Annotated in this window: 194 protein-coding genes, 18 pseudogenes and 2 riboswitches (2 of these 214 running past the window's edge); of the genes and pseudogenes, 113 read left to right on the top strand and 99 right to left on the bottom strand. The window is 71.6% G+C overall.

The window, feature by feature from the left end:
- Both Sfulv_RS07430 and Sfulv_RS07425 read right to left on the bottom strand, forming a co-directional pair.
- On the bottom strand, positions 1-621 hold the 5' portion of the coding sequence (locus Sfulv_RS07430; RefSeq protein ID WP_246353045.1) for a PhzF family phenazine biosynthesis protein. 261 nt of this gene lie to the left of the window's left edge; only the first 621 of its 882 coding nucleotides appear in the window; its start codon is at positions 619-621; the stop codon falls past the left edge of the window.
- A 66-nt stretch (positions 622-687) separates the two neighbouring features.
- Entirely contained in the window at positions 688-1,443 is a 756-nt protein-coding gene (locus Sfulv_RS07425; protein WP_173312955.1) for an SDR family oxidoreductase, read from the bottom strand.
- 141 nt (positions 1,444-1,584) lie between these two features.
- Between Sfulv_RS07425 and Sfulv_RS07420 the strand changes: the two genes are divergently transcribed.
- Positions 1,585-3,243: an alkaline phosphatase D family protein gene (locus Sfulv_RS07420; RefSeq protein WP_173312954.1), complete on the top strand. Its 1,659-nt coding sequence runs from the start codon at positions 1,585-1,587 to the stop codon at positions 3,241-3,243.
- A 23-nt stretch (positions 3,244-3,266) separates the two neighbouring features.
- Here Sfulv_RS07420 and Sfulv_RS07415 read toward each other — a convergent pair whose 3' ends face one another.
- The gene (locus Sfulv_RS07415; RefSeq protein WP_173312953.1) at positions 3,267-4,271 is read right to left on the bottom strand and encodes a Gfo/Idh/MocA family protein; all 1,005 of its coding nucleotides are present in this window, start codon (positions 4,269-4,271) and stop codon (positions 3,267-3,269) included.
- An 81-nt stretch (positions 4,272-4,352) separates the two neighbouring features.
- Between Sfulv_RS07415 and Sfulv_RS07410 the strand changes: the two genes are divergently transcribed.
- Positions 4,353-5,666 carry a multidrug effflux MFS transporter gene (locus tag Sfulv_RS07410; protein WP_173317657.1) on the top strand — a complete coding sequence of 438 codons (1,314 nt, stop codon included), beginning with the start codon at positions 4,353-4,355 and terminating at the stop codon, positions 5,664-5,666.
- A 16-nt stretch (positions 5,667-5,682) separates the two neighbouring features.
- On the opposite strand, the gene Sfulv_RS07405 is transcribed toward Sfulv_RS07410, so the two are convergent.
- Positions 5,683-6,993, bottom strand: coding sequence for a hypothetical protein (locus tag Sfulv_RS07405; protein WP_173312952.1), 1,311 nt, complete (start codon positions 6,991-6,993; stop codon positions 5,683-5,685).
- Between the two features lie 150 nt (positions 6,994-7,143).
- On the opposite strand from Sfulv_RS07405, the gene Sfulv_RS07400 reads away from it, so the two are divergent.
- On the top strand, positions 7,144-8,142 hold the full coding sequence (locus Sfulv_RS07400) for a small ribosomal subunit Rsm22 family protein (protein ID WP_173312951.1): 999 nt from the start codon (positions 7,144-7,146) through the stop codon (positions 8,140-8,142).
- On the opposite strand, the gene ddaH is transcribed toward Sfulv_RS07400, so the two are convergent.
- On the bottom strand, positions 8,131-9,000 hold the full coding sequence (gene ddaH, locus Sfulv_RS07395; RefSeq protein ID WP_344571351.1) for a dimethylargininase: 870 nt from the start codon (positions 8,998-9,000) through the stop codon (positions 8,131-8,133). The two genes, Sfulv_RS07400 and ddaH, sit on opposite strands and share 12 nt — an antisense overlap.
- 181 nt (positions 9,001-9,181) lie before the next feature.
- Here ddaH and Sfulv_RS07390 point away from each other — a divergent pair, with 181 nt between their 5' ends.
- Both Sfulv_RS07390 and Sfulv_RS07385 read left to right on the top strand, forming a co-directional pair.
- Entirely contained in the window at positions 9,182-9,796 is a 615-nt protein-coding gene (locus Sfulv_RS07390; RefSeq protein ID WP_173312950.1) for a TetR/AcrR family transcriptional regulator, read from the top strand.
- Between the two features lie 139 nt (positions 9,797-9,935).
- Entirely contained in the window at positions 9,936-10,682 is a 747-nt protein-coding gene (locus Sfulv_RS07385) for a bifunctional DNA primase/polymerase (RefSeq protein ID WP_173312949.1), read from the top strand.
- An 11-nt stretch (positions 10,683-10,693) separates the two neighbouring features.
- Here the strand turns inward: Sfulv_RS07385 and Sfulv_RS07380 are convergent, their stop codons facing one another.
- On the bottom strand, positions 10,694-11,674 hold the full coding sequence (locus Sfulv_RS07380) for an SCO2278 family lipoprotein (protein ID WP_173312948.1): 981 nt from the start codon (positions 11,672-11,674) through the stop codon (positions 10,694-10,696).
- 140 nt (positions 11,675-11,814) lie between these two features.
- Here Sfulv_RS07380 and Sfulv_RS07375 point away from each other — a divergent pair, with 140 nt between their 5' ends.
- Positions 11,815-12,498 carry a PhzF family phenazine biosynthesis protein gene (locus tag Sfulv_RS07375; protein ID WP_173312947.1) on the top strand — a complete coding sequence of 228 codons (684 nt, stop codon included), beginning with the start codon at positions 11,815-11,817 and terminating at the stop codon, positions 12,496-12,498.
- A gap of 15 nt (positions 12,499-12,513) precedes the next feature.
- On the opposite strand, the gene Sfulv_RS07370 is transcribed toward Sfulv_RS07375, so the two are convergent.
- Both Sfulv_RS07370 and map read right to left on the bottom strand, forming a co-directional pair.
- Positions 12,514-12,834, bottom strand: coding sequence for a biliverdin-producing heme oxygenase (locus tag Sfulv_RS07370; protein ID WP_256669235.1), 321 nt, complete (start codon positions 12,832-12,834; stop codon positions 12,514-12,516).
- A 12-nt stretch (positions 12,835-12,846) separates the two neighbouring features.
- A complete protein-coding gene (map, locus tag Sfulv_RS07365; RefSeq protein ID WP_173312946.1) occupies positions 12,847-13,704 on the bottom strand; it encodes a type I methionyl aminopeptidase in 858 nt (285 codons plus the stop codon).
- 57 nt (positions 13,705-13,761) lie between these two features.
- On the opposite strand from map, the gene Sfulv_RS07360 reads away from it, so the two are divergent.
- Positions 13,762-13,992: a hypothetical protein gene (locus Sfulv_RS07360; protein ID WP_173312945.1), complete on the top strand. Its 231-nt coding sequence runs from the start codon at positions 13,762-13,764 to the stop codon at positions 13,990-13,992.
- A gap of 40 nt (positions 13,993-14,032) precedes the next feature.
- Here Sfulv_RS07360 and Sfulv_RS07355 read toward each other — a convergent pair whose 3' ends face one another.
- Together Sfulv_RS07355 and Sfulv_RS07350 are read right to left on the bottom strand one after the other, a co-directional pair.
- Positions 14,033-15,331, bottom strand: coding sequence for an MFS transporter (locus Sfulv_RS07355; protein WP_173312944.1), 1,299 nt, complete (start codon positions 15,329-15,331; stop codon positions 14,033-14,035).
- Between the two features lie 43 nt (positions 15,332-15,374).
- Positions 15,375-15,977 carry a hypothetical protein gene (locus Sfulv_RS07350; RefSeq protein WP_173312943.1) on the bottom strand — a complete coding sequence of 201 codons (603 nt, stop codon included), beginning with the start codon at positions 15,975-15,977 and terminating at the stop codon, positions 15,375-15,377.
- A gap of 141 nt (positions 15,978-16,118) precedes the next feature.
- On the opposite strand from Sfulv_RS07350, the gene npdG reads away from it, so the two are divergent.
- Positions 16,119-16,829: an NADPH-dependent F420 reductase gene (gene npdG, locus Sfulv_RS07345; protein ID WP_173312942.1), complete on the top strand. Its 711-nt coding sequence runs from the start codon at positions 16,119-16,121 to the stop codon at positions 16,827-16,829.
- Between the two features lie 140 nt (positions 16,830-16,969).
- Positions 16,970-17,152, top strand: coding sequence for a hypothetical protein (locus Sfulv_RS07340; RefSeq protein ID WP_173312941.1), 183 nt, complete (start codon positions 16,970-16,972; stop codon positions 17,150-17,152).
- On the opposite strand, the gene Sfulv_RS07335 is transcribed toward Sfulv_RS07340, so the two are convergent.
- Entirely contained in the window at positions 17,149-17,970 is an 822-nt protein-coding gene (locus tag Sfulv_RS07335) for a site-2 protease family protein (RefSeq protein ID WP_173312940.1), read from the bottom strand. The genes Sfulv_RS07340 and Sfulv_RS07335 overlap by 4 nt on opposite strands.
- Before the next feature lie 182 nt (positions 17,971-18,152).
- On the opposite strand from Sfulv_RS07335, the pseudogene Sfulv_RS07330 reads away from it, so the two are divergent.
- Positions 18,153-21,504 (top strand): annotated as a pseudogene (locus Sfulv_RS07330) (ATP-binding protein).
- Between the two features lie 93 nt (positions 21,505-21,597).
- Here Sfulv_RS07330 and Sfulv_RS07325 read toward each other — a convergent pair.
- The 3 genes from Sfulv_RS07325 to panB form a co-directional block, all read right to left on the bottom strand.
- Positions 21,598-22,446: an ABC transporter permease gene (locus Sfulv_RS07325; RefSeq protein ID WP_173312939.1), complete on the bottom strand. Its 849-nt coding sequence runs from the start codon at positions 22,444-22,446 to the stop codon at positions 21,598-21,600.
- The gene (locus Sfulv_RS07320) at positions 22,443-23,465 is read right to left on the bottom strand and encodes an ATP-binding cassette domain-containing protein (RefSeq protein ID WP_371874643.1); all 1,023 of its coding nucleotides are present in this window, start codon (positions 23,463-23,465) and stop codon (positions 22,443-22,445) included. Before Sfulv_RS07320 ends, Sfulv_RS07325 begins: the two co-directional genes overlap by 4 nt.
- A 121-nt stretch (positions 23,466-23,586) precedes the next feature.
- The gene (gene panB, locus Sfulv_RS07315; RefSeq protein ID WP_173312937.1) at positions 23,587-24,471 is read right to left on the bottom strand and encodes a 3-methyl-2-oxobutanoate hydroxymethyltransferase; all 885 of its coding nucleotides are present in this window, start codon (positions 24,469-24,471) and stop codon (positions 23,587-23,589) included.
- Between the two features lie 330 nt (positions 24,472-24,801).
- On the opposite strand from panB, the gene Sfulv_RS07310 reads away from it, so the two are divergent.
- Entirely contained in the window at positions 24,802-25,824 is a 1,023-nt protein-coding gene (locus tag Sfulv_RS07310; RefSeq protein WP_173312936.1) for an endonuclease/exonuclease/phosphatase family protein, read from the top strand.
- Positions 25,825-25,974: 150 nt separating this feature from the next.
- Positions 25,975-27,207 (top strand): MFS transporter, encoded by a 1,233-nt coding sequence (locus Sfulv_RS07305; RefSeq protein ID WP_173312935.1) that lies wholly within the window; start codon positions 25,975-25,977, stop codon positions 27,205-27,207.
- Between the two features lie 208 nt (positions 27,208-27,415).
- Here Sfulv_RS07305 and Sfulv_RS07300 read toward each other — a convergent pair whose 3' ends face one another.
- The 3 genes from Sfulv_RS07300 to Sfulv_RS07290 all read right to left on the bottom strand — a co-directional run bounded on the left by Sfulv_RS07300 (position 27,416) and on the right by Sfulv_RS07290 (position 29,481).
- Positions 27,416-27,841, bottom strand: a complete 426-nt coding sequence (locus Sfulv_RS07300) for a CBS domain-containing protein (RefSeq protein ID WP_173312934.1) — start codon at positions 27,839-27,841, stop codon at positions 27,416-27,418.
- A gap of 120 nt (positions 27,842-27,961) precedes the next feature.
- The gene (locus Sfulv_RS07295) at positions 27,962-28,723 is read right to left on the bottom strand and encodes a DUF305 domain-containing protein (protein ID WP_246353456.1); all 762 of its coding nucleotides are present in this window, start codon (positions 28,721-28,723) and stop codon (positions 27,962-27,964) included.
- Positions 28,724-28,803: 80 nt separating this feature from the next.
- The gene (locus Sfulv_RS07290) at positions 28,804-29,481 is read right to left on the bottom strand and encodes a thioredoxin-like domain-containing protein (protein ID WP_173312932.1); all 678 of its coding nucleotides are present in this window, start codon (positions 29,479-29,481) and stop codon (positions 28,804-28,806) included.
- Between the two features lie 253 nt (positions 29,482-29,734).
- Here Sfulv_RS07290 and glnA2 point away from each other — a divergent pair, with 253 nt between their 5' ends.
- Entirely contained in the window at positions 29,735-31,096 is a 1,362-nt protein-coding gene (gene glnA2 / locus Sfulv_RS07285; protein WP_173312931.1) for a gamma-glutamylpolyamine synthetase GlnA2, read from the top strand.
- A 7-nt stretch (positions 31,097-31,103) separates the two neighbouring features.
- Here the strand turns inward: glnA2 and Sfulv_RS07280 are convergent, their stop codons facing one another.
- Positions 31,104-31,790: a hypothetical protein gene (locus Sfulv_RS07280; RefSeq protein WP_173312930.1), complete on the bottom strand. Its 687-nt coding sequence runs from the start codon at positions 31,788-31,790 to the stop codon at positions 31,104-31,106.
- A gap of 352 nt (positions 31,791-32,142) precedes the next feature.
- The gene (locus tag Sfulv_RS07275) at positions 32,143-32,733 is read right to left on the bottom strand and encodes an acyl-CoA-like ligand-binding transcription factor (RefSeq protein ID WP_173312929.1); all 591 of its coding nucleotides are present in this window, start codon (positions 32,731-32,733) and stop codon (positions 32,143-32,145) included.
- A 162-nt stretch (positions 32,734-32,895) separates the two neighbouring features.
- Here Sfulv_RS07275 and Sfulv_RS07270 point away from each other — a divergent pair, with 162 nt between their 5' ends.
- The 3 genes and pseudogenes from Sfulv_RS07270 (at position 32,896) to Sfulv_RS07260 (ending at position 38,522) form a co-directional block, all read left to right on the top strand.
- Positions 32,896-34,395 (top strand): MDR family MFS transporter, encoded by a 1,500-nt coding sequence (locus tag Sfulv_RS07270; RefSeq protein ID WP_173317653.1) that lies wholly within the window; start codon positions 32,896-32,898, stop codon positions 34,393-34,395.
- 206 nt (positions 34,396-34,601) lie between these two features.
- The gene (locus Sfulv_RS07265) at positions 34,602-35,393 is read left to right on the top strand and encodes a putative protein N(5)-glutamine methyltransferase (RefSeq protein WP_173312927.1); all 792 of its coding nucleotides are present in this window, start codon (positions 34,602-34,604) and stop codon (positions 35,391-35,393) included.
- A gap of 130 nt (positions 35,394-35,523) precedes the next feature.
- A pseudogene (locus tag Sfulv_RS07260) lies at positions 35,524-38,522 on the top strand (bifunctional [glutamine synthetase] adenylyltransferase/[glutamine synthetase]-adenylyl-L-tyrosine phosphorylase).
- A gap of 45 nt (positions 38,523-38,567) precedes the next feature.
- Here the strand turns inward: Sfulv_RS07260 and Sfulv_RS07255 are convergent.
- Both Sfulv_RS07255 and Sfulv_RS07250 read right to left on the bottom strand, forming a co-directional pair.
- Positions 38,568-39,522: pseudogene (locus Sfulv_RS07255) on the bottom strand (phosphatase PAP2 family protein); the annotation flags it as partial.
- Between the two features lie 76 nt (positions 39,523-39,598).
- Positions 39,599-40,642, bottom strand: a complete 1,044-nt coding sequence (locus Sfulv_RS07250) for a LacI family DNA-binding transcriptional regulator (RefSeq protein WP_173312923.1) — start codon at positions 40,640-40,642, stop codon at positions 39,599-39,601.
- Between the two features lie 371 nt (positions 40,643-41,013).
- Between Sfulv_RS07250 and Sfulv_RS07245 the strand changes: the two genes are divergently transcribed.
- From Sfulv_RS07245 to Sfulv_RS07210, 8 genes and pseudogenes are all read left to right on the top strand, one after another.
- The gene (locus Sfulv_RS07245) at positions 41,014-42,285 is read left to right on the top strand and encodes an extracellular solute-binding protein (protein ID WP_173312921.1); all 1,272 of its coding nucleotides are present in this window, start codon (positions 41,014-41,016) and stop codon (positions 42,283-42,285) included.
- Positions 42,286-42,306: 21 nt separating this feature from the next.
- Positions 42,307-43,323 (top strand): carbohydrate ABC transporter permease, encoded by a 1,017-nt coding sequence (locus Sfulv_RS07240; protein ID WP_173312919.1) that lies wholly within the window; start codon positions 42,307-42,309, stop codon positions 43,321-43,323.
- Positions 43,320-44,198 carry a sugar ABC transporter permease gene (locus Sfulv_RS07235; protein WP_173312917.1) on the top strand — a complete coding sequence of 293 codons (879 nt, stop codon included), beginning with the start codon at positions 43,320-43,322 and terminating at the stop codon, positions 44,196-44,198. Before Sfulv_RS07240 ends, Sfulv_RS07235 begins: the two co-directional genes overlap by 4 nt.
- A 101-nt stretch (positions 44,199-44,299) precedes the next feature.
- Complete coding sequence (locus Sfulv_RS07230) at positions 44,300-45,976, top strand: glycoside hydrolase family 13 protein (protein ID WP_173312915.1); 1,677 nt, start codon at positions 44,300-44,302, stop codon at positions 45,974-45,976.
- Entirely contained in the window at positions 45,961-47,019 is a 1,059-nt protein-coding gene (locus Sfulv_RS07225) for a LacI family DNA-binding transcriptional regulator (protein ID WP_173312913.1), read from the top strand. Before Sfulv_RS07230 ends, Sfulv_RS07225 begins: the two co-directional genes overlap by 16 nt.
- Positions 47,020-47,437: 418 nt before the next feature.
- On the top strand, positions 47,438-49,153 hold the full coding sequence (locus Sfulv_RS07220; protein WP_173312911.1) for a carbohydrate-binding module family 20 domain-containing protein: 1,716 nt from the start codon (positions 47,438-47,440) through the stop codon (positions 49,151-49,153).
- A 157-nt stretch (positions 49,154-49,310) separates the two neighbouring features.
- A pseudogene (pulA, locus tag Sfulv_RS07215) lies at positions 49,311-54,574 on the top strand (pullulanase-type alpha-1,6-glucosidase).
- A gap of 136 nt (positions 54,575-54,710) precedes the next feature.
- Positions 54,711-55,061, top strand: a complete 351-nt coding sequence (locus tag Sfulv_RS07210; RefSeq protein WP_173312909.1) for a 5-carboxymethyl-2-hydroxymuconate Delta-isomerase — start codon at positions 54,711-54,713, stop codon at positions 55,059-55,061.
- Between the two features lie 13 nt (positions 55,062-55,074).
- Here Sfulv_RS07210 and Sfulv_RS07205 read toward each other — a convergent pair whose 3' ends face one another.
- Positions 55,075-55,788, bottom strand: a complete 714-nt coding sequence (locus Sfulv_RS07205) for a TetR/AcrR family transcriptional regulator (protein ID WP_173312907.1) — start codon at positions 55,786-55,788, stop codon at positions 55,075-55,077.
- Between the two features lie 239 nt (positions 55,789-56,027).
- On the bottom strand, positions 56,028-57,974 hold the full coding sequence (locus Sfulv_RS07200) for a hypothetical protein (protein ID WP_173312904.1): 1,947 nt from the start codon (positions 57,972-57,974) through the stop codon (positions 56,028-56,030).
- Between the two features lie 139 nt (positions 57,975-58,113).
- Between Sfulv_RS07200 and Sfulv_RS07195 the strand changes: the two genes are divergently transcribed.
- Positions 58,114-58,587: a MarR family winged helix-turn-helix transcriptional regulator gene (locus Sfulv_RS07195; RefSeq protein ID WP_173312902.1), complete on the top strand. Its 474-nt coding sequence runs from the start codon at positions 58,114-58,116 to the stop codon at positions 58,585-58,587.
- A gap of 152 nt (positions 58,588-58,739) precedes the next feature.
- On the opposite strand, the gene Sfulv_RS07190 is transcribed toward Sfulv_RS07195, so the two are convergent.
- Complete coding sequence (locus Sfulv_RS07190) at positions 58,740-59,270, bottom strand: winged helix-turn-helix domain-containing protein (RefSeq protein WP_173312900.1); 531 nt, start codon at positions 59,268-59,270, stop codon at positions 58,740-58,742.
- A 321-nt stretch (positions 59,271-59,591) separates the two neighbouring features.
- The gene (gene glnII / locus Sfulv_RS07185; RefSeq protein WP_173312898.1) at positions 59,592-60,626 is read right to left on the bottom strand and encodes a glutamine synthetase; all 1,035 of its coding nucleotides are present in this window, start codon (positions 60,624-60,626) and stop codon (positions 59,592-59,594) included.
- Between the two features lie 205 nt (positions 60,627-60,831).
- Here glnII and Sfulv_RS07180 point away from each other — a divergent pair, with 205 nt between their 5' ends.
- Positions 60,832-61,791, top strand: coding sequence for a Gfo/Idh/MocA family protein (locus tag Sfulv_RS07180; protein ID WP_173312896.1), 960 nt, complete (start codon positions 60,832-60,834; stop codon positions 61,789-61,791).
- Between the two features lie 49 nt (positions 61,792-61,840).
- Here the strand turns inward: Sfulv_RS07180 and pdxR are convergent.
- Positions 61,841-63,246, bottom strand: a pseudogene (gene pdxR, locus Sfulv_RS07175) (MocR-like pyridoxine biosynthesis transcription factor PdxR).
- A gap of 47 nt (positions 63,247-63,293) precedes the next feature.
- Here pdxR and Sfulv_RS07170 point away from each other — a divergent pair.
- Positions 63,294-63,800, top strand: coding sequence for a carboxymuconolactone decarboxylase family protein (locus Sfulv_RS07170; RefSeq protein WP_173312894.1), 507 nt, complete (start codon positions 63,294-63,296; stop codon positions 63,798-63,800).
- Between the two features lie 15 nt (positions 63,801-63,815).
- Here the strand turns inward: Sfulv_RS07170 and Sfulv_RS07165 are convergent, their stop codons facing one another.
- Complete coding sequence (locus Sfulv_RS07165; protein WP_173312892.1) at positions 63,816-64,175, bottom strand: arsenate reductase family protein; 360 nt, start codon at positions 64,173-64,175, stop codon at positions 63,816-63,818.
- Between the two features lie 132 nt (positions 64,176-64,307).
- Between Sfulv_RS07165 and Sfulv_RS07160 the strand changes: the two genes are divergently transcribed.
- Positions 64,308-64,589, top strand: coding sequence for a hypothetical protein (locus Sfulv_RS07160; protein WP_173312890.1), 282 nt, complete (start codon positions 64,308-64,310; stop codon positions 64,587-64,589).
- A gap of 106 nt (positions 64,590-64,695) precedes the next feature.
- On the opposite strand, the gene Sfulv_RS07155 is transcribed toward Sfulv_RS07160, so the two are convergent.
- Both Sfulv_RS07155 and Sfulv_RS07150 read right to left on the bottom strand, forming a co-directional pair.
- Entirely contained in the window at positions 64,696-65,901 is a 1,206-nt protein-coding gene (locus Sfulv_RS07155) for a Shedu anti-phage system protein SduA domain-containing protein (protein ID WP_246353034.1), read from the bottom strand.
- A gap of 209 nt (positions 65,902-66,110) precedes the next feature.
- Positions 66,111-67,556, bottom strand: coding sequence for a hypothetical protein (locus tag Sfulv_RS07150; protein ID WP_173312888.1), 1,446 nt, complete (start codon positions 67,554-67,556; stop codon positions 66,111-66,113).
- 486 nt (positions 67,557-68,042) lie between these two features.
- On the opposite strand from Sfulv_RS07150, the gene Sfulv_RS07145 reads away from it, so the two are divergent.
- From Sfulv_RS07145 to Sfulv_RS07135, 3 genes are read left to right on the top strand one after another with little or no spacing between them, the layout of a single operon-like run.
- On the top strand, positions 68,043-68,597 hold the full coding sequence (locus Sfulv_RS07145) for a hypothetical protein (RefSeq protein WP_173312887.1): 555 nt from the start codon (positions 68,043-68,045) through the stop codon (positions 68,595-68,597).
- Positions 68,594-68,959, top strand: coding sequence for a DUF6907 domain-containing protein (locus tag Sfulv_RS07140; RefSeq protein WP_173312885.1), 366 nt, complete (start codon positions 68,594-68,596; stop codon positions 68,957-68,959). Before Sfulv_RS07145 ends, Sfulv_RS07140 begins: the two co-directional genes overlap by 4 nt.
- Positions 68,956-69,201 carry a hypothetical protein gene (locus tag Sfulv_RS07135; RefSeq protein ID WP_173312883.1) on the top strand — a complete coding sequence of 82 codons (246 nt, stop codon included), beginning with the start codon at positions 68,956-68,958 and terminating at the stop codon, positions 69,199-69,201. The genes Sfulv_RS07140 and Sfulv_RS07135 overlap by 4 nt, the downstream gene beginning before the upstream one ends.
- Positions 69,202-69,433: 232 nt before the next feature.
- On the opposite strand, the gene Sfulv_RS07130 is transcribed toward Sfulv_RS07135, so the two are convergent.
- The 11 genes from Sfulv_RS07130 to Sfulv_RS07080 form a co-directional block, all read right to left on the bottom strand.
- Complete coding sequence (locus Sfulv_RS07130; protein ID WP_173312881.1) at positions 69,434-69,616, bottom strand: hypothetical protein; 183 nt, start codon at positions 69,614-69,616, stop codon at positions 69,434-69,436.
- Positions 69,617-69,703: 87 nt separating this feature from the next.
- A complete protein-coding gene (locus Sfulv_RS07125) occupies positions 69,704-70,546 on the bottom strand; it encodes a helix-turn-helix domain-containing protein (RefSeq protein WP_173312879.1) in 843 nt (280 codons plus the stop codon).
- A complete protein-coding gene (locus Sfulv_RS07120) occupies positions 70,543-71,079 on the bottom strand; it encodes a DUF6879 family protein (RefSeq protein WP_173312877.1) in 537 nt (178 codons plus the stop codon). The genes Sfulv_RS07125 and Sfulv_RS07120 overlap by 4 nt, the downstream gene beginning before the upstream one ends.
- A gap of 2 nt (positions 71,080-71,081) precedes the next feature.
- On the bottom strand, positions 71,082-71,285 hold the full coding sequence (locus Sfulv_RS07115; RefSeq protein WP_173312875.1) for a hypothetical protein: 204 nt from the start codon (positions 71,283-71,285) through the stop codon (positions 71,082-71,084).
- Positions 71,286-71,733: 448 nt separating this feature from the next.
- Positions 71,734-71,961, bottom strand: coding sequence for a hypothetical protein (locus Sfulv_RS07110; protein WP_173312873.1), 228 nt, complete (start codon positions 71,959-71,961; stop codon positions 71,734-71,736).
- Positions 71,958-73,286: a phage major capsid protein gene (locus Sfulv_RS07105; protein ID WP_173312871.1), complete on the bottom strand. Its 1,329-nt coding sequence runs from the start codon at positions 73,284-73,286 to the stop codon at positions 71,958-71,960. Before Sfulv_RS07105 ends, Sfulv_RS07110 begins: the two co-directional genes overlap by 4 nt.
- Before the next feature lie 176 nt (positions 73,287-73,462).
- Positions 73,463-73,690, bottom strand: coding sequence for a hypothetical protein (locus Sfulv_RS07100; RefSeq protein ID WP_173312869.1), 228 nt, complete (start codon positions 73,688-73,690; stop codon positions 73,463-73,465).
- A complete protein-coding gene (locus Sfulv_RS07095) occupies positions 73,671-73,919 on the bottom strand; it encodes a hypothetical protein (RefSeq protein WP_173312867.1) in 249 nt (82 codons plus the stop codon). Before Sfulv_RS07095 ends, Sfulv_RS07100 begins: the two co-directional genes overlap by 20 nt.
- Before the next feature lie 17 nt (positions 73,920-73,936).
- Positions 73,937-75,289 (bottom strand): AAA family ATPase, encoded by a 1,353-nt coding sequence (locus Sfulv_RS07090; protein ID WP_173312858.1) that lies wholly within the window; start codon positions 75,287-75,289, stop codon positions 73,937-73,939.
- Entirely contained in the window at positions 75,286-75,837 is a 552-nt protein-coding gene (locus tag Sfulv_RS07085) for a DUF2742 domain-containing protein (RefSeq protein ID WP_173312856.1), read from the bottom strand. Before Sfulv_RS07085 ends, Sfulv_RS07090 begins: the two co-directional genes overlap by 4 nt.
- A complete protein-coding gene (locus tag Sfulv_RS07080; protein WP_173312854.1) occupies positions 75,834-76,028 on the bottom strand; it encodes a helix-turn-helix transcriptional regulator in 195 nt (64 codons plus the stop codon). Before Sfulv_RS07080 ends, Sfulv_RS07085 begins: the two co-directional genes overlap by 4 nt.
- A 127-nt stretch (positions 76,029-76,155) precedes the next feature.
- Here Sfulv_RS07080 and Sfulv_RS07075 point away from each other — a divergent pair, with 127 nt between their 5' ends.
- Together Sfulv_RS07075 and Sfulv_RS07070 are read left to right on the top strand one after the other, a co-directional pair.
- Positions 76,156-76,674: a helix-turn-helix transcriptional regulator gene (locus Sfulv_RS07075; protein WP_173312853.1), complete on the top strand. Its 519-nt coding sequence runs from the start codon at positions 76,156-76,158 to the stop codon at positions 76,672-76,674.
- On the top strand, positions 76,658-77,740 hold the full coding sequence (locus Sfulv_RS07070; RefSeq protein ID WP_173312851.1) for a site-specific integrase: 1,083 nt from the start codon (positions 76,658-76,660) through the stop codon (positions 77,738-77,740). Before Sfulv_RS07075 ends, Sfulv_RS07070 begins: the two co-directional genes overlap by 17 nt.
- 30 nt (positions 77,741-77,770) lie before the next feature.
- Here Sfulv_RS07070 and glnA read toward each other — a convergent pair whose 3' ends face one another.
- Entirely contained in the window at positions 77,771-79,180 is a 1,410-nt protein-coding gene (gene glnA / locus Sfulv_RS07065) for a type I glutamate--ammonia ligase (protein ID WP_173312849.1), read from the bottom strand.
- A gap of 222 nt (positions 79,181-79,402) precedes the next feature.
- Here glnA and Sfulv_RS07060 point away from each other — a divergent pair, with 222 nt between their 5' ends.
- Entirely contained in the window at positions 79,403-79,870 is a 468-nt protein-coding gene (locus Sfulv_RS07060; RefSeq protein ID WP_173312847.1) for an RDD family protein, read from the top strand.
- A gap of 142 nt (positions 79,871-80,012) precedes the next feature.
- Here Sfulv_RS07060 and Sfulv_RS07055 read toward each other — a convergent pair whose 3' ends face one another.
- The 4 genes and pseudogenes from Sfulv_RS07055 to lipB all read right to left on the bottom strand — a co-directional run bounded on the left by Sfulv_RS07055 (position 80,013) and on the right by lipB (position 83,122).
- Complete coding sequence (locus Sfulv_RS07055) at positions 80,013-80,720, bottom strand: DUF4191 domain-containing protein (RefSeq protein ID WP_173312845.1); 708 nt, start codon at positions 80,718-80,720, stop codon at positions 80,013-80,015.
- 19 nt (positions 80,721-80,739) lie between these two features.
- Positions 80,740-80,940, bottom strand: a complete 201-nt coding sequence (locus Sfulv_RS07050) for an SCO2195 family GlnR-regulated protein (RefSeq protein ID WP_173312844.1) — start codon at positions 80,938-80,940, stop codon at positions 80,740-80,742.
- Positions 80,941-81,213: 273 nt separating this feature from the next.
- Entirely contained in the window at positions 81,214-82,194 is a 981-nt protein-coding gene (gene lipA, locus Sfulv_RS07045) for a lipoyl synthase (protein ID WP_173312842.1), read from the bottom strand.
- Between the two features lie 113 nt (positions 82,195-82,307).
- Positions 82,308-83,122, bottom strand: a pseudogene (gene lipB / locus Sfulv_RS07040) (lipoyl(octanoyl) transferase LipB).
- Positions 83,123-83,388: 266 nt separating this feature from the next.
- Between lipB and Sfulv_RS07035 the strand changes: the two are divergent.
- On the top strand, positions 83,389-85,041 hold the full coding sequence (locus Sfulv_RS07035; RefSeq protein ID WP_173312840.1) for an NsdA family TPR-like regulatory protein: 1,653 nt from the start codon (positions 83,389-83,391) through the stop codon (positions 85,039-85,041).
- Positions 85,042-85,078: 37 nt separating this feature from the next.
- Here Sfulv_RS07035 and Sfulv_RS07030 read toward each other — a convergent pair whose 3' ends face one another.
- Both Sfulv_RS07030 and Sfulv_RS07025 read right to left on the bottom strand, forming a co-directional pair.
- Complete coding sequence (locus tag Sfulv_RS07030; protein ID WP_173312838.1) at positions 85,079-86,398, bottom strand: NAD(P)/FAD-dependent oxidoreductase; 1,320 nt, start codon at positions 86,396-86,398, stop codon at positions 85,079-85,081.
- A gap of 151 nt (positions 86,399-86,549) precedes the next feature.
- Positions 86,550-87,449: a TIGR01777 family oxidoreductase gene (locus tag Sfulv_RS07025; protein ID WP_173312836.1), complete on the bottom strand. Its 900-nt coding sequence runs from the start codon at positions 87,447-87,449 to the stop codon at positions 86,550-86,552.
- A 106-nt stretch (positions 87,450-87,555) separates the two neighbouring features.
- On the opposite strand from Sfulv_RS07025, the gene Sfulv_RS07020 reads away from it, so the two are divergent.
- Positions 87,556-88,074, top strand: coding sequence for a GNAT family N-acetyltransferase (locus tag Sfulv_RS07020; RefSeq protein WP_173312834.1), 519 nt, complete (start codon positions 87,556-87,558; stop codon positions 88,072-88,074).
- A 66-nt stretch (positions 88,075-88,140) separates the two neighbouring features.
- Here the strand turns inward: Sfulv_RS07020 and Sfulv_RS07015 are convergent, their stop codons facing one another.
- The 7 genes and pseudogenes from Sfulv_RS07015 to Sfulv_RS06985 all read right to left on the bottom strand — a co-directional run bounded on the left by Sfulv_RS07015 (position 88,141) and on the right by Sfulv_RS06985 (position 98,690).
- Positions 88,141-88,662: a DUF4240 domain-containing protein gene (locus Sfulv_RS07015; RefSeq protein WP_173317649.1), complete on the bottom strand. Its 522-nt coding sequence runs from the start codon at positions 88,660-88,662 to the stop codon at positions 88,141-88,143.
- A 61-nt stretch (positions 88,663-88,723) separates the two neighbouring features.
- Positions 88,724-89,695 (bottom strand): helix-turn-helix transcriptional regulator, encoded by a 972-nt coding sequence (locus Sfulv_RS07010; protein ID WP_173312832.1) that lies wholly within the window; start codon positions 89,693-89,695, stop codon positions 88,724-88,726.
- A gap of 107 nt (positions 89,696-89,802) precedes the next feature.
- A pseudogene (aceE, locus tag Sfulv_RS07005) lies at positions 89,803-92,471 on the bottom strand (pyruvate dehydrogenase (acetyl-transferring), homodimeric type).
- Between the two features lie 258 nt (positions 92,472-92,729).
- Complete coding sequence (locus Sfulv_RS07000) at positions 92,730-93,353, bottom strand: GntR family transcriptional regulator (protein WP_173312830.1); 624 nt, start codon at positions 93,351-93,353, stop codon at positions 92,730-92,732.
- A gap of 147 nt (positions 93,354-93,500) precedes the next feature.
- The gene (gene sucB / locus Sfulv_RS06995; protein ID WP_173312828.1) at positions 93,501-95,372 is read right to left on the bottom strand and encodes a 2-oxoglutarate dehydrogenase, E2 component, dihydrolipoamide succinyltransferase; all 1,872 of its coding nucleotides are present in this window, start codon (positions 95,370-95,372) and stop codon (positions 93,501-93,503) included.
- A 60-nt stretch (positions 95,373-95,432) separates the two neighbouring features.
- Positions 95,433-96,821, bottom strand: a complete 1,389-nt coding sequence (gene lpdA / locus Sfulv_RS06990) for a dihydrolipoyl dehydrogenase (RefSeq protein WP_173312826.1) — start codon at positions 96,819-96,821, stop codon at positions 95,433-95,435.
- A gap of 315 nt (positions 96,822-97,136) precedes the next feature.
- Positions 97,137-98,690, bottom strand: a complete 1,554-nt coding sequence (locus Sfulv_RS06985) for a leucyl aminopeptidase (protein WP_173312824.1) — start codon at positions 98,688-98,690, stop codon at positions 97,137-97,139.
- A 207-nt stretch (positions 98,691-98,897) separates the two neighbouring features.
- Here Sfulv_RS06985 and Sfulv_RS06980 point away from each other — a divergent pair, with 207 nt between their 5' ends.
- Positions 98,898-99,755, top strand: coding sequence for an endo alpha-1,4 polygalactosaminidase (locus Sfulv_RS06980; protein ID WP_371874641.1), 858 nt, complete (start codon positions 98,898-98,900; stop codon positions 99,753-99,755).
- A gap of 12 nt (positions 99,756-99,767) precedes the next feature.
- On the opposite strand, the gene Sfulv_RS06975 is transcribed toward Sfulv_RS06980, so the two are convergent.
- The gene (locus Sfulv_RS06975) at positions 99,768-100,544 is read right to left on the bottom strand and encodes an adenosylcobinamide-GDP ribazoletransferase (RefSeq protein ID WP_173312820.1); all 777 of its coding nucleotides are present in this window, start codon (positions 100,542-100,544) and stop codon (positions 99,768-99,770) included.
- 87 nt (positions 100,545-100,631) lie between these two features.
- On the opposite strand from Sfulv_RS06975, the pseudogene Sfulv_RS06970 reads away from it, so the two are divergent.
- Positions 100,632-101,033: pseudogene (locus tag Sfulv_RS06970) on the top strand (hypothetical protein); the annotation flags it as partial.
- A gap of 116 nt (positions 101,034-101,149) precedes the next feature.
- Here Sfulv_RS06970 and cobT read toward each other — a convergent pair.
- Both cobT and Sfulv_RS06960 read right to left on the bottom strand, forming a co-directional pair.
- Positions 101,150-102,265, bottom strand: a complete 1,116-nt coding sequence (gene cobT, locus Sfulv_RS06965; RefSeq protein WP_173312818.1) for a nicotinate-nucleotide--dimethylbenzimidazole phosphoribosyltransferase — start codon at positions 102,263-102,265, stop codon at positions 101,150-101,152.
- Between the two features lie 143 nt (positions 102,266-102,408).
- Entirely contained in the window at positions 102,409-103,611 is a 1,203-nt protein-coding gene (locus Sfulv_RS06960) for a bifunctional adenosylcobinamide kinase/adenosylcobinamide-phosphate guanylyltransferase (protein WP_173312816.1), read from the bottom strand.
- An 86-nt stretch (positions 103,612-103,697) separates the two neighbouring features.
- Between Sfulv_RS06960 and Sfulv_RS06955 the strand changes: the two genes are divergently transcribed.
- Positions 103,698-103,907, top strand: a complete 210-nt coding sequence (locus Sfulv_RS06955) for a hypothetical protein (protein WP_173312814.1) — start codon at positions 103,698-103,700, stop codon at positions 103,905-103,907.
- Between the two features lie 167 nt (positions 103,908-104,074).
- Here the strand turns inward: Sfulv_RS06955 and Sfulv_RS06950 are convergent, their stop codons facing one another.
- From Sfulv_RS06950 to Sfulv_RS06940, 3 genes are all read right to left on the bottom strand, one after another.
- Positions 104,075-105,154 (bottom strand): S1C family serine protease, encoded by a 1,080-nt coding sequence (locus Sfulv_RS06950; RefSeq protein ID WP_173312812.1) that lies wholly within the window; start codon positions 105,152-105,154, stop codon positions 104,075-104,077.
- Between the two features lie 102 nt (positions 105,155-105,256).
- The gene (locus Sfulv_RS06945; protein ID WP_173312810.1) at positions 105,257-106,009 is read right to left on the bottom strand and encodes a class I SAM-dependent methyltransferase; all 753 of its coding nucleotides are present in this window, start codon (positions 106,007-106,009) and stop codon (positions 105,257-105,259) included.
- Between the two features lie 38 nt (positions 106,010-106,047).
- Positions 106,048-106,647 carry a DUF3043 domain-containing protein gene (locus Sfulv_RS06940; RefSeq protein ID WP_173312808.1) on the bottom strand — a complete coding sequence of 200 codons (600 nt, stop codon included), beginning with the start codon at positions 106,645-106,647 and terminating at the stop codon, positions 106,048-106,050.
- 296 nt (positions 106,648-106,943) lie between these two features.
- Between Sfulv_RS06940 and Sfulv_RS06935 the strand changes: the two genes are divergently transcribed.
- The 4 genes from Sfulv_RS06935 to Sfulv_RS06920 all read left to right on the top strand — a co-directional run bounded on the left by Sfulv_RS06935 (position 106,944) and on the right by Sfulv_RS06920 (position 110,111).
- Positions 106,944-107,726 carry a PspA/IM30 family protein gene (locus tag Sfulv_RS06935; RefSeq protein ID WP_173312806.1) on the top strand — a complete coding sequence of 261 codons (783 nt, stop codon included), beginning with the start codon at positions 106,944-106,946 and terminating at the stop codon, positions 107,724-107,726.
- Between the two features lie 10 nt (positions 107,727-107,736).
- Positions 107,737-108,015 (top strand): PspA-associated protein PspAA, encoded by a 279-nt coding sequence (gene pspAA, locus Sfulv_RS06930; RefSeq protein ID WP_173312804.1) that lies wholly within the window; start codon positions 107,737-107,739, stop codon positions 108,013-108,015.
- A 126-nt stretch (positions 108,016-108,141) separates the two neighbouring features.
- The gene (locus tag Sfulv_RS06925; RefSeq protein ID WP_173312802.1) at positions 108,142-109,425 is read left to right on the top strand and encodes a sensor histidine kinase; all 1,284 of its coding nucleotides are present in this window, start codon (positions 108,142-108,144) and stop codon (positions 109,423-109,425) included.
- Positions 109,422-110,111, top strand: coding sequence for a response regulator (locus Sfulv_RS06920; RefSeq protein WP_173312800.1), 690 nt, complete (start codon positions 109,422-109,424; stop codon positions 110,109-110,111). Before Sfulv_RS06925 ends, Sfulv_RS06920 begins: the two co-directional genes overlap by 4 nt.
- An 86-nt stretch (positions 110,112-110,197) precedes the next feature.
- On the opposite strand, the gene nadA is transcribed toward Sfulv_RS06920, so the two are convergent.
- Entirely contained in the window at positions 110,198-111,394 is a 1,197-nt protein-coding gene (gene nadA, locus Sfulv_RS06915) for a quinolinate synthase NadA (protein ID WP_173312798.1), read from the bottom strand.
- 234 nt (positions 111,395-111,628) lie between these two features.
- On the opposite strand from nadA, the gene Sfulv_RS06910 reads away from it, so the two are divergent.
- The gene (locus tag Sfulv_RS06910) at positions 111,629-111,985 is read left to right on the top strand and encodes a HesB/IscA family protein (protein ID WP_173312796.1); all 357 of its coding nucleotides are present in this window, start codon (positions 111,629-111,631) and stop codon (positions 111,983-111,985) included.
- A gap of 79 nt (positions 111,986-112,064) precedes the next feature.
- On the opposite strand, the pseudogene Sfulv_RS06905 reads toward Sfulv_RS06910, so the two are convergent.
- Positions 112,065-113,491 (bottom strand): annotated as a pseudogene (locus Sfulv_RS06905) (hypothetical protein).
- 115 nt (positions 113,492-113,606) lie between these two features.
- Positions 113,607-113,804, bottom strand: coding sequence for a hypothetical protein (locus Sfulv_RS06900; RefSeq protein ID WP_173312794.1), 198 nt, complete (start codon positions 113,802-113,804; stop codon positions 113,607-113,609).
- Between the two features lie 159 nt (positions 113,805-113,963).
- Here Sfulv_RS06900 and Sfulv_RS06895 point away from each other — a divergent pair, with 159 nt between their 5' ends.
- Entirely contained in the window at positions 113,964-114,938 is a 975-nt protein-coding gene (locus Sfulv_RS06895; RefSeq protein WP_173312792.1) for a carbohydrate kinase family protein, read from the top strand.
- A gap of 7 nt (positions 114,939-114,945) precedes the next feature.
- Here the strand turns inward: Sfulv_RS06895 and Sfulv_RS06890 are convergent, their stop codons facing one another.
- A complete protein-coding gene (locus tag Sfulv_RS06890; protein ID WP_173312790.1) occupies positions 114,946-116,349 on the bottom strand; it encodes a cysteine desulfurase/sulfurtransferase TusA family protein in 1,404 nt (467 codons plus the stop codon).
- A 269-nt stretch (positions 116,350-116,618) separates the two neighbouring features.
- Between Sfulv_RS06890 and ctaC the strand changes: the two genes are divergently transcribed.
- The 4 genes from ctaC to Sfulv_RS06870 all read left to right on the top strand — a co-directional run bounded on the left by ctaC (position 116,619) and on the right by Sfulv_RS06870 (position 121,108).
- Positions 116,619-117,587: an aa3-type cytochrome oxidase subunit II gene (ctaC, locus tag Sfulv_RS06885; protein WP_173312788.1), complete on the top strand. Its 969-nt coding sequence runs from the start codon at positions 116,619-116,621 to the stop codon at positions 117,585-117,587.
- Positions 117,584-119,320, top strand: coding sequence for an aa3-type cytochrome oxidase subunit I (gene ctaD, locus Sfulv_RS06880; RefSeq protein WP_173312786.1), 1,737 nt, complete (start codon positions 117,584-117,586; stop codon positions 119,318-119,320). The genes ctaC and ctaD overlap by 4 nt, the downstream gene beginning before the upstream one ends.
- Entirely contained in the window at positions 119,317-119,715 is a 399-nt protein-coding gene (locus Sfulv_RS06875) for a cytochrome c oxidase subunit 4 (RefSeq protein ID WP_173312784.1), read from the top strand. Before ctaD ends, Sfulv_RS06875 begins: the two co-directional genes overlap by 4 nt.
- A gap of 133 nt (positions 119,716-119,848) precedes the next feature.
- Positions 119,849-121,108, top strand: coding sequence for a L,D-transpeptidase (locus Sfulv_RS06870; protein WP_173312782.1), 1,260 nt, complete (start codon positions 119,849-119,851; stop codon positions 121,106-121,108).
- 55 nt (positions 121,109-121,163) lie between these two features.
- Here the strand turns inward: Sfulv_RS06870 and Sfulv_RS06865 are convergent, their stop codons facing one another.
- Positions 121,164-121,565, bottom strand: coding sequence for a DNA-binding transcriptional response regulator (locus Sfulv_RS06865; RefSeq protein WP_173312780.1), 402 nt, complete (start codon positions 121,563-121,565; stop codon positions 121,164-121,166).
- 187 nt (positions 121,566-121,752) lie between these two features.
- Here Sfulv_RS06865 and ctaE point away from each other — a divergent pair, with 187 nt between their 5' ends.
- The 6 genes from ctaE (at position 121,753) to Sfulv_RS06835 (ending at position 128,861) form a co-directional block, all read left to right on the top strand.
- Positions 121,753-122,373, top strand: coding sequence for an aa3-type cytochrome oxidase subunit III (gene ctaE, locus Sfulv_RS06860; RefSeq protein WP_173312778.1), 621 nt, complete (start codon positions 121,753-121,755; stop codon positions 122,371-122,373).
- 55 nt (positions 122,374-122,428) lie between these two features.
- Positions 122,429-123,238, top strand: coding sequence for a cytochrome bc1 complex diheme cytochrome c subunit (gene qcrC / locus Sfulv_RS06855; protein ID WP_173312776.1), 810 nt, complete (start codon positions 122,429-122,431; stop codon positions 123,236-123,238).
- Positions 123,235-124,287, top strand: a complete 1,053-nt coding sequence (qcrA, locus tag Sfulv_RS06850) for a cytochrome bc1 complex Rieske iron-sulfur subunit (protein WP_173312774.1) — start codon at positions 123,235-123,237, stop codon at positions 124,285-124,287. The genes qcrC and qcrA overlap by 4 nt, the downstream gene beginning before the upstream one ends.
- Positions 124,284-125,909, top strand: a complete 1,626-nt coding sequence (gene qcrB, locus Sfulv_RS06845) for a cytochrome bc1 complex cytochrome b subunit (protein WP_173312772.1) — start codon at positions 124,284-124,286, stop codon at positions 125,907-125,909. The genes qcrA and qcrB overlap by 4 nt, the downstream gene beginning before the upstream one ends.
- A 121-nt stretch (positions 125,910-126,030) precedes the next feature.
- Complete coding sequence (gene trpD, locus Sfulv_RS06840; RefSeq protein WP_173312770.1) at positions 126,031-127,095, top strand: anthranilate phosphoribosyltransferase; 1,065 nt, start codon at positions 126,031-126,033, stop codon at positions 127,093-127,095.
- 82 nt (positions 127,096-127,177) lie between these two features.
- Positions 127,178-127,294, top strand: a riboswitch (SAM riboswitch).
- A 190-nt stretch (positions 127,295-127,484) separates the two neighbouring features.
- The gene (locus Sfulv_RS06835; RefSeq protein ID WP_173312768.1) at positions 127,485-128,861 is read left to right on the top strand and encodes an aminotransferase class V-fold PLP-dependent enzyme; all 1,377 of its coding nucleotides are present in this window, start codon (positions 127,485-127,487) and stop codon (positions 128,859-128,861) included.
- 10 nt (positions 128,862-128,871) lie between these two features.
- On the opposite strand, the gene Sfulv_RS06830 is transcribed toward Sfulv_RS06835, so the two are convergent.
- A complete protein-coding gene (locus Sfulv_RS06830) occupies positions 128,872-129,153 on the bottom strand; it encodes an Lrp/AsnC family transcriptional regulator (protein ID WP_003969641.1) in 282 nt (93 codons plus the stop codon).
- A 211-nt stretch (positions 129,154-129,364) separates the two neighbouring features.
- Here Sfulv_RS06830 and Sfulv_RS06825 point away from each other — a divergent pair, with 211 nt between their 5' ends.
- The 5 genes from Sfulv_RS06825 to Sfulv_RS06805 all read left to right on the top strand — a co-directional run bounded on the left by Sfulv_RS06825 (position 129,365) and on the right by Sfulv_RS06805 (position 134,880).
- Positions 129,365-129,607 carry a hypothetical protein gene (locus Sfulv_RS06825; RefSeq protein WP_015608051.1) on the top strand — a complete coding sequence of 81 codons (243 nt, stop codon included), beginning with the start codon at positions 129,365-129,367 and terminating at the stop codon, positions 129,605-129,607.
- 35 nt (positions 129,608-129,642) lie between these two features.
- Entirely contained in the window at positions 129,643-131,004 is a 1,362-nt protein-coding gene (locus Sfulv_RS06820; protein WP_173317647.1) for an NYN domain-containing protein, read from the top strand.
- A gap of 294 nt (positions 131,005-131,298) precedes the next feature.
- The gene (locus Sfulv_RS06815) at positions 131,299-132,327 is read left to right on the top strand and encodes a C40 family peptidase (protein ID WP_173312766.1); all 1,029 of its coding nucleotides are present in this window, start codon (positions 131,299-131,301) and stop codon (positions 132,325-132,327) included.
- A gap of 248 nt (positions 132,328-132,575) precedes the next feature.
- On the top strand, positions 132,576-133,604 hold the full coding sequence (locus Sfulv_RS06810; protein ID WP_173312764.1) for a C40 family peptidase: 1,029 nt from the start codon (positions 132,576-132,578) through the stop codon (positions 133,602-133,604).
- 16 nt (positions 133,605-133,620) lie between these two features.
- Positions 133,621-134,880, top strand: coding sequence for a hypothetical protein (locus tag Sfulv_RS06805; RefSeq protein ID WP_173312762.1), 1,260 nt, complete (start codon positions 133,621-133,623; stop codon positions 134,878-134,880).
- Here the strand turns inward: Sfulv_RS06805 and Sfulv_RS06800 are convergent.
- Complete coding sequence (locus tag Sfulv_RS06800; RefSeq protein WP_173312760.1) at positions 134,856-136,106, bottom strand: glycosyltransferase 87 family protein; 1,251 nt, start codon at positions 136,104-136,106, stop codon at positions 134,856-134,858. The genes Sfulv_RS06805 and Sfulv_RS06800 overlap by 25 nt on opposite strands.
- A gap of 101 nt (positions 136,107-136,207) precedes the next feature.
- Between Sfulv_RS06800 and Sfulv_RS06795 the strand changes: the two are divergent.
- Positions 136,208-137,349: pseudogene (locus Sfulv_RS06795) on the top strand (glycosyltransferase family 4 protein).
- 79 nt (positions 137,350-137,428) lie between these two features.
- Here the strand turns inward: Sfulv_RS06795 and Sfulv_RS06790 are convergent.
- Positions 137,429-139,225, bottom strand: coding sequence for an AMP-dependent synthetase/ligase (locus tag Sfulv_RS06790; RefSeq protein WP_173312758.1), 1,797 nt, complete (start codon positions 139,223-139,225; stop codon positions 137,429-137,431).
- A gap of 278 nt (positions 139,226-139,503) precedes the next feature.
- Here Sfulv_RS06790 and Sfulv_RS06785 point away from each other — a divergent pair, with 278 nt between their 5' ends.
- The 6 genes and pseudogenes from Sfulv_RS06785 to Sfulv_RS06760 all read left to right on the top strand — a co-directional run bounded on the left by Sfulv_RS06785 (position 139,504) and on the right by Sfulv_RS06760 (position 144,469).
- Complete coding sequence (locus Sfulv_RS06785; protein ID WP_173312756.1) at positions 139,504-140,313, top strand: metallophosphoesterase family protein; 810 nt, start codon at positions 139,504-139,506, stop codon at positions 140,311-140,313.
- A 99-nt stretch (positions 140,314-140,412) separates the two neighbouring features.
- Positions 140,413-140,856, top strand: a complete 444-nt coding sequence (locus Sfulv_RS06780) for an SRPBCC family protein (RefSeq protein WP_173312754.1) — start codon at positions 140,413-140,415, stop codon at positions 140,854-140,856.
- Positions 140,857-140,860: 4 nt separating this feature from the next.
- Positions 140,861-142,069 (top strand): ArsA family ATPase, encoded by a 1,209-nt coding sequence (locus Sfulv_RS06775; protein WP_173312752.1) that lies wholly within the window; start codon positions 140,861-140,863, stop codon positions 142,067-142,069.
- A 60-nt stretch (positions 142,070-142,129) separates the two neighbouring features.
- Positions 142,130-142,596, top strand: a pseudogene (locus Sfulv_RS06770) (DUF5304 domain-containing protein).
- Between the two features lie 87 nt (positions 142,597-142,683).
- The gene (locus Sfulv_RS06765) at positions 142,684-143,625 is read left to right on the top strand and encodes an ROK family glucokinase (RefSeq protein ID WP_173312750.1); all 942 of its coding nucleotides are present in this window, start codon (positions 142,684-142,686) and stop codon (positions 143,623-143,625) included.
- 70 nt (positions 143,626-143,695) lie between these two features.
- Positions 143,696-144,469 carry an endonuclease/exonuclease/phosphatase family protein gene (locus Sfulv_RS06760; RefSeq protein ID WP_173312748.1) on the top strand — a complete coding sequence of 258 codons (774 nt, stop codon included), beginning with the start codon at positions 143,696-143,698 and terminating at the stop codon, positions 144,467-144,469.
- 31 nt (positions 144,470-144,500) lie between these two features.
- Here the strand turns inward: Sfulv_RS06760 and Sfulv_RS06755 are convergent, their stop codons facing one another.
- Both Sfulv_RS06755 and Sfulv_RS06750 read right to left on the bottom strand, forming a co-directional pair.
- Positions 144,501-145,166 carry a hypothetical protein gene (locus Sfulv_RS06755; protein WP_173312746.1) on the bottom strand — a complete coding sequence of 222 codons (666 nt, stop codon included), beginning with the start codon at positions 145,164-145,166 and terminating at the stop codon, positions 144,501-144,503.
- On the bottom strand, positions 145,159-145,938 hold the full coding sequence (locus tag Sfulv_RS06750; RefSeq protein ID WP_173312744.1) for an alpha/beta hydrolase: 780 nt from the start codon (positions 145,936-145,938) through the stop codon (positions 145,159-145,161). Before Sfulv_RS06750 ends, Sfulv_RS06755 begins: the two co-directional genes overlap by 8 nt.
- A gap of 226 nt (positions 145,939-146,164) precedes the next feature.
- Between Sfulv_RS06750 and Sfulv_RS06745 the strand changes: the two genes are divergently transcribed.
- From Sfulv_RS06745 to Sfulv_RS06730, 4 genes are all read left to right on the top strand, one after another.
- Complete coding sequence (locus Sfulv_RS06745) at positions 146,165-146,944, top strand: lysophospholipid acyltransferase family protein (protein ID WP_246353031.1); 780 nt, start codon at positions 146,165-146,167, stop codon at positions 146,942-146,944.
- A gap of 32 nt (positions 146,945-146,976) precedes the next feature.
- Positions 146,977-148,215, top strand: a complete 1,239-nt coding sequence (gene macS / locus Sfulv_RS06740) for a MacS family sensor histidine kinase (protein ID WP_173312742.1) — start codon at positions 146,977-146,979, stop codon at positions 148,213-148,215.
- Positions 148,212-148,907, top strand: a complete 696-nt coding sequence (locus Sfulv_RS06735) for a response regulator (RefSeq protein WP_173312740.1) — start codon at positions 148,212-148,214, stop codon at positions 148,905-148,907. Before macS ends, Sfulv_RS06735 begins: the two co-directional genes overlap by 4 nt.
- 76 nt (positions 148,908-148,983) lie before the next feature.
- Positions 148,984-149,988: a 2-hydroxyacid dehydrogenase gene (locus Sfulv_RS06730; protein WP_173312738.1), complete on the top strand. Its 1,005-nt coding sequence runs from the start codon at positions 148,984-148,986 to the stop codon at positions 149,986-149,988.
- Positions 149,989-150,024: 36 nt separating this feature from the next.
- On the opposite strand, the gene Sfulv_RS06725 is transcribed toward Sfulv_RS06730, so the two are convergent.
- Positions 150,025-151,911, bottom strand: coding sequence for an anthranilate synthase family protein (locus Sfulv_RS06725; protein ID WP_173312736.1), 1,887 nt, complete (start codon positions 151,909-151,911; stop codon positions 150,025-150,027).
- Positions 151,912-152,001: 90 nt separating this feature from the next.
- Positions 152,002-152,058, bottom strand: coding sequence for a trp operon leader peptide (locus Sfulv_RS31420; RefSeq protein WP_173317642.1), 57 nt, complete (start codon positions 152,056-152,058; stop codon positions 152,002-152,004).
- Between the two features lie 147 nt (positions 152,059-152,205).
- On the opposite strand from Sfulv_RS31420, the gene Sfulv_RS06715 reads away from it, so the two are divergent.
- A complete protein-coding gene (locus tag Sfulv_RS06715; RefSeq protein ID WP_371874639.1) occupies positions 152,206-153,561 on the top strand; it encodes a class II 3-deoxy-7-phosphoheptulonate synthase in 1,356 nt (451 codons plus the stop codon).
- 161 nt (positions 153,562-153,722) lie between these two features.
- A complete protein-coding gene (locus Sfulv_RS06710; protein WP_173317638.1) occupies positions 153,723-153,992 on the top strand; it encodes a (2Fe-2S)-binding protein in 270 nt (89 codons plus the stop codon).
- A gap of 8 nt (positions 153,993-154,000) precedes the next feature.
- Here the strand turns inward: Sfulv_RS06710 and bfr are convergent, their stop codons facing one another.
- Entirely contained in the window at positions 154,001-154,480 is a 480-nt protein-coding gene (gene bfr / locus Sfulv_RS06705; protein WP_173312733.1) for a bacterioferritin, read from the bottom strand.
- 154 nt (positions 154,481-154,634) lie between these two features.
- Between bfr and Sfulv_RS06700 the strand changes: the two genes are divergently transcribed.
- Entirely contained in the window at positions 154,635-155,267 is a 633-nt protein-coding gene (locus Sfulv_RS06700; RefSeq protein WP_173312731.1) for a sulfite oxidase-like oxidoreductase, read from the top strand.
- Positions 155,268-155,285: 18 nt separating this feature from the next.
- Here the strand turns inward: Sfulv_RS06700 and Sfulv_RS06695 are convergent, their stop codons facing one another.
- The 6 genes from Sfulv_RS06695 to thiO all read right to left on the bottom strand — a co-directional run bounded on the left by Sfulv_RS06695 (position 155,286) and on the right by thiO (position 160,952).
- Positions 155,286-155,792, bottom strand: a complete 507-nt coding sequence (locus Sfulv_RS06695) for a DUF4396 domain-containing protein (RefSeq protein ID WP_173312729.1) — start codon at positions 155,790-155,792, stop codon at positions 155,286-155,288.
- A 68-nt stretch (positions 155,793-155,860) separates the two neighbouring features.
- On the bottom strand, positions 155,861-156,724 hold the full coding sequence (locus tag Sfulv_RS06690) for a deoxyribonuclease IV (RefSeq protein WP_173312727.1): 864 nt from the start codon (positions 156,722-156,724) through the stop codon (positions 155,861-155,863).
- Positions 156,725-156,730: 6 nt separating this feature from the next.
- Entirely contained in the window at positions 156,731-158,653 is a 1,923-nt protein-coding gene (gene pknB, locus Sfulv_RS06685; RefSeq protein ID WP_173312725.1) for a Stk1 family PASTA domain-containing Ser/Thr kinase, read from the bottom strand.
- 88 nt (positions 158,654-158,741) lie between these two features.
- Positions 158,742-159,536, bottom strand: a complete 795-nt coding sequence (locus Sfulv_RS06680; protein WP_173312723.1) for a thiazole synthase — start codon at positions 159,534-159,536, stop codon at positions 158,742-158,744.
- 4 nt (positions 159,537-159,540) lie between these two features.
- Positions 159,541-159,765, bottom strand: coding sequence for a sulfur carrier protein ThiS (gene thiS, locus Sfulv_RS06675; RefSeq protein WP_173312720.1), 225 nt, complete (start codon positions 159,763-159,765; stop codon positions 159,541-159,543).
- On the bottom strand, positions 159,762-160,952 hold the full coding sequence (gene thiO, locus Sfulv_RS06670) for a glycine oxidase ThiO (RefSeq protein ID WP_173312718.1): 1,191 nt from the start codon (positions 160,950-160,952) through the stop codon (positions 159,762-159,764). The genes thiS and thiO overlap by 4 nt, the downstream gene beginning before the upstream one ends.
- A riboswitch (TPP riboswitch) is annotated at positions 160,950-161,061 on the bottom strand. Its footprint overlaps the gene before it by 3 nt.
- A gap of 188 nt (positions 161,062-161,249) precedes the next feature.
- Between thiO and Sfulv_RS06665 the strand changes: the two are divergent.
- From Sfulv_RS06665 to Sfulv_RS06645, 5 genes and pseudogenes are all read left to right on the top strand, one after another.
- Positions 161,250-162,427: pseudogene (locus Sfulv_RS06665) on the top strand (NAD(P)/FAD-dependent oxidoreductase).
- 81 nt (positions 162,428-162,508) lie between these two features.
- Positions 162,509-162,873: pseudogene (locus Sfulv_RS06660) on the top strand (Rv2175c family DNA-binding protein).
- Positions 162,874-162,954: 81 nt separating this feature from the next.
- Positions 162,955-163,605 carry a thiamine phosphate synthase gene (gene thiE, locus Sfulv_RS06655; protein ID WP_173312716.1) on the top strand — a complete coding sequence of 217 codons (651 nt, stop codon included), beginning with the start codon at positions 162,955-162,957 and terminating at the stop codon, positions 163,603-163,605.
- 135 nt (positions 163,606-163,740) lie between these two features.
- Entirely contained in the window at positions 163,741-164,658 is a 918-nt protein-coding gene (metF, locus tag Sfulv_RS06650) for a methylenetetrahydrofolate reductase [NAD(P)H] (protein WP_173312714.1), read from the top strand.
- 52 nt (positions 164,659-164,710) lie between these two features.
- On the top strand, positions 164,711-165,616 hold the full coding sequence (locus Sfulv_RS06645) for a hypothetical protein (protein WP_173312712.1): 906 nt from the start codon (positions 164,711-164,713) through the stop codon (positions 165,614-165,616).
- Between the two features lie 47 nt (positions 165,617-165,663).
- Here the strand turns inward: Sfulv_RS06645 and Sfulv_RS06640 are convergent, their stop codons facing one another.
- From Sfulv_RS06640 to Sfulv_RS06625, 4 genes are all read right to left on the bottom strand, one after another.
- Complete coding sequence (locus Sfulv_RS06640) at positions 165,664-167,178, bottom strand: phytoene desaturase family protein (protein ID WP_173312710.1); 1,515 nt, start codon at positions 167,176-167,178, stop codon at positions 165,664-165,666.
- A gap of 443 nt (positions 167,179-167,621) precedes the next feature.
- Entirely contained in the window at positions 167,622-168,233 is a 612-nt protein-coding gene (locus Sfulv_RS06635; RefSeq protein WP_173312708.1) for a TetR/AcrR family transcriptional regulator, read from the bottom strand.
- Between the two features lie 29 nt (positions 168,234-168,262).
- Positions 168,263-170,350 carry a YhgE/Pip family protein gene (locus Sfulv_RS06630; protein WP_173312706.1) on the bottom strand — a complete coding sequence of 696 codons (2,088 nt, stop codon included), beginning with the start codon at positions 170,348-170,350 and terminating at the stop codon, positions 168,263-168,265.
- Positions 170,322-171,065 (bottom strand): ATP-binding cassette domain-containing protein, encoded by a 744-nt coding sequence (locus tag Sfulv_RS06625; protein ID WP_173312704.1) that lies wholly within the window; start codon positions 171,063-171,065, stop codon positions 170,322-170,324. Before Sfulv_RS06625 ends, Sfulv_RS06630 begins: the two co-directional genes overlap by 29 nt.
- A 166-nt stretch (positions 171,066-171,231) precedes the next feature.
- Here Sfulv_RS06625 and Sfulv_RS06620 point away from each other — a divergent pair.
- The 3 genes and pseudogenes from Sfulv_RS06620 to Sfulv_RS06610 all read left to right on the top strand — a co-directional run bounded on the left by Sfulv_RS06620 (position 171,232) and on the right by Sfulv_RS06610 (position 173,266).
- A pseudogene (locus Sfulv_RS06620) lies at positions 171,232-171,758 on the top strand (SAV_6107 family HEPN domain-containing protein).
- Positions 171,759-171,860: 102 nt separating this feature from the next.
- The gene (locus Sfulv_RS06615) at positions 171,861-172,619 is read left to right on the top strand and encodes a methyltransferase (protein ID WP_173312701.1); all 759 of its coding nucleotides are present in this window, start codon (positions 171,861-171,863) and stop codon (positions 172,617-172,619) included.
- 248 nt (positions 172,620-172,867) lie between these two features.
- Positions 172,868-173,266 (top strand): SCO2097 family morphological protein, encoded by a 399-nt coding sequence (locus tag Sfulv_RS06610; RefSeq protein WP_173312698.1) that lies wholly within the window; start codon positions 172,868-172,870, stop codon positions 173,264-173,266.
- Between the two features lie 164 nt (positions 173,267-173,430).
- On the opposite strand, the pseudogene Sfulv_RS06605 reads toward Sfulv_RS06610, so the two are convergent.
- The 4 genes and pseudogenes from Sfulv_RS06605 to Sfulv_RS06590 form a co-directional block, all read right to left on the bottom strand.
- A pseudogene (locus tag Sfulv_RS06605) lies at positions 173,431-175,853 on the bottom strand (transglutaminase TgpA family protein).
- Positions 175,850-177,222 (bottom strand): annotated as a pseudogene (locus Sfulv_RS06600) (DUF58 domain-containing protein). Before Sfulv_RS06600 ends, Sfulv_RS06605 begins: the two co-directional pseudogenes overlap by 4 nt.
- Entirely contained in the window at positions 177,222-178,274 is a 1,053-nt protein-coding gene (locus tag Sfulv_RS06595) for an AAA family ATPase (protein ID WP_173312695.1), read from the bottom strand. Before Sfulv_RS06595 ends, Sfulv_RS06600 begins: the two are co-directional and overlap by 1 nt.
- A 214-nt stretch (positions 178,275-178,488) precedes the next feature.
- Complete coding sequence (locus Sfulv_RS06590; RefSeq protein WP_173312693.1) at positions 178,489-179,052, bottom strand: beta-class carbonic anhydrase; 564 nt, start codon at positions 179,050-179,052, stop codon at positions 178,489-178,491.
- Positions 179,053-179,451: 399 nt separating this feature from the next.
- On the opposite strand from Sfulv_RS06590, the gene rsmH reads away from it, so the two are divergent.
- From rsmH to Sfulv_RS06510, 16 genes and pseudogenes are all read left to right on the top strand, one after another.
- Complete coding sequence (gene rsmH, locus Sfulv_RS06585; RefSeq protein WP_173312690.1) at positions 179,452-180,417, top strand: 16S rRNA (cytosine(1402)-N(4))-methyltransferase RsmH; 966 nt, start codon at positions 179,452-179,454, stop codon at positions 180,415-180,417.
- 49 nt (positions 180,418-180,466) lie between these two features.
- Positions 180,467-181,138 carry a cell division protein FtsL gene (gene ftsL / locus Sfulv_RS30150; RefSeq protein WP_256668818.1) on the top strand — a complete coding sequence of 224 codons (672 nt, stop codon included), beginning with the start codon at positions 180,467-180,469 and terminating at the stop codon, positions 181,136-181,138.
- Between the two features lie 3 nt (positions 181,139-181,141).
- On the top strand, positions 181,142-183,118 hold the full coding sequence (locus Sfulv_RS06575; RefSeq protein ID WP_173312687.1) for a peptidoglycan D,D-transpeptidase FtsI family protein: 1,977 nt from the start codon (positions 181,142-181,144) through the stop codon (positions 183,116-183,118).
- Positions 183,119-183,182: 64 nt separating this feature from the next.
- Entirely contained in the window at positions 183,183-184,922 is a 1,740-nt protein-coding gene (locus Sfulv_RS06570; RefSeq protein WP_371874638.1) for a UDP-N-acetylmuramoyl-L-alanyl-D-glutamate--2,6-diaminopimelate ligase, read from the top strand.
- Positions 184,923-184,926: 4 nt separating this feature from the next.
- Positions 184,927-186,357 (top strand): UDP-N-acetylmuramoyl-tripeptide--D-alanyl-D-alanine ligase, encoded by a 1,431-nt coding sequence (locus tag Sfulv_RS06565; RefSeq protein ID WP_173312684.1) that lies wholly within the window; start codon positions 184,927-184,929, stop codon positions 186,355-186,357.
- Positions 186,354-187,424 carry a phospho-N-acetylmuramoyl-pentapeptide-transferase gene (gene mraY / locus Sfulv_RS06560; RefSeq protein ID WP_173312681.1) on the top strand — a complete coding sequence of 357 codons (1,071 nt, stop codon included), beginning with the start codon at positions 186,354-186,356 and terminating at the stop codon, positions 187,422-187,424. The genes Sfulv_RS06565 and mraY overlap by 4 nt, the downstream gene beginning before the upstream one ends.
- Positions 187,406-188,848 carry a UDP-N-acetylmuramoyl-L-alanine--D-glutamate ligase gene (gene murD, locus Sfulv_RS06555; protein WP_173312678.1) on the top strand — a complete coding sequence of 481 codons (1,443 nt, stop codon included), beginning with the start codon at positions 187,406-187,408 and terminating at the stop codon, positions 188,846-188,848. The genes mraY and murD overlap by 19 nt, the downstream gene beginning before the upstream one ends.
- A 55-nt stretch (positions 188,849-188,903) precedes the next feature.
- A pseudogene (ftsW, locus tag Sfulv_RS06550) lies at positions 188,904-190,354 on the top strand (putative lipid II flippase FtsW).
- Between the two features lie 6 nt (positions 190,355-190,360).
- Positions 190,361-191,453: pseudogene (gene murG / locus Sfulv_RS06545) on the top strand (undecaprenyldiphospho-muramoylpentapeptide beta-N-acetylglucosaminyltransferase).
- Between the two features lie 50 nt (positions 191,454-191,503).
- Positions 191,504-192,298: a cell division protein FtsQ/DivIB gene (locus Sfulv_RS06540; protein WP_173312675.1), complete on the top strand. Its 795-nt coding sequence runs from the start codon at positions 191,504-191,506 to the stop codon at positions 192,296-192,298.
- 276 nt (positions 192,299-192,574) lie between these two features.
- Positions 192,575-193,789, top strand: a complete 1,215-nt coding sequence (gene ftsZ, locus Sfulv_RS06535) for a cell division protein FtsZ (protein ID WP_173312672.1) — start codon at positions 192,575-192,577, stop codon at positions 193,787-193,789.
- Positions 193,786-194,538 carry a peptidoglycan editing factor PgeF gene (pgeF, locus tag Sfulv_RS06530; protein ID WP_173312669.1) on the top strand — a complete coding sequence of 251 codons (753 nt, stop codon included), beginning with the start codon at positions 193,786-193,788 and terminating at the stop codon, positions 194,536-194,538. Before ftsZ ends, pgeF begins: the two co-directional genes overlap by 4 nt.
- A 6-nt stretch (positions 194,539-194,544) precedes the next feature.
- Positions 194,545-195,264, top strand: coding sequence for a YggS family pyridoxal phosphate-dependent enzyme (locus Sfulv_RS06525; RefSeq protein WP_173312666.1), 720 nt, complete (start codon positions 194,545-194,547; stop codon positions 195,262-195,264).
- 125 nt (positions 195,265-195,389) lie between these two features.
- Positions 195,390-196,013, top strand: coding sequence for a cell division protein SepF (locus tag Sfulv_RS06520; RefSeq protein WP_173312664.1), 624 nt, complete (start codon positions 195,390-195,392; stop codon positions 196,011-196,013).
- A gap of 71 nt (positions 196,014-196,084) precedes the next feature.
- Positions 196,085-196,381 (top strand): YggT family protein, encoded by a 297-nt coding sequence (locus tag Sfulv_RS06515; protein WP_173312661.1) that lies wholly within the window; start codon positions 196,085-196,087, stop codon positions 196,379-196,381.
- 49 nt (positions 196,382-196,430) lie between these two features.
- Positions 196,431-197,567, top strand: a complete 1,137-nt coding sequence (locus Sfulv_RS06510) for a DivIVA domain-containing protein (protein ID WP_173312658.1) — start codon at positions 196,431-196,433, stop codon at positions 197,565-197,567.
- Between the two features lie 205 nt (positions 197,568-197,772).
- Here Sfulv_RS06510 and ileS read toward each other — a convergent pair whose 3' ends face one another.
- Positions 197,773-200,919, bottom strand: coding sequence for an isoleucine--tRNA ligase (gene ileS, locus Sfulv_RS06505; protein ID WP_173312655.1), 3,147 nt, complete (start codon positions 200,917-200,919; stop codon positions 197,773-197,775).
- A 542-nt stretch (positions 200,920-201,461) separates the two neighbouring features.
- Between ileS and Sfulv_RS06500 the strand changes: the two genes are divergently transcribed.
- Genes Sfulv_RS06500 through Sfulv_RS06485 form a run of 4 tightly spaced genes read left to right on the top strand, consistent with a single transcriptional unit; the run spans position 201,462 to position 204,286 of the window.
- Positions 201,462-202,184 (top strand): TraR/DksA family transcriptional regulator, encoded by a 723-nt coding sequence (locus tag Sfulv_RS06500; RefSeq protein WP_173312652.1) that lies wholly within the window; start codon positions 201,462-201,464, stop codon positions 202,182-202,184.
- Between the two features lie 58 nt (positions 202,185-202,242).
- A complete protein-coding gene (lspA, locus tag Sfulv_RS06495) occupies positions 202,243-202,848 on the top strand; it encodes a signal peptidase II (RefSeq protein WP_173312649.1) in 606 nt (201 codons plus the stop codon).
- Positions 202,849-202,871: 23 nt separating this feature from the next.
- Complete coding sequence (locus Sfulv_RS06490) at positions 202,872-203,813, top strand: RluA family pseudouridine synthase (RefSeq protein ID WP_173312646.1); 942 nt, start codon at positions 202,872-202,874, stop codon at positions 203,811-203,813.
- Positions 203,810-204,286 carry a GNAT family N-acetyltransferase gene (locus tag Sfulv_RS06485; protein ID WP_173312643.1) on the top strand — a complete coding sequence of 159 codons (477 nt, stop codon included), beginning with the start codon at positions 203,810-203,812 and terminating at the stop codon, positions 204,284-204,286. Before Sfulv_RS06490 ends, Sfulv_RS06485 begins: the two co-directional genes overlap by 4 nt.
- Before the next feature lie 103 nt (positions 204,287-204,389).
- Here Sfulv_RS06485 and Sfulv_RS06480 read toward each other — a convergent pair whose 3' ends face one another.
- Positions 204,390-205,526: a mechanosensitive ion channel family protein gene (locus tag Sfulv_RS06480; protein ID WP_173317632.1), complete on the bottom strand. Its 1,137-nt coding sequence runs from the start codon at positions 205,524-205,526 to the stop codon at positions 204,390-204,392.
- A 45-nt stretch (positions 205,527-205,571) separates the two neighbouring features.
- Here Sfulv_RS06480 and Sfulv_RS06475 point away from each other — a divergent pair, with 45 nt between their 5' ends.
- Entirely contained in the window at positions 205,572-206,141 is a 570-nt protein-coding gene (locus Sfulv_RS06475) for a dienelactone hydrolase family protein (RefSeq protein ID WP_173312640.1), read from the top strand.
- A gap of 60 nt (positions 206,142-206,201) precedes the next feature.
- Here Sfulv_RS06475 and Sfulv_RS06470 read toward each other — a convergent pair whose 3' ends face one another.
- The 5 genes from Sfulv_RS06470 to Sfulv_RS06450 all read right to left on the bottom strand — a co-directional run bounded on the left by Sfulv_RS06470 (position 206,202) and on the right by Sfulv_RS06450 (position 212,243).
- Positions 206,202-207,200 (bottom strand): zinc metalloprotease, encoded by a 999-nt coding sequence (locus Sfulv_RS06470; protein ID WP_256668816.1) that lies wholly within the window; start codon positions 207,198-207,200, stop codon positions 206,202-206,204.
- A 286-nt stretch (positions 207,201-207,486) separates the two neighbouring features.
- Positions 207,487-209,136, bottom strand: a complete 1,650-nt coding sequence (locus tag Sfulv_RS06465) for an alkaline phosphatase D family protein (protein WP_173312637.1) — start codon at positions 209,134-209,136, stop codon at positions 207,487-207,489.
- 135 nt (positions 209,137-209,271) lie between these two features.
- Positions 209,272-210,087 (bottom strand): DsbA family protein, encoded by an 816-nt coding sequence (locus Sfulv_RS06460; RefSeq protein ID WP_173312634.1) that lies wholly within the window; start codon positions 210,085-210,087, stop codon positions 209,272-209,274.
- 48 nt (positions 210,088-210,135) lie between these two features.
- Complete coding sequence (locus tag Sfulv_RS06455) at positions 210,136-210,852, bottom strand: hypothetical protein (RefSeq protein WP_173317628.1); 717 nt, start codon at positions 210,850-210,852, stop codon at positions 210,136-210,138.
- Positions 210,853-210,917: 65 nt separating this feature from the next.
- Positions 210,918-212,243, bottom strand: coding sequence for a DUF2252 domain-containing protein (locus Sfulv_RS06450; protein ID WP_173312631.1), 1,326 nt, complete (start codon positions 212,241-212,243; stop codon positions 210,918-210,920).
- 157 nt (positions 212,244-212,400) lie between these two features.
- Here Sfulv_RS06450 and dnaE point away from each other — a divergent pair, with 157 nt between their 5' ends.
- Positions 212,401-215,940 (top strand): DNA polymerase III subunit alpha, encoded by a 3,540-nt coding sequence (gene dnaE / locus Sfulv_RS06445; RefSeq protein WP_173312627.1) that lies wholly within the window; start codon positions 212,401-212,403, stop codon positions 215,938-215,940.
- A 91-nt stretch (positions 215,941-216,031) separates the two neighbouring features.
- On the opposite strand, the gene Sfulv_RS06440 is transcribed toward dnaE, so the two are convergent.
- The gene (locus tag Sfulv_RS06440) at positions 216,032-216,214 is read right to left on the bottom strand and encodes a hypothetical protein (RefSeq protein ID WP_173312624.1); all 183 of its coding nucleotides are present in this window, start codon (positions 216,212-216,214) and stop codon (positions 216,032-216,034) included.
- A gap of 256 nt (positions 216,215-216,470) precedes the next feature.
- Between Sfulv_RS06440 and Sfulv_RS06435 the strand changes: the two genes are divergently transcribed.
- The 4 genes from Sfulv_RS06435 (at position 216,471) to Sfulv_RS06420 (ending at position 220,517) form a co-directional block, all read left to right on the top strand.
- Positions 216,471-217,724 carry an NYN domain-containing protein gene (locus Sfulv_RS06435; RefSeq protein WP_173312621.1) on the top strand — a complete coding sequence of 418 codons (1,254 nt, stop codon included), beginning with the start codon at positions 216,471-216,473 and terminating at the stop codon, positions 217,722-217,724.
- 98 nt (positions 217,725-217,822) lie between these two features.
- The gene (locus tag Sfulv_RS06430) at positions 217,823-218,806 is read left to right on the top strand and encodes an ABC transporter ATP-binding protein (protein ID WP_173317624.1); all 984 of its coding nucleotides are present in this window, start codon (positions 217,823-217,825) and stop codon (positions 218,804-218,806) included.
- A 168-nt stretch (positions 218,807-218,974) separates the two neighbouring features.
- The gene (locus Sfulv_RS06425; RefSeq protein ID WP_173317626.1) at positions 218,975-219,703 is read left to right on the top strand and encodes an ABC transporter permease; all 729 of its coding nucleotides are present in this window, start codon (positions 218,975-218,977) and stop codon (positions 219,701-219,703) included.
- A 103-nt stretch (positions 219,704-219,806) separates the two neighbouring features.
- Entirely contained in the window at positions 219,807-220,517 is a 711-nt protein-coding gene (locus Sfulv_RS06420; RefSeq protein ID WP_173312617.1) for an ABC transporter permease, read from the top strand.
- Positions 220,518-220,682: 165 nt separating this feature from the next.
- On the opposite strand, the gene ybaK is transcribed toward Sfulv_RS06420, so the two are convergent.
- The 4 genes from ybaK to Sfulv_RS06400 form a co-directional block, all read right to left on the bottom strand.
- Complete coding sequence (ybaK, locus tag Sfulv_RS06415) at positions 220,683-221,180, bottom strand: Cys-tRNA(Pro) deacylase (protein WP_173312614.1); 498 nt, start codon at positions 221,178-221,180, stop codon at positions 220,683-220,685.
- A 17-nt stretch (positions 221,181-221,197) separates the two neighbouring features.
- A complete protein-coding gene (locus Sfulv_RS06410) occupies positions 221,198-221,977 on the bottom strand; it encodes an LON peptidase substrate-binding domain-containing protein (RefSeq protein ID WP_173312611.1) in 780 nt (259 codons plus the stop codon).
- Positions 221,978-221,982: 5 nt separating this feature from the next.
- Positions 221,983-223,023, bottom strand: a complete 1,041-nt coding sequence (locus Sfulv_RS06405; protein WP_173312608.1) for a hypothetical protein — start codon at positions 223,021-223,023, stop codon at positions 221,983-221,985.
- Positions 223,024-223,233: 210 nt separating this feature from the next.
- Positions 223,234-224,838 (bottom strand): oxidoreductase, encoded by a 1,605-nt coding sequence (locus Sfulv_RS06400; protein WP_173312605.1) that lies wholly within the window; start codon positions 224,836-224,838, stop codon positions 223,234-223,236.
- 146 nt (positions 224,839-224,984) lie between these two features.
- On the opposite strand from Sfulv_RS06400, the gene hisD reads away from it, so the two are divergent.
- The 5 genes in view from hisD to hisH are tightly spaced (at most 9 nt apart) and all read left to right on the top strand, a layout consistent with a single transcriptional unit that may run on beyond the window.
- Positions 224,985-226,307, top strand: a complete 1,323-nt coding sequence (hisD, locus tag Sfulv_RS06395; RefSeq protein ID WP_173312602.1) for a histidinol dehydrogenase — start codon at positions 224,985-224,987, stop codon at positions 226,305-226,307.
- The gene (locus tag Sfulv_RS06390) at positions 226,304-227,446 is read left to right on the top strand and encodes a histidinol-phosphate transaminase (RefSeq protein ID WP_173312599.1); all 1,143 of its coding nucleotides are present in this window, start codon (positions 226,304-226,306) and stop codon (positions 227,444-227,446) included. The genes hisD and Sfulv_RS06390 overlap by 4 nt, the downstream gene beginning before the upstream one ends.
- Positions 227,443-228,039 (top strand): imidazoleglycerol-phosphate dehydratase HisB, encoded by a 597-nt coding sequence (gene hisB, locus Sfulv_RS06385; protein WP_173312596.1) that lies wholly within the window; start codon positions 227,443-227,445, stop codon positions 228,037-228,039. The genes Sfulv_RS06390 and hisB overlap by 4 nt, the downstream gene beginning before the upstream one ends.
- Positions 228,036-228,203: a CG2302 family histidine operon protein gene (locus tag Sfulv_RS06380; protein WP_173312593.1), complete on the top strand. Its 168-nt coding sequence runs from the start codon at positions 228,036-228,038 to the stop codon at positions 228,201-228,203. The genes hisB and Sfulv_RS06380 overlap by 4 nt, the downstream gene beginning before the upstream one ends.
- A 9-nt stretch (positions 228,204-228,212) precedes the next feature.
- On the top strand, positions 228,213-228,422 hold the 5' portion of the coding sequence (gene hisH / locus Sfulv_RS06375) for an imidazole glycerol phosphate synthase subunit HisH (protein WP_173312590.1). Its footprint extends 432 nt past the window's final position; the window shows 210 of its 642 coding nt (coding positions 1-210); it begins with the start codon at positions 228,213-228,215; its stop codon lies off the right edge, out of view.

Raw genomic sequence — 228,422 nt, 5'->3', positions numbered from 1 at the left:
GACGGTCGTCAGGCCGAGGCGGTGCATGAACGATTCGAGGCGCGCGAAGTCGTACGCCAGGTCGGCCAGCCGCTCGCGGGTCGCGGCGCCCAGCACCAGGTGGCGGGCGCCCGCGTAGGCGATACGGGGCGCCAGGGCCGGGTCCAGACCGGCGGCCGGCCAGTCCAGCGCCGCGAGGGCCTCCGCGAGATCGTCCGGCGCGACGTCCGTGACCTGCGGCTCGACACTGGTCAGGGTGGCGCGCAGCTCGTCACCCGTCCGGGTGACGGTGACCGGGACCGTACCCGCCCGGGTCGAGAACACCAGGTCGCCGGGGCCGTCACGTTCGGCGAGGGCGATCGCGGTGGCGACGGTGGCGTGACCGCAGAACGGCACCTCGGCCTTCGGGCTGAAGTAGCGGACGGTGTAGGACCGGCCGTCCGCCTCGGTGAGGAAGGCCGACTCGCTGTAGCCGAGCTCCGCGGCCACGGCGAGCATCGCCGCGTCGTCGAGACCCGAGGCGTCCAGCACGACGCCCGCCGGGTTGCCGCCCTCCGGGTCGGCGGAGAAGGCGGTGTACCGGAGCACGCCGGCGGAGGGGACGGCGGAGGAGGACCCGGGAGTACCGGAGAGCTGAGTCATGTCGCAGCTCAACCCCGGTCGCGGTGACGGCATTCCCGCAGCGGGGCCGGAGTTCACGGACACCCGCTACCCCCGGCCCACGTACGGCATCGTGGTCGCCAGGACCGTCGCGAACTGCACGTTCGCCTCCAGCGGCAGCTCCGCCATGTGCAGCACCGTGCGGGCCACGTCCGCCGCCGCCATCACCGGCTCCACCGCCAGCTCGCCGTGGGCCTGGAGGATGCCGGTCCGCATCCGCTCCGTCATCTCGGTGGCCGCGTTGCCGATGTCGATCTGCCCGCAGGCGATCCGGTACGGACGTCCGTCCAGGGACAGCGACTTCGTCAGCCCCGTCATGGCGTGCTTCGTCGCCGTGTACGCGATCGAGTGCGGACGCGGCGCGTGCGCGGAGATCGAACCGTTGTTGATGATCCGGCCGCCCTGCGGGTCCTGCTCCTTCATCTGCCGGTACGCCGCCTGCGCGCACAGGAACGCCCCCGTCAGGTTGACGTCCACCACCGCGCGCCAGTCCTCGTACGCGATGTCCTCGACCGGGACCGCGCCCGGGCCGAACGTGCCCGCGTTGTTGAAGAGCAGGTCCAGCCGCCCGAACCGCTCGCGCACGGCGGCGAGGAGGGCGGCCACCCCGTCCGGGTCGGTCACGTCGGTGGGGACGCACAGGACGTCCCCGGCCCCCGCCTCCCGCGCGGTGGACTCCAGCGGCAGGGGCCGCCGCCCGGCCAGTGCCACCGACCAGCCCGCACCGGCCAGGGCGAGGGCCACGGCCTTCCCGATTCCCGACCCCGCACCCGTGACGACAGCGATTCTCCGCTCAGTGTTCATGGCCCGGCAGCGTACGGGAGGTGTGGGGACGCCTGGCACGCGGTGCTCATCGACCCGCCATCGGGATGTTGTGCACGCGACAACGGCGGGTCGTCGTCCGGCACTCCAATTCCCCTGACAGCATCCGTCAGGGGAGGGCACATGACACCCGCACAGATCGCCGGCACGCAGGGCCACTCGACCGAGTTCCGCGCCGCCGCCCAGCACCTCGGCGCCGGCCTCGGCCGCCGCCGTTTCCTCACCGTCACCGGCGCCGCGGCCGCACTGGCCTTCGCCGTCAACCTGCCCGCTGCGGGCGCCGCGAGCGCCGCCGAACTCGACCCCCGGCAGATCACCGAGGACCCCTTCACGCTGGGCGTCGCCTCGGGCGACCCGCTGCCCGGCTCCGTCCTGCTCTGGACGAGACTCGCCCCGCGCCCCTACGAGCCGGACAGCGGCATGCCGGCCGGCCGGGTCCGGGTCCGCTGGGAGATCGCCCGCGACGAGCGCTTCAGCCGTATCGTCCGTCGCGGATGGGCCGACGCCCACCCGGAGTTCGGCCACAGCGTCCGCGTGGAAGCCGACGGCCTCGGCCCCGACCGCGTCCTGTACTACCGCTTCCGCGCCGGCAGCTGGATCAGCCCGGTCGGCCGTACCCGTACGGCCCCCGCGGCGGGCGCGGCCACCAGCTCGCTGCGCATCGCCGCGGTCTCCTGCCAGGCGTACCACGACGGCTACTTCACCGCTTACCGGCACCTCGCCGAGGAGGACGTCGACGTGGTCTTCCACCTCGGCGACTACCTGTACGAGTACGCGGTGAACGCGACCGGCGGCGCCCGCGCCTACACCGACCGCACACTCCCCGCCCACTACAACCGCGAGACCGTCACCCTGGAGGACTACCGGCTGCGGTACGCCCTGTACAAGTCCGACCCGGACCTGCGGGCCGCCCACGCCGCGCACCCCTTCGTCGTCACCTGGGACGACCACGAGACGGAGAACAACTACGCCGGGGGTACGCCGGAGAACAACGTCCCGCCGGAGGAGTTCCTGCTCCGCAGGGCCGCCGCCTACCGCGCGTACTGGGAGAACCAGCCGCTGCGCGCCCCGCAGCGCCCGACCGGCCCCGACATGCGGCTCTACCGCCGTCTCACCTTCGGTGACCTCGCCCAGTTCGACATCCTCGACACCCGCCAGTACCGCAGCGACCAGGCGTACGGCGACGGCTGGAAGGTACCGGGCCCGGAGTCGGAGGACCCGGCGCGCACCATGACGGGAGCCGGGCAGGAGCGCTGGCTGATCGACGGCTGGCACGCCTCGCGGGCCCGCTGGAACGTCGTGCCGCAGCAGGTCGTCTTCGCCCAGCGCCGTGACGTGCCGACCGACGCCTTCAAGCTGTCCATGGACTCGTGGGACGGCTACCCGGCCTCCCGGCAGCGCATCCTGAACGGCGCCGAGGCCGCCGGGGTCGACAACCTGATGGTGCTGACCGGTGACGTGCACGTGGGCTACGGCCTCGACCTGAAGAAGGACTTCGACGACCCGTCCTCCCGCACCATCGGTACGGAGATCGTCGCCACGTCCATCAGCAGCGGCAAGGACGGCGCCGAGCGGCCCGCGAACTGGAACAACCTGACACAGGCCAACCCGCACATGAAGTTCTACAACGGCCGCCGCGGCTACGCGCTCGTCACCCTCGGGACGAAGGAGGCCCGCGCCGACTTCCGCACGGTGGCCGCCGTCACGACACCCGGCGCCCCGGTGACGACGGCGGCCTCCTTCGTGACCGAGGCGGGCAACCCGGGCCTCACGCCCGCCTAGGGCGGCACGGCCCGGGCGCTGTGTCAGCCCTGACCGTCGGCCGGATAGCGGACGCCGATGCGCGCGCGTACCGCGTCGAGCGTCCGCATCACCGCGAGCGAGCCGTCCAGCGGTACGAGCGGGGACTCCGTCTCGCCCGCCCGGACCGCGCGCATCACCTCGGCGGCCTCGAACTGCATCCCCGAAAGGCCCTGCGGTCCTGGGCCCGAGTCGAACTCCTCGGGGTCCCGGCCCGCCCGGTGCAGCACGAACCGCTCCGGGTGGAAGAAGCCGTGCGGGAAGTCGATCCGCCCGGCCGTCCCGGTGACCGACGCGATCGTCGGGTGGTCGCCGACGACCGAGCAGGCGAGCAGCGCGGTCGCGCCCGCGTCCGACCAGCCCAGCAGCATCCCGGTGTTCAGGTCGGTGCCCTCGGGGGAGAGCAGCGCGTCGGCCTGCACCCGGTCCGGCTCACCGAGCAGCAGCTGGGCGAAGGCGACCGGGTAGACGCCGAGGTCCAGCAGCGCGCCGCCGCCGAGCGCGGGATCGAGCAGCCGGTGGCCGGGCTCGAAGGTGCCCGCGAACCCGAAGTCGGCCTGGACCGTGCGGATCTCACCGATGGCGCCGTCCCGCACCAGCCCCGTCATCCGCCGGATGACGGGATTGCAGTACGTCCACATGGCCTCCATCAGGAACAGCCCGCGCTTGCGGGCCAGCGCCACGAGCTCCTCGGCCTCCCGGGTGTTGAGCGTGAACGCCTTCTCGCACAGCACGTGCTTCCCGGCTTCGAGGGCGAGCCCGGCCGCCTCCCGGTGCGCGGAGTGCGGCGTGGCCACGTACACCACGTCGACCTCCTCGTCCGCGACGAGCTCCGCCCAGCTCCCGTACGCCCGCCCGATCCCGAACCGGGCGGCGAACGCCTTCGCGGAGGCGTCCGTACGGGAGGCCACCGCCACCACCTCCGCGTCCGGCATCCCGAGGAGATCCTCGGTGAATCGCGCGGCTATACCGCCCGTGGCGAGAATGCCCCATCGCACAGTCCTGCTCATGTCCGCCCCATAGGTAAACGGTTTCGACCACCGTGGTTGAGCTGAGAGCATAGATGCGGATTCAACGATGTGGAGATGAGAATGCCGGACAGCGGCGGAAGCCGGGCCCAGAAAGAGCACATACCCCCGACAGGGACCGGCGCCGGACCCGGCACCGCCCCGGCCCGGTCCACCCCCGCCGCCCGGCGGACCGGACTCCTGGTCACGCTGGTCCTCGGCGGACTGACCGCGCTGCCTCCCCTCTCCATGGACATGTACCTTCCGGCGCTGCCGGAGGTCACCGACGCCCTGCACGCCCCGGCCTCGACCGTGCAGCTCACGCTCACCGCCTGCCTGGCCGGCATGGCACTCGGACAGCTCGTCGTCGGACCGATGAGCGACCGGTGGGGCCGGCGCAGGCCGCTGCTCCTCGGCATGGTCGTCTACGTCGTCGCCACCGCGATCTGCGCCTTCGCGCCCACCGCCGAGCTCCTCATCGCCTTCCGCCTCCTCCAGGGTCTGGCGGGCGCCGCGGGCATCGTGATCTCCCGGGCCGTGGTGCGCGACCTCTACGACGGCGTGGAGATGGCCAGGTTCTTCTCCACCCTGATGCTGATCTCCGGAGTCGCGCCGGTCATCGCCCCGGTGATCGGCGGGCAGGTGCTCAGGGTCACGGACTGGCGGGGCGTCTTCGTCGTCCTCACCGGCGTGGGTGTCGTGCTCACCCTGGTCGTGTGGAAGTGGCTGCACGAGACGCTGCCGCCGGAGGAACGCCACACCGGCGGCGTCGGCGAGGCGCTGCGCACCATGCGCGGACTGCTGTCCGACCGGGTGTTCACCGGCTACATGATCGCGGGCAGCCTCGCCTTCGCCGCGCTCTTCGCGTACGTGAGCGCCTCGCCGTTCGTCGTGCAGGAGATCTACGGCGCCTCACCGCAGACCTTCAGCCTGCTCTTCGGCATCAACTCGATCGGCCTGATCGCCGTCGGCCAGATCAACGGCAAGGTACTGGTGGGCCGGGTCAGCCTGGACAAGGCGCTCGGCCTGGGACTCGGTGTGATCTCGCTGGCGGCCCTCGCGCTCCTGCTGATGACCTCGGGGGTGTTCGGCGACGTCGGCCTGGTGCCGGTGGCGGCCGGGCTCTTCGTGCTGATGTCGGCGATGGGCCTCGCGATGCCCAACACGAACGCCCAGGCGCTGATGCGGACGCGGCACGCCGCCGGTTCCGCCTCGGCGCTGCTCGGCACCTCGTCGTTCCTGATCGGGGCGATCGCCTCGCCGCTCGTCGGGATCGCGGGGGAGCACACGGCCGTGCCGATGGCCGTCGTCCAGGTGGTCTGCGCGCTGGGCGCGATGGTGTGCTTCCTGGCGCTGTGCAGGCCGTGGCAGCGCACCCGCACCGCCGGAGGTCTGTGAGGCGCAGGCGGGCCGCTCAGCCGGCGCGGGGGTAGCCGATCAGATGCGGCCGGTCCCTGCGGTCCGTCCAGCCGAACAGCCCGACACCCGCGGTCTCCGCCCCCGGCAGGCGCACGTTCGGTGACAGCGGCGAGAGCGAACCGCTCGTGAGGTCCACCGCGACCGGTTCCCCGCCGCCCTCCAGGGCGTCCGAGGCGTCCCGCACGTTCGACGCGCCGTAGGCGACCCCCCGGTCCGTCACCGACGCGAGCGTCACCGAGGCCGAACCCTCCTCGTCCTCCAGGCAGAAACCCCTCGCCGCCCCCAGGTCGAAGGCGAGGTTCCCGGCCACGAGGTAGCCGTCCGACGCCGCCACCACGGCCTGGGGATGGCGCCCCGGCTCGATCGCGGGCTTGTGGCACTGCGCCGAGACCACCGGCTTCCCGGTCGTCACGTCGTGCACCGCCCACAGCTCATGACTCGCCGCCCGCCTCGCACCCTTGGCCAGCTGCCACCTCGCCAGCACCCACCCCGGCGCCACGGAGGTCGGCACCCCGCTGCGCCGGTCGGTCCCCCTGGGGGCCACGTTCCGGCTGAACCAGCCGCCCCGCACCCAGAACTCCCGTGCTCCGCTCACCAGCAGCCCCCGCGCGCTCTGGCCGCGCACCTCCGTGAGCTGCCTGCAGGAGGGACAGCCCTTCGGGTACCCCAGCGCCTCGGCGGCCACCCGGGACACCTCGCCGGTGGCCGGGTCGACCACCGCGCTGTTCGCGCGGCCGTCACTGATCAGGATGTCCGGACCGGTGGCCGTGACCTGCGGAGCGCCGTTCCACGGCACCTCGACACGGCGCCGGTCGCCGTCGGCCGCGTCGTACACGTCGAGGGAGACGAACGTGTCCGTGGCGGAGAGGCCGTCGCCGGCCGTCCCGTACGCCCAGGTCACGAAGTACTGCCGGTCCGCCGCGGCCACGGCGAGCAGCTTCGGGAAGTGCGAGGGGTCCGGCGGGCGCCAGGCCGGGCCGCTCCACGCGAGCTTCCCGGACGCCGCGTCGATGGTCCGCAGCCGGTAGCGGTCCCCCGGGGCCGTCACCAGGAAGGCGAGCCGGCCCGTCGGGCGGGAGACCGCGTACTCCGGAGCCGCGCCGACGATCTCCCAGCCGCGCGCCGTGGTGTACTCCGGCGGGACGGTGAGGCGCGTCGAGGGGCCCGCGCTCTTCTTCACCGGCTTCACCGGCTGCCTGGAGTCCGTGCCGCCGCCGCTGTCACCCTCGCAGGTGGCCACGAGGAGCAGCAGGGCCAGGACCAGCACCCCGCCCGCCAGAGCCAGGCGCACGATCCTCTGCCTCATGGTCCCCCCGATGAGCGATCCCCGAACCCCGGCGGTCAGCGTAGCAACCGGCCCCAAACGGACAGCAGTTCGGCCGTGCAGCCGTTCTCCGCAGGTTCCGTGCGGAGTACGGGCCGCGGCCGGCCCGCTCCCTGCGCCTACAATTCGGCGGTGAACGCCACCACCCCCACCGCGGAAGCCCTGCGCTCGGCCCTGGCCGCGCTGCTCGACGGGCTGCCGCCCAAGCAGGCCACCCAGGCCGTCGACCGGCTGATCGCCAGCTACCGGGGCACCACCCCGACCGACGCGCCGGTCCTGCGCGACCGGTCCGACGTCGTCGCGTACGCCGCGTACCGCATGCCCGCGACCTTCGAAGCGGTACGGTCCGCGCTCGCAGCCCTGCGCGACGCGGCCCCGCACTGGGCGCCCGCCACGCACACCGACGTCGGGGGCGGCACGGGGGCGGCGAGCTGGGCGGTCGCCGGAGCCTGGGAGGGGGCGGCCACCACCGTCCTGGACTGGGCCGAACCCGCGCTGGTACTCGGCCGCGAACTGGCCGCCGCCTCGGACCTGCCAGGACTGCGCGGCGCCCGGTGGCAGCGGGCCAGGATCGGCGCCGCGCTGGAGCTCGCGCCGACGGACCTGGTGACCGTCTCCTACGTGCTCAAGGAGCTCACCCCCGGGGCCAGGGCCGAACTGCTCGACGCGGCGGCGGGCGCCGCGCAGGCCGTGGTGATCGTGGAGCCCGGCACCCCCGACGGGTACGAGCGGGTCATCGAGGCCCGCACCCGGCTGACCGCCGCCGGGTTCACCGTCGCGGCGCCCTGCCCCCACGACGACGCCTGCCCGGTCGAGCCGGGCACCGACTGGTGCCACTTCTCCGCCCGGGTCAGCCGCTCCTCGCTGCACCGGCAGGTGAAGGGCGGCACCCTGAGCCACGAGGACGAGAAGTTCAGTTACCTGGCGGCGACGCGTTTCCCGGTGACACCGGCCGCCGCCCGCGTCACCCGCAGGCCGCAGATCCGCAAGGGGCAGGTGCTCCTGGAACTCTGCACCCGCGACGAGGCGCTCCGGCGCTCCACCGTCACCAGGCGCCACGGTGAGCTGTACCGGGCGGCCAGGGACACCGCGTGGGGTGACGCCTGGCCGCCCGGCACCTCACAGCCGTAGCTCCTGGGTGCAGCACTTCACGCTGCCGCCGCCCTTCAGCAGTTCACCCAGATCCATCGGCACCGGATCGAAACCCCGCTCGCGCAGCGGGTCGAAGAGGCCCGTGGCGGCCTGCGGCAGCAGGACGTGGAGGCCGTCGCTGACCGCGTTGAGCCCGAGCGCCGCCGCGTCAGGCTCCCGGGCGACCAGCGCGTGGGGGAAGAGCCTGGCCAGCACGGACCGGCTGCCGGCCGAGAAGGCCCCCGGGTAGTACATGACCTCGTCGCCCGCTTCGTCCAGGACGCACAGCGCCGTGTCCAGGTGGTAGTAGCGCGGGTCCACCAGATCGAGGCCGATGACCGGACGCCCGAAGAACTCCTGCGCCTCGCCGTGCGACAGCGGACTGGAGCGGAAGCCGCGCCCCGCCAGGAGGTACGAGGAGGTGACCGCGAAGTCGCCCTCGCCCTCGTTGACGTGCTCCGGCTCCCGGATCTCCGTGAAGCCGTGCGCCCCGAACCAGTGCCGGTGGGCCTCCGCCTCGGCGTACCGCTCCCGGTAGGCGAACAGGGCGCCCAGCACACGGCCGCCGATCACGGTGGCCCCGTTGGCGGCGAAGACCATGTCGGGCAGATCGGGCCGGGGCGTCAGCAGCTCGACGGTGTGCCCGAGAGCGCGGTAGCGGTCGCGCAGGTCCTCCCACTGGGTCCGGGCCAGCGCCAGGTCGACGGGTTTGGAGGGGTCCATCCACGGGTTGATGGAGTAGGTGACCCGGAAGTGGTCGGGGGCGCACATCAGATAGCGGCGAGGAGTGGCCCGACGGCTGGGGGTGTGGCGCGGAGCGCCTGCGTCAGGGGTGGCGGCCGGGCGGCGGATGGGCAATGCGGGCTCCTCTCGAACGGCAGCCTGGGCTGCGGAACGGTGGGACGCACGATCGGCGCGTGAGCTCATGGTGCGCCGTCCCCGGCCGTTGCGCAGTGGACCGATCGGGTGGTTCGCGCAGGGCTCTCCCGATCGATGCGAGACGAGACGTATCGGCTGATTCCGCGCTAGATTGGCGGACATGGCACCCTCGAAGGCACCTGACTCCAGCCGCCGCAGCGACCGCTCCAGGCGCGCCATCCACGACGCCGCCCTGGCCCTGATCGCGGAGGCCGGCTACGGCAGGACCACGATCGAGGGCATCGCCGCCCGCGCCGGGGTCGGCAAGCAGACCATCTACCGCTGGTGGCCCTCGAAGGCGGCCGTGCTGCTGGAGGCGTTCACCGATCTCGCGGAGCGGGCGGCGGAGGCCGCCGGGGAGCCGCGAGGGCTGCCCGACACCGGGGATCTCGCGGCCGATCTCAAGCGCGTCCTGCGGGCCACCGTCGACGAACTCAACGATCCCGTGTTCGAGGGGCCGACCCGCGCACTCACCGCCGAAGGGATCGTCGACCCGGAGCTGGGCGCCCAATTCGCCGAGAAGCTGCTCGCCCCTCAGGTCCAGTTGTATGTCACACGGCTGCGCGCCGCCCAGGAGGCCGGGCAGTTGCGTGCCGATATCGACCCCCGGGTCGCCGTGGAGCTGCTGATCGCCCCTCTGACCCACCGCTGGCTGCTCCGGACCCTCCCGCTGACCCACGCGTACGCCGACTCGGTGGTCGACCACGCCCTTTGCGGCCTCCTGGCGGACCGGTGACCGGTAACCGGAATGTCATGACATCGGAGGTGCGAGCGCGCACCTCGGCGCATTTCCCCCGTGCCCGCTTGAGAACTCTGGCCACCCGGGGAGCAGGATGGTGGGACGATGGAGAGGCAACGCTGAGGTGAGGGGATAGATGGGCGCCGATTCCGGCCGTTATCGCGGCACAGAGAACAGGATTTCCCAGTGGCTGCGGCGACGACCCAAGCCGCAGCGGGCCGAAGCCGATGACACGGCCCGCCTCGCGCTGCTGCTCGCCGTCGCCGACGCGGGCATGCCGATCGCGCCCGCCGCGCACCCGAACGGCCACCGGTGCTCGTGCGACCGCATCGGATGTCCCACCCCCGCGCGCCACCCGGTCTCGTTCGCCTGGCAGACGCAGTCGACGACCGACCACGCGCAGATCGAGCGGTGGGCCGAAGGCCAGCCACTGGCCAACTTCATCACCGCGACGGGCTTGATCCACGACGTCCTGGACGTCCCGGTGACCGCCGGCGCCGGAGCCCTGGAGCGGCTCCTCGCAGCGGACATCGAGGTGGGCCCCGTCGCCAGGTCGGGCCGGGACCGGATGCTCTTCTTCGCCGCAACCCGCGGCACCCCGGAGGACGAGGACGAGTGGTGGCCCTGTGAGCTCGACTGCCACCCCGAGACCATGGACGAGCACCCCGGGCTGCGCTGGCACTGCCGCGGCAGCTACGTGCTCCTGCCGCCCGCCCGGCTCCCCGGTGAGCTGGACGTGCACTGGCTGCGGGGACCCGAGCACCCGCTGCCCGACCCGCTGACCCTGCTGGAGACGCTCACCGACGCGTGCGCGCAGTACGCGGACTCCGCCGAGCAGAGCGATCTCGACCACGATGCGGTGGCCTGGCCGCTGAGCCGCTGACCGCGCCGCGGTCACGAACCCCGCGCGGCCGTGAGGCCGGGCAGGCGGTTCAGCACGCGCACCCGGCCACCCGGCTTCGCGGGGACGTACACGAGCTGGCTGGAGACCCGCTCCTTGGTGAGGGAGCTCTTCACCTCGCCCGTCAGCAGCGCCTGGACGTCCGGGTTGACCGGGGGCCGCAGGCCCCGGGCCGCCGTCTGCCGCTCGAAGTGCCTGCTGCTGAAGAAGACCAGCGCCCCGCCGTCCTGCGTCGTCAGGCCGAGCGGCGCGAAGGTCCCCCCGTCCAGGGGCTGGTCGGCGTACTGGTAGGAGAACCCGGCCACGCGTGTGTTCCTGCGCGCGTCCCGCCAGGCCGACGTAGCGGGTCCCGGAGCGAACACATCCGGCGTGCCGTCCTTCAGATACCCGGTGTACGCGGTTCCCAACTCGGCCGGGGCCACGGCCAGTTGACCGGCTGAGGAGTCCACCGGCTCCGCCCGGCCGTCGCCGTCCAGCCGGAAGCGGGGGAGCTGGGCGGGGGTGACGACCGCCAGATAGGCGGCCTTCCACAGTGCGTCAGGACCGGTTTTCACGAAGGCCAGCAGCCAGCGGGTGTCCAGCTTCCCGGTGTCCTGGTCGCGGTTGGAGTCGGTGTCCGCGACGAACCACCGCGGCCAGCCGGCCTTCAGCGGGATGGTGAACGACGCGTCGGTCAGCTCCAGCGGCCGGTGGGACGCGTTGCCGTCCGGACTGTTCTTCTGCCGCGCCCTGAGGCCCGCCTGGTTGATCGCGCCGAGCGACCCGGTCACCCGGTCCGCGTCGAGCGCCGGATCGTACGCCTTGTCCGCCTCGTTGTAGGCGGTGGTGAACTCCTCCAGCGCCCGCGCGGCCTCGGACTCCGTCGCTCCCGGCACGACTTCCAGCTCGCCGTGCACCGTCACGCAGCCGCTCGCCGTCACGCTCAGCGCCACCGCCGTCGCGAGCCCCGCCGCCAGTCGCCCCAGCCTTGTCATCCGTTGCCTTCTGCGCCTTCTGATCCGTGGCCCGCACTGACGGTCCGAACCCTACCGGGACGGGGAAGGCCGCGGGCGGGGGACCGGATACCGCGAGCCCTGGCGCGCCGGGGGAGTCCGTACGGTGCTTGAATGCGCTCGTGAACGACATCGGCGTACCCGGCGGCATCGACGTACTGCGTGTGTTCTGCGGCCCGGACGGCAGGCACGGCAACGCGCTCGGGGTCGTACGCGAGGGGGCGGCCTACCCCGACGAGGCGTCCCGCCAAAAGCTGGCGCGCACGCTCGGGTTCAGCGAGACCGTGTTCGTGGACGACCCGGAGCGCGGACGTGTCGACATCTACACCCCCGGTACGCGGCTGCCGTTCGCCGGGCACCCGCTCGTCGGCACGGCCTGGCTGCTCGACCTGGAGGTCCTGGAACTGCCGGTGGGAGACGTGTTCGCCCGCCAGGACGGGGAGTTCACCTGGATCAGCGCCCGCCCCGAGTGGGTGCCGCCCAGGACGCTGGAGCGATACGCCTCCGCGGCCCAGGTCGAGGCGCTGACGGGACCGCCGCCCGGCGAGGGGTGGCTATACGTGTGGGCCTGGGAGGACGAGGCCGCGGGGCGCGTCAGGGCCCGTGCCTTCCCCCGCAGGGGCGACGGGATCGCGGAGGACGAGGCGACCGGCGCGGCGGCTCTGCTGCTCAGCTCCGCGCTCGGCCGCGCCCTGAACATCCGGCAGGGGCGCGGCTCCCAGATCCTCGCGGCCCCCGCGCCGGACGGCACGGTGGAGGTCGGGGGCCGGGTCCTTCTGAGGAACCCCGTCCTGGCCGGTGCGTGAGACCGGCCGGGCGCGTCACGCGCTGAGCGGGGACGCCTCGCCCAGCTCCCTGAAGACGGCGGTGTTCAGCGCGAAGGCGCGCCTGCACTCGTCGATGATCCGCTGCTTCTCCAAGTCGTCGGCGTTCACCGCGTCCAGGAGCCCACGGTGACCCCGCTTGAACGCGCCCGGGTCGTTCCGCAGGAGCTCGGCACCGTCCTCCAGTGCCCGGTAGACGAACCACAGCTGCTCGGTGCAGCGCGTGCAGGCGTCGACCCCCAGGCGTCCGCCGAGCAGATCACCCATGAACGTCGATGTCTCGGCCTCGGTGTGCTGCTGGTGCGAGGCCGTGCGGATCGGCGTGGAGGACTACGGAAGAGTAAGGATCTCCGCCCCGGTGTCGGTCACCACGAGCGTGTGCTCGAACTGCGCGCTCCGCTTGCGGTCCTTGGTCACCACGGTCCAGCCGTCGTCCCACATGTCGTGCTCATGGGTGCCCAGCGTCAGCATCGGCTCGATCGTGAACGTCATCCCGGGCTGCATCACCGTGGTGGCGTGCGGGCTGTCGTAGTGGGGGACGATGAGACCGGAGTGGAACGAGGAGTTGATCCCGTGCCCGGTGAAGTCCCGCACCACCCCGTAACCGAAGCGCTTCGCGTACGACTCGATGACCCGGCCGATCACGTTGATCTGCCGCCCCGGCCGGACCGCCTTGATGGCCCGGTTCAGTGCCTCCCGGGTGCGCTCGACGAGCAGCCGCGACTCCTCGTCGACATCCCCGCACAGATACGTGGCGTTGTTGTCGCCGTGCACCCCGTTGATGTACGCGGTGACGTCGAGGTTCACGATGTCGCCGTCGCGCAGCACGGTGGAGTCCGGGATGCCGTGACAGATGACCTCGTTGAGCGAGGAGCAGAGCGACTTGGGGAAGCCCCGGTAACCGAGCGTCGAGGGGTACGCGCCGTGATCCACCATGAAGTCGTGGGCGACCCGGTCGAGCTCGTCGGTGGTGACGCCCGGAGCGATGTGCTTCGCGGCCTCCTCCATCGCCCGGGCGGCGATACGGCCCGCGATCCGCATCCGTTCGACGGTCTCGGCGTCCTGGATCTCGGGCCCGGTGTAGGGCGCCGGAGCCGGCCTGCCCACATACTCGGGGCGCCGGATGTTTCCGGGGACGGAACGAATGGGAGTGATCTCCCCTGGTACGAGCAGCGACTGGCCAGACATGCCAGCGAGTCTAACCAGCGGTCCGCGGGCAGCATGTCCGTGAGGAAAGGAAATGGGATGGCCCTGTTCAAGAAGCGCACGGCCGGCAAGCCGGGCGAGTGGTACTACTGCCTGGAGCACAAGAAGGTCGAGGAAGGCCCCGAGTGCCCGGCCAAGGACCGGTTCGGCCCTTATACGACGCCGGAGGAGGCACGTCTCGCCATGGAGACCGCCCAGGAACGGAACCTGGAGTGGGAGACCGATCCGAAGTGGCACGACAAGCCGGCCCCAGGGACCCCCGGCGACTGACCGGACGCGCCCCCCGCACCCGCGGCCCCCGGCCGCTTGCTCAGGCGCCGGAGGGGTCCGGGTGCCGCGCGCGGCGTCTGGCCGCGTCCTCGTCCGTCTCGGAGTCGTACGACAGGAGCTTCGGGAGCGCCGCCGTCAGCAGGGCGACCGACGCGACGCACGCGACCCCGCCGGTCCAGACCGCCGGGCGCGTCCCCGTCCAGCCCGCCATCGCACCGGCCCTGACCTGCCCGAGCTGCGGGCCGACGCTGTACGAGAGCACCTCGATGCCCGCCAGCCGGCCCCGCAGCTCCTCCGGAATGGTCTGGTTCCAGATCGTCTCCCGGCCCAGGCCGCTGAGCATGTCGCCCGCGCCCGCCACCGCCAGGCACACGAGTACCGCCCACACCTCGCCGAACCAGCCGGCCCCGGCGATCGCCAGGCCCCAGACCGCCGCGCCGGACACCACGAACAGTCCGTGCCTGCGTACGCGCGAGGTCCAGCCGCTGGTCAGCCCCAGCAGCAGGGAGCCGACCGAGCCCGCCGCGTACATCAGGCCGAGCGACCACTCCGCGTCCAGCTCGTCCGCCAGGAAGGGGAAGACCGCGTTCGGGAAGGCGAAGAACATCGCCGCCATGTCGACCGCGTACGTCCCCAGGAGCACCGGCCTGCTCCACGCGTACCGCGCGCCCTCGGCTATGCCGCGCAGTGACGGCTTGGGCGCGTCATGGGCCGGCGGCGCCGGGCTGAGCCGCAGGCAGAGCACGACGGAGACGGCGAAGGTGACGACCGTGACGGCGTACGCCGTGGCGTGCCCGGCCCAGGCCACCACCAGCCCCGCCAGCGCCGGGCCCGCGATCGCGCCGACCTGCCAGCGCAGCGAGTTCAGCGCCGCCGCCGCGGTCTGCTGGCCGTGCGGCACGATCCGGGCGATCAGTGAGTCCAGCGCGGGCCGTTGCAGTCCCGCCAGCGCGGCGACCCCGGCGGCCACCGCGTAGAGCGGCCAGAGCGCCGGATCAGGCATCAGCGCGTTCACCAGCAGGATCATGGCGAGCAGCCCGAGCCCCGCCTCCGTACCCAGGATGACCTTGCGGCGGTCCGCCGCGTCGGCCAGCGCCCCGCCGTACAGCCCGAACACGACCAGCGGCACCAGCTCCACGGCGCCCATCGCGCCTACGGCCAGCGGCGAGCCGGTGAGGTGCTTGATCTGGAGCGGCAGCGCGATCAGCGCCATGAAGCTGCCGAAGTAGGTGATCAGACCCTGGCTCCAGAGCAGCCGGAAATCGGCCGATGACCGCCAGGGCGAGAGATCGGGGAGCAGCGCGGCGAGTCTGGACCGCCGGGGGATCGGAGACGTCACGAGGGGCCATGCTCCGGCCGCCCGCGCACCCGGCGCAAGCGGTTTACCAGCGGGCGGGCGGTGGTGCGGTCAGCTGGTCGGCCAGCCGGGAGAGCCGGTCGCGGAACGAGCGGCGACCGTGCGCCGCGGGCCGGCTGTTCTCCCCGGCCGCCGCGCTCACCAGGTGCTGGACGGTGTCGAGGTCCACGTCGTCCTCCCCGGTGACCGAGAGCGTCTCATGGGCCAGCCCCCGTACCTCCGGGTCGCCGCCGTCCAGGGCCAGCACCGTCGCCCCGGCCCGCCGCGCGTCGTGCACCCGCTCCAGCAGTCCGCCGTCCGGCCGCTCGGGAGCCACCAGAAGCAGCGTCTCACCCCGCCTGGCCGCTTCGATCCGGCCCAGTCCCACGGCCAGATGCGCCGGATCACCCGCCTCGACCCGGTGCCGCACCAGCGTCGGCCGCAGCTCCGGCAGCCCCGACCAGGCGGACTCGTCGATCAGATGCGCGGTCAGATGCCACGGCTCGTACCCCTCGGTCCCCACGAGCAGCAGACCGCCGCCGTGCGGGACCACGCAGGAGCGGAGCGTGCCGGCGAAACGCCGGGTCGCCGCGGGCCACTCGGTCCCGGCGAGCACTTCACGCAGCAGAGCGACACGTACGGCGTCCATGGTCCGGCATGATGCCCCAAGGCCCGTCGCCGCGCCCGGTGTTGACCACGAACCCACCCGAAGGTGAACGGCGTCCGGACACCCCGGGGACCGGGGCGGAACACAGGGGGCCACGCCCTGCCTGGCAGTAGTGTCGGGGCCATGACTACCCATGACAGCGGCAACGCGCCCAAGCCCCCCGCCAAGGACCCCTGGGACCTCCCCGACGTCTCCGGCCTGACCGTAGGTGTGCTCGGCGGGACCGGCCCGCAAGGCCGCGGCCTCGCCTACCGCCTGGCCCGCGCCGGCCAGAAGGTGATCATCGGCTCGCGGGACGCCGGACGGGCCGGGACGGCCGCCGCCGAGCTCGGACTCGGCGTCGAGGGCGCCGACAACGCCGACTGCGCGCGGCGCAGCGACATCGTGATCGTCGCCGTGCCGTGGGACGGCCACGCCAAGACTCTGGAGTCCCTGCGCGAGGAGCTGGCCGGCAAGCTCGTCATCGACTGCGTCAACCCGCTCGGCTTCGACAAGAAGGGCGCCTACGCCCTCAAGCCCGAGGAGGGCAGCGCCGCCGAGCAGGCCGCCGCCCTGCTGCCTGACTCCCGGGTCACGGCGGCCTTCCACCACCTCTCGGCGGTGCTGCTCCAGGACACGGCGATCGAGGAGATCGACACCGATGTGATGGTCCTGGGCGAGGCCCGCGCCGACACCGACATCGTGCAGGCGCTGGCGGGCCGGGTCCCCGGCATGCGCGGGATCTTCGCGGGCCGGCTGCGCAACGCGCACCAGGTCGAGTCGCTGGTCGCCAACCTGATCTCGGTCAACCGCCGCTACAAGGCGCACGCGGGCCTGCGTACCACCGACGTCTGACGGGGTTCCGGGCCGGCCCCCGCGGGCGGCCCCGGACCGCGGGGACTTTGCGCCGGGCCGGTCCCGGACCGGGCGGCGGACGGAATCGGGCATGAGGGACACTGGACGGGATCGCGCACAAGCCCCGGACAGGAGCCCCCATGCCCCGCCTCGCCCTCTACGCCCTCGTCGTCTGCGCACTCGCCGTCGCCGCAGCCGTGGTCTCCTTCGTCCAGGGCAGCTGGCTCGGGATCGTCTGGGTGCTGCTGGCCGGGCTCTCCTCCAACCTGGCGTGGTTCCACCTGCGCCAGTCCCGCGCTGCGGCGGCCCGCGACACTCCCTAGGGGGTGTCCTGGCGGCCCAGCGAACAGACCGGGTTCTGCTCGCCCCACCACTCCTGCCAGAAACGGTAGGAGTCCTGCCCGCAGTACGACTCGATCTCGCTGACACCGAGCCCGCGCAGCAGCGCGTCGACGGCGTCGAAGAAGGCGATGTTGACCTCGGGGATCCACAGGACGCCGAAGACCGCGATCAGCCCGAACGGAGCGAACGGCTCGACCTGGCGGCGGATGCGGTACGGGAGCCAGGGCTCGATCACCCCGTAACCGTCGAGCCCGGGCACCGGCGCGAAGTTCAGGATCGCCGCCGTGATCTGGAGCAGCGCCAGGAACGCCAGCGCGTCCCGGAAGGCGGTCGGCACCCCGTCCAGGGCGTCCAGCCAGAACGGCGCCGTGCAGACGACCGCGAACATCACGTTGGTCAGCGGCCCGGCCGCGGAGATCAGGCTGTGCCGCCAGCGGCCCGTGATCCGGCCCCGCTCGATGTAGACCGCGCCGCCCGGCAGCCCGATCCCGCCCATGATCACGAAGAGCACCGGCAGCACGATGCTCAGCAGGGCGTGCGTGTACTTCAGCGGGTTGAGCGTGAGGTAGCCCTTCGCCCCGATCGAGACGTCACCGCTGTGCAGCGCGGTGCGGGCGTGGGCGTACTCGTGCAGGCAGAGGGAGACGATCCAGGCCGCCGTGACGAACAGGAAGACCGCGAAGCCCGCCTGCGCGGCGAAGTCCGTCCACACCGCCCAGCCCGAGACGGCCATGACGGCGACGATCGCCAGGAAGACCGGGCTGATCCTCCGGTCGCTGCGGGTGGCTGCGGTGGTCATCGGTGGGACTCCTGGTGGCTTGACGGAATGCGGCGAGCCCCGACAGTACGGCGCGACACGTCCGCAACGAGCGGCGCGGGGGCGCCGGTTCCGCGCACCAGGGCGTCGGGTCGCGCGCCGCGCGGACGCGGGACGGCACGGGCGCGGTGCGGCGGCCGGCGGTGTTCACGGACAATGGGCGGGTGCGCTACAGCATCCTCGGAACCACCAGGGCCCTTCGCCCCGACGGTACGGCCGTCGCCCTCGGCGGGGCGCGGTTGCGTGCCCTGCTGACCGTCCTGGCCCTGCGCCCGGGCCGCACCGTGGGGGCCGCCGCGCTCGTCGACGAGGTGTGGGACGGCGATCCGCCGGCGGACGCGGTGGGCGCCCTCCAGGCTCTCGTGGCGCGGCTCAGACGGGTGCTCGGCCGGGCGGCGGTGGAGTCCGCCGAGGGCGGCTACCGGCTCGCCGCCCACGCGGACGACGTGGACCTGCACCGATTCGAGCGGCTGGCGGGGAGGGGACGCGGGCGTTCGCCGAGGGGGACGCCGAGCGGGCCGTGGCCGCCCTCGACGACGCCCTCGCCCTGTGGCGCGAACCCGTGCTCGCCGATCTGCCCGACCGCGCCGGCCCCGTGGCCGGGCTGGAGGCGCGGCGGCTGGAGGCCCGCCGTACCCGGCTCGCCGCCGTCCTGGCCCTCGGCCGGCCGGAAGAGGCACTGCCCGAGCTCACCGCTCTCGCGGCCGCCCACCCGATCGACGAACCCCTCCAGGCGTTGCGCATCCAGGCGCTGCGCGACGCGGGCCGTACGGCGCAGGCACTCGCGGCATACGAGGAGGTCCGCCTCGTACTCGCGGACCGGCTGGGGGCCGTACCCGGCCCCGGACTCCGCGACCTGCACACGGGACTGCTCCGGCTGGACCGGCCCGCGCCCGCACCGCCCCCGCCCGCCGACGCGCTCCGCGCCCCCGCCGCGCCGCCCCGCGGGAACCTGCGGGCCCGGCTCACCAGCTTCGTCGGACGGGAGAGCGACATCGCAGCCCTGCGCGAGGACCTGGCACGGGCCCGCCTGGTCACCCTCCTCGGCCCCGGCGGGGCCGGCAAGACGCGGCTGTCCCAGGAGGTCGCCGAGACGCTCGCCGGTACCTGGCCTGACGGTGTGTGGCTGGCGGAGCTGGCCCCCGTCGACGACCCCGACAGCGTGGCCGAAGCCGTGCTCGGCGCGCTCGGAGCCCGGGAGACCGTGCTCAGGGGCGCGGGCGCGGAGGAGTTGCGGGCCGCCGAACGGCACGCGGGCGATCCGCTCGTACGGCTCACCGAGCACTGCTCCCGGCGCAGGATGCTGCTGCTCCTGGACAACTGCGAGCATGTGATCGACGCGGCTGCCGCGCTCGCCGACCACCTCCTCGCCCACTGCCCGGCCCTCACGGTCCTGGCGACGAGCCGTGAACCCCTCGGCGTTCCGGGGGAGTTCGTACGTCCCGTCGGACCGCTGCCCGACCCGATGGCGCTGCGGCTGCTCGCCGAACGGGGCGCCGCCGCGAGCCCCGGGTTCCGGATCGACGCCGACGCGGCGACGGCGGCGGCCGTCGCGGAGATCTGCCAACGGCTCGACGGACTGCCGCTCGCCATCGAACTCGCCGCCGCCCGGCTGCGGATGCTCGGCCCCCGCCAGATCGCCGACCGGCTCGACGACCGCTTCCGGCTGCTCACCAACGGCAGCCGTACCGTGCTGCCGCGCCAGCAGACCTTGCGGGCCGTGGTCGACTGGTCCTGGGACCTGCTGGACGCGCCCGAGCGCGCGGTGCTGCGCCGGCTGTCCGTCTTCGCGGGCGGCTGCGCGCTCGACGCCGCCGAGGACGTCTGCTCCGTCGCCGCCGCGGACCTGCCGGCCGGGGCCGGCTCGGGCGGCGCAGTCGACGCCCGCGACGTCGCCGCCCTGCTGGGTCTCCTTGTCGACAAGTCCCTGGTGGTCGCGGCCCCCGGCGACGACGGCGAGATGCGCTACCGGCTCCTGGAGACCGTCGGTGAGTACGCCGGGGAGCGGCTGGACGAGGCGGGGGAGCGGGCGGCCGTCGAGCGGCGGCACCTCGTGTACTTCCGGGAGCTGGCCCGTACCACCGAACCGGGACTGCGCGGCGGGGCCCAGCGGGAGGCGATCGACCGGTTCCGGCGCGAGTACGAGAACCTGCGCACCGCGCTGCGGCACGCCGTCGCAGCCGGGGACGAGCAGGAGGTCCTCTGCTTCGTCCTCTCCCTGTCCTGGTACTGGATGATGCGCGATCTGCGTCTCGACGCCCGGCACTGGGCGGACGCCGCCGCCGCCCTCGGCCCGGACCCGTTCGCCCCGCCGGGCAGCCCGGCGCCCTCGCTCATGGAGCGGTGCACCGACCGGCCGCCCCCTGGGACCCGGAGCAGCTCCAGGAAGCGCGGCGGGGGGCGCGGCTGATCCAGCTGGTCAACATGGACCACCACCTGGACGTGTGGATGAGCGAGGAGAGCCAGGCACGCCTGCGGGTGATCGTCGGCACGTACCGGGTGGGCCAGCCGCAGACCTGCCGGACCCCCGGCTCCCTGTGGCTGTACGCGATCCTGCTCACCGGCGAGACCGGCCAGCTGCGCGAGCTGGTCGACGAGACGGTGCGGGCCTGCCGGGAGTTCGGTTACGAGTGGGAGCTGGCGTCCGCGCTCCAGATGCGGGCCAACGTGCTGGCCAACCACCCCGAGTGGGCGGGCGAGGCCCGGGTGGACGCCGACGAGAGCCTGGAGATCTTCCTCCGGCTCGGCGACACCTGGGGCGCCGCGGAATCGCTCTCCTCCCGGGGCGAGGCCCATGAGCGCGGCGGCGACTTCACCCGTGCCGCCGAGGACTACCGGGCCGCCATCGGCCACGCCGAACAGCTCGGCGCCCGCGCCCAGGTGACGGTGTTGCGCGCGCGGTACGCGGGCGCCATCACCGAGACCGGCCGCGGCGAGGAGGCCGAGCGCATCCTGTGGGAGATCATCGCGGCCGGACCGCAGCCGGGGTACGACGCGATGCCCGTGGCGCGCATGCAGCTCGGCGTCAGGCTCGGGCGGACCGGCCGGCTCGCCGAGGCCCGCGAACAGCTCGACCTGCTGCGCGACGAGTTCCGCTCGGAGACGGTCGCGATATTCGACGGCTTCGTGCTCGGGAGGCTCGCCTGGCTGGACAACATCGAAGGCGACCACGTGACGGCTCTGGACCGGTCGCTGCGCGCGGTGGAGCGGTCCAGGGAGCGGCTGTCGATGATGGTGGCCCCGCACATGACCTCCACGCACCTGATCGAGGTCGCCTGGGCGCTGGGCGGCCTCGGCGGCCCGGTGGCCGGCGCGGACGCGGCGCGGGTGCTGGGTGTGCGGGAGGCACTGTCCCCCAAGGGGCACGTGCTGACGTCGTTGGAGCGGGAGAGCCTGGCCCGGGCGGCGGAGATCGTCCGGAGTGCGATCGGCGAGGCGGCCTTCACGGCGGCGTACGCCGAGGGCGGTGACCTTACCCTGGAGGAGGTCACCGCCCTGGCCGACGCGCATCGGTAGACGCCCATCGACAGACGCCGGGACCACGCCCGCCCGCGCGTCCGGCCCGCGCGTTCCGCCCGCGTGCGGAACGTCAGGTCCCGGTACGCGGCATCAGGTCTTCCTGCGGAACTTGGCGACCGCGAGCGGCGCCGTCACGGCGGTGATGACGACGACCCAGCCGAGCGTCATCCACACCGAGTCGGCGACGGGCCCGCCCATCATCAGCCCGCGCACGGCATCCGCCAGATTGGACAGCGGGTTGTAGTCGGTGAACGTCTGGAGCCAGCCGGGCATCGTCTGCGGCGGGGCGAAGATGGATGAGCCGAACTGAAGCGGCATCAGCACCAGGAACCCGGTCCCCTGAACCGCCTGGGCCGTCTTCATGGTCAGCCCGAGCAGGATGAAGATCCACATGATGGCGGCGGAGAAGGTCGCCGACAGTGCTATCGCCGCGAGGAGCCCGAGCACCGAGGTCCCCAGCTCCATGCCGAGCGCGAAACCCATGCAGAGCAGGATGAAGGTGGCGACCAGCATCCGGCCCAGCTCGACCACGATCTTCGCGATGAGAACGGAGGATCGGGCGATCGGCATCGTACGGAACCGGTCCATGACGCCCTTGCGGAAGTCGTCGTTGACCCCCGTGCCGACCGCCGACGCGATGTTCATCCCCATCATGGCCATCAGGCCGGGGACCAGGTAGTTGAGGTACTCCTGCCGGCCGCCGCCCATGCTGCCGCCGACGGACCCGCCGAAGACGTACACGAAGAGCAGCGTGAAGACGATCGGCATCAGGAGCACGTCGAACATCGACTCCGGATCCTTCTTGATCTGGAGCAGATTGCGCCGCGCCAGGGCGCTGATGTGCCGCAGATTGCCGCGCAGCCCGATCCGCCCCTCGTCGGCCGGGGCCTTCGCCGGGGCGGAGCCGGTGGGGGTGGGTGTCAGAGTCGCCGTGCTCATGCCGCGACCTCCTCGGGTGTCGTGTCGGTCGTGTGCGAGCTCTTCTCACCGGTGATGGCGAGGAACACCTCGTCCAGGCTGGGCAGCGCGGTCGCGACGTGCGCGAGGGAGAAGCCCCGGGTGCCGAGAAGGCCGATCACGGCGGTCAGCTGTTCGTCGCTGAGGATCGGCACGTACAGGAGTCCTTCGTCCGGGACGGCCTGCGCGCCCGCGGTCCCGTCGAGGCCCGCCTCCCTGATCGCCTGCGCCATGGCGGCCAGCTGACCGGGGTCGGACGGCCTGATGTGCAGGGTCCGTCCGCCGACCTTCGCCTTCAGCTCGTCGACCCCGCCGCGGGCGATGATCTTTCCCTTGTCGATGACCGTGAGCTCGTCGGCGAGCTGCTCGGCCTCCTCCATGTACTGGGTGGTGAGCAGGACGGTCGCTCCTTCGGCGACCATGCGCCGCACCTCGTCCCAGACCTCGTTGCGCGTACGGGGGTCGAGCCCGGTGGTCGGCTCGTCCAGGTAGAGGACGGACGGGCTGCCGATCATGGAGGCGGCCAGGTCCAGCCTGCGCCGCATGCCGCCGGAGTAGTCCATGGCGGGGCGCCTGGCCGCCTCGGTGAGCGAGAACCGCTCCAGCAGCTCGTCGGCGCGTGCGCGGGCGGACTTGCGGGGCAGGTCGAGCAGCCGCCCGATCATGTAGAGGTTCTCCCAGCCGGAGAGCTTCTCGTCGACCGAGGCGTACTGGCCGGTCAGGCCGATGGTGCGGCGCAGCTGCCGGGGCTGCCTCACCACGTCGAAACCGGCGACGACGGCGTGTCCGGCGTCCGGTATGACCAGGGTGGAGAGGATGCGTACGAGCGTGGTCTTGCCCGCGCCGTTGGGGCCGAGCACGCCCAGGACGGTGCCCTCGCGCACGTCGAGGTCCACCCCGTCGAGCGCCTTCGTCTCCCCGTAGTGCTTGACCAGGCCCCGCACCTCTACGGCGGTCCCGCCGCGCCTGGACTTCTTGTCGATTCGCGTCATGGGTCCCATAGGACCATCCGCCACTGACAACGCACCGATATTTTCCCGACAGCGGGCCGACGACGGGCGACAGCCCGCCGGAGGGGGAAGCCGGCGGGCTGTCGGTGGTGCGGGAGATGGTCCGTGCGGATCAGTGGAACGTGTGCTCCGGCTGCGGGAACGTTCCGCCGACGACCTCGTCCGCGAACTCCTTCGCGGCGTCGCCGAGCACCTTGCGCAGGTTCGCGTACTGCTTGGTGAAGCGCGGCACCTTACCGCCGGTCAGCCCGACCATGTCGGTGTAGACGAGCACCTGGGCGGTGGTGGCGGGCCCGGCGCCGATGCCGATGGTCGGGATGTGCAGCGTGCGGGTGACCTCGGCGGCCAGTTCGGCCGGTACGAGCTCCAGGACGACGGCGAACGCCCCGGCGTCCTGCACCGATTTGGCGTCGCGCAGCAACTGCTGGGCGGACTCCTCGCTGCGGCCCTGCACCCGGTATCCCATGGCGTGGACGGACTGCGGGGTCAGGCCGATGTGGCCCATGACGGGGATGCCGGACTCCACCAGGAGGCGGATCTGCTCGTGGGACCGCTCGCCGCCCTCCAGCTTGACCGCGCCGACACCCGCTTCCTTGACCAGCCGCGTGGCGTTGCGAAGGGCCTGCACAGGCCCTTCCTGGTACGAGCCGAAGGGCAGGTCGGCGACGATCAGGGCGCGCTCGGTGCCCCGGACGACGGCGGCGGACAGCATGGCCATCTGGTCCATCGTGACGGGCACGGTGGTCTCGTAGCCGAGGTGGCAGTTGCCCATGGAGTCACCGACGAGCATCACCGGGATGCCGGCCTCGTCGAACACGGACGCGGTCATCGCGTCGTAGGCGGTGAGCATGGGCCACTTCTCCCCGCGCTCTGTCGCGGCGGCGATGTCGTGGACGGTGATGCGGCGCGTGGACTTTCCTCCGTACAGCGCCTTGCTGCTGCCGGAGGGTCCCGCGGGGGGAGTGGCGGACTGGTCGTGCGCAGCCTGAAGCGACATTGCCAACGGCTCCTTCGTCATCTCGAGGCGCCCTGACGGCGTCCCCGGATCTCCTCCATGGTGGCACCCCGCGCCGCTTCCCGTGAAGTGGCCCCGCACCGGGCCTTCCCCGGGCGCTCCGTAACCGCAGGTCACAGCGGCGCGCCGAAGGCAGGGACGAGTGTGATCGTTCTGTCACAAGGGCCCCGGCCGTGCCCCGGGCGGAACCCGCACCGCCGCCCCGGTCGTCCTGTAGGGGGTAGGGCCGTCACCGACGGCAGGAAAGCGCCGCTCATCGCCTAGGGTCGTGGGGCGCGGTGATGTGTAGGGCAAGGCAGTGAGGACAGCGCGATGGTGCAGGCGTACGAAGCGGACACCGGCAACGGCAGCGTGGAGCCGCCCCGGACCGGGAGCCGCTTCCAGATCCTGCGCGACAGATGGCTGTCGGACCGGGGGATCTGGCGGCGCGGAATCGTCCTGGCGGCCTGCTCGGTCCTCATCACCCTCCTGATGGTCTTCCACGCGCAGATCCCGAACCGGATCGGCAACCTGGGCAGCCTCACCGAGACGTTCCTGCCGTGGCTCGTGGTCTTCGTCCCCTTGCTGCTGGTCCTGGGGCTCGTACGGCGCTCCGCGACCGCGCTGGTGGCGCTGCTGCTGCCGGTCGTGGTCTGGCTCAACCTCTTCGGCGGCCTCCTCACCGACAAGTCCGGCGGGGGCGGCGACCTCACCGTCGCCACCCACAACGTCAACGCGGGCAACCCGGACCCCGCGGGCACCGCGCAGCAGGTGGCGGGCTCCGGAGCGGACGTGGTGGCCCTCCAGGAACTGCCGAGCGGCCAGGTGCCCACGTACGAGAAGTCGCTCGCCGCCCGCTATCCGTACCACTCGGTGCAGGGCACCGTCGGGCTGTGGAGCAAGTACCCGATCAGCGGCACCCGTCCCGTGGACATCAAGATGGGCTGGACCCGGGCGATGCGCACCACGGTCGCCGCGCCGGAGGGCAGGATCGCGGTGTACGTGGCCCATCTGCCGTCCGTTCGGGTGAAGGTGAAGGCCGGGTTCACGGCCAACCAGCGGGACAACAGCGCCGACGCCCTCGGCGAGGCGATCGCGGACGAACCGCTGCGCCGCGTCTTCCTGCTCGGTGACCTCAACGGCACGATGAACGACCGCTCACTGAACGCGGTCACCTCGCAGATGCGCTCCACCCAGGGCGCGGCGGGCGACGGGTTCGGCTTCAGCTGGCCGGCCTCGTCCCCGATGGCCCGGATCGACCAGATCATGGTGAAGGGCGTCGAACCCCTGTCGTCGTGGACGCTGCCCGCGACGGACAGCGACCATCTTCCGATCGCCGCCCGCGTCGGACTCTGACGCAACGGTCCGTTCACCTGCGGGCATAAAACGTCTGCGACACTTTGTTCCGGGAACATACTTATTTCCGGACCGGACCGGCCGTGCCCCGCTGCCCGGTCCCGTGCGCCCGCGCCCTCCGCCCTGCCCCGCCCCGAAAGGTCCCTCACCATGCCCCTGGCCCTGCTCGCGCTGGCTGTGAGCGCCTTCGGCATCGGAACGACAGAGTTCGTGATGATGGGCCTGCTGCCCAATGTCGCCGACGATCTGGGAACGTCCGTGCCCACCGCCGGCTACCTCGTCTCGGCGTACGCGATCGGCGTCGTACTCGGCGCCCCGCTCCTCACCGGCCTCGGCTCCCGCATCCCGCGCAAGCGGATGCTCCTGCTGCTGATGGCCCTCTTCACCATCGGCAACCTGGCCTCCGCGCTCGCCCCCGACTTCGGCTGGCTGCTCGCGGGCCGGCTGCTGGCCGGGCTGCCGCACGGCGCGTTCTTCGGCGTCGGCGCGGTCGTCGCCGCCACCCTGGTGGCGGAGGGGCGCAGGGCACGGGCGGTCGCGACGATGTTCCTGGGCCTCACTGTGGCCAACATCGTCGGCGTACCGGCGGCCACCCTGCTCGGCCAGCACCTCGGATGGCGGGCGACCTTCCTGGTCGTCGCGGTGATCGGCCTGGGCGCGATGGCGGCGCTCGCCCGCCTCGTCCCGCGCATCCCGCTGGACGCCCGGCAGAACGTCCGCCGCGAGATGCGGGCACTCGGCGACCGGCAGGTGCTCCTCGGACTGCTGACCGCGGTCTTCGGTTTCGCCGGCGTCTTCGCCGTCTACTCCTACCTGTCGGCCATGACGACCGAGGCGATGGGCTTCGGCGAGTCCTCGGTGACGGTGGTGCTGGCGCTGTTCGGCATCGGCATGACCCTGGGCGCGCTCGCGGCCGGACCGCTCACGGACCGCGCCCTGCGGCCCACGCTGTACGGGTCGCTGGCGGCGCTCGCCGTCGTCCTGGTCGTCTTCCCGTTCACCGTGCACGTGCAGTGGGCGGCGCTCGTGATGGTCGTGCTGCTGGGCGGGGTCGGCTTCATGACGACCACACCGCTGCAGATGCTCGTCATGAACAAGGCCAAGGACGCGCCCACGCTCGCGTCCGCCTCCAACCACTCGGCGTTCAACCTCGCCAACGCGGGCGGCGCGTGGCTGGGCGGCGTGGCGATCGCGGCCGGCTGGGGCTGGACCTCACCGGCACTCGTGGGCGCGGTGCTGGCGGTGGTGGGCCTGGCGATCGCGGTGACGGCGGGATTCCTGGACCGCGACCGCACGCCGGGTGCGTCGAGGGTGGTGGCGGCGGGAGAGGCACACCCGAGGCCCAGTGCATCGGAATCCGAGGCCCGGGCGGTAGCGCACTGACGGCGACGCATCTCCGGCGTTCGCGGACGCAGCGGTGCGCCGGACGCGGGTTCCGGGCGCGTCCGGCGCCGCCGCTCGCACTGAGTGTGTCCACCGTCCGCGACGTCCGCACCACGAGCGCGTCGTCGAACCCCGCCGCCGGGCGTACAGCCGTGGCCCGGCACCCCCTTCGCCAGGGGTGCCGGGCCACGGCGGTCAGGGGGAAGCGTCAGCCCCGTGAGTACACCTTCTCCACCCATCCGGCGATCTGCTCGTCGGAGAGGTGATGCGCCAGGTCGGCCTCGCTGATCATGCCGATCAGCTTCTTGTTCTCGACCACCGGAAGCCGGCGGATCCGGTGCTCCTGCATCTCCCGCAGCACCGCGTCGACTCCCGCGTCCGCGTCGATCCAGCGCGGCGTCCCCTGGGCGAGCTCGCCCGCGGTCACCTTCGACGGGTCGTGGCCCATCGCCACACAGCCGACGACGATGTCCCGGTCGGTGAGGATGCCGACCATGCGGTCCTGTTCACCGTTGGCCGAGATGGGCAGCGCGCCCACCTGGTGGTCGCGCATCATCTGCGCGGCGCGGTCGAGCGTTTCGTGAGCCGGAATCCACTGGGCCCCGGTGTGCATGATGTCTTTGGCGGTCGTCATGAAGGATTTCCTCCTGCGTGCCGGTGAGCACCGGCGTACGGCCCCGAGCGCACCCATCGTCGAGGGGGCGCCCGGGGCCGCGCGACCGCTGCCACCCGTTCGGGTGGGCGGCCGTACGGCTCAGGAGCGGGGCTTCGCCCCTCTGGCCCTCAGCATGTCGGCCATGAGGTCCAGCTCCGACCGCTGGGCGTCGACCATGCCCTGGGCGAGCCGCTTCTCGACCTTCACCGTGCACCGGGCGACACAGCCGCGGGCCATGCCGACCCCGCCCTTGTGGTGGTCCGTCATCAGCTGGAGGTAGAGGATCTCCGCCTGCCTGCCGTCCGCCGCGCGGAGCCGGCCGAGCTCGGCCCTGGTGGCCATGCCGGGCATGAAGGCCCCGTCGTGGGCGGTGAAACCGGTGCCTTCCTCATCCGCCGAGCCATCCGCCGAGTGGCCTGCCTGCCCGGAGTGGCCTGAGTGGCCGCCCTGGCCGTCGGCCATCCAGTGCATCGGCGGCTGTCCGTCGGGGGCGGTCTTGGGCAGCTCCCACAGATCCAGCCACCCCAGCAGCATGCCCCGCTGGTTGGCCTGGGTGTTGGCGATGTCGTACGCCAGACGCCGTACGTCCTCGTCCCGCGTACGGTCGCGCACGATGAAGGACATCTCCACGGCCTGCTGGTGGTGGACGGCCATGTCGCGCGCGAAGCCCGCGTCGGCGGACCGCGCCGAGGGCGCCGACACCACGCCGGCCCCGTCGCCGGACCGGCCGCCCGGCCCGTCGCCCCGCGCGGAGGCGACGGTCGCCGCCCCCGCGAACAGCAGGGCGAGGGCGACGGCGGAACCCGCCACCCACCGTGTGCGCCGCGTGCGCCGAGCGCTCTCGACCGCCTCCGTGTCCATCGGGCCCGTTAGGTCCACCTGGCCCGTCAGCCCTGTCCGGCCGTCCGCCTCGTCCGTGGCGGCGCCGGGGTCCCTCGTCATCAGGCGGCCCCGATCCCGCCCGTGCAGGGCGCGCCGGGCTCGGGAGTCTGCGCGCCCTGGACGTACTTCGCGAAGAACTGGGCCACCCGCCGGTCATCCGCGCCGTCCACCGTGAGCTGCTTGCCCCAGGCGCTCAGCATGATCGTCCCGGCCTGGTCCTCGTACGGGCTCATCAGCGAGAACGGAGTGCTCCCCACCCGGCGCGCGAGCTCGCGCACATCGGCGTCTGCGGCCTTGCCGTTGTACGTCACCCAGACCGCACCGTGTTCGAGGGAGTGCACGGCGTTGACATCGCGTACGGCCTTCTCGTATACGACGCCGTCGCAGTTCAGCCACGCCTGGTTGTGGTCACCGCCGACCGGAGGCTTCATGGCGTACGCGACCTCGCCTGCGACGTGGTTGCGGGTCAGCTTCTCCGGGTCCCAGGACTTCTCGCCCCTGACGGGTTCGGCGACCAGGGCCGCCGGGTCCGCCCCGGGCTGCTTGCCGTCCTGCGCCGCCGCGTCCGGCCGCTGCTCCTTCGCCTCGGACCTGTCCAGCACGAGGTACGAGCCGACGCCGGCCAGACCGGCGACCACCAGGGCGCTCAGCGCTATGGCGACGACCCGGTTGCCGCGATCGCGCGCGCGGTCGGCGTCGTGCGTCTGCTCGGTGGGGGTCGTGTGGTCGAAGCTCATGGCGCCCAGTCCTTCTGCGAAGGGGAGAGGAGGGGGGAACAGGTCCTGAAGCGGTCCTGAACCGGGCGCGCGGAGGGCAGCTGCGAGACCGCGGACCCCCTTGCACGCCTTGGCCGCCGATCGTAGTGGGTGGCCGAGTGCTCTCTCTCACACCGAGTGCGTAATCTGGGTGAAATCCCGGGTCGTGATACTGGAGATCCTCCCCTACCCCGGGCGGTGGTGCACGGACCGTCTGAACTGCAAGGATGTGGCTATGGACAAGCAGCAGGAATTCGTCCTCAGGACGCTTGAGGAGCGCGACATCCGCTTCGTACGGCTGTGGTTCACCGATGTCCTCGGGTTCCTCAAGTCCGTCGCCGTCGCTCCGGCCGAGCTGGAGCAGGCGTTCGACGAGGGCATCGGCTTCGACGGCTCCGCCATCGAAGGTTTCGCCCGTGTGTATGAATCGGACATGATCGCCAAGCCCGACCCCGGCACGTTCCAGATCCTGCCCTGGCGTGCGGAGGCGCCCGGCACGGCCCGGATGTTCTGCGACATCCTCATGCCCGACGGCTCACCGTCCTTCGCCGACCCGCGCTACGTGCTCAAGCGCATCCTGGCCAAGACCTCCGACCTGGGCTTCACCTTCTACACCCACCCGGAGATCGAGTTCTTCCTGCTGAAGAACAAGCCGCTCGACGGCACGAGGCCCACGCCCGCCGACAACTCCGGGTATTTCGACCACACCCCGCAGAACGTGGGCATGGACTTCCGCCGCCAGGCGATCACCATGCTCGAGTCGATGGGCATCTCGGTGGAGTTCAGCCACCACGAGGGCGCGCCGGGCCAGCAGGAGATCGACCTGCGGTACGCGGACGCGCTCTCCACCGCCGACAACATCATGACCTTCCGCCTGGTCATGAAGCAGGTGGCGCTTGAGCAGGGCGTGCAGGCGACCTTCATGCCGAAACCGTTCTCCGACTACCCGGGCTCGGGCATGCACACCCACCTCTCCCTCTTCGAGGGCGACCGCAACGCGTTCTACGAGTCGGGCGCCGAGTACCAGCTCTCCAAGGTCGGCCGCTCCTTCATCGCCGGCCTGCTGAAGCACGCCGCCGAGATCTCCGCGGTCACCAACCAGTGGGTCAACTCCTACAAGCGCATCTGGGGCGGCTCCTCCCGCGCGGCGGGCGCCGGCGGCGAGGCACCCTCGTACATCTGCTGGGGCCACAACAACCGCTCCGCCCTGATCCGCGTGCCCATGTACAAGCCCGGCAAGACCGGCTCGGCCCGCGTCGAGGTCCGCTCCATCGACTCGGGCGCCAACCCCTACCTGACGTACGCGGTACTGCTCGCCGCGGGCCTCAAGGGCATAGAGGAGGGCTACGAACTCCCGGCCGGCGCCGACGACGACGTCTGGGCCCTCTCCGACGCCGAGCGCCGCGCGATGGGCATCGAGCCGCTCCCGCAGAACCTCGGCGAGGCGATCTCCCTCATGGAGAAGAGCGAACTGGTCGCCGAGACGCTCGGCGAGCACGTCTTCGACTTCTTCCTCCGCAACAAGAAGCAGGAGTGGGAGGAGTACCGCAGCGAGGTCACGGCCTTCGAGCTGAAGAACCTGCTGCCGGTGCTGTAACCGCAGGTCAGCAGGTGGGGGCCGGGGTCGCTTCGGTGGCTTTCGGTCCCCAGGGCACGTGGCGCAGGACGCCGGGCTTCGCGGGCCCGCGTGCCTTGTCGTCCTTCGCCTCGTCCCCGGTCACGGGGGCGGGCGCCACCCGGAGCGTGAGGCCCCTGGCGTTCACCGCGACGAGTTCGCCGCAGACCGGTCCTGCCGGGGTCCGTACGGTCACGAGCGGGGTGGACGGCTTCTTCTCCTCCGCGGCCGGTGCCGTCCAGGTGAGCAGGACGGCCGCCACGACCGCGATGACGCCGCCGGCCGTCGCCCGGCAGACGAAGCGGATGTGGCCCACGATCCGCCGGCGCTCCCGCGTCTCCCAGTCGATCAGGCTCCTGGGGTCCGGGTACTCCAGGACGTCCCCCGGCTTCCCGTGCGCCGCCGACACCGCTGCGAACGCGGCGGCCAGCAGGCTCGCGAAGGCGAGCATCAGAAGCGTGATCACCGCCACCCGGTAACCCGTGGTGAGCTCGGTGACGTTGTCACGGCCCTTCAGGATCAGGACCGCGGTCAGCAGGCCCGTGGCCAGAGTGAGGAAGTTGCGCCACCCCTCGGCCTGCCGGCGCGCGATGTCCAGCTGCGCGTCCACCATCTCCTGGAGCCGGTCAGCCGCACGGTCCAGCTGGTCCGTCGTGTACCGGCCCTCCGTGCTCACGGGCCGGCCGGGGGGCGTACCGCGATCCAGGAGAGACCGCAGCCGCCCTTCCCCAGGGCGTCGTGGGGATGCGGGTACGCGCACCGGCACACCATGTACATCTCCTCCGGGCCCACACGGCCGGGTTTAGCCGGGGACCGGGGCCCTTGGTGGCGCCGACCTGGACGTCGGTCGGAGGCTGGTAATCCGTCTCGCCCTCGCAGCGCGGGCAGTTGCCCCGGACGGTCAGACTCCTTCCGGTGAACTCCCAGGTGAAGCCGGTGACTTGCGTGGAGTGCGCGCGACGCAGATAGGGCTCCGCGTCCTTGTGGTTCGACACAGGCCGATTATGTCAGGAGAGCACGCCCGTCCGTCAGTTGAAGTCCCGGGCCATCTCGTCGAGGATCTCGCCGATCAGGACGCCCGGGGCGCCCGCCAGGTCCTCCTCGATCCACATCCGCATCGCGATGCGGAGCGAGGACAGGAACGCGGCGGCCATCACCTGCGGCCGTACGGCCCCGTGCCCGGGGCCCGCGCGCAGGGTCACCGCCTCGGCCAGGTCCCGCTCCATCGCCGCGTGGTTGGCGAGCTGCCGGGCGAGCAGTGAGGGGTGCCGCAGGGCCAGCCTGGTGCGGACGGCCCATTCGCGTTCAGGCGGCTCGACGCCTGCCGAGAACTGCGCCATCGCGGCGCGCAGCGCGGGCCAGGCGGGCTCGTCGGCGGGCCGCTCGCGTACCGCCCTGACCAGGGCGGCCATCTGCTGCTCCTCGCCGTAGAGGAGGGCGTCCTCCTTGCTCGCGAAGTAGTTCGAGAACGTTCTGCGGGAGATGCCGGCGGTGTCCGCGACGGCCTCGACCGTCACGTGGTCGAAGCCGTGCTCGACGGTCAGGCGCAGCGTGGCCTCGTGCACGGCCCGGCGGGTGGCTTCCTTCTTGCGTTCCCGCAGTCCAACAGAGCTCTCCATGTCTCCATTATCAACGGAACGCTTCTTGCTCGATGGGCATACTTGCTCATCGAGCAAAATTGCCCAGTGTGCATGTATGGTGAACCCTTCCCGTCCCTCGCAGACACCTTCCGGAGGTTGCGCGTGAGCGCAGAAACGGCCGCGCCGACCCGCGTCGCGCCCATGGAGCACCGCGACGTCCTGCGGGCCCTGAGCGGTCTGCTGATCGTGCTCTTCGTGGCGATGACCAGCAGCACCGTGGTCTCCGTCGCCCTGCCGCAGATCATCGGCTCGCTGAACGGCACGCAGTCGCAGTACACCTGGGTCATCACCGCGATGCTGCTCACCTCCACGGCCTCCACCCCGGTCTGGGGCAAGCTGGCCGACCTGTTCAGCAAGAAGCTGCTGCTCCAGATAGCCATCGGCATCTTCGTCGTCTCGTCGGTCGCCTGCGGATTCGCCCGGTCCACCGAGCAGTTGATCGCCTTCCGGGCCCTTCAGGGCATCGGCATGGGCGCCCTCCAGGTGCTCGTGCAGGTCATCATCGCCGCGATGATCAGCCCCAAGGAGCGCGGCAGGTACAACGGCTACCTCGGCGGTGTCATGGCCGTCTCCACCGTCGGAGGACCGCTGCTCGGCGGCTTCATCACGGACACCTCGTGGCTCGGCTGGCGCTGGTGCTTCTTCATCGCCGTACCGTTCACGCTGCTCGCCTCCGTCATGCTCGCCCGCACCCTGCACCTCACCGAAGTGCGCCGCCCCGACGTCAAGGTCGACTACCTCGGTGCCACTCTCATCGCGGCCGGTGTCAGCCTGCTCCTGCTCTGGGTCACCTTCGTCGGCACCGACTTCGACTGGATCTCCTGGCAGACGCTCGCCATGGTCGGCGCGGCCGCCGTGATCCTGGCGGCGGCCGTCGTGGTGGAAGGCCGCGTCAGGGAACCGGTCGTCCCGCTCGACGTCGTACGCCGCCGGGACCCCGCCCTCGCCATCATCGCGAGCCTCGCGGTCGGCATGGCGATGTTCGGAGGGGCGGTCTTCCTCGGCCAGTACTTCCAGATCGGCCGCGGCTACTCACCGACCGAGGCCGGCCTGCTGACCATCCCGCTGATGGCCGGTGTCCTGGTGTCCTCGACCGTGGCCGGGCGCCTGGTCTCCAGGACCGGCGAGGTCAAGCCGTACATCGTCGCCGGAGTGGTCGTCCTGACCCTGGGCTTCCTCGGTCTGTCCACGATCGACCACGAGACCTCCCTGGTCATCGTGTCCCTGGGGATGGCGGCGGTCGGCGCCGGCGTCGGGATGTCCATGCAGAACCTCGTCCTGGTCCTCCAGAACACGGTCCCGCTCAGCGAACTCGGCGCGGCCAGCGGCGCGATCACCTTCTTCCGGTCCCTCGGCGGCACCATCGGCGTCTCGGTGCTCGGCGCGGTGCTCGCCCACCAGGTGGCCACGGAGATCGCCGCGGGGCTCACGAAGCAAGGTATCGACCCGGCCGCCTCGTCCACCGGCGGCTCGACCCTGAACGTGGCGGCCATGCCGCCGGGGGTCCAGGAGGTCGTACGGGCCGCGTACGGGGACGCGACCGGCCACATCTTCCTGATCGCGGCGGCGATCGCCGTGGTCGGAGTGGTCGCCTCGCTGTTCCTGACCCCGACGAAGCTGCGCGACAGCGTGGACCTCTGACGCCGGCCCCTGCACCCCAGGACCCGGGCCTACGCGCGGGCCCTGGGGTAAGGTGATTTCCTCCCCACGCGGGGACGTACTCAGGAGGTGAGCCCCATTACCGCTGTACCAGACGGGGTGCTCCCTTCCGTGGACCGCGTGATCGGCCCGAGCCCGGCCTAGGCGATCGCGGAGCGCCCATCGGCTTTTCCGAAAGGCTCCGCCCCATGCCGGTTTCCGCGACACCGCTTTCCCTCTCCACCATCGTCACCACCCTGCGCACCGCGGGCTGCGTCTTCGCCGAGGACGAGGCCGCGCTGCTGCTCTCCACCGCGGACGAACCGGCCGCGCTCGCCGCGATGGTCGAGCGCCGCGCCGCCGGTCTGCCCCTCGAACACGTCCTGGGCTGGGCCGAGTTCTGCGGGCTGCGCGTCCAGGTCGGCCCGGGCGTCTTCGTGCCGCGCCGCCGCACCGAGTTCCTGGTCCGGCAGGCGGTGGGCCTCACCCCCACCCCGTCCGTCGTCGTCGACCTGTGCTGCGGCTCGGGAGCGCTGGGAGCCGCCCTGGCAGGGGCGCTCGACGGCGTGGAGCTGCACGCCACGGACGTCGAACCGGCGGCCGTACGGTACGCCCGGCGCAACGTGGGCGCCCTCGGCCAGGTCTACGAGGGTGACCTCTTCGCCCCCTTGCCCGGCTCCCTGCGCGGACGCGTCGACGTCCTGCTCGCCAACGTCCCCTACGTACCGACCGGCGATGTCGAACTGCTGCCGGCCGAGGCGCGCGTCCACGAGCCGCGCGTGGCACTGGACGGCGGCGGAGACGGACTCGACGTCATGCGCCGGGTGGCCGCGGAGGCGCCGCTGTGGCTGGCGCCGGGCGGCAGCCTGCTCGTCGAGACGAGCGAGCGCCAGGCGGACCGGGCCACGGAGGCGGTGGGCTGCGGCGGGCTGATCGCACGCGTGGTCACCTGCGACGAGCTCTACTCCACCGTCGTGATCGGCACCAGGCCGCCGTCCTGACCGTGAGGGGCGGCGGGGCCGCCGGGGAGGTACGGCCCGGTGCGCGGGCTCCTCGCCGCTCCGGACGCACCGCCGCCCGGATAGGCTCGACCCGCGGGTCCATGAAGGTCGGCGGGCAGGAGAGCGCGGAATGACGACGGTGCCGGGACGCAGGAGCAGTACGTTCACCCGACTGCTGCGGCACGGATTCACCGACCCCTCCGCGGCCGAACGGCTCCTGGGGCTCGACGCCCTCGCCTCCGTACGGTCCGACTCCGTCCTGCTCGAAGCGCTCGGGGCGACCGCCGACCCCGACCTGGCGCTGCGGAGCCTCGTCCGGCTGGTGGAGGCCGGCACCGATGACGCCGACGAGCGCCGGATGCTGCTGGGCACACTGGTCACCGCCAAGCCCCTGCGCGACCGGCTCCTGGGTGTCCTCGGCGCCTCCGAGGCGCTCGGGGACCACCTCGCGCGCCACCCCCGCGACTGGAAGGCACTCGCCACCTACGAGGCCACCGATCTGCACCCCGGGGTGGCCGAGTTCGAGCGGGAACTCGCCGACGCCGTCGACCCCGACTCGCTGCGGATCGCCTACCGCCGCTGCCTGCTGGCCATAGCGGCACGTGACGTGAGCGGCACCATCGACGTCGCCGAGACCGCCGCCGAACTGGCCGACCTGGCGACGGCCACCCTGCGCGCGGCTCTCGCCATCGCCCGCGCGGCCGCGCCCGCCGACGCCGCCCTCTGCCGCCTCGCCGTCATCGCGATGGGCAAGTGCGGCGGACACGAGCTGAACTACGTCTCGGACGTCGACGTCATCTTCGTGGCGGAGCCCGCCGACGGCGTCGAGGAGGGCAAGGCCGTCCCCGCCGCCACCCGGCTGGCCGCGCACATGATGCGGATCTGCTCGGACACGACCGTCGAGGGCACCATCTGGCCGGTCGACGCCAACCTCCGCCCGAGGGGCGCAACGGCCCGCTCGTGCGGACCCTCTCCTCCCACCTCGCGTACTACCAGCGCTGGGCCAAGACCTGGGAGTTCCAGGCGCTCCTGAAGGCCAGGCCCGTCGCCGGGGACCCGGGGCTCGGCGCCGAGTACGTCGAGGCCGTCTCGCCGCTGGTGTGGCAGGCCGCCGACCGGGAGAACTTCGTCGCCGACGTGCAGAAGATGCGCCGCCGCGTCGTCGACAACATCCCCGCCGACCGTGTCCACCGCGAGCTCAAGCTGGGCCCCGGCGGACTCCGGGACGTCGAGTTCGCCGTCCAGCTGCTCCAGCTCGTGCACGGCCGCAGCGACGCGACCCTGCACAGCGGCTCGACACTGGAGGCCCTGCGGGCGCTCGCCGAGGGCGGATACGTGGGGCGGGTGGACGCCTCACAGTTCGACGAGGCGTACCGCTTCCTGCGCGCCATGGAGCACCGCATCCAGCTCTACCGGCTGCGCCGCACCCACCTGGTGCCCGAGGACGAGGCCGACCTGCGCAGGCTCGGCCGCTCCCTCGGGATGCGCACCGACCCGGTCGCCGAACTCAACAAGGCGTGGAGGCGGCACGCGTCCGTCGTGCGCCGCCTGCACGAGAAGCTGTTCTACCGGCCGCTGCTCGACGCCGTCGCCCAACTGGCACCCGGTGAGTCCCGGCTCAGCGCGAAGGCCGCCGGCATCCGGCTGGAGGCCCTCGGTTACGCGGACCCGGCCGCGGCCCTGCGCCACCTGGAGGCGCTGTCGTCGGGGGTGTCCCGCAAGGCCGCCATCCAGCGGACGCTCCTGCCCGTGCTCCTCGGCTGGTTCGCGGACTCCGCCGACCCGGACGCCGGACTGCTGGGCTTCCGCAAGGTCTCGGACGCGCTGGGCATGACCCCCTGGTACCTGCGGCTCCTGCGGGACGAGGGAGCGGCGGCCGAGAACCTCGCCCGGGTCCTGTCGGCCGGGCGCCTCGCCCCCGACCTGCTGCTGCGCGCCCCCGAGGCCGTCGCCATCCTCGGCGATCCCGGCGGGCTGAAGCCGCGCACCCGGGAACACCTGGAGCAGGAGGTGCTGGCCGCCGTAGGGCGGTCCGGGGGCGCGGAGGCCGCCGTCGCGGCGGTGCGCGGCATACGGCGCAGGGAGCTGTTCCGTACGACCGCCGCCGACATCATCCGGTCCTACGGTACGGAGGAGCGCCCCGCCGAACAGGACCCCGGGGCGCTCGTCGACCGGGTCGGTTCCGCGGTCTCCGACCTGAACGCCGCGACGCTGTCGGGCGCCCTGCGGGCCGCCGTGCGCGAGGGCTGGGGGGACGACCTGCCGACCCGGTTCGCGGTGATCGGCATGGGCCGCTTCGGGGGCCACGAGCTGGGGTACGGCTCCGACGCGGACGTGCTGTTCGTCCACGAACCGCGTGAGGGAGTGAGCGACCAGGAGGCGTCCCGGGCCGCCAACACGGTCGTGTCGGAGATGCGGCGGCTGCTCCAGCTGCCCACCGCGGACCCGCCGTTGCTGATCGACGCCGACCTGCGCCCGGAGGGCAAGAGCGGCCCCATGGTGCGCACGCTCAAGTCGTACGAGGCGTACTACCGGCGCTGGGCGCTGGTCTGGGAGAGCCAGGCCCTGCTGCGGGCCGAACCGGTGGCGGGCGACGAGGAGCTGGGGCGCGCGTTCGTCGGTCTGATCGACCCGCTCCGGTACCCGGTGGAGGGTCTGGGCGACGACGCCGTCCGTGACATCCGCCGGCTCAAGGCCCGGATGGAGTCCGAGCGCATGCCGCGCGGCGCCGACCCGACGCTCCACGCGAAACTGGGGCGCGGTGGGCTCAGCGACGTGGAGTGGACCGTACAGCTGATGCAGTTGCAGCACGGCTGGGCGGAGCCGGGGCTGCGGACGACGCGTACGAGGGAGGCGCTGGCCGCGGGGTGCGCGGCCGGCCTGATCCCGGCGGAGGACGCGCGGACGCTGGACGAGGCGTGGGTGCTGGCGACGCGGGTGCGCAACGCGGTGATGCTGGTGCGGGGGCGGCCGGGTGACACGTTTCCGTCCAACCCGCGCGAGGTCACGGCGGTCGGGCGCTACCTGGGCTACGAGCCGGGTCACCTCGGCGACATGCTGGACGACTACCGGCGGATCACGCGACGGGCTCGGGCGGTGATGGAGGAGCGGTTCTACGGGGCGACGTGAGAGGGCCGTCCGCCGTGCGGGGGGCGGCGGGGACCGCGCCCCCCGCACACGGAGACCGCCGCCCCGGGGTGGTTCCCGCGGGCGGTTCTCAGAGGCGGGGGGAGCCGGATCTGGCCGTCGCCGCCCCGGGGGACAGCGCCCCCAGCCGTGACCGGCCGGCCGGCACCAGCTTCGGGAGGTGGTGCGGCAGCGAGCCGTACCAGGCGTACGAGACGGCGTAGCCGAAGCTCAGGCAGGCGATCCCGCCCACCGCGTCCAGCCAGAAGTGGTTGGCCGTCGCCACGATCACGACCAGGGTCAGCGTCGGGTACAGCAGCCCCAGGAGGCGCGCCCAGGGCGCGGAGGCCAGCGCGAAGACGGTCAGACCGCACCACAGGGACCAGCCGATGTGCATCGACGGCATCGCCGCGTACTGGTTGGACATGTTCTTGAAGTTGCCCGAGGCCATCGAGCCCCAGGTCTGGTGCAGCAGCACGGTGTCGATGAAGTTCCCGCCGTTCATCAGGCGGGGCGGCGCGAGCGGGTACAGGTAGTAACCGAGCAGGGCGACGCCCGTGGTCGCGAAGAGGACCAGCCTGGTCGCCGCGTAACGGCCCGGATTGCGGCGGAACAGCCAGACGAGCACGCCGATGGTGACGACGAAGTGCAGCGTCGCGTAGTAGTAGTTCATCGACACGATCAGCCATGTCACCGAGTTGACGCTCCGGTTGACCGTCTCCTCGAACGCGATGCCCATGGCCTTCTCGGCCGACCAGATCCAGTCCGCGTTGCGCAGGGCCGCCGCCCGCTGCTCGGGTACGGCGTTGCGCACCAGCGAGTACAGCCAGTAACTCACCGCGATCAGAAGGATCTCGAACCAGAGGCGTGGCCTGCGGGGCGCGCGCAACGACCGGAGTCTCGCCGGCACACCTCCGCGCCGCGGCGCGGGGGCCTCGTCGGCCATGGGTGCCGCGGTGGCCGTCGTCCGGCCTTCCTCTGTCTTCACTAGCGATTCACCCATAGGCGCTGAGTCTGCCAGATACATCCCACACTCCCCGATCATCCTCCGGTCGGGATCCGGTCGCACACCCGGCATCTCACGAGCGGGCGGGAGCGGCGGTGCCGGGCCCGGGACCGGACGCCGTCGAGCCGCGTACCACCAGTTCGGGCATGAAGACGAACTCGCTGTGCGGGGCGGGCGTCCCGCCGATCTCCTCCAGCAGCGTACGCACCGCGGCCTGGCCCATCGCCGTCACCGGCTGCCTGATCGTGGTCAGCGGGGGATCGGTGAACGCTATGAGCGGCGAATCGTCGTAGCCCACCACCGAGAGATCGCGCGGCACCTCCAGCGACAGCCGGCGGGCGGCCCGGACGGCGCCGAGCGCCATCATGTCGCTCGCGCACACCACCGCGGTGCAGCCCCGCTCCATCAGCGCGGAGGCGGCGGCCTGGCCGCCCTCCAGCGTGTACAGGGAGTGCTGGACCAACTCCTCCACCTCCTCGGAGGTGAGGCCCAGCTGCTCCCGCATCGTGCCGTGGAACCCCTCGATCTTGCGGAGCACGGGCACGAAGCGCTTGGGGCCCACCGCCAGGCCGATCCGCCGGTGCCCCAGCGCGACCAGGTGGGTGACCGCGAGCCGCATCGCGGCGCGGTCGTCGGGGGAGATGAAGGGCGCCTGGACCTTGGCCGAGAAACCGTTGACGAGGACGAAGGGGACACCCTGTGCGCGCAGTTGTTCGTAGCGCTGCATGTCGGCGGAGGTGTCGGCGTGCAGTCCGGAGACGAAGATGATGCCCGAGACGCCCCGGTCCACCAGCATTTCCGTGAGCTCGTCCTCGGTGGAGCCGCCGGGAGTCTGGGTCGCCAGCACCGGTGTGTAACCCTGCCGCGTCAGCGCCTGGCCGATGACCTGGGCCAGCGCCGGGAAGATCGGGTTCTCCAGCTCGGGGGTGATGAGGCCGACCAGGCCCGCGCTGCGCCTGCGCAGGCGCACCGGGCGTTCGTACCCGAGGACGTCGAGCGCCGCGAGGACGGATTCACGGGTGGCAGCGGCAACCCCGGGTTTGCCGTTCAGTACGCGGCTGACCGTAGCTTCGCTGACCCCCGCCTGAGTTGCGATGTCGGCAAGCCGTGCGGTCATGGAAGGCGACTGTACCGGGCCCGTGTCGGATTGCCCACCGGGTGCGGGAATCGGCCGTACGGGCTGCTCCGGACCCGGCGGGCGGAGGGTTCCCGGTGCGTGCGCGGCAACATTTTGCAAGGTCTTGCGAGCCCTCTTCGTAGATCGCGGTCACATGGTCGCACTGCGGACATACGGTGTGTGGCCTGCGATGTGCAGGGGTACGACGCTCTCGTCAAGAGTCCTGACGGCAACCTTGAGGACACGCGGATGTAACGATCACCGGGCCTTGCAGAAATCTTCCGCAAGGTCTTTCGGTCGTCTTTCATCCTTGTTACGTTCTCGACGACCCGGCGCCGCGACGGAGCGGTACGGCAGTTGAAGGAGTTCAGATGCGACGTGGCATAACGGCCACCGCCCTGGTTGCGGCCCTGGCGCTCGCGGCGACCGCCTGCGGCGGCGATGACAAGCCCGAGGGCGGCAAGAGTTCGGGAGAGCTCTCCGGCACGGTGACCTGGTGGGACACCTCCACCGTCGGCAGCGAGGACAAGGTCTTCAAGAAGCTGGCGGAGGGCTTCGAGAAGAAGCACCCGAAGGTCGACGTCAAGTACGTCAACGTGCCGTTCGGTGAAGCGCAGAACAAGTTCAAGAACGCCGCGCAGGCCGGCGCCGGCGCCCCCGACGTGATCCGCTCCGAGGTCGCCTGGACGCCGGAGTTCGCCGACCTCGGCTACCTGGCGCCGCTGGACGGCACCAGCGCGCTGAAGGACCAGGACGACTTCCTCAAGCAGGCCGCCGCGTCGACGAAGTACAAGGACAAGACGTACGCGGTCCCGCAGGTGATCGACTCCATGGGCGTCTTCTACAACAAGAAGATCTTCAAGGAGGCCGGTGTCGAGGTCCCGGCGTCGATCGCCGACCTGAAGACCGTCTCCAAGAAGATCAAGGACAAGACCGGCAAGACCGGCCTCTACCTGCGCGGTGACGACGCCTACTGGTTCCTCTCCTTCCTGTACGGAGAGGGCGGCGACCTGGTCGACGCGGCCGACAAGGCCGTCACCGTGGACAAGCCCCAGGGCGTCAAGGCGTTCGAGGTCGTCAAGGACCTCGTGGACTCCGGCGCCGCCAAGACCGACGCCACCGACGGCTGGGAGAACATGCAGTCGTCGTTCAAGGACGGCAAGGTCGCGATGATGATCAACGGCCCGTGGGCCGTGGCCGACACGCTCGCGGGCGCCGAGTTCGCGGACAAGGCGAACCTGGGCATCGCCCCGGTCCCGGCCGGCACCGCCGGTCACGGAGCCCCGCAGGGCGGCCACAACCTCGCCGTGTACGCGGGCTCCGAGAACCTCGACGCCTCCTACGCCTTCGTCGAGTACATGACGTCCGTGGAGACCCAGGCGCAGACCGCGGGAGAGCTGAACCTGCTGCCCACCCGCACCTCCGCGTACGCCAAGCAGCAGGCGGTGGACAGCGAGATCGTCGGCTTCTTCAAGCCGGTCGTCGAGACCGCCGTCGAGCGCCCCTGGATTCCGGAGACCGGCAGCCTCTTCGCGCCGCTCGTCACCGAGTACACCAAGGTCCTCACCGGCCAGACCACGCCGGAGAAGGCCGCTTCGGCCACCGGTGACTCCTACCGCAAGCTCCTCAAGGGCTGGAAGTAACCCAGGAAGGCAGGCCGGCTGATGGCTGTCCACACCAGCCAGTCGGTGGCGAAGGCCGCGGGCGACGACGTCGCCCGCGGCCGGAGCCGCGGCACTGGTAACCCCCCGCCGCCGAGCAGGCTCCGGCGGGCTCTGTCGGTCCACTGGTACGCCTGGACGATGGTCGCCCCCGTCGTCCTCGTGATCGGCGTGATCATCGGCTATCCGCTGGTCCGCGGCGTCTGGCTCTCCCTGACGGACGCCGACGAGCGCAACGTCGCCCGGTCCATCGGCGTCAACCAGATGCCCGCCACCTACGAGTTCGTGGGTGCGGACAACTACGTCGACGCACTGACAGGGACCCAGTTCCTCGGCACGCTCGGCTGGACGCTGGTGTGGACGGTCTCCTGTGTGAGCATCACGTTCTGCCTCGGCATGGTCCTCGCCAACATGCTCAACCGGCGCTTCGCCGGGCGCTCCGCCTACCGGATGGCACTCATCCTCCCCTGGGCCATCCCCGGCTTCGTCTCGGTCTTCGCCTGGCGCTTCCTCTACAACGAGGACCGCGGGCTGCTCAACAAGATCCTCGGTGGCGCCGGCGTCGACGGCGTGCCGTGGCTCAACGACCCCACCTGGGCCAAGTTCTCCGTCATCGCCGTCAACGTCTGGCTCGGCGTCCCGTTCATGATGGTCGCCCTGCTCGGCGGGTTGCAGTCCATCCCCTCGGAGCAGTACGAGGCCGCGGAGATGGACGGCGCCACCCCCTGGCAGCGGTTCCGCCACATCACCCTCCCCGGGCTGCGCCCGGTCTCGACCACGGTGATCCTGCTCTCCACCATCTGGACCTTCAACATGTTCCCGGTCATCTTCCTGCTGACCCGCGGCGGACCCGGCGAAGCCACCCAGATCCTGGTGACCCAGGCGTACAAATTCTCCTTCGAGATCAGCCCGCGCGACTTCGCGCAGTCCTCCACCTGGGGTGTGCTGATCCTCGTACTCCTGATGCTCTTCGCCGTCGTCTACCGGCGAGTGCTCCGCACGCAGGGAGACAACTGGTGACCACCGTCACGGAAACCACCGGCCGGAACACCGTCCGCAAGCCGCGGCAGCGCGGCGACCGCTCCCCGCTCGCCTCGGCGGGGCTGCACCTCACCCTGGTCATCGCGTCCGTCATCGCGGTCTTCCCGGTGCTCTGGGTCCTGCTGACCTCGCTGAAGCCCGCCAAGTACGCGACGACGACGGACTTCTTCCGCGACACGACGTTCGTCAACTACACGAACCTCATCCGGGACACCGAGTTCCTCAGCTGGTTCGGCAACTCCGTGATCATCGCGGGGCTCTCCACCGTCATCGGTGTGTTCGTCTCCGCCACCACGGGCTACGCCGTCAGCCGCTTCCGCTTCCCCGGCAAGCGGGGGCTGATGTGGACGCTGCTGATCACCCAGATGTTCCCGGTCGCCGTCCTCATCGTGCCGATCTACAACATCATGTCGAGCATCGGGCTGCTCAACCAGCCCGCCGGTCTCGTGATCACCTACCTCACCATCTCAGTGCCGTTCTGCGCCTGGATGATGAAGGGCTTCTTCGACACCATCCCGCGGGAGATCGACGAGTCGGGACAGGTCGACGGCCTCACCCCGTTCGGCACGTTCTGGCGGCTCATCCTGCCGCTCGCCAAGCCCGGACTCGCCGTCACCGCGTTCTACTCCTTCATCACCGCCTGGGGCGAGGTGGCGTACGCCTCCGCCTTCATGGTCGGCGACGAGAACCTCACGCTCGCCGGCGGACTCCAGAAGTTCGTCAACCAGTACGGCGCCCAGTGGGGTCCGATGACCGCCGCGTCCGTACTCATCGCGATACCGGCGGCGCTCGTCTTCCTCTTCGCCCAGCGCCACCTGGTGACCGGCATGTCCGCCGGAGCCGTCAAGGGCTGAGAGCCCGCCGCACGACGTACGACCGATCGCACCAGTCACAGCGGCGCCGGGACCCCGACCCGGTCGCGGCGCCGCTCCCCACCCGACACCCCAGGGACGACATGACCCAGCACCTCGCTGCCCCCTCCACCGGCACGTCCGACGGCGCCCCGGGCCACCGCACCGGCTGGTGGCAGGACGCGGTGATCTACCAGGTCTATCCACGGAGCTTCGCCGACGGCAACGGCGACGGCATGGGCGATCTGCCAGGCGTCACCGCTCGTCTCCCGTACCTCAGGAGCCTCGGTGTCGACGCGGTCTGGCTCAGCCCCTTCTACGCCTCGCCGCAGGCGGACGCCGGTTACGACGTCGCCGACTACCGGGCCATCGACCCGATGTTCGGCACGCTGCTGGACGCCGACGCCCTGATCCGCGAGGCCCACGCGCTGGGCCTGCGCATCATCGTCGACCTGGTGCCCAACCACTCGTCCGACCAGCACGACTGGTTCAGGCGCGCCCTCGCCGAGGGCCCCGGCTCGGCCCTGCGCGACCGCTACCACTTCCGCCCCGGCAAGGGCGAGAACGGTGAACTGCCGCCCAACGACTGGGAGTCCATCTTCGGCGGCCCCGCCTGGACCAGGATCACCGACCCGGACGGCACGCCCGGCGACTGGTATCTCCACCTCTTCGCCCCCGAGCAGCCCGACTTCAACTGGGAACACCCCGCCGTCGCCGACGAGTTCCGCTCGATCCTGCGCTTCTGGCTCGACATGGGCGTCGACGGCTTCCGCGTCGACGTCGCCCACGGCCTCGTCAAGGCCGAGGGCCTGCCCGACCTCGGCGCGCACGACCAGCTGAAGCTGCTCGGAAACGATGTCATGCCGTTCTTCGACCAGGACGGGGTGCACGAGATCTACCGCAGCTGGCGCGTCATCCTCGACGAGTACCCCGGTGAGCGGATCGCCGTCGCCGAGGCGTGGACGCCCACCGTCGAGCGCACCGCCAACTACGTACGCCCCGACGAGATGCACCAGGCGTTCAACTTCCAGTACCTCGGCACCGCCTTCGACGCCGCCGAGCTGCGCAAGGTCATCGACACCTCGCTCGACGCCATGCGTCCGGTCGGAGCCCCGACCACCTGGGTGCTCTCCAACCACGACGTGACCCGGCACGCCACCCGCTTCGCCAACCCGCCGGGCCTCGGCACCCAGATCCGCACAGCGGGCGACCGCGAGACGGGTCTGCGCCGCGCCCGCGCCGCGACCCTGCTGATGCTGGCACTGCCCGGCTCCGCCTACGTCTACCAGGGCGAGGAGCTCGGCCTGCCCGACGTCACCGACCTGCCCGACGAGGCACGCCAGGACCCGTCGTTCTTCCGCGCGGAGGGCCAGGACGGCTTCCGCGACGGCTGCCGGGTGCCGATCCCGTGGACCCGCGGCGGCAGCTCGTACGGCTTCGGCGAGGGCGGCAGCTGGCTGCCCCAGCCCGCCGGCTGGGGCGAGCTCTCCGTCGAGGCGCAGACCGGTGTGGAGGGTTCCACCCTGGAGCTGTACCGCGCGGCGATCACCGCCCGCCGCGCCCACCCGGGCCTCGGCGCCGGAACCGCCGTGGAGTGGCTGGACGCCCCCGAAGGCGTCCTCGTCTTCGCGCGCCCCGGCTTCGTCTGCACCGTCAACACCACCGCCCGCCCGGTGCGGATGCCGGTCCGCGGCAGTGTGCTGCTGAGCAGCGCGCCCGTGAGCGCCGACGGAGCCGAGTTCGAGCTGCCCGCCGAGACCACGGTGTGGTGGACGGTGTGACGCTCCCCGCACCCCGCACCGGCGGAGCGCTGCGGCTCTCCGACATCGCCGGACAGGCGGCGGTCAGCGAGGCGACCGTCAGCCGGGTGCTCAACGGGAAGCCGGGCGTCGCGGACACCACGCGTCAGCGGGTGCTCGCGGCGCTCGACATCCTCGGTTACGAACGGCCCGTACGGCTGCGCCGGCGCAGCGCCGGCCTGATCGGACTGGTGACTCCCGAACTCACCAACCCGATCTTCCCCGCGTTCGCGCAGTCCGTCGAGCAGGTCCTGGCCGGCCACGGCTACACCCCGGTGCTCTGCACCCAGCTCCCCGGCGGCGCCACGGAGGACGAGCTCGTCGAGCAGCTCGTCGAACGCGGGGTCGGCGGCATCGTCTTCCTGTCCGGGCTGCACGCCGACCTCTCGGCGGACCCGGCGCGCTACGCCGCCCTGTCCGACCGGGGCGTGCCGTTCGTCCTGATCAACGGCTACAACGAGCGGATCAGCGCTCCGTTCGTCTCGCCCGACGACGCCGCCGCCGTCCGGATGGCGGTCGGGCACCTCGCCGCGCTCGGCCACCGCAGGATCGGTCTGGCGATCGGACCGCAGCGTTATGTGCCGTCCCGCCGCAAGCGGGACGGCTTCGTCGAGTCGGCGGTCTCCCTGCTCGGATTGTCCCCCGCCGAGGCCGAACTCCTGGTCTGCTCCACGCTGTTCGGCGTGGAGGGCGGCCAGGTGGCGGCGGGCGCCCTGCTCGACCGTGGCTGTACGGGCATCGTCTGCGGCAGCGACCTGATGGCCCTCGGCGTGGTGCGCGCCGCCCGGGGGAGAGGGCTCGACGTACCGCGTGACGTCTCGGTTGTCGGCTTCGACGACTCGCAGCTGATCGCGTTCACCGACCCGCCGCTGACGACCGTGCGCCAGCCCGTGCAGGCCATGGCGGCGGCGGCGGTGGGGGCCCTGCTGGAGGAGATCGGCGGAAGCCCTGTGCAGCGCACGGAGTACGTGTTCCAGCCGGAGCTGGTCGTACGGGGGTCCACCGCGGCGGTCCGTCTGCGCTGAGGGCGGGCGGGACGGGCGGCGACGTACAGGAGAGGCACCGGAGTCGGCCCGGGATGGGCCGGCGGGGAGTTGAGCGACTCCGGGTGCCTCTCGCTGTCGTGACCGGCCCGGCCGGCCGGGCGCGTGGGGCCCGGCGCCGAAGCGGCCGGGACCCCCGGCCGGCCGGACCGGAGTCGGTAGAACGTAACAGGCCCGCAATATTTTGCGAAAGAGCTTGCAGAAAGAAATCTGGCCGGTTTCGAGGATGTGAACGGCGGATGCGCAAAGGGTTGACCCGGGCGGGGCGGGCTCGTACGGTCTGCTCCGCGGCAAGGTTTGCATTCTTGCAGCAAGAACCTTCATGAGCCTTTGAGGCACGGCGCGTTGTCACGTGAGGCTGTCCGTCACCCCGCGTTTCCCCCACAGCAGGAGAAAAGACATGGCACGCAGATCTCTGTCTGCCGCACTCGCCCTCGTGGCAGGCGCCGCCGTCCTCGCCGTCCCCACCGGCTTCGGCACGGCAGGCACCGCCCAGGCGGCAGGTCCGGGCGACAAGGACGTCACCGCCGTGATGTTCGAGTGGAAGTTCGACTCCATAGCCAAGGCGTGCAAGGAGAGCCTCGGCCCGGCGGGCTACGGCTTCGTCCAGGTCTCGCCGCCCCAGGAGCACATCCAGGGCAGCCAGTGGTGGACGTCCTACCAGCCGGTCAGCTACAAGATCGCCGGGCGTCTCGGCAACCGTGCGGCCTTCTCGGCCATGGTCGCCGCCTGTCACGGCGCGGGCGTCAAGGTCATCGCCGACACCGTCATCAACCACATGTCGGCGGGGTCGGGCACCGGTACCGGCGGCAGCCCGTACACCAAGTACGACTACCCGGGCGTCTACTCGGTGAACGACCTGAACGACTGCCAGTCGCAGATCAGCAACTACGGCGACCGGGGCAACGTACAGAACTGCGAACTGGTCGGCCTGGCCGACCTGGACACCGGCGAGAACTACGTGCGCGGCAGGATCGCCGCCTACCTCAACGACCTGCTCTCCCTCGGGGTCGACGGCTTCCGGATCGACGCGGCCAAGCACATGCCCGCCGCCGACCTGGCCGACATCAAGTCCCGGCTGAGCAACCCGGGCGTGTACTGGAAGCACGAGGCGATCCACGGTGCGGGCGAGGCGGTCTCGCCCTCGGAGTACCTCGGCAGCGGCGACGTCCAGGAGTTCCGGTACGGCCGCAGCCTCAAGCAGGTCTTCAACAACGAGAACCTCGCCAACCTGAAGAACTTCGGCGCCGGCTGGGGATTCATGGACTCGGCCAGGTCGGCCGTGTTCGTGGACAACCACGACACGGAGCGGGGCGGCGACACCCTGAACTACAAGGACGGCTCGAAGTACACCCTGGCCGGTGTCTTCATGCTGGCCTACCCCTACGGCGCCCCGGACGTCCACTCCGGCTACGAGTTCAGCAACCACGACGCCGGACCGCCCAACGGCGGTCAGGTGAACGCCTGCTACAGCGACGGCTGGAAGTGCCAGCACGCCTGGCGGGAGATCTCCTCCATGGTCGGCTTCCGCAACGCGGCCCGTGGCCAGGCGCTCTCCCACTGGTGGGACAACGGCGGCGACCAGATCGCGTTCGGCCGTGGCACCAAGGCGTACGTCGCGATCAACCACGAGGGCTCCTCGCTCACCCGTACGTTCCAGACCGGGCTGCCCGCCGGTGACTACTGCGACGTCCAGTCCGGCAAGGGCGTCACGGTCAACGGCTCCGGCCAGTTCACGGCCACGCTCGGTGCCGGCACGGCGGTCGCCCTGCACGCCAACGCCCGCACCTGCGGCGGTGGCACCGGCCCCGGAACCGGCACATCCGGTGCCTCCTTCGGCGTCAACGCCACCACCCAGTCCGGCCAGAGCATCCACGTCACCGGCGACCAGCCCGCCCTCGGCGGCTGGAACACCGCCAACGCGCCGAAGCTCGACCCGGCCGCGTACCCCGTCTGGAATCTCGACGTGAGCCTGCCGGCGGGAACGGCCTTCGCGTACAAGTACGTCCGCAAGGACGCGAGCGGCAACGTGACCTGGGAGAGCGGCGCCAACCGCACGGCCACGGTCCCCGCCACCGGCAAGGTCGCGCTGACGGCCGACGTCTGGCGCGCCTGACCTCCTGCGGACCCGAGTGCGCGCCCGGGAGCCGGGCGCGCGCCCGGGTCCCGGGCGCCGCAGGAACCACCGACTCCCCGACCCACCCAAGGAGACCGTCCCCGTGTCCCGTACCACCCTCAGACGGGGAGCCGTCGCCGCCCTGTGCGTGGCTCTCATGCCCGTCGTGCCGGCCGCGTCGGCGTCCGCCGCGCCGAAGCCTCCCGGCCCGCCGTCGGACGCGAAGCTGGCCGCCGAACCCGCCAGGCACGACCTGACCCGCGAGCAGTTCTACTTCGTGCTGCCCGACCGGTTCGCCAACGGCGACACCTCCAACGACCGCGGCGGGCTGACCGGCACCCGGCTGGAGACCGGGTACGACCCCACCGACAAGGGGTTCTACCAGGGCGGGGACCTGAAGGGCCTGACGCGGAGGCTCGACTACATCAAGGGTCTCGGCACCACCGCCATCTGGCTCGCCCCGATCTTCAAGAACCGCCCCGTGCAGGGCACGGGCAAGGACGCCTCGGCCGGCTACCACGGCTACTGGATCACCGACTTCACCCAGGTGGACCCGCACTTCGGGACCAACGCCGACCTGTCGACGCTGATCGACAAGGCCCACGGCAAGGGCATGAAGGTCTTCTTCGACGTCATCACCAACCACACAGCGGACACCGTCGACTACGCCGAGAAGGAGTACGGCTACAAGCCCAAGGGTGCCTTCCCCTACCTCGACCGGGACGGCCGCCCGTTCGACGACACCGCCGGCATGGCGAGGGTGGACGAGGACTCCTTCCCGTACACCCCCCGGAGCACGGACGCCGGCACCAAGGTGCCCGCCTGGCTCAACGACCCCACGATGTACCACAACCGCGGCGACTCGACCTACGCGGGCGAGTCCACCGAGTACGGCGACTTCTCCGGCCTCGACGACCTCTGGACCGAGCGTCCCGAGGTGGTTTCCGGCATGGCGGAGATCTACCGGAAGTGGGTCCGCGACTTCGACATCGACGGCTTCCGCATCGACACCGTCAAACACGTCGACCTGGACTTCTGGACCCAGTGGGCGACCGCCCTGGACGACTACGCGGCCGAGCAGGGCCGGGACGACTTCTTCATGTTCGGTGAGGTCTACTCCGCGGACACCGCGATCACCTCGCCCTACGTGACGCGCGGACGGCTGGACTCCACGCTCGACTTCCCCTTCCAGGAGGCGGCACGCCAGTACGCCTCCCAGGGCGCCCCGGCCTCCAGGCTCGCCGCCGTCTACGGCCGCGACTACCGCTACACCACGGACAAGGCCAACGCCTACGAGCAGGTCACGTTCCTCGGCAACCACGACATGGGCCGCATCGGCACCTTCGTCGAGCAGGACAACCCGGGAGCGGACGACGCCGAACTGGTGAAGCGGGCCCGCCTCGCCAACGAGCTGATGTTCCTGGGCCGCGGCAACCCGGTCGTCTACTACGGCGACGAACAGGGCTTCACCGGCGCGGGCGGCGACAAGGACGCCCGGCAGACCCTCTTCGCCTCCAGGACCGCCGACTACCTCGACGACGACCAGCTCGGCACGGACCGTACGCACGCCTCCGACGCGTACGACACCCAGCACCCCCTCTACCGCTCCATCGCCGCCCTGTCCCAGCTCACCAGGGAGCACCCGGCCCTGCGTGACGGCGTCCAGACCGAGCGGTACGCGCAAGGCTCCGTCCACGCCTTCTCCCGTACGGACCCCAAGCGCCCGTACGAGTACGTCGTGGCCACCAACAACGCCGCCGAGCCCCGGACCGTCGAACTGTCCACCGAGTCGGCCGGTATGAACTTCCGTACGCTGTACGGAGGTTCGGGAGTCAGCCGCAGCGGCGCCGACAAACGGCTCAGCGTCACCGTGCCGGCGCTCGGCAGCACCGTGCTGCGCGCCGACCGGCCGCTGGGCACCCCGGGCGCCGCGCCGGCCATCACCCTGAAGGCGCCCGCCGCCGGGGCCACCGGCACCGTGGAGGTCACCGCCGACGTCGAGGGCGGACAGCTCAACCGCGTCGTCCTCGCGGCGCAGACCGGCGACGGGAAGTGGCGCACGCTCGGCTCCGCCGACCACGCCCCCTACAAGGTCACCCAGTATCTGGACCGCTCGGTCGCGGCCGGAACCCCCTGCGCTACAAGGCCGTTGTCGTCGACCGGACGGGCCGAACCGCCAGTGCGTCCGCCTCGTCCACGGCGGGCCAGGCCCCGCCGCCGGAGAGGCCCGTCGCCGTGGAGCGTGACCACGCAGTCGTCCACTACCGGCGCGCGGACGGCGACTACGACGGCTGGCAGCTGAAGTCCGGGGAGAAGACGGCCGACTTCGCCGGGCGGGACGCCTACGGGGCGTTCGCCTGGATCGCGGTCGAGGAGGGCGCCTCCACCGTCCCGTACACCGTGGAGAAGGACGGCGCCGCCGACGGCCCGCAGCGCCGTGTCGACCTCGCGAGGACCGGTCAGGTATGGATCGAGCAGGGCGAGGACGGCCAGGCCGACGAGGCGCCCGACGGCGCCGAACCGCCCCAGGACACCACCAGGGCCGTCCTCAACTACCACCGCCCGGACGGCGACTACGACGGCTGGGGACTGCACACCTGGACCGGGGCGAAGAACCCCACCGACTGGGCCAAGCCCCTCCAGCCGGTGCGGAAGGACACCTACGGCGTCACCTTCGAGGTCCCGCTCACCGAAGGCGCCACCTCGCTCAGCTACATCCTCCACAAGGGTGACGAGAAGGACCTCCCAGGCGACCAGTCCCTCGACCTCGCGTCGCACGGGCACGAGGTCTGGATGCTCGGCGGCACGCCCGGATACCTCCTGCCGCAGGCAGGCGGGGGCCCCGCCCCCGACCTCACCGAGGCCGCGGCCCAGTGGATCGACAGCGACACCGTCGTCTGGAAGGTGAAGTCCACCGACGCCACCAGCCAGCAGCTCGTGTACGCGAAGGACGGCGGGATCTCCGTCGTCGACGGCGCGCTCTCCGACGAGGGCCGGTGGCTGCGGCTCAACGCCTCGACGCTCACCGAGGCGCAGAAGGCGAAGTTCCCGCACCTCAGGGACTATCCCGCGTTCACCGTCGACGTACGCGACCGGGACAGGGTGCGCGACTCCCTGCGCGGCCAGATCGTCGCCACCCAGCGCGCCGCGAACGGAGCCCTGCTCGCCGCGACCGGGGTGCAGACAGCCGGTGTGCTCGACGCCCTGTACGGGGAGCGGGCCGGCGGCGCCGCCCTCGGCCCGGTCTTCCGGCACGGCCGCCCCACCCTGTCCGTCTGGGCGCCCACCGCCCGTACGGTCTCGCTCGAACTGGACGGCGCGTCCGTGCCGATGCGGCGCGACGACCGCACCGGCGTCTGGTCCGTCACGGGGAAGAGGAACTGGCACGGCAAGCCCTACCGGTACGTCGTGAAGGTCTGGGCGCCCACCGTCCAGAAAATCGTCACCAACAAGGTCACCGACCCGTACTCCACCGCGCTGACCGCCGACTCCGCCCGCAGCCTGGTCGTCGACCTGGCCGACCCGACACTCGCCCCGCGCGGCTGGGCCGGACTGAGGAAACCCGCCGCCGTCCCGCTGCGGGACGCCCAGATCCAGGAGCTCCACATCCGCGACTTCTCGGTCGCGGACAGGACGTCGGAGCACCCCGGTGAGTACCTGGCCTTCACCGACACCCGCTCGGACGGGATGAAGCACCTGAGGCGGCTCGCCGACTCCGGCACCGGTTATGTCCACCTGCTGCCCGCCTTCGACATCGGGACCATCCCCGAGAAGAAGGCGGACCAGCACAGGCCCGCCTGCGACCTGTCCGTGTACGCCCCCGACTCCGAGGAACAGCAGGACTGCGTGGCGAAGGCCGCGGCCAAGGACGCCTTCAACTGGGGCTACGACCCACTGCACTACACCGTCCCCGAGGGCTCCTACGCCTCCGACCCGGACGGCACCGAGCGCACGGTCGAGTTCCGCCGGATGGTGCAGGGGCTCAACGGCGCCGGACTGCGCACCGTCATGGACGTCGTCTACAACCACACCGTCGCCTGGGGCCAGGACGACAAGTCGGTGCTCGACCGCATCGTTCCCGGGTACTACCAGCGGCTCCTGGAGGACGGCTCCGTCGCCACCTCCACCTGCTGCGCCGGCACCGCGCCCGAGAACACGATGATGGGCAAGCTCGTCGTCGACTCGGTCGTCACCTGGGCGAAGGAGTACAAGGTCGACGGCTTCCGCTTCGACCTGATGGGACACCACCCCAAGGCCAACATCCTCGCGGTCCGCAAGGCCCTCGACGAGCTGACCCCCGCCCGGGACGGCGTCGACGGGAAGAACATCGTCCTGTACGGGGAGGGCTGGAACTTCGGTGAGATCGCCGACGACGCCCGCTTCGTCCAGGCCACCCAGAAGCACATGGCGGGCACCGGCGTCGCCACCTTCTCCGACCGGGCCCGCGACGCCGTGCGCGGCGGCGGCCCCTTCGACGAGGACCCCGGTGTCCAGGGCTTCGCCAGCGGGCTCCACACCGACCCGAACACCTCCAAGGCCAACGGCACCCCCGCCGAGCAGAGGGCCCGGCTGCTGCACTACCAGGACCTGATCAAGGTCGGGCTGACCGGCAACCTCGCCGACTACACGTTCACCGACAGCGGTGGCCGTACGGTCAGGGGCTCCGACGTCGACTACAACGGGGCGCCCGCCGGATACGCGGCGGCCCCCGGCGACGCCGTCGCCTACTCCGACGCCCACGACAACGAGACCCTGTACGACGCACTCGCCTTCAAGCTCCCGGCCGGCACCTCGGCCGCCGACCGGGCGCGGATGCAGGTACTTGCGATGGCGGCGTCCACGCTCTCGCAGGGCCCCTCGCTCTCCCAGGCGGGCACCGACCTGCTGCGCTCGAAGTCGCTCGACCGCAACTCCTACGACAGCGGTGACTGGTTCAACGCACTGCACTGGGACTGCCGCGACGGCAACGGGTTCGGCCGGGGGCTCCCGCCCGCCGCCGACAACAAGGACAAGTGGTCCTACGCCAAGCCGCTGCTGGCCGACCCCGCACTCACCATGGGCTGCCCGCAGATCGACGGGGCCTCCGCCGCCTACCGCGACCTGCTCACCATCCGGACCACCGAGAAGGAGTTCTCCCTCCCCACCACCGAGCACGTCCAGGCCGCGCTGTCGTTCCCGCTCTCGGGTACGGACGAGACTCCCGGCGTGATCACGATGCGCCTCGGCAAGCTGGTCGTCGTCATCAACGCGACCCCCGGCTCCGAGAAGCAGCGCCTCGCGGACCGGGCGGGCACGGCGTACGCCCTGCACCCGGTCCAGGCGGCGGGAGCCGACGCCACCGTACGCACGTCCGCGTACGACAGGGAGACCGGCACCTTCACCGTCCCCGGACGCACGGTCGCCGTCTTCTCGCAGCGCTGACGAGCCCGGCACCCCACCGCCCGGTCGCGGGCCGTCCCCTCACCGGGACCCGGACCGCGACCGGGCTTGTGCTGTCCAGGCGATCACCGTAAGGCTGAGGTCCGACAACCCGCCGGACCGTACCCAGGAGCGCTTGATGCCGCAGATCACCGTCGACTACTCCGCCGAGCTCGACGACACCTTCGACCGCCGCGGCTTCGCCCTCGCCCTGCACCCGATGGTCGCCGGGACCGTCACCACCAAGGCCGCCAACTGCAAGACCCGGTTCCGGCGGGTGGAGGAGTCCGTCGTCGGGGAGGCGCCCGCGGGGGACGCGATCGTGCACATCTCCATCGGTCTGCTGTCCGGCCGTACGCCGGAGACCAGGGCGCGGCTGACCGAGTCCGTCCTCGCCCTGCTGGCCGGGTATCTGAAGACCGCCGACGACCTCGTGGTCCACGCGTCGGCCGAGACCCGGGAGCTGGACCCGTCCTACCGCAAGAGCTGAACCGGCGGGCGCCTCACAGCCGTCGCTGCGGGGGTACGGCCGGCGCCAGCGCCGCCAGGCGTGTGAGCAGCTCCCCGAACGGGCCGTCCGCCGGCTCCTGGGAGAGGACCCGCAGCACGACCTCGGCCATCTCCTGGTCGTAGGCGGCGCTCACCGCGGCCAGCGCGGCGAAGTCGTGCACGAGCTGCATCTCCAGGTCGGACCGGGGGATGCGCCGCCCGTCGAGCCAGAGCAGGGCCGTCGACTCGGCGAGGGAGACCCAGGAGCGTACGACCAACTCGAGCCGGGCGGGCGGGTCCTGGACACCGAGGTGGTTGATGATCTGCTCGTACGCGGCCTGCCGCACCCCGTCGATCATGGCGTTCGCCGTCGAGGAGCCGACCGCGGGACCGCCGCGCATCAGCGCGGAGAAACCGGGGCCGTGCTCCTCGACGAAGTCGAAGAAGCGGCCCATCACCCGCAGCAGCCGGGCGCCGAGCGGCCCCTCGGGCGGTTCCAGGAACCGGTCCGCGAGCTCGTCGGCCGCCCGCCCGAGCGCCGCCTCGTACAGGCTCTGCTTGCCCGGGAAGTAGTGGTAGACGAGCGGCCGCGAGATGCCGGCGGCAGCCGCGATCTCGTCGATCGACACCTCGTCGGGGGAGCGGTGGCTGAACAACTCCAGCGCGACGCCGATCAACTGCTGCTTGCGTTCTTCGACGCCCATCCTGCGCCGCACCCCGGTCGTCATGCCACCAGCCTAGCCGTGGAGGGCCGCTGGAGCCGTCAGCGGTCGAGGACCGGCCGTCCGCTCGCGGCAGCGCGGAAGGCGGAGAAGCACCGAGCGCGGCGCGACGGTGTACGCGCCCCGGAGAGCGCCGGGCCGGCGGGCCGACAGGCCGTCGCCCGTCAGCCGGAGGCGTACCAGCAGGGGACGCGAGCGAAGGACAGGAGTGTGCGGCGCACTCCCTCGGGGCCGCGCCCCGGCGCTCAGCGCAGGGCCCCGGCCCTGCGTCCGTCAGCCAGCCTGCCGTTGAGCTCGGCCCGGTCTCCGGCGCGGGCGGGCACGGTCAGCAGACGGCCGCGGGAACTGCCCACCACGCCCCCGGTGGCGGACAGCGAGGCGAACTCCCCGGACCCCGCGGCCACCACGTACCACCGCCCGCCCGCCGACTTCCAGAGCACACCGGCCAGCACGCGCGGCTCGCGCGGACCGCACGCCCGGGAGTCCTCCGCACGCGCCGCCACCGTCCCCGGGGCGGACGGCTCCGCCGGAGCCTGGAACTCGGCCAGGACCCGGCTCCCCGTACCCCGCCAGGTCTCCGCGCGGACGCAGAGCCACCGCGCCGCCCCGTTGCCCTCGGGCAGCGTCTGGCGCGCGAACAGCCAGGCGTTCACCGAGCGGACGCCGCCCGCCCGGACGGAGGACAGCAGATAGGCGGTGCGCGCCCAGCTCCTCCGCTCGGCCCGCCCGGACACGTCGTGGACGGCGGACGGGGCACCCGACGTCAGCCGGACCGGAGTCAGCTCCCCGAGGTCGCTCATCAGCCGGACGGCCTGCGCGTCCCGCACCTCCAGGGCCTCCCAGGAACGGCAGCGCCCGGCGGGGTCCCCGTGCCCGGCCAGCGGACCGGTCACCCCGTGGGCGTCACGCACCAGCGGGCGGGGCGCCGCGCCCGGTGCCAGCAGGTCCCGTACGGCGACCGCGCGCACCCAGGGGGCCGTCAGATAGCGGACCCGGCCGGGCGAGCGCCCCACGACCAGGGCGTTCGAGCCCACCGCGTCCGCGCCGTCGACCCGGGCGAAGTCGAGCACGGCACCCCTGGCCCGGCCGGGCCCCCGGGGCTCGGCATAGCGCACGATGCGCAGCCCGTCGTGGAACAGCACCACCGCGGCCTCGTCGACCACTCCCGCGTACAGCAGTTGCGGGGGTCCCATCGGAGGTCCGGTGGGCGTGCCAGGTGTCGCGGTGGACCGGTCGCCGGGGCCGGGCAGGGCCCAGACGCCGAGCGCCCGGCGGAGCAGTCCGCGATCCCGGGTGCGGTCGCCGCGAGCGGGCCAGACCGTGAAGTCGGTACGGACCGAGCGCTGCCAGGACGTCGGCGGGACCCGCAGCAGGGCGGCCGGTTCCAGGGCCCGCCGGTTCACCGGGTCGCGTACGGAAGCGGTGGCGGAGGCACCGTCCGGCCCCCAGCCGCCCCCCGGCATCACGAGCAGTGCCCCGCACGCGACCAGCGCCCCGAACCCGGCCAGCGCGGCCCGCGCCCGCCGGCGCCGGCACAGCAGATCGGTGGGCCGGGCCTGCAACGAACAGGGGTCGAACTCCGGGGACGCCAGCAGCGCGTGGGGCGCGGTCACCGCGTCCGCCTCCCGCAGCGCCGCACCCGGGTCCGCGACCCCGGCGGCAGCGAGCACCCGGCACACCTCCCCGTCCGCCAGGCCCTCCAGAGCGCGCAGCACATGGGCGGCCCGGCACGGCCCCGGGAGCGCGGACAGCGTCTCCTCCAGGGCGAGTTCGTCGGCGCCGCCCGAGCGCGGGAACAACCGGAGCCCCCACACCTGGGGCAGCAAGGACGCCCCCCGCACCCACCGGGCCCGGCCCCGCCCCGCCGCTCCCTGCGCCTCCAGTGCCGCGCGCACCACCCGCACCCGGAGATCCGCGTAACCCGGGTCGACCGCGGCCGCCCCTTCCGGCCCGCGCGGTGACGGCGGCCCGCCCGCCTCGCCCGCCTGACGCGACCGGGGCAGGGACCGCTGGACGAGCCGGTGTGCGACGAGCACCCTTCGGCCGCAGCCCAGCGAGGACGGCAGCACGAGATACCCGAGCCGCGTCAGCCGCGCGTAGTGCTCGACCAGCGCCGCGTCCGCCTGCTCAGGACCCGCCGCTCCCACCGTGCGGCGTCCGGCAGAGGAGGGCACTGCTCGACTGGGAGACATGTTCAGCAGAACGAGCGAATGATGGGATGGTCACTCCGCCATGCGGGGGTCCGGCGTGGTCGGGGTGATATGGACACCTCTCGCCGTAAACTCGACAATGTGTTTGACGAAAAGGTGAGTCCAGTTGCCGAGTCGCGTAATGACTGAGTCTGAGGGAGGCGCCGGTTTCGAGCTGCCGCTGCTGCTGTTCGCCGGGTTCCGCTCGATCATCGACGAGCTGCACCGCGAGCTGACCGCCCACGGCCACCCGGACGTGCGGCCCGCCTACGGCTTCGCGCTCCAGGCCGTCGGGCAGCACGGCGCGAGCGCCGGCGAGGTCGGCCGCCGGCTCGGGGTGTCCAAGCAGGCGGCGGGCAAGACGGTCGAGAGACTGGAGGCCCTTGGCTACGTGGAGCGCGTCGACGATCCGCAGGACGGCCGCCGCAAGCTCGTACGGCTCACCTCACGCGGCACCGAGGTGCTCCTCAGGTCCGCCCAGGGGTTCGACCGCATCCGGGCGGGGTGGGTCGAGGCACTCGGCGCCGAACGCGTCGCGGGGATCGAGGCCGGTCTGCGCGCGATGGCGCCCGCGAACGCGTTCCGTCTCGACGCGGCGGGGTGGTTCACGGGCTGAGCCTGCCGGGCGGGGCGGCGGGCTCCCGGCCGCCGGGCGCCCGGGCCCTGCCCTCGCATCCGAATACACCGGCACCGCGAGCAGGCGGCCACCGGAGCGGTGGCCGCCTGTCACCCGGGGTGCGCCGGCCGCGGGGCGCCCCGGCCGCGGGGTCAGGGAGCGTACTTGTAGCCGACCCGCCGGATCGTCTGGATCGTGCCCCGGTGCTGTGCGCCCAGCTTCCGCCGCAGCCTGGCCACATGGACGTCCACGGTGCGCCCGTCGCCCACGTGCCCGTACCCCCACACCGTGGTCACCAGCTGATCGCGGGTGTGGACCCGGTGGGGGTACGCCACGAGATGGGCGAGGAGTTCGAACTCCAGATAGGTGAGGTCCAGCGGAACACCGTCGACCACGGCGGTGCGCCGGACGGGGTCGATACGGACGGGCCCGCCATCCGGTTCGTCCGCGACCGGCTGCTGGTCGGCCGGTACGAGCACCAGATAGCCGACCATCGCAGGCTGCCCCGGCAGCACGGGCAGGGTGTGCTGAGGCGCGGGCAGCCAGGTGGCTCCCGGCGGCAGCAGCTCGGCCACGTCGGAGAACCGGACGGCCTCGTCGGCGTCGACGGAGCGCAGCCGGGGGCGGTGGGGAGAGAAGGGGCGGCCGGCGGAAGGGGCGGAGACGGTACGGGTGTTCGCCATGAGGGTCAGCTCTTTCGCGCGAGGAGTCGTCTGGGACGTACGTCGTACGCGCGGGCCGAAGACCGGGGTGAGCGGCTTTAGAGGGCCTGCGCGTTCCACGCGCGGCGACACACCCGGTCGAAGTCATGGTGCTGACGGGAGGGCCAGAACGGCTCCAGGTCGCTGCGACCCGACGAGATGTGCTGGAAGCTGGCCATGCCCCCATTGAATCAGACATCGGGCCGGGGCAGCAGGGCCTCTCACCCGTCGGTACACCCGTCCGTACGCGGGGGCGCCCACCGGAATCCGGTGGGCACCCCCGCGTACGGACGAAGAGCGGGATCAGACCTGGCCGGCCTTCTCCAGCGCGGTGCAGCAGGTGTCGACGATGAGCCGCGTGACGACGTACGGGTCGACGTTGGCGTTGGGGCGGCGGTCCTCGATGTACCCCTTGCGGTCCTGCTCGACCTGCCACGGGATGCGCACCGACGCGCCGCGGTTGGAGACGCCGTAGCTGTACTCGTTCCACGGGGCGGTCTCGTGCAGACCCGTCAGACGGTCGTCGATGCCCGCGCCGTAGTTCTTGACGTGGTCCAGCGGCTTCGAGCCCTCGCCCAGCGACTCGCAGGCGGTGATGATCGCCTCGTACCCCTCGCGCATCGCCTTGGTGGAGAAGTTGGTGTGCGCGCCGGCGCCGTTCCAGTCGCCCTTGACCGGCTTGGGGTCCAGGGTCGCGGAGACCTCGAAGTCCTCGGCGGTGCGGTACAGCAGCCAGCGGGCGATCCACAGCTGGTCGGAGACCTCCAGCGGGGAGACCGGTCCGACCTGGAACTCCCACTGGCCGGGCATGACCTCGGCGTTGATGCCGGAGATGGCCAGGCCCGCCCTGAGGCAGTTGTCGAGGTGCTTCTCGACGATGTCGCGGCCGAAGATCTCGTCCGCGCCGACACCGCAGTAGTAGCCGCCCTGCGCGGCCGGGAAGCCGGCCTCGGGGAAGCCGAGCGGGCGGTGGCCGTCGAAGAAGGTGTACTCCTGCTCGATGCCGAAGACCGGCTCCTGGCCGGCGAACTGCTCGGCGACCGGACGCAGCGCGGCACGGGTGTTGGACTCGTGCGGCGTCATGTCGATGTTGAAGACCTCGCACAGGACGAGGACGTCGTCACCGCCGCGGATCGGGTCCGGACACGTGAAGACCGGCTTCAGCACCCGGTCGGAGGCGTGGCCCTCGGCCTGGTTGGTGCTCGAACCGTCGAAGCCCCAGATGGGCAGGTCCGCCACATCCGTGGAGGGCGATCCGGCCATGATCTTCGTCTTGGAGCGAAGCTTGGCGGTCGGCTCGGTGCCGTCGATCCAGATGTACTCAGCCTTGAACGTCACGGAAGCCATCCTTCGGGGGGTGCTGCGGTCTATGCCGCGCAGCTTCGCAAGACGCGATTTCCCGGCCGTTGCCCGAATGTGAACCCCGTGTTACCGAGGTTTCCTCCGTAACCGCACCTCTTCCGTGCGCCGGTAACCGGAACGACGGGGAGCGCGTGGAGCGCCCGCGTCGTATACGGGGCGGTACGGGCGGCACACTGGCCCCATGACCACACCAAGTGCTCCGAACACACCGCTGCGGATCGGCCTGCTGGGCACGGGCCCCTGGGCCCGCAACACCCAGGCCCCCGCCCTCGCCGGCCACCCGGGCGTCCGGCTCAGCGGTGTCTGGGGGCGTCGCCCGGAAGCCGCGGAGGAGCTGGCCGCCGCCCACGGCACCAAGGCGTACAGCGCAGAGGCGGGCGTCGACGAGCTCTTCGCGGCGAGCGACGCGGTGGCCTTCGCGCTGCCGCCGGACATCCAGGCCCCGCTGGCCGTCCGCGCCGCCGCCGCCGGCTGCCACCTGCTGATGGACAAGCCGATCGCCACCACGGTCGCGGGCGCGCGGGAAGTCGCCGGAGCGGCGGAACGGGCCGGCGTCGCGTCCGTGGTCTTCTGCACCCTGCGGTTCGCCCCGGAGACGGCCCGCTGGATCGGCGAACAGGCGGCGCTGGACGGCTGGTTCACCGCACGCGCCCAGTGGCTCGGCGCGCTCTACGCCCCGGAGGCGGCCAGCGAGTACGCCGCTTCCCCCTGGCGCCGGGAGAAGGGCGGCCTGTGGGACGTCGGCCCCCACGTGCTGTCGGTGCTGATCCCGGTACTGGGCGAGGTGACCCGGGTGACCGCGGCCCCCGGCCCCTCCGACACCACCCACCTGGTCCTGCGCCACACCTCCGGGGCATCGAGCACGGTGACGCTCGGACTGGGCGCGCCCGTGGCGGCGGCGGGCGTGGAGATCGAGCTGAGGGGCGAGCACGGCGTGGTCACCCTGCCGGAGTGGGGCGACGCGGTGGGCGCCTTCCACGGCGCGGTGGACGCGCTGACCGAGGCGGTGCGTACGGGAGTGGCGCACCCCTGCGACGTACGGTTCGGGCTGCGCCTGACGGAGCTGCTGGCCGAGGCCGAGGCCAGGGCCGGTGCCGAGACCAGGGCCGACGCCGGACCGCCGCCCGCGCCCGGCGTCTGACCTCCGTGAGGCGGCCTCCGTAAGCGACTTCCGCAGGGCGGCCGCGTCCTCACCCGGGCGGTGGCAACGCCCGGCACAGGGCGTCCAGGGCGGGCGGATAGGCGTGCTCGGCGGGGGTCGCGTACCCCACGACCAGCCCGTCCCGCCCGCCTTCCGCCACGGCCGGATGCAGGTAGCCGGAGAGCCCTTCGACCGCCAGCCCCTGCCAGGCCGCCGCCCGCACCACCGAGTGCTCGGTCCCCGGCGGCAGCTCCAGGACCGCGTGCAGCCCCGCCGCGATCCCGGACACCCGCACATGCGGCGCCCGCTCGGCCAGGGCGGCCACGAGCTGGTCGCGCCTTCGCCGGTGGCGCTGCCGCATCCGGCGCACCTGGCGGTCGTACGATCCCGACGCGACGAAGTCCGCGAGCGTCAGCTGCTCCGTGGCGCTCGACCACTGCTCCCGCGCGCCCTTGGCCGCCACGACGTCCTCCACCAGCCGCTCCGGAAGCACCAGCCAGCCGATCCGCAGCGCGGGGGAGAGGCTCTTGCTCACCGAACCCAGCAGCACCACGTGGTCCGGGTCGAGGCCCTGCACCGCGCCCACCGGCTGGCGGTCGTAACGGAACTCGCCGTCGTAGTCGTCCTCCACGACCACGCCGCCGCTCGCCCGCGCCCAGTCGACGACGGCGGCACGCCGCTCCGCGTGCAGGGGCCCGCCCGTCGGGAACTGGTGCGCGGCGGTGAGCAGCACCGCACGGTCACCTCCCAGCAACCCGCCCACCAAGGCGCCGTTCCCGTCGACGGGGAGCGGCCGGGTGCCGACCCCTGGGCGGTGAGCAGCTCCCGGTGGAACGGCAGCCCGTACTCCTCCACCGCCCACGGCCCGCCCAGCACGTCCGCCAGCAGGCGCAGCCCGTGTGCGGCGCCCGAGCAGAGCACGATGTGCTCCGGCGCCGTCCGGACGCCGCGCACCCGGGCCAGATAGCCGGCCAGGGCCCGCCGCAGCTCCGGGCGCCCGCGCGGATCACCCGGTCCGAAGGCGTCGTCCGGCGCCCCGGTGAGCGCCCGCCTGGCCGAGGCCAGCCACGCCGTGCGGGGGAAGACCGAGGGGTCGGGCTTCCCCTGCACCAGGTCGTGGACCGGCCGGGCCGTCCGGGGCCGGGTCCGCTGCCGGTGCACGGGAGTCACGGGGGCCGCCCGCTCGGCGACCCGGGTGCCCGACCCCTGGCGCGCGGTCAGCCAGCCCTCGGCGACGAGCTCCGCGTAGGCGTCGGCGACGGTGTTGCGGGCCAGTCCCAGATCGACGGCGAGCGAACGGTACGGCGGCAGGCGCGTGCCCGGGGCGAGCCGCCCGCTGCGCACCGCCTCGCGCAGCGCCCGCATCAGGACGGCCCGCCGGCTGCCGGTTCCGGACAGGGCGAGCGGTAGGTCGGTGCCGAGCACCTCCGCGGAATTGACCCAGGAATCAACCATCGAAATGCACCCCGCAGCCGGTCGCTGGTTCTCCTAGATTCGTACCCATGACGACGACAGAGATCAAGTCCGACGCCCCGTCCGCCACCTCGGAGACCACCGCCACCACCGTCCGGCTCAACTTCGCGAAGGCCGCCCCCAAGGCGTTCCGGGCCGTGATCGGCCTGGACGCGGCGGCGCGGGAAGGGCTGGACCCCACGCTGGTGGAGCTGGTGCAGATCCGTTCCTCGCACCTCAACCACTGCGCGTACTGCCTCCACATGCACACCACCGACGCCCGGAAGGCGGGCGAGAGCGAGGAGCGCCTGCACATGGTCGCCGTATGGCGGGAGGCGACGCACTTCTTCACGGAGAAGGAGCAGGCGGCGCTCGCCCTCACCGACGCGGTCACCCGGGTCGCGGACGGCGGGATCTCCGACGAGGTGTACGGGAGGGCCGCCACGCACTTCGAGGAGCCGGCGCTGGCCCGGCTGCTCGCCCTGATCTTCACCATCAACACCTGGAACCGCATCGCCCTGGCCACGGGTAAGCGCGCCGGAAGCGACGAACGCTGACCGCCGGGGGGACGCTCAGCGCTTCAGCGCGTCCCGTACCGCCTCGTCCGTACGGCCCACGACCGCCGTCCCGTCGTCCGCGGTGATGATCGGCCGCTGGATCAGCTTCGGATGCGCGGCGAGCGCCTCGATCCACCGCTCCCGCCAGCCGGCCTCCCTGGGCCACTCCTTGAGACCGAGCTCCTTCGCCGCGCTCTCCTGGGTCCGTGTGATGTCCCACGGTTCGAGACCGAGCCGTCCGAGCACGGCCCGGATCTCGTCGGGCGACGGCACGTCCTCCAGGTAGCGGCGGACGGTGTACTCGGCGCCCTCCGCGTCGAGCAGATCCACTGCGCTGCGGCACTTGGAACACGCCGGGTTGATCCAGATCTCCATGGCGCCCAGGTTACGCGGGTGAGCGCCGTCCGTGCCTCGCGAAAGCCCGTCTGGCCAGGGACGATTGTCAGTGCGGGGCGGTAAAATAAAGGGAGTTCGTGAGGGTCCCACCACCGTGCCAGGAGGTTGCCGATGGCCGTCGCCGCAGTCACGACCAAGCCGCTTCACACCCAGCTCACCACGCCGCCCCGCAGGAAGCGACTCCCCGCGGGCCGGCCCCGCGAGTGGTACGTCTCCCACAACCGCCGCCTCAAAGCGATGCGCCTGACGATCGCCCTGCTCGACGCGGGCGTCTACCAGCCGTCGAGCGCGACCAACATCCGTATACGCACCATGGCCGAGCGCCTGGGCGTCCACCCGCCGTCCGACACCACCTGCCGCATGGTCCGCACCCTGATCCGCCACGGCCGCTGACCCCCGGGACCCGCACCTGACACCTGTGCCCCGGGAGACCGGGGCACAGGTGGACCCGTACGCCGACCCGGCCGGACCGGCACCCGACTCGCGACGGGCCCTCAGCTCACCCCAGCGCCAAGGCTCTTTCCGCGCTGTCCAGGAGTTCCTTGTAGGTGAGGACCTCGATCCTGTTCAGATGTGAGGTGTGGACGCGCAGCGCGTCGTTGATCTCCTTCTCGGTGACGTCGGGCTGACTCATCGGGTGACCGATGAGGACGAGGGCGCTCGCGCGGCGGGTGTCGATTCCGAACTCCCTGTAGACGCGTTCCCGGTTCTCGTCCAGGCCGACCAGGTAGTTGACGGCCTGGCCGACAGCGTCGTGCACGTCCCTGCGGGGCACCAGGGAACCGCGGTGTTCTTTCACGAGCTTCACGCCTGCGGACCTCTTCAGCTCGACCACCTGGAAGGAGCCGTCCCCGCGGATGAGCGGGATGTCCACCTCGTCGCCGGGAACCAGTCGCCGCTGCCGGGCCTCGCCGATGACACGTCCGCCGAATATCCAGTGCATTCCCCGCAGGGCGCGCTGCAAAGCGTGTTCGGTCGTCCCCGGGTCCTCGGTCATCGCCCGCAGATCACCGAGGTCCGCTGCCCGGCGCTGCAGTTCCGCAGCGCGCAGCACCGTCCGGCCGTCCTCGTCCGCGGCGAGGACGGCGAGCGCCTCGGGCGACGCGACGATGCGGCGGGCGGATTCGGCCGGGTCCGACACCTCCACGCGGTTCCTCAGTACGCGTTCGGTCCAGATCGCGCGCTCGGATATGCCGCGAGGAATGCGGTAACGGGCCGGGTCCTCCGCAGGGGCCTGCATGAAGCGGGCATCCTCGCCCAGTGAGCGCACATGTTCCAGGATCTCTTCGAGACCGGCTTCGGGATGCTCGCCGAGGTAATGGCGGGCCGTCATGGACCAGAACTCGTTGGTCATGGTGACGGTTCTGGCGATCGAATCGAGCCCCAGCTTGTCGCGTGGACCGTGGTCGAGATAGTGCAGCCGGTACTTCTCCTCGTAGTCGGGCCTGAGGAGATCGCCCCGCGTGTAGTGAATGGCGTCCTGCAGGGACCGCACGACCTCCCACTCCTCGGCTCGCGCAGCCGTCAGCCGTGCCGCACCGAGGAGTTCCGTGAGCCGCTTGCCGCCTCTCCGTCTCCCTCCCGGTCCGGACCGCACATGTCCCAGGGCGAGGCCGACCGCCTGCTCGACATCCGTCGCCGCGGCGGCGGAGCGGATCTTCTGGAGATGGAGCTCAAGTGCCATGTCCGAGCGTGGTGAGGGCATGTCCGGAATTCTGGCTCACGGGTCTGACAACCCCGGCGCTCGGACGACCCCGCCCGCTCACCTCGCCGGCCGGCCGCCGGCCGATGCCTGCGCACGGGGCCGGGCTTCCCCGGCAGGGCCGGGGAACTCCATGACGGCTAGGAACGCCGTCATGCGCTCCAGTTCAGCCAGGTCTTGTGCCGGTGCCCCCCGATCGTCCAGGGCGCCGGCTACCGGGCGGCCTCGGTGCACGGTGAGTCGCTGCGCGGGACCACCTTGATGCGAGCGTCCTCCAGACGGATGCTCGTGTTCTGCTCGGCGGCGGGGTCCCAGAACTCGAGCCGGTCACCGGACTGCCCGAAGATCACCACCGGACCGCTGCGGGGAGGCGGAGTGCCGTAGTACGGCGCTTCGCGGGAGGTCGGCTCCACGCACGCGTACTCGGCGCTGACGCCGAAGTACTCCGGGATGTCGTGACCGGCCGCGGCGAGCGCGCGGTGCTCCGCGCCACTGCTCGCCGCCGTGTGGAGGATGAGCAGGGTGAAGACCAAGCTCATACCCAGGCCCAGGGTCACCGCCGGCGCCCAGGACAGCCACGGCCCCTGAACTCGCAGGGAAGGGGCGAGGAACCGCATCCACCCCAGATACGCCACCGGCAGCAGCGCCGTCGCGACGAACACGCACAGCATCCAGAGTCCCGCCTGGATACTGCCCGGCCCCTCGCTCCCAGGAGCGGGGCGCACGTCGAACGGTGACAGATACGCCCGCTGGACGAGCGTTCCCAGCCACGGCACCAGGGGAACCGCGAGGGGCACGGCCAGCGGGACGAGCCACGGAAGGGCGCGGTGCGTGGGGGTGCGCCGCACCGCGAGGACTGTTCCGCCCAGCAGATAGCTCCCGGCCAGGGCAACGAGAGGACCGCCAACCCGTGGGTTGTCCGCGCCGATCGCGGGCCAGAGCCCGGCGCCGAGCAGGCAGATCGCCGCCGTGGTGAGGACGAACGCCAGGAAGGCGAGGACGTGCCCGCCCCGCGACACCGAAGGGCTGCCGACCTCGTGGACCTCCGGGTCCAGCCGCCGCAGTGCCAGCGAATGGTGCGAGAACTCGGCCCGAGCGGCTCGTCGGGTACGCGCCAGGCGGCGCGGTCGGGGCTCGTCGAGCCCGGTCGGGACGCGGACCAGCCGGACGGTGCCCGCATGCGGATCGTGCTCGCCGGTGCGGGCGGCCACGTGGAGCACGTGGCTGATCCGTCGGCCCAGCGGTCTCCGCCTGCCCCGCAGGTGCCACTCGATCCGGGGCCGAGCGACGCGCTCGACAAGGGTGGCGTCGCGGCAGTGCACGGAGAGCTCGGCGTTCTGTGCCAGCGTGTCCAGGGTCGCGACCGCCTGTTCGACCGCTGTCTCGCGAACCCCGCGGATGCGGACCTCGATCACGCGCAGCGTCCAGCTCGCGTCCGTGGCCACCGTGGTCTCCCCGGCCAACGGCTCGCGGACGGGCCAGCTCATCGCGTCGCACACCTGCTGGAGCAGGTCCAGTTCCTCAGGGCGGTCCAGGACCTCCGCGACGATGTGGACACGACGGTTGAAGGGCGGCCCCGCCGGGCCCGCAGGCCCCGGGTCCGGCTGCGGGGCGGAACTCTGCCGTTCCGGGCCCGGTGTGGAGATCGACGTACTCATAGGAGGATTCTGCCGCCGGAGCCCTTGTGCGCTCCTCCGCCCCGGCCCGCCGACGCTCCCGTCCGGTTCGAGAACGGAAGAGCCGGGACAAGTGGCCAGGACGGTGAGGGCCGCCACCCCGACTACGGGGTAGCGGCCCTCACCGGTGAATCCGACGTCAGGTCAGTGCATCCGCCGGGCTGCTCCAGGGCTTCGGCCCCGGTCACCCGACCCCGCGGTCTAGAGGTCGAAGTACAGCTCGAACTAATCGCGCAGCGCTGCGACCTGCGCAAACGTGCGACACACTTGGCCTGACCTGCGGATTGTCTACCCGTCAGTTCGCGTTGTTTCCCAGCGTTTTGCACTGTCCGGCGGACTGTGTGCGGACTGCCGCTCGTGGCCCACCTCGGCTCCCCTGCGTCTCCCGAGACGCGCGCGGCGCCGCCCGGTGTGCAACCACCGAACGGCGCCTTGATCCAGAACCTTCTGTGTCAAGGAGTCCAGACCATGAGCACAACCGTACCGGCCCCATCCGCGTTCGAAACGGCCCGTGCCCTGCGCCTACAGGCCGAGTCCACCGCCCACCTTCCCCGCTGCGTCGACTGTGGGACCACGTCCGGCCCGTGGCAGCCGACTGGCGCACGCGCCCAGGACGGCGCCCAGTTGTTCCGCTGTTCCGCCGGCTGCCCGGCGACCATAGAGCTCGACAGTGGAGACACCCACGCTCGGTCGGCCACCGTGTTTGTTGAGCACTACCTCGCGGACGGCGTCCCGCTCCTCTATGACCGGAAGGACGGCGCCCTGCGCGTCACGTACGACCCGGCACAGATCAGCTTCGAGAGCGCCAGAGAGTTGTTCACCGAGTCGAACGACCTGTACCCGACCGCGCGCGCCGTCGCGTTCACCAACATCGGCCGCACCGTGATTGCCGACCTTCCCGCGGACGAGCTGCCGGTGCGTATCGAGCAGCACGGGCACGGGCGGTGCACCGTCACGTTCGACGACACGCGCATCAGCGGTGAGCAGCTGCTCGCCCTCATGGACGAGGCGGCCGGCCGATGACCACCCTGCGCACCGTGACGGTGCACACCCTCGACCGCGGGGACGTCACCATCCCGGAACCCGCGTGGTGCACCGGCCATGACGGGAAGGTGCCGCAACTGCTGTGCGACACCGGGCACCTCGGCACCGCCCACCGCGCCGAGTTCGGTGGGGACGAGCTGGCCTACGCGGCCCTGGTGCAGGACCCGTTCGTCGAGCATTCCGACCGCAGCGTCGGCGCCCTCGTCGAGATGGGTCACCTCGCCCGCGCACTCACCCCGGCCGAGCTGGACGGCCTGGCCGCGGTCCTCGTCGACTATGCGGGGACGCTGCGGCGCCTCGCCCGGCAGCTCAGCGCGCTCAAGGCCGGTGAGAGTCGGTGAGTACCCCGCCGAAGTCGGGCAAGGGCCTGTCGGTCCGTGTCGACGACGAGCTGCATGACGACCTGGCCGTGATGATGTCGACCGGTATTACGGCCTCGGACGCCGTGAAACACGCGGTGTCACTGATCGCGTGGGCGTACCGCAACTCGTGGTCGGCCGGTGTCGTCCCCGAAGGCGTCGAGCCGCACATCAACGGCCACTCGGTCAGCCCGTATGACGGGCGTAATACGCAGGCCCCGTAGGGCGCAGCGAGCGGGCCCCACCGAACGTCACTCGGTGGGGCCCCTTCGCGTTCTCAGCGCGCTGCGGTCTGGCCTGGCGGCAGGGTGTGACACGAGCAGTCGCACCGGTGCACTTCGATCGGCACCTCCCACGCCGGGGCGCCCGACCGCCGGATGACGTACGGGCCGGGGCAGTACCGGTGTTCGTCGATCCGGCAGGCCGGGGCTTTCACCTCGGTTGCCGGCGGCACGGCTACGCCTGCCAGTCGGGGACGAGGCGGCGCTGCTCCCTGCACGGGGCACAGGCGTACAGGGCCGCCCCCGGGCCGGAGCCCTGCTCGATGATGCGAATCAGTTCGGCGGTGCCGGACGGGCCCTCGTGCCAGTGGCACCAGGCGAAGGATGCGGGCGTCGGAATGCTCTCCATGGTGGCCATGACCAGCAAGGTAGGAACCGGCGCCGCCTGGCCGCGCGGCGATTGCACGGGATTGCGCGGGCCTGCGGGCGAGTTGGAGCCGGTTGCTCAGGCCGCCGCAATCGCTGCTCGCGCGCGGGCGATGAGGCGGTGCGCCTGCGGCCCGAACGCCGCGGCTGCGTGCAGTTGGTCCCAGACGCGGCCGTACAGAGCGAGGTCGTCGGCGGCGTCGTACTGCAACTCGGTGTTGATCGTCTCGACGATGACCCGCTCCTCGTCGAAGATCCAGAAACCATGCTTCGGCGTGATGCCCATCGGAGCACCAAGGGGAACGATGCCGAGCTCCACCGTGGACATGCCGATGAGGCCGACGAGGCGGTCCAGCTGGCCGGCCATGGCGTCCCGGGTGCCGACGAACGCGTGCAGGGCGCCTTCCCAGATGAGGACGCGGAACAGCTTGCCTGCCTCGTACAGCACCGCTTGTCGGTGCATGCGGGCCTGCACGGCCGCGTCGGTGTCCCGTGGGGAGCGCATCAGCTCGGCGTTCTGCACCAGGAGGTGGCGGGCGTAGTCCGGGGTCTGGAACAAGCCCGGGATGACGGTGGGTTCGTAGCCGCGCATCGTGGCGGTTCGCCGGTACTCGACGACGTACCGGTCCTGCACTGGGGCGTGTCCCGCGGCGAGTTGGCGGCGCCAGTGCCGTTGCTGTGACTCCAGACCGCGCAGGCGCGAGAGCAGCTCGGCGAACGCGCCGGAGTGTCCCGCTGCGTTGGCCCACGCTTCGAGATCACCGGGGGTGGCGGTCTGCCGGCCGTTCTGGAGCCGGGACACTTTCGAGCGCTGCCAGCCGAGCCGCGCGGCGAACTCCTTGCCGTTGAGACCGGTCTCGGCGCGCAGTTCGCTCAGCCGCGCACCGAGAGCCTCACGGCCGCTCTGGAAGTCCGTACTCACACGGACGAACGTACCCGCGCCCAGACTTCGGCAGAAGGCCGAGCAGCCGCGAGGGCGGCGTCACGGGCCCGGCACGCGTCCAGCACCTCGCCCGGGTCCTCGACGAGCTCAACGCCGATCGTGGTGTCGGTGTCGTCGATGTGCATGCGCACCAGGATGCGGGAGTCGAACAACCACAGATCGCAGTTGGGCAGACCGAGCTGTTCCGCGTGGGCGCGGGGCAATACACGAATGTCCTCGCCCGCATCCACGTTCCCGGCGGCTGTGGCCATGAGGAAGCGCTGCCCGTCCGTGGGCGGGTCGTCAACGATCCGTACGCGGGAGAACCGTGCGCCCTGCTCGGCCTTGGCCCGTACGTTCACGTTCCACGGGTGATCCGGTTCCGGAGCCGGGTCGGTATCGCCCATGAACGCCTGAAAGCGGGCGCCGGACCGGTCGGTGGCGTAGCCCCGGCGGGTCTCCAGGCGGAACGCGGTGTGCTGGAACTCGGCAAAGTGGTGAGTGATCTCCTTGAAGGGGATCAGCGGCGGCACGGTCACTCCTTGGGGGCGAAGCGGGTCAAGAGCGCGCGCGGGATGACGACGAACGTCTCGTGCTCGCCGACGTCGCGCAGCTGGGCAAGGTCCTCGGGCTTCGTGAGGCGGTCGCCCTGGACGACGATGTCGCCGGTTTCCTCGACTTCGTACAGCGTCGGGCAGTTGCCGTGCTCGGACGTGGTGCCGATGAACCTGAGCGTCATGCTGGCGCTCCCTTCCCGTTGGTAGGGCGACCAGCATGCATCCACCAGTCGGGCCAAGGGCAGCAGTTGCGAAAGATTGCGCCCGAGCTCGGGAGTTCGGGCCATTGCCCGCAACGCAGTGCACTAACCGAGCGTTACATCACGGAGAGTGACGCTCATAATTGGGTTGGAACTTGAATTGGGGTCAAGATCGTCTTTGAAAATGGCCGCGCAAAAAACAGGGCGACAAGGGCGTTTGGGTCGCCCATCTGCGGGTTCAAGTTTTGACCCAGCTCCCTCCCTACGCGCGAGACCGGCACGCGACAGAGCACCGACACTGGGATCGTGTCGGTGCTCTGTTCACTCTGTGCGATGTGCTGCGGCGGGGCGCAGGCCGGCGTCTCGGTGTGGGAGCACCTATCCGGCCTTGCCGAGGAGGCACTGCGTTCGGTTTGACGCCCCGCCGGAGTCAGGTGCGCCGCTTGGCCTTGCTCGCGGCGCGGAGGGGCTGACGTGGACGCTCAGCGTGCTGCTTCGGGACCGCTTCGCCCGCGATGACTAGCGTGTGACAGCCGGGCCCGAGGTCGGGCCGCTCGATCAGCAGGTCTTCCGTCGCGTGCTCGACTGCGTCGGGTTGGTGCGGGCCGGGGCCGGGGCCGGTGTTGGGTACGTCGGCCTGGTTCATGTGGTCGCTCATGCTCGCACTCCGAGGTCGACGGCGAACGCCTCACCGTGGGCGAGGGCGATGTCTCCGCGCATCCAGATGAGGAGCGCGACCTGACCGACGTCGGCGTACCGCTCCACGAGCTGGATGGTCATAGGCCCGGTGCGAAGACCGAAGTACAGCTGATCCCACTGCCCGGTGTAGACCTCGCTGGTGTCGGTACTGCTGCCGACGGTGAGGTTGATGGGGATCTGGTTGGTGGGGTGCCGGGGCAGCAGGCCGGCCGGGGGCTGGATGTACTGCCCGTTGAGATCCTTGAGCTTGGCGAGTCCCTGCTCTGTACGGGGGGAGTCGATGACGGCGGTGGGCTCGAAGTTCTGCGCCCGGATCGCGGCCTGGGAGTCAATGAGCATGTCGTATCCCAGGTTGGCGATGGTCTCGCCGTTGGTGCCGTGCGAGATGAGGGTTACGCCGGTCTGGTTGCGGACGCCGCGGGGCTCGGGTGCGGTGCCGGTGCCGCGCAGGGCGACGCGGTCGAGCTCCAGGGCGACCTGCGCGGCGAGGTCGGTCTCGATGACGTTGACGATGCCGGGCTGGCTGTCCTCGATGAGTTCGCGGCTCATCTTGACGAGGAACGCCATCGAGCGGGCGGTGAGCGTCACGGCATCGAGGGTTAGGTCACCTTCGGCGACGGGCGCATTCTCGTTGCGCCAGGCCGGGGCCGAGCTGCCGGTGAGCCGGGGGACCTTGAGGGTGGCCGAGTCCATGGGGACGGTGGTCGCCCCGGCCTGGAAGACGCGGGCGGTGTTCCGGGCCCGGTCGATGAGCTGTGCGGCGGTCGGCGTCGGTACGAGGTGGCCGCCGGCGGTTGCGGTGCCTTCGGCCATGGCGCGGAGTTCAGCGTCGTTCAGGCCGTCCCGGCGGCCGGTGACCCACGTACGGAGCAGGGCGCCCAGGCGAACCTCCCCACCTTCCTGCGGGGCACCGTGGCCGTGCCGGGCGGTCCAGTCGGCGAAGGACTGGCCCCGGGTCAGCAGGGGCAGCTCGGGCGCGGCGGTGCGGCTGGTGGTGCCGGTGGTGAGGATCTGCCCGTAGTCGACCTGGCGGCCCTCCGGGGAGTTCTCCAGGCGGCGCAGGACGATCCCGAGTCGGCGGGTCTCATCGTCGTGGGCGTCGAACTCGCGCTGCTCGGAGGCGAGCAGCTCGCGGCCTTCGACGGTGGCGTTGTCGGTGAGGGTCTGCATTGCGCCGAGGCGGCCGCTCATGGCCTGGCGTACGGCTTCGATGTGCTGCTGGAAGGTCTGGCCGGGCTGGCGCTCGGTGAGGCTGGCAGCGGTGGGCAGGGTGTTGGTAGGCACGAGGGTCTCCTGATACGCAGTGAGGTGGTCTGCGCCGGAGGTCTCGACGGGTCCGCGGTGCGGTGCACTCGCGCGGCCGGAGATCGGCGCTGAGGGAGATTCAGGCGACCACCGGGGCGGGGCCCTGGTCGGTGGTCGTTGGGTGAGGCGGAGCCTGCACCGTGCCGGGACTGATGTTACGGCATCGGGTCGTTCAGGTGGGCGGCCTGCCAGTCGGACAGGAACTCGTCGAAGTTGTCGGCCCCGTGGAACACGTTGTGCCCCATGGCGATGGTGAAGCCGGCGAGCGCACCGAGGAGATCGAGCGGGTCGCAGGACGCGAGGATGACGGCCTGGCCTTCCTGGTCGTTGGCGAGCCCCGCGCGGAGCAGGGCGACGACGGTCTCAGCGGTCGGTGACGTCATGGCGGGTCTCCTTGGTCGCGGCGCGGAAGGTGTCGGGGATCGGGGAGACGGCCCCGGTGAGGACCGGGCACCCGTCGTCATGTCGGACGTAGGCGTGCATGGCGCCGGTCGTCTCGTCGGTCGTCAGGGCCTCGACGACGCCGGTGCAGTGGCCGCACCGGTAGTTGGTGACCATGGCGGCCAGGGTGTTGGCCGGTCCAGCGACGAAGTCTGTGCGGGTGGGCTTCATGGCGTGCTCCCTTCGGTTCAGCAGGTGGGGTGTGTGGTGTCGCCGGTAGTCGCGTGCACGGGGTCGAGGGGGGTCCGGCAGACGGTGCAGAGCAACCCGACTGGGGTGACGTTCTGTGACTCGGGTGCCGAAGGTGACCCCGAAGGTGACGAAGAAGACGAAGATTCTGACGTCGGATTCGGCGTCATCTTCGTCACCTTCGTGTTGCCTTCGTCGGTGTCGGTCACGCTGAGTACCCAAACCCAGCTTTTCCCGAACCCCGATTTCTGGGAGGTGACGCCCGCCTTCGAGCGGGCCCGCTGGATGGTGTGCTTGGCGAACCCGTCCTTCTCCGCGGCCTTGATGACGTCGCCGGCGGACGCCTCTCCGCCGTTGTCCGTGAGGTAGTCGACGAGCCACGCCCCGGCCTCATCCCGCTCGCCGCGGTCGCCCTCCTGTCCTTGCGCGAGGATCTCCTGAACGCTGCGGGTCGCCTCTCCGGTGAAGACGAAGCGGCCGACGTACGCGGCGCCCTTCTTCGTCTCCACTTCGGCGGTGGCGATGTTGTAGGTGAGCGACGGGAGGTCGTCCCTGCCGAGGCTGTTCTTCGACTGGCTCATTACCCGGCAGTCGTTGTCGTCGTCGCGGGCGAATCCGAACACGGCCCGGGGGACGTTCTTGAACGCGCCGGACCCGGTGATGAGCGCGGACGGGTCCGTGCCGGCGCCCTTGCCGAAGTGGGCGATGCCAAGCAGGACGCAGCCGGTCCGCTCGGCCATCTGTGCGAGCGGGTCAAGGGCGGTCCGTACGTCGCGCTCCCGGTGGGTGTCGATGCCCTTGCCCATGCACGACATGAGCGGGTCGAGGACGACCAAGGCCACGTCGTAGTCCTTGATGGCCTGCTCCATCAGGCTGTTGTCCTGGGGCAGGCTGAGCGTTGTCTCGCCGAACTCTGCTTCGACGGCCTCGACCCGGTACACCAGGTCGAGGTCTGCCCCGGCAGCCATGAGGCGCGGCACGATTGTGTGCTTCCAGGAGTCCTCTACGGCGACGTAGAAGACGGCGCGGGGGCGGCCTTGGAACGCTCCGGGCAGTGTGCCCGCGGTGATGTGGGCGGCCATCCACATGCCGAACGAGGACTTTCCGGTGCCTTCCCTGCCGGCGGCGATGGACAGCGCCCCGGCAGGGACACGTCCCTCCTCTTCGTCGAGCCAGGCCCAGACAACGGGCTCGGGCTCGATGTCCGAGGCGCGAGTAAGGCGCAGCTTCCTGCCGATGGGGCCGGGCTGCTCAACCGGGCCGTCGTCCCACTCAAGGGCGGGCAGGTCTGCCAGTCCTGCCGTAAGAATGTCGTCCGGCGGCAGGCCCGTGGGGTCATATGAGGTGGTCACGCGCTGATCTCCTGACCATGGGTGAGGTACCGGCCCGGGTGCCCGGGGATGGCGATGGGCGGCCAACCAGGCGTCGCGCGCAGTTGGTGCGGCTCCCGGTGAGTGGCCCTGTCGCGAGCGGTACGGATCTCTTCGGCGGTGCGGCGGGCAGCGATTGCGTGGCCCTGCCGCGCTGCGTAGGCGTTGGCGTCTGCGGTGATCTCTCGCCACCACGTCACCGGGTCCTCGTCCATGAGCCTGTCGAGACGCTGCGTCTCGGCATCGGCTCGGCGGTGCCGCTCGGCCGCTTCGAGGATGGCCGCGTACGCGCGCGGGTCCTTCGGGGCGAGCCGCAGCCAGGTCGGGGAACCGTAGGTCGGCCAGCTGTCGACACCGAGCGCGGCTACCTGCATCTCGGCACGGAGCGCGGTGACGTCCCCTGCGGTGGCATTCTCGGGAATGGCGCGCAGGCGCCGACCGGAGTTCGGTACGGTGGGAGTCGACCCGCCGCCCAGCTGGTCTCTCACCGCCCCCGGTTCGCCGCCGGGGGCGTTGTGCGTGCCGGTCACGCCGCCGCGCTCCCGCCCTGCTGCCGGTCGAGCCATGCTTCGACGTCTGCGGGCCGGTAGCGGACGTGCCTTCCGACCGGGCAGGGCTTCGGGCCGGTGCCGGTGTGGTTCCACCGGTAGACGGTCTTGAGCGGAACGCCGAGGTATTCGGCCAGTGCGGCAGGCGAGTAGAGCTGGACCTTGGGAGCCATCACCCCTCCTTGGGTTTCAAAGGACCGTAAACGTCCCTTGAAAGAACACTCACGGGCAATGGTCGCCCGTCGTTGCTCATAGTGCCCCGCTCTTGCGCGTTCCGCAAGTTCCCATTAGCGTGCTCTCATGGAACAAAGCGAAGCGTGGTCCCCCACGGCCACCGTGGCGAAGCGTGTACGTGAGGCACGCAAGCGACGCGGTCTGACTGCCGAGCAGGTAGCCGAGCGCCTGGTAGAACAGGGCGTCCCCTGGACTCGCAGCACGGTGGCGAAGCTGGAGAACGGCAACCGGCAGGAGCTGACGCTTACTGAATGGCTGGCTCTGGCTGTGGTGTTGAACGTCGGCCCGGTACACCTGCTGCTGCCCATCGAGGCGAGCGCCGGCGACGAACCGTACCGAGTCAGCCCTGAACGAACGAACCCTGTAGATCACACCCGCGGCTGGATTCGTGGGCACTGGCCCCTGCCGGGGTCCAACGCCATCGAGCACCAGGGCGAGATGCCGGAAGCCGAGCAGGGGCGTATGTACCTCCCGCCGGCCAAGGACAGGGCCGACCAGATCAACGGCATCCAGACGTCCATCCACCAGCTCACGACGGCTCTGCACCAGCTGCAAGAGAGGGGAAGCGATGGCGAGTATCGCTAAGCGCCCCAACGGGAAGTGGCGGGCCCGGTACCGGGACGTTGCTGGCCGTGAGCACGCGCGGCACTTCGGCCGGCGCGTCGACGCTCAGCGCTGGATCGACGAGGAGTCGGCGAGCATCGTCACGGGTCAGTACGTCGACCCGAAGTCGCGGAAGGTCACCGTCGACGAGTGGTGCGACGTATGGATTCAGGGATACGGATCGCGCAGGGCATCGAGCGTCCGGCAGGCGAACGTGCACCTGGCCCGTATCCGGCAGGAGTTCGGCCCGCTCCCGCTCGTCGCGGTGCAGCCGAGCATGGTGCGCAACTGGCTCGCGCGACTGGGGTCCGAGGGTCTGTCCGCGTCGTACCTGTTCGCCCTGCACTCGCGGCTGTCGCAGGTGATGCGGGACGCCGTGCTCGACCGCAAGGTGTCGGCGAACCCCTGTTCGCGGAGGACGTCGCCCGGCGCTGGGAAGCAGCGTGCCTACGTGGCGACGGAAGCGCAGCTGTGGGCCCTGTACGAACTGGCCGCAGCGAAGTACCAGCCTGCTCTGCTGCTCGGTGCATTCGTGGGCCTGCGAGTGGGGGAGGCGTGCGGGCTTCGGCCGGCGGACGTCGACCTGGCAGCCCGGACGATCACCCCGGCGGTGCAATACCCGGCTCTCCCGTTGAAAACGGCGATGAGTGGGGAGACGGTGCCGATCCCGGACAGTCTCGTTTCGGTACTCAAGCCGCTGTGCGTAGGGCGGGCGCACCTCCTCGTCGACGAGGAGGGCGAGCAGGTCGGCCCGTGGCAGATCGAGCGCGAGATGCGCCGAATCCGCGGGAAGGTGGCCACCCTGCCGGAAGGCTTCCGGTTCCACGACCTGCGGCACTTCTACGCTTCGCTGCTGATCGCGTCGGGGGCAGACGTGAAAGTGGTCCAGCACCGTCTTCGCCACGGTTCGGCGAAGACGACGCTGGACACCTACGGTCACCTGTGGCCGGACTCGGATGAGTCCACGCGGACCGCTGTAGAGCGTGTGATGAACGGCAAGATCATTAGTCTTGCGGACTCTGTGCGGACTGAGGGGGCATCGGAATGAAGTCCCCCCAGCTCACGGGCACGGCCTGGCTTACAGGTCGAAGTACAGCTCGAACTCGTGCGGGTGCGGGCGCAGCTGGATCGGGGCGATCTCGTTCACGCGCTTGTAGTCGACCCACGTCTCGATCAGGTCGGACGTGAACACGCCACCCGCGAGGAGGTAGTCGTGGTCCGCCTCAAGGGCCTCCAGGACGGCCGGGAGCGAGGTCGGGACCTGCTGGACGCTCGCGTGCTCCTCGGGGGCCAGCTCGTAGAGGTCCTTGTCGATCGGCTCGGCGGGCTCGATCTTGTTCTTCACGCCGTCCAGACCGGCCATCAGGAGCGCGGAGAAGGCGAGGTACGGGTTCGAGGACGGGTCCGGGGCGCGGAACTCGACGCGCTTGGCCTTCGGGTTGGAGCCCGTGATCGGGATGCGCATCGCGGCGGAGCGGTTGCGCTGCGAGTAGACCATGTTGACCGGGGCCTCGAAGCCGGGGACCAGGCGGTGGTAGGAGTTCACCGTCGGGTTGGTGAACGCCAGCAGCGACGGGGCGTGCTTCAGGATGCCGCCGATGTAGTAGCGCGCCATGTCCGACAGGCCCGCGTAACCCTGCTCGTCGTAGAAGAGCGGCTCACCGCCGGCCCACAGGGACTGGTGGACGTGCATGCCCGAGCCGTTGTCGCCGAAGATCGGCTTCGGCATGAAGGTCGCGGTCTTGCCGTTGCGCCAGGCGACGTTCTTCACGATGTACTTGAAGAGCATCAGGTCGTCAGCGGCGGCGAGCAGCGTGTTGAACTTGTAGTTGATCTCCGCCTGGCCGGCGGTGCCGACCTCGTGGTGCTGGCGCTCGACCTGGAGGCCGTTCTTGTCCAGCTCCATGGAGATCTCGGCACGCAGGTCGGCGAAGTGGTCGACCGGCGGGGTCGGGAAGTAGCCGCCCTTGTAGCGGACCTTGTAACCCCGGTTGTTCTCGGTCGCGCCGGTGTTCCAGGCGCCGGCCTCGGAGTCGATGTGGTAGAAGGACTCGTTCGCCGAGGTCTGGAAGCGGACGTTGTCGAACACGTAGAACTCGGCCTCGGGGCCGAAGTACGCGGTGTCGGCGATGCCGGTGGAGGCGAGGTACGCCTCGGCCTTCTTGGCCACGTTCCGCGGGTCACGGCTGTACTGCTCGCCGGTGATCGGGTCGTGGATGAAGAAGTTGATGTTGACGGTCTTGTCACGGCGGAACGGGTCGACACGCGCGGTCGAGAGGTCCGCGCGGAGCGCCATGTCGGACTCGTGGATGGCCTGGAAACCGCGGATCGACGAGCCGTCGAAGGCGAGCTCCTCGTTCGGGTCGAAGACTGCCGCGGGGATGGTGAAGTGCTGCATCACACCGGGCAGGTCGCAGAACCGGACGTCGATGAACTTGACGTCTTCGTCGGCGATGTACTTCTTCACGTCGTCGGCGTTCTGGAACATCCAACTCCTCCTACTCCCGACCCGGAGAAGGGCGGGGTTGCAACTCTGTCGTGCGGCCAGTGCGGTGGCACACGCTGGACCCGACCATAGGCAGACCGGATTTCTCAAGCATGACCCATTTGTTTCGCCCAAGTTAACCGGGCGAACGGGGCGTGGCACCTCAGCGACGTGTTCCGTGCCCCGCCCGGCCGGGAGCAAACGCGGCCCCAGTACCGTGGAGGGGTGGACAACAGGCAAGTAATCGGATCGTGGCTGTCCGGGCCCCGCGCGGCGGCCGAGGAGATGGGCGCCGACTTCGGCTACCGGGGGAAGCGCCTCGGACTGCCCGAGCAGGGACCGGGTTCGGTGGCCAGGCCGGGCCGGCGCTTCGGGGCGATCTTCGTCGACTGGGCGCTGTGCATGGTGATCGCATACGGGCTGCTCGCTCGTGGTGACCAGCAGGCGGCCGGGAACTGGGCGCTCGGCGTCTTCCTCGTACTGAGTGTGCTGACCGTCGGGACCATCGGCAGCACGCCCGGCAAGCGTCTCCTGGGCCTGCGGGTCATCGCGGAGAACGGGGAGCGGCTCGGCACCGGACGCGTGGTCCTCAGGAGCGTGCTGGTCCTGCTGGTCATCCCGCCGCTGGTCTGGGACCGCGACGGCCGCGGCCTCCACGACCGGCTGGCCCGCGCCGTACAGGTCCGGCTGTAGGCGGAGGCGTGAAGGCGTGAGGGTGTGAAGAAGGGGCGGCGCGGACCTCTCGGTCCGCGCCGCCCCTTCTTGTACGAGGTACACGGCAGGTACGGGATACGGTGCTACGAGCCCTTACGGCAGGGGTCAGCCGGCAGTGGGGTCAGCGCATCTTTCCGCCGCGAGGCATCCGCATGCCCTTCGGCATCGGACCCTTCGGCAGCGGCATGTTGCTCATCAGGTCGCCCATCGCCCGCAGCCGGTCGTTGGTCGACGTGACCTGCGGACCGGTCAGTACGCGGGGGAGCTTCAGCATCTTGGTGCGCACCTTCTTCAGCGGCACCTGGCCCTCGCCGTCCCCGACGATGATGTCGTGCACCGGCACGTCCACCACGATGCGCGCCATCCGCCTCTTCTCGGCCGCCAGCAGGCTCTTCACCCGGTTCGGGTTGCCCTCGGCGACCAGCACGATGCCCGCCTTGCCGACGGCCCGGTGGACGACGTCCTGGCTGCGGTTCATCGCGACCGCGGGTGTCGTGGTCCAGCCCCGGCCGACCCGGTCCAGTACGGCAGCGGCCGCGCCCGGCTGGCCCTCCATCTGCCCGAAGGCCGCGCGCTCGGCGCGGCGTCCGAAGACGATCGCCATCGCCAGGAGCGCCAGGACGAAGCCCAGGATGCCCGCGTAGACGGGGTGGTCGATCAAGAAGCCGATCGCGAGGAGGACACCGAAGGTGACGATTCCCACACCCGCGAGGACGAGACCGATCTTGGAGTCGGTCCGCCTGGTCATCTTGTAGGTCAGGGCGATCTGCTTGAGTCGCCCCGCGTTCTCGGCGCTGTCCGCGCCTTCCGTGTTTGCCTTCCTCGCCATGTGTCCGAGTTTACGTGGCCTAGGAACGCCGGTCGGCCACGGCCTCCAGTACGTACTGGGCCTCGACCCGGTCCTTCGCCCTGCGGCGGTCCTCCAGGACCGCGGTCCAGGCGTTGCGGCGGGCCGTGCGCTGGCCGCTGCTCAGGAGCAGCGACTCCACGGCACGGAGGGCGCTGGTGACGGACGGGGTGGTGTGGGCGCGTACCGGCACGGCCTGCATGGTGGGGTTCCCTCTCGGAGCTGATGCGCTGACTGGGCGCGGACTGAGCACGGGAAGTGGTGGCCCGCGGCGGCCGGGCGGAGCTGCTGCCGCGTGTGTACACCAGGGTCACTGCTTGGTGTTACCAGCGCATGACCGGGCGGTCAAACACCAATGAAGCCTGGAAATCGGTGCAGCGCACGCCGGCGCGGCCCGTACGCGTCCCCCACCTGCGGGGAGCGTACGGGCCGCGCCGGGCCGGGTGTGGCGCCCGGTGGTTCGCTGTGCCCGGTCTCACACGGCCGGCGCGGGTGCCGGGGGTGCGGCCGCCAGTGCCCTGCGCCGTTCGATCGCCTGCTGGAAGAGACGCCCGGCGCGGTACGAGGAACGGACGAGCGGACCCGACATCACGCCCGAGTACCCGATCGCCTCGGCCTCGTCCTTGAGCTCCACGAACTCGTGCGGCTTCACCCAGCGCTCGACCGGGTGGTGCCGCACGGACGGCCGGAGGTACTGCGTGATCGTGATGAGCTCGCAACCCGCGTCGTGCAGATCGCTGAGCGCCTCGCTGACCTCCTCGCGGGTCTCGCCCATGCCGAGGATCAGATTGGACTTGGTCACCAGCCCGGCCTCGCGGGCCCGCGTGATGACGTCCAGGGAGCGCTCGTACCGGAATCCGGGGCGGATGCGTTTGAAGATCCGGGGCACCGTCTCGACGTTGTGCGCCAGCACCTCGGGGCGCGAGGAGAAGACCTCGGCCAGCTGCGCGGGCTCCGCGTTGAAGTCGGGGATCAGCAGCTCCACCTTGGTGGCGCCCGCCTCCCGCTCCGCGGTCAGCCCGTGGATCTGGCGGACGGTCTCCGCGTACAGCCAGGCGCCGCCGTCCTCCAGGTCGTCGCGGGCGACGCCGGTGATGGTGGCGTAGTTCAGGTCCATCGTGACGACGGACTCGCCCACGCGGCGGGGCTCGTCCAGGTCGAGGGCGGCGGGCTTGCCCGTGTCGATCTGGCAGAAGTCACAGCGCCGGGTGCACTGGTCGCCACCGATCAGGAACGTGGCCTCGCGGTCTTCCCAGCATTCGTAGATGTTCGGACAGCCGGCCTCCTGGCACACGGTGTGCAGGCCCTCGCTCTTCACGAGTTTCTGCATCTGCGTGTATTCGGGGCCCATCTTCGCCCGCGTTTTGATCCACTCGGGCTTGCGCTCGATGGGGGTCTGGCTGTTCCGGACCTCCAGGCGCAGCATCTTGCGCCCGTCGGGTGCGACAGCGGACACTCCGGCTCCCCTTTGCTTTCACTGCTTTCGAATCTTCGGCGAACACCAGGGTACGCCCGTAGTTAAAACGGCCTCACGTCTGGCCAACCTGGGGCCGGCGGGGTCTATTCCCGCTAGGCGGAGGCCGGGGCGGCGGCCCTGGGCGGCTCCACGGCCCGGGGTGCGAGCGCCGCGTTCTCCAGGACGTCCCTGAGGTGTCTCTCCACGACCGGGAGGACCTCCGCGATCGTCAGGTCACGGCCCAGTTCGTACGCGAGTGAGGTCACCCCGCGTCCCGGATGCCGCACGGCACGATCCGGTCGAACCAGGTGTTGTCCGGATTCACGTTGAGGGCGAAGCCGTGCATGGTCACACCCTTGGCGACCCGGATGCCGATCGCGGCGAGCTTGCGGTCCTCGCGGCGCTGGCCCGCGTTGGACGGCGCGTACTCCGGGCCGTTCATCCGGGGATCGAACTCCTCGTCCCGCAGGCGCGGGTCGAAGTCGAGGGAGAGCCCGCCCAGGGCCGCCCGCTCCTCGACCGGGTCGCCCAGCACCCAGACACCGCTGCGGCCCTCGACGCGGGAGGTCTCCACGCCGAACTCGGCGGCCGTACGGATCAGCGCGTCCTCCAGGCGGCGGACGTGCGCGACGACGTCGACCGGGCGCGGGAGCTTCTGGATGGGGTAGCCGACGAGCTGCCCCGGGCCGTGCCAGGTGATCTTGCCCCCGCGGTCGACGTCGATGACCGGGGTGCCGTCCAGGGGGCGTTCGTTCTCCGCCGTGCGCCGGCCCGCCGTGTAGACGGGCGGGTGCTCCAGGAGCAGGCAGGTGTCGGGAACCGTGTCCTCGAAGCGGGCGGCGTGCACCTCGCGCTGCTTCTGCCACGCCTCCTGGTACTCGACGGAATCCTCGCCGAAGCCCAGACGGACGAACCGCAGCTCACTCACTTCAGGTGCCTCCCTATTCGCGGTGCCGGAACCCCGGGTGCGCCCCGGGGCCTCGTCACCATGCACTGGCGTGCGCCCCAGCCACTGTACGACCGCCCTTTCCCGTGCGGCCCGGCAGGTCGTTTCCGTCAGCGGTGCCCACAATCCTCACACGATCGGATGAATGTGGGGCGAAGGCGGCCGGGGGGTGCGGCCGGGGCCGCTAAATTCGCGCCGTTCCATAAGGGCTGCCCGCCCGGCCCCGAAGGCAGGAGACCGTACAGCTGATGTCGGAACGACCTCCGCAGCGCACGCCCAACCGCCGGCTCGCCGCCCTCATCGCCGAGGCCGGGTTCTCCCACGCGGGCCTGGCCCGCCGGGTCGACCAGCTCGGTCTGGAGCACGGCCTGGACCTGCGGTACGACAAGACGTCCGTGACCCGCTGGCTGCGCGGGCAGCAGCCGCGCGGCACCACGCCCGCGCTGATCGCCGAGGTCTTCACCCGACGGCTGGGACGCCGGCTCTCCGCCCAGGACCTGGGGCTCGACGCCTGCGCCCCCGTCTACGCGGGGCTGGAGTTCGCGGCGACGCCCGCCGAGGCGGTCGACATCGTCAGCGGGCTGTGGCGCAAGGACTCGGGAAGCCACACCGAGTTACGGAAGATCGCGTTCACTCCGGCGGGTCTCGTCGTCCCCAGCCGGGACTGGCTGATCGGGCGCCCCGACGAGTGGGCGGGCAGCGTGGAACCACCGGTCGCGGGGGCGGCGACGCGCACTGCCCCGGTGGGTGACGGTGGTGCCGTGGGCGGACGGGTTCATGGGGCCGCGGGGGCTTCCGGAGCGGCCCGGGCGGCCGATACGGCGGCAGCGGTGACCATCGCGCACGGAGCCCACACCTCCCAGGCCCACGCACCCCAGGACCGTGGCCGGAACGCCGCTCGTGGCCCCGGCGCCGCCCGCCCGCCCGCTCACCCCGTGCCGCCGCAGGCCGCCCTCTCGACCGTGCCGCGCCAGCGGCAGATCGACCGGGGACCCGGCCAGCGGGTCAGCAGCGGGGACGTCGCGGCCCTGCGCTCGGTCGGCGAACTCTTCCGCGCCCTCGACGACGCCTACGGCGGCGGCCACGCCCGCCAGGCACTCGTGCGCTACCTGGAGCACGAGGCGGAGCCGATGCTCCGCGGGAGTTACGGCGAGGCCACCGGGCGGCGGCTGTTCTCCGCGGCCGCCGACCTGACCAGGCTGGCGGGCTGGACCTCGTACGACATCGCCGCCCACGGCCTCGCCCAGCGGTACTTCGTCCAGGCGCTCCGCCTCGCCCAGGCCGCGGGGGACCGGGGCTACGGCAGCTACGTCCTGATGACCATGAGCCGCCAGGCCGTCTACCTCGGCCACGGCAGGGAGGCCGTCCAGCTGGCGCGCGTGGCCCAGCAGGGCATCGGCTCCGCGGCGCCGCCCGTCGTGCAGGCCATACTGCACGCGGTCGAGGCGCGCGGACACGGAGTGCTCGGCGAGGCCCGGACCTGCACCGCCGCGCTCGCCCGGGCGGAACACGCCCTGGAGACGGCCAGGCCCGGGGACGAGACCCCGCACTGGGCCCGCTACTTCGACGAGGCCCAGCTCGCCGACGAGTTCGGGCACTGCCACCGCGACCTCCAGCACTACCGGACCGCGGCCCAGCACGCGGAACGCTCCCTCCAGCTGCGCGCTCCGGCGTACGCCCGCAGCAGGCTGTTCTGCCAGGTGGTCCTCGCCTCCGCCCGGCTCGGGCTCGGAGAGCTCGACCAGGCGTGCTCCCTGGGAGCCGAGGCGGCCCGTCAGGCGTCGGAGATGAGGTCGGTACGCGCCACCGAGTACGTACGCGACTTCGAGCGCCGCCTGGAGCCGTACCGGGACGCCTCGGCCGTACGCCACTACCGGGACCGCGTCGCCGCCCTCGGCTGACCCGGCCCCGGCCGGCGTCCCCCTCGACGCCACCTGCTCAGGCCGCCGTCGTGAACGGTGCATCGGCCCCGTATCCCTCCTGTACGCCCAGGTCGGCGAGGATCGCGGAGGCGGCGCGGCGGCCGGAGTGCAGGGCCCCCCGGACCGTGCTCGTGTCGCGGTGGTCGCCGCACACGTACAGCCCGGCGAGCATCCGGACCGGGCGCCGGGGATCGTGCGGGGCGGGCATGGCGGGCACCGCCTCCGGGTCGTGATGGGCGGCCAGCAGCTCCCAGTCGTCCGTGGCCGTGCCGTACAGCGCCCCGAGGTGGCCGAGGACCGCGCGGTCGAGGTCCGGCGGAGGTGTGCCGAGCACCGTCGACGTGATCAGGGTCCGGCCGCGCGGGGCGCGTGAGGGGTCGACCTCGCTCATGACGACGGTGTGGGCGACCGGACCCGACCGGTCGGCGTCCAGCAGCAGGGATGTGCCGGTCGCCGGGGGAGCGGGGGCGGTGTGGTGCAGCACGGTCACCGGGTGGAAGGAGGGCACCCGCAGTCCGGGCAGCAGTCCGGCCGCGGCGCCGGCCCCGGTCGCGAGCAGCAGGGAGCGGCAGCGCAGTTCGCCGTGCTCCTTGGTGCGCACCGAGGTGATGCCCGCCGCGGTGACGTGCACCCCGGTCCGTACCGTGCCGGGCGGCAGCGAGGCGCTGAGCAGCTCGGGCAGGGTCGCTGAACCACCCGCCGGTACGCACAGCCCGCCGCGCGCGTAGTCGCGCAGGACGAGATCGGCGACACGGCTCGACGTGGTGAGGGCGGGGTCGCCGGTCAGCGCGGAGAGCAGGGGGCGCAGGAACCCCTCGGCGGTACGGGAGGGGAGGCCGCGCGCCGACAGGGCGGCGAGGGCGGTCCGCTCCGGCCGGGCCAGGAGACGGGAGTCGGGCATGGCGGCCAGTCGCCCCAGCACCGCGCCCAGCCGAGCCTGGTCCAGGGGCCCGCCCAGGGGCCCGCCCAGGGGTGCGCCGGGGGCGCTCGACCGGGAGCGCACTGCTCTGAGTGCGCCCCTCGCGCTCCGTAAGGTGCCGGTACGGTACCGGCGGCCCTCGCTGTGGACCAGCAGCCCGGGGGCGAGGTGTCGCAGTACCAGCCCTTCGAGGGCCGGGGTGCGGGCCAGCTCCGGGCAGGCGGAGCTGAGCAGCGGACCGAGATGGTCGAGCCGGAAGCCGTCCACGTCGTGGGTCGCCATCCGGCCGCCGACACGGGGCGCGGCCTCCAGGACGCTGACGCTCACTCCCGCACGGTTGAGCTGATGGGCCGCCGACAGGCCGGCGGTACCGGCCCCGATGATGATCACGTCTGAGTGATGTGCCGTGCTGAGCACGTGAGCCTCCCCGAGTCGGTGCGACTGGTGGGAGGTTCTTGCCCCCGACAGGCCCCCGGAAAGCCCGAGCCGGGGTCGAGGGCGGGAGGATGGCCGATACGGGTGCGGCGGCGCGCCCCCGGGCGCCGGGGCACGGGGTCGCGCACCCGCGTCAGCGCAGGGCGGACCGGATCGCCGCGTCGATCCCCGGGAAGGCGAAAGAGAAGCCGGAGCCGAGCAGTTGGCCGGGCAGGACCCGCTGGCTGCCCAGAACGTCCGCCGCGAAGCCGCCCAGCGCGATCCGCAGCGCGGGCGCCGGAGCGGTGAACAGCGTCGGGCGGTGCAGTACGCGCCCCATCGCGGCCGTCACCTCGCGATTGGTGACCGGTTCGGGTCCGGTCAGATTGACCGGTCCCGACAGTGCCGCCGTGTCGATGATGTGCCGCAGGGCCGCGATGTGGTCGTGCAGGGCGATGAAGCTCCAGTACTGGCGCCCGTTGCCGAGCCGCCCGCCGAGCCCCGCCCTGAAAAGCGGGAACAGCCGCCCCCAGGCCCCGCCCTCCCGGGCGACGACCAGGCCCGTACGCGCGAACACCGTGCGTACGCCCGCCTCCTGGGCGGCGGACGCGGCCTCCTCCCACTCCACGCAGACGGACGGCAGGAATCCGTCGCCCGGCGGGGCGCTCTCGTCGACCGCACGGTCCCCGGTGTCGCCGTAGTAGCCGATGGCCGAGCCGGAGAGCAGCAGCTCCGGCGGGGTGTCGAGGGAGGCGACGGCCTCGGCGATCGCCGCCGTGCCCAGCACCCGGCTCTCCCGGATCTCGCGCTTGTACGCATCCGTCCAGCGCCGGTCGCCGACGCCCGCACCGGCCAGGTGGACGACGGCGTCGCAGCCCACCAGGCCCGCCGTGTCGACGAACTGACGCCTGGGGTCCCACTCCACCTCGTCGCCCGTGGCGGCCGGCCGGCGCACCAGGCGGACCACCTCGTGTCCGTCGGCGATGAGCGAACGCACCAGCGCCGCTCCGATGAGTCCGGTCGAACCGGTGACAGCGATACGGGAGTGCGGCATGGCCCCATCCTGCCTCAGCCGCACCCCGTGGCGTCGCCGCCCGGCCGCCCGCGCGAGCCGTATGAACACGCTGACCGGCCGGGCGGGGCGTGCCACAGTGGAACGCATGCCCGAACCGCGCACCCGATCCACCCGTCACGCCGTCCTCGCCGACAACGAGGCGCTGGGAGAGCTCGACCGGGCCACCTGGTCGACGCTGCACGCGGTACAGCCGCGGCCCCGGCCCCCGTACGCGCCCTTCTTCGACGAGGGACACCGGCCGGAGGAGTTCCTGGTGGCGGAGGCCGAGAACGCCGGAGGTGAGCGGGTGATCGCCGGTTACATCCGGCTGGCCGCGCCCACCCCGCTCGCCTGCAACGCGCACGTGCGCCAGATACAGGGTCTGGCCGTGGCCGGCTGGGCGCGCGGCCGCGGCCTCGCGCGGGCCCTGTTGCGCGCCTCGTTCGCCGAGGCGCGGCGCCAGGGCGCCAACCGCATCACCCTGCGCGTCCTGGGGCACAACACCCCGGCCCGCGCGCTGTACGCGGCGGAGGGCTTCGCCGTGGAGGGGGTGCTCCCCGGCGAGTTCTTCCTGCACGGGCGTTACGTCGACGACGTGCTGATGGGCCGTTCGCTCACGGCCTGAACAGCCCGCTGCCGCCCGTGCGTTCGCGCGGGCGGCAGCGGCAGGGCCGGGGCCCGGATTCCGGCTTCAGGAGGGGCCGAAGCGGTCCCAGAGCGAGGGGAAGCGTGCGGCGAGAGCGGAGTCGTCCTCCAGGCTGAACGGCACGCCATCGGGTTCGCCGGGCCGGGGCGGGGCACCGAGGTCCGGCGCCACCACTCCGGTGAGCTGCTCGTACGCCTCGTCGGCCGCGTAGCCGAGATCCTCGCCGTCCCCGTCGAACTCCTCGTCGAAATCGTCGAGGAGTTCGGCCAGGCTGTCCGGATCGTGCAGCGCGCCCTCGAAGACCTCCCGGCCCTGGCCGATCAGCCAGCAGCGGAAGTAGTCGAAGGCTTCGTCGCCCGCCCCGCCGAGCAGCACGGCGGCGGCGCCCCACAGATCCCAGCGGTACGCGCGGTTGTAGCGGGCCTCGAAGTGCCGGGCGAAGTCCAGCACGGAGTCGGGGTCGAGCAGCACCAGTCGTTCGACGAGCAGATCGGCATGGTCCTCGGGGTCGCCGTCGGCGGCCTCGCGGGTGCTGTCGATGATCTCCCAGAACTCCGTCTCGTCCATCACGGGTCAAGCATCGGGCTTGGCGGCGGCAGACGCACGCGGAGACACTGTGACGGAGCCCTCAGTGGTAGAGATCGCGCAGCCGTTCGGCCGCATCGGCGAAGCGGGCGCGGAATTCGGGCGGTCCGAGTACCTCGAGCTCGGGCCCCAGCGCGAGCAGCTGGCCGTACGCGACGTCGAGGGACTCCACGGGCAGGGTGACCGTGCGCAGGCCGTCGGCGCCGGGCGGACCGGCCCGTTCAAGCGCCTCCTTAACCGCCGCGCGGTCCCCGGCGTACACCAGGCGCCGGGCACCGGCCCGCGAGACGCGTACGGTCACCTCGGTCCGCAGGATGGACCGCGCGAACTGGGCCGCGCGCTCGTCCCAGAAGCCCGGCAGGTCGAAGTCCTCGTCCCGGGTGAACCGGGCGTCGGTCACCGTGACGGCTGAGAAGCGGTCGATCCGGTACACCCGGAACGAGTCATCCGCGCGGGCGCAGAGGTACCAGATGCCGCCCTTCAGCACGAGCCCGTACGGGGCGAGCTCCCGCTCGGTCTCCTCCCGCGCACCGGCGCCGCGGTAGCGCGCCCGGACGACCCGGTCGTCCCAGACGGCCTCCGCGACGGCGGGCAGCAGTTCGGGGGTCACGGGCTCCTGGTACCAGCCGGGGGCGTCCAGGTGGAAGCGCTGGGCGGCGTTGGCGGAGGCGTCCCGCAGCGAGGGGAGCAGGGCCGCCGACACCTTGAGCCGGGCGGCGGACGCGGCGTCGTCGAGCCCCATCTCCCGCAGGGCGGACGGCAGCCCGGAGAGAAAGAGGGCCTCGGCCTCGTGCCTGGCCAGCCCGGTGAGCCGGGTGCGGTACCCCCCGACCAGCCGGTATCCCCCCGCCCGCCCCCGCTCCACGTACACGGGCACGCCCGCCTCGGACAACGCCTGCGCGTCCCGGGTGACGGTCCGTTCCGACACCTCCAGCTCATCGGCGAGCTGTGCGGCGGTCATGGAGGGCCGGGCCTGGAGAAGCAGCACCATTTTGATGAGACGGGCAGCGCGCATGGGGCCATTGTGGGGGAGAGGTCGAACCGATGCCCTCAATCGCCGGGCGGGCTCGAAAGAGCCCTCAAGCGCCCGCCCGGCCCCCGAGTGGCACGGGTACAAGCAGGTCAGAGACCGTACCGCTCCCGTGCCTCCTTCACCGACGACGCCGGTATCTCGCCGCGCCGCGCCAACTGCGCCAGCGCCGCGACGGCGACCGACTGCGCGTCGACCCCGAAGTGGCGGCGGGCCGCCTCACGCGTGTCGGAGAGGCCGAAACCGTCCGTGCCGAGCGAGGTCCAGTCCTGCTCCACCCACTGGCTGATCTGGTCGGGAACCGCCCGCATCCAGTCGCTGACGGCCAGCACAGGACCCGGCGCGCCGGACAGTGCCTGCGTCACGTACGGCACGCGCTGCTCCCCGTGGAGTATCGCCTCGTCGGCCAGCAGCGCCTCGCGCCTCAGCTCACCCCATGAGGTGGCCGACCAGACGTCGGCCGTGACGCCCCAATCCGCGGCCAGCAGCTCCTGCGCCTCCAGGGCCCAGTGGATCGCCGTACCGGAGGCGAGCAGCTGGAGCCGTGGCGACTCCGCGCCGGCGGGCGTGCCCTCCCTGAAGCGGTACAGGCCCTTGAGGATGCCCTCCTCGACGCCTTCCGGCATCGCGGGCTGCCGCTTCGGCTCGTTGTAGACCGTCAGGTAGTAGAAGACGTCCTCGGCCTCGGGGCCGTACATCCGCCGCAGACCGTCCTTGACGATCACCGCGATCTCGTACGCGAACGCGGGGTCGTAGTTGAGTGACGCCGGGTTCGTGGACGCGATCAGGTGCGAGTGGCCGTCCGCGTGCTGGAGACCCTCTCCCGTCAGCGTCGTCCGGCCGGCCGTGGCGCCCACGATGAAGCCCTTGCCGAGCTGGTCGGCGAGCTGCCACATCTGGTCGCCGGTCCGCTGCCAGCCGAACATCGAGTAGAAGATGTAGAAGGGGATCATGGTCTCGCCGTGCGTCGCGTACGACGTCGCCGCGGCGATGAAGTCCGCCATGGCCCCGGCCTCGGTGATCCCCTCGTTGAGGATCTGGCCGTCCTTGGCCTCCTTGTAGTACATCAGCTGGTCGTGGTCGACCGGCTCGTACGTCTGGCCGAGCGGCGAGTAGATGCCCGCCGAGGGGAACAGCGACTCCATGCCGAACGTGCGCGCCTCGTCCGGGACGATCGGCACCCAGCGTCTGCCGGTCTCCTTGTCCCGCATCAGGTCCTTGGCCAGGCGCACGAACGCCATGGTGGTGGCCATCTCCTGCTTGCCGGACCCCTTGTAGAGGGCTTTGAACGCGCGCTCCTCCGGCTCCGGCAGCGCCACCGCGTGCACCCGGCGGGCCGGTGCGGGGCCGCCGAGCGCGGCACGGCGCTCCTGGAGGTAGCGGACCTCGGGGGAGTCCGCGCCCGGGTGGCCGTACGGCACCAGGCCGTCGGTGAAGGCGCTGTCCGGGATCGGCAGACCGAGGAGTTCGCGCATGTCCTTGAACTCGTCGGCCGACAGCTTCTTCATCTGGTGGTTGGAGTTCTTGGACTCGAAGCCCTTGCCGAGCGTGTAGCCCTTCACCGTCTGCGCGAGGATCACGGTCGGCGCGCCCTTGTGCTCGACGGCCGCCCGGTACGCGGCGTAGACCTTGCGGGCCTCGTGGCCGCCGCGCGAGGTGTAGAAGCACTCGGCGATCTTCGCGTCCGTGAGCAGCTTGGCCAGCTCGGCGAGCGCGGGCTCGGCGCCGAAGAAGTGCTCGCGGATGTAGGCGACGTCGCGGGTGGCGTACGTCTGGAACTGCGCGTCCGGGACCTCCCGGAGCCGGCGTACCAGCGCACCCGAGGTGTCCAGCTGGAACAGCTCGTCCCAGGCGTTGCCCCAGAGCGTCTTGACGACGTTCCAGCCCGCCCCCGGAAGGCGCCCTCCAGCTCCTGGACCACGCGGAAGTTGGCGCGGACCGGGCCGTCGAGACGCTGCAGGTTGCAGTTGATGACGAAGGTCAGGTTGTCGAGCTGCTCACGGGCCGCGAGGGCGAGGGCGGCGGTCGACTCGGGTTCGTCCATCTCGCCGTCGCCCAGGAAGGCCCAGACGTGCGAGTTCGACGTGTCCTTGATGTCGCGGTTGGCCAGGTAGCGGTTGAAGCGCGCCTGGTAGATGGCCGAGAGCGGGCCGAGGCCCATCGACACGGTGGGGAACTCCCACAGCCAGGGCAGCCGCCGCGGGTGCGGGTAGGAGGGCAGTCCCTCGCCGCCCGCCTCCTGGCGGAACTTGTCGAGCTGCTGCTCGCTGAGCCGGCCGTCGAGGAAGGCGCGGGCGTAGATGCCGGGGGAGGCGTGGCCCTGGATGTAGAGCTGGTCGCCGGAGCCGTCCCCCTCCTTGCCGCGGAAGAAGTGGTTGAAGCCGGTCTCGTACAGCCAGGCGGCCGACGCGAAGGTGGCGATGTGGCCGCCGACGCCGTAGCGGGCGCCGCGGGTCACCATGGCAGCCGCGTTCCAGCGGTTCCAGGCGGTGATGCGGGACTCCATCTCCAGGTCACCGTCGAAGTCGGGCTCCGGGGCGGTCGGGATGGAGTTGACGTAATCGGTCTCCAGCAGCTTGGGCAGCGCGAGACCGGCACCCTCGGCGTGCTGGAGCGAGCGCCGCATGAGGTACGCGGCCCGGTGGGGGCCGGCGGCCTTGGTGACGGCGTCGAGGGAGGCCGCCCATTCGGCGGTCTCCTCGGGGTCACGGTCCGGGAGCTGGTCGAGCTCGCTCGGAAGCTTTCCTACGGGGTCGGTCATGATCGCCGCCTTCCGGAGAGGAGGGGGGTGGAGAAGGCCCTGGCTGGCAGGACAGGGCGATGGGGCCGGTGGGCCCGCGGAGTGAACTGTAAGGCGCTGATCGATGATCGATCAAAGGGTTGAAGGGCAAAACTTCTCGATATGAAGAAAGTGGCATTCGGTGCCTCGTGAGAGGGCACGGAGTGACGCGGCAAAAGGGCGTAAACAGGGCGCTTGCCGGAACAGTCGAGCGCCGGGTGTGACAGCTGGGCGGTCAGGTCACGCGCGAGGCGCGCAGCCCAGCACATGTGCCTTGACCAGGGCGCCGATCTGCGGGTCCTTCCGCAGGAACGCCTCGATCAGCGCCTCGTGCTCCTCCGCGTACGACTTCTGGACCGTGCCCAGCCACCGGATCGACAGGGCCGTGAACACCTCGATGCCCAGCCCCTCCCAGGTGTGCAGCAGGACGGCGTTCCCGGCCGCCTTCACCATCTGCCGGTGGAACGCCACGGTGTGCCGCACCTGGGCCTCGCCGTCGGCCAGCCGGTCCGCCTCGTACAGGGCCGCCACGTGGGGTGCCAGCGCCGAGCAGTCGTCGCCGAGGCGGGGGGCCGCGAGTTCCGCCGCGATCTGCTCCAGGCCCGCTCGAACCGGGTAGCTCTCCTCCAGGTCGGCCGCGGTCAGATTCCGCACCCGTACGCCCTTGTTGGGCGCGGACTCGATCAGCCGGAGGGTCTCCAGCTCGCGCAGGGCCTCCCGTACGGGGGTCTGGCTGACCTCCAGCTCGGTGGCGATCCGGCGTTCCACGATCCGCTCACCCGGCTTCCAGCGCCCGCTGACGATCCCGTCCACGATGTGCTCGCGGATCTGTTCGCGCAGCGAGTGGACGACGGGCGGGGTCATGAGGGGCTCCTTCTGAGCAATCCGGCGCTGCGTGCACCAGCACGGCAGCCCGGGCGGCCGCTGGCCTTCTAGACAATACGGCGGCGCCCCCGCCCGGAGGACTTCCGGACGGGGCGCCGCTGGTGAGGCTGGTTACAGGGGCGTCGCTCAGAGACCGAGCTCGACCTCGAACTCACCGGCCTCCAGGATCGCCTTGACCGTCGTCAGATAGCGGGCGGCATCCGCGCCGTCCACCAGACGGTGGTCGTAGGAGAGCGAGAGGTACGTCATGTCGCGCACCGCGATCGTCTCGCCGAGGTCCGGGTGGTCGATGACCACCGGACGGCGGACCGTGGCACCGATACCCAGGATGGCCGCCTGGTTCGGCGGCACGATGACGGTGTCGAACAGCGCGCCGCGCGAGCCGGTGTTGCTGATCGTGAAGGTGGCACCGGACATGTCGTCCGGGGTCAGGCCGCCACCACGGGCCTTGCCGGCCAGCTCGGCGGTCTTCTTCGCGATACCGGCGATGTTCAGGTCGCCGGCGCCCTTGATGACCGGGGTCATCAGACCCTTCTCGGCGTCCACGGCGATGCCGATGTTCTCCGAGTCGAAGTACGTGATGGTGCCTTCGTCGCCGTTGATCCGGGCGTTGACGACCGGGTGGGCCTTCAGCGCCTGGGCCGCCGCCTTCACGAAGAACGGCATCGGGGACAGCTTGACGCCCTCACGGGCGGCGAAGGACTCCTTCGCCTGGTTGCGCAGCTTCATCAGCCTGGTGATGTCGACCTCGAGCACCGAGGTCAGCTGGGCCTGCGAGTGCAGCGCCTTCATCATGTTCTCGCCGATGACCTTGCGCATGCGGGTCATCTTGACGGTCTGGCCCCGCAGCGGGGACGCCTCCACCTTCGGCGCCTTGGCTGCGGTGCCCCCGCTCGCCGCGGCGGCCGGAGCCGGAGCGGCGGCGGCCTTGGCGGCCTCCGCGGCGTCGATGACGTCCTGCTTGCGGATACGGCCACCGACGCCGGTGCCCTTGACCGCGCCCAGGTCGACACCGTTCTCGGTGGCGAGCTTGCGGACCAGCGGCGTGACGTACGCGCCGTCGTCACCGGAGGGCGCGGCCTGGGCGGCCGGTGCCGGGGTGACGGGTGCCGGAGCGGCTGCGGCCGGAGCCGGAGCGGCGGGCGCGGCCGGGGCGGGCGCCGGTGCGGCGGCCTTCGCCGGTGCTGCCGGTGCCGGGGCCGGTGCGGCCGCGGGAGCCGGTGCTGCCGGGGCCGGAGCTGCGGCCGGTTCCGGGGCGGCCGGGGCCTGGGCGGCCGGTTCCGGGGCCGCGGCCGGGGCGGCGGGGGCCTCGGCAGCCGCCGGAGCGGAACCCGCGGCACCGATGACGGCGAGCTTCGCGCCGACCTCGGCGGTCTCGTCCTCGCCGACGACGATCTCCAGCAGCACACCGGAGACCGGGGCCGGGATCTCGGTGTCGACCTTGTCCGTGGAGACCTCCAGCAGAGGCTCGTCCTCGGTGACCTCCTCGCCGACCTGCTTCAGCCAGCGGGTGATGGTGCCCTCGGTGACGCTCTCACCGAGCGCCGGGAGGGTGACGTCGGTGCCGGAGGCGGACGAGGCACCGGTGGCGGCCTCGGCCGTCGGAGCCTCGGCCGGGGCCTCGGTCTCGGTGGACGGCGCGGTCGGCGCCTCGGTCGCGGCCGGAGCCGGTGCCGCGGCGGGCTCGGCGGCCGGAGCGGCCTCGGGGGCGGACTCGGCTGCCGGAGCGGCCTCGGCTGCCGGGGCCTCGGGGGCGCCCGAGCCGTCGTCGATGACGGCCAGCTCGGCGCCGACCTCGACGGTCTCGTCCTCGGCGACCTTGATGGAGGCCAGGATGCCGGCGGCGGGCGACGGGATCTCGGTGTCGACCTTGTCGGTCGAGACCTCGAGCAACGGCTCGTCGGCCTCGACGCGCTCGCCCTCGGCCTTCAGCCAACGGGTGACAGTGCCCTCGGTGACGCTCTCGCCGAGCGCCGGAAGGGTTACGGAAACCGACATGGTTTCAGTTGCTCCTAACGAATGTGCGGAAGTGGTCGGTCGGTCGCGCCGTTCGACTGGTCAGTCGTGGGAGTGGAGGGGCTTGCCGGCCAGGGCCATGTGCGCCTCGCCCAGTGCCTCGTTCTGTGTCGGGTGGGCGTGGATGAGCTGCGCGACCTCGGCGGGCAGCGCCTCCCAGTTGTAGATCAGCTGTGCTTCGCCGACCTGCTCGCCCATACGGTCACCGACCATGTGGACGCCGACCACGGCACCGTCCTTGACCTGGACGAGCTTGATCTCGCCCGCGGTCTTCAGGATCTTGCTCCTGCCGTTGCCCGCGAGGTTGTACTTGAGGGCGACGACCTTGTCCGCACCGTAGATCTCCTTGGCCTTGGCCTCGGTGATGCCGACGGAGGCGACCTCGGGGTGGCAGTACGTCACCTTCGGCACACCGTCGTAGTCGATCGGCACGGTCTTGAGACCGGCCAGCCGCTCCGCCACCAGGATGCCCTCGGCGAAGCCGACGTGGGCGAGCTGGAGGGTCGGGACCAGGTCGCCCACGGCCGACACGGTCGGCACGTTGGTCCGCATGTACTCGTCGACCAGGACGTAACCGCGGTCCATCGCGACGCCGGCCTCCTCGTAACCGAGGCCCTGCGAGACCGGACCGCGGCCGATGGCGACCAGAAGCAGCTCGGCCTCGAAGGTCTTGCCGTCGGCGAGCGTCACGCGGACGCCGTCCTCGGTGTACTCGGCCTTGTCGAAGAACGTGCCGAGGTTGAACTTGATGCCGCGCTTGCGGAACGCCCGCTCAAGGATCTTCGAGCTGTTCTCGTCCTCCACGGGGACCAGGTGCTTCAGCCCCTCGATGATGGTGACGTCGGTGCCGAAGGACTTCCACGCCGAGGCGAACTCGACGCCGATCACGCCGCCGCCCAGGATGATCGCGGACTTCGGTACGCGGTCCAGCGTCAGCGCGTGGTCCGAGGAGATGACGCGGTTGCCGTCGATCTCCAGGCCCGGCAGCGACTTCGGCACGGAACCGGTCGCCAGCAGGACGTGCCGCCCGGTGACACGTTCGCCGTTCACGTCGACGGAGGTGGGGGAGGAGAGCCGCCCCTCACCCTCGATGTAGTGCACCTTGCGCGAGGCGATGAGTCCCTGCAGACCCTTGTACAGGCCCGAGATCACCTCGTCTTTGTACTTGTGGACGGCCTCGATGTCGATGCCCTCGAAGGTGGCCTTCACGCCGAACTGACCAGCCTCGCGGGCCTGGTCGGCGATCTCGCCGGCGTGCAGCAGCGCCTTCGTGGGGATGCAGCCGTTGTGCAGGCAGGTGCCGCCGACCTTGCCCTTCTCGATCAGGGCGACGTCCAGACCCAGCTGCGCTCCGCGCAGGGCGGCGGCGTACCCGCCGCTGCCACCGCCGAGGATCACTAGGTCGAAAACGGTGCTGGCGTCGTTCGCCACGTCACGTCCTCCATGCATGTGCGCCGTATGCCGGGCCCCGTCGCTGGGGTGTGACCGGCCGGTCGGCTGGTGTTCGGCCGTTTTTGTCATTCGGCCCTGTGGTGGGGGCCCTGTCCTGCCGAGAACCCATCTTCGCACTTGTTGACGGTGAGCGGGACGCGGGGCCCGGGTCGGAGGCGGATGATCACTCGCCTCCGGGGGTTACTGCTGCGTACGGAGAGTGCTGGAGGGCGCTTCGGCCGGCCTTCCGGCACTCCTGCGTCAACGCGTACGGCCCCGGGCCCATGCCCGGGGCCGACGTCACGCGGGAGTGGTTCAGCCGAGGTCGCCGGCGGCGGTGCGCTCCGCGAGGGCGACCAGGGTGCGGACCGCGGAACCGGTGCCGCCCTTGGGCGTGTAGCCGTAGGGGGCGCCCTCGTGGTAGGCCGGGCCCGCGATGTCCAGGTGGGCCCAGGCGATGCCCTCGCCCACGAACTCCTTGAGGAAGAGGCCGGCCACCAGGCCGCCGCCCATCCGCTCGCCCATGTTGGCGATGTCGGCGGTCGGGGACTCCATGCCCTTGCGCAGGTCGGCGGGGAGCGGCATCGGCCAGGAAGCCTCGCCGACCTCCTCGGCGATCTCGTGGATGGAGGTACGGAAGGCGTCGTCGTTGGCCATGATGCCGAAGGTGCGGTTGCCCAGGGCGAGCACCATGGCGCCGGTGAGCGTGGCGACGTCGACGATCGCGTCCGGCTTCTCCTCGGAGGCGCGGGTCAGCGCGTCGGCGAGGACGAGCCGGCCCTCGGCGTCCGTGTTGAGGACCTCGACGGTCTTGCCGCTGTACATGCGCAGCACGTCGCCCGGGCGGGTGGCGGTGCCCGACGGCATGTTCTCGGCGAGCGCGAGCCAGCCGGTGACGTTGACCCGCAGGCCGAGACGGGCGGCGGCGACGACGGCCGCGAACACGGCGGCGGCGCCGCTCATGTCGCACTTCATCGTCTCGTTGTGGCCGGCCGGCTTGAGCGAGATGCCGCCCGAGTCGTAGGTGATGCCCTTGCCCACGAGGGCCAGGGTCTTCTCCGCCTTGGGGTGCGTGTAGGCGAGCCGCACCAGGCGGGGGCCGTGGGACGAGCCCTGGCCGACGCCCAGCAGACCGCCGAAGCCGCCCTTGACGAGCGCCTTCTCGTCGAGGATCTGCACCTTGATGCCGTGCTCCTTGCCCGCGGCGGCGGCCACGGCGGCGAAGGACTCGGGGTACAGGTCGTTCGGCGGGGTGTTGACCAGGTCGCGGGCGCGGTTGATCTCCTCGACGAGCGCGGTGGCGCGCTCGGCTGCGGCCTTGAACGCCTTGTCACGCGGCTTGGTGCCGAGCAGGGCCACCTCGGCGAGCGGCAGCTTGGGGCCGTTGTCCTTGGCGCCCTTGGGCGCGAGCGAGTTCTCGCCGCGCTGGTAGGCGGTGAAGGCGTAGGCGCCGAGCAGCGCGCCCTCGGCGACGGCACCGGCGTCCTCGACGGACGCGAGGGGCAGCGCGAAGCCGGCCTTCTCCGCCCCGGCCAGGGCGCGGGCGGCACAGCCCGCGGCGCGGCGGAGCTTCTCGGCGTCGTACGCGTCGTCCCCGTCCGGGACCGCGCCGAGCCCGACCGCGATGACGACCGGGACCTTGAGACCGGAGGGTGCGGGGAGCTTGGTCACCTCGCCCTCGGCACCGGAGGCGCCCAGGGTCTCCAGGACGGTGGCGAGCTTTCCGTCGAACGCCTTGTCCACGGCCTCGGCGCCCGGCGCGAGGACCAGGTCCCCAGACTTGGATCCAGCGCCCTTGGCGACGCCGACGACGAGTGCGTCGGCGCGCAGCGTCGCCGCACCGGCAGTGCTGAGAGTGAGAGCAGTCACGGTGGTGAAATCTCGCTTCCGTTGAGTTCTGTTGTCGGTCGAGAGGTGGGCCGACCGTGCCCGGCGCATCGTAGACGCCGCCGCAATGTGCCGGGAATGAGCCTACGCGCGCCTTTCCTGTTGCCTCACAGCGGCGGCCCGTCGTGCGGGGACCGGCCACGCCAGTAGGGTCACTGCGGGGTACGGGGCGAGCGAGGGGACAACGTCATGCGGCCGGGTCGTCGGATGCGCGGCAGAGGGCCGTGGGCGTCGCTGTCCGCGGCCGTACCGATTCTGTTGGTCGTGGTCACCGCCTGCACCCCGGGACCCCCGGCCCAGCCCCGTACACCGGCCTCCGCCCCCGCCTCCGGTTCCCTCTGGCGCCCCGGGCCGGGCATCGACTGGCAGTGGCAGCTCTCCGGCCGGCTGGACACCTCGGTGGACGCGCCCGTCTACGACATCGACGGCTTTGAGAACGGCGCCGCACAGGTGGCGGAGCTGCACCGCGAGGACCGCAAGGTCATCTGCTACCTCTCCACCGGTGCCTGGGAGGAGTTCCGCCCGGACGCCGGGAAGTTCCCCGCCTCCGTGCTGGGCGAGGGGAACGGCTGGGAGGGCGAGCGCTGGCTCGACATCCGCCGCACCGACGTCCTGGAGCCGCTGATGGACGCGCGGATCGCGATGTGCGCGAAGAAGGGCTTCGACGCGGTGGAGCCGGACAACATGGACGCCTACCTGAACCCGTCCGGCTTCCCGCTCACAGCGGACGACCAGCTGCGCTACAACCGGCTGATCGCCCGTCTCGCCCATGAGCACGGCCTCGCCGTGGGTCTCAAGAACGACCTGGACCAGATCCCGGAGCTGGAGCCGGACTTCGACTTCGCGGTCAACGAGCAGTGCGCCCAGTACGGGGAGTGCGAAGCCCTCACCCCGTTCGTCGAGGCGGGCAAGGCCGTCTTCCACGCGGAGTACGAGCTGGAACCGGCCGGGTACTGCGCACAGACACGGCGGCTGGGGCTCAGTTCCCTGCGCAAGGAGTACGCGCTCGGCGCCTGGCGCGCGACCTGTCCTGCCGGCGACCGGTAAGGGCAAGGGCCCCTAGAGGGCCAGCGCCACCAGCGCGGCCGTGGCCGCCGTCTCCGCCAGCGCCCCGAACACGTCCCCCGTCACCCCGCCGAAGCGCCGCACGCAGTGCCGCAGCAGCAGGTGGGCGGCGCCCAGCGCCAGCACCGCGGCCAGGGCGTGGTGCGCGGCCCCGTACCCGCCGAGCAGGGCGCCCGCGCCCGCGCAGGCCGCCACGGTCAGGACGGTCACGGCGGCCGCGCCGCCGAGGGGGACCGTGCCCGCCACCGCCGCCCCAAGGCCCTCCAACCTGGCGGGCGGCACACCCCGGCGGGACGCCAGGGTGAGGGCCAGCCGGGCGGCGACGCCGGCCACGACCGTGCCCGCCGCGCCGTGCGCCCAGCCCTGCCCGTACAGCTGGAAGAGGGCGGCGACCTGGGCCAGCAGGACGAACAGCAGGGTGATGACACCGAACGGCCCGATGTCCGACCGCTTCATGATCCGCAGTGCCTCCGCCGCGGGCTTCGCCGTGCCGAGGCCGTCCGCGGTGTCCGCCAGCCCGTCCAGGTGCAGCCCGCGGGTGAGCGCGGCGGGGACGGCGGCCGAAGCGACCGCCGCGAGCAGCGGGCCCGAGCCCGCCAGCAGGAACAGGGAGCCCGGTACGGCCGCCAGGAGGCCCACGAGGAGGCCCGCGAGCGGGGCGCACAGCATCCCGGCACGGGCGGTCTCGCGGTCCCAGCGCGTGACGCGGACGGGGAGCGCGGTCAGGGTGCCGAAGGCGAAACGTATGCCGTGGCTGTTCAGGGAGGTCACGGCGCGCAGGCTAGCGGGTGCACGGCACCGCTGGATTGGATCAATCACCTCAAACGTGCTGAAAGTGACGCGACGGGAGTGGGTGGCATGGGTCACTGGTGGCACCAGGACATCGTGGAGCCCGGCGAACTGCCGATGCTGCTCGCCCTGAGCGCCTTCGTGCTGACGTTCGCGGTCACCCGCCGGTCACGCGGCTGATCCGGGCGGGCAAAGGCCCCTTCCGCGACGTCACGCCGGGCGGCGTGCACATCTATCACGTGGTGCCGGGTGTGGTGCTCACCGGGATCGGCGGCTTCGGCGCGGTGGCCAGCGCCCGGCAAGGCGCCGGCGCCGCGATCTGCGCGGTCTCTTCGCGTGGGCGCCGGTCTGGTGCTCGACGACTTCGCGCTGATCCTGCACCTGGACGACGTGTACTGTCCGCCCCGCTCCCGGCGAGAGGGCCGGCGGAGCGTGGAGGCCGTCGTCCTGACCGCCTCCCTCGTGGGGCTGTTCCGCCCACCACGACGTGCGGTGGGCGGGGCCGCGCCGCAGGTTCCAGGACCTGATCGGCGGCGCCCCCGACCGGGTGCCGCTCCCCGGCCCCAGGCCCTGACCGCCGGACGCGGTCAGGCGGTCGCGGGGTCCGCGGCCGCGGCGGCGGTCGCGGCGTCAGCGGACCCCGCCTCCTCGGACTTCCCGGCGTCCGGCGCGCGCTCCGGCAGTTCCGCCGCCAGGGCCGCCGCCGCCTGCACCAGGGGCAGCGCGAGGATCGCCCCGCAGCCCCCGCCCACGGTCACCCCGTGGTCGAGCAGCGGCGTGAGCGCCATCCGGTCCAGCGCCTTGGCCTGCGCCGGCTCGCCGCTCGCCTGCCCGGCCAGCCACCAGTCCGGCGCCCGGAACGCGGCCCGCTGCGCCACCAGGGCACAGGCCGCCCCGACCACACCGTCCAGGACCACCGGCATCCGGCGGACCGCGCTCTGCAGCAGGAAGCCCGTCATCGCCGCCAGGTCGGCGCCGCCGACCGCCGCCAGCAGCTCGAGCTGGTCACCCAGCACCGGCCGCGCCCGGCGCAGCGCGTCGCGGATCGCGGCGCACTTGCGCATCCACGCCAGGTCGTCGATCCCCGCGCCGCCGCGGCCGGTGACCACCGAGGCGTCCGTGCCGCACAGGGCCGCGATCAGGGTGGCGGCCGCCGTGGTCCCGCCGACGCTCAGATCACCGAGCACCACCAGATCCGTACCGGAGTCGGCCTCCTCGTCGGCGATCGCCATGCCGAGCCGTACGGCCCGCTCGGCCTCATCGGCCGTCATCGCGTCCTCGATGTCGATGCGCCCGCTGCCCCGCCGCACCCGGTGGCGTACGACGGAGTCGGGCAGCAGCTCCGGATCGCAGTCCAGACCCGCGTCGACGATCCGTACGGGAACGGCGAAGCGCCGGGCCAGTACGGCGATGGGGCCGGTACCGTCCAGGGTCTCCCGCACGAGCTCGTACGCGGTGCCCGCGGCACGGCCGGAGACATCCAGCGCCGCCACCCCGTGATCCGCGGCGAAGACCACGACCCGCGGCTGGTCGACCGGCCTGACCGGTACGGCCTGCTGGGCGGCGGAGAGCCATTCCCCCAGCTCGTCGAGGCGCCCGAGCGCCCCGGGCGGTACGGTCAGCCGCTCCCGTCGTTCCTCGGCATCGCGCCGTACGCCGCCGTCGGGGCGTTCGATCAGGTCGGAGAAGTCGTCCAGATTCACGGGGGTCTGCCTCGCGGGGTCGGTACGTGATGGCCCGGAACCCGGCGGCGGGCTCCCGGACGGAACAGTACCCGGCAGCGTTCTGACGCCTCATCGACAGCGTGCCGCCCGACCGCCCCGAAGGCCGCCGGTGGCGGGCGCGTTCACCCCCGCAGCACCAGCGCCTGCCCCGCCACCACCATCAGCACGTGTTCGCACTCCGCGGCGAACGCGGCGTTCAGCCGGCCCAGCTCGTCCCGGAAGCGCCGTCCGGAAGCCGTCGCGGGGACCACCCCGGAGCCCACCTCGTTCGTCACCGCCACCACGGTCCGCCGGGTTCCACGCACCGCGCGCACCAGCTCCGCCACCCGCGCCCGCAACGCCTCCTCACCGCTCCCGGCCCACGTCGCGTCGTCCCAGGCACCCACCCGGTCCATCGCGTCGGTCAGCCACAGCGACAGGCAGTCGATCAGCAGCGGGGGGCCGTCGGCCGCCAGCAGCTCCGCCAGTTCGCAGGTCTCCTCCGTACGCCACGCCGCGGGCCTGCGCTCCCGGTGCACCCCGACCCGGGCCGCCCACTCGGCGTCCCCGTTCCGGCGCCCGCCGGTCGCCACGTAGACCACCTCGGGGAACGTCTCCAGCCGCCGCTCGGCCTCCAGCGACTTCCCCGACCGGGCGCCGCCGGTCACCAGCGTGCGCCGCGGTACGTCGGGCACGGCGTGGTACCCGCCCACCACCAGCGTCGTGCCGTCCGGCACGGTCCGCGCCCCGGCCGCCGCGAGCCGCCGGTCCAGGGCGTCACCTGGCGGCTCGTCGTGGCCCAGGTGGACGGCGATCACCTCGGTCGCCGGCCCGACCGCCTCGGCCGCGCGCAGCCGGGCCACCGCGTCGGGGCGCCCGGTCACATCGCAGACCACCATGTCGTACGGCTGCGCCGCCCGGTCGGCGAGGCCGCTGGGGGCGGCCCCCGGCGGCAGGTACAGCAGCCGCTCGCCCTCCGGGGAGGTCACCTCGTACCCCGTCCCCGGCGCGTCCATCGGCACCGCCCGCACCCGGTGGCCGCTGATCAGCGTCAGCACCTGGCCGTCCGGCACCCGGCCGGCCGGCGGCAGCCCCGCGGGCAGTTCGAGGGCGGGCCCGTCGTGGGGATGGGTCAGCAGCACCTGCCGTACCGCGGAGAGCGAGTGCCCCGCGCGGGCGGCGGCGAAGACGGCTCCCGGGGTGAGGTCGAGCAGCAGCGCGTCATCGACCAGGAGGGCGGTCGCGGCGCGCGCCCGCTCGCCGCGGGCACAGGCGCACACGGCGCAGGGACATTCGGGGCGCGGCAGCCCGTCGGGGGCTCCGGTGCCGAGCAGAGTCAGTTCCACGTGCTGATCCTCCCGCGTCCGGGCACCCCGTGCGCGCCCGGGCGAGGCACTAGGCTCTGGGCAGCAACGTGACCCAGGAGGCGGACATGGCGTGGACGTGGCGGTTCGAGAAGTCCGACGGTACGGAGACGGAGCCGGCGCTGACGCCGGACGAGTTCACGACCCAGGGCGATGCGGAGTCCTGGATCGGTGAGTTCTGGAAGGAGCTCCTGGAAGGCGGGGCGGAACAGGTCACGCTCTTCGAGGACGCGACGAAGATCTACGGCCCGATGCGCCTCTCGGCCGACCAGGGCTGACGCGTCGTACCCAGCCCGTTAGCCGGACAGGCCCGGTGCACGAGCCTGTCCGGCGCACGGGGACGGGGACGGTGAACGGTTGACCGAACACGGCCGGCGGGGGACGGCGAGGGACGGCGGACGGTCGGCGGGGCCAGGGCGAAGGGCAGGACCGCAGACGTCAGGGACTAGATCTCGCCCAGCGTGACCTCGGCCGTGCGCCGCGCGTCACTGCGCAGGTAGGTCACCGTGACCTTCTCGCCGGGCTCGTCGTCCGCCAGCGCCTCCGACAGTGAGGTGATCGTCGTGACCTCGGCGTCGCCGATCTCCGTGATGATGTCTCCCACCCGCAGCCCCGCCCGGTCGGCGGCGCCGCCGTCGGCCACGCTGACCAGAGCCACCCCCGCCGGCCGGTAGGAGTCGTCGACGACCGTCCGGCCCGTGATGTTCAGGGCCGCCCGGCCGGAGTCGGTAACCCTGCCGTCCTTGATGATCTGGTCGGCGACCGTCCGCACCATCGAGACGGGAATCGCGAATCCGATGCCCGGCGCGGCGCTGTCGCCCATCTGCGGGTCCGTCGCCGCCAGGGTCGGGATGCCGACCACCTCGCTGTCGAGGTTCACGAGCGCGCCGCCGCTGTTGCCCGGGTTGATCGCCGCGGAGGTCTGCACCATGTTGGCGATGGTCGCCCCGGTGCCGCCGCCCGCCCGGCTCTCGGTGACGGTCCGGCCCAGGGCGGAGACGATGCCCTGGGTGACGCTGCTCGACAGGCCGAGCGGAGAGCCCATCGCCAGCACGATCTGCCCCACCGCGACCTTCTCGGATTCGCCGAACTTCGCGGGCCTGAGCCCGTCCGGCGCCTGGTCGAGCCTGAGGACGGCGAGGTCCTGCTCCGGATAGGCGGCGACCAGCGAGGCACCGATCACCTTCTCGCCGGTGGCGACGGTGACCTTGAAGGTCTTCTCCTCGCCGACCACGTGGGCGTTGGTGACGATGTGGCCCTTCCCGTCGTAGACGATGCCCGAACCCAGGCCCTCGGAGGCGTCGATCTGCACGACGGACGGCAGGACGTTCCTGATGGCGTCCTGGTAGTCGCTCTGGAGCTCGTTGGCGGCCCGCGCGGGGCCCTGGCGCGCGGAGTCCGGCCGCCCGGCCTCGGGCGCCGCCGAGCCGGAGCCCGGAGCGGAGCAGCCGCCCACCAGGGCGGCGGCGCAGAGGCCGGCGGTCAGGGGCAGCAGCAGTCGGCTGCGGGAGAGGGATGCGCGCATGACCGGAGTATCACCGGCGGTCGCCCGCGTCGGCCTGTGCTGATACGCCGGCCGGGGGTACGGCGCCGACCGGGGGCCGCCGCCCGCGAGCCGCCCGGGGGCTCAGCCGCGTACGCCGCACAGGTGCAGCAGCGCCGCCACCCGCCGGTAGGGATCGGTCCGCCCCGCCCGGTCCTCGGCGTCCATCAGCCGCGACAGCTCCGGCGGGGCGGGCAGCCCGGCCTCCTCGTCCACGTTGTCGCAGAACACCCGCACCCCGTACCAGGCGTGCAGCGGCGCGGCGATCCCGGCGAGCGTCGCGGTCAGGGCGTCGAGCCGGTCGGCCCGCACGGTGACGCCGAGCCGGTTGGTGTACGTGTCCGTGTCGAACGCGGCCAGCGCCCCTTCGAAGTCCCCGGCGGTCCCGGGCCGCATCGCCAGCGCGTCCGCGTTGCGCACGAGCAGCGACAGGAGCCCGCCGGAAGCCAGCATCCGCGCCAGGCCCGCCAGCATCGGATCGGGTTCCGGGACATACATCAGCACCCCGTGGCACAGCACCAGGTCGAAGCTGCCCGGCAGGAAGTGCACGCCGGTCTCGTGGCCGTCGCCCTCGATCAGCCTGACGCGCTCCCGGATGCCCTCGGGCTCACCCGCGAGCGCCTCCCTGGCCGCCGCCAGCATCGTGCAGTCGGACTCCAGGCCGGTCACCGAGTGACCGGCCCGGGCCAGGCGCAGGGCCTGGGTGCCCTGGCCCATGCCGACATCGAGCACCCGGAGCCGCTGCCCCACCGGGAAGCGCGCGGCTATCTGCTCGTCGAGCTGCCGGGCGACGAGCTCCTGGCGGACCGCGTTACGCAGTCCGCCCAGGCCGCTCATCCACGCCGGAGCGGCCCCCGCGAAGCCGGAGTCGGCGCTCAGGGCCGCTCTCCGCGCTTGACCTGCGGCTTGGGAAGCCGCAGCCGGCGCATCTGGAGCGTACGCATCAGGCCGTACGCGACGGCACCGCGCTTCGGGGCGTCGGGGAACCGCTCCCGCAGCTGCTTCTTGAGCCGGAACGCCAGACCGATCGAGTCGACCACGATCAGCACGATCACACCGAGCCAGAGCAGCAGGGAGATGTTCTGGATGTTCTGGATCTGGATCACGCTGAGGATCAGGATGATCACCGCGAGCGGCAGGAAGTACTCGGCGATGCAGAAGCGCGAGTCCACGAAGTCGCGGACGAAGCGCCTGACCGGCCCCTTGTCACGCGGCGGAAGGTAGCGCTCGTCGCCCGTCGCGAGCGCCTCGCGCTGCTTGGCCAGATCGGCGCGCCTGGCTTCGCGCTGGCGCTTCATGGCCTCCTTGCGGTCGGTCGGCGTGCTGGAGGCACGACGGCGCTGCGTCTGGGCCTCGCTGCGCTTGGGGGTGGGGCGACCCTTTGGTGACTGGGGGTCGCGGGGCTGCTTGGAGAGGTCCGCCATCACCTTGCCGGTGGGGGCCTTCTCGTCCTTGGAGGAACGGCTACGGAACACAGAACCCAAGGGTACGGGGTGGATCGGGGCGTGAGAGGACCGGGCGGGAACGATCCGGCAACGGCCCGCGTCCTTAAACGCGTCCCGACAGGGGCAGAACGGACGACGCCGTGGGTTTCCCTGACCTTCACCTACTCCCTGCGCGGGAGCGGGGACCACCGGCACTCGTCCTTGGGGAGGAGCACATCGGTGCTTCGACGGTGCGGTAATAGAGACAGGGCCCGTACTGTGGGTTCTGTTGGAGTGCCGGAGCTCAGTCCGTCAGAAGGGGGCGCGCGAAGCCCATGAGCGGTGTCATGAAGCGTATGGGAATGATCTTCCGCGCGAAGGCCAACAAGGCCCTTGACCGGGCCGAGGACCCGCGCGAGACCCTCGACTACTCGTACCAGAAGCAGCTGGAGCTGCTCCAGAAGGTGCGACGCGGTGTCGCCGACGTGGCGACGTCGCGCAAGCGGCTGGAACTGCAGCTGAACCAGTTGCAGGGGCAGTCGTCCAAGCTGGAGGACCAGGGCCGCAAGGCGCTCGCGCTCGGCCGTGAGGATCTGGCCCGCGAGGCGCTGTCGCGCCGCGCCGCCCTCCAGCAGCAGGTGACGGACCTGGAGACGCAGCACCAGACGTTGCAGGGCGAGGAGGAGAAGCTCACCCTCGCGGCCCAGCGGCTCCAGGCCAAGGTCGATGCCTTCCGTACCAAGAAGGAGACCATCAAGGCCACGTACACGGCGGCCCAGGCGCAGACCCGGATCGGCGAGGCGTTCTCGGGCATCTCCGAGGAGATGGGCGACGTCGGCCTGGCGATCCAGCGGGCCGAGGACAAGACCCAGCAGCTCCAGGCGCGGGCCGGTGCCATCGACGAACTGCTCGCCTCAGGCGCCCTGGACGACGCGTCCGGGACGGCGAAGGACGACATCGCCGCCGAGCTGGACCGGATCTCCGGTGGTACGGATGTGGAGCTGGAGCTCCAGCGCATGAAGGCCGAACTGGCCGGCGGCTCCTCCGCGCAGAAGCAGGCCATCGAAGGCGGGGCGCAGGACGCCGCGCCGCAGTCGCAGCAGGGTCCGCACAGGTTCGACAAGCAGTAGGGGCAACGTCATGATCGTCCGGATCATGGGGGAGGGCCAGCTCACGCTGGCCGACAGTCATCTCACCGAGCTCAACGTGCTCGACGACGAGCTGCTCGCGGAGATGGAGAGCGGCGACGGCGCGGGTTTCCGCGCCACGCTCCACGCACTGCTGAACAAGGTGCGAGAGCTCGGTTCGCCCCTGCCTGACGACTCCCTGGAGCCGTCCGAGCTGATCCTGCCGTCCACCGAGGCGACCCTCGAAGAGGTGCGCGCCATGCTCGGCGACGACGGCCTGATCCCCGGCTGACGTGCCCCGCTCCCGCACCCGCCGCTGTGCCCCGCCCGGTCCGCCGGCCGCGGGGCACCGTGCTGGAGCGCGATCCGCGCGACTACTGGGCGGCGCGGTGTGTGACACGCCGTACCGTTGCTCGATGTGACCACCCTCGGAACCGGGTTCGCGCGTACCCACCGCTGGCTGTGCGGCCATCCCCTCGCCTTCGACGCGGGACTCGCCCTGGCCGTGCTCGTCTGCATGGTCTGCGCGTCGCTCGCCGACCCGAACCACGGTGCGGACGGGCCCTCCTTCGGCACGCGTACCCCCGAGCCGCTCAGCGTGGTCCTGATGGTCCTCTGCGCCGCCGTGCTCGTCCTGCGGCGGCGGCGTCCCATGGGGGTGCTCGCCGCCACCGGAGCCCTGTCGGCCGCCGAGTTCGTGGTGACGGACCCGCCGGCCCCCGTGGTGATGAGCGCCGTGATCGCGCTCTACACGGTGGCCTCCCACACCGACCGCCCCACCACCTGGCGGGTCGGCCTGCTGACGATGACGGTGCTGACCGCCGCGGCGATGTTCTTCGGCTCGGCCCCCTGGTACAGCCAGGAGAACCTCGGTGTCTTCGCGTGGACCGGTATGGCGGGCGCCGCGGGCGACGCCGTGCGCAGCAGGCGCGCGTTCGTCGACGCGATCCGGGAACGCGCCGAACGCGCCGAACGCACCCGCGAGGAGGAGGCACGCCGCAGGGTCGCCGAGGAGCGGCTGCGGATCGCCCGGGACCTGCACGACGTCGTCGCCCACCACATCGCCCTCGTCAACGTGCAGGCGGGCGTCGCGGCCCACGTCATGGACAAGCGCCCCGACCAGGCCAAGGAAGCGCTCGCCCACGTCCGGGACGCCAGCCGCTCCGCACTCAACGAACTCCGCGCCACCGTCGGACTGCTCCGCCAGTCCGGGGACCCGGAGGCACCCACCGAACCGGCCCCCGGGCTCGCCGTACTCGGTGAGCTGGTGCGGACCTTCCGCAACGCGGGGCTGCCCGTCGACGTGGCCTGCACCGACCCCGGCGACCCGCTGCCCGCCGCCGTGGACCTGGCGGCCTACCGGGTCATCCAGGAGGCGCTGACCAACGTGCGCAAGCACGCCGGGGCGGGCGCCAAGGCCGAGGTGAGTGTCGTACGCGTCGGAGCGACCGTCGAGATCACGGTGCTCGACAACGGCGGGGGCCGCTCGGAGGAGGGCCCGGCCGCCAGGTCGGGCGACGGCGACGGCGGCGGCCACGGGCTCATCGGCATGCGCGAACGCGTCACGGCCTTCGGCGGCACGCTGACCGCGGGCCCCCGCTACGGCGGCGGATTCCGGGTCCATGCGATCCTGCCGGTCATGACGCGCGCGGGTGAGCGGGCGACGTCCGTCACCGCGGGCGGAACGGGGGGACAGGCGTGAATCCGATCAAGGTGCTCCTCGTCGACGACCAGGCGCTCCTGCGCAGCGCGTTCCGGGTGCTGGTCGACTCCGAGCCGGACATGCGGGTCGTGGGCGAGGCCGCGGACGGCGCCGAAGCGGTGGAGCTGGCCCGCTCCACGCACGCCGACGTCGTGCTGATGGACATCCGGATGCCCGGCACCGACGGGCTCGCCGCCACCCGCATGATCAGCGCCGACCCCGCTCTGGCGGACGTCCGGATCGTCATGCTGACCACCTTCGAGGTCGACGAGTACGTGGTGCGGTCCCTGCGCGCCGGGGCGTCGGGTTTCCTCGGCAAGGGCGCCGAACCGGACGAACTGCTCAACGCCATCCGTATCGCGGCGGCAGGCGAAGCGCTGCTCTCCCCGGCCGCCACCAAGGGGCTCATCGCCACCTTCCTCGCCCAGGGCGGCAGCTGGGGCGAAGGGCCGGACGCCGCCGTCTACTCCGAGCGGCTCGCCGCGCTCACCGTGCGCGAACGCGAGGTGCTGGTCCTGGTCGCGGGCGGACTCTCCAACGACGAGATCGCCGACCGGCTCACCGTCAGCCCGCTCACCGTCAAGACCCATGTGAACAGGGCGATGGCCAAGCTCGGAGCCCGCGACCGGGCGCAGCTGGTGGTGACCGCGTACGAATCCGGTCTGGTACGCCCGAGAGCCGAGTGAGGCGGCCGGGGACGGCCCCGTGGACACAGGAGGGCCCCGGCGCCGTGGGAACGGCGCCGGGGCCCTCCTCGCGTGCTCACAGGCCCCTACGGCAGCGCCAGCATCCGCTCCAGCGCCAGCTTCGCGTACTTCTCCGTCTCGGGGTCGACCACGATCTGGTTGACGAGGTTGCCCTCCGCCAGCGATTCCAGCGTCCACACGAGGTGCGGGAGGTCGATCCGGTTCATCGTCGAGCAGAAGCAGACCGTCTTGTCGAGGAAGACGATCTCCTTGTCCTCGGCCGCGAAGCGGTTGGCCAGGCGCCGCACCAGGTTCAGCTCGGTGCCGATGGCCCACTTGGAGCCGGCCGGGGCCGCCTCCAGGGCCTTGATGATGTACTCCGTGGAGCCGACATGGTCCGCCGCGGCCACGACCTCGTGCTTGCACTCCGGGTGCACCAGCACGTTGACGCCGGGGACGCGCTCGCGCACGTCGTCGACGGACTCGACCGAGAAGCGGCCGTGCACCGAGCAGTGCCCGCGCCACAGGATCATCTTGGCGTCGCGCAGCTCCTCGGCGGTCAGGCCGCCGTTGGGCTTGTGCGGGTTGTAGAGGACGCAGTCCTCCAGGCTCAGGCCCATGTCCCGTACGGCCGTGTTGCGGCCCAGGTGCTGGTCCGGCAGGAAGAGGATCTTCTCGCCCTGCTCGAAGGCCCACTCCAGGGCCCGCGCCGCGTTGGACGAGGTGCAGATGGTGCCGCCGTGCCTGCCGGTGAACGCCTTGATGTCGGCGGAGGAGTTCATGTACGAGACGGGCACGACCTGCTCGGCGACGCCGGCCTCGGTCAGGACGTCCCAGCACTCGGCGACCTGCTCGGCGGTGGCCATGTCGGCCATCGAGCAGCCGGCCGCCAGGTCGGGCAGCACGACCTTCTGGTCGTCGCCGGTCAGGATGTCCGCGGACTCGGCCATGAAGTGCACGCCGCAGAAGACGATGTACTCGGCCTCCGGGCGCGCGGCCGCGTCCCGGGCGAGCTTGAAGGAGTCACCGGTGACATCCGCGAACTGGATGACCTCGTCGCGCTGGTAGTGGTGGCCGAGGACGAAGACCTTGTCCCCGAGCTTCTCCTTGGCGACGCGGGCGCGCTCCACCAGGTCCGGGTCGGACGCGGAAGGGAGGTCGCCGGGGCATTCGACGCCGCGCTCGCTCCTCGGGTCGGCCTCGCGGCCGAGCAGCAGCAGAGCGAGGGGCGTCGGCTGGACATCCAGGACGTCCAAGGGCTGGGCGGTGGTCACGACACGCACCCTTTCTGTGTTCTTCGGCGAGTTCCGCGGCGAACCTTTTCGTCGGTTTGACGCTATCTATCATAACCGCTTCGTGTCAGTTTGACGATGCCGATAGCGTCGATGTGACGCATCCCTTCCCGGGTGCGGTGTGCGAGCATGAAAAGGAACAGGCAAGCGCCGGCCCGGAATGAATCCGAGGCTCCGACGGTTGCAACGTCGGCAAGCAGTCCGTACAACCCGGGAGAGAAGCAGATGTCCGTATCGGACGAGACCACCACCGTGAGCGACGGCATCCTCCTGTCGGACGCCGCCGCATCCAAGGTCAAGGGCCTGCTGGAGCAGGAGGGCCGCGAGGACCTGGCGCTGCGCGTCGCCGTCCAGCCCGGGGGTTGCTCGGGCCTGCGCTACCAGCTCTTCTTCGACGAGCGTTCGCTCGACGGCGACGTCGTGAAGGACTTCGACGGCGTCAAGGTCGTGACCGACCGGATGAGCGCTCCCTACCTGGGCGGCGCCTCCATCGACTTCGTCGACACCATCGAGAAGCAGGGCTTCACGATCGACAACCCGAACGCCTCGGGTTCCTGCGCCTGCGGCGACTCCTTCAGCTGAGCCCGGAGTCCGCGACACGGCTGCGGCGGCTGCCCCCGAAACGGGGACAGCCGCCGCAGCCGTGTGTGCCGCCAGGAGCTCAGGCGCGCGGTACGGCAGCGCCCGACGCCGCGTCCACGATCCTGCGGTCACCCACCGGCTCGTCCAGCGTCACCGTCCGCTTCAGCTCCTTGGCGACCAGGACGCAGACCTTCTTGCTCTCCCGCGGCCTCTCCGTCACGGACACCCGCACCTCGCCCGCGCTCTCCTCGGCGTGCGCCGCGTAGGCGCTGCACACCCCGCCCCAGAACGTCACCGTCAGCGTCCGCCCGTCCGCGCCGTACGAGGTGACCCGCCGTTCGCCGGCCTCCGTGCCGGGCTCCTCGGGCTCCGTCAGGTGGGCCGGGTCCACGGCCACCTGCGACACCGTGCTGACCGGCCCGCCCGTGGCGGGCCGCACAGAGAACAGCCAGGACGGCACGAGCGCCTGCTTCCCGTCCACGTACTGCGTGGCGAGTCCGAACACCGCCTTGTCCACCCTCATCAGCGTGGGCTTCCCGGCGCCGCGCGGCATCGGGCAGTCCGCGGGCGGGACCGGCTGCCCGCCCTCCAGGGGTACGGGGGTGGCGCACCCGCCAACATCCGGAGTGCCGCCGCCCTTGGAGGAGGCGTTCAGCCGCTTCAGTGCCTCGGCGGCGCCGGTCACCGGATAGGTGTCGCCCTTCTCCAGGCTCTTCAGCTGCCCGCTGCCGCCGGCCACCTCACCGTCGGCGCCCACCTGGATGCCGGTCGCCCAGCCGTACGTCGGCAGCCCGCCGACCACTGGGTCCGCGTTCACCACCCGTACCGAGCCCATCACCTGGGCCGCGTCGAGGGCGGCGTCCTCCTGGCCCAGTGCCTTGAGCACGGGCGCCGCCGCGGCCTCGGCGGCCTTCTCGCCGACCGGGGCCACCTGGCCCGGCGCCCCGCCCCGGCCGTCCCGCTCGCGCAGACCGCAGGGGAGGCGCACCGGTCGGGGCCGCCCGATCCGTACCGGGCGAAGGTCCAGGAGCCGGGCGCCTGCCGGCCGACCCTCAGGATCGGACCGGAGCCGTCCTTGTCGGTGCCCACCTTCCAGACGGTGCCCTGCGCCGTGGGCGTGCCGTCCAGATCGAGCGCCCGGGCCAGCCGGGCCACCTCCGCCGCGCTCACCGTGCCCGTCGAACGGTGGACGGCGGCCGAGTCCGGGCCTTCGGGCAGCTCGCCGGATGACCGGTAGACCACTCCCTCCCCGCCGGGCGGCGGCTCGCCGGGCGCGATGCCCCGCGAGGGCGCGGAGGGGCCGCCGGCCGCGAGGCCGAGGGAGAGCGGCGGAGGGGTGCGGTCGCCGCCGGACGCCCCGCCGCCCTCACCGCCGGCTGCGGAGGCCGCCCAGTACGCGCCCCCGCCTCCGGCGATCAGCACCGCTGCCGCCACCGAGGCGACAGCGAGGGGCGAACGCCGCCGCCGTGGGCCGGACACATCGTGGTCAGGTCGCTCGGTACTCACCGGATCGCTCCTTCGACTGCACGGGCCGGTCGGTCCTACCGCCGGTCTCCCGGGTGGGGGACACCCGTGGGACGGAGCGCAGGAGCGCGCGGTTCCACGACCGCGGGCGTCCGGGTCAGTCGCCGTACTCGGACATCGCGTCGATGAGCCGGGCGGAGGCGGGCGGCACCGTGACTCCGTGGATCAGGGACGGGGCCACCGGCTGGGCGGTGGCCCTCGCGGGAACGACCCAGTGCGGCGCCATCCGCGCGCAGTCTCCGCGCAGCTCGGCCAGGTTCATCTCGGATTCGCGCGGGGCGATGTACTTCGGCATATCCGCACCGTACGCACGCCGTACCTCAGGTAGAAAGCCCTACTATCGGGTAGTTCTGCCCTTCCGGGCCGGGAGCGGTGAACGGGTAGCGTGAACTGTCACGCCGTCCCGGAGGGCGCCCCAGGCGTTTCCTCCGCCTTCCGCAGGAGCAGCATCCCCGTGCGCATCGCAGTCACAGGCTCCATCGCCACCGACCACCTCATGACCTTCCCCGGCCGTTTCGCGGACCAGCTGGTCGCCGACCAGTTGCACACGGTCTCGCTCTCCTTCCTGGTCGACAACCTCGACGTGCGCCGCGGCGGTGTCGCGGCGAACATCTCCTTCGGCATGGGTCTCCTCGGCACCCGGCCGGTCCTGGTCGGCGCCGCCGGTTCGGACTTCGGCGAGTACCGCGCCTGGCTCGACCGGCACGGCGTCGACACCAGCTCCGTCCGGATCTCCGAAGTGCTGCACACCGCCCGCTTCGTCTGCACGACGGACGCCGACCACAACCAGATCGGCTCCTTCTACACGGGCGCGATGAGCGAGGCCCGGCTGATCGAGCTGAAGAACGTCGCCGACCGCGTGGGCGGCCTCGACCTGGTCTCGATCGGCGCCGACGACCCCGAGGCGATGCTCCGCCACACCGAGGAGTGCCGCACCCGGGGCATCCCCTTCGCCGCGGACTTCTCGCAGCAGATCGCGCGGATGGACGGCGACGAGATCCGCATCCTCCTCGACGGCGCCACGTACCTCTTCTCCAACGAGTACGAGAAGGGGCTCATCGAGTCCAAGACCGGCTGGACCGACGGGGAGATCCTGGCCAAGGTCGGCCACCGGGTCACCACCCTCGGCGCCCGCGGGGTCAGGATCGAGCGCGTGGGCGAGGCGACGATCGAGGTCGGCTGCCCCGACGAGGAGAGGAAGGCCGACCCCACCGGCGTCGGCGACGCCTTCCGCGCCGGGTTCCTCTCCGGGCTGGCCTGGGGCGTCGGCCTGGAGCGCGCCGCGCAGGTCGGCTGCATGCTCGCCACCCTGGTCATCGAGACGGTCGGCACCCAGGAGTACACCCTGCGCCGCGCCCACTTCATGGACCGCTTCACCAAGGCGTACGGCCACGAGGCCGCCGCCGAGGTCCAGGCGCACCTCCCCTAGCGGCGGCTCAGTGGAGCCGGCGGACCAGGTAGGCCGAGCCCCGGTCCGCGGGCTCCTCACCCGCGTACTCCTGTCCCCGCATCTCGCACCACGCCGGGATGTCGAGCCGCGCCGCCTCGTCATCGGCGAGGACCGTCACCGTGCCTCCCACCGGTACGTCTCCGATCACCTTTGCGAGTTCGATCACCGGGACCGGGCAACGCCTGCCCAGCGCGTCGACGACGAGCGTCTCCGTCGCGGCGGGGGAGGGGGAGAAGGAGAGGGACGGGGTCGCCGCGGAGGCCGGAGCGCCCAGCCGCTCCCGTACGCCGGACACCACCCCCGGGAGCACGTCCAGGAAGCGGTCGACGTCCGCCTCGGTGGTCCCCAGGGGCAGCGACACGCGGACGTTCCCCTCCGACAGCACCCCCATCGCCCGGAGCACATGGCTCGGCACCAGGGTGCTGCTGGTGCAGGACGAACCGGACGATACGGAGAAGCCGGTTCGGTCCAGCTCCTGAAGGACGGTCTCTCCGTCGACATAGAGACAGGAGAAGGTCACCAGGTGCGGCAGCCGTCGCACCGGGTCGCCGACCACCTCCACATCGGCCACCAGTTGCGGCACCCGTGTCCTGATCCGGTCCACCAGGGCCCGCAGCCGTACAGCCTCGGCGGCCGACTCGGCCCGCACCGCCCGCAGCGAGGCCGCCGCCGCCACGATCGCCGGAAGGTTCTCGAACCCGGCGGCGCGCCCCGACTCCCGCTCGTCCGCAGGCCCCTGAGGGGCGAACCTGACCCCCTTGCGCACGGCCAGCAGGCCCACGCCCGCCGGACCGCCCCACTTGTGGGCACTGGCGGCCAGCAGCGACCAGCCGTCCGGCACCCGCCCCCAGGCCAGTGACTGCGCCGCGTCCACCATCAGCGGGACTCCCGCCGAGCCGCAGATCCCGGCGACCTCGGCCACCGGCTGCTCGGTGCCCACCTCATGGTTGGCGGACTGCAGGCAGGCCAGCGCGGTGTCCTCGCGAAGGGCGTCGGCGAACGCCTCGGGGCGGACCGCTCCGGACCGGCTGACGGCCACCTCGGTGCACGAACCGCCCGCCGCCTCGTGGGCGGCGGCGGAATGGAGCACCGACGAGTGCTCGACCGCGGACACGACCAGATGGCGGCCGACACGCCGACGCCCGGAAAGCGCCCCGGCCATCGCGGAGTGCACCGCCCGGGTTCCCGACGAGGTGAACACGAGCTCGTCCGGGCGGCACCCGACGGCCTCCGCGGCGGCCTCCCTGGCCGCGTCCAGCAGCATCCGGGCCCGCCGCCCCTCCCGGTACAGCCTGGCCGGGTCCGCCCAGCCCTCGTCGAGGGAGGCGAGCAGCGCCTGGCGGGCGATGGGGTGCAGGGGGGCCGATGAGGCGGCGTCGAAGTAGGGCACGGCGCCACGCTAGCCCGCGGCCGGGCGTACAGGGGGAGGGGGAGACCCGTCCCGGCAGGGGAGGGGGCGTCAGATGGTTCCCGGAGGCCAGGATTCCACCCCTTCGGGGCGCCGGACGGCGCGTTGGGCACCCTCCCCGCGCGACCCCGGATAGCGTCCAGTAGGGTTTGGTCCGCATAAACATCCAAACCCCTGCCCGCGTCAGGGCCGGCGACCGACCAGAGACGGGCGCGCCGACCGTGCGGGCGAGACTCTCGGGAAGGCGCTACGTGAGTCCCAACGGCTCCGACCGCTCGTCGCGGCGCCCGATGCGGCGGAAGCTGCCGCAGGTGCTGACTGCGGGCCTGGTTCTGGCGACGGCCTCAGGTTGTTCGTACAACTGGGAAGATTTTCCCCGCCTCGGTATGCCCACACCGGTAACGGAAGAGGCCCCTCGGATCCTCTCCCTCTGGCAAGGCTCGTGGGCGGCAGCGCTCGTCACGGGTGCCCTTGTCTGGGGGTTGATCCTCTGGAGTGTCATCTTCCACCGGCGTTCGCGCACCAAGGTGGAGGTCCCTCCGCAGACCAGGTACAACATGCCCATCGAGGCGTTGTACACAGTGGTTCCCCTCATCATCGTCTCGGTGCTGTTCTACTTCACCGCACGCGACGAATCGAAGCTCCTGGCGCTTGAGGACAAGCCCGCCCACACCATCAACGTGGTCGGCTACCAGTGGAGCTGGGGCTTCAACTACATCGAGAAGGTGGAGGGCCAGCCCTCCGCCGGCAGCGAGATCCCCAAGGAGCTCGCCTCCATCCCCGACCGGTTCCGCGAGGACTTCCCCGAGGGCGCCGGCGGCGTCCACGACGTGGGCGTCCCCGGCGACCGCAACCCCCAGAACGGCAACCCGGGCCCGACCCTGTGGCTGCCGAAGGGGGAGAAGGTCCGTTTCGTCCTGACTTCCCGTGACGTCATCCACTCCTTCTGGGTGGTGCCGTTCCTCATGAAGCAGGACGTCATTCCGGGCTACACCAACGCGTTCGAGGTCACTCCCAACCGGGAGGGCACTTTCAAGGGCAAGTGCGCCGAGCTCTGCGGCGTCGACCACTCCCGGATGCTCTTCAACGTCAAGGTCGTCTCCCCGGAGCGTTACCAGCAGCACCTCAAGGAGCTGGCGGAGAAGGGTCAGACGGGCTACGTGCCGGCAGGCATCGAGCAGACGGACCCGGCCAGGAATGCGGAGACGAACAAACTGTGAGCATCCTCAACGAACCTCAGGGTGCCGAGGCAGCAGACGACTCGTACGAGGACGAGCTGCCGGTGCGGCGCAAGCAGCCGGGAAACGTCGTCATCAAGTGGCTGACCACCACTGACCACAAGACGATCGGCACGCTCTACCTGGTCACCTCGTTCGCGTTCTTCTGCATCGGCGGGATCATGGCGCTCTTCATGCGCGCCGAGCTGGCCCGTCCGGGCACGCAGATCATGTCGAACGAACAGTTCAACCAGGCGTTCACGATGCACGGCACGATCATGCTGCTGATGTTCGCGACGCCGCTGTTCGCCGGATTCGCCAACTGGATCATGCCGCTGCAGATCGGCGCGCCCGACGTGGCGTTCCCGCGGCTGAACATGTTCGCGTACTGGCTGTACCTCTTCGGCTCGATCATCGCGGTGGCGGGCTTCCTGACCCCGCAGGGCGCGGCCGACTTCGGCTGGTTCGCCTACTCCCCGCTGTCGGACGCCGTCCGCTCGCCGGGTGTCGGCGCCGACATGTGGATCATGGGTCTGGCCTTCTCGGGCTTCGGCACGATCCTCGGCTCGGTCAACTTCATCACCACGATCATCTGCATGCGCGCGCCCGGCATGACGATGTTCCGGATGCCGATCTTCACCTGGAACGTGCTGCTGACCGGTGTGCTGGTCCTGCTCGCGTTCCCGGTCCTGGCGGCCGCGCTCTTCGCGCTGGAGGCGGACCGTAAATTCGGTGCGCACATCTTCGACGCGTCCAACGGCGGAGCACTGCTCTGGCAGCACCTCTTCTGGTTCTTCGGCCATCCAGAGGTGTACATCATCGCCCTGCCGTTCTTCGGCATCGTCTCCGAGGTGATTCCGGTGTTCAGCCGGAAGCCGATGTTCGGCTACATCGGCCTCATCGCGGCGACCATCTCCATCGCGGGTCTCTCCGTGACGGTCTGGGCGCACCACATGTACGTGACGGGCGGCGTGCTGCTGCCGTTCTTCTCGTTCATGACCTTCCTCATCGCGGTGCCCACCGGTGTGAAGTTCTTCAACTGGATCGGCACGATGTGGAAGGGCTCGCTGTCCTTCGAGACCCCGATGCTCTGGGCCGTCGGCTTCCTGATCACCTTCGCCTTCGGTGGTCTGACCGGCGTCATCCTGGCCTCGCCCCCGATGGACTTCCACGTCTCCGACTCGTACTTCGTCGTGGCGCACTTCCACTACGTGGTGTTCGGCACCGTGGTCTTCGCGATGTTCTCCGGATTCCACTTCTGGTGGCCGAAGTTCACGGGCAAGATGCTGGACGAGCGGCTGGGCAAGATCACGTTCTGGACGCTGTTCGTGGGCTTCCACGGCACGTTCCTGGTGCAGCACTGGCTCGGTGCCGAGGGAATGCCGCGACGGTACGCGGACTACCTCGCCGCGGACGGCTTCACCGCGCTGAACACGATCTCGACGATCTCCTCGTTCGTGCTCGGCCTGTCGATCCTGCCGTTCTTCTACAACGTGTGGAAGACCGCCAAGTACGGCAAGAAGATCGAGGTCGACGACCCGTGGGGCTACGGCCGTTCGCTGGAGTGGGCCACGTCCTGCCCGCCGCCGCGGCACAACTTCCTCACGCTGCCGCGGATCCGTTCCGAATCCCCGGCGTTCGACCTGCACCACCCGGAGATCGCGGCGCTCGAACAGCTCGAGTACCACTCCGAGGCCGACAAGGCCGTCGTCGGCGGCAAGGAGGCAGGCAAGTGAAGATCCAGGGCAAGATGTTCATCTGGCTGAGCGTCTTCATCCTCGCCATGGCCATCACGTACGGCGTGTGGTCCAAGGAGCCGGTCGGTACCACCGCCCTGTTCCTGTCCTTCGGCCTCTCCGTCATGATCGGCTTCTACCTGGCCTTCACGGCCAACCGGGTCGACGCGATGGCCCAGGACAACAAGGAGGCCGATGTCGCGGACGAGGCCGGCGACGTGGGGTTCTTCTCCCCGCACAGCTGGCAGCCGCTCTCGCTGGCCATCGGCGGCGCGTTCGCCTTCATGGGCGTCGTCTTCGGCTGGTGGCTGCTCTACTTCTCGGCCCCGATCCTGCTGATCGGTCTCTTCGGCTGGGTCTTCGAGTACTACCGGGGCGAGAACCAGACCCAGTGACACCGCACCACCCGTAGGACCCGTACCACCTCGCAAGGGGCCCGGCCCGCTCAGTACCGAGCGGGCCGGGCCCCTTCGCTCGTTTGCAGTCATTGAACGCGCTGGATCGGATGAATCTTCTTACGTTGAGTTCATGACGCACACGCCGCGCACCCGCACCGTAGTGAGCTGCAGTCTGGTGGTCGTGACCCTGGTCGCGGCTGCGACCGCCTGTGGCGGGCCGGATGGTCATCCGCTGTCCGCCCGGCCCTTCGACGCCGCCGGGCAGGTGTCCTTCAACGGCCCCTCCGGCAAGGAGAAGGCCGATCCGGACAAGCCTCTCGAGATCACCGTCAAGGGCGGGGACGGCCGCATCACGGACGTGACGGCGGTGGACGCCGAGGGCCGCCACCTCGCCGGCGAGCTCGCCGCCGACGGGAAGCGCTGGCATTCGACCGCCCCCCTGGCCGCCGGCGCCCGCTACACCGTCAAGGTCTCCACCGAGGACGAGGACGGCGCGCCCGGCAGCCGTACGCTCTCGTTCGGCACCGCATCGCCCAAGAGGCTGCTGAAGGTCTCCTTCGGCCCGGAGAAGGGCACCTACGGCGTCGGACAGCCCGTCACGGCGGAACTCAGCGCCCCGGTGAGGGACAAGGCGGCCAGGGCCACCGTGGAGCGCGCGCTGAAGGTCAGGTCGACCCCCGCCGCCACCGGCTCCTGGTACTGGGTCGACGACAAGAACCTGCACTACCGCCCGCAGGAGTACTGGCCCGCCGACGCCACCATCGAGGTGCGCAGCAACCTCGCGGGCATCAAGGTGACCAACTCCCTCTACGGCGCGGCGGCGAAGCCGCTGAAGCTCACCACCGGGGACCGGATCGAGGCCGTCACCGACGCCTCGGCCCACACGATGACGGTGAAGCGCAACGGGGAAGTCATCAACACCATTCCGGTGACCACGGGCAAGCCCGGCTTCTCCACCCGCAACGGCGTCAAGGTGGTGCTGGGCAAGGAGTACTACGTACGCATGCGCGGTACGAGCATCGGCATCGCCGAGGGTTCGTCCGAGTCGTACGACCTGCCGGTGTACTACGCGACCAGGGTCACCTGGAGCGGCGAGTACGTGCACGCCGCCCCCTGGTCGACCGGTTCCCAGGGCAACGCCAACGTGAGCCACGGCTGCACGGGCATGAGCACGGACGACGCGGAGTGGTTCTTCGAGACCGTGCGCCAGGGCGACATCGTCAAGGTCGTCGGAAGCATCGGCGACACGATGACGCCGTTCGACAACGGCTTCGGGGACTGGAACCTGTCCTGGGAGAAGTGGCAGAAGGGCAGCGCGCTGCACAACGGCACGCCCGACAGCCCGGCCGGGAACACCGTCCAGGCGGCGCGGCTGCGCCCCCACGTCTGACACGGCCGGAGTGCGCCGCCCCTCGGCGGGACGGCGCACGGACGGCCGGAACCCCTCAGGCGTCCACGGAGAGCCTGCCCCGCAGCAGGGCCGCGAGGGCGTCGGCGAACTCGACCGGCTCGACCGGCAAAGTCACCGCGGCGTCCGCGCGGCTCCAGGTGGCCAGCCAGGCGTCCTGCGGGCGCCCGATCAGCAGCAGCACCGGCGGGCAGCGGAAGATCTCGTCCTTGATCTGCCGGCAGACGCCCATACCGCCCGCGGGGGCGGTCTCGCCGTCCAGCACGCAGACGTCGACGCCGCCGTCGTCCAGGGCGGCGAGGACGGCCGGCAGGGTCGCGCACTCGACGAACTCCACCGGGGGCACGTCCGCCGCCGGCCTGCGACCCGCTGCCAGCCTCACCTGCTCGCGGGTGTTGGCGTCGTCGCTGTAGACCAGGACCGTGGCGGTCGGCTGCATTGTTCCTCCGTGACATCTGCGTCTTCGGGGCTCTCCGGGCATGAACCGATGGGCGGATCGTACTCCGACCCACAGCCTGTCAGCACCGGTGACGACACCGATTCGATGGGCCGTCCGGGGAGGAGACACGCGACGGACACACCGAACGGCACCCCCGGGAGTGAGGGCGGGATAAGCGACCGACATAATGTCGGTCGTGGCGACAGCAACGACAGTAGAAACCGGGCACGCGCACCCGTCGGTCAATCGGCCGAACCTCACCAGCGTCGGAACCATCATCTGGTTGAGTTCCGAGCTGATGTTCTTCGCGGCCCTCTTCGCGATGTACTTCACCCTGCGATCGGTGATGGGACCGGATCACTGGAAGGAGATGGCTCATCATCTGAACTTCCCGTTCTCGGCGACGAACACCACGATCCTGGTGCTCTCCTCACTCACCTGCCAGCTCGGCGTCTTCGCCGCGGAGCGGGGCGACGTGAAGAAGCTCCGCACCTGGTTCATCATCACGTTCGTGATGGGTGCGATCTTCATCGGAGGCCAGGTCCTGGAGTACACCGAGCTGGTCAAGGACGCGGGGCTCTCCCTGTCGTCCGACCCGTACGGCTCGGTGTTCTACCTGACCACCGGCTTCCACGGTCTGCATGTGACAGGCGGTCTCATCGCCTTCCTGCTGGTTCTCGGCAGGACGTACGCAGCCAGGAGGTTCACCCACGAACAGGCCACCGCCGCCATCGTCGTGTCCTACTACTGGCACTTCGTCGACGTCGTCTGGATCGGCCTGTTCGCCACGATCTACATGATCAAGTAACCGGGCTCGCACCCACACACCATCGACGCAGAAGATCCTGACACCGGGGTAATCCGTGAAAAAGCTCTCCGCACGACGACGCCATCCGCTGGCGGCGGTCGTCGTACTACTCCTCGCGCTGGCGGCTACCGGGGGGCTGTACGCCGTTTTTGCGCCTGCGGGTAAGGCGCAGGCAGACGAAACCGCCCAGTCCCTCGCTATCGACGAGGGCAAGAAGCTCTACTCCGTAGGCTGCGCCAGCTGCCACGGAACCGGCGGTCAGGGCACCACCGACGGGCCGTCCCTCGCGGGCGTCGGCTCCGCCGCCGTCGACTTCCAGGTCGGTACGGGCCGTATGCCGGCACAGCAGCCGGGCGCCCAGGTACCGAAGAAGAAGGTCGTCTACACCCAGGCGGAGATCGACCAGCTCGCGGCGTACGTCGCGTCGCTCGGCGCCGGTCCGATCACGCCGACCGAGAAGCAGGTCAGCCCCGACGGCGCGGACATCGCCCGTGGCGGCGACCTGTTCCGTACCAACTGCGCGCAGTGCCACAACTTCACCGGAGAGGGCGGCGCGCTCACGCACGGCAAGTACGCCCCGAGCCTCGAAGACGTGAGCCCGAAGCACATCTACGAGGCCATGCAGACCGGCCCGCAGAGCATGCCCTCCTTCCCCGACACCACGATGCCGGAGCAGCAGAAGCGGGACATCATCGCGTACGTCAAGGCCGTGAACGGAGAAGACTCGGCGAGCCCCGGTGGGCTGGCCCTGGGTGGTCTCGGTCCGGTCAGCGAGGGTCTCTTCGGCTGGATCTTCGGACTCGGCGCACTGATCGCAGTTGCCGTTTGGGTCGCGGCCCACACCGCTAAGGCCAAGAAGTCATGAGTAGCCAAGAGATTCCAGAAGAGATCCTGCCGGTCGAGCAGGGCACCGCGCACGGCGCGGTGACGGTGGCGGACGACCCCTTCGCCGACCCGGGACTGCCGGCCCACAAGCCGCGCGTCCAGGACATCGACGAGCGGGCCGCGAGGCGCTCCGAGCGCGCGGTCGCGTTCCTGTTCACGCTGTCCATGCTGGCGACGGTCGCGTTCATCGCGTCCTACGTCGTCTTCCCGGTCGACCAGATCGTCTACATCTGGCCGTTCGGCCACGTGAGCGCGCTGAACTTCTCCCTCGGTATGACCCTGGGACTGGCGCTCTTCTTCATCGGCGCGGGCGCCGTCCACTGGGCGCGCACCCTGATGTCCGACGTGGAGACCGCCGCCGAGCGTCACCCGATCGAGGCCGAGCCCGAGGTCAAGGCGCAGGTCCTCGCGGACTTCGCGGCCGGTGCCGCCGAGTCCGGCCTCGGCCGGCGCAAGCTGATCCGGAACACCATGTTCGGCGCGCTGGCCCTGGTGCCGCTCTCCGGCGTGGTGCTGCTGCGCGACCTCGGTCCGCTGCCGGAGAAGAAGCTCCGCACCACCATGTGGAGCCGGGGCAAGCAGCTCATCAACATGAACACGATGGAGCCGCTGCGCCCCGAGGACATCGTCGTCGGCTCGCTGACCTTCGCCATGCCCGAGGGCCTGGAGGAGGACGCGCACGACTTCCAGACGCAGATGGGCAAGGCCGCCCTGATGATCGTCCGGATCGAGCCGGACGACATCAAGAACAAGCGTGAGCGCGAGTGGGCCCACGAGGGCATCGTGGCGTTCTCGAAGATCTGCACCCACGTCGGCTGCCCGATCAGCCTGTACGAGCAGCAGACGCACCACGTCCTCTGCCCGTGCCACCAGTCCACCTTCGACCTCTCCGACGGCGCCCGCGTCATCTTCGGTCCGGCCGGTCACCCTCTTCCGCAGCTGCGGATCGGTGTGAACGATGAGGGCAACCTCGAGGCGCTGGGTGACTTCGAAGAGCCCGTCGGTGCTGCATTCTGGGAGCGCGGATGAGTACTGCGACAGACACGAAGCGCAAGGCGCCCGCCGGTGAGCGGGTGGCCGACTGGGCGGACGGCCGGCTCGGCATCTACGGCCTGGCCAAGGCCAACATGCGCAAGATCTTCCCGGACCACTGGTCCTTCATGCTCGGGGAGATCGCCCTCTACAGCTTCATCATCATCATCCTCACGGGTGTGTATCTGACGCTGTTCTTCCACCCCAGCATGAACGAGGTCGTGTACCACGGCTCGTACGAGCCGCTGCAGGGCATCCGGATGTCCGAGGCGTACGCCTCGACGCTGCACATCAGCTTCGACGTCCGCGGCGGCCTGCTCGTCCGGCAGATCCACCACTGGGGCGCGCTGATCTTCCTGGCCGCCATGTTCGTGCACATGATGCGCGTCTTCTTCACGGGTGCTTTCCGCAAGCCGCGTGAGGTCAACTGGCTGTTCGGCTTCCTGCTGTTCGTCCTCGGCATGTTCACCGGGTTCACCGGCTACTCGCTCCCGGACGACCTGCTGTCGGGCACCGGTGTCCGCTTCATGCAGGGCGCCGTGCTGTCGGTGCCGGTCGTCGGAACGTACCTCTCGATGTTCCTGTTCGGCGGGGAGTTCCCCGGCGTCGACTTCGTCGCCCGGTTCTACTCCGTCCACATCCTGCTGCTGCCGGGCATCATGCTCGGGCTCGTGGTAGCCCACCTGATCCTGGTCTTCTACCACAAGCACACGCAGTTCGCGGGTCCCGGCAAGACGAACAAGAACGTCGTCGGCATGCCGCTGCTGCCGGTGTACATGGCGAAGGCCGGAGGCTTTTTCTTCCTGGTCTTCGGCGTCATCGCCATCGTCTCGGCGATCGCCTCGATCAACCCGATCTGGGCCCTCGGCCCGTACCGCGTCGACCAGGTGTCGACCGGCGCGCAGCCCGACTGGTACATGGGCTTCTCCGAGGGGCTCATCCGGGTGATGCCGGGCTGGGAGATCAACCTGTGGGGCCACACGCTCGTCCTGGGCGTGTTCATCCCGCTGATGGTCTTCCCGCTGGTCCTGGTCGTGATCGCGGTCTACCCGTTCCTCGAGTCCTGGGTCACCCGCGACAAGCGGGAGCACCACATCCTTGACCGCCCGCGCAACGTGCCCACCCGCACCGCGTTCGGCGTGGCCTGGATCACCTGGTACTTCGTGCTGCTCGTCGGTGGCGGCAACGACGTGTGGGCCACGCACTTCCACCTGTCGATCAACGCCATCACCTGGTTCGTGCGGATCGCGTTCTTCGTGGCTCCGGTCATCGCGTTCATCGTGACCAAGCGGATCTGCCTCGGCCTCCAGCGCCGCGACAGGGACAAGGTGCTGCACGGACGTGAGTCCGGCATCATCAAGCGCCTGCCGCACGGTGAGTTCGTCGAGATCCACGAGCCGCTCAGCCCCGGCCAGCTGCACACGCTGACCGCGCACGAGCAGTACCAGCCGGCCGAGATCGGCCCGGCGGTCGACGAGAACGGTGTCAGGCGCAAGGTCTCCCCGGTGGAGAAGCTGCGCGTCAAGCTGAGCAAGGGCTACTACGGCGAGGACGGCCAGATCGCCAAGCCCACCGCCGAGGAGTACAAGGAGATCACCAGCGGCCACGGCCACCACTGATCATCCGAACTGATCGCCACGCCGAGAGCCCCGTCCATCGAGTGGACGGGGCTCTTCGCCGCTCTCCGGGCTGGATAGGGTGGAGCCACCCCTTATCGGCTGTGGACCCCAGGAGCGGACCATGAACGTTGTGACCCCGGACGGCGGCGACAGCGTGGCGGCTCGTTCCTGGCCGGGCGTGCTCAACCCGCTGCTCCGCCGCGAGGACCTGACGGCGGACGACACCGCGTGGGCCATGGACCGCATCATGAGCGGCGAGGCGACCGACGCGCAGATCGCGGGATTCGCCGTCGCGCTGCGGGCCAAGGGCGAGACGGTCGACGAGGTCACCGGGCTCGTACGGACGATGTACGCGCACGCCAACACCATCCACGTACCGGGCCGTACGGTCGACATCGTGGGGACCGGCGGGGACCTGGCCAAGACGGTCAACATCTCCACCATGTCGGCGATCGTCCTGGCGGGAGCCGGAGCCAAGGTCGTCAAGCACGGCAACCGCGCGGCCTCGTCGGCGAGCGGGGCGTCCGACGTCCTGGAGAAGCTCGGCGTCAACCTGGAACTGACGCCGCAGCGGGTCGTGCAGGTCGCGGAGGAGGCGGGCATCACCTTCTGCTTCGCCGTCAAGTTCCACCCCGCCCTGCGGTACGCGGCCAAGGCCCGCAGGGAGCTCGGCGCGCAGACCACGTTCAACATCCTGGGCCCGCTCACCAACCCGGCCCAGGTGCGCGCCCAGGCCGTCGGTGTCGCCGATCTGCGGATGGCGCCCATCGTGGCGGGCGTGCTCGCCGGCCGCGGCAACTCCTCCCTGGTCTTCCGCGGCGACGACGGCCTCGACGAGCTGACCACCACGGCCACCTCGCGGGTCTGGGTGGTCCGGGACGGGGCCGTGCGCGAGGAGGCGTTCGACCCGCGCGACGTGGGCCTGGAGCTGGTGCCGGTGGAGGCCCTGCGCGGCGCCGACGCCTCGTACAACGCGGACGTCGCCCGCCGGCTGCTGGACGGCGAGAAGGGCCCGGTACGGGACGCCGTGCTCCTCAACACCGCGGCGGCCCTGACCGCCCTGGACGCGGGCCCGGGCACGCTGAACGAGCAGATCGCCGCCGGGATCGTCCGTGCCACGGAGTCGATCGACTCCGGCGCGGCCAAGAGGGCGCTGGAGCGCTGGGTGGCGGCCAGCAACGCCTGAACGGGTGCGGTGGGCACGGGGCGCGGTCCGGATGCCGGACCGCGCCTTGCGCGTGCCGGTACGTATGGCAAGATACTGCGCAGGTCATGAGTGACAGCGAATAGGCCCCGGCTCGCTGTCCGGCAACCCTCCGTCCGTGGCGGGGTGCCCCGGGTGAAGACCAGGCCGTAGGCAGCGAGGTCTACGGCAAGCGCGGGCCCCTCGGCATCTGTGCATGCCAACCCCCGGGGTCCTGGTCCCCAGGGAGCCTTCTGTGAGCAAGCGAATGCGTTAGGGCCATCGGGTCTCCACGGCTCTCCGGCCCTCCTCCGCGCACCCTCTTCCCTTTCCCCGCGCTGCCGTGTTCACGTCGGCGCGCGGAACTCGCCTGCCTGTCACGGGAGTTCGCCATGTCCGTCTCCACCGCTGCCCTCGACCAGTCCGTCCGCGCCCCGCTGCCGGTCCTGGGCAGGGACGTCACCGTTCCGCTGGTCACGGGCGGAGAGGTCACGTACGCCGCCCTCGACTACGCGGCCAGCGCCCCGGCGCTCCAGCGGGTCTGGGACGACGTCGCCGCGTACGCCCCGTACTACGGCAGCGTCCACCGGGGCGCCGGCTACCTCTCGCAGCTCTCCACGGACCTCTTCGAGAGCAGCCGCAGGACCGTCGCGGAGTTCCTCGGCTGCCGGGCCGGCGACCAGGTGGTCTTCACCCGCTCGACGACCGACTCGCTCAACCTGCTCGCCGCCGCTCTTCCGGCCGGCTGCGAGGTGTTCGTCTACGAGACCGAGCACCACGCCTCGCTGCTGCCGTGGCGCGACGCCCGCGTGACCTACCTCGACGCCCCCCGTACGCCGGGGGAGGCCGTCGAGGCGCTGGAGCGGGCGCTCGCCGGGCGCGACCCCCAGGGCCCGGCGCTGGTCTGCGTCACCGGAGCCTCCAACGTCACCGGCGAGCTCTGGCCGGTCAGGGAACTGGCCGCCGCCGCCCACGCCCACGGCGCGCGGATCGTGCTGGACGCCGCGCAGCTCGCCCCCCACCACCCGGTGGACATCGCCGGGCTCGACGTCGACTGGGTCGCCTTCTCCGGGCACAAGCTGTACGCCCCGTTCGGCTCGGGAGTCCTCGCGGGCCGCGCCGACTGGCTCCAGGACGCGGAGCCGTACCTGGCCGGCGGCGGGGCCTCGCGCAAGGTCGCCCGCCGCGCGGACGGCGGCGTGGACGTGGAGTGGCACACCACCGCCGCCCGCCACGAGGCCGGTTCCCCCAACGTCATCGGCGTCCACTCCATCGCCTCCGCCTGCAAGGCGCTCACCGAGGCGGGCTTCGACACCCTCGTCGCCCGTGAGCAGCACCTCGTCTCGGTGGTCCGCGCCGGACTGGCCGAGGTCCCCGAGGTCCGGGTGCTCTCGCTGTTCGGCGACGACGCCCCGCGGGTCGGCGTCATCTCCTTCGTCGTCGAGGGCTGGAACAGCTCGCACTTCGCCGCCGCGCTCTCCGCGGAGTACGGGATCGGCGTCCGCGACGGCCTGTTCTGCGCCCACCCGCTGGTGAAGACCCTGCTGGGCGGCGGCCCGCAGGAGCCGGGCGAGTGCGGTGCTCCCGAGGCCGCTCCTGGCGAGCGGTCGCTGAACGCGATCCGGGTCAGCTTCGGTGCCGGTACGCCGGACGAGCACGTCGAGCGCTTCGTACGGGCGGTCAAGGAGCTGGTCCGCGACGGCGCCCGGTGGCAGTACCGCACGGAGGACGGGCGCTGCGTCCCGGACCGCGGAACGGCTCAGGTCTGAGCGGACACCCTCAGGCGTCCAGGCCGATCGCGAACGCCGCTTCGAGGTCGTGCTGCGAGTACGTACGGAACGCCACGTGCGTGTCCGTCCCCTCGACGCCGGGGATCTTGCTGATCCGGCCGGGGATGACATCGGCGAGATCGTCGTGCCTGGCCACGCGGACCATGGCGATCAGGTCGTAGGTGCCGGTGACCGAGAAGACCTCGCTGACACTGTCCAGCGCGGCGATGGCCTCGGCGATCTCCGGAATGCGGTCCACACTGGTCTTGATGAGCACGATCGCGGTGATCACGGCTGGCTATCTCCCTCGGTGGCCGTGGCTGGAGACCTCACTCTAGCCCCACGGCGGTAGCACACCCAGGCGTGGAGGAACCCGGCGGCGAGGCCCGTGACGCATGACGTACCCGGGGAGAACGGGGCAGGCCGCCTCGCCGTGTCCCCGGGTATACCCGAGGCCGTAGGGTTACGGCAGGACTCGACGAACGACGAAAGAGGGCGCGACGATGACGACGGTTCCGCTGCCGACCGACGGGACCCGCTGGCGCTGCACGCTCTGCGGAAACCTCACCCGGTTCGACGTGACCCGCTCCTCCAAGGTCGTGGAGTACGTCCATCTGGACCTGGCCGGGGAGTCGAGCGTCGAGGAGCGCGAGGTGGTCAGTGAGACCATCGAGTCGGTGCGCTGCCGCTGGTGCAACGCGGTGGACCAGATCGAACTGGTAGACAGGCCCGGCGCCGCCTCCTGACGGGGCCGCGGACAGACATATTGGGGTGACGGATGGTGGAGCAGCCGACTAGCGGCGCCGATCCGGCCGATGAGGCCGAGGGCGCCGTCGAGGCACTCGACCGCCCGCTGCCCGAGGGGGTGCGCCGCCGGGTCATCGCGCTGGTCTCGGACGCGTTCGGCGGCCTCACCGTCGGCGAACTCCCCGCTCAGCTGAGACAGTACGCCCGTTTCACCCCGACCCGGCGAGCCAAGTTCGCCGGGAACGCGATGGCCGCGGCGCTGGAGAGCGAGCCGGCGTTCCGCCGCCGCATCGGGGAGCGGATCGCCCAGGCCCAGCCCGAGCTGGCCGCGACGCTGGAGGCCGGGGCGCCGCCGGCGGCCGCCGATCCCGTCGACGTGGCCGCCGCGGCCTATGTGCTGCGGCCGGCCGGCTGGGTCAAGCTCGTCGAGGCAGCGGGCGAAGAGGTGCAGCGGGCCGACGCCGAGCGGGCCGACGAGGAGACCCGGCGCGAGCTGGACCGGCTGCGCGAGGAGCTGGCCCAGGCCCGCAGCCAGACCAGGAGCGAGACCGAACGGCTGCGCGCCGAGCTCGAAGCCGCCCGCAAGGAGGCCGAGTCGCTCCAGCGCAAGCTCCGCAGCGCGCTCAGCGAGGTGAAGCGCAGCGAGGCCGCCCTGCGCCGCGGTGGCGCCGAGGCCGAGGCGGTACGGGCCGAGGCCGCGGCCCGGGTCTCGGCCGCCGAGAGCGAGTCGCGGCGGCTGAAGGCCCGGCTCGGTGAGGCGGAGGCATCCGTCGAGGCGGGCCGGCGGGCCGCGAGGGAAGGGCGCTCGGTGGAGGACATGCGGCTGCGGCTGCTGCTGGACACCGTGCTGGAAGCGGCCCAGGGGCTGCGGCGCGAGCTGGCCCTGCCGCCCTCGTCGAGCCGTCCCGCCGACGGTGTCGAGGCCGTCGAGCCCGGCCGGATGTCTCCCAAGGACATCGCCGCCAGGGCCCTTTCGGAGACCGACCCCGCCCTGCTGGACCAGTTGCTCGCGCTGCCCCAGGCGCATCTGATCGTCGACGGCTACAACGTGACCAAGACCGGATATCCGCAGATGCCGCTGGAGAAGCAGCGGTTGAGGCTGCTGGGCGGGCTCTCGGTCCTGGCGGCCCAGACCGGTGCGGAGATGACCTGTGTCTTCGACGGGGCGGAACTGGCCGCTCCGGTGCTGCTCGCGCCGCCGCGCGGCGTGCGGGTGCTCTTCAGCAAGGCCGGCGTGACCGCCGACGAGCTGATCCGGCAGCTGGCCCGCGCGGAACCGTCCGGCCGGCCCGTCGTGGTGGTCTCCACCGACCGCGAGGTGGCCGACGGGGTGGCGAAGGCGGGCGCGAGGCCCGTCACGTCCGCCTTGCTCCTGAAGCGGCTTTCGCGCGTCTGATGCCTTGTGTCCCCTCATGGGTGGCATGCCGGGATTTCTGGGAACGTACCGTCAATTTGTGGCTACGGGCGGTGTGATGTGACCAAAGAAGTACCTGACGTGGCGAGATTTTGCTCGCGAGGATTTGAACTGATCACAAGTTGGTCACTAAGGTCAGCCCTCGAACCTTCGCACGGTTGATCACCCATCCGGGGTGGCAGCGAAGGAACCGCCGAGTCCGTGACGTACACGGAGCCGGGGAATCACCTCCCCCACAGCCCGGTAGGCGGCTCGAGGAAGAAGGAGCTCGCCTTCGTGGCGTCCCACCGTCGTCCCAAGCAGCCGAGCCGCATCCGCGTGACCGTGCTCACCGCTACCGCCGCTGCTGCCGTGGCTCTGACCTCCCAGGCGGCGCATGCCGACCCCAAGCCGACCAAGGACGAGGTCAAGGCAGAGGTCGACAAGCTCTACCACGAGGCCGAAGCGGCCACGGAGAAGTTCAACGGGGCCCAGGAGCAGCAGGACAAGCTCCAGGAGCAGGTCGACGCACTCCAGGACAAGGTCGCCCGCGGCCAGGACGAGCTCAACACCCTGCGCGGCGAACTCGGTTCGCTCGCCACCGCGCAGTACCGCTCCGGCGGCATCGACCCCTCGATCCAGCTCTTCCTCGCCTCGGACCCCGACAGCTTCCTCGACAAGGCGTCGGCGCTCGACCAGCTGACGGCCAAGCAGGCCGAGTCGCTCCAGAAGATCCAGAGCAAGCAGCGCACCCTCGCGCAGCAGCGCAAGGAGGGCCAGGAGAAGCTGGCCGACCTCGCGGACGTGCGCAAGGCGCTCGGCGAGAACAAGAAGAAGTACCAGGGCAAGCTCGCCGAGGCCCGGCAGCTCCTCAACACCCTGACCGCGGCCGAGCGCGCCAAGATGGCCCAGGACGATCAGCGCGCCAGCCGCGCGGCCGGCGAGCGGGTCGAGCTGGGCAACGAGGTCCCCGCGTCCGCGCGGGGCGCGGCCGCTCTCGCCGCCGCCGCCACCAAGGTGGGAACGCCGTACGTCTCCGGCGCCGAGGGCCCCGGCTCCTTCGACTGCTCCGGCCTGACCCAGTGGGCGTACGCCCAGGCCAACGTCCAGCTGAGCCGGGTCACGTACACCCAGATCAACGACGGTGCCCGGGTCGGGCGCAGCGCGCTGAAACCGGGTGACCTGGTCTTCTTCAACAACACCTCGCACGTGGGCCTGTACGCGGGCAACAACCAGGTCCTGCACGCTCCCTACCCGGGTGCTTTCGTCCGTTACGAGTCGATGGGCTACCTGGGTTCGTTCCAGTTCGGCGTCCGTCCCAGCTGACGCCCGAACGGGCGAACCGCAGCCCACTTCGCTGACGCCCCGCCCCGCCGGAGACCGAGGTCACCGGCGGGGCGGAGCCGTTTCCCGGCCCCGCGCCACCCGGCGCGGTCTTTGGCCGCCGGGTAGCCGTCCGATTACTGTCTGTCTGCTGTGCGGTTCCCGGTCGTCGTTCCGCCCGTCCGGGCGGCAGGGGCCGCGCACCGTCCGCGTCCTTCGCGGGCGGGTACGCGGAAGGGAGTACGGCTTTCGTGGTGTCCCATCGCCGTTCCACACCGTCCGGCCTCAACAGGACCGTCCGGGTCACGGTCCTGTCGGCCGCCGCGGCGACCGCCGCGGCCACCCTGGGCGCCCCCGCGAGCGCCGAGCCGCAGGGCACGCACGAGGCGACCAAGGCCCGTGTCGACCGGCTGTACGCCGAGGCCGAGAAAGCCACCGAGCGCTACAACGCGGCCGGGGAGAAGGCGGACCGGCTGCGGGGCGAGGTGGCCCGGGCGCAGGACACGGCGGCCCGGGGCCAGGAGGGCATCAACCGGATGCGTACGGCCCTCGGTTCGCTGGCGGGCGCCCAGTACCGCACGGGCGGCATCGACCCCACGGTCGCACTGCTGCTCTCCTCCGACCCGGACACCTTCCTGGACCGGGCCGCCACCCTCGACCGGCTGACCGCACGCCGCACCGTCGAACTGCACCGGCTCCAGCAGGCTCAGCGCACGGTCGCCCAGACCCGCGCGGAGGCCACCAGGTCCCTCGCCCGGCTGGAGAGCAGCCGGGCCGCCGTCACCCGCCACAAGCGGACCGTGGAGGCCAAGCTGGCCGAGGCCCGGCGGCTGCTGCACTCCCTGCCCACCGAGGAGCGGGAGACCCTCGACCGCACCTCCCGCTCCGGGCGCGAGGAGCCGGCCCCGGACCTCGCGGACGAGGCCCCGGGGTCGGGAAGGTCCCTGGCCGCCCTCGCGGCGGCCAGGCACGCGCTCGGGCTCCCGTACGTCTGGGGTGCCAGCGGACCCACCGGGTTCGACTGCTCCGGCCTCATGCAGTGGGCGTACGCCCAGGCCGGGGTCAGCCTCCCGCGCACCTCCCAGGCCCAGCGCCACGCCGGCCGGATGGTGCCGCTCTCCGAGGCCCGCCCCGGGGACCTGGTCGCCTACCGAGCCGACGCGAGCCATATCGGGATGTACGCGGGCGACGGCCAGGTGATCCACGCCCCCTACCCCGGCGCCCCGGTGCGCTACGACCCCGTCGGCATGATGCCCGTCTCCTCGGTCACCCGCCTGTGACCGTACGATCGGCTGGATGGCTCTTCAGAGGCGATCCCCATGGCGGGAGCGGGCCCGGGCACGGCGCACGGCGGGCGCCGTGCTCGCCGGGCTGCTCCTCGCGGCCGCCTGCTCGGCCCCCGGTGACCCGGCCCGGGACACGGCCGCGCACGAGATCCGCGCCACCCTCGACCGCCGCGCGACGGCGGTCCTGAACCACGACCCCGCCGGCTACCTGGCCGTGCTCGCCCCCGGGGCCGGGGCCCTGCGGGCCGCGCAGCGCGCGGAGCTCGCCAACCTCGCCGACGTGCCGCTGAAGTCGTGGTCGTACGAGCTGAAGGCCGTGACGCCGGGCGGCGCGGGCCGGGCCAGGGCCGACGTGGAGCTCCGCTACCGGATCGACGGCTACGACCGGGCCCCGGTGTCCGCGGCCCGCACCCTCGAACTGACCAGGAACGGCGCCGACGGGCGCTGGTACATCGCCGCGGACCGTCCCGGTGAGGGCGCCGCCGGCCAGCTGTGGCAGCAGGGCGACGTCCAGGTGGTCCGGGGCAGCCACAGCCTCGTCCTGGGTGTGGGCCGCTCCCAGGCCGAACTGCGCGGGGTCGCGGGGGCCGCCGACCGGGCCGTACCCGACGTCAGCGCCGCCTGGCCCGAGCCCTGGGTCCGCCGCGTGGTCGTGCTCGTACCGGACTCGGTGGAGGGCATGGCCCGGCTGCTGGGCTCGCCCGCGGCGAGTTACCGGGGTATAGCGGCGGTCACCACCGGTGAGGTCGGGGGGTCGGGCAGGACGCCCGGTTCTGCGGACCGGGTGATCGTCAACCCGCAGGCGTACACGATGCTCGGAGCGTCCGGGCAGCAGATCGTGCTCACCCACGAGACCACCCATGTCGCGACCCGGGCCCGGACCTCCGCGGCCACGCCGGTCTGGCTCTCCGAGGGGTTCGCCGACTGGGTCGCCTACCGGGACGGGAGCCGCCCGGCCGACCTGGTCGCCCCCGAGCTGGCCGAAGCGGTCCGCGGCGGCGAACCGCCCGCCGGGCTGCCCGTCGACGCCGACTTCGAGTTCGGCGGCGACGCGGGGAGGCTCGCGCGGGCGTACGAGGGGGGCTGGACGGCCTGCGAGCTCATCGCGGACCGCTGGGGCGAGGAGAAGCTGATCGCCTTCTACAGAGCCGTGGGAGGCCATCCCGGGCGGGACGGGGCGGTGGAGCACGCCCTGCACACGGTGCTCGGCACGACACAGCGGGAGTTCACCGCGAGCTGGCGGGACTACCTGGCCGACCGGCTCGGCTGACGGCTCCGCGGGCCGTCGGCGCGATCCCCGGGAAGCGCCTCGCCCGCCCCGGCCGGTACGGTCTCCCGCCACAGCCGCAGCCCGGCGGTGAGCGTCGCGGCCACCAGGAGCCCGTTGCGCAGGAGCAGCAGCCCCACCCCCACGCCGTCACTGGCCACGACATGGGCGAAGCCGAGCGGGAACTCCAGCAGCGTGACTCCCGTGGCCACCAGCACCAGAGAGGCGGGCAGCACCATCCGGCTGCCCCGGAACACCAGGCAGACGGCGGACAGACCCACCAGCCACAGCATGTACTGAGGGCTGATGACCCGGCTGGTGGCCGTGAACAGCAGGACCGCGGTGAACGCCGCGTCCGCCGGGGTGCGCACCGTGAACGTCCGGGCCCGCAGCCGCCACACCAGGAGCCAGCCGAAGGCGAGCAGCGTCAGCCCCATCGCCAGCGTGGACACCAGCGGCACGTACGGGCCGGTGAACTCCATCGAGCCGTAGCGCAGCTCCACCCCGCCCTGCCAGCCGAACTGCCGGGCCACGTGGAACACCAGCGCCCCCAGCGACTCGATCTCGGTGCCCCGGTCCCGCTGGAACGACAGGAACGCGAACGCACCGGGCAGCGCCGCCGCGCACAGCACCGCCAGGGTCACCGCCGCGGCCGCCGCGGACGTCCACGCGCTCCGGCCGGCACGCCCCCGCGCCGTACCCACCAGCAGCAGCACGGGCCACACCTTCAGCAGCGCCCCGAAAGCGGCCAGCGCCCCGAGCACCCGCGGGCGGCGCACCCCGGCCAGCAGCGCCGCCACCGCGACCGCGGTGACCATCAGGTCGTAACGGGCGTACGCGGTGGGGCCGAGCAGCGGCACCCCCGCCACCCACACCCAGGCCCCCGCGCCGCTCCGGCCCGGCCCCCGCCGCGCGTACAGCAGCAGGCCGATGACCAGCGCGTCGCAGAGCAGGACCAGGACGTAGAAGGCCGAGGGGTAGTCCAGGAACGGCAGCAGGGCGGGGGAGAGGACGGCGAGCGCGGCGGCGGGAGGGTACTGCCAGGTGACGTCGTCCACCGGGTAGGTGCCGCTCCTCAGCACCTCGTACCAGCCGTGGTAGATCGCCGACACATCGCTCGTGACGTCCGGCCCGGGGACCGTGAGGACCTTGAGGACGCAGAGCAGCAGCACCGCTCTGGTGAGGGCCCACACCGCGAGGGGCAGGCGTGTACCGGTCGCTCCCGTCATGACTGCCCCATCCTGGTCCGGCGGCGCTCGCGGAGAGCCATGATGCCGGGCGGGACGGTGCGGGAGCGGGGAGGCGGGGCCGTTCGGTACTGTCGGCGGCGATGGACAAGACCCTGATCGTGACGAACGACTTCCCGCCCCGGCCCGGTGGTATCCAGGCGTTCCTGCACAACATGGCGCTGCGCGTGGACCCCGCGCAGCTCGTCGTCTACGCCTCCACCTGGAAGCGCGGCGCCGAGGGTGCCGCGGCCACCGCCGCCTTCGACGCCGAGCAGCCCTTCACGGTCGTGCGCGACCGCACGACGATGCTGCTGCCCACCCCCGGGTCACCCGGCGGGCGGCCCGGCTGCTGCGGGAGCACGGCTGCTCGTCCGTCTGGTTCGGCGCCGCGGCCCCGCTCGGTCTGATGGCACCGGCCCTGCGCGGGGCCGGTGCGCGGCGGATCGTCGCCACCACCCACGGGCACGAGGCGGGCTGGGCCCAGCTGCCCGCCTCCCGGCAACTGCTGCGCCGCATCGGTGAGGGCACGGACACGATCACCTACCTCGGCGAGTACACCCGCTCCCGGATCGCCTCCGCACTCACCCCGTCAGCGGCGGGCCGCATGGTGCAGCTGCCGCCCGGGGTCGACGAGAAGACCTTCCACCCGGGGTCGGGCGGCGACCGGGTCAGGGCGCGGCTCGGGCTCTCGGACCGGCCCGTCGTCGTCTGCGTGTCGCGCCTGGTGCCCCGCAAGGGCCAGGACACCCTGATCCTCGCCATGCCCGCGATCCTCGCGCGGGTGCCGGACGCGGTGCTCCTGATCGTGGGCGGCGGACCGTACGCGGGGGAGCTGAGGAAGCTGGCCGCCGAGACGGGGGTGACGGACTCGGTGCGCTTCACCGGGCCGGTCCCCTGGGAGGAGCTGCCCGCCCACTACGGGGCCGGTGACGTCTTCGCCATGCCGTGCAGGACCCGGCGCGGCGGCCTCGACGTCGAGGGCCTGGGCATCGTCTACCTGGAGGCGTCCGCGACCGGCCTGCCGGTGGTGGCGGGCGACTCGGGCGGCGCGCCCGACGCGGTGCTCGACGGCGAGACCGGCTGGGTGGTACGCGGCTCATCGGCCGAGGAGTCGGCCGACCGGATCGTCACCCTGCTCGGCGATCCGGAGCTGCGGCGGCGGATGGGGGAGCGGGGCAGGGCGTGGGTCGAGGAGAAGTGGCGCTGGGACCTGCTCGCGGAGAAGCTCAAGGCGCTGCTCTGAGCACCTGACGGGGCGTCAGCGGTGAAGCGTCAAGGGCCCGTCCCCACCCCGGGGGACGGGCCCTTGACGCTTCACCGTCTCAGGAGCGGTAGATGGACTCGACCTCGTCGGCGAAGTCCTTCGCCACCACGTTCCGCTTCAGCTTCAGCGAGGGCGTGATGTGACCGGCCTCCTCGGTGAACTGGGCTGCCAGGACGCGGAACCTGCGTACGGACTCGGCCTTGGACACCGCCGCGTTGCCGTCGTCCACGGCGCGCTGCACCTCGGCGAGCAGCTCGGGGTCATCGCGCAGCGACAACGCCGTCGAACCGGCGGGCTTGCCGTGCTCCTCGGCCCAGCGGCTCAGGAACTCCTCGTCCAGCGTGAGCAGCGCGCCCACGAACGGACGGCCGTCGCCGACCACCATGCACTCCGCGACCAGCGCGTGCGCGCGGATGCGGTCCTCGATCACGGCGGGGGCGACGTTCTTGCCGCCCGCCGTCACGATGATCTCCTTCTTGCGGCCGGTGATCGCGAGGTAGCCGTCCTCGTCGAGGGTGCCGATGTCACCGGTGTGGAACCAGGCGTCGGCCAGCGCGTCGGCCGTGGCCGCCTCGTTCTGCCAGTAGCCGGTGAACAGGTGCTCGCCGTGCAGCAGCACCTCGCCGTCGTCGGCGATCCGCACGACCGAACCGGGCAGCGGCTGACCCACCGTGCCGATCTTCTGCCGGTCCCACGGGTTGAACGCGGTGGCCGCGCAGCTCTCGGTCAGGCCGTAACCCTCCAGCACCGTGAAGCCGATACCCCGGTAGAAGTGCCCGAGCCGCTCACCGAGCGGCGCACCGCCCGAGATGGCGTACTCGCCCCGGCCGCCGAGCACGGCGCGCAACTTGCCGAAGACCAGCTTGTCGAAGACCTTGTGCCTGATCCTGAGGCCGAAGGCCGGGCCCTGCGGGGTGCCCAGCGCGCGGCTGTACGCGATCGCCGTGTCGGCCGCCCGGTCGAAGATCCTGCCCCTGCCGTCCGCCTGCGCCTTGGCGCGCGCCGAGTTGTAGACCTTCTCGAAGACCCGCGGCACCCCGAGGATCAGCGTCGGCCGGAAGGCGGCCAGCTCATCGGTGAGGTTCTTGACGTCCGGTACGCAGCCGAGCTTGATGGGGGCCATCACCGAGGCGACCTCGACCAGCCGCCCGAAGACGTGCGCCGCGGGCAGGAAGAGGAGTACGGAGCACTCGCCGGTACGGAAGAGGGGTTTCAGGCGCTCCACGACGTTGCCGCACTCCGCGAAGAAGCTGCGGTGGGTCAGCACGCAGCCCTTGGGGCGGCCCGTGGTGCCGGAGGTGTAGACGATGGTGGCCGGGTCGTCGGCCCTGGCGCTCACCGTGCGCAGATCCATGGTCTCGTCCGAGACCCGCGCCCCGGCGGCGGCCAGTTCGGCGACCGCGCCCCGGTCGATCTGCCACACGTGCCGGAGGCCGGGCAGGGCGTCGCGCACGGAGGCGACGGACTCGGCGTGGGCGTCGCTCTCCACGAGGACGGCGACGGCACCCGAATCACCGAGTATCCACTGGACCTGCTCGGCGGAGCTCGTCTCGTAGACCGGGACGGTGACCGCGCCGGCGCTCCAGATCGCGAAGTCCAGCTGCACCCACTCGTAGCGGGTGCGCGACATCAGGGCGACCCGGTCGCCCGGCTGCACGCCCGAAGCGATCAGGCCCTTCGCCGCGCTCCTGACCTCCGCGAGGAACTGGGTGGCGGTGACATCCGTCCAGACACCGGCCACCTTGCGGCTCATCACCGCGACGTCGGGATGCTGAGCGGCATTGCGGCGGATGAGATCCGTCAGGTTGCCGTCCGAGGGGACCTCGTACAGGGCCGGAAGGCTGAACTCGCGCAAGACTGCTGCTCCTCATCGGGCTCCGGTGCCACGGCTCTGTGCGACGCACCGGATGCGGTCCAAGACTGGAGGTGCTCCGTGGGGTGAGCACGACTGGACTGCCCGGACGTTACCCACCGGTACGCAGTTCCCGATAGGGGGTTCCGGCCAGATGTCTTATGCATCACACAGAGGCGTGAGCCTCCCGCGCACAGTAGTGCACCCAGGTGACGGCCCGGAAGTTAGCGCAGGTCCGGCCGCCCCTACCGGGGCGGCGGGCGGCGATCTAGGGTGTCCGGATGCGAGGCAGCGAAGTGGACGGCCCGGACGCGGCGGTGAAGAGCGGTACGCGGGTCCACGTGGTCAGCGACGTGCACGGCAACAGCGAGGCGCTCGCCCGCGCCGGAGACGGCGCCGACGCCCTGATCTGCCTCGGTGACCTGGTGCTCTTCCTCGACTACGCCGACCACTCGCGCGGCATCTTCCCCGACCTCTTCGGCGTGGAGAACGCGGACCGCATCGTCGAACTGCGTACCGCCCGCCGCTTCGAGGAGGCCCGCGAGTTCGGCCGCGCCCTGTGGGCGGGCATGGACCGCAACGCCGCCATCATCGCCGCGGTACGCAAGCAGTACGCGCAGATGTTCGCCGCCATGCCCACCCCGACGTACGCCACCTACGGCAACGTCGACATCCCCGGCCTCTGGCCCGAGTACGCGGCCCCCGGCACCACCGTCCTGGACGGCGAGCGGGTCGAGATCGGCGGCCGGGTCTTCGGCTTCGTCGGCGGCGGCCTCAAAACCCCGATGAACACCCCGTACGAGATCAGCGACGAGGAGTACGCGGCCAAGGTCGAGGCGCTCGGGCCGGTGGACGTGCTCTGCTCGCACATCCCGCCCGACGTCCCCGAGCTGACGTACGACACCGTGGCCCGCCGCTTCGAGCGCGGCAGCGCGGCCCTCCTCGACGCCATCCGGCGCACCCGCCCCCGGTACGCGCTTTTCGGCCATGTCCACCAGCCGCTCGTCCGCCGGATGCGGATCGGCGCCACCGAGTGCGTCAACGTCGGCCACTTCGCCTCCACCGGGCGGCCGTGGGCCCTGGAGTGGTGAGGCGGACCGCGCGACGGCCACCGTCCGGTACGCGATAGCCTGCACGCGGCAGACCTCTGCCGAACGCGAACGGTTACACCGCACCGGAGGGCCACGGCGATGGCTGAACACACCAGCTCGAGCATCATGATCGAGGCGGCACCGGCCGACGTCATGGGAGTGATCGCCGACTTCACCCGCTATCCCGAATGGACCGGCGAGGTGAAGCAGGCCGAGGTGCTGGCCGCCGACGAACTGGGCCGCGCCGAGCGGGTCCGTCTGGTCCTGGACGCCGGGGCGATCAAGGACGACCACGTCCTGGCGTACACCTGGACCGGTGCGAACGAGGTCAGCTGGACCCTCGTCAAGTCCCAGATGCTCCGTGCCCTGGACGGCTCCTACACCCTGGCGCCGGCCGGCGACCGTACCGAGGTCACCTACCGGCTGGCCGTCGACGTCAAGATCCCGCTCCTCGGCATGATCAAGCGCAAGGCGGAGAAGGTCATCACCGACCGGGCGCTCGCCGGACTGAAGAAGCGCGTCGAATCCCTCCCGCGGGGCTGACCGCGTGCGTACGGTCCTGGTCACCGGCCCCGGTGGTGCGGGCCGTACGACGGTCGCCGCGGCGACCGCGCTGGCCTCGGCCCGGGCGGGCCTGCGCACCCTCCTCCTCTCCGCCGACGCCGTACCCGGATTCCCCGCCGGCGGCACGGAACCCGTCGAGGTGACCGGCAGCCTGCGGTACGCCCGCGTCGACTCCGGCGCACACTTCCGCGACGAGCTCCTCGACCTCCAGGACCGCGCCTCGGGAGTCCTCGGACTGCTCGGCGCCAACCGCCTCGACGCCGGGGAACTGACCGAACTGCCCGGCAGCGCCCAGCTCGCGTTCCTGCACACCCTGCACCGCGTCGCCGGGGGCGACCGGTCCGGGGGCGGCACGGACGTCCTCGTCGTCGACCTCCCGCCGCTCGGCGACGCCCTCGCCCTGCTCGCCCTGCCCGAGCAGCTGCGCCGCTACCTGCGCCGCCTCCTGCCGCCGGAACGCCAGGCCGCACGCGCCCTGCGCCCGGTACTCGCCCAGCTCGCGGGAGTACCCGCCCCCGCGCAGTGGCTGTACGAGGCCGCCGCCCGCAAGGACGCCGAGCTGGCCGCCGTCCAGGCGCTGATCGAGGACGCCTCGACGACCGTGCGCCTGGTCGCCGAACCGGGCCCGGCCGCCGATGACGCCCTGCGCGCCGCCCGTACCGGACTCGCCCTGCGGGGACTGCGCGTCGACGCGCTCGTCGCCAGCCGGGTGCTGCCCCGGCACTCCCAGGACCCCTGGTTCGCCGCTCTCGCCGCCCAGCAGGAGAAGTGGGCAGCCCAGTGGGCGCGGCAGTGGCCCCCCGGGACACTGCGGGAGGCCGCGCACCTGGGCCGCGATCCGCGGGGCCCGGAGGACCTCGCACTCCTCGGCGGGCTCGCCCCCGACGCCCGGACGCCCGGACCGGCGGGCGACCCCTGGTGGACCGAGGAGGCCGGCGCTGCGGGCCCGGCCGGCGGCGAACCGGCCGGGGGAGCCCTCGTCTGGTGCCTGCCGCTGCCGGAAGCCGGCAAGAAGGACGTGCACCTGGTGCGCCGCGGCGACGAACTCCTCCTCACCGTCGGCCCCTTCCGGCGGATCGTGCGCCTGGAGTCGGGACTGCGCCGCTGCACCGTCTCCGGAGCCGCCCTCACCGAGGGGGTGCTGCGTGTCCGGTTCGCGCCGGACCCGGCGCTCTGGCCGCGGACCCGATGAACGGTTTACCCCTGTTCGGGTAACGTCGGTACTACGCCACCCCCGCCGCAGGAGTCCGCCATGAGTGAAGCCACCGACCGTCCCGCCGACGGCGACGCGTGGGCCGATGCCTGCGCCGAGGACCTCGAAGCCGAGAAGGCCAGGCGCCGTGCCCGGTACGGGCCGCAGCCCGGCTCCGCCGCGGAGGAACTGCGCAAGCTGGTCGACGCGGTCGCCGACAAGGTCTCCTCGCTCCAGTCACCGCTGCTCGGCGTGGCCGCCCAGGGTGCCGTCCAGCAGGTGATCAAGCAGGCGAAGTCCGCCGTGGAGCCCGTCATCGAGCGCAATCCCGAACTCTTCGACCACCTCGCGGCGGCCGGCGGCGAACTTCTGGCCGCCTACCGCTCGGCCGTCGAGGGCCAGGAGTCCCGCTGGACCCGTACCGCCGGGGGCGCGGGGGTGCGGGCACCGCGAAGAAGGCCGCTGACGACCCGTCCGACCCCCGGGACGAGGGACCCGGCGGCAGTGAGCAGATCGACCTGGACTGACCCCGGGCCGCAGACAGTAGGCCCTGGGGCTCCCCTGCCTCGGGTACGGTTGGCCGGTAGCGGGGCTCGACCGAAACTGAGGGATTCATGGGACTCACCATCGGCGTCGATATCGGCGGCACGAAGATCGCGGCTGGAGTGGTCGACGAAGAGGGCCAGATCCTCTCGATGTTCAAGGTATCGACCCCGCCGACGGCCGAAGGCATCGTCGACGCCATCTGTTCTGCCGTGGCCGGAGCGAGCGAGGGGCACAACGTCGAAGCGGTCGGCATCGGCGCTGCCGGATACGTCGACGACAAGCGCGCCACCGTGCTGTTCGCACCGAACATCAAGTGGCGCCATGAGCCGCTGAAGGACAAGGTCGAGCAGCGGGTCGGCCTGCCGGTCGTCGTCGAGAACGACGCCAACGCGGCCGCCTGGGGCGAGTACCGCTTCGGGGCCGGCCAGGGCCACGACGACGTCATCTGCATCACGCTCGGCACGGGCCTGGGCGGCGGCATCATCATCGGCAACAAGCTGCGGCGCGGACGCTTCGGCGTGGCCGCCGAGTTCGGCCACATCCGGGTCGTCCCGGACGGCCTGCTCTGCGGCTGCGGCAGCCAGGGCTGCTGGGAGCAGTACGCCTCAGGGCGCGCGCTCGTCCGGTACGCGAAGCAGCGTGCCAACGCCACCCCGGAGAACGCCGCCGTTCTCCTGTCGCTCGGCGACGGCACGGTGGAGGGCATCGAGGGCAAGCACATCAGTGCCGCCGCCCGCCAGGGCGACCTGGTCGCCGTCGACTCGTTCCGTGAACTGGCCCGCTGGGCAGGGGCCGGACTCGCCGACCTCGCCTCGCTCTTCGACCCCTCCGCCTTCATCGTCGGCGGCGGTGTGTCGGACGAGGGCGAACTCGTCCTCGACCCGATCCGCAAGTCCTTCCGGCGCTGGCTGATCGGCGGCGAATGGCGCCCGCACGCACAGGTGCTCGCCGCGCAGCTCGGCGGCAAGGCCGGCCTGGTCGGCGCGGCCGACCTGGCCCGCCAGGGCTGATTCCAGCGTACGACCGGACGCCCGCCGCGCCCTTCGGGGAGCGGCGGGCGTCCGGCGTATGGTGACGCCCATGGTCATGACGCCGCTGCCCGACTCCCGTACCGAGCCGGACGGTTCAGCCGTCGTCAGGGTGCTCAGCTACAACGTGCGGTCGATGCGCGACGACACCGAGGCCCTGGCCCGCGTCATCCGCGCCTGCCGCCCCGACCTGGTCTTCGTCCAGGAGGCCCCGCGCTTCTTCCGCTGGCGCAAGGCGGCCGCCCGGCTCGCCGCCGCCACCGGCCTGGTGGTCCTCTCCGGCGGTGCCTCAGCGGCCGGGCCCCTGCTGCTCTGTTCGCTGCGGGCCACGGTGGAGCGGACCGAGGACGTGCTGCTGCCGCTCACCCCCGGACTGCACCGCAGGGGCTTCGCCACCGCTGTGGTGCGGATCGCCGGCACCCGGATCGGGCTCCTGAGCTGCCACCTCAGCCTCCAGCGCGAGGAACGCCTGGCCCAGGCGGACTCCCTGCTCGAACGGCTGGACGCCATGCGGGTGCCCCACGCGCTGGCGGCGGGTGACCTCAACGAGGGACCGGAGGGACGGGCGTTCACACGGCTCGCCGGGCGGCTCCAGGACTGCCGGGCCGTACGCCCCTGGGGCGGCGAGCACACCTTCCCGCCGGACGGCCCCCGGCGGCGCATCGACGCCGTCTTCGCCACGCAGGGGGTCGAGGTGCTCGGCTGCGGAGTCCCCTGGGGCCTGGCGGGTATCACGGAAGCGGACCTGCGGGCCGCCACCGACCACCTTCCGGTGCTGGCGGCACTCCGGGTGCCCGCCCTGTCCGCGACGGGCCGTACGAGCTGACCGCACGGCCCGGTGCGTCACGCGCGGCGCGTCACACCACCGCGCCGCGCCCCGGGTCCTCGTCCTCCTCGTCGTCGTGGGGCATCCGCGCCACCAGCGTCACGAAGCCGCCGAGGAAACCGCCGATGCAGAGCGTGGTGAGCCACCACGTCATCTCCCACTGCAGGAGCACGGCGACCAGCATCAGGACCGGGCCGCCGAGGACCGCGAGCCAGCCGAACTTCGCGGTGACATCGGCCTCCGGCAGCGGCGGCGGCTCCGGCGGGACGAAATGCCCCTCCTCGCTGCCGTCAGGGCCGTCGGGGTCGCCGTTCTGCGGCTCCTGGACCTCGTAGTCACGCGGCCCGGCGACCCCGGGCGCGAAGACGACGGAACTGCCGAGCGCCTTCTTCTCCGGAGGCTTCGCCGGCTTCGGCTTGCCCGCCCCCTTGTCGACGTCGTCGCCCGCGCCCGTGTCCGGCTCCAGGACGTTGAGCTGGTCGTCCTCCAGCAGCGCCAGATCCTCGATCGACTTGAACGGCTTGGCGCCCGGCGGGTCCGGCGGTTCCTCGCCGTACCCCGCGACGATGGCCTCCCAGGCCGCGACCTCGTCCACCGGCCGGGCCTCCCCGGTCCCCTCGGGGACACCGGTCTCCTCCGGGGGACGCGGTTCGCGCTCCTCGTCACTGCCTGTGCGCTCCGCGTCGTGCTCAGCCACCGGACGTTCTCCCCTTCTTGCCGACGCTGGGTGCGAGACGGCCGACGAACGAGTAGCCCAGCTCGAAGATCCGCTCCGCGTCATGGTCCAACGTCGCCACGTGGTAGCTCTGTTCCAGCAGGACCTCCTCGACATCGGTCGAGGACACCCGGCTCAGGATGCGGGCCGAGTCGGCGGGCGGCACCACGTGGTCCCGCGGGCTGTGCAGCAGCAGGAGCGGCTGCGTGACCTGCGGCAGTTCGGCGTCGACCAGGCGGAAGAACGCGCGTACCGAATGGGCCGCGTGCAGCGGCACCCGGTCGTAGCCGACCTCCTCGACACCCGGCCTCGCGATATCGCTGGTGAGGCCCTTCGTCGTACGCACGAGATGGCGGGCGACCGGCAGGGCGTAGGCCGAGAGGCCGTGCACCTTGTTCGCCGGATTCACCAGCACCAGGCCCGAGACCGCGTCCCCGTGCTTCGCCGCAAGCCGCAGCGACAGCGCACCGCCCATGGAGAGTCCGAAGACGAAGACCTGGCCGCACCGCTCCCGCAGGACGCGCAGCTCCCGGTCCACCTCCGCGTACCAGTCCTGCCAGCCGGTGACGGCCATGTCCTCCCAGCGGGTGCCGTGTCCCGGCAGCAGGGGGAGCGAGACGGTCAGCCCCCGCTCCGCGAGGTGGTCGGCCCACGGGCGCAGCGACTGCGGCGATCCGGTGAATCCGTGACAGAGCAGGACGCCGACCTCTCCGCCGTCGTGGCGGAACGGCTCGGCTCCAGGAAGGACCGGCACCAGGGTCTCCTGTTCGTGAGGCTGGGGCTCAAAAGGGAGTACGAAGAAGGATTACCTCACCGTACGCGACCGGGCCGACACCGACCAGGGCCGTCGCGGGCCGCAGCCGCCGGACCGGCCGTCCCGCCCGCCCGTCCCCGGCGTGGGGCCCGGCCCCGTGCCGGGCGGGAGCACGGCCGATGCCACAGGTTAAGGTCTGGACGACAGCACACAGGAGGCACCCGAGTTGATCTACGGCGCTATGAAGTTCTCCATCGGCGGCTCTCTGAAGCTCGCTTTCAGGCCGTGGGTGGAGGGCCTGGAGAACATCCCCGCGCGGGGGCCCGCGATCCTCGCGAGCAACCATCTGTCGTTCTCCGACTCGTTCTTCCTGCCGGCCGTGCTCGACCGCAAGGTCACCTTCATCGCGAAGGCCGAGTACTTCACGGCCCCGGGTGTGAGGGGAAAGCTCACCGCGGCCTTCTTCAAGGGCGTCGGCCAGCTCCCGGTGGACCGCTCCGGGGCCCGCGGCGCCGGTGAGGCCGCAGTCAAGGCGGGCATCCAGGTCATCGGGAGCGGCGGGCTCTTCGGCATCTACCCCGAGGGCACCCGTTCACCGGACGGCCGCCTCTACCGCGGCAAGCCCGGCGGCCTCGCCCGCGTGGCCCTGGCCACCGGCGCGCCCGTCATCCCCGTGGCGATGATCGACACGGAGAAGATCCAGCCGCCCGGCCAGGTGATGCCCAAGCTGATGCGGCCGGGGATCAGGATCGGCGAGCCGCTCGACTTCAGCCGCTACCACGGCATGGACGGTGACCGCTTCATCCAGCGCTCGCTGACCGACGAGGTCATGTACGAGATCATGAAGCTGTCCGGCCAGGAGTACGTCGACATCTACGCGACGGCGGCCAAGCGCCGGATCGCGGACGAGGCCAGGCGCCGGTCCGAGGACGGGAAGCGCGCGCAGAAGCAGGCGCACGCGAAGGACGCCGGGGACAGCGACGGGACGGACCGGACCGGCGCCTAGCGGCGTCGAGGACCGTCCAGGGGGTGGGGGAGATGACCGGGCGCGAGCGGGTCGTACGCATGTCCGTCGAGCAGCCGCTGTGGCGTGCCCTGACCGCGTACCGCGTGCTGACCATGGTCTACGCGGTGCTCCTGGCGGCCCTCAACCGGGAGAAGTTCGAACGCCCCTGGGTGGCCGCCGCCTTCCTGGCGGCCATGGTCCTGTGGACCCTGCTCACCCTGCCCAGGGTCGCCGGTGCCGTGCGCTGCACCAGGCGCTTCCTCGGCGCGGACCTCGTCGTCGCGCTCACGGGCATCCTCCTCACCCCGCTCGCCGACTTCGACGCCCGGCACGTCGACGGCCCGACCCTCCCGTCGATCTGGACGGCCGGCTCGGTCCTGGCCTTCGCCATCAAGGGCGGCTGGCGGTGGGCCGCCTTCGCCTCCACCTTCGTCGCCGCCGCCAACATCATCGAGCGCGGACATCCCAGCCGGGACACCGTCCACAACGTCCTGCTGGTCTGGGTCGCCTCCATCGCCATCGGGTACGTCGTCGAGGTGGCCCGCGCCAGTGAACGCACCCTGGCGCGCGCCCTGGAGATCGAGGCCGCCACCCGGGAGCGGGAGCGGCTGGCCCGGGACATCCACGACAGCGTGCTCCAGGTGCTCGCGATGGTGCAGCGCCGCGGCACGGCGCTCGGCGGTGAGGCCGCCGCACTGGGCAGGATGGCCGGCGAACAGGAAGTCGCCCTGCGCACCCTCGTCTCCAGCGGTCTCGTCCCCACCACCCGGGTCTCCGAGGACGCCGCGGACGGGGCCGTCGTCCGCACCGTGGAGACCGGCGACAGGGATGACCGGGCCGGCCCGGACGGGCCGGCCGGGTGCGATCTGCGCGCCCTGCTCGCCCCGCACGCCGGCTCCCGGGTCAGCTTCGCGGAGCCGGGGGCCCCGGTGGTGCTGCCGCCGGAGGCCGCACGGGAGCTCGCCGCCGCTGTCAGCGCCGCCCTGGACAATGTGCGGGCGCACGCCGGACAGGACGCCCAGGCGTGGATTCTCGTCGAGGACGAGCGTGACGAGGTGATCGTGACCGTCCGTGACGACGGTCCGGGCATCCCGGAGGACAGGCTCGCCCAGGCGGAGAGCGAGGGCCGCCTCGGGGTGGCTCTGTCGATCCGCGGACGGTTACGTGACCTGGGTGGCACGGCCGCGTTGGTCTCGGTGCCCGGCCAGGGCACGGAGGTCGAGTTGAGGATTCCGAAGGTTCCACGGGGGAAGGCAGGATCGGCCCGATGAGTACACCGAACGCGCGGGATGCGCAGGAGCGGCCCACCAGGGTCATGGTCGTCGACGACCACCCCATGTGGCGCGACGCCGTCGCCCGCGACCTGGCCGAGTCCGGCTTCGACGTCGTCGCGACCGCCGGTGACGGCCCGCAGGCGGTGCGCCGGGCGAAGGCCGCGCGGCCCGACGTCCTGGTCCTCGACCTGAACCTGCCCGGGATGCCCGGTGTCCAGGTCTGCAAGGAGCTCGTCGGCTCCCATCCGGGACTGCGCGTCCTGGTGCTCTCCGCCAGCGGTGAGCACGCCGACGTCCTGGAGGCGGTGAAGTCGGGGGCCACGGGTTATCTGCTGAAGTCGGCCAGCACCCAGGAGCTGACCGACGCCGTGCGCTCCACCGCGGCGGGCGACCCCGTCTTCACCCCGGGTCTCGCCGGTCTCGTCCTCGGCGAGTACCGCAGGCTGGCCTCCGGCCCGGTCCCGGTGGCCGCCGACGAGCCGAAGGCCCCGGAACTCACCGACCGCGAGACGGAGGTGCTGCGCCTGGTCGCCAAGGGCCTCTCGTACAAGCAGATCGCGGAACGGCTCGTCATCTCCCACCGCACCGTCCAGAACCACGTGCAGAACACCCTGGGAAAGCTCCAGCTGCACAACCGGGTGGAGCTCGTGCGGTACGCGATCGAGCGCGGCCTCGACGACGTCGGCTGAACGGCGTCCCCCGGACGTGGGCCGTATATTCGCGGGGACCGGTCCCAGCCCGCCCGCGCGAACTACGGGAGACGTCGTGGAGATCCTCGCCTTCGGTGTGCAGTCCGACGAGAGACCCCTGATCGAGAACGCCTTCGCCGGACGGCACGAGGTGCGCTGCCTGGACGTCTTCCTGACCGAGGACACCGCGCCGATCGCGGCGGGTTACGAGGCCGTCTCCACCAGCGTCAACGCCGACCTCAGCGGCGCGGTCCTCCAGACCCTCGCGGCGGGCGGCACGCGGATGATCGCCCAGCGTTCCACCGGCTTCAACAACGTCGACCTCGACGTCGCCGAGCGCCTGGGCCTGCGCGTCGCCCGCGTCTCGTACTACTCGCCGTACTCCGTCGCCGAATTCGCCTGGACCCTCGCGATGGCGGTCAACCGGCGCATCATCCGCGCCGCGAGCCGCACCAGGGACTTCGACTTCCGCCTCGACGGTCTGCTCGGCCGGGACATGCGGGGGCGCACCGCCGGAGTGATCGGCACCGGGAAGATCGGCGAGGCGTTCACCCGGATCGCCCACGGTTTCGGCATGCACCTGCTCGGCTGGGACGTCGTGGAGAACCCGGCGTGCCTGGAGCTCGGCATGGAGTACGTCGAGAAGGACCGCCTCCTCGCCGAGGCCGACCTGGTCAGCCTGCACGTGCCCCTGCTGCCCTCCACCCACCACCTCATCGGCGGCGAAGCCCTGGCCGCGATGAAGGACGACGCGATCCTGATCAACTCCAGCCGGGGCGGGCTCATCGACACCAGGGCGCTGGTCGCCGAGTTGCGGGCGGGCCGTTTCACCGGCGTGGGGCTCGACGTGTACGAGGCGGAGGCCGGGCTCTTCTTCCTCGACAAGTCCCTCGAAGGCGTCGACGACGACACCCTGGCCAGGCTGGTCACCTTCCCCAACGTCATCGTCACCTCGCACCAGGCGTACTACACCCGGGAGGCGGTGGGCCAGATCATCGAGGCGACCGTGCGGAACATCGACGACTACGCGGCCGGGCGCCGCAGCGACAGCGTCCTCGTACCGGCCCCGCCCGTGAACTGAGCCCCGGCCGGCTGCCGGGGCCCCGCGTCCCCACGGTCAGCGGGCCACCGGCAGCCCCGCCAGCAGCTCGGTCACGATCGCGGCCCCGCGCAGTGTCAGCACCGACTCCGGGTGGAACTGCACCGAGGCGAAGCCGTTCCCGCGCAGCGCGTGCAGTTCACCGGTGGCCGGGTCCCGGCTCGTCTCGATGTGGAGCGCGGCCAGCCCGGCGGCCGCCGGCTCGTCGCAGCGGGCCGTGAAGCTGTTGTAGAAACCCACGGTCTCCGGGCGGCCGAACAGCTCGATCCGGGTCTGCGCCCCCTGGTACGGGACGGCCTTGCGGACGATCTCGACACCCAGCTCCGCCGCGATCAGCTCGTGCCCGAGGCAGATCCCGAGCAGCCCGTGCCGGTGGTCCCTGAGCAGCCCGGCGGCCAGCTCGCGCAGCAGCCGCATCCTGGGATCGGCGACCTCGGCCGGATTCCCGGGCCCGGGGCCCAGCACGACGGGCCCCTCGTGCGCCCGTACGGCCTCGCGCAGTCCGGGCTCGTCGTACCGCCGCACCGACACCTCCAGCCCCGACGACCTCAGCAGGTGCGCCAGCATCGCGGTGAAGGTGTCCTCGCCGTCCACCACGAGCGCGTGACCGGACAGCTCACGGGTGCGCTCCTGCATCCGCAGCCAGAAGGGCGCCAGACCGCCGCGCCGGTCCTCCAGCGCCGCCCGTACCCGCGGATCGTCGGCCAGCCGCGGACCGGCCGTCTCCGCCTGCGGCCGCCCCGGCCGCACACCGAGGGCCGCCAGCACCCCGGCCGCCTTGGCGTGGGTCTCGGCGACCTCGCTCTCCGGGTCGGAATGGCGTACGAGCGTGGCACCGACCGGCACCTTCAGCCGGCCGTCGGCCGAGATGTCGGCCGTGCGGATCAGGATCGGCGAGTCCAGGGTCTGGGCCCCGCTCGCGTCGCGCCCCAGGAGGGCCAGCGCGCCCGCGTAGTAGCCGCGGCCCCCGGACTCGTACCGTTCGATGACCCGGCAGGCGTTCTGCACGGGCGAACCGGTGACCGTCGCGGCGAACATGGTCTCCTTCAGCACCTCCCGTACGTCCAGCGAGGAGCGCCCGCGCAGTTCGTACTCGGTGTGCGCGAGGTGCGCCATCTCCTTGAGCCGGGGGCCGACCACCACCCCGCCCATGTCGCCGACGGTGCACATCATCTTGAGTTCCTCGTCGACCACCATGGAGAGCTCCTCGGTCTCCTTGCGGTCGCCGAGGAAGGCCAGCAGCCCTTGAGCCGTGGGCCCGCCCGCGGGGTAGCGGTAGGTGCCGCTGATCGGGTTCATCACGACCGTGCCGCCGGACATCCGCACATGCACCTCCGGGCTGGCACCGACCAGGGTCCGCTCCCCGGTGTGCACCACGAACGTCCAGTACGCGCCGCGCTCGCCCGACAGCAGCCGCCGGAACAGGGCCAGCGCGTCGGCCCGGCCGAAGCCGGGGATCTCGCCGCCGAAGGTCCGCCGGATCACGAAGTTCGCGCCCTCGCCCTGCCCGATCTCGTCCTGGACGACCCGCCGGACGATGTCCGCGTACCGCGCGTCGGGGACGTCGAAGCTTCCGCCCTCCACCCGCACCTCGTGCCGGGGCAGCGCCGCCAGCATCTCGCCGAGCGGCAGCGTGCGGGACTCCCGGGCGAGGAGGACCGACAGCGGAGTGCCGTCGTCACGGACGTCGAAGCCCCGCTCGGCGATCTGCCGGAACGGCACCAGGGCGAGTGAGGGCTGCTCGCCCACGGGGATGTCGGCGAGCCGCTCCACCTCCCGCACCGGCCCGATCAGGACGTCGACGGTGTCGTGGTCGTGGCCGGGGGTACGCCTGCGCAGCAGCGCGAACGGCGGGCAGTCCTCCCGGAGGAGTTCGAGGACGAGGTCGGACGCGCGGTCGGGCATGGGTGTTCCTTCCGATGAGGAGGAACGGTCCCGAAACGCAGAGAAGGCCGCCCCTCGGGCGGCCTTCGCGAAGTCTGTACGCGCGATGAGTCAGCGGGCCGCCGGATGAGCGGTCCACCACCAGTTCTGGATCGTCGGCGCGAACATGCCGTGGATCGTAGCGCACGGCGGGCCGTGCCGGAGCGCTCTCCCGCACGCGTGGCGCGGATGCCGCCCACCGGCGACTTCGGACGGTCTGTCTCATCAGGCGAGCGAGGGGCCGCCGGAGGGCGGGGACCCCGTAGTCTTGCGGGCGTGATCGTGAAAGCTGAATCCCTGAGCGTCGCCGACAAGGCGACCTGGCGAGACCTTCCCGCGGCGCAGCAGCCCGAGTACCCCGACTCCGAGGCCCTGCGCGATGTGCTCGCGGACCTCGAGTCGTATCCGCCTCTCGTCTTCGCCGGCGAGTGCGACCAGCTGCGTGCCCGTATGGGAGCCGTCGCCAAGGGCGAGGCGTTCCTGCTGCAGGGCGGCGACTGCGCCGAGGCGTTCGACGCCGTGTCGGCCGAGCACATCCGGGCCAAACTGAAGACGCTGCTCCAGATGAGCGCCGTCCTCACCTACGCGGCCTCCGTCCCGGTGGTGAAGATCGGCCGGATCGCCGGCCAGTACTCCAAGCCGCGCTCCAAGTCGACCGAGACCCGCGACGGCGTGACCCTGCCGACCTACCGCGGCGACTCCGTCAACGGCTTCGCCTTCACCGAGGCCGCCCGGATCCCGGACCCCCAGCGGCTGAAGCAGATGTACCACGCGTCCGCCTCCACGCTGAACCTGGTCCGCGCCTTCACCACCGGCGGATACGCCGACCTGCGCCAGGTGCACGCCTGGAACCAGGACTTCGTGAGGTCCTCGCCCTCGGGGCAGCGCTACGAACAGCTGGCCCGCGAGATCGACAACGCGCTGAACTTCATGAAGGCGTGCGGCACCGACCCGGCCGAGTTCAAGGCGGTGGAGTTCTACGCCTCCCACGAGGCACTGCTGCTGGACTACGAGACGGCGCTGACCCGCACCGACTCGCGCACCGGCAAGCTGTACGACACCTCGGGCCACATGGTGTGGATCGGTGAGCGCACCCGCCAGATGGACGGCGCGCACATCGAGTTCGCCTCGAAGATCAGCAACCCGATCGGCATCAAGCTCGGTCCGACGAGCACCGTCGACCAGGCGCTCGGCTACATCGACCGCCTCGACCCCGACCGCGAGCCGGGCCGGCTGACCTTCATCGTCCGCATGGGCGCCGACAAGGTCCGCGACAAGCTCCCCGAGCTGGTCGAGAAGGTCACCGCCTCCGGTGCCACCGTGGCCTGGGTGACGGACCCGATGCACGGCAACACCTTCGAGGCCGCGTCCGGCCACAAGACCCGGCGCTTCGACGACGTCCTCGACGAGGTCAAGGGCTTCTTCGAGGTGCACAAGGGCCTCGGCACCCACCCGGGCGGCATCCACGTCGAGCTCACCGGTGACGATGTCACCGAGTGCGTCGGCGGCGGCCACGAGATCTTCGTGGACGACCTGCACCAGCGTTACGAGACGGCCTGCGACCCGCGCCTCAACCGCAGCCAATCCCTCGACCTGGCGTTCCTCGTCGCTGAGATGTACCGCGCCCAGTAGGGGCCACCGGGCAGTACGACTGTGGGGCACGGATCGATGTGATCCGTGCCCCACAGGCCGTTCCGGGGCTTTTACCCGCAAGGCGCGGCGGGTAAGGTTAGGTTAGCCTCACCGAACGATCGGGGCGGCTCCGCGATCGACCCCGGCGGGAGGTGAACCGCGTGTACGTCTGCTCGTGTTTCGGAGTGACCGAACAGCAGGTCAAGCAGCATGCGGACGCCGGTGCGTGCACGCCCCGGCAGATAGCCTCCGCCTGCAAGGCCGGTACGGACTGCGGTGGCTGCGTCCGCCGGATCCAGGCGCTGCTGGGCCGCGGCGACTGCCCGCGCCGCGAGCTGCTCGACCAGAAGCAGGAGTCGGTGGCCGGTTCCCTGGGTGCCGCGGCCGTCGTCACCGCCTCCCCGGACGTCCGGCTCTCCGACGTCGCCTGAGCCCCGGCTCAGCCCTCCGGCTGCTCGATCAGCTGCGCGATGTAGAGCGGCTCGCCGAGCTTCTCGACCAGTTCCAGCTGGGTGTCGAGATAGTCGATGTGGTGCTCCTCGTCCGCCAGGATCGACTCGAAGATGTTCGCGGACGTGATGTCGCCCTTGTTGCGCATCAGCTCGATGCCCCGCTTGAGGCGGTCGATCGCCTCGACCTCGACCTGCCGGTCCGCCTGGAACATCTCGGTGACCGTCTGGCCGACCCGTACGTGGAAGAGCCGCTGGTAGTTGGGCAGGCCGTCGAGGAACAGAATGCGGTCGGTCAGGATCTCGGCGTGCTTCATCTCGTCGAACGACTCTGCCCTGGTGTACTTGGCGAGTTTCGTCCAGCCGAAGTTGTCCTGCATCTTGGCGTGCAGGAAGTACTGGTTGATGGCGGTCAGCTCGGCGGTCAGCTGTTCGTTCAGGAACTCGAGGACCTCGGGGTCGCCCTGCATGGCACAGGCTCCTTCCAACCGGTGTACTGGGCAAGTTGGCCGCATCCTCGCACTGCGCATGCCGACCGTCCAGTAAGTGCATGCTTAGTACGAGTTGCCCGAATCGGGTCTGCCCTGGTCATAACCACCCCTGCCTGTCTGTCACCATGGAGGCATGGGTCAGCCGGAAAGCCGGGAATACAGCGAATCAGGGCAGTCCGAGCTTCCGCCGGGGCAGCGCCTGCAGCGCGGCTGGCCGGTCACCCACTACGGGCCCGTACCCAAGTTCAAGCCCGACCGCTGGGAGTTCCGGGTCTTCGGGGCCACGGCGGACGGCGGGAAGCGCTGCTGGAACCACCAGGAGTTCACGGCTCTCCCCTTCTCCTCGGTCGTCGCGGATCTGCACTGCGTGACGAAGTTCAGCATGGTCGGCGCCGAGTGGGGCGGGGTCCTCGCCCGCCGAATCCTGGAGCTGGCGCCGCCCGCGGCCGGCGTCACCCATGTGATGGTGTGGGCCGAGTACGGCTTCAGCTCCAACCTCCGCCTGGAGGACTTCGCCGCGGAGCGGACCGTGTTCGCCACGCACAAGGACGGCGACCTGCTCACCGCCGAACACGGTTTCCCCGTGCGGCTGGTCGTGCCGCACCTCTACGCCTGGAAGGGCCCCAAGTGGGTCCGCGGTATCGAGTACATGACCGCCGACCGCCGGGGTTTCTGGGAAGAGCGCGGCTATCACAACATCGGTGACCCCTGGAGCGAGCAGCGTTACTCCTACCAGGAGGAGCCCGGGGACGGGCCCGAGCTCTGAGCCGGGGGCTCTTCGCCGTCAGTGGTGGTACCGGTGCACCACGGCGTGGCCCCTGCCGCGGCCGATCATCCACTTGTTGACCGGAACCGTGATGACGAAAGCGGCCGTCAGTGCGATGGCCAGGGCGATCCAGAACATCGCGTCCGTCAGGTGGGCGTCCATCGCCCCGGGCCAGAGGCCGAGCACCCCGTTGTCGATCAGTTCCATGACGGCGATCGAGAGGGTGTCGGCGGCCAGGGCGACGCGGAAGGCCGTGCGGAAGCCGACGCCGGCCTTCAGGACGCCGCGCAGGGTCAGCGCGTAACCGAAGAGGAAGGCGAGGGTGATCGCGAGCGCCATCGTCGCCATGTCGCCCCAGCCGAGGGCGGTGCCGATCACCATGCCCAGGATCTCGCCGATGGCGCAGCCGGTGAGGCAGTGCAGCGTGGCCCGGGCGGCCGTGGCCCAGCTCGCTCGGGGGCGCGCGGGCCCCGCGTCCGCGTGGTCCGGGCGGGCACCGCGGTGGATGTCGTGGTCGTGCCGCATGGTCTTCCCCCCAAGCCGGAGAGAGGGTCTGTCGACCAGGAGAACCACATACCCCTCGGGGGTATTCCTCAGGCGTTCGCGGCAGTGCGCAGCTCCTTCAGCCGCGCCACGTCCGCCGCATGCTTCTCCTTGCCGCCGGGCGTCTCGATGACCAGGGGTACGCCTTCGGTCGCCGGGTGCGAGAACAGCTCACGGAACGGCTCCGCGCCGATGTGGCCCGCGCCGATGTTCTCGTGCCGGTCCTTGTGCGCCCCCGCCGCTTCCTTGGAGTCATTGGCGTGGATCAGTTTCAGCCGGCCCTCGCCCACGGTCTCCACCAGCAGATCCAGGGTCCGGCGCATGCCCTCGGGGCCGGCCAGATCGTGCCCCGCCGCGTGGATGTGACAGGTGTCCAGGCAGACGCCCAGTCGGGGATGGGAGTCCAGCGCCTCGAAGTACGGGCCGAACTCCCAGGTCCGCGAGCAGAGCGAGGACCCCTGCCCGGCCGTCGACTCCAGGAGCAGATACGGGTCGCCGTCGTGCGTCAGCTCGTCGAGCAGCGGCAGCATGTGCCTGCGGACCTGTGCGAGGGCCTCGGCCCGGGGCCTTCCGCCGGTCGCCGAACCCGTGTGCACCACGACACCCAGCGCGCCGATCTCCCTGGCCCTGCGCAGGGAGTGGCGCAACGACTCGACGGACCGCTCCACGGTGGCCTCCGTGTGCGAGCCGAAGTTGATCAGATACGGGGCATGGACGTACGCCGGTATCGAGCGGGCCCCGCACTCCGCGCGGAACAGCTCGTCCTGTGCCGGGTTCCCGGCCGGCGTCGCCCAGCCGCGCGGGTTGGCGACGAAGACCTGGACGGCCTCCGCGCTCAGCTCGCGGGCGTGTTCGAGGCCGACCTTGGCCAGTCCGCCTGCCACCAGGACGTGAGCGCCTACCGGGTTTCGCATGTGGATCTACAGTCCCCTGGTCCTGATCGTGATCGTGGAGCCCTCGGCGGCCTGTCCGCCGCCCTCGACGGACTGCTTCTCGACGGTGTCGCTGAACGACAGGAACGGCCGGTCGACCTCGACCTCGAAGCCCGCCTCTTCCAGTGTGCTCCTGGCCTCGTCCACGTCCTTGCCCGTGACGTCCGGCACGTCGAGCATCCGCGGCCCCTTGGAGACCGTGAGCTCCACCACGTCGCCCTCGGCGGCCTCCGCGCCCTCCGCGGGTGACTGCTCGCTGACATCCCCCGCCACTTCGGAGGAGTGCACCCGGCCGGGCCTGGCCTCGGCCCTGAGCCCCGCCTCCTCCAGGACGGCGGTGGCCTCATCGACGGAGAGACCGCTGACGTCCGGGACGGCGATCGGGCTGCCCTTGCTGACGACCAGGGCGACGGCGGACCCGGAGCGGCGCTCGGTACCCGCCCCGGGGACCGTACGGACCACTGCGCCCCGCGCCACGTCCCCGCTGAACTCCCGGGTCACCGTCCCGGCCGCCAGCCCCGCCTCCTTCAGATCGCGCCTGGCTTCGCCGAGGGCGACGCCCCGGAGACCGGGCACGTCGACCGTCTCCGGCCCCCGGGAGACGACGAGCCGCACCGAGTCGTTGCCCCGGATGCGCTCGCCGGAACCGGGATCGCTGCTCATCACCATGCCGCGGGCGGCGGTGTCGCTGTACGCGCGGTCGACGCGCCGCACGTCGAGACCCGCGTCCCGGAGCCGCTGCTCAGCGGTCTCCTGGCTCTGCCCGAGCAGTGAGGGGACCCGGGTGAACTGGCCGGAGTTGATGTACCAGACACCCGTGCCCACGCCCAGCACCAGCAGGACGGCGGCGAGGACGGCGGCGGTCGCGCGCCGGGGACTCCCGCCGAAGAGGCGGAGCCGGCCGGGACCGGTCCGCCGGGGCGCCGGCACCGGCATCTCCAGGCGGCTGGTGTGGTGGGTGGTGCCCTGGCCGGCCGGGAGCGCGCGCGGGATCACGCTCGTACGGTCGTCGGCGGCGTCGTGCTCCTCGCCGCGCGCCTGCGGGGGGCTGGCGTCCAGCTGCTCCTCGCTGAGCGCGTCCCGGCACGTCCTCGCCTCGGCCAGCAGGAGCACCGCGTCCCTCGGGCGCACCCCGGGGTCGCGGGCGGTGGCAGCGGCCACCAGGTCGTCCAGCTCCACCGGGAGCCCGGGCACGGCCGCGGACGGGGCGGGGACGTCCTGGTTGAGGTGCTGGTGGATGACCTGTGCGGCGGTGCTCCCGGTGTGCGGTCTGCCGCCCGTCAGCATCTCGTAGAGGACGACCCCGCACGCGTACACATCGGCCCGCGTGTCGGCCGTTCCGTGCTCGATCTGCTCAGGTGCGAGATACGACACGGTGCCCAGGAGCGAGCCGGTGGTCTCGGTGGCGGTGCCGACAGCCCGTACGAGCCCGAAGTCGGCGACCTTCACCCGGCCGTCGTCCCCTATCAGGACGTTCTCCGGCTTCATGTCGCGGTGCACGAGGCCCGCGCGGTGCGCGGCGCCGAGGGCGGCCAGGACGGGCTCCATGATGTCCAGCGCCGCCCGGGGCCGCAGGGCGCCGCGCTCGCGCAGGACGTCCCGCAGGGTGCACCCCGCGACGTACTCCATCGCCAGGTAGACGTACGCCCCCTGGGCGCCCTGGTCGAAGACCGCGACGATGTTGGGGTGCGCGAGCCGGGCCACGGACTTCGCCTCGCGGATGAAGCGCTCGACGAACGAGGCGTCGGTCGCCAGGGCCGGGTGCATCACCTTGAGCGCGAGCACCCGGTCGAGCCGGGTGTCCATGGCCCGGTAGACCGTGGCCATGCCGCCGACCGCGATCCGCGCGTCGACGCGATAGCGGCCGTCGAGCAGCTGCCCGATCACGGGGTCCTGGAGGGTCGTGTCCACGCACCGAGTCTACGAGCCGCCGCTGACACCTCCGACGGTCCGGACGGTCCCGGGACCCCACCGCGGCCGAGCCGTGACAGGGACACCCCTAGAACGCCGGGCGCTCCGGGTCCAGCACCGCACGGCCCTCGCCAGGGGACGACGCCTCGGCGAAGTGGCGGCGGGGAATGCGGCCCGCCCGGAACGCGAGGCGCCCGCCCTCCACCGCGTGCCTCATCGCGCCCGCCATCAGCTCCGGCTCCTGCGCCCGGGTCACCGCGGACGCCAGCATCACCGCCGAGCAGCCGAGCTCCATCGCGAGCGCGGCGTCCGACGCGGTCCCGGCGCCCGCGTCCAGGATCACCGGCACCCCGGCCCGCTCGACGATCAGCTGGAAGTTGTGCGGGTTGCGGATGCCGAGCCCGGAGCCGATGGGGGAGCCGAGCGGCATGACCGCCGCGCACCCCACGTCCTCCAGCTTCCGGGCCAGCACGGGATCGTCGTTGGTGTACGGCAGTACGGTGAAACCGTCGTCCACCAGGATCTCGGCGGCGTCCAGCAGCTCGATCGGGTCGGGCAGCAGCGTCCGCTCGTCCGCCACCACCTCCAGCTTGACCCAGTCGGTGCCCAGCGCCTCCCTGGCGAGCCTGGCGGTGAGTACGGCCTCGCCCGCGGTGAAGCACCCCGCGGTGTTCGGCAGGACGCGGATGGAGAGCCGTTCCAGCACGGAGAGGACCGAACCCCGCACGGTCGGGTCCAGCCTGCGCATCGCCACCGTCGTCAGCTCGGTGCCGGAGGCGAGCAGGGAGCGCTCCAGGACCTCCAGGCTCGGAGCACCGCCCGTGCCCATGATCAGCCGGGAGGAGAAGGGCGTACCGCCCAGGGTGAAGAGGTCGTCGGACACGGGGTCAGCCTCCCTGGACCGCGGTGAGGACCTCGACGCGGTCTCCGTCGGCGAGCGCGGTGGAGGACCACCGGCCGCGCGGGACGACGGTCTCGTTGACGGCAGCGGCCACTCCGGAGCGCGCGGCGGTGAGCGTGGCCACCAGGGTGTCCAGCGGGGTGCCGGGGGGAACGCTCCGGCGTTCCCCGTTCACGGAGATCAGGACGGGGCCTGACAGGTGCTCGGTCATGCGGGCTGCTCCTGACGCACGGGGGCGGCTGAGGTCGGGGGGGTGAAACGGCCGGGTGTGAAGGCGCGGCCGACCTCCGGCAGTTCGCCGGTGGTCAGCACGTGTGCCATCACCTCGCCGGTCACCGGGGTCAGCAGCACCCCGTTGCGGTGGTGGCCGGTGGCGAGATGGAGGCCGGGCAGGGCGGTCGGGCCCAGCAGCGGCGCGTTGTCGGGGGAGGCCGGACGCAGGCCCGCCCGGGTCTCGGTGAGCGGCAGCTCGGTGATGCCGGGCATCAGTTCGTGCGCGTCGCGCAGCAGCTCGTAGACCCCGCCCGCCGTGACGGTGGTGTCCCAGCCCAGCTCCTCACTGGTGGCGCCGACGACCAGCTCACCGTTCTCCCGGGGCACCAGGTAGAGATGGCTGCCGCGCACCACGGCGCGCACCGTGCGGCTGAGGAAGGGGGCGTACGCGGGCGGCACGGTCAGCCGCAGCACCTGGCCCTTGACCGGGCGGACCGGCGGCACGATCTCCTCGGGCAGTCCGGCGAGCCGGCCGCTGAGACTGCCCGCGGCGAGGACGACCTGGTCGGCGCGGAGGCCGGTCCCTCCCGCGAGCACGGCTCCGGTGGCGCGGCCGTGCGTGACGGTCAGCCGCTCGGCCCAGGCCCGGTGGAAGACCACCCCGGCGCGTTCGCAGGCGGTCAGCAGCGCGGCGGCCAGCCGGCGGGGGTCGACCTGGTGGTCGCCGTCGACGCGCAGCCCGCCGCGCACGCCCGGGGCGAGCATCGGCTCAAGTCGGCGGCACTCGCGCCCCGTGAGCCACTCGGACTCCAGCCCCGAACGCCTCTGCAAGGCGTGCAGTTCGCGCAGGTGGGCCCGGTCGTCCGAGTCCAGCGCCACGGCCAGGGTGCCGCAGGCGCGGAAGCCGATCTCCTGCCCGCTCGCCTCCTCCAGCTCCGCCGCGAACGCGGGATAGCGGGCCGCGGACGCGACGTTGAGGCCGAGCAGGGTCTGCTCGCCGTAGTGGAGTTCCGTGACGGCGGCGAGCATCCCGGCCGCCACCGAGGCGGCCCCGCCGCCCGGCCCGGGGTCGGCCACCACGGTGCGCAGACCGCGCTGCGCCGCCCGCCAGGCGGTCACCAGTCCGATGATGCCGCCCCCGATGACGAGGACGTCGCACCCGTTTCCGTTCCGTGGAGCACGCATGGGCTTCCAGCCCCTCCCTTCGCCGGCATGACCCGGATCAGGTTCGTACGGTCGGAGGCCGGCCGGCCTCCCTCTCAGCCCGGTCGTCCGGGCTCCCGCGAGTCTTCTACGTGGGCCACCCTAAACCCCGTCACCCGTGGCCGGTAAGACCGTCCGGCGCAGGCGCCCGGCCCCGGCGTTCCGGTCGACGGGCCCGCCCGCGTTTCTGGCACTCCGTCAGGTGCTTAAGGTGGGCGGGTGAGTGAGCCGAGACAAGCAGGAACAGCGGGGCGGCATGTGGTGGTCGCCGGAGCGGGCATGGCCGGAGTGCAGACCGCCGTGGCCCTGCGCGAACAGGGCTTCACCGGACCCGTCACGCTGATCGGCGCCGAACCGCATCAGCCGTACGACCGGCCGCCCCTCTCCAAGGCGGTCCTGCTCGGCGAGGCCGAGAACTCCGCCTTCGACATCGACTTCGAGGCACTCGGCATCACCCTGCGCCTCGGCCTCGACGTGACGGGACTGCGGCCCGCGGCACACGAACTGGACACCGGGCGCGGCCCTGTCCCGTACGACACCCTGGTCGTCGCCACGGGCGCGCGGCCCCTCGTGCTGCCCGGTTCCGAGGGGGTGCCGGGCGTCCACCTCCTGCGCACCCTCGACGACGCCGCACGGCTGCGGCCCGTGCTGGAGCGCAGGCACGACATCGTGGTCGTCGGTGCCGGCTGGATCGGCGCCGAGTTCGCCACCGCGGCCCGTGTGGCCGGCTGCGCGGTCACCGTCGTCGAGGCGGCGGGGCGGCCTCTCGCCGGCGCCCTGCCCGCGGAGGTCACCGCCCCATGGCCCGCTGGTACGGGCAGAGCGGCGCCGAACTCCTCACCGACGCCCGGGTGGCCCGCGTCGAACCGGGCTCCGTCGTCCTGGCGGACGGCCGGGTGCTCCCGGCGGGAGCGGTGGTCGTGGGCATCGGCGCCCGGCCCGCCACCGGATGGCTGGCCCGCTCCGGCATCGCGCTCGGCCCTGATGGCTCGGTCACCGCGGACAGCCTGCTGCGCAGCTCACTGCCCGATGTGTACGCGGTCGGGGACTGCGCCTCCTTCCCCTCCGCCCGCTACGGCGAACGCCTGCTCGTCCACCACTGGGACAACGCGCTCCAGGGCCCGCGCACCGTCGCGGCCGCCATCGTCGCCACCGACGGTGACGGGCCGCCGCCGCGGCCGTACGACCCGGTGCCCTACTTCTGGTCCGAGCAGTTCGGCCGGTTCGTGCAGTACGCCGGCCACCACGCCGGCGCGGACACCCTGCTCTGGCGCGGCGACCCGGCGGACGCCGCCTGGTCGGTATGCTGGCTGCGCGGAGAAGTGCTGGTCGCGGTGGTGGCCGTGGGCCGCCCGCGCGACCTGGCACAGGGGCGAAGACTCATCGAGGCGGGCGCCCGCCTCGACCCGCGGCGGGCCGCCGACCCCTCCGTACCGCTCAGAGCGGCGAAGGTCTGAGACCACTCCGACACCAGCTCGTGACCCCCTTGGGGTCGGCCCGGCTACCGACTGTCAGTCCGGGATGGCACGCTTGTCCCTGTGACCGAGATTGACGCAAAGATCGATGCTCTCGTCCCTGCCTGGCTCCACCTTCCCGACATCGCGGAAATGCTCGATATCGAGGTGACGCGCGTGCGGCAGCTGGTCAGGGAAGGCCAGCTCATCGCCGTACGACGTGGTGAGAACCGGGCGCTCCAGGTGCCTGCCGCCTTCATCGACGGCGACAAGGTGGTCAAGGGCCTCGCGGGGACCCTGACGCTCCTGAGGGACGACGGCTACAACGACGAAGAGATGCTGGAATGGCTCTTCACCCCGGACTCGACCCTGCCCGGTACCCCGCGGAGGCGTTGAGTGAGAATCGCGGTACGGAGGTGAAGCGCCGCGCCCAGGCGCTCGCCTTCTGACCGAGACAACCGCGCACGGAGTGCGGGCCGCGCCACCCGGCCCGGCCCGCACCCCGCGCCGTACCGACGGGGGAAGCTCACATGTCCACGCCTCGCACGCAGCTGTCCGACGCCCGGCTCTACCTGTGCACGGACGCCCGCAAGCGGCAGGGCGACCTCCCCGCGTTCCTGGATGCCGTTCTCGGCTCCGGTGTGGACATCGTCCAGCTGCGTGACAAGGGAATGGAGGCCGCGGAGGAGCTCGAACACCTCGCGGTGTTCGCCGATGCCTGCGAGCGTCACGGGAAGCTCCTCGCGGTGAACGACCGCGCCGATGTCGCCCACGCCATCGGTTCCCACGTGCTGCACCTCGGGCAGGGCGATCTGCCGGTGCCCGCCGCCCGGGCCGTCATCGGGCAGGACGTGGTCATCGGCCGCTCCACCCACGCCGGCTCCGAGGTCGACGCGGCCGTCGCCGAACCCGGCGTGGACTACTTCTGCACGGGCCCCTGCTGGCCCACCCCCACCAAGCCCGGCCGCTACGCACCCGGCCTGGGGCTCGTGCGGTACGCCGCCTCGCTCGACCAGCCCCGCCCGTGGTTCGCCATCGGCGGTATCGACGCGGGCAATCTGGACGAGGTGCTCGACGCGGGCGCCCGCCGGGTCGTCGTCGTGCGGGCGATCACCGAGGCCGACGATCCGGCCGCCGCCGCCGCCCACCTCGCCGAGCGCGTCCGGGCCCGCACCGCCTGAGCAGGGGTTACCCGGACCGCCGCCGCCGGGCGGCGGTGAGCGACCGGTGTCCGAAGGGTGGACAACAACCCCTCCAAAACGGGCAAATCGCCTGCTCTGGTTGGGGTACCGCTCCGCCCTGGTTAACCTCCCGGTATGGCCCTTGGCACACCTTCCACCAGGACGGATCACGCGCGCACCGTCCGTGAGCTGCTCGCGAGCGGCAAGCCCTCGTACTCGTTCGAGTTCTGGGCGCCCAAGACCGAGAAAGGCGAGCGGAACCTCTGGAACGCGCTGCGCCGGGTCGAGGCGGTCGCCCCCAGCTTCGTCTCCGTGACGTACGGGGCCGGTGGCTCCACCCGCTCGGGCACGGTCAGAGCGACGCAGCGGATCGCCGAGGACTCCACGCTGACCCCCGTCGCGCACCTCACCGCCGTCGACCACTCCGTCGCGGAACTGCGCAACATGGTCGGCCAGTACGCGGACGCCGGAATCCGCAACATCCTCGCCGTGCGCGGAGACCCGCCAGGCGACCCGATGGGCGAGTGGGTCGAGCACCCCCGGGGCGTGCGGTACGCCGCCGACCTCGTCCGGCTCATCAAGGAATCCGGTGACTTCTGTGTCGGCGTCGCCGCCTTTCCCGAAATGCACCCGCGCTCGGCCGACTGGGAGACCGACATCGGTCATTTCGTGGACAAGTGCCGTGCCGGTGCCGACTATGCGATCACTCAGATGTTCTTCAATCCGGAGGATTATCTCCGGATGCGTGACCGCGTGGTCGCCGCCGGTTGCGGAACACCCATCATTCCCGAGGTGATGCCGCTCACCAGTGCCAGACAGCTCGAAAGGTTCGCGCAGCTCAGCAACGCGTCCTTCCCCTCGTCGCTGAAAGAACGCATCCTCGCCGCCAAGGACGACCCCACCGCTGTACGCTCCATCGGTATCGAGTTCGCAACGGAGTTCTGCGCGAAGTTGCTCTCCGAGGGTGTCCCCGGACTGCACTTCATCACGCTCAACAACTCGACGGCGACGCTCGAAATCTACGAGAATCTCGGACTGCACAAGCAGTCCTGACCGGCCGTACCCGCCACCAACCGGGGCGCGGTGGCCGCAGGAGGGGGCGGACGTGGGCTGGACGGTCCTCTACATCGCATTCGGCATCGTGGCTCTGTGGCTGCTCGGTGAGGTGCTGCTGCAGTACAAGGCACGGCTGCGCTGGCGGCTCCTCGCCTTCGGCGGATTCCTGGGTGTGGTCGTAGGCGTCCTGATTCCGTCCGTGCCGGTGATCGCGCTCGGCGCGATCGCCTTCGCGACCGGGCAGACGTATGTGACGCTCTCCTTCCGCAAGGGCTTCTCCACCGGCTGGGCCATGGGCGGCAGCCCCGGCGAGAGCCGCCGCCGTCGCGGCGGCGGCGGGCGCGCCGAGCACAGGGAACCCAGCCTGGAGGTCTCCGGCCTGGAGTACCGGGCCGAGCCGGAAGGCCCCGCCCCGGTCTACGCGCCGGAACCGCTGCCGGACGACACCGGGCAGTACGGCGTGTACACCGACACCGCCTACGCGGCCGCGGGCGCGGGCGCCCCGGGTAACCGGCCGGAGCAGGGCGATGCACCGTACGACGCCTTCGCCTCCTACCCCGGCCCCCAGCAGCCCTCCGCCCAGGACACCTACGCCGGGCAGGACGGCTACGCCACGCAGGGCCAGGACACCTACGCGGGGCAGTACGACTACGGCACGGGCCGGCAGAGCTACGCGGCGTACTCCGACCCGTACATCGGGACCGGCACCACCGGCGGCTCCGCGCCGTACGGCTCGTACGACAGCCACGGCACCGGGTACGACAGCTTCGGGGGCCGCCAGGAGTACACCGAGCCCTACCCGCAGCAGTACGGCGAGACCCCGCCGGGCGGGGTCTGGGTCCCCCAGCAGCGTGACGCGGAGCAGCACCCGCCGCTGCCCCAGCAGGAGCCCGTGGAACCCACGCCGTACGGCAACGGGTACGACACCGGCCAGAACGAGCCGTACCGCTACTGAGACGCGCCCGGGAGGGCCCGGCCGTAGCCCTCCCGGGTCCCGGCCCCTCACCGGGAGCCGCGGAACCCGTCCCCCTCCACGATGAGTCCCGCCACCAGCGCCCCCGACATCCCCGCGTGCGCCAGTCCGCCGCCGGGATGCGACCAGCCGCCCGCCAGGTACAGACCCGGCAGGCGCGTGCGGTTGCCGGGGTGCAGCCAGGCGCCGCCGGCCCCGGCCAGCGCGGGCGGCGGCACGGAGCCGCCCTCGGCACCGGTCTCCGCCTCGGTCTCCGCCGGCGTGCGCACCTCCGCGTGGATCACCCGCTCGCGCAGGTCCGGCACGGCGGCGCGGGCCGCACCGATCACCGTGTCCGCGAACCGCTCGCGCAGCCGCGCGTCCGTCCAGTCGACCGGGCCGTGCGGGGCCACCGTCGCCATCAGGGTCACCGCCTCGTGCGCCTCGTCCGGGCGGGTCGAGGGATCGTCGGGCCGTATCACCGTCACGGTCGGCCGTTCGGCGATCCGGCCCCCGAACACGGCATCCCGCTCCGCCGCCCCCGCGCCGTGCACCACCGTCCGGTGCGCCGCGCCCGGCTCCCGGGCGCCGCGCAACGACAGCAGGACCACGAACCGGCCCGGCACCACGCCGCCCCCCGGACGCGGCAGCGCCGTCAGATCCCCCTCCCGCCACAACTCCTGACCCGGAACCAGCTCCGGGCGCGGCCGCGCGGCCAGCACCACGTGATCCGCCTCGGCGCTGCCCCCGTCCGCCAGCTCGACGCCCGCGGCCCGGCCGTCCCTCCCGGCGATCCCGACGACCTCGGCCCCGAAGACGAAGGCCACCCGCCGGGCCAGGCACCGCTCGTACAGCGCGTCGGCCAGCGCCCGCATGCCCCCGCTGACGTACCAACTGCCGAAGGTCTCCTGCATGTACGGCACGAGGGCGGCGCCGGCCGGAGCGGTCAGCGGGTCCAGCCCGTAGGCCAGGGCGTACCCGTCCAGCAGGGCGGCCAGGCGGGGGTCCGCCAGCTCCAGGGCTCCGATCTCCGCGACCGTCCCCGCCTGCCTGGCCGGGCGCAGCAGCCTGCGCCGCCGGACGGCGGGGTAGGGGTCGCGGCCGAGGACCCGCCAGTCGGCACGCAGCGGTTCCTCCAGCAGGGGGCGCCGCGAGCGGTCCCAGGCGTCCCCCGCCCGGTCCAGGAACGCGCCCCACCGGCCGCCCGCGCCCGCCCCGAGCGCCTCGTCCAGAGCGGCGACCACACCGGCCCGGGAAGCGTTCGGCAGGGACACCGTGGTGCCGTCCGGGAAGACGTGGCGGCTCGCCGGGTCCACCTGGGTCAGCGTGACGCACTGCTCCAAGGACTCCTTGCCGGTCTTCAGGAACAGATCGCGGTAGACGGCGGGCAGGTGCAGCAGGGGCGGCCCGGTGTCGAACGCGAAGCCGTCCCGGGTGAACCGGCCGACCGAGCCGCCGTACGTCGCGGACCGCTCGTACACCGTCACCCGGTGGCCTGCCACGGCGAGCCGGGCCGCCGCCGCCATCGCGCCCGTCCCGGCGCCGATCACCGCAATTCGTGCCATGTCAGTGACCCTAAGGGGTGCCACCGACAGCTCAGCCGGGAGGCCGGTGCCCGCCCGTGACGGAGACGTGCGCGATCGTGACCAGGTGGCGTCGGACCCGGGTGGGGGCCGCGCGCACAGCCCTGAGTATCCGTACCCAGGAGGGCAGATGAGTAGCGGAGCGGATAGGTCCTCACCTGCGAGGACGGCAGAATACGGGGCACGGAAGGGGCGCGGCTCCGAACCGCCGGCACGGGGCGGCGGAACGGCGCGGCACCCCGGACGCAACGGGGGCGCACGACGGAGGGCCCGGGACCGCGGAGGGAACGCCGGGGTCACGGGGGAAGGGTCCTCCGGCAGCACGGGGTACGCCGGTCCGGTGGAGTTCGGGGGGATCGAACTCCACCGGACCGGCGTCTGCGTGTCCGGACCGTGCACCGTGCGGCGCTACCGGGGCTTCCGGCTCAGCGCCCGCTCACCCGTCCGTGCAGCAGCAGGGAGAGCGCCGAGTGCACCTCGTCGATCGACCGCTCCGGCTGGAACGCCTGCCAGTCGAGTGCCGCCACCAGCACCATGCCGACCAGCGCGGCAGCGGTCAGCGGAATGTCGATCTCCTCGCTCAGCTCACCGTTGGCCACGCCCTCCCGCAGTACGTCCTCGACGACGGCGACCGCCTGCTGGCGCACCACCAGGAGCGTCGCCTGCCAGGCGCGGTTGGTGCGCCAGAGCTCGGCGACGTACAGCTGGGTGAAGGCCGGGTAGCGGTCGATGAAGGCCAGGCCCGCCCGGATCATGGCGTCCAGCGCCTCCACCCGGGTGGAGCCGCGCGCCGCGGTCTCCTCCGACGCGGTGCGCAGCGAGGCGGTCAGCAGTCCGACGCCGTGCCGCAGCAGTTCCTCGAAGAGTTCGGTCTTGCTCTTGAAGTTGTAGTAGACCGTGCCCTTGGCGACCCCGGCGCGCTCGGCGATCTCGTCCACCGTGGTGGCGGAGAACCCCTTCTCGGCGATGAGGGTCACCGCCGCCTCGTAGAGCTTCTGCCGGGTGGCCTGGCGGCGGGTGGTGCCACTGCTTTCCATGCGGTCGATTCTCACAGGTCCGGGCCCGCTCACAGACTGAGCTCCGGATGCAGCCGGTCCAGGGTCCACACCTGCCTGCGCCGCGCAGAGACGGCGGTCAGGGCCAGCGCGCCAGCGGTGAACGCGGCCAGGACCGCGCACCCCTCCCACACCGGACCGGGGCCACCCCCGGTGATCAGGCGGCGCAGGGCGTCGACGATGTAGCTCATGGGCAGGAACGGGTGGATCGCCCCGAAGAAGCCGGGGCTCGTCTGCACCGGGTACGTACCGCCCGCCGAGGTCAGCTGGAGCATCAGGAAGGCGAGGACCAGGATGCGCCCCGCGGCCCCGAAACGGGCGTTGAGCCACTGCACGATCGCGGCGAAACAGCAGGTCACCAGAGTGAGGAAGCCCATCGTGGCGGCGGGGTGCGCCATCTGGAGACCGAGTCCCCAGTGCAGTACGGACATGAGCGCGGCGACCTGGAGGACACCGATCGCGACGACGGGCAGCCAGCCGGCGAGGGCGATCCGCCAGGCGGAGGCCCCGGCGGCGAGTGCCCGCCGGTTCAGCGGCTGGATCAGCATGTACGCCACCATCGCGCCGACCCAGAGCGAGAGCGGGATGAAGTAGGGGGCGAAGCCGGTGCCGTAGTTGGGGGCCGTGTACAGGGACTTCGACGCCAGCCGCACGGGATCGGCCATCACGCCCGTCCGCGCGTCGCGGTCCTTCTCGGAGTAGTCGGGAATCTTGCCGACGCCGTCGTTCAGCCCTTGGGCCAGGGACGCCGATCCGTCGCCGAGGCGGAAGAGCCCGCTGTCCAGGTCGGTGGCGCCCGCCGTGAGCTTGCCGACGCCCGTGTCCAGGGCGGAGGAGCCGGTCTTCGCGGTGCCCAGGCCGGTGTGGAGCGCGTCGGCGCCCTGGGCGACCTTGTGGGCACCCGTGTTCAGCGCGTTGATCTTCGAGACCGCGTACTCCAGATCGGTGGCCAGGTCCGGTGAGCGCTTCGCGAGGGCGTCGGCCTGCCGCTGGAGCGTCACCAGCCGGCCGCTGAGCTTCTTCAGGTCCCCGTTCTCCTTCGTGACCAGCACGTTCACGTCGTCGGCGACCTTCGCGACGTCGGCCGCCGCCGTCATCGCCCGTTTCAGCTGGGGGCACACGCCCGGGTCGGGCGGGAGCTGGTCCTCGCACCGGGTGCGGTGGATCTCGGTGAGGTCGTCGGCGGCGGTGTGGGCGGAGGCGGCCGCGGTGGGGGCCGCCGCGACCAGCAGGCCGAGGTCGTCCCGCACGGACTTGGACGCATCGGCCACCAGCCGGGCCGTGTCGCCGATCGCCCTGCCGTTGTCCTTGAGGAACGGGCGTACGTCGGCGGCGATGCCGTTGACCCGGTCGGCGAGGAGCTGGGTGCCGTTCGCGACCTGCCGGGAGCCGGTTTCGAGGTCGCCCGCGCCCTTGTCGAGCGTGGTGATCCCGCCCGCCAGCCTGCCGGTGCCCGCCTTGGTGTCCTTGAGCCCGTTCGCCAGGTCCTTCGAGCCCTTCTTGGCCGTGGAGATTCCGCCCTTGAGCTCGTCGGCGCCCTCGGCCGCCTTCTCCGTGGCGTCATGGATGCCGGAGAACGAGACGAAGATGCGGTCCAGGAAGCCGCGCGAGGCGTTCGTCGACGCCGCCGTGCGCACCTCGGAGAACACGGTCCGGGAGATCTGCCCGACGATGTAGTTGTTCGCGTCATTCGTCCGCACCTGAAGGGCGCCGGTCTCGGGGGAGTCGCCCGAGCTGGAGGCGATCCGCGCACTGAAGTCGGACGGCATGGTCAGCGAGAGGTAGTACGTGCCGTCCTCCAGACCCCGGCCAGCCTCGGCGGAGCTCACCTCGTGCCACTCGAATACCTTGGAGTCGCGCAGCTTCCCGGTGATCTCGTCCCCGGCGGCGAGGCGCTCGCCCGAGACGGTCGTGCCCCTGTCGTTGTTGACCAGTGCGACCGGGAGCCTGTCGAGGCGCCCGTACGGGTCCCAGAACGACCACAGGTACAGGGCTCCGTACAGCAGGGGCAGCAGCAGGAGAGCCACCAGTGCGGCGCGCGGCAGCTTTCCCCTGCCGAACCGCTTCAGCTCAAGCGCGGCCAGTCTCGGCGATCGCATCGGCCGTACCCTCCTCGGTCGTGGTGTCGGCGCGTACGGTGAGCGCGCCCTCGGGGGCCTCGCTGCACACGGCGAGCACCGTCGTGCCGTCGTCGGCGACGGTGCGCAGCAGGGCCCAGGCGTCGGCCCGCTCGGCGTCGGAGAGCTTGAGGTCGGTGTCGTCCACGGCGAGCAGCCGCGGTCGGGCGATCAGGGCGAGGGCCACGGACAGGCGCAGCGCCTCCAGCCGCTCCAGATCGCGTACGGAGGTCCGGTCGGCCTTGGGGAGCGCGGCGAGGTCGAGCCCGGCCGCGTCCAGGGCGGCGGTGACGCGCGCTCGCGCCGTGGCGGCCCGCTCCGCCCGGGGCCGCAGCAGCGTGCGCAGCGAACCGTCGAAGCGGCGCTGGAGGAGGGCCCGCTCGCGCAGGTGCTCGGCGACGGTGAACGCGGGATCGAGCTCGCTGACGCCCGGGACCGGGCCGAGTGCGCTGATCCGGCGGACGGCGGCGAGCTTGCCCGGCAGACGCAGGCCGCCGGTCTCGGCGTGGCCGTCGGTGGAGCGCATCCGGCCGGTGAGTGCGAGGAGCAGGGACGTGCGTCCGGAGCCGGAAGGGCCCTCGACGGCGAGGAGTGATCCGGGCGCGGCGGTGAAGCGGACCCCCCGGAAGACCCATCCGCGGGGTCCTCGCACTCCGAAGTTCTCGGCACTGACGGCTGCCCCGTGCGGGCTGTCCACAGACCCTCCCCTTTTTGAACTGACCAGTCAGTGCAAAAACCTAGCCCGAACTCGTGAGCGAAGCAAAGGGCCAGGTCAGAGGGGAGGTAAGGGGAATTGTCAGTGGCGACCGTCACGATGGGTACAGATGGCCACGAAGCCGTCACGCGACGACAGGAGGTTCGTCATGGCCAGCTCGTCCGCAGCAGCCGCCCCGCGGCGCCGCCCTGGCAGCCCTGCCCCTCACCGACCGGCCCGGCAAGCGACGTCCACCCCGTGCTGCGCCGCGCCACGGCGCCCCCCGCCGCCCTCGACCTCCTCGCCAAGGCCCACGGCGGCCTGGACGAGGCCGCTGTCCTCGACGTGCCGAACGAGCGGTACGCCACCGCCCACCTGGCCGCTCTGCGCACCGCCGCCGCCGTGCTCGCGGCGCGTGGCCGCCCCGAGACCAGCAGGCGGCGGCGGGAGCGGATCCGCAGCGCCTGGGAGGTCCTGCCCGAGATCGCCCCGGAACTCACCGAGTGGAGCGCCCTGTTCGCCTCCGGAGCCGAGCGCAGGGCCCGCGCGGAAGCCGGCATACCGGGAGCGGCGACCGGGCGGGACGCCGATGACCTGCTGCGTGACGCCGCCCTGTTCCTCCGGCTGGTCGAGCGGCTGCTGGTCCTCCAGCCGGTGCTGCCACAGCCCAGGAAGGGGCGCTCCGAAGCGGGGTGACGGGGCCGGCGGTGCGAGGCAATAGGGTGGGCGGACCCGTACCACCTGCACTGTTCACGCTCCGCCCGTCAGTGGCGGCACCGTGCCGAGGAGTCAACTGCCGTGTCGGACCAGCCGCGCCCCCGCGCCTCCCTCCGTACCGCCGTGGTCTGGGAGGTTCTGAAGGACGCCCTCGACCGCCGGGCCAAGGCGACCGGCAGGGACACCCTGGACGTACTGGACACCGGGGGCGGCACCGGAAACTTCGCGGTGCCCGTGGCCCGGCTCGGCCACCGCGTCACCGTGGTCGACCCCAGCCCCAACGCGCTGTTCGCGCTGGAGCGGCGCGCGGCCGAGGACGGCGTGGCCGAACGGGTCAGCGGGGTCCAGGGCGACGTCCTCGGCCTGTTCGACGTCGTGGAGCGCGGCGGTTACGACGCGGTGCTGTGCCACGGGGTCCTGGAGTACGTGGACGACCCCGCCGAGGGCGTACGGAACGCGGTCGACGCGCTGCGCCCGGCCGGTGCCCTCAGCCTGCTGGCCGCCGGGCTCGGCGGCGCGGTCCTGGCGCGGGCGCTCGCCGGGCACTTCACCGAGGCCAGGCACGCGCTGAGCGACCCGGCGGGCCGCTGGGGCGACGGCGACCCGGTACCCCGGCGTTTCAGCGCCGAGCAGCTCACCGGGCTGGTCACCGCCGCCGGCATGGAGGTGGGAGCGGTCCACGGCGTCCGGGTCTTCGCCGACCTGGTACCGGGCGTCCTGGTGGACACCGAACCGGGTGCGGTCGACGCCCTCCTCAAGCTGGAGGCCGCCGTGGCCGAACTGCCCTCCTTCCACGCCGTCGCGACCCAGCTGCACGTCCTGGGAGAGAAGCGCGCCTGATCAGCAACGCAGGCGCAGACGGAGTACGGCTCCCGGACCCCGATCAGTGCCCAGGCCCCGTATGATCGGGTGACACCATTCGGCATGACGGATCGGACGTCGGGGAATCTACGCCTCAGCAGACGAACCGACATGGCGGTCCGGACTGGTTAATGGCTACAGGGCGGGTTTCACGGGGGCGAATCCCTGCCTATCCTGGAAGGGCCGCATACCGGTCGCCCCCCGCGGCCGACGACTAGGAGGACTCCGTGCCGCTCTCGGAGCACGAGCAGCGAATGCTCGAGCAGATGGAGCGAGCGCTGTACGCCGAAGATCCCAAGTTCGCGACAGCGCTCGAGGGCAGCGGGCTGCGTACGTACACCCGGCGACGGGTCTACCAGGCGGTCGCTGGATTTCTGGTGGGTATCGCGCTCCTCATGGCCGGAATGGTCGCCCAGCAGATCTGGATCAGCGTGGTGGGGTTCCTCGTCATGCTGGGGTGTGCCGTGCTCGCGGTCACCGGGTGGCGCAAAGCGCCCAAGCCCGGGGAACAGCAACCGGCGGAAAGCGGGGCGACGGGCGAACGCCCCCGACCCAGGCAACGCCGTTCGGTGATGAACCGGATCGAACAGCGGTGGCAGCGCCGCCGCGACGAACAGGGTCAGTGAGCACTTCCGTTCCCGGGACCATTCGGGGAACGGACTGAAGACATGACGCAGCACACGTACGGGTGAGGGGCGGCCGCATTTCTGCGGCCGCCCCTCACCCGTTGCCCGTGCTCTCCCGTCCTTCCGGACGAACTCCCGGCCCGCGCCCCCGGGGACGCGGGCTGTCAGCCTCGCCGGCGGGAGAGTCCGTGCAGCCGTCCGGCCCACCGGTCGCGCCCCGGCCGCTCGGACCACCGGCGGACGAGCGCCGCCCAGCGCTCCGAGACCGACCACACCACCCGGACGGCCGAGCGGGGCGCGATCAGCGCGCGGACCCGGGCCGGGCGGCCCGCGGAGGCCCGCAGCGCGGTCCGCACGGCCAGGACATCCTCGGCGAGACCCGTCGTCGCCCGCGGCCGCGGTGCGTACAGCGCCTGCTCCACCGCGTCCGCCACCCGGTGCACCGAAGCCGCCGCGGTGCCGTCGAGCTCGCCCCTCCTGACGATCCGCGCCGCCGCCTTGCGCGGCGTCTGCGACTCGTCCGGAGCGATGCCGTGATCCCAGGCCGAGTCGGTGAGCTCACGCCAGGCCGCCAGGGTCCTGGCCGTCGCGTCCGCGGGCGTGCGTCCGGCGGAGGAGCCGAGCCTGCGCCCGCGTGCCCGGGTCCGCCACAGCAGCGGCAGCGCGGGCAGCGCCAGCGCCAGCGCGGCGGCGACCCCCAGGAGCACCACCGTGCGCGTCGGCGTCCCCGGATCGGTGGGCCCCACCGCTCCCGGCAGCGCCGAGGGACCGCACTCACCCTGCCGGCGCATCTGCTCCGGGCAGTTCGCCGAGGCGGACGGGGCCGCCGACGGTGCCTGCGAGGCACCCGCGGACGGCTGGGCCGGATCGTCCGTACTCCCCGTGGGAGCGTCGGGCAGCGTGTACGAAGGGGTGGAGCCACGGGTGGGAGTCGGCTCGAACCGGGTCCACCCCACACCCTCGAAATACAGCTCCGGCCAGGCATGGGCGTCCCGCAGGCCGACGGACATCGAGCCGTTCGACTGGAACGTCCCGGGGGTGAAGCCCACCGAGACCCGGGCGGGGATGCCCAGGGACCGCGCCATCGCCGCCATCGTGAACGAGAAGTGCACGCAGAAGCCCTGCTTCTCCCTGAGGAAGCGGCCTATCGCCGCAGTGCCCGTCCCGGAGCTCACCGTCGTGTCATAGGTGAAGCCGCCGTCCGAGGCGAACCAGTCCTGCAGGGCGACGGCCCTCTCGTACGCGTTGGTGGCGTCCTTCGTCACCTCGGCGGCGGTCCTGCGGACCACGTCCGGCAGCGAATCGGGCACCTGGGTGTACTCGCGGGCCAGGTCGGACGGCGGCGGGCCCGCCGAGGCGAGCTGGTCCGCTGTCGGCCGCACCACCAGGCTGCTGACCTCGTACTTCGCGTCGCCCGTCGTCTGCCCCTCGTCCCCGACGAGAGTGCGGCCCTCCGGCTCGTACCGCCAGCGCCCGCCGATCCTCACCTCGGTCGCCGGGTAGGGGAGCGGCAGATACGTCTGCTGGTAGGAGGGCGAGGCGGTGAGGTTCGTCCTGACCTCCGTGACGGCGACGCCCGACCCCAGCCCGACAGGCTGCGGGAGCCGCTGCGGCACATCGGTCAGCCGCCGGGTCGACGGCCGCCACTCGCTCCCGTTGAACTGGTCCAGGGCCAGGATGCGCAGGTAGAAGTCCTCGGGGCCGCGGAGTTGGTGCGGTAGGACATCACCTCCCGGTCTTCCGGCTGATTCAGGTTGTTCTGGAGCGAGACCAGCGGATTGACGGCGGAGATGGTGCCTCCGCCGCCACCCCTTCCCGTCCCCGCGCCCGCGCCCGCCAGCAGCCCGCCGTCGAGAGCCGGCAGCACCGCCGGCACGACGAGCGCGATACCGAGCGTCAGCACTCCGATGCGCCGCCCCGTGCGGAGCGAGGCGAACGCCCGCCCGCCCGGTTCCGCGACCCCGGCGGCCAGCCCGCCCGACGACCTGGACACGCCGCCGAAGACCCGCCCCCACTGGGAGAGCCGGTTGCGGCCTTCCGCCAGCAGGAGCAGCAGGTAGCCGGATGCGGCGAGCGTGAACCAGAGCCGGCCCGCGCCGTCCTCGGACAGCCCGGCGGCGACCGAGTAGAGCGCGAGCAGGGGCAGTCCGGCGGGGGCCGCGCTGCGGAACGTCACCGCCAGCGCGTCCACCGCGAGGCCGATCAGCAGCACACCGCCGACCAGCATCAGCCGGATGCCGTCCGTCACGGGTGCGGGGATCGCGTACTTGCCGACATCCTCGAAGCCCGCAGCGAACAGCTCTCCGAGCCACTGGACGGCCCGGGGGCCGGGCAGTACTCCGAAGACCGCCTGATCCCTGGCGAACGCCACGGTCAGGAGCACCACCGTCACCAGCATCTGCGCGGCGACCGTCAGGGCCCGCGCCCACGGCACCCGGCGGGCCAGTGCCCCCACCCCGCTCTGGATCGCCAGCAGGAGCGCGGCCTGAAGAATCCAGCCGGCCGGATCGACCAGCGGCAGCAGGGCGCCCGACGCCATCAGCGTCGCCGCGAACGCGCACAGCGCGAGCCGGCCACGACCGCTCATGACCATCCTCCCGAGAAGCCCGAAAGACCGCCGGTCGCGGCGGACTGCGTGTCGCCGTGCTGCTGCCCCGCCTGCTGCCAGACCCGGGTGAGCGGTGTCCCGGGCGGGACGGCCACGGCTGTCCAGCCCGCCTCGCGCAACAGCCGCAGGCGCTCCTCGACCGGTGCGGGAGGTGCTCCGGCCCCGCCCCGCACCCAGCCCTCGCTGTCCACGACGAAGGCCACCGCGGCGCCGCTGCGCTGCCGCATCCGGCTCGCCACCGCCACCTGCTCCTCGTCGAGATCACCGAAGAACGCGATCAGGAGCCCTTCGCTGCCGCCCCGCAGCACGTCGTAGGCGCGAGACAGGCCGCCACCGTCCGAGTGGCCGACGACCGCGAGCGTGTCCATCATCAGTCCCGCGGAGTCGGCGGCCTCCTGGGTCGATCCGGCGAAACCGTCGGAGCCCTCACCCGGCACGCAACCGCCGTCGTCCGTGAGCAGCCGCACGGCGAAGCCCCGCTCCAGCATGTGCACCAGAGCCGAAGCCGCCCCCGACACGGCCCACTCGAAGGCCGAGTCCGGGCCCGCTCCCTGATAGGCGATGCCCCGGGTGTCCAGCAGCACGGTGCACCTGGCCCGCTGCGGCTGCTCCTCGCGGCGCACCATCAGTTCGCCGTAGCGCGCGGTGGAGCGCCAGTGGACGCGGCGCAGGTCGTCGCCGTGCCGGTAACCGCGCGGAATGATGTCGTCCTCACCGGCCAGGGCGAGCGAGCGCTGCCGCCCGTCGCCGTATCCGGAAGCCTCGCCGGCCAGCCGCAGGGTCGGCAGCGGCTCGGTGCGGGGGATGACGGTGAGGGTGTCGTACGCGCTGAACGAACGGGTCAGCTCGCACATCCCGAACGGATCGCTGAGCCGCAGTTGCAGGGGTCCCAGCGGGTAGCGCCCGCGCAGGTCCGAGCGCACCCGGTAGGACACCTCGCGCCTGCCGCCCGGCTCCACCCGGTCCAGCACGAACCGGGGGCGCGGGCCGAGCACGTACGGAACGCGGTCCTGGAGCATGAGCAGCCCGGTGGGCAGCCGGGAGATGTTGTCCACCCGCAGGTGCACCCGGGCCTCCGCCCCGCGGGTACCCGTGACGGCGTAAGCCACCGGCTGCCGGTGACGCGGTAGCGGGTGCGGTAGAGCACGCTCACGCAGACCAGCGGGAGCACGGCGAGCAGCAGGCCGACCCGCAGGAGGTCGCCCTGGCCCAGCACATAGGCGCAGACCGCGGCGGCGACCCCGGCCGCGAGGAAGGACCGGCCGCGCGTGGTCAGCCCGCTGAGGGCGGCCCGGAGGCCGCCCCTGCCGCCGTCGTCGTCCACGGCGCCGGGCCCCCCGGGCGCCATCACAGCCGCCGGGCGCCGGGCGGCTGCCGGCCGAACACCGGTCCGCCCGGCTGATGCGGCGGTACGGCCGGTGCCGTGCCGCCGGCGGCTGACGTGGGCACAGGCGTGTGCTGGAGGATCTCCAGCACCACCTGCTCGGCGTTCCTGCGGTTCAGCTGGGCCTGCGCGGTGGGCAGCAGCCGGTGCGCGAGCACCGCGACCGCGAGGGCCTGCACGTCGTCCGGCAGGGCGTACTCGCGTCCGCTGAGGGCCGCCGACGCCTTCGCGGCCCGCAGCAGGTGCAGGGTGGCACGCGGCGACGCGCCGAGCCGCAGATCCGGATGGCTGCGCGTGGCGCCCACGAGCTCCACCGCGTACCGCCGGACGGAGTCGGCAACATGGACCGTCCGTACCGCGTCGATCAGCTTCACGATGTCGTGGGCGTGGGCCACCGGCTGGAGGTCGTCCAGCGGTGAGACGCCGCCGTGCACGTCGAGCATCCGCAGCTCGGCCTCGGCGCTCGGGTAACCGATCGACACCCGGGCCATGAACCGGTCGCGCTGGGCCTCGGGCAGCGGGTAGGTGCCCTCCATCTCGACCGGGTTCTGCGTCGCCACCACCATGAACGGGTTGGGCAGTTCGTACGTCTGCCCGTCGATGGTGACCTGGCGTTCCTCCATCGACTCCAGCAGCGCCGACTGGGTCTTCGGCGACGCGCGGTTGATCTCGTCGCCGATCACGATCTGCGCGAAGATCGCGCCCGGCTTGAACTCGAAGTCCCGTCGCTGCTGGTCGAAGATCGACACCCCGGTGATGTCCGAGGGCAGCAGGTCGGGAGTGAACTGGATACGGCGGACCGAGCAGTCGATGGACCGCGCCAGAGCCTTGGCCAGCATCGTCTTGCCGACTCCGGGGACGTCCTCGATGAGGAGGTGCCCCTCCGCGAGCAGCACGGTCAGCGAAAGCCGTACGACCTCAGGCTTGCCCTCGATCACACTCTCCACCGACCTGCGCACCTGCTCCACTGTGGTGGTCAGATCTGTGAGGCTCGCTCGATCGTCATAGGTCGTCACCCGGCCCTCCTCGGCACCTTTGTGCAGGGCCGACGCGCATCGCTGCCCGGCCCGCCCCGACATACGGACACTCCGCGGAAGGCCCGTGGAGACGTCACCCCCGCATTCTTGTTGCCGTTACCGCTTCGTGTCACTCGCCTGTGGATAACTGGGTGCGATATGTCAGGAGTTGGGGCGGTTTCGGGGTGCGAGGGCTGGGCCGACCTGCGGAGGTTCAGGAAGCGGGCTGGATCTCGCGCAGCAGACCGGTGGTCACGTCGAAGACAAAACCGCGGATGTCGTCCGTGTGCAGCAGGAACGGTGAGGTGCGCACCCGCTGCATCGACTGGCGTACGTCCTGGTCGGCGTCGGAGTACGCCTCGACCGCCCAGACCGGCCGCTGGCCGACCTCGCGCTCCAGCTCCTGCCGGAAATCCTCGGTGAGGGACTCCAGGCCGCAGTTGGTGTGGTGGATGAGGATCACGCTGCGGGTGCCGAGGGCGCGCTGGCTGATGGTCAGGGAGCGGATCACGTCGTCGGTGACCACACCGCCCGCGTTGCGGATCGTGTGACAGTCGCCGAGTTCGAGGCCGAGCGCGCCGTGCAGGTCGAGACGGGCGTCCATACAGGCGACCACGGCCACGCGCAGTACCGGCCGTGCGTCCATGCCCGGGTCGCTGAACTTGTCCGCGTAGCGGGTGTTCGCCTCGACCAGCCGATCGGTGACCGAACCGCCGGAAGGAGCCGCGTCCGCGGCGGAGGAGGCGGGTCCGGCGGGGGAGTGTGCGGAAGTCGACATGGATACGACGTTAGCGTTCAGGACGGGCCCCGTCGTGCTGGGGAAAGGGACAAAGAACGTCAACGAACCTTGGTGTGAGGTAATCCACAAGCCTCACAGAAGTGCGCCCGGTCGAGTGAGCCTTCCCGCTCGAAGAGGCCGGTGCGACTCGCTGCCCGCCTCGTTGATCGGGAATCGATCGAATGGCAGGGTGGACTAAAGTGACGCGAAGTTACCGACCCACCCGTACACACCTCGTATTCCGTACGCCCCGTGATGTACGGCGCGCGTGCGGCCCGGCCCTCTCCCGCTCCCGGTCGGCCGGCGCCCCTTCCACGGCGCCGGCTGGCCTCCCCTTCGGAGCGGGCGGGGACCGGGCCGCATGCGCGAGCCGTGCGTGAACCGAGCCTGAGAGGGCGCATGAGCCAGACCCGACACGTCCCGGTGATGCTCCAGCGATGCCTGGACCTGTTGGCCCCGGCTCTGGAGGACCCGGGGCCCCGGCCACCGGTCGTCGTGGACTGCACCCTGGGGCTGGGCGGACACAGTGAGGCGCTCCTCGCCGCCTTCCCGACGGCCCGGCTGGTCGCGCTCGACCGGGACAAGGAAGCGCTCCGGCTCTCCGGCGAGCGCCTCGCCCCCTACGGCGACCGGGCCACCCTCGTACACGCCGTCTACGACGAACTGCCCGAGGTCCTGGACCGGCTCAAAATCCCCAAGGTCCAGGGCGTCCTCTTCGACCTCGGCGTCTCCTCCATGCAGCTCGACGAGGCCGGCCGGGGATTCGCGTACGCCCAGGACGCACCCCTGGACATGCGCATGGACCAGACGACCGGGATCAGCGCCGCCGAGGTGCTCAACACCTACCCGCCCGGCGAGCTCGTCCGGATCCTCCGGCAGTACGGCGAGGAGAAGCAGGCCAAGCGGATCGTCTCCGCCGTCGTGCGCGAGCGCGAGAACAATCCCTTCACCGACAGCGCCCGGCTCGTCGAGCTGATCCGTGACTCCCTGCCGCAGGCCGCCAAACGAACCGGCGGCAACCCGGCCAAGCGCACCTTCCAGGCCCTGCGCATCGAGGTCAACGGCGAGCTGTCGGTCCTGGAGCAGGCGATCCCGGCCGCTGTGGACTCCCTCGCCGTGGGCGGCCGTATCGCCGTCCTCTCGTACCACTCGCTGGAGGACCGGCTGGTCAAGCAGGTCTTCGCGGCCGGCGCCGCCAACACCGCGCCCCCCGGCCTGCCCGTCGTCCCCGAGCGGTACCAGCCGCGGCTGAAGCTGCTCACCCGAGGCGCGGAGCTGCCCACGGAGGAGGAGGTCGCCGAGAACCGGCGCGCCGCCCCCGCCCGGCTGCGCGGCGCCCAGCGCATCCGCGAGGAGGAGCGATGAGGCGCCGCGCTCCGGTCCGCCCGGCGCCCGGGACCGGCGAGGCGATGCCGTGACCGAACCGGCCGAACAGTTGAAGGGGAGGGCGGCGCGGCTCGCCCGGCTCATGCCGGCGGGACCGAGCAACGCGGCCCGCACCCCCTTCGTCCTGCTGGTCGTCCTGCTCCTCGGCGGCGGCCTGATCGCGCTGCTCCTGCTGAACTCCGCCCTGAACGAGGGATCGTTCAGACTGAGCGAGCTGAAGCGGCAGACCACCGAACTCACCGACGAGCAGCAGGCACTCCAGCGGGACGTCGACAGCTACTCCGAGCCGGACGCGCTGGAGAGGCGCGCCAGGAAACTGGGCATGGTGCCGGGTGGCAGCCCCGCCTTCCTGAGCCCGGACGGCACGGTGCGGGGCGTGCCCCTGGAGTCCACCGCCGAGCCCTTCCCCACGGCCCCGCCGAAGCCGGTGGACACCCCGCCCGCCGCTTCCCCCACCTCCTCATCCGGGGCGTCCGACGCCTCCCCGCAGGACCCCCCGGTCTCGCGGCCCGCCCCCGGGCCGTCCTCGCCCGACGCCGCGCGGACCGCGCCGCGGACCGCCCCGGCCGAGGGGTCCGCAGCCGAGGGCGCCCTGTCACAAGCCTCCGCCCTACCAGAGCCCGATCCCGAAGCAGAGACCACGCCGACCGCGCGGCAGCGCGCGTCGGCGCCCCCGCCCACGACGAGCCCCGGCAGGTGACGCATGTCGTCCAAGGAACCGCCGCGCCGCCGCGTACCCGGCCCGGCACGACCCCGTAGCGCGGCAGGAGGCTCCGGCCGCTCCCGGCCCGCGGCCCGTCGTCCGCGCCCCCCGTACGGGCGGGTGCGCGGCGGCACCCCGCGCACCCTGCGCCTGGGCAGCCCGCGCCCGCGTCTGCGCCTGGTCGGCGCGGGTCTGACGGTCGTCATGCTGGCCTTCGTCGTCCGGCTCCTCCAGGTCCAGGCCGTCGACGCCAGTACGTACGCCGAAAAGGCCCAGAAGAACCGCTACCTGGAGTACACCGTCGCCGCGGAGCGCGGGGAGATCACCGACCGCGACGGGATCGCGCTGGCGACCAGCGTCGACGCGCACAACATCACCGCCGACCCCAAGATGTTCACGCCCGCGGACAGCAAGGCCCCGGACGCACCCCAGCAGGCCGCGGCCCTCCTCGCCCCGATCCTCGGCAAGGACGTCGGGGAGCTGACGGAGAAGCTGTCGAAGCCCAGGAGCCGTTACGTGGTCCTGGCGAGCCGGCAGACCCCGCAGGTCTGGAAGCAGATCAAGGACCTCAAGGCCACCTTCGCGGAGAAGGCACAGAAGGACAGAGCCGACGGCGGCCCGGGAGTCGACGTACTGGCCGGTGTCCTCCAGGAGCCCACCACCAGACGGGTCTACCCGAACGGTGACCTGGCCGCCGGGATACTGGGATTCGTCAACGCCGAGGGCAAGGGCGGCGGCGGTCTCGAATCCAAGCTGGACAAGGAACTGGCCGGCAAGGACGGAAAGATCCGGTACGCCCACTCCGGCGGCCGCCGCGTGCCCACGGCCGGCGCCAGGGAGGTCCCGGCCGTTCCCGGCGCCGACATCGAGCTGACCATCGACCGCGACATCCAGTGGGCCGCCCAGCGGGCCATCGCCGACCAGGTCAAGAAGTCCCGGGCGGACCGCGGCTACGTGATCGTCCAGAACACCCGGACGGGCGAGGTGCTGGCCATGGCCAACGCTCCCGGCTACGACCCGAACGACCTCTCGCAGGTCGACGCCACGACCCTCGGCAACGCCGCGCTCCAGGACGTGTACGAGCCGGGCTCCACCAGCAAGGTCATGTCCATGGCCGCCGTGCTGGAGGAGAAGGCCGCGACGCCCGCCACCCACGTCACGGTGCCCAACCGGCTGCACCGCGGGGACCGGCTGTTCAGGGACGACGTCGACCACCCCACCTGGTACCTCACACTCAACGGCGTACTCGCCAAGTCGAGCAACATCGGCACCATCCTGGCGACCGGTCAGCTCGGCAGGACCCAGGCCGAGGCCAACAAGGTCCTCCACTCCTACCTGCGCAAGTTCGGCATCGGCTCCGTCACCGGGCTCGGCTATCCCGGTGAGTCGCCCGGCCTCCTGGCGAAGCCGCAGGACTGGTCGACCTCCCAGCAGTACACGATCCCGTTCGGCCAGGGACTCTCCCTGAACGCCATGCAGGCCGCCTCGGTGTACTCGACGATCGCGAACGGAGGAGTCAGGATCGCCCCCACCCTCGTCCGCGGGACCAGGGACGAGGACGGCGGGTTCACCGCCGTGCCCGCCCCCGAGCGGACCCGGGTGGTCAGCGAGAAGACCGCAAGGACGCTGTCGGTCATGCTCGAATCCGTCGTCGACGACCACGAGGGCACCGGGACCAAGGCGGCGATCCCGGGCTACCGGGTCGCGGGCAAGACCGGCACGGCCAACCGCGTCGACCCGGAGCGCGGCGGCTACCACGGCTACACCGCCTCCTTCGCGGGCTTCGCACCCTCCGACGACCCGCAGGTCACCGTCTACTGCGCGATCCAGAACCCCACCGAGGGGAGCTACTTCGGCGGCCAGACCTGCGGTCCGATCTACAAGAAGGTCATGGAGTTCGCGCTCAAGACGCTCCAGGCCGCACCCTCCGGCAGCAAGCCCGCCCGGCTGCCGGTGTCCTTCCAGCCCGGCGAGTGACGACGAGGGCTGCCGCGGGTCCTGGCCGGGCTCACGATCCACGGCAGCCCCGAGGAATCCCCCAGTGACAACGATCACGCCTGATCCCGGGAACCGGAACGAGAAGTACCGCGACCCCGGCCCCTCACTTCGCGAGAGGCCGGGTGCGCCCGGTACGCTCACCGCCGTGCCCCACCCTGATCAGTTCCAGAACACCCAGAAGGACGCGCCTGTGAGCTACCCGGGAGCGCCCCGACCGGACCGGCTCCGGCCCACTTCCCTCGGCGAGCTGGCAGCGCTGCTCGGTGTCGAACCACCCGGGCCCGGCGAGGTCACCGGCATCACGCACGACTCCAGGGCCGTGCGCCCGGGTGACGTCTACGCGGCTCTGCCGGGCGCCCGGTTCCACGGAGCCGACTTCGCCGCCCAGGCCGCGGGACTCGGCGCGGTCGCGGTCCTCACCGACCCGGCCGGCACCGAGCGCGCCGCCGCCACCGGGCTCCCGGTCCTCGTCACCGAGGACCCGCGGGGCCGGATGGGCGTGGTCGCCGCGGAAATCTACGGACATCCCGGCAACGGCCTGCTCCAGATCGGGATCACCGGGACGTCCGGCAAGACCACCACGGCCTACCTCGTGGAGGGCGGACTGCGCGGAGCGGGCCGCAGCACCGGGCTGATCGGCACCGTCGAGATGCGGATCGGCGACGAGCGCATCAAGTCCGAGCGCACCACCCCCGAGGCCACCGACCTCCAGGCGCTCTTCGCCGTCATGCGCGAACGCGGCACCGAGGCGGTCGCCATGGAGGTCTCCAGTCACGCGCTGGTGCTCGGCCGGGTCGACGGCTGCGTCTTCGACGTCGCCGTCTTCAACAACCTCTCCCCGGAGCACATGGAGTTCCACTCCGGGATGGAGGACTACTTCCAGGCCAAGGCACAGCTCTTCACTCCGCTCCGCAGCAGGCGGGGGGTCGTCAACTTCGACGACGAGTACGGCCGGCGGCTGATCTCCGAGGCCACCGTCCCGGTCGTCACCTTCTCCGCCGAGGGCCACCCGGACGCCGACTGGCGTGCCGAGGGCGTCGAGGTGGGCCCCCAGGACAGCACCTTCCGGGTCGCCGGCCCCCAGGGCGAGCGGATCACGGCCAGGGCACCGCTGCCCGGCCCGTTCAACGTCGCCAACAGCCTGGCCGCGATCGTCACCCTGGCCGTCGCGGGCGTCGACCCGCAGACCGCCGCCGACGGCGTCGCCGCCGTTCCGGGCGTCCCCGGCCGGCTGGAGCGGGTGGACGCCGGACAGCCGTACCTCGCCGTCGTCGACTACGCCCACAAGACGGACGCGGTCGAGTCGGTCCTGCGCTCCCTGCGCAAGGTCACCGAGGGCAGGGTCCACATCGTGCTCGGCTGCGGCGGGGACCGGGACACCACCAAACGCGCCTCCATGGGCGCCGCGGCGGCCAGGCTCGCCGACACCGCCGTACTGACCTCCGACAACCCCCGCTCCGAGGACCCCCTGGCCATCCTCGCCGCGATGCTCTCGGGCGCCGCCGAGGTGCCCGTGCACGAGCGCGGTGACGTCCTCATCGACGCCGACCGCGCCGCGGCCATCGCCGCGGCCGTGGCCCGCGCCGAAGCGGGCGACACCGTCCTCGTCGCGGGCAAGGGGCACGAGCAGGGCCAGGACATCCACGGAGTGGTACGCCCCTTCGACGACCGCAAGGTCCTGCGCGCCGCCATCGCGCGGTCCATGGGCCGCGCGAGCACCGAGGCCGCCCCCGAGACCACCTCGGACCGTGCCGACACCCACGAGAACAACAGTCAGGGATGACCAAGTGATCACCCTCTCCCTCACCGAGATCGCCGCAATCGTCGGCGGGCAGCCGCACGACATACCCGATCCGGCAGTCACCGTCGACGGACCCGTCGTCATCGACTCCCGGGAGGTGGAGCACGGCAGCCTGTTCGTCGCCCTGCCGGGCGAGCGGACCGACGGCCACGACTTCGCGCGGCGCGCGGTCGACGCGGGCGCGGCAGCGGTGCTGGCCGCCCGCCCCGTCGGTGTCCCGGCGATCGTCGTCGACGACGTCGAGGCGGCGCTCGGCGCCCTGGCCCGCGCCGTCGTCCAGCGGCTCGGTGCCACCCTCGTCGCGCTCACCGGCTCGGCGGGCAAGACCTCCACCAAGGACCTGATCGCCCAGCTCCTGGAGCGCAAGGGACCCACCGTGTGGACACCGGGCTCCTTCAACAACGAGCTCGGCCTCCCCCTCACCGCGCTCCGCGCCACCGGGGAGACCCGGCACCTCGTCCTGGAGATGGGCGCCCGCGGTATCGGCCACATCCGCTACCTGACCGGCCTCACGCCCCCGCGGATCGGCCTGGTCCTCAACGTGGGCACCGCGCACATCGGCGAGTTCGGCAGCCGCGAGGCGATCGCCCAGGCCAAGGGCGAGCTCGTGGAGGCCCTTCCCGCCGCCGCGGAGGGCGGCGTCGCCGTCCTCAACGCGGACGACCCCCTCGTACGGGCCATGTCGGCCCGCACAGAAGCCCGGGTTCTGCTCTTCGGAGAGGCCGCGGATGCGGACGTACGGGGTGAGAACGTCCGGCTCACCGAGGACGGGCGCCCCGCTTTCGCGCTCCACACACCCACCGGGTGCAGCGACGTGACCTTGCGCCTGTACGGTGAGCACCACGTGTCGAACGCGCTCGCCGCGGCCGCCGTCGCCCATGAGCTGGGCATGTCCGTGACTGAGATCGCCGTGGCGCTCTCCGAGGCGGGCACCCTCTCCCGCTGGCGCATGGAGGTCACCGAGCGTCCGGACGGTGTGACGGTCGTCAATGACGCCTACAACGCGAACCCCGAATCCATGAGAGCCGCACTCCGTGCGCTGGCTGCCATGGGCAAAGCCTCACGGGCCGGAGGGGGACGCACGTGGGCGGTGCTCGGTCAGATGGCCGAGCTCGGTGACGCGTCGCTCGCCGAGCACGACGCTGTCGGACGGCTCGCCGTCCGGCTCAACGTCAGCAAGCTCGTCGCAGTCGGAGGAAGAGAAGCCTCCTGGCTGCAACTGGGCGCATATAACGAGGGTTCGTGGGGTGAGGAGTCGGTGCACGTGTCCGACGCACAGGCGGCCGTCGACCTGTTGCGCAGTGAACTGCGCCCGGGAGACGTCGTGCTGGTGAAGGCGTCCCGGTCGGTCGGCCTGGAGAAGGTCGCTCTGGCACTGCTGGAGAACTCTGCCGAGGGCGAGGTCGCCGTCCGATGAGGCAGATCCTCTTCGCGGGGGCCATCGGGCTCTTCCTGACCCTGGTCGGCACTCCGCTGCTGATCAAGCTCCTGGCCCGCAAGGGCTACGGGCAGTTCATCCGGGACGACGGCCCGCGCAGCCACGGCAGCAAGCAGGGAACGCCCACCATGGGCGGGATCGCCTTCATCCTGGCGACGATCATCGCGTACGTCCTGGCCAAGGTGATCACCGGCGAGGAGATGCGGTTCTCCGGTGTGCTGGTGCTCTTCCTGATGGCGGGGATGGGCCTGGTCGGCTTCCTCGACGACTACATCAAGATCGTCAAGCAGCGTTCGCTGGGTCTGCGGGCCAAGGCGAAGCTGGCGGGCCAGCTGATCGTCGGCGTCGCCTTCGCGGTGCTGTCGCTCCAGTTCGCCGACGTCCGCGGCAACACCCCGGCCTCGACCCGGCTGTCGTTCGTCGAGGACTTCGGCTGGTCCATCGGCCCGGTGCTCTTCTGCGTCTGGGCGCTGTTCATGATTCTCGCCATGTCCAACGGCGTGAACCTGACGGACGGTCTGGACGGCCTGGCCACCGGCGCGTCGGTGATGGTCTTCGGCGCGTACACCTTCATCGGGCTGTGGCAGTTCCAGGAGTCCTGCGCCAACGCGGACACCCTGACCAACCCCAGCGCCTGTTTCGAGGTACGTGACCCACTGGACCTCGCGGTCGTCGCCTCCGCCCTGATGGGCGCCTGCTTCGGCTTCCTGTGGTGGAACACCTCGCCCGCCAAGATCTTCATGGGTGACACCGGCTCCCTCGCGCTCGGCGGAGCCCTCGCGGGTCTCGCGATCTGCTCCCGTACGGAGTTCCTGCTCGCGCTCCTCGGCGGCCTCTTCGTGATGATCACCATGTCCGTGGTCATCCAGGTCGGCTCGTTCAAGATGACCGGCAAGCGCGTGTTCCGTATGGCTCCGCTCCAGCACCACTTCGAACTCAAGGGGTGGTCCGAAGTCCTTGTGGTGGTCCGCTTCTGGATCATCCAGGGCATGTGCGTGATCGTCGGCCTCGGCCTCTTCTACGCGGGATGGGCAGCCAAGAAGTGAGCGACGTGGACTGGCAGGGCAAGCACGTCACGGTCGCGGGACTCGGCGTCAGCGGTGTTCCCGCGGCGCGCGTCCTGCACGGACTGGGGGCGCTGGTCACCGTCGTCGCCGACGGCGACGACGAGCGCTCCCGCACCCAGGCCGCCGAACTGGAGGCGCTCGGCATCACCGTGCGCCTCGGCGACGGGGCGACCCTGCCCGAGTCCACGGAGCTGATCGTCACGGCCCCGGGCTGGAAGCCCGACAAGCCGCTCTTCCTCGCAGCCGCCCAGGCGGGCGTCCCCCTATGGGGCGACGTCGAACTCGCCTGGCGGCTGCGGGGCCTGCACGGCAGGACACCGGCACCCTGGCTCGCGGTCACCGGCACCAACGGAAAGACCACGACCGTACGGATGCTGGCCTCGATCCTCGAAGCGGCCGGACTGCGCACGGCCGCGGTCGGCAACATCGGCGTCTCCCTGCTGGACGCGGTCCTGGACGAGGAGCCGTACGACGTCCTGGCCGTCGAGCTCTCCAGCTACCAGCTGCACTGGGCGCCCTCGGTACGCGCCCACTCCGCGGCCGTCCTCAACCTGGCCCCGGACCACATCGACTGGCACGGCTCCATGGAGGCGTACACGGCCGACAAGGGCCGGGTCTACGAGGGCAACGGCGTCGCCTGCGTCTACAACGTGGCGGACCCGGCGACCGAGCGACTGGTGCGCGAGGCCGACGTCGAGGAGGGCTGCCGGGCGATCGGCTTCACCCTGGCCACCCCCGGCCCCTCGCAGCTCGGCGTGGTCGACGGCATCCTCGTCGACCGGGCCTTCGTGGCCAACCGGCAGAAGCAGGCCCAGGAGCTGGCCGAGGTCGGTGACATCGACCCGCCGGCCCCGCACAATGTCGCCAACGCCCTCGCGGCGGCGGCGCTCGCCCGCGCCTTCGGCGTGAAGCCCGCTGCGGTACGGGACGGACTGCGGGCCTTCCGCCCCGACCCGCACCGCATCGAGCACGTCGCCGACATCGCGTCGGTGACGTACATCGACGACTCCAAGGCCACCAACACCCACGCCGCCGAGGCGTCCCTCGCGGCCTACGACCCGATCGTCTGGATCGCCGGCGGCCTCGCCAAGGGCGCCACCTTCGACGACCTGGTGAGCGGGGCCGCGAAGCGGCTGCGGGGGGTCGTGCTGATGGGCGCCGACCGGGAGCTGATCCGCGAAGCCCTGGCGCGACACGCGCCCGAGGTACCGGTGGTCGACCTGGCCCGGACCGACACTGGGGCGATGTCCGACGCGGTCAGGGAGGCGGCGGGGCTCGCCCGGCCGGGCGACACCGTGCTGCTGGCCCCGGCCTGCGCCTCGATGGACATGTTCGTCAACTACAACAAGCGGGGCGAGGCGTTCGCGGACGCGGTCCGCGCACGCGCGGCCGAGAGCGCCTGACGGCCCCCGGTCTCCGCGACGGCCCCGGGCACGAGCAGTGGAGGGGACAGCGACTATGCCGGCCGAAGAGAGCGAAGCGCGCAGCCGGGACCGCTCACGGGGCACCGTACCGGCCCGCCGGGCGCTCACTCCGGGCCTCCTGGGCCTCTCCACCCCCGCAGGGCCCCCACCGCCCGTGGGCCTCGTCCTGCGCGGAAAGCTGGCCACCGGCTCCCGGCGGCCGCCGGTGCCCCGGGGCGGCAGGACCTCAGGCGGCCCACGCCCGCCCCGCACCCACCGGGTGCGCCGGCTCCACGAGCGGGCACGCCGGGCCTGGGACCGCCCTCTGACGGCCTACTACCTGATCCTCGGCTCCAGCCTCCTGATCACCGTGCTCGGCCTGGTGATGGTCTACTCCGCATCGGTGATCAAGGCGCTGGACTACGACAAGCCCGCCTCCTACTTCTTCCGCAAGCAGTTCCTCGCCGCCGTCATCGGGGCCGGACTGATGTTCATCGCCTCGAGGATGCCCGCGAAGCTCCACCGGGCACTCGCCTACCCCTGCTCATGATCACCGTCTTCCTGATGGTGCTGGTCCAGGTGCCGGGGATAGGGATGTCGGTGGGCGGCAACCAGAACTGGCTCTACCTGGGCGGCCCCTTCCAGCTCCAGCCCAGTGAGTTCGGCAAGCTCGCGCTGATCCTGTGGGGCGCCGATCTGCTGGCCCGCAAACAGGACAGGCGGCTGCTGGCCCAGTGGAAGCACATGCTCGTGCCGCTCGTCCCGGTCGCGTTCATGCTGCTCGGGCTGATCATGCTGGGCGGTGACATGGGAACCGCGATGATTCTCACCGCGATCCTGTTCGGCCTGCTCTGGCTGGCCGGCGCGCCCACCCGGCTCTTCGTCGGGGTGCTCGCCGTCGCCTGCGCCATCGGTCTGCTGCTCATCAAGACCAGCCCCAACCGCATGGCCCGGCTCGACTGCATGGGTGCCAGCGAACCGGGACCCGGCGGCTCGTGCTGGCAGGCCGTACACGGGATCTACGCTCTGGCGTCCGGCGGATGGTTCGGTTCCGGGCTGGGCGCGAGTGTGGAAAAATGGGGTCAACTGCCGGAACCGCACACCGACTTCATCTTCGCCATCACCGGGGAGGAACTGGGGCTGGCGGGAACGCTGTCGGTGCTCGCCCTCTTCGCGGCCCTAGGCTATGCGGGTATCCGCGTGGCCGGACGCACGGAGGACCCCTTCGTGAGATACGCCGCGGGAGGCGTGACCACCTGGATCACGGCCCAGGCCGTGATCAACATCGGTGCGGTGCTCGGCCTGTTGCCGATCGCCGGTGTCCCGCTCCCGCTGTTCTCTTACGGGGGGTCGGCCCTGCTGCCGACGATGTTCGCTGTCGGGCTCATGATCGCCTTCGCGCGGGAGGACCCCGCGGCGAAAGCGGCCCTGGCCATGCGGAGGCCCGGGGTGAGATGGAAGACGATGAGACGGCGCGTCAAGAAGCGTCCGTCCGGAGAGCGGTGAATTTCGGTGCATGTCGTACTCGCCGGTGGGGGACCGCCGGCCACATCGAGCCCGCGCTTGCCCTCGCAGATGCCCTGCGCAGGCAGGACCCGACCGTGGGCATCACTGCCCTCGGCACGGAACGCGGACTGGAGACCAGGCTCGTACCCGAGCGGGGGTACGAACTGGCGCTGATCCCGGCCGTGCCGCTGCCCCGTAAGCCCACCCCCGAACTGATCACCGTGCCGGGACGGCTGCGCGGCACGATCAAGGCGGCCGAGCAGATCCTGGAGCGCACCAAGGCGGACTGCGTCGTCGGCTTCGGCGGTTACGTGGCGCTGCCCGGTTACCTCGCCGCGAAGCGCGCCGGGGTCCCGATCATCGTCCACGAGGCCAACGCCCGCCCCGGTCTGGCCAACAAGATCGGTTCGCGGTACGCGTACGGGGTCGCCGTCTCCACCCCGGACAGCAAGCTCCGCGGGGCCCGCTACATCGGCATCCCGCTGCGCCGCACCATCGCCACCCTCGACCGGGCCCGGGTCCGCCCGGAGGCGCGCGCGGCCTTCGGCCTCGACCCCAACCTGCCGACGCTCCTGGTGTCCGGCGGCTCGCAGGGCGCCCGCCACCTCAACGAGGTGGTCCAGCGGGTCGCGCCGCTGCTCCAGCGCTCCGGAATCCAGATCCTCCACGTGGTCGGTCCGAAGAACGAATTGCCGCGAATCGACAACATGCCCGGGATGCCGCCGTACATCCCGGTACCGTACGTGGACCGGATGGACCTCGCGTACGCCGCGGCCGACATGATGCTCTGCCGCGCGGGCGCGATGACCGTCGCCGAACTTTCCGCCGTCGGGCTCCCCGCCGCCTACGTCCCGCTGCCCATCGGCAACGGCGAACAGCGGCTCAACGCCCAGCCGGTGGTCAACGCGGGCGGCGGCCTCCTGGTGGACGACGCGGCGCTCACCCCGAGTGGGTGCAGGGCAACGTCCTGCCGGTGCTGTCCGATCCGCACCGGCTGTACGAGATGTCCCGGGCCGCCGCGGAGTTCGGACGGCGGGACGCCGACGACCTGCTCGTCGGCATGGTGTACGAGGCGATTGCCGCGCGCCGCCAGGCGTGAGGCGGTGCGGGACCCGGGGCGTGCGCCCCGGGTCCGGCTAAGGAGCGAGCGTGGCCGGACCGACGACCGCCCAGCGCGGTGCGGGGAAGCAGGCGGACACCTCCGCCCGCCCTCCGCACGCGGGCCCCGAGAGGCGCGGGATCAGCCGCCGTACGCTGCTGATCCTGATCGCCGTTGCCGCGGCCCTGCTCACCGCCGGCGGGATCTGGGTGCTCTACGGCTCCTCCTGGCTGCGGACGGAGCAGGTGCGGATCACCGGGACCGACGTGCTGAGCGCCGCCGAGGTGGAGGACGCGGCGGCGGTTCCGATCGGGGCGCCGCTGATCTCCCTGGACACCGACGCGATCGCGGAGAGGCTGCGCGGGAAGCTGCCTCGTATCCACTCGGTGGATGTCGTACGGTCATGGCCGCACGGCGTCGGACTCGAAGTGACCGAACGGAAGCCGGTTCTGCTGGTGGAAAAGGGCGGGAAGTTCATCGAAGTGGACGCCGAGGGCGTTCGCTTCGCCACCGTGGAGAAAGCGCCCCCGGGCGTGCCCCTGCTGGAACTGACACCCGACCGGTCCGCGAGTGTGCGCCGCTTCGGCGGTGACCGGCTGATGCGGGGAGCGGTCCGGGTCGCGGGGGACCTGCCGGGAGGTGTCGCCGACGACACCCGGGTCCTGCGGGTCGCCTCCTTCGACGCGATCTCCCTGGAGCTCACCAGGGGCCGGACGGTGAACTGGGGCAGCGCCGAGGAGGGCCCGATGAAGGCGAGGGTACTCACCGCTCTCATGAAAGCCGCGCCCAAAGCGGGACACTTCGATGTGAGCGCGCCCATCGCCCCTGCCGTGTCGGACAGTTGACGCACGTTTGGGCTGGCCAGCACCCTGGTTGGTCACCGCTACGGGTGATCACATAGGGTGAAAAGAAAAACGGGAGGTTCGGCGTGTTCATTGAACGTGCGCCACGTGTCGACTTAGTGTCCTGTTCGGAAGAGTCCAAGAGGCAGACACACTGGTAACCCTAAACTTCAACGTTAGGGTTCGGGTCGGCGTTCGGACCGTCCCAATCGGCATCGGTCGTCGCGGCGGCATCACCGCAACGCGACGACACGTAACTCGAGGCGAGAGGCCTTCGACGTGGCAGCACCGCAGAACTACCTCGCAGTCATCAAGGTCATCGGTGTCGGCGGCGGTGGTGTCAATGCCATCAACCGAATGATCGAGGTCGGTCTCAAGGGCGTCGAGTTCATCGCGATCAACACGGATGCGCAAGCTCTGTTGATGAGCGACGCCGACGTCAAACTGGACGTCGGCCGTGAACTGACGCGTGGCCTCGGCGCCGGGGCGAACCCGGCCGTCGGTCGCAAGGCGGCAGAGGACCACCGTGAAGAGATCGAGGAGGTCCTCAAGGGGGCCGACATGGTCTTCGTCACCGCAGGAGAAGGCGGCGGCACCGGCACCGGCGGCGCCCCCGTCGTCGCCAACATCGCGCGATCGCTCGGCGCCCTGACGATCGGTGTGGTCACCCGCCCGTTCACGTTCGAGGGCCGACGACGCGCGAACCAGGCGGAGGACGGCATCGCCGAACTCCGCGAAGAGGTCGACACCCTCATCGTCATTCCCAACGACCGACTGCTGTCCATCTCGGACCGCCAGGTCAGCGTGCTCGACGCCTTCAAGTCGGCCGACCAGGTACTGCTCTCGGGCGTGCAGGGCATCACCGACCTCATCACCACCCCGGGTCTGATCAACCTCGACTTCGCCGACGTCAAGTCGGTCATGTCCGAGGCCGGATCGGCACTCATGGGCATCGGATCGGCCCGCGGCGACGACCGCGCGGTGGCCGCCGCGGAGATGGCGATCTCCTCGCCGCTCCTGGAGGCGTCCATCGACGGCGCCCGCGGTGTCCTGCTCTCCATCTCCGGCGGCAGCGACCTCGGTCTCTTCGAGATCAACGAGGCGGCGCAGCTGGTCAGCGAGGCCGCCCACCCCGAGGCGAACATCATCTTCGGCGCCGTCATCGACGACGCCCTGGGCGACGAGGTCAGGGTCACCGTGATCGCCGCCGGGTTCGACGGCGGACAGCCGCCGACCCGGCGCGAGAACGTCCTGAGCGCGGGCTCCACCAAGCGCGAGGAGCCGGCCACGCCGGTCAGGGCCGCCGAGCCCGCCCGTCAGCCGGGCGGACTGGGCTCCGTGCCGACGCGTGAGGAGGCCCCGGTCCCGGCCGAGTCCGCACCGGCGGCGAACGAGAACCCGCTTCCGCCGGTCTCGCCGCCGCACGTCCCGCCGGCCCGTCCCTACCAGGACACCCAGGCCGAAGAGCTGGATGTCCCGGACTTCTTGAAGTGATAGGCCCGCACGACGCAGTGCCCGCGGTGGCCCATGCGGACAGCGGCGCCCACTTCGCCTTCACCGACAGGTGGGGCGGGGTGAGCGCCGCTCCGTACGCGGAGCTCAACCTCGGTGGCGCGGTCGGTGACGACTCCGCCGCCGTGCTCGCCAACCGCGGGCACGCCGCCCGTTCCCTCGGTCTCGACCCGGCGCGGGTCGTCTGGATGAACCAGGTGCACGGGCGGGACGTGGCCGTGGTCGACGGAGCGTGGGGCGAGACCTCCGAGATCCCGCCCGTGGACGCGGTGGTCACCGCCAGGCGGGGGCTCGCACTCGCGGTCCTCACCGCCGACTGCACGCCGGTCCTGCTCGCGGACCCGGTCGCGGGGGTCGTGGCCGCGGTGCACGCGGGCCGTCCGGGTCTGGTCGCCGGAGTGGTGCCGGCCGCGGTCGAGGCCATGGCCGCTCTCGGCGCCGAACCGTCCCGGATCAGCGCGCACACCGGACCGGCCGTCTGCGGACGGTGCTACGAGGTTCCGGCGGCGATGCGCGCGGAGGTCGCCGAAGCCGTTCCCGCGGCCTTCTCCGAGACGAGCTGGGGGACACCGGCCGTGGACGTGACCGCCGGAGTCCACGCCCAGCTCGACGCACTCGGCGTGAGCGACCGGCACCGCTCCCCTTTCTGCACACGGGAATCGGGCGACCACTTCTCGTACCGCCGCGACCGCACCACCGGGCGGCTCGCCGGATATGTCTGGTTGGACTGATAGGGCATGACGGACCGTAGGCACCAACTCGCGGCAAACCTGGCGCAGGTGGAGGAACGCGTTGTCTCCGCCTGCGCCGCGGCCGGCCGCAAGCGGGAGGAGGTGACCCTCATCGTGGTCACCAAGACCTATCCCGCGAGCGATGTGCGGATCCTGGCTGAACTCGGGGTGCGGCATGTCGCCGAGAACCGTGACCAGGACGCGGCACCCAAAGCCACCGCTTGTACGGATCTGTCGCTGACGTGGCACTTTGTCGGTCAATTGCAGACGAACAAGGTTCGTTCCGTAGTGGGTTATGCCGATGTGGTGCAGTCGGTGGACCGGACCAGGCTGGTGACGTCACTCTCGGCGGCGGCCGTGCGCGCCGGGCGTGAGCTCGGCTGCCTCCTGCAGGTCGCGCTCGACGCCGGGAGCGGCGAGCGCGGCGAGCGGGGCGGCGTCGCACCGGACGGGGTCGAGGAGCTGGCCGCGGCGGTGGCCGGGGCCCCCGGGCTCAGGCTCGACGGACTGATGACGGTGGCTCCGCTGGCCGGCCCCTACGCGGGCCGGCCGAGGGCGGCGTTCGATCAGCTGAGGGAAATCTCATCCCGCCTGCGCGCGAACCATCCGGCTGCGAACATGGTCTCCGCGGGGATGAGTTCGGACCTGGAGGACGCCGTGGCGGCCGGAGCGACACATGTACGCGTCGGTACGGCGGTACTCGGAGTCCGACCCGGCCTCGGGTAACGTCGCGAAGCAAGTCGGACCACAGCAGAAAATATGGTCATGTCCGCCCCGGGCGGCCAGGCCACAGTGGATCGCGGGCACTTGGTGACGAATGCCGATCCACCACAGAGCGGAGGACTCGGAGCATGGCCGGCGCGATGCGCAAGATGGCGGTCTACCTCGGCCTCGTGGAGGACGATGGGTACGACGGTCCGGGGTTCGACCCCGATGACGAATTCGAACCCGAGCCGGAGCCCGACCGGGACCGGCGGCGGCATCAGCCCGCGCATCAGGTGGAGCGGGAACGCGACCGCGAACGGGACGAACCGGTACGAGTGGTACAGCCGCCCGCACAGCGGGAGCCGGTTCAGCTCCCCGCGGAAAGCGGACGACCCGCCCGAATCGCACCCGTGGCATCTATCACACCTGAACGTCCGAACATGGAGAAGAACGCACCCGTGATCATGCCCAAGGTCGTCTCCGACCGGGAGCCCTACCGCATCACCACGCTGCACCCCCGGACCTACAACGAGGCCCGTACCATCGGGGAACACTTCCGTGAGGGCACTCCGGTGATCATGAACCTCACAGAGATGGACGACACGGACGCGAAGCGACTTGTCGACTTTGCCGCGGGACTTGTCTTCGGTCTCCATGGCAGCATTGAGCGCGTGACGCAGAAGGTGTTCCTGTTGTCGCCTGCTAACGTCGATGTCACGGCGGAGGACAAGGCCCGGATCGCAGAGGGCGGATTCTTCAACCAGAGCTGAGAACACGACACCGGGAACGACCCGGCCGAGAGGCCGGAGCAACGAGAGCCAGGGGAGAGGGAAGCGCGAGTATGGGCGTCGCACTGGATGTGGTCTATATCGCGCTGATGTGTTTCCTCATCGTGCTGATCTTCCGGCTGGTCATGGACTACGTCTTCCAGTTCGCGCGTTCATGGCAACCGGGCAAGGCGATGGTGGTCGTACTGGAGGCCACCTACACAGTCACTGATCCACCGCTCAAGCTTCTGCGGCGGGTCATCCCGCCGCTGCGTCTCGGGGGCGTGGCACTCGACCTGTCCTTCTTCGTTCTGATGATCATCGTCTACATCCTGATCAGTGTTGTGAGCAGCATTGGGCGTGGGATGTGAGCGATACGGTCCTGCCGACTGCCGACGACTACGTAGAGGTGAAGAAGAGATGCCGCTGACCCCCGAGGACGTGCGGAACAAGCAGTTCACGACCGTCCGCCTCCGAGAAGGCTATGACGAGGACGAGGTCGATGCCTTCCTCGACGAGGTCGAATCCGAGCTGACGCGTCTGCTCCGCGAGAACGAGGACCTGCGCGCCAAGCTGGCCGCTGCCACGCGTGCTGCCGCGCAGAACCAGCAGCAGGGCATGCGCAAGCCGGAGCCGCAGGATCGCCCCGGTGCGCCCGTTCCCGCCGCCATATCCGGTCCACCGGTGCAGCAGCAGCCCCCGCAGATGGGTCCGCCCCAGCTGTCCGGTGGCGCTCCGCAGCTGCCCGCCGGTCCCAGCGGTCATGGCCCCCAGGGTGGCCACGGCCCCGGTCCGCAGGGCCCGCACGGCCCCGGCCCGATGCAGGGCGGCCCCATGGGCGGTCCCATGGGCCACAACCCGCAGCAGCAGCAGATGCAGCAGATGCAGATGCAGCAGCAACAACAACAGCAGCAGCCGCAGATGCAGCAGCAGGGTCCCGGTGGCGACAGTGCCGCCCGTGTCCTCTCGCTCGCGCAGCAGACCGCCGACCAGGCGATCGCGGAGGCCCGTTCCGAGGCCAACAAGATCGTCGGCGAGGCGCGCAGCCGCGCCGAGGGTCTGGAGCGCGACGCGCGAGCCAAGGCGGACGCCCTGGAGCGGGACGCGCAGGAGAAGCACCGCGTGGCGATGGGCTCGCTGGAGTCGGCCCGCGCGACGCTTGAGCGCAAGGTCGAGGACCTGCGTGGCTTCGAGCGCGAGTACCGCACGCGGCTGAAGTCGTACCTGGAGAGCCAGCTGCGCCAGTTGGAGACCCAGGCCGACGACTCGCTGGCCCCGCCGCGGACTCCGGCGACCGCTTCCCTGCCGCCGTCGCCCTCGCTGGCTCCGGCCGGTGCGGGTGCGATGGGTCACGGCATGGGCGGCAACCACGGCGGCCACGGCAACCAGCAGATGGGCGGCAACCCGTCCATGGGCGGGCCCTCGTACGGCGGCCAGCAGCAGATGTCGCCCGCGATGACGCAGCCGATGGCACCGGTACGGCCGCAGGCGCCGCAGCCGATGCAGCAGGCACCTTCGCCGATGCGCGGGTTCCTGATCGACGAGGACGACAACTGAGCGGTTCGCGCTCGCTGAGCGCGTAGCCGTCGGCAGGCTGAAGGGCCGGGCCCCGGGATTCCCCGGGGCCCGGCCCTTTGCCGTGTCCCGTACCCGGGTCTCCGCCCCGGTCCCGGGCCCCGGGCGCCGACGGCTCAGGAGTGCCCCGTGGGAACAGCACGAAGGCCCGGCCGGAAGCAGTCCGGCCGGGCCTTCGCGAGGGTGGTCAGCTCTGTTTGCGCAGGCGGAACGTGAGGGCCAGGCCCTCGTCCTCGAACGGGGCGCCGTAGCTGTCGTCGGCCTCGCCCTCGGCATAGTCCACGGCCAGCACCTCGTCCGCGATCAGCGGCGTGTGCTCGGTCAGGGCCTCGACCGTGGCGGGTGACGTGGACGTCCAGCGGACCGCGATCCGGTCCGCCACGTCCAGGCCGCTGTTCTTGCGGGCCTCCTGGATCAGGCGGATCGCGTCACGGGCCAGGCCCGCCCGGCGGAGCTCCGGGGTGATCTCCAGGTCGAGGGCGACCGTCGCTCCCGAGTCGGAGGCCACGGACCAACCCTCGCGCGGGGTCTCCGTGATGATGACCTCGTCCGGGGAGAGGGTGACCGTCTCGCCGTCCACCTCGACCGACGCGGTGCCCTCGCGCAGGGCCAGGGAGAGCGCGGCGGCGTCCGTGTCGGCGACGGCCTTCGCCACCGCCTGGACGCCCTTGCCGAAGCGCTTGCCCAGCGCGCGGAAGTTCGCCTTCGCCGTCGTGTCGACCAGCGAGCCGCCGACTTCCGACAGGGAGGCCAGCGAAGAGACGTTCAGCTCCTCCGTGATCTGGGCGCGCAGCTCGGGGGAGAGCGCCCCGAACCCCGAGGCCGCGACCAGAGCCCTGGACAGCGGCTGCCGGGTCTTGACGCCCGACTCCGCGCGGGTCGCGCGGCCGAGCTCGACCAGGCGGCGCACCAGCGCCATCTGGGTGGAGAGGTCCGGGTCGATCGACGGCAGGTCGGCCTTCGGCCACGAGGACAGGTGGACCGACTCGGGGGCGTCCGCGGTGACCGGGACGACCAGGTCCTGCCAGACCCGCTCGGTGATGAACGGGGTCAGCGGGGCCATCAGCCGCGTCACCGTCTCGATGACCTCGTGCAGGGTGCGCAGCGCCGCCTTGTCGCCCTGCCAGAAGCGGCGGCGCGAGCGGCGCACGTACCAGTTGGAGAGGTCGTCCACGAAGGCGGAGAGCAGCTTGCCGGCGCGCTGGGTGTCGTAACTCTCCAGTGCCTGCGTCATCTGGTCGACCAGGGCGTGGAGTTCGCTGAGCAGCCAGCGGTCCAGGACCGTGCGGTCCGCCGGGGCCGGGTCGGCCCCGGACGGCGCCCAGTGGGACGTGCGGGCGTACAGGGCCTGGAAGGCGACCGTGTTCCAGTACGTGAGGAGGGTCTTGCGGACGACCTCCTGGATCGTGCCGTGGCCGACCCGCCGGGCGGCCCACGGCGAGCCGCCCGCCGCCATGAACCACCGCACCGCGTCGGCGCCGTGCTGGTCCATGAGGGGGATCGGCTGGAGGATGTTCCCCAGGTGCTTGGACATCTTGCGGCCGTCCTCGGCCAGGATGTGGCCCAGGCAGACCACGTTCTCGTAACTCGACTTGTCGAAGACGAGCGTGCCGACCGCCATCAGCGTGTAGAACCAGCCGCGGGTCTGGTCGATGGCCTCCGAGATGAACTGCGCCGGGTAGCGGCTCTCGAAGATCTCCTTGTTCTGGTACGGGTAGCCCCACTGCGCGAACGGCATCGAACCCGAGTCGTACCAGGCGTCGATGACCTCCGGGACGCGGAACGCCTCCAGCTGGCAGTTCTCGTGGGTGCAGGTGAACGTGATCTCGTCGATGAACGGCCGGTGCGGGTCCAGGGCCGACTGGTCGGTACCGGTGAGCTCGGTGAGCTCGGCGCGCGAGCCGACGCAGGTGAGGTGGCCGTCCTCGCAGCGCCAGATGGGCAGCGGGGTGCCCCAGTAGCGGTTGCGGGACAGCGCCCAGTCGACGTTGTTGTTCAGCCAGTCGCCGAAACGGCCCGTCTTGACCGAGTCGGGGAACCAGTTGGTCTTCTCGTTCTCCTGGAGCAGGCGGTCCTTGACGGCCGTCGTGCGGATGTACCAGGACGGCTGCGCGTAGTAGAGCAGCGCGGTGTGGCAGCGCCAGCAGTGCGGGTAGCTGTGCTCGTACGGGACGTGGCGGAACAGCTTGCCGCGGGCGTCCAGATCCGCCGTGAGCGCTTCGTCGGCCTTCTTGAAGAAGACGCCGCCGACCAGCGGCAGGTCTTCTTCGAAGGTGCCGTCGGGGCGGACCGGGTTGACGACCGGGAGGCCGTAGGAGCGGCAGACTGCGAGGTCGTCGGCGCCGAACGCGGGGGACTGGTGGACCAGACCCGTACCGTCCTCGGTCGTGACGTACTCCGCGTTGACGACGTAGTGCGCCGGGGCGGGGAAGTCGACCAGAGCGAACGGCCGCTCGTACGTCCAGCGCTCCATCTCGCGGCCGGTGAACGTCTCTCCGGTGGTCTCCCAGCCCTCGCCGAGGGCCTTCTCCAGCAGTGGCCGCGCGACGACGAGCTTCTCCTCGCCGTTCGTCGCGACGACGTAGCTGACGTCGGGGTGCGCGGCGACGGCGGTGTTGGAGACCAGGGTCCAGGGTGTGGTCGTCCAGACGAGCAGGGCCGCCTCGCCGGCCAGCGGGCCGCTCGTCAGCGGGAAACGGACGAAGACGGAGGGGTCGACGACCGTCTCGTACCCCTGGGCCAGCTCGTGGTCGGAGAGGCCGGTGCCGCAGCGGGGGCACCAGGGGGCCACCCGGTGGTCCTGCACCAGCAGGTCCTTGTTGAAGATCTCCTTGAGCGACCACCACACGGAGTCGACGTACTGCGGGTCCATCGTGCGGTACGCGTCGTCCAGGTCGACCCAGTACCCCATGCGGGTCGTGAGCTCGGCGAAGGCGTCGGTGTGGCGGGTCACGGACTCGCGGCACCTGGCGTTGAACTCGGCGATGCCGTACGCCTCGATGTCCTTCTTGCCGTTGAAGCCCAGTTCCTTCTCGACCGCGAGCTCGACCGGCAGGCCGTGGCAGTCCCAGCCGGCCTTGCGGCCGACGTGGTAGCCCTGCATGGTGCGGAAGCGCGGGAAGACGTCCTTGAAGACGCGGGCCTCGATGTGGTGTGCCCCGGGCATTCCGTTGGCGGTCGGCGGGCCCTCGTAGAAGACCCACTCCGGGCGGCCATCGGACTGTTCGAGACTCTTGGCGAAGACCTTGTTCTCCTGCCAGAAGCCGAGCACGGCGTGCTCGAGCGCGGGCAGGTCTACCTGGGCGGGTACCTGGCGGTACTGCGGCGATGTCATGTGCGGGCTTCCTCCGGCGGACGCGTTCCACTTCCGTCGGAGGGACGAGAACCGTGCGGTTCCCGCGGTACCACCCTCCTTGGCCCCGGGCGTGGTGTCGCCCTTGGCCCCCTCATTGGGGTCGCGATGCCGGGTCTACGCGCCTCGCGGCGTTCTTCCGACGGCTCCGGGGTGATCTTCACGACGCGCTCGCCCCCGGGCTTCCACCGTCCCCGGGTCGCTCCTGGCTGCGTACGACGCTACTCGTCCCATCCACGCCTCTCGCTGGGGTCAGTGTACGGGCCCGTACGGCCGACGGCCGACCGGTTCAACGGACGGTACGGGCGTGACCCGAATGGCCAGAGGGGGCCGGACGGAGTCCCGGCATGACCACGGGAGCGGATTACCGGGCGAGGAGCTGGGCACAACGGATGCAAGCGCGTCGGACCCGGGCTCCAGGAGCGGCGCGCGGGCGGCGTGCCCCGTTGCCGCGGGGCTGGGCTCGACTTATCGTCCCAGCACGATTCGCGTGCAAGATCACGATATGTGAAGGGGCCGCGGCCATGGTGGCGAAGAAGACCGCCGTATCGAGAACGGCGTCCGGGAGATCCACGGTGGCGGCAGCCGGGGAGACGAGCGAGGAAACGGGGCCGGAAGCCGCCGGAACGGCACCGGCCGCGAAGAAGACGGCGAAGAAGGCAGTGAAGAAGGCCGCGAAAGCGGTGGGGAAGGCCGCGGCGGGGAAGACCGCGGCCGGGAAGCCATCCGCCAAGAAGGCGGCGGCCACGGAGGCGGCCGCGGCCGCCGAACAGACGGGAGCCCACACGGTGGTAGTCAAGAAGAGCGCGACAGCTGTGCCCCAGGCCCGACCCGCGGCCGTGACGGCGCCCGGGGAACTGGCGGTACGGCCCGGTGAGGAGCCCTGGACGCCTCAGGAGGTCACCGAGGCGCGGACCGTGCTGTCCGGCGAGGTCATGCGGCTGCGCAGCGAACTGGAGGCGTCGGGCGCCGCACTCGCCGGGCTGATGCGGGATTCCGGTGACGGGGCGGGCGACGACGACGCCGACACGGGCACCAAGAACATCACCCGTGAGCACGAGCTCTCCCTCGCCGCCAACGCCCAGGAGATGCTGGAGCAGACCGAGCGCGCCCTCGCCCGGCTCGACGCGGGGACCTACGGACTCTGCGAGGTCTGCGGCAATCCGATCGGCAAGGCCCGGATGCAGGCGTTCCCCCGGGCCACGCTGTGCGTGGAGGACAAGCAGAAGCAGGAGCGTCGCGGGTGAACGGCTGAGGTGTGTCGTACCCTCGTCCTCAGTCAGGCACCTAGGTTGAGGGACTCACGTGGCAGAGGCGGAGCGCATCATCGATACGCCGGACATTCCTGATGCCGGGGGGGCTGACGGGGCAGGGGCCCAGCAGCCCGCCGACGGCACGGCCGTCTCCGAGGGCACGGGCGGCAGGGGCAAGCGGAAGATCCTCGTCCTGTTCGGCGTGGCCCTCTTCGCCTATCTGCTGGACCTGATCAGCAAGATGATCGTGGTGGCGAAGCTGGAGCACCAGGAGCCGATCGAGATCTTCGGCGACTGGCTGAAGTTCGACGCCATCCGGAACGCGGGCGCCGCGTTCGGATTCGGCGAGGCGTTCACGATCATCTTCACGTTCATCGCCGCCGCGGTGATCGTGGTGATCGCCCGGCTGGCCCGCAAGCTGTACAGCCTGCCGTGGGCCATCGCCCTCGGGATGCTGCTCGGCGGTGCGCTCGGCAACCTCACCGACCGCATCTTCCGGGCGCCGGGAGTCTTCGAGGGGGCCGTCGTCGACTTCATCGCCCCGGCCCACTTCGCCGTCTTCAACCTGGCGGACTCCGCGATCGTCTGCGGCGGCATCCTGATCGTGATCCTCTCCTTCAAGGGCCTGGACCCCGACGGCACCGTGCACAAGGACTAGCAGGCGCAAGGCATACTCGACAGGTGAGTACGCAACCCGAGGTCCGCACCCTGCCCGTACCCGATGGCCTGGAAGGCGAGCGGGTCGACGCCGCCATCTCCCGGATGTTCGGTTTCTCCCGCACGAAGGCCGCAGAGCTCGCAGCCGCCGGGAAGGTCCAGGTGGACGGTTCGGTCGCCGTGAAGTCGGACCGGGTGCACGGCGGTGCCTGGCTGGAGGTCGAGATGCCGCAGGCGGCCGCTCCGGTCCAGATCGTCGCCGAGCCCGTCGAGGGCATGGAGATCGTCCATGACGACGACGACATCGTCGTCATCATGAAGCCGGTCGGTGTGGCCGCCCACCCGAGCCCCGGCTGGACGGGCACCACGGTCATCGGCGGTCTCGCCGCGGCCGGGTACCGCATCTCCACGTCCGGCGCCGCGGAGCGCCAGGGCATCGTGCACCGGCTGGACGTCGGTACGTCAGGGCTGATGGTCGTCGCCAAGTCGGAGCGGGCGTACACGCTCCTCAAGGCACAGTTCCGCGACCGGGTCGTCGACAAGAAGTACCACGCGCTCGTCCAGGGCCACCCGGACCCGATGAGCGGGACGATCGACGCCCCCATCGGGCGCCACCCCAACCACGACTACAAGTGGGCGGTCACGGCCGAGGGCAAGCCGTCCGTCACGCACTACGACCTCATCGAGGCGTACCGCGCCGCCAGCCTCCTCGACATCAAGCTGGAGACGGGCCGCACCCACCAGATCCGGGTGCACATGTCCGCCCACCGCCACCCCTGTGTCGGGGACCTCACCTACGGCGCCGACCCGACGCTGGCCAAGCGCCTCGGCCTGACCCGGCAGTGGCTGCACGCCGTCCGCCTCGGCTTCGAGCACCCCTCCGACGGCAGCTGGGCCGAGTTCGCCAGCACCTACCCGGCCGACCTCCAGAACGCCCTCGACACGATCGCGGCCGAGAGCGAATGACCGGCCGGCCCGCCCCGTACAGCACCCGCAGGGCTCTCGGCGAGGCCGACCTCGCGGCCTGCTTCCAGATCCGCAAGGACGTCTTCGTGGGCGAGCAGCAGGTGCCCGAGGAGATCGAGTACGACGCCCTCGACGCGACCGCGCTCCACGTCCTCGCCGTGGCGGCCGACGGCTCGGCACTCGGTACGGGACGGCTGCTCCACGGCGCCGACGCGGGGGACAGGACCGGCGGTGACCTCACGGTCGGCTCGCTGGGCCGGCTCGCGGTGACCCGTGCCTCCCGCGGTCTCGGCGTCGGCGCGGCGCTGGTGCGGGCCATCGAGGACGAGGCCCGCGGGCTCGGCCTCGCCGCCGTCGACCTGCACGCCCAGACCCACGCGCTCGGTTTCTACGAGCGGCTCGGCTATGCCGCGTACGGCCCCGAGTTCCTGGACGCGGGCATCTCCCACCGGTCGATGCGCCGCGCGCTCTGACGGCTCTGCCCCGTTGTGACGCCGCCAGGCAGCTTCGGAGGGCTCACCGTAAACCAGATACTGCTGCTCGGAGCCGTGGTCGCCGGTGCTGCGGGCCCCTCCGTCAGCCCCGGCCGGTACGCGCGGCCCCGCCGCCCACCTTCTCCGCGGTGACGGACTCCCAGCCGTCCAGCGGGGAGGGCGCGGGCCACTGCTCGCCCGGAGGCAGCACGGCGGGCGAGGTCGCGATCCGCGGCAGGGCGTACGGATGGTGGTCGCGCAGCCAGGAGATCAGCTGCTCCCGTACCGCGCAGCGCACCGTCCAGATGTCGTCGGCGTCCTTCGCGGTGACCACCGCGCGTACCTGGATCGTCGACGGGGTGGTGTCCGTGACGGCCAGCGACCAGTCGCGGCCGTCCCAGGCCCCGCACTCGCCGAGGACGGTGCGGAGCTGCTCGCGCATGGCGGCGACGGGCGCCGAGTGGTCGAGGTGGAAGAAGACGGTGCCGGTCATCTGGGCCCCGCCGCGCGACCAGTTCTCGAACGGCTGGCTGGTGAAGTACGACACGGGCATCGTGATCCGGCGTTCGTCCCACGTGCGTACCGAGAGGAACGTCAGGGTGATCTCGTCGATGGTCCCCCACTCGCCGTCGACCACCACGGTGTCGCCGAGGCGCACCATGTCGCCGAAGGCGATCTGGAAACCGGCGAAGAGGTTGCCGAGCGTCGACTGGGCGGCCACACCCGCGACGATGCCCAGCACGCCTGCCGAGGCGAGCAGCGACGTGCCGACCGTCTGCATCGCCGGGAACGTCAGCAGCATCGCCGCGATCGCCACGGTCGCCACGACGGCTATGACCACCCGCTGGATCAAAGTCACCTGGGTGCGGACCCGGCGCACCCGCGCCGGATCGCGGGTGGCCGTGGCGTAGCGGGTGTACGACGCCTCGACGATCGTCGCCGCCACCCGGACCACCAGCCAGGCCGAGGTCCCGATGAGCACCAGGGTGAAGACCTGGGCGATCACCGCCCGGTGCCTGTGCACCAGGTCCAGCTGGGTGTGCGGGTAACTGGCGCCCAGCAGGGCGGTGCAGAGCACCAGTTGCAGCGGCAGCCGGCAACGGCGCAGCAGGCCCCACAGGGGGGTGTTCCCCTGCCTGCCGTCGGCACGCCGCAGCAGCAGATCGACCAGCCAGCCGACCAGCAGGGTGATCACCAGCACACCGCCGACGACGATCAGCGGGCGCAGCACGCTCTCCATCCCCTCGTCCTCCAAGCTCTCGGGTACAGCTGGCACCATGGCCTCATGAACATCATGCTTTTCCACTCGATGTACGGACTGAGGCCCGCGGTGCACGCCGCCGCGGACCGGCTGCGGTCCGCAGGGCATCTCGTGCGTGTGCCCGATCTCTTCGAGGGGCACACCTTTGACTCGGCCGAGGAAGGCATGGCCTTCAAGGAGCGGGTGGGCAAGGACGAGCTGCTGCGCCGTGCCGTGCTGGCCGCCGCGCCCTACTCCGACCAGGGGCTCGTGTACGCGGGCTTCTCCCTCGGCGCGGCTACCGCGCAGACCCTCGCCCTCGGTGACGCGAAGGCCCGCGGCCTGCTGCTGTTCCACGGCACATCGGACATCGCGGAGACCGCGTCCGTGGACGAGCTGCCCGTACAGCTGCACGTCGCCGATCCCGACCCGTTCGAGTCGCACGACTGGCTGACGTCCTGGTACCTCCAGATGCAGCGGACCGGCGCCGACGTGGAGGTCTACCGCTACCCGGGGGCCGGCCACCTCTTCACCGACCCGGAGCTGCCCGACCACGACGAGGCGGCCGCCGAGCAGACCTGGAAGATCGCGCTGGGCTTCCTGGCCACGCTGTAGGGGAGAGGTGAGGGGCCCCGCGCGGTGCGCGGGGCCCCTCGTGTGCGTGCGGCCGGGCGGTCAGCCCGCGCGGTAGGCGCTCCAGTACTCGCTCATGCGGGCCACCTGGCCCGTGGTGAACTGGGTCATGCAGGCGTCGTAGGTGTAGTCCATGAAGTTGTGGATCGGGTCGGCGCCCGCCTTGCTCGCACAGCTGTCGCGGCCGGTCGGGCACGCGTAGGCGGGGCTCTTCTCGGCCGGGGTGTCGCCGACGTAGTCGCCGTTCCCGTTGCAGCCGCCCTGGAAGGTGTGGTAGAGCCCCAGCCAGTGGCCGACCTCGTGGGTGGCGGTGTCGCCCTCGTCGTAGTTGGCGGCGGAGCCGCCCGGCAGCGAGGTGTCGAGGACGACCACGCCGTCCATCGACGGGTTGGAGTTGTACGAGCTCGGGAAGGTCGCCCAGCCGAGCAGACCGCCGCCGAGGTTGGCGGTGTACACGTTGAGCGCGTCGGCGCCGCCCTGGCGGAGCGCGGTCTTCATGGCCCGCTCGGCCGTGGAGCCGGAGGACAGGTTGTACCAGGACGCGTTGTCCGTGTAGGTCGTGGCGGCGAGCGTGAAGCGGAAGCCGGAGTCGGTGTTCCCGGCGCCCGCCCCGCTGTACGCGGCGTTGAGGACGTTGAGCTGGTTGCTGACCTGAGTCGCGCTGAGCTTGCCCGTCGCCCCGGAGTGGATGACGTGGAAGTAGACGGGGATGGTCGCCCCGGCCGCGAGGGCCCGGCCGTCGAGGCGGCGGTCCGCCAGCTTCTTCCGGAGATCCGCGTCCATGGCCTTGGCCTTGGCCGCGCTCACCTCGTTGGGCTCGGCGGCGTGGTCGTGGCCGGCCTCGCCGGGGTGCGCCTCCCGGGCGGTCGCGCTCGCACCGGAGGTCTCCTCGCACTCCTCGGCGGACAGGGCCGTCGAGGGTGCGGCGACGGCGCTGCCCGGCGCGGCCGAGAGCGGAGCCAGGGCCAGAGTTCCGGCCAGTACGGCCGCGCTCAGTGCGTGACGGCGCAGGCGGGGCGATATGCGTACAAGAGCGCGCACGATGACTCCTTGCGGACATGTGGGGGAGGTACTTCCTCACCCGCCGCCGGGAGATTACGTGGCCATGTCAGGTCTTGAAGAGAATCGATCAGGCCCAATCATTTGTGGCGCTTACAGGGGGCAATGGGGAGAAAATCTGCGGTCCGTACCAAGGTTTGAGATGAATGTGTAACGTGTGGAGTGACCTCAACGGATGGTGTGTCCGTATTCGGTCCGCCGCCCCCGCCACCCGCCGTCACGCTGTGACCTGTCCTTAACATGACGGCAGATGGCTGAAAATAGCCGGTCAGCGCACGGGGTGGTCGGCGCGCTCGATCCTCTGCGTACCGCTGAGCGTCCGGTAGGAGCGCACCCAGGACGAAGTGGCGTCCGGATTCCGCTTGTCGGAGACCGCGTAGTAGTCCATCTGCGACCGCTCGGCGGTCACATCGAGGACGCCGTAGCCGTGCGAGTCCATGTCGACCCACTTCACATGGCGGTTGGCGGCCTTGACCGCCGCCGCGGCGACCAGCGAGACGGTCTGCGGGGCGACTCGCAGGACGTCGTCCAGATTGTCCGAGGTCACCGAGGTCACGACGAACTCCGTCGCCGCCGAGGCCGACAGCGGATACGTCGCCGCCCTCACCGGTACGTCGTTGGCCCACGCCATGTGGATGTCACCGGTCAGGAAGACCGTGTTCCTGACCGCCCGCTCACGCAGATGCGCGATCAGTTCCCTGCGGTCGTCCGTGTATCCGTCCCACTGGTCCACGTTGACGGCCAGCCCCTCCCCGGGCACCCCGAGCAACTCCGCCAGCGGCGCGAGCAGATGCGCCGGAAGCGCGCCGAACGCGACCGGAGAGATCATCACGGAGGTCCCGACCAGCTGCCAGGCGGCGTCCGAACCGGCGAGGCCCGACTTGAGCCAGTCAAGCTGCGCCCGGCCGGTGAGGGAGCGCTCCGGGTCGTCCACCGCGCCGTCGCCGGCGGACGCCTGCTCCGAGCGGAAGGTACGCAGATCGAGCAGATGCAGATCGGCCAGCGTGCCGAAGCGCAGGCGGCGGTAGACGGTGCCCTCGGTGGAGGCGCGGACCGGCATCCACTCGAAGTACGCCTGCTTCGCCGCCGCCACCCGGTCCGCCCAGGAGCCCTCCGCGCCCGGCGTGTGGTTCTCGGCGCCCCCGGCCCAGGCGTCGTTGGCGAACTCGTGGTCGTCCCAGATCGCGATCACCGGATGGGCCGCGTGCAGGGCCCGGAGGTCCGGGTCGGTCTTGTACTTCCCGTGCCGGGCGCGGTAGTCGGCTAGGTCGAGGATCTCGTGGGCGGGCTCGTGCCCGCGTACCACGTCGGCCTCGGCGGGATACGCCCCCGACGCGTACTCGTAGAGGTAGTCCCCGAGGTGCAGCACCGCGTCGAGGTCGGCGCGGGCGGCGAGATGGCGGTAGGCGGAGAACCAGCCGGACTCCCAGTTGGCGCACGAGACCACGCCGAACCGCAGACCCGGGACGGCCGCACCGGCGGCTGGTGCCGTGCGGGTCCGGCCCGCGGGGGAGAGTGCCTGCTCCCCTTCGCCCGCCGTGAAGCGGAAGAAGTACGCCGTGGCCGGCCGCAGCCCGCGCACGTCGGCCTTGACGGTGTGGTCGGACGCGGCGACCGCGAGCACCGTGCCCCGCGCGGCGATCCGGGTGAAGGCGGCGTCCTCGGCGACCTCCCAGCGCACGGCGGTGTCGGCGCCGCGGCCCGAACCGGGTATCGCGTCGGCCGCCGGGGTGACGCGGGTCCACAGCAGGACCCCGTCCGGCAGCGGGTCACCGGAGGCGACCCCGTGGAGGAAGGCGGGGGCTCCGGCCGCTACGGCGCCGGTCGCGGAGGCGAGGACGGGGGCGGCGACCGCGGTGGCGGCGGCGGCCCTGACCACAGTACGGCGGGTGGGTGAGGAGAAGAGTCGACTGGTCACGGGCGATCACCCTACTGACCGGTACGACGCCCTGGCAGGTGAACGGGCGGGCGAACAGCAGAAGTTCGCCCGCCCGACGGGAGACCGACGTCCGGAATTACTCCCCTGGCGTCCGGCGCTCCGCGTTCCCTCCCGTCACGCCTTGAGCGCCTTGGCGACCGCGGCGTCGAACTCCGCCACCGTCATCGGCGCGTTCTTGCTGCCCTCGGCGGTGATGGCCTTGCCGCCCATCTTCAGCGTCGGAGTGCCCTCGACCCCGCTCTTGTCGAACGCCCCGGACATCTTCATTGCCCAGCTGTCGTACGTACCGTCCTTGACGTCCTTCTCGAAGGCCGCGTTGCCCTTCAGCGCGTCGACCGAGTCCGCCACCTCGATCAGGTAGCTGTCCTTCGCGAACTTGTCCTCGCTCTCCTGCGGGTGGAAGTCCGCCGAGTACAGGGCGGCCTTGTACGCCGTGAACGCCTCGGGGCTGACGTTCAGCGCCGCGCCCAGGGCGCTCAGGGCGTTCTTGGAACCTTCGCCGTTGTCGGTGTTGTCGATGAACGTGGCGCCCACGAACCTGACCTTGTACTTGCCCGCCGCGACGTCCTTCGCGATGGTCTCGCCGACCGTCTGCTCGAAGGTGGCGCAGACCGGGCAGCGCGGGTCCTCGTACATCTCCAGCGTCTTCCGGGCGGCCGGCTTGCCGATGACCACGGTCGTGCCGTCGTCGCCTGAGGCGTTCTTCGGCACGGTCACGTTCTTCGCGTCCGCGGCGGCCTCCCAGCCGGAGGGCTTGTTGAGCTCCGTCACGCCGTAGCCGACACCGCCGGCCACGGCCAGCACGGCGACGACCGATACGGCGACGACGATCTGCTTGCGTGCCTTGTCCTTCTTGGCCTGGCGCTCGCGCTCCGCGCGCAGCCGGTCACGGGCCGCTGCCTTGTTCTCCTGGGTGTTGCGCTTGCTCATGGTGGATCTCCGGGTGTGCGTGGTGTCGTGTGCGGGGGACGTGCGTGCTCAGGCGAGGGCCGAGCGCGGTGGTCCCCTGCGTCCCACGGAGTGCCCCAGGAGGCGGGCGGGCGGGAGCGGGTGCGGGCGCCCCGCCGGGAGCGTGTCGCGCCGTGCGCGGCGCCGGGCGGTGGCCACCACGGCGAACGCGACCAGCAGCGGACGGAACGCGACCGCGGCCGCCGCGCGGAGCAGCTCCGCGAGCGCGGCCTCGCCGCGGCTCAGCCAGGCCGCGGCCAGCAGGCCGACGGTCACATGGGCGGCCAGCAGCAGCCACGGCACCAGCGGACCCGGCGACGCCAGCAGGGCGGCGGCCCGGTCGCCCGTGCCCGTCATCCCGGCCAGCGGGGCGCCGACCGCGTAGGCACCGGCCGGCCGGGCCGCGCCCGCCTCACCGCCACCGCACAGGACGTCCAGCCCCACGGCGCGCAGCGGCCCCGCGATCGGACCGCCCGCAGCTCCGTAGCAGAGGTGCTGACCGGTGGTGAAGACCGTGTCGGCGGCCAGCTCCAAGGGGACCAGCAGCCCCGCGATGGCCCCGAAGCCGCGCTCACGGCCCGCCAGGGCGAAGGCCGCGGCGAAGACCCCGGCGGCCAGCGGGGCGACCACGGTCAGCGGCAGCGGCACCCGGGAGAGCAGCACATGGGACGCGGTCGAGAGCGTCACGACGAGCGCGGTGAAAAGCGCCGCGCGAACCGCCCTGAGCTGCGTCCCTGTCACGTCCATCGTGGAGGAGTGTCCCATGTGCACCTGTAGGCGCTCCTTAAGGCCGCCCGCGCGTACGGGGATCTCTACAGACCGGGGATGCGGCCGTTGCGGAAGAGGTCCACGAAGATCTGATGATCGGTGCGGGCCCGTGCCCCGTACGTGTGGGCGAAGTCCACGAGCAGGCCGGCGAAGCCCTCCTCGTCGGCCGCGATCGCGGCGTCGATCGCCCGTTCCGTGGAGAACGGCACCAGCGAGTGGCCGCTCTCGTCGTCCGCCGCCGAGTGCATCGTCGCCGTGGCCCGGCCGAGGTCGGCGACGACCGCGGCGATCTCCTCCGGCTCGTCGATGTCGGACCAGTCCAGGTCGACCGCGTACGGCGAGACCTCGGCGACGAGCTGCCCCGAACCGTCGAGCTCCGTCCAGCCGAGCCAAGGGTCGGCGTGCGCCTGGAGGGCGCGCTGGGAGATGACGGTACGGTGCCCCTCGTGCTGGAAGTAATCCCGCACCGCGGCGTCCGTGATGTGCCGGGAGACCGCCGGGGTCTGCGCCTGCTTGAGGTAGATCACCACGTCGTTCTCCAGGGCGTCGCTGTTGCCCTCCAGGAGGATGTTGTACGAGGGAAGCCCGGCCGATCCGATGCCGATGCCCCGCCGGCCCACGACGTCCTTCACCCGGTAGGAGTCGGGCCGGGTCAGACTCGAGTCCGGAAGCGTCTCCAGATAGCCGTCGAACGCGGCCAGCACCTTGTAGCGGGTCGCCGCGTCCAGATCGATCGCGCCGCCGTCCGCGGCGAACCGGCGCTCGAAGTCGCGGATCTCCGTCATCGAGTCCAGCAGCGAGAACCTGGTCAGGGAACGGGCGGCGCGCAACGCGCCCAGCAGCGGGCCGTCGGCGGTGTCCAGGGTGAAGGGCGGCACCTCGTCGTTCTTCGCGCCCGTCGCCAGGGCGTGGACGCGCTCCCGGTAGGCGGCGGCGTACACCTGGACCAGCTCGGTGATCTGGTCGTCACCCAGCGCCTTCGCGTAACCGATCAGGGCCACGGACGCGGCGAAGCGCTTCAGGTCCCAGGTGAAGGGGCCCACGTACGCCTCGTCGAAGTCGTTCACGTTGAAGACCAGGCGCCCGTTGGCGTCCATGTACGTGCCGAAGTTCTCCGCGTGCAGGTCGCCGTGGACCCACACCCGGCCGGTGCGCTCGTCCAGATACGGTCCGCCGTCCCGCTCGCGCGCCAGGTCCTCGTAGAAGAGGCAGGCGGTGCCGCGGTAGAACGCGAAGGCCGAACCCGCCATCTTCCTGAACTTGACCCGGAAGGCAGCCGGATCGGCGGCCAGCAGCTCTCCGAAAGCGGTGTCGAAAACGGCGAGAATCTGCTCCCCGCGCCGCGCTGCGCCGGTCTGCGTCTCCGACATCGTGTGGTGCCTCCTGCTGCCTGGCGTTCATGACAAATGGGACGGGCGTCCCCGCCCCTTCAACGCGTGACCGTACCGGGGAGTGCCCCTCGGCTGTCACTGCCAGGACGTAGACTTCCACGCTGTCCCCCCAGTCCGACTCCGGAGGCCCAGCGCCGTGACCAAGCCGCCTTTCACGCACCTTCACGTCCACACCCAGTACTCGCTGCTGGACGGTGCCGCGCGGCTCAAGGACATGTTCGAGGCGTGCAACGAGATGGGCATGTCGCACATCGCGATGACGGACCACGGCAACCTGCACGGGGCCTACGACTTCTTCCACTCGGCCAAGAAGGCGGGTGTGACGCCGATCATCGGGATCGAGGCGTACGTCGCGCCCGAGTCGCGCAAGCACAAGCGCAAGGTCCAGTGGGGGCAGCCGCACCAGAAGCGTGACGACGTGTCCGGTTCCGGTGGTTACACCCACAAGACGATCTGGGCGTCGAACAGCACAGGGCTGCACAACCTCTTCCGGCTCTCCTCGGACGCGTACGCCGAGGGCTGGCTCCAGAAGTGGCCCCGCATGGACAGGGAGACCATCTCCCAGTGGTCCGAGGGCCTGATCGCGTCCACCGGGTGCCCCTCGGGCGAGGTGCAGACCCGGCTGCGGCTCGGCCAGTTCGACGAGGCGGTCCAGGCGGCCTCCGACTACAAGGACATCTTCGGCGAGGGCAGGTACTTCCTGGAGCTGATGGACCACGGGATCGAGATCGAGCGCCGGGTCCGCGACGGGCTCCTGGAGATCGGCAGGAAGCTCGGCATCCCGCCGCTCGTGACGAACGACTCGCACTACACCTACGCGAACGAGGCCACGGCGCACGACGCGCTGCTCTGCATCCAGACCGGAAAGAACCTCTCCGACCCGGACCGCTTCCGCTTCGACGGCACCGGCTACTACCTCAAGACGACCGAGGAGATGTACGGCGTCGACTCCTCCGACGCCTGGCAGGAGGGCTGCGCCAACACCCTCCTGGTCGCCCAGCAGATCGACACCTCCGGCATGTTCGAGGCGAAGAACCTCATGCCGAAGTTCGACATCCCCGAGGGCTACACGGAGATCACCTGGTTCCAGGAGGAGGTCCGGGCCGGCATGAACCGCCGCTTCCCGGACGGCGTCCCCGAGGACCGGCAGAAGCAGGCCGAGTACGAGATGGACATCATCATCCAGATGGGGTTCCCCGGGTACTTCCTCGTCGTCGCCGACTTCATCATGTGGGCCAAGAACCAGGGCATCGCGGTCGGCCCCGGACGAGGCTCGGCGGCCGGCTCGATCGTCTCGTACGCCATGGGCATCACCGACCTCGACCCGATCGAGCACGGACTGATCTTCGAGCGGTTCCTGAACCCCGAGCGCGTCTCCATGCCCGACGTCGACATCGACTTCGACGAGCGCAGGCGCGTGGAGGTCATCCGGTACGTGACCGAGAAGTACGGCGCCGACAAGGTCGCCATGATCGGCACGTACGGAAAGATCAAGGCGAAGAACGCGATCAAGGACTCCGCCCGCGTCCTCGGCTACCCGTACGCCATGGGCGACCGGCTCACCAAGGCCATGCCCGCCGACGTCCTCGGCAAGGGAATCGACCTCAACGGCATCACCGACCCCAAGCACCCGCGCTACAGCGAGGCGGGCGAGATCCGGGGGATGTACGAGAACGAGCCGGACGTCCGCAAGGTCATCGACACGGCCAAGGGCGTCGAGGGCCTGGTCCGGCAGATGGGCGTGCACGCCGCCGGGGTCATCATGTCCAGCGAGCCGATCGTGGACCACGCGCCGATCTGGGTGCGGCACACCGACGGCGTCACCATCACCCAGTGGGACTACCCGCAGTGCGAGTCGCTCGGCCTGCTGAAGATGGACTTCCTGGGTCTGCGCAACCTGACCATCATGGACGACGCCGTCAAGATGGTGGAGGCCAACAAGGGCGTCAAGCTCGACCTGCTCTCCCTCCCGCTGGACGACCCCAAGACGTACGAACTGCTCTGCCGCGGTGACACGCTCGGCGTGTTCCAGTTCGACGGCGGCCCGATGCGTTCGCTGCTGCGCCAGATGCAGCCCGACAACTTCGAGGACATCTCCGCCGTCTCGGCCCTGTACCGGCCGGGTCCCATGGGAATGAACTCCCACACGAACTACGCCGAGCGGAAGAACGGCCGCCAGGAGATCACCCCGATCCACCCGGAGCTGGAGGAGCCCCTCAAGGAGGTCCTCGGCCTCACCTACGGCCTCATCGTCTACCAGGAGCAGGTGCAGAAGGCCGCCCAGATCGTCGCCGGGTACTCACTCGGCGAAGCCGACATCCTGCGCCGCGTGATGGGCAAGAAGAAGGCCGACGAGCTGGCGAAGAACTTCGTCCTCTTCGAGGCGGGCGCCAAGAAGAAGGGCTTCTCCGACGCGGCGATCAAGGCGCTCTGGGACGTCCTGGTGCCGTTCGCCGGATACGCGTTCAACAAGGCGCACTCCTCGGCGTACGGCCTGGTCACCTACTGGACGGCGTACCTCAAGGCGAACTACCCGGCCGAGTACATGGCGGGGCTGCTCACGTCGGTGAAGGACGACAAGGACAAGTCGGCGGTCTACCTCAACGAGTGCCGGCGCATGGGCATCAAGGTGCTCCCGCCCAACGTCAACGAGTCGGTGTCCAACTTCGCCGCCCAGGGCGACGACGTGATCCTCTTCGGCCTGACCGCCATCCGCAACGTCGGCCAGAACGTCGTGGACTCGATCATCAAGACCCGCAAGACGAAGGGGAAGTACAGCTCGTTCCCCGACTTCCTCGACAAGGTCGAGGCGATCGTCTGCAACAAGCGCACCGTCGAATCACTGATCAAGGCCGGGGCCTTCGACGAGATGGGCCACACCCGCAAGGGACTCGTCGCCCACCACGAGCCGATGATCGACAACGTGGTGCAGGTCAAGCGCAAGGAGGCCGAGGGACAGTTCGACCTCTTCGGCGGCATGGGCGAGGAGACGAGCGACGAGCCCGGCTTCGGACTCGACGTCGAGTTCTCCGACATCGAGTGGGAGAAGTCCTACCTGCTCGCGCAGGAGCGCGAAATGCTCGGCCTGTACGTCTCCGACCACCCGCTCTTCGGTATCGAGCACGTGCTCTCCGACAAGTCGGACGCCGCGATCTCGCAGCTCACCGGCGGCGAGCACGCGGACGGCGCGATCGTCACCATCGGCGGCATCATCTCCGGCCTCCAGCGCAAGATGACCAAGCAGGGCAACGCCTGGGCGATCGCCACCGTCGAGGACCTCGCGGGCTCCATCGAGTGCATGTTCTTCCCCGCCACGTACCAGCTGGTCTCGACCCAGCTAGTGGAGGACACCGTGGTCTTCGTCAAGGGGCGCCTGGACAAGCGCGAGGACGTGCCGCGGCTGGTCGCCATGGAGTTGCAGGTCCCCGATGTCTCCTCCGCCGGGACCAACGCGCCGGTCGTGCTGACCATCCCCACGGTGAAGATCACTCCGCCGATGGTCAGCCGCCTCGGCGAGGTCCTCAGCAGCCACCGAGGCGACACCGAGGTACGGATCAGGCTCCAGGGCCCCCGCAAGACCACGGTCCTCCGGCTCGACCGGCACCGGGTGAAGCCGGACCCCGCGCTCTTCGGCGACCTGAAGGTCCTTCTCGGCCCGTCCTGCCTGGCCGGCTGAGACACGGCGGTCGCGACGGGAGGGGCGCCCCGCGAAGAGCGGGGCGCCCCTCCCGGTCGCTCGGGCCGCGGCCGGACCGGGAACGGACCGGTCAGTTGTGGCCGAAGCGCCGCTGGTGCTTACGGGCGACATCCGCGGGGCTGCCCTGGGAACGCGACTGGGGACCGCTCTGTGCCTCGAAGGACGAGGTCTTCGCGTCCTGCGCACCACGCTCAGCGGCCGACGCGGAGCGATCCTGCTGGCTGCCCTGCTTGCGGTTCTTGTTCTTGGCCATGGTGTTCCTCCTAGGGGACTCTCGGGGCCAGGACCGCTGCCAGATTCACATAGCGCCGTATATGCCGCATGTTGGATCATTACCGTGCGTAGTGGTATGCCGTGGTGTCCCGTTTTCCCGATCCGCCACGCCGATGATCGAGTTCCGGACGTTAACCTCCGCGCGGTCGGGCAGACTCCAGGGAACCCCTGAGTGAGCGGGCCGACCTCCCCACGGCCGGGCCCGCCGAGAACCGTTCCCGAATTCCTGGAAGAGGGTGGAACGCGTGGACCGTTGTGTCGTCCTGGTGGACGCCGGTTATCTGCTGGGCGCAGCCGCCAGCCTGCTGGCCGGGGAGCCCGCCCGTTCCCGCATCACCGTCGACCACGCCGCCCTGATCCAGGGGCTGCGCGAACGCGCGGAGGCGGACACCCAGCAACCCCTTCTCCGGATCTACTGGTTCGACGGCGCCCCCGACCGCGTACCGCAGCCGGAACACCGCCGGCTGCGGGTGATGCCCCGCGTCACCGTCCGGCTGGGAGCCCTCACCCGCAGCGACGGCCGCTGGGCGCAGAAGGGCGTCGACGCGGCGATGCACGCCGAGCTCACCGAGCTCGCCAGGAACCGCGCCTGCTCCGACGTGGTGCTCGTGACCGGCGACGGCGACCTGCTGCCGGGGCTCATGTCGGCGAAGGAGCACGGGGTGGCCGTCCACCTCTGGGCCGTGCAGGCCGCGGACGGCGACTACAACCAGTCCGAGGACCTCGTCGCGGAGGCCGACGAACGGCGGGTGCTCGACCGGGCCTGGATCACCAAGGCCGTACGGGCCAAGGAGATCGGCGGGATCTGCGCCCCGCCCCCCGTCCCGCGCCCGGAGATCGCCGCGATCCTCTCCGCGCCCCTCCCCGAAGCCGCGCTGGCGGCATCGGCCGAGCGCGCATCCGAGGCCCAGGCCGCGGCGCGGAACGGGGCCCAGGCGACGGCCGAGCAGGACAGCGGCCCCCCGCCGGGGCCCGGCCACCGCGGCGTCCCCACACCGAAGGACCTGGCGGCCCTGCGCGGTCCCGGCAGCCAGGCCACGCAGCACCCCGGGCCGGCCGCTCCCGCCAACGCCACCCTGCGCTGGTCGTCCGACAAGGGCTGGGTCGAGCGCGGCGGACCGCTCGGCGAACCGGCCGAGACGGCCTCGCTGCCCACCCTCGCCCAGCTCACCAGCGCGGAACAGCGCTGGGCGGACCGGGAGGAGGACATCACGACCGTCGGCGGCGATCCGTTCGAGGTCGGCCAGGTCTTCGCCCGCCGGTGGATGGAACGGCTCCCGGAGACCGTCCACCTCCAGAAACTCTCGACCATGTACCCGCGCATCCCGCACCGCATCGACGGCGAGCTCCTGCGGTACGCGGCGCGGTTCGGGCTGCTCGCCCACAAGGACGACCAGATCGACGAACACGACCGGTACGCGATCCGGGCCGGGTTCTGGCGCGAGATCGACGTGCGGGCCGCCGCGGAGCACGTTCCGCTCGCCGAGTAGCGGCCGGGGCGGTGCGACCCCGGGCGCAATCCGGGGCATCCGACCCCGTACCCTCGTACCTCGTGAGTACCGGCACAGCACAGGCGCAGACCGGGACCGTGTGCGCGGTGCGTGATCTGGTCAGGACCTATCCCGCGGTCCGCGGCCGGCGCGGCGCGGCGGCCATCCCCGAGGTGCGCGCCACCGACGGGATCAGCCTCGATGTCCGGCAGGGCGAGATCTTCGGCCTGCTCGGCCCCAACGGCGCGGGCAAGTCCACCCTGGTACGCCAGCTCACCGGCCTCATGCGGCCCGACTCCGGCAGCGTGGACGTCCTGGGCCACGACCTCGTACGCCATCCCGAGCGGGCCTCCCGGCTGATCGGCTACCTCGGCCAGGAATCCACCGCCCTCGACGAACTGACCGTCTCCCTCGCCGCCGAGACCACCGGGCGGCTGCGCGGCCTCCCGGTCCGCCAGGCACGGGCCGCCCGCGACGACGTCCTGGAGGAGCTGGGACTCACCGAGCTGGCAGGGCGGCCGCTGAAGCGGCTCTCCGGCGGTCAGCGGCGGCTCGCGTGCTTCGCGGCGACGCTGGTCGGGGAACGGCCCGTCCTCGTGCTGGACGAACCCACCACCGGTATGGACCCCGTCGCCCGGCGTGCCGTCTGGGCCGCCGTCGACCGGCGCAGGGCGGAGCGGGGAGTCACGGTGCTGCTCGTCACCCACAACGTGATCGAGGCCGAGACGGTGCTCGACCGGGTCGCGGTGCTGGAACGGGGCAAGGTCATCGCCTGCGACACCCCTCACGGGCTCAAGGAACAGGTGGCGGGAGAGGTCCGGGTCGAGCTGGTCTGGCGCGAGCGGGCCCCGATGGACGTACCCGAGGTGGCGGCGCTGCGCGGCTCGGCCACGGAGTCCGGGCGGCGCTGGGTGCTGCGGCTGGCGCCCGACGAGGCGCGGGCGGCCGTGGCGGCGGTGACGGGCGGGGCGGCGTTCGCCGCGCTGGACGACTTCACGCTGGCCACGCCCAGCCTGGAGGACGTCTACCTGGCACTGGGCGGGGACGCGGTCAGGGCGACCGAGGGGCTGGTGAAGGCGTGAACGTACACGTGTCTCACGCGACTCGCGTATCTCAGGTATCCAAGGGGAGCGGCGCCAGGTGACGAGCATTGTTCGCGCGGAGGCGGGGGTGGCGGCCGAGCGGTTCCGGGCTGCCGGACCGGTCGGCACCCCGCTCCCCGCGCCGGCCCCGCTGGCCCCCGGGCGCGGCTGCTGCCCGCGCTCGCCGCCGTGTACCGGGCCCAGCTCTCGCGGGCCCGGGTCGCCCAAATTCCGCTGCTGTTCGTGGCGACCTTCCAGTCCGTCGGGATCATGGTCCTGATGCGGGGCGTCGTGGACGGCGGGTCCGAGGCGAGGGCCGTCGTCGCGGGGTCCAGCGTGCTGGTCGTGGCCTTCGTCGCGCTGAACCTGCTCGCCCAGTACTTCGGCCAGCTGCGGGCCGGCGGCGGGCTCGACCACTACGCCACGCTGCCCGTGCCGCCGGCCGCGGTGGTGCTGGGGACGGCGGGGGCGTACGCGTCCTTCACGGTGCCCGGCACGATCGTGACGGCCGTGACCGGCAGTGTGCTGTTCCAGTTGCCGATGGGCCACCTGTGGGTGCTCGTCGCCGTGGTGCCGCTGTCCGGGGCGGCGCTGGCCGGTCTGGGGGCGGCGCTCGGTCTGCTGGCGCCGCGCCAGGAGTTCGCCACGCTGCTCGGGCAGCTCGGCATGTCCGCCGCGCTGCTGCTGGGTGTGCTGCCGGCGGAGCGGCTGCCGCAGCCGGTCGGGTGGGCGCGCGACCTGCTGCCGTCGACGTACGGGGTGGAGGCGCTCGCGCGGTCCTTCGACGCGAGTCCGGAGTGGGCGGTGATCGCGCTGGACCTCGCGGTGTGCGCGGTGGTGGGGGTGCTGTCGCTGGCGGTGGCCACGTGGGCGTACCGGCGGGCCGCGGTTCGCTAGCGGTTCGCCTCGCGGGTCCGGGGGTGCGGGGTGCCCGGCTGCGGGTGGCCGGGGGATTCGGTCCGGTGCGGCGCGGCACAGGGTCACCTGGCACGATGGCACGGTGACCGCACCTCTGACGCCGCCGCACCAGCCCTCGTCCAACGATCCGTGGCAGACGCCGCCGTCCGGGGCCTCTCCCGCGCCCGGTCCTGCGCCGGCGCACGGCCGGGAAGCGGCGACGGAGCTGCGGCAGGCCGCCGTGATCACCGCCCTGCTCACGGCCGCGGGGCTGCTGCTCGGGCTCCTGTGGCTGTGGCTGGCGCCCCGCGTGCCGCTGGTCTCCGACGACACGGCGGTCTTCCTCAAGAACAGCGAGGGCGAGGAGGCGGTGGCGGCGGACGGCACGTTCGTGCTGCTGGCGCTCGGGTTCGGGGTCGTGGCCGCTTTCGCCGTGTTCTTCTACCGGCGCAGCGGGGGCATTCTGCTGGTGGCCGGGCTGGCGCTCGGCGGTCTGCTGGGGTCGCTGCTGGCCTGGGGGATCGGCGTCTGGTTCGGGCCTTCGTCGGATGTGGTCGCCCGGGCGCGGGAGGCGGGGAAGGGCGTCGCCTTCGACGCGCCGCTGGAGCTGCATGCCGCGGGGGTGGTGCTGGCGTGGCCGATCGTGGCGATGCTGGTGCATCTGGGGCTGACGGCGCTGTTCGCTCCGCGGGATCCTGAGGGGGAGTGGGCGCCGGAGGCGCCGTGGGGGGTGGCGGAGGGGTCGGAGGGCGCCGAGGGTTCGGACGGCTCCGAGGGTTCCGATGCGGGGCCTGGGGAGTCTGTGCGGCGCTAGCCCGTGCGGGTGGGCGAGTGGCGCCTGCGGCGGGCGTTTTCCCCTACCCGCCCCTTCCCGAACCCGGGGCTCCGCCCCCGACCCCGGTCCTCAAACGCCGGACGGGCTGAGAACGGCGCTGGAAGTACCCTCACGCGCCGGGCAGGCTGAGCGATGCCCCGGGGATCACTTGCGGGCGATCGTCGCCAGCGTCGCGTTCGTCAGTGCTGCCAGGTCCGCGGCCGTCAGTTCCACTTCCAGGCCCCGGCGGCCCGCCGAGACGCAGATCGTGGCGTGGGAGCCGGCCGAGGCGTCCAGGACCGTGCGCAGGCGTCTGCGCTGGCCCAGGGGGGAGATGCCGCCCCGTACGTAGCCCGTGGTGCGTTCCGCCGCCGCCGGGTCCGCCATCGTCGCGCGCTTGCCGCCCACCGCCGATGCCAGGGCCTTCAGGTCGAGCGAGCCCGCCACCGGGACGACCGCCACGGTCAGTTCGCCGTCCACCTCGGCCACCAGGGTCTTGAACACCCGGTCGGGACAGACGCCCAGGGCCTCCGCCGCCTCCTCGCCGTAGGACGGGGACGACGGGTCGTGCTCGTAGGCGTGGACGGTGAAGGCGGCGCCCGCCGCGGTCAGGGCGACCGTGGCGGGGGTGCCGCCCTGCTGCTTCTTCGGCTTCTTCGCCACGGTGCGGGGTCCTCGGATCAGTTGGGGTGCGTGGGAGCCCGGGTCAGTTCCACCGCGGGCAGCGACGGCAGATGCCGGATGACCGCCGTCTCCCGGCGCAGCAGGGTCAGCTCCTCCCGGAGCCGGGTCGCGGTGTCCGGGGCCTGGAGCAGCCGCTGCTTCGACGGGATGTCGAGTACGGCCGCGGCGGCCACCAGGTACGAGACCACCGAAGGGTCGTCGGGGAGGTCCGCTCCAGTCGTCAGCGAGCGTTCGCTGGCCCCGGCCAGCCGCTTCTGGTAGCTGCGGAAGGCCCGCAGGACTCCCTCGGCGAGTGCGCCGGCCTCCTCGGCCCCGCTCGTGCCGCCGCTCTCCTCGTCGCCCGGCTCCTCGGTCAGTTCCTCGACCTCGGCCGTGAGGTAGGGGCCGCTGGCGTCGACGGAGAGGAGTTTCACCCTGACCGTGCCGGTGGCCAGGACCTCGAAGCTCCCGTCCGCGCGCTCGCGGATCTTCGCGGCGTCCGCGACGCAGCCGACCCGGTGGAAGGACTGGATCGGGTCGGGGCCGAAGCCGTCGGCCGGTTCGCGGTCGAGGGGGACGGCCGCGGTGAGGCCGTCCGGCATCCCGGTGGCCGTCGGAGCGAGTTCCCGGCCGTCGCGGATCGCGACCACGACGAAGCGGCGCGCGTCGTCCTCGTCGGTCTGCAGCAACGCGCGCATCATGGCGCGATAACGCTCCTCGAAGACGTTGAGGGGCAGCACGAGGCCGGGGAACAGCACCGCGTTGAGCGGGAAGAGGGGGAGGCGAGCGGTGGTCACAACGGTCAAGCGTAATGGCCACGCGCGCGGCCGCGGCCTTCCCGGCTGCGCAAGGGGGTCGCGGAGGCCACCTGGAGCCGTGCGCCGTCCCTCGCGTCGAGGAACTGGCCCAGCGGATCGTCGGACACCGAGGACCACGGGAACGAGGTCGCGTGCGGTCCGATCAGCCGGAACTGCTCCAGGGCCTCGCCCCACCGCCCCCGCACCACGAGCACGTACGCCAGGAGGTTGCGCGTCTCGGCGGGCCAGAGGTCACCGGGCCGGTACGCCGCCGAGAGCCGGATGGCGAGATCGGCCGCGGCGTCGATCCGCTCCGCGTGGACCGCGCTGGTCCGCGCCGCCGGGTCGCCGTCGAGCAGCAGGGCGGAGGCGGCCCGTAACGGCAGGGCCTGCACCAGCGAGTCGGGCAGGGCGTCCTCGGCCGCCCGCTCCGCGAAGTCGAAGCACTCGCGGTGCGAGCCGTACCAGGCGGCGGAGAGGTAGCGCAGGGCCGCGACATGGCAGCCGTAGTGGTGCGGGGAGCGCCGTACGGCCTGCTCCCACAGCGCCTCGAACACGGTGTGCGTCGCATGGGTGCCCCGGGCGTGGTCCAGGGCGAGGCGCCACGGCACCGGGTCGCCCGGCTGGGCCTGGGCCGCGGCCGAGATCAGCGGGCCCACCTCACGCAGCCGCTCGGCGCGGGCGGGCGACTCCCAGGCCCGGCGGACGGCGAGCCCGGCCTTGACGAGGAGCGCGTCCGGGTCGCGGGGGGCGGCGGTGAGCCACGCGGTGAGCCAGCCGTCGCGGCTGTGCGCGAAGGTGACCAGGCGGGCGAGGCAGCGGTCACGGGTCTCCCACTCCGCGCCCTCCCGGGTGGCGGCGAGCAGTCCGGCGGCGGGCTGGTACGCGCCGAGGGCGGCGGCCACCAGTGCGGGGGACAGCCGCTCGTCGGGGGCGTCGAGCAGCACCGCGTCATCCACGGGCAGTCCGGCGGACAGCTCGGGGCTGTACCGGATCATGCGCGTGGTGCTGAGCAGAGCGCGAAGGAATGGCATGGTGCAGACCATTGAAAAGTGCTGGTGAGAGGCGCGCCAGAGGGGCGAGGTGAAGCTTCTGTGCCGAGTGGGAGGGTTGCCCTGGACAGGGTCAAGAAAAGGCAAAGGAAATGCCGGACTCTGGCTTGAATCCGACCTGGCGGTGACGTCTCCCCGTTCGGCGCCGCACCCCCACGACCCTTGTCCCACCCGGCCGTCAGCCCTTGCGGTGCGGCTTTCGGATCAGTGCCGGCGCAGCAGACGCGAGGCGCCTGCGGCGACCGTCGTGGCCAATATCCAGCCCAGCAGGACGAGGGCCGCTCCCGCCCACTGCCAGCCGCCCTCCAGACGCCAGTAGCCGTCCTGGCCGAGGTTGATCACAGGCACCAGCAGATCGAGCGCGTAGAGCGAGGGGTTCCACTGCGGATGCTCGTCCTTCTTGATCGACGCCGGGTCGTAGTGGGAGAACGCCACGGCGCCGGCCGCCCACAGCACCGCCATCCACACCGCCGCCCGCCCGGGGCGGTAGCCGTACGCCACCGTCCAGTCCTGAAGGTGGCCCCACAGCCGGGCGGCCGGCGGCAGCGTCTCCCGGCGCCGCCGCTGCTTGGCGAGCAGCACCTCCCGGGCGTCCGCGTCCTCCCCGCAGCTGCGCAGGACGGCGGCGAGCCGCTCGTACGGCTCGGGTACGTACTCCGGGGTCGCCGCCTGCACCCATTCCAGCCGCCGGGAGAGCGGGAAGTGCCCGTACGGGACGAGGTTCTCGTACACGAAACCGCCCATGGCCAGGCCGCCCGGCCCCGGCCAGCTGGTCGACACGTCGATGAGCGTGACGACCTTCGCGCCGTTCAGCACGACCCGGCCCTCCTCCGGGCGCTCCGCGTTGAAGCGCAGCTCGGGCACGACGATCCTGCGCAGCGACAGCTCCTCGTGCCTGGCCAGCACGAACCGCGCCTTGTGCAGATCCACCGCGTCCCCGAACCTGCCGTCGTCCAGCCGCACCCCGCCCCGGCACTCGAAGATCTGGGAGCGGCTGCCGCGCGCCGGGGTGCCCGTCGACCGGGTGACGCCGTACGGGGGAGTGGTGTTCTGGTTCCCCGTCTCGACGCTCACCCACGCCTCGGTCATGTACAGCGTGCGTTCGACGGTCAGCTGCGGGGCGTTCAGCGCCCGCCGCCCCTCCGTGCCCCGCAGCCTGCTGCCGCGCAGACTCAGCGAACCGCCGACCTTCGCGCCCCGCAGGCTCAGCTCGCCGCGCGTCTCGACCATCTCGGCCTGGAGGTCCTGCGCCACCGAGAGGCCGTCCGCGGTGAAGGCGCGGCCCTGCCGGTCGGGACCGACGCTTATCTGGTTGATCAGCAGGTCCGTGCCGATCTGGGCGTCCGTGAGCCGGATGCCGCCGTCGATCCGGCAGCGCGGCAGATGCAGATCCCCCTCGGTGTGCAGCCGGGCCGCCTCCAGCCGGGGAATCGCGCAGCCGACCATCCGCAGGGTCGTGAAGTGGCACTCGGGCAGCACCACCTCCTGCTCGAACCGGCAGCCCGTCAGCTCGACGTACGGCGAGACACGCCCGCCCGCCAGATCGAGCAGCCCCGTGACGCGTACGCCCCGGAGCTTCAGCGCCGCCACCCGGCCGGGCCGCGGCGCGGGCCCGCTCAGCAGCAGCCTGGCCACCACCCGCGCGCCGACGCTCCGCTCCGGCCCCCAGAGGTGCGCCGCGAACGGATCGTCGCGCACCGGGTCATGGGTGCGCAGGTCGTAGGTGGTGCCGTTCCGGAAGGACTGCCACATGCCCAGCTCCGCTGCGCTGAGGCCGTCCGGGATATCGCCATCCTGCGGCTCGGTCACTGCCGTCCCCTCTTGCAGACGCCGTACGTGTGTTCTTCCCCCTGCGTGACGGCCTGAACGCTAGTAGTCAGCAGTGACAGCCGGGGCATGTATCAGCCAGTGATACGGAGGTCCGGGCGCCCGGAACGGTCTGCGAGAATTGCGGGGTGATCTCTCGAATCGATCTGCGCGGCACCGCCCTCCCCGAGGGCGGCGACCTGCGCGACCTGCTGCCCCGAGCCGAGTTCGACGTGGAAGCCGCCCTGGAGACGGTGCGGCCCATCTGCGAGGACGTACGCCATCGCGGCTCCGCGGCAGTGATCGAGTGGGGGGAGAAACTGGACGGCGTACGCGTCGAGTCGATCCGGGTCCCGGCCGCGGCCCTCACCGATGCGCTGGAGCGGCTCGACCCCGCCGTACGGGCCGCGCTGGAGGAGTCGATCCGCCGTACCCGGATCGTCCACCACGAGCAGCGCCGCACAACGCACACCACTCAGGTCGTCCCGGGCGGCACGGTCACCGAGAAGTGGGTGCCCGTCGAGCGCGTCGGCCTCTACGTGCCGGGCGGGCGCTCCGTCTACCCCTCGTCCGTCGTCATGAACGTCGTACCGGCCCAGGAGGCGGGCGTCGAGGGGATCGCCGTCTCGTCCCCGCCGCAGAAGGCGTTCGGCGGCCTTCCGCACCCGACGATCCTGGCGGCCTGTGCCCTGCTCGGGGTGGACGAGGTGTACGCGGCGGGCGGCTCCCAGGCCGTCGCGATGTTCGCGTACGGCACCGAGGACTGCCTGCCCGTGAACCTCGTCACAGGCCCCGGCAACATCTACGTCGCCGCGGCCAAGCGCCTCCTCAAGGGCCGCATCGGCATCGACGCCGAAGCCGGCCCGACCGAGATCGCGATCCTCGCCGACTCCACCGCCGACCCGGTGCACGTCGCCGCCGACCTGGTCAGCCAGGCCGAGCACGACCCCATGGCCGCCGCCGTCCTCGTCACCGACTCGGCCGAGCTCGCCGATGCCACCGAGGCCGAGCTGGCATCGCAGATCGCGGCCACCAAGCACGTGACGGACCGCATCGGGCCGGCCCTGGCCGGCCGCCAGTCCGCGATCGTCCTGGTCAACGACCTGGAGGACGGCCTCAAGGTCGTCGACGCCTACGCCGCCGAACACCTGGAGATCCAGACCGCGGACGCCGCCGCCGTGGCGGACCGGGTCCGCAACGCGGGTGCGGTCTTCGTCGGCCCGTGGTCGCCGGTCTCCCTCGGCGACTACTGCGCGGGCTCCAACCACGTCCTGCCCACCGGCGGCTGCGCCTGCCACTCCTCGGGCCTGTCCGTGCAGTCCTTCCTGCGCGGCATCCACATCGTCGACTACACCCGTGACGCGCTCGCGGAGGTCACCCACCACGTGGTGACCCTCGCCGAGGCGGAGGACCTCCCCGCCCACGGCGCCGCGCTCAAGGCCAGGTTCGGGTGGAAGGTTCCGCAGCGGTGAGAGACGACAGCACCACGGGCAACGCCTGGGACGAACTGCCCATCCGCGACGAGCTGCGCGGCCAGTCCCCCTACGGGGCGCCCCAGCTCGACGTCCCCGTGCGCCTGAACACCAACGAGAATCCGTACCCGCTCCCCGAGGCGCTGGTCGACCGGATCGCCGAGCGCGTCCGCGAGGCCGCCCGCGACCTCAACCGCTACCCCGACCGCGATGCCGTCGAGCTCCGTACCGAACTCGCCCGCTACCTCACCCGCACCGCCGGGCACGAGGTCGGCCCCGCCGGCGTCTGGGCCGCCAACGGCTCCAACGAGGTGCTCCAGCAGCTGCTCCAGACCTTCGGCGGCCCCGGCCGCACGGCGATTGGCTTCGAACCCTCCTACTCGATGCACGCCCTCATCGCGCGCGGCACCGGAACGGGCTGGCTCTCCGGACCGCGCAACGAGGACTTCACCATCGACGTGGCGGCGGCCCGCGAGATGATCGCCGAGCAGCGGCCGGACGTCGTGTTCATCACCTCGCCCAACAACCCCACCGGTACCGCCGTCGACGCGCGGACCGTCCTCGACCTGTACGAGGCGGCGCAGGCGGCCAAGCCGTCGATGGTCGTCGTCGACGAGGCGTACGGTGAGTTCAGCCACCACCCCTCGCTGCTCCCGCTCATCGAGGGCCGCCCCCACCTGGTGCTCTCGCGCACGATGTCGAAGGCGTTCGGCGCCGCGGGACTGCGCCTCGGCTACCTCGCCGCGGACCCGGCCGTCGTCGACGCCGTACAGCTGGTGCGACTGCCCTACCACCTGTCCTCCATCACCCAGGCCACCGCGCTCGCCGCCCTGGAACACACCGATACGCTGCTCGGGTACGTCGCGCAGCTCAAGAGCGAGCGCGACCGGCTCGTCGACGAGCTGCGTGCTCTCGGCTTCCAGGTGACCGAATCGGACGCCAACTTCGTCCAGTTCGGCCGCTTCGCCGACAGCCGCACCGCCTGGCAGCGCATTCTCGACCAGGGTGTCCTGGTCCGGGACAACGGGGTGCCGGGCTGGCTGCGGGTCTCCGCGGGGACCCCGGCCGAGAACGACGCGTTCCTCGATGCGGCGCGCACGCTTGTCACTGAGAACGCCAAGAAGGAGCACGAGGCATGAACCCCCGCGTAGGCCGCGTGGAACGCACCACGAAGGAAACGTCCGTGCTCGTCGAGATCAACCTCGACGGCACCGGGAAAGTCGATGTGTCGACGGGGGTCGGCTTCTACGACCACATGCTCGACCAGCTCGGCCGCCACGGGCTCTTCGACCTCACGGTCAAGACCGAGGGCGACCTGCACATCGACTCGCACCACACGATCGAGGACACCGCCCTCGCGCTCGGCGCCGCCTTCAGGCAGGCGCTCGGCGACAAGGTCGGCATCTACCGCTTCGGCAACTGCACCGTCCCGCTGGACGAGTCGCTGGCCCAGGTCACCGTCGACCTCTCCGGCCGGCCGTACCTGGTGCACACCGAGCCCGAGAAGATGGCGCCGATGATCGGCGAGTACGACACGACGATGACCCGGCACATCCTGGAGTCCTTCGTCGCCCAGGCGCAGATCGCCCTGCACGTCCACGTGCCGTACGGGCGCAACGCCCACCACATCGTGGAGTGCCAGTTCAAGGCGCTGGCCCGCGCCCTGCGGTACGCCTCCGAGCGCGACACGCGCGCCGCCGGAATCCTGCCGTCCACCAAGGGCGCGCTGTGACCGGGCTCAATACGATTCTGATCGTCGTCGGCCTCTTCCTGGCCGGCGGCGTCTACTCCTTCTCGAAGCAGGGCATGCCCAAGGGCCTGGTCGTCCTGCTCGGGATCGGCTCCGTGATGTGCCTGCTGGCGGGCCTTCTGCGGATTCAGGGACTCTGGGACTGAGGGACGTCTGTGAGTGACAAGAAGAAGGTCGTCGTCTTCGACTACGGCTTCGGCAACGTACGTTCCGCCGAGCGGGCCCTCGCCCACGTCGGCGCGGACGTCGAGATCACCCGCGACTTCGACACGGCGATGAACGCCGACGGACTGCTGGTACCCGGCGTCGGAGCGTTCTCCGCCTGCATGGAAGGGCTGAGGAAGGCCCGCGGCGAATGGGTCATC

The sequence above is a fragment of the Streptomyces fulvorobeus genome (genome assembly GCF_013167895.1).
In the GTDB taxonomy this organism is placed as follows: Bacteria; Actinomycetota; Actinomycetes; order Streptomycetales; family Streptomycetaceae; genus Streptomyces; species Streptomyces fulvorobeus.
Note: the sequence above shows the minus strand (reverse complement) of the source record. Positions and strands in the feature narration are given on the sequence as shown.

Bases quoted from the DNA above. Each gene is read 5' to 3' on its own strand.
- Sfulv_RS07075 (WP_173312853.1), top strand. From the start codon at position 76,156: ATGGAACAAAGCGAAGCGTGGTCCCCCACGGCCACCGTGGCGAAGCGT.
- Sfulv_RS07230 (WP_173312915.1), top strand. From the start codon at position 44,300: ATGACCCAGCACCTCGCTGCCCCCTCCACCGGCACGTCCGACGGCGCC.
- Sfulv_RS06690 (WP_173312727.1), bottom strand. From the start codon at position 156,724: ATGCGAAACCCGGTAGGCGCTCACGTCCTGGTGGCAGGCGGACTGGCC.
- Sfulv_RS07325 (WP_173312939.1), bottom strand. From the start codon at position 22,446: ATGAGCACGGCGACTCTGACACCCACCCCCACCGGCTCCGCCCCGGCG.
- Sfulv_RS07130 (WP_173312881.1), bottom strand. From the start codon at position 69,616: ATGGCCACCATGGAGAGCATTCCGACGCCCGCATCCTTCGCCTGGTGC.
- Sfulv_RS07210 (WP_173312909.1), top strand. From the start codon at position 54,711: ATGCCGCAGATCACCGTCGACTACTCCGCCGAGCTCGACGACACCTTC.
- Sfulv_RS06635 (WP_173312708.1), bottom strand. From the start codon at position 168,233: ATGGAAAGCAGTGGCACCACCCGCCGCCAGGCCACCCGGCAGAAGCTC.
- Sfulv_RS07335 (WP_173312940.1), bottom strand. From the start codon at position 17,970: ATGACCACCGCAGCCACCCGCAGCGACCGGAGGATCAGCCCGGTCTTC.
- Sfulv_RS06440 (WP_173312624.1), bottom strand. From the start codon at position 216,214: ATGGCCAAGAACAAGAACCGCAAGCAGGGCAGCCAGCAGGATCGCTCC.
- Sfulv_RS07035 (WP_173312840.1), top strand. From the start codon at position 83,389: ATGTCGGAACGACCTCCGCAGCGCACGCCCAACCGCCGGCTCGCCGCC.
- Sfulv_RS06590 (WP_173312693.1), bottom strand. From the start codon at position 179,052: ATGTCGACTTCCGCACACTCCCCCGCCGGACCCGCCTCCTCCGCCGCG.
- Sfulv_RS07360 (WP_173312945.1), top strand. From the start codon at position 13,762: ATGGCCCTGTTCAAGAAGCGCACGGCCGGCAAGCCGGGCGAGTGGTAC.
- Sfulv_RS07095 (WP_173312867.1), bottom strand. From the start codon at position 73,919: ATGAAGCCCACCCGCACAGACTTCGTCGCTGGACCGGCCAACACCCTG.
- Sfulv_RS07275 (WP_173312929.1), bottom strand. From the start codon at position 32,733: ATGGAGAGCTCTGTTGGACTGCGGGAACGCAAGAAGGAAGCCACCCGC.
- ileS (WP_173312655.1), bottom strand. From the start codon at position 200,919: ATGACATCGCCGCAGTACCGCCAGGTACCCGCCCAGGTAGACCTGCCC.
- Sfulv_RS06525 (WP_173312666.1), top strand. From the start codon at position 194,545: ATGACGGACCGTAGGCACCAACTCGCGGCAAACCTGGCGCAGGTGGAG.
- npdG (WP_173312942.1), top strand. From the start codon at position 16,119: ATGACTACCCATGACAGCGGCAACGCGCCCAAGCCCCCCGCCAAGGAC.
- panB (WP_173312937.1), bottom strand. From the start codon at position 24,471: ATGTCGCTTCAGGCTGCGCACGACCAGTCCGCCACTCCCCCCGCGGGA.
- macS (WP_173312742.1), top strand. From the start codon at position 146,977: ATGACCGGGCGCGAGCGGGTCGTACGCATGTCCGTCGAGCAGCCGCTG.
- Sfulv_RS07200 (WP_173312904.1), bottom strand. From the start codon at position 57,974: ATGTCTCCCAGTCGAGCAGTGCCCTCCTCTGCCGGACGCCGCACGGTG.
- Sfulv_RS06630 (WP_173312706.1), bottom strand. From the start codon at position 170,350: ATGCGATCGCCGAGACTGGCCGCGCTTGAGCTGAAGCGGTTCGGCAGG.
- Sfulv_RS06800 (WP_173312760.1), bottom strand. From the start codon at position 136,106: ATGACGGGAGCGACCGGTACACGCCTGCCCCTCGCGGTGTGGGCCCTC.
- Sfulv_RS07295 (WP_246353456.1), bottom strand. From the start codon at position 28,723: ATGGACACGGAGGCGGTCGAGAGCGCTCGGCGCACGCGGCGCACACGG.
- Sfulv_RS06700 (WP_173312731.1), top strand. From the start codon at position 154,635: ATGGGTCAGCCGGAAAGCCGGGAATACAGCGAATCAGGGCAGTCCGAG.
- Sfulv_RS07080 (WP_173312854.1), bottom strand. From the start codon at position 76,028: ATGGCTCCCAAGGTCCAGCTCTACTCGCCTGCCGCACTGGCCGAATAC.
- rsmH (WP_173312690.1), top strand. From the start codon at position 179,452: ATGAGCCAGACCCGACACGTCCCGGTGATGCTCCAGCGATGCCTGGAC.
- Sfulv_RS06955 (WP_173312814.1), top strand. From the start codon at position 103,698: ATGGCGTGGACGTGGCGGTTCGAGAAGTCCGACGGTACGGAGACGGAG.
- bfr (WP_173312733.1), bottom strand. From the start codon at position 154,480: ATGCAGGGCGACCCCGAGGTCCTCGAGTTCCTGAACGAACAGCTGACC.
- Sfulv_RS07310 (WP_173312936.1), top strand. From the start codon at position 24,802: ATGGTGCAGGCGTACGAAGCGGACACCGGCAACGGCAGCGTGGAGCCG.
- Sfulv_RS07340 (WP_173312941.1), top strand. From the start codon at position 16,970: ATGCCCCGCCTCGCCCTCTACGCCCTCGTCGTCTGCGCACTCGCCGTC.
- glnA2 (WP_173312931.1), top strand. From the start codon at position 29,735: ATGGACAAGCAGCAGGAATTCGTCCTCAGGACGCTTGAGGAGCGCGAC.
- Sfulv_RS07050 (WP_173312844.1), bottom strand. From the start codon at position 80,940: ATGCAGGCCGTGCCGGTACGCGCCCACACCACCCCGTCCGTCACCAGC.
- ctaE (WP_173312778.1), top strand. From the start codon at position 121,753: ATGTCGGTCGTGGCGACAGCAACGACAGTAGAAACCGGGCACGCGCAC.
- Sfulv_RS07405 (WP_173312952.1), bottom strand. From the start codon at position 6,993: ATGAGGCAGAGGATCGTGCGCCTGGCTCTGGCGGGCGGGGTGCTGGTC.
- Sfulv_RS06520 (WP_173312664.1), top strand. From the start codon at position 195,390: ATGGCCGGCGCGATGCGCAAGATGGCGGTCTACCTCGGCCTCGTGGAG.
- Sfulv_RS06910 (WP_173312796.1), top strand. From the start codon at position 111,629: ATGTCCGTATCGGACGAGACCACCACCGTGAGCGACGGCATCCTCCTG.
- Sfulv_RS07205 (WP_173312907.1), bottom strand. From the start codon at position 55,788: ATGACGACCGGGGTGCGGCGCAGGATGGGCGTCGAAGAACGCAAGCAG.
- thiO (WP_173312718.1), bottom strand. From the start codon at position 160,952: ATGCGTGCTCCACGGAACGGAAACGGGTGCGACGTCCTCGTCATCGGG.
- Sfulv_RS06945 (WP_173312810.1), bottom strand. From the start codon at position 106,009: ATGAGCGGCCTGGGCGGACTGCGTAACGCGGTCCGCCAGGAGCTCGTC.
- Sfulv_RS06485 (WP_173312643.1), top strand. From the start codon at position 203,810: ATGACCGGCCGGCCCGCCCCGTACAGCACCCGCAGGGCTCTCGGCGAG.
- Sfulv_RS07195 (WP_173312902.1), top strand. From the start codon at position 58,114: ATGACTGAGTCTGAGGGAGGCGCCGGTTTCGAGCTGCCGCTGCTGCTG.
- Sfulv_RS06640 (WP_173312710.1), bottom strand. From the start codon at position 167,178: ATGGCACGAATTGCGGTGATCGGCGCCGGGACGGGCGCGATGGCGGCG.
- murD (WP_173312678.1), top strand. From the start codon at position 187,406: ATGGGCAGCCAAGAAGTGAGCGACGTGGACTGGCAGGGCAAGCACGTC.
- Sfulv_RS06950 (WP_173312812.1), bottom strand. From the start codon at position 105,154: ATGCGCGCATCCCTCTCCCGCAGCCGACTGCTGCTGCCCCTGACCGCC.
- Sfulv_RS07145 (WP_173312887.1), top strand. From the start codon at position 68,043: ATGAGCACAACCGTACCGGCCCCATCCGCGTTCGAAACGGCCCGTGCC.
- Sfulv_RS07420 (WP_173312954.1), top strand. From the start codon at position 1,585: ATGACACCCGCACAGATCGCCGGCACGCAGGGCCACTCGACCGAGTTC.
- Sfulv_RS06735 (WP_173312740.1), top strand. From the start codon at position 148,212: ATGAGTACACCGAACGCGCGGGATGCGCAGGAGCGGCCCACCAGGGTC.
- Sfulv_RS07250 (WP_173312923.1), bottom strand. From the start codon at position 40,642: ATGACCGCACGGCTTGCCGACATCGCAACTCAGGCGGGGGTCAGCGAA.
- Sfulv_RS07150 (WP_173312888.1), bottom strand. From the start codon at position 67,556: ATGAGTACGTCGATCTCCACACCGGGCCCGGAACGGCAGAGTTCCGCC.
- Sfulv_RS06725 (WP_173312736.1), bottom strand. From the start codon at position 151,911: ATGCCCGACCGCGCGTCCGACCTCGTCCTCGAACTCCTCCGGGAGGAC.
- Sfulv_RS06870 (WP_173312782.1), top strand. From the start codon at position 119,849: ATGACGCACACGCCGCGCACCCGCACCGTAGTGAGCTGCAGTCTGGTG.
- Sfulv_RS06805 (WP_173312762.1), top strand. From the start codon at position 133,621: ATGGCTCTTCAGAGGCGATCCCCATGGCGGGAGCGGGCCCGGGCACGG.
- Sfulv_RS07010 (WP_173312832.1), bottom strand. From the start codon at position 89,695: ATGCGCGCTGCCCGTCTCATCAAAATGGTGCTGCTTCTCCAGGCCCGG.
- Sfulv_RS06500 (WP_173312652.1), top strand. From the start codon at position 201,462: ATGGTGGCGAAGAAGACCGCCGTATCGAGAACGGCGTCCGGGAGATCC.
- Sfulv_RS07160 (WP_173312890.1), top strand. From the start codon at position 64,308: ATGGCCGTCGCCGCAGTCACGACCAAGCCGCTTCACACCCAGCTCACC.
- Sfulv_RS06865 (WP_173312780.1), bottom strand. From the start codon at position 121,565: ATGCAGCCGACCGCCACGGTCCTGGTCTACAGCGACGACGCCAACACC.
- glnA (WP_173312849.1), bottom strand. From the start codon at position 79,180: ATGTTCCAGAACGCCGACGACGTGAAGAAGTACATCGCCGACGAAGAC.
- trpD (WP_173312770.1), top strand. From the start codon at position 126,031: ATGAACGTTGTGACCCCGGACGGCGGCGACAGCGTGGCGGCTCGTTCC.
- Sfulv_RS07415 (WP_173312953.1), bottom strand. From the start codon at position 4,271: ATGAGCAGGACTGTGCGATGGGGCATTCTCGCCACGGGCGGTATAGCC.
- qcrB (WP_173312772.1), top strand. From the start codon at position 124,284: ATGAGTACTGCGACAGACACGAAGCGCAAGGCGCCCGCCGGTGAGCGG.
- Sfulv_RS07320 (WP_371874643.1), bottom strand. From the start codon at position 23,465: ATGGGACCCATGACGCGAATCGACAAGAAGTCCAGGCGCGGCGGGACC.
- thiE (WP_173312716.1), top strand. From the start codon at position 162,955: ATGTCCACGCCTCGCACGCAGCTGTCCGACGCCCGGCTCTACCTGTGC.
- Sfulv_RS07165 (WP_173312892.1), bottom strand. From the start codon at position 64,175: ATGGAGATCTGGATCAACCCGGCGTGTTCCAAGTGCCGCAGCGCAGTG.
- Sfulv_RS07290 (WP_173312932.1), bottom strand. From the start codon at position 29,481: ATGAGCTTCGACCACACGACCCCCACCGAGCAGACGCACGACGCCGAC.
- Sfulv_RS07100 (WP_173312869.1), bottom strand. From the start codon at position 73,690: ATGACGTCACCGACCGCTGAGACCGTCGTCGCCCTGCTCCGCGCGGGG.
- Sfulv_RS06455 (WP_173317628.1), bottom strand. From the start codon at position 210,852: ATGGACGTGACAGGGACGCAGCTCAGGGCGGTTCGCGCGGCGCTTTTC.
- Sfulv_RS06980 (WP_371874641.1), top strand. From the start codon at position 98,898: ATGCGGCCGGGTCGTCGGATGCGCGGCAGAGGGCCGTGGGCGTCGCTG.
- map (WP_173312946.1), bottom strand. From the start codon at position 13,704: ATGTCTGGCCAGTCGCTGCTCGTACCAGGGGAGATCACTCCCATTCGT.
- Sfulv_RS06405 (WP_173312608.1), bottom strand. From the start codon at position 223,023: ATGGTCTGCACCATGCCATTCCTTCGCGCTCTGCTCAGCACCACGCGC.
- Sfulv_RS06510 (WP_173312658.1), top strand. From the start codon at position 196,431: ATGCCGCTGACCCCCGAGGACGTGCGGAACAAGCAGTTCACGACCGTC.
- Sfulv_RS07115 (WP_173312875.1), bottom strand. From the start codon at position 71,285: ATGACGCTCAGGTTCATCGGCACCACGTCCGAGCACGGCAACTGCCCG.
- thiS (WP_173312720.1), bottom strand. From the start codon at position 159,765: ATGACCGAGCACCTGTCAGGCCCCGTCCTGATCTCCGTGAACGGGGAA.
- Sfulv_RS06935 (WP_173312806.1), top strand. From the start codon at position 106,944: ATGAAGCGTATGGGAATGATCTTCCGCGCGAAGGCCAACAAGGCCCTT.
- Sfulv_RS06785 (WP_173312756.1), top strand. From the start codon at position 139,504: ATGCGAGGCAGCGAAGTGGACGGCCCGGACGCGGCGGTGAAGAGCGGT.
- Sfulv_RS07070 (WP_173312851.1), top strand. From the start codon at position 76,658: ATGGCGAGTATCGCTAAGCGCCCCAACGGGAAGTGGCGGGCCCGGTAC.
- Sfulv_RS07300 (WP_173312934.1), bottom strand. From the start codon at position 27,841: ATGACGACCGCCAAAGACATCATGCACACCGGGGCCCAGTGGATTCCG.
- hisB (WP_173312596.1), top strand. From the start codon at position 227,443: ATGAACCCCCGCGTAGGCCGCGTGGAACGCACCACGAAGGAAACGTCC.
- Sfulv_RS07155 (WP_246353034.1), bottom strand. From the start codon at position 65,901: ATGCCCTCACCACGCTCGGACATGGCACTTGAGCTCCATCTCCAGAAG.
- Sfulv_RS06780 (WP_173312754.1), top strand. From the start codon at position 140,413: ATGGCTGAACACACCAGCTCGAGCATCATGATCGAGGCGGCACCGGCC.
- Sfulv_RS06835 (WP_173312768.1), top strand. From the start codon at position 127,485: ATGTCCGTCTCCACCGCTGCCCTCGACCAGTCCGTCCGCGCCCCGCTG.
- Sfulv_RS07055 (WP_173312845.1), bottom strand. From the start codon at position 80,720: ATGGCGAGGAAGGCAAACACGGAAGGCGCGGACAGCGCCGAGAACGCG.
- Sfulv_RS07245 (WP_173312921.1), top strand. From the start codon at position 41,014: ATGCGACGTGGCATAACGGCCACCGCCCTGGTTGCGGCCCTGGCGCTC.
- Sfulv_RS06825 (WP_015608051.1), top strand. From the start codon at position 129,365: ATGACGACGGTTCCGCTGCCGACCGACGGGACCCGCTGGCGCTGCACG.
- Sfulv_RS06460 (WP_173312634.1), bottom strand. From the start codon at position 210,087: ATGAGCAAGCGCAACACCCAGGAGAACAAGGCAGCGGCCCGTGACCGG.
- Sfulv_RS07025 (WP_173312836.1), bottom strand. From the start codon at position 87,449: ATGCCGCACTCCCGTATCGCTGTCACCGGTTCGACCGGACTCATCGGA.
- qcrA (WP_173312774.1), top strand. From the start codon at position 123,235: ATGAGTAGCCAAGAGATTCCAGAAGAGATCCTGCCGGTCGAGCAGGGC.
- Sfulv_RS07190 (WP_173312900.1), bottom strand. From the start codon at position 59,270: ATGGCGAACACCCGTACCGTCTCCGCCCCTTCCGCCGGCCGCCCCTTC.
- metF (WP_173312714.1), top strand. From the start codon at position 163,741: ATGGCCCTTGGCACACCTTCCACCAGGACGGATCACGCGCGCACCGTC.
- Sfulv_RS07425 (WP_173312955.1), bottom strand. From the start codon at position 1,443: ATGAACACTGAGCGGAGAATCGCTGTCGTCACGGGTGCGGGGTCGGGA.
- Sfulv_RS07265 (WP_173312927.1), top strand. From the start codon at position 34,602: ATGCCGGTTTCCGCGACACCGCTTTCCCTCTCCACCATCGTCACCACC.
- Sfulv_RS07220 (WP_173312911.1), top strand. From the start codon at position 47,438: ATGGCACGCAGATCTCTGTCTGCCGCACTCGCCCTCGTGGCAGGCGCC.
- pspAA (WP_173312804.1), top strand. From the start codon at position 107,737: ATGATCGTCCGGATCATGGGGGAGGGCCAGCTCACGCTGGCCGACAGT.
- Sfulv_RS06450 (WP_173312631.1), bottom strand. From the start codon at position 212,243: ATGTCGGAGACGCAGACCGGCGCAGCGCGGCGCGGGGAGCAGATTCTC.
- Sfulv_RS07180 (WP_173312896.1), top strand. From the start codon at position 60,832: ATGACCACACCAAGTGCTCCGAACACACCGCTGCGGATCGGCCTGCTG.
- Sfulv_RS07140 (WP_173312885.1), top strand. From the start codon at position 68,594: ATGACCACCCTGCGCACCGTGACGGTGCACACCCTCGACCGCGGGGAC.
- Sfulv_RS07110 (WP_173312873.1), bottom strand. From the start codon at position 71,961: ATGAGCGACCACATGAACCAGGCCGACGTACCCAACACCGGCCCCGGC.
- Sfulv_RS07015 (WP_173317649.1), bottom strand. From the start codon at position 88,662: ATGGACGAGACGGAGTTCTGGGAGATCATCGACAGCACCCGCGAGGCC.
- Sfulv_RS06575 (WP_173312687.1), top strand. From the start codon at position 181,142: ATGTCGTCCAAGGAACCGCCGCGCCGCCGCGTACCCGGCCCGGCACGA.
- Sfulv_RS06900 (WP_173312794.1), bottom strand. From the start codon at position 113,804: ATGCCGAAGTACATCGCCCCGCGCGAATCCGAGATGAACCTGGCCGAG.
- Sfulv_RS07380 (WP_173312948.1), bottom strand. From the start codon at position 11,674: ATGACAAGGCTGGGGCGACTGGCGGCGGGGCTCGCGACGGCGGTGGCG.
- mraY (WP_173312681.1), top strand. From the start codon at position 186,354: ATGAGGCAGATCCTCTTCGCGGGGGCCATCGGGCTCTTCCTGACCCTG.
- Sfulv_RS06695 (WP_173312729.1), bottom strand. From the start codon at position 155,792: ATGCGGCACGACCACGACATCCACCGCGGTGCCCGCCCGGACCACGCG.
- Sfulv_RS07350 (WP_173312943.1), bottom strand. From the start codon at position 15,977: ATGGACGCCGTACGTGTCGCTCTGCTGCGTGAAGTGCTCGCCGGGACC.
- Sfulv_RS06475 (WP_173312640.1), top strand. From the start codon at position 205,572: ATGAACATCATGCTTTTCCACTCGATGTACGGACTGAGGCCCGCGGTG.
- Sfulv_RS07305 (WP_173312935.1), top strand. From the start codon at position 25,975: ATGCCCCTGGCCCTGCTCGCGCTGGCTGTGAGCGCCTTCGGCATCGGA.
- Sfulv_RS07020 (WP_173312834.1), top strand. From the start codon at position 87,556: ATGCCCGAACCGCGCACCCGATCCACCCGTCACGCCGTCCTCGCCGAC.
- Sfulv_RS07000 (WP_173312830.1), bottom strand. From the start codon at position 93,353: ATGACCCCGCCCGTCGTCCACTCGCTGCGCGAACAGATCCGCGAGCAC.
- Sfulv_RS07410 (WP_173317657.1), top strand. From the start codon at position 4,353: ATGCCGGACAGCGGCGGAAGCCGGGCCCAGAAAGAGCACATACCCCCG.
- Sfulv_RS07390 (WP_173312950.1), top strand. From the start codon at position 9,182: ATGGCACCCTCGAAGGCACCTGACTCCAGCCGCCGCAGCGACCGCTCC.
- Sfulv_RS06765 (WP_173312750.1), top strand. From the start codon at position 142,684: ATGGGACTCACCATCGGCGTCGATATCGGCGGCACGAAGATCGCGGCT.
- Sfulv_RS07385 (WP_173312949.1), top strand. From the start codon at position 9,936: ATGGGCGCCGATTCCGGCCGTTATCGCGGCACAGAGAACAGGATTTCC.
- Sfulv_RS07270 (WP_173317653.1), top strand. From the start codon at position 32,896: ATGGAGCACCGCGACGTCCTGCGGGCCCTGAGCGGTCTGCTGATCGTG.
- Sfulv_RS07240 (WP_173312919.1), top strand. From the start codon at position 42,307: ATGGCTGTCCACACCAGCCAGTCGGTGGCGAAGGCCGCGGGCGACGAC.
- Sfulv_RS06480 (WP_173317632.1), bottom strand. From the start codon at position 205,526: ATGGAGAGCGTGCTGCGCCCGCTGATCGTCGTCGGCGGTGTGCTGGTG.
- Sfulv_RS06515 (WP_173312661.1), top strand. From the start codon at position 196,085: ATGGGCGTCGCACTGGATGTGGTCTATATCGCGCTGATGTGTTTCCTC.
- sucB (WP_173312828.1), bottom strand. From the start codon at position 95,372: ATGTCGGTTTCCGTAACCCTTCCGGCGCTCGGCGAGAGCGTCACCGAG.
- Sfulv_RS07170 (WP_173312894.1), top strand. From the start codon at position 63,294: ATGACGACGACAGAGATCAAGTCCGACGCCCCGTCCGCCACCTCGGAG.
- Sfulv_RS06760 (WP_173312748.1), top strand. From the start codon at position 143,696: ATGGTCATGACGCCGCTGCCCGACTCCCGTACCGAGCCGGACGGTTCA.